The 167,106-nt window shown below is 71.6% G+C and carries 148 protein-coding genes, 2 tRNA genes and 1 pseudogene; 77 read left to right on the forward strand and 74 right to left on the reverse strand.

Translation table 11 applies throughout. The features are described from left to right. Both ACKUB9_RS14450 and ACKUB9_RS14455 read right to left on the reverse strand, forming a co-directional pair. Window positions 1-185, reverse strand: a 185-nt coding sequence (locus tag ACKUB9_RS14450; RefSeq protein WP_407530733.1) for an FAD-dependent oxidoreductase, incomplete at its 3' end; no start/stop codon positions are given. Between the two features lie 47 nt (window positions 186-232). After that, on the reverse strand, window positions 233-1,423 hold the full coding sequence (locus tag ACKUB9_RS14455) for an ABC transporter substrate-binding protein (RefSeq protein ID WP_407530731.1): 1,191 nt from the start codon (window positions 1,421-1,423) through the stop codon (window positions 233-235). Between the two features lie 130 nt (window positions 1,424-1,553). Here ACKUB9_RS14455 and ACKUB9_RS14460 point away from each other — a divergent pair, with 130 nt between their 5' ends. Further along, window positions 1,554-2,285, forward strand: a complete 732-nt coding sequence (locus ACKUB9_RS14460; RefSeq protein ID WP_407530729.1) for a GntR family transcriptional regulator — start codon at window positions 1,554-1,556, stop codon at window positions 2,283-2,285. Window positions 2,286-2,448: 163 nt separating this feature from the next. Continuing rightward, window positions 2,449-3,201, forward strand: a complete 753-nt coding sequence (locus ACKUB9_RS14465) for a sulfite exporter TauE/SafE family protein (protein ID WP_407530727.1) — start codon at window positions 2,449-2,451, stop codon at window positions 3,199-3,201. Here ACKUB9_RS14465 and ACKUB9_RS14470 read toward each other — a convergent pair. After that, a complete protein-coding gene (locus ACKUB9_RS14470; protein WP_407530736.1) occupies window positions 3,134-3,583 on the reverse strand; it encodes a group III truncated hemoglobin in 450 nt (149 codons plus the stop codon). The genes ACKUB9_RS14465 and ACKUB9_RS14470 overlap by 68 nt on opposite strands. Before the next feature lie 399 nt (window positions 3,584-3,982). Between ACKUB9_RS14470 and ACKUB9_RS14475 the strand changes: the two genes are divergently transcribed. Together ACKUB9_RS14475 and ACKUB9_RS14480 are read left to right on the forward strand one after the other, a co-directional pair. Beyond that, complete coding sequence (locus tag ACKUB9_RS14475; protein ID WP_407530725.1) at window positions 3,983-4,747, forward strand: L,D-transpeptidase; 765 nt, start codon at window positions 3,983-3,985, stop codon at window positions 4,745-4,747. Window positions 4,748-4,955: 208 nt separating this feature from the next. Then, window positions 4,956-5,948, forward strand: coding sequence for a DUF808 domain-containing protein (locus tag ACKUB9_RS14480; RefSeq protein ID WP_407530723.1), 993 nt, complete (start codon window positions 4,956-4,958; stop codon window positions 5,946-5,948). 149 nt (window positions 5,949-6,097) lie between these two features. Here ACKUB9_RS14480 and ACKUB9_RS14485 read toward each other — a convergent pair whose 3' ends face one another. After that, window positions 6,098-8,485 (reverse strand): glycoside hydrolase family 65 protein, encoded by a 2,388-nt coding sequence (locus ACKUB9_RS14485; protein WP_407530722.1) that lies wholly within the window; start codon window positions 8,483-8,485, stop codon window positions 6,098-6,100. A gap of 791 nt (window positions 8,486-9,276) precedes the next feature. On the opposite strand from ACKUB9_RS14485, the gene ACKUB9_RS14490 reads away from it, so the two are divergent. From ACKUB9_RS14490 to ACKUB9_RS14510, 5 genes are all read left to right on the forward strand, one after another. Further along, complete coding sequence (locus tag ACKUB9_RS14490) at window positions 9,277-10,479, forward strand: acetate/propionate family kinase (RefSeq protein ID WP_407530721.1); 1,203 nt, start codon at window positions 9,277-9,279, stop codon at window positions 10,477-10,479. After that, the gene (locus tag ACKUB9_RS14495; protein WP_407530720.1) at window positions 10,476-11,489 is read left to right on the forward strand and encodes an HlyD family secretion protein; all 1,014 of its coding nucleotides are present in this window, start codon (window positions 10,476-10,478) and stop codon (window positions 11,487-11,489) included. The genes ACKUB9_RS14490 and ACKUB9_RS14495 overlap by 4 nt, the downstream gene beginning before the upstream one ends. Before the next feature lie 10 nt (window positions 11,490-11,499). Then, window positions 11,500-14,235: a ribosome-associated ATPase/putative transporter RbbA gene (rbbA, locus tag ACKUB9_RS14500; RefSeq protein WP_410823525.1), complete on the forward strand. Its 2,736-nt coding sequence runs from the start codon at window positions 11,500-11,502 to the stop codon at window positions 14,233-14,235. Between the two features lies 1 nt (window position 14,236). Continuing rightward, complete coding sequence (locus ACKUB9_RS14505; RefSeq protein WP_407530718.1) at window positions 14,237-15,412, forward strand: ABC transporter permease; 1,176 nt, start codon at window positions 14,237-14,239, stop codon at window positions 15,410-15,412. 116 nt (window positions 15,413-15,528) lie between these two features. Next, entirely contained in the window at window positions 15,529-16,035 is a 507-nt protein-coding gene (locus ACKUB9_RS14510; protein WP_407530735.1) for a Crp/Fnr family transcriptional regulator, read from the forward strand. A gap of 501 nt (window positions 16,036-16,536) precedes the next feature. Here the strand turns inward: ACKUB9_RS14510 and ACKUB9_RS14515 are convergent. The 3 genes from ACKUB9_RS14515 to ACKUB9_RS14525 form a co-directional block, all read right to left on the reverse strand. Next, complete coding sequence (locus ACKUB9_RS14515) at window positions 16,537-16,737, reverse strand: hypothetical protein (RefSeq protein ID WP_407524169.1); 201 nt, start codon at window positions 16,735-16,737, stop codon at window positions 16,537-16,539. A 103-nt stretch (window positions 16,738-16,840) separates the two neighbouring features. Then, entirely contained in the window at window positions 16,841-18,466 is a 1,626-nt protein-coding gene (locus ACKUB9_RS14520) for a hybrid sensor histidine kinase/response regulator (protein WP_407524171.1), read from the reverse strand. Between the two features lie 428 nt (window positions 18,467-18,894). Continuing rightward, window positions 18,895-20,034: an HPP family protein gene (locus ACKUB9_RS14525; RefSeq protein WP_407524173.1), complete on the reverse strand. Its 1,140-nt coding sequence runs from the start codon at window positions 20,032-20,034 to the stop codon at window positions 18,895-18,897. Between the two features lie 966 nt (window positions 20,035-21,000). Here ACKUB9_RS14525 and ACKUB9_RS14530 point away from each other — a divergent pair. After that, window positions 21,001-21,402, forward strand: coding sequence for a hypothetical protein (locus tag ACKUB9_RS14530; protein WP_407524175.1), 402 nt, complete (start codon window positions 21,001-21,003; stop codon window positions 21,400-21,402). A gap of 67 nt (window positions 21,403-21,469) precedes the next feature. On the opposite strand, the gene ACKUB9_RS14535 is transcribed toward ACKUB9_RS14530, so the two are convergent. Both ACKUB9_RS14535 and ACKUB9_RS14540 read right to left on the reverse strand, forming a co-directional pair. Next, window positions 21,470-21,862: a VOC family protein gene (locus tag ACKUB9_RS14535; protein WP_407524177.1), complete on the reverse strand. Its 393-nt coding sequence runs from the start codon at window positions 21,860-21,862 to the stop codon at window positions 21,470-21,472. A 327-nt stretch (window positions 21,863-22,189) separates the two neighbouring features. Further along, entirely contained in the window at window positions 22,190-22,543 is a 354-nt protein-coding gene (locus ACKUB9_RS14540; RefSeq protein ID WP_407524179.1) for a hypothetical protein, read from the reverse strand. 14 nt (window positions 22,544-22,557) lie between these two features. Between ACKUB9_RS14540 and ACKUB9_RS14545 the strand changes: the two genes are divergently transcribed. The 6 genes from ACKUB9_RS14545 to solA all read left to right on the forward strand — a co-directional run bounded on the left by ACKUB9_RS14545 (window position 22,558) and on the right by solA (window position 29,697). Further along, on the forward strand, window positions 22,558-24,912 hold the full coding sequence (locus ACKUB9_RS14545; RefSeq protein WP_407524427.1) for a TonB-dependent siderophore receptor: 2,355 nt from the start codon (window positions 22,558-22,560) through the stop codon (window positions 24,910-24,912). A gap of 10 nt (window positions 24,913-24,922) precedes the next feature. Continuing rightward, on the forward strand, window positions 24,923-25,243 hold the full coding sequence (locus ACKUB9_RS14550; protein ID WP_407524181.1) for an iron transporter: 321 nt from the start codon (window positions 24,923-24,925) through the stop codon (window positions 25,241-25,243). Then, the gene (locus ACKUB9_RS14555) at window positions 25,240-26,859 is read left to right on the forward strand and encodes a PepSY-associated TM helix domain-containing protein (RefSeq protein WP_407524183.1); all 1,620 of its coding nucleotides are present in this window, start codon (window positions 25,240-25,242) and stop codon (window positions 26,857-26,859) included. Before ACKUB9_RS14550 ends, ACKUB9_RS14555 begins: the two co-directional genes overlap by 4 nt. Then, window positions 26,856-27,266, forward strand: coding sequence for a DUF3325 domain-containing protein (locus ACKUB9_RS14560; protein WP_407524185.1), 411 nt, complete (start codon window positions 26,856-26,858; stop codon window positions 27,264-27,266). The genes ACKUB9_RS14555 and ACKUB9_RS14560 overlap by 4 nt, the downstream gene beginning before the upstream one ends. Before the next feature lie 74 nt (window positions 27,267-27,340). Further along, entirely contained in the window at window positions 27,341-28,486 is a 1,146-nt protein-coding gene (locus ACKUB9_RS14565) for a M20 family metallopeptidase (protein ID WP_407524187.1), read from the forward strand. Window positions 28,487-28,515: 29 nt separating this feature from the next. Continuing rightward, complete coding sequence (gene solA / locus ACKUB9_RS14570; RefSeq protein ID WP_407524189.1) at window positions 28,516-29,697, forward strand: N-methyl-L-tryptophan oxidase; 1,182 nt, start codon at window positions 28,516-28,518, stop codon at window positions 29,695-29,697. A 2-nt stretch (window positions 29,698-29,699) separates the two neighbouring features. On the opposite strand, the gene ACKUB9_RS14575 is transcribed toward solA, so the two are convergent. Next, on the reverse strand, window positions 29,700-31,787 hold the full coding sequence (locus ACKUB9_RS14575) for a prolyl oligopeptidase family serine peptidase (RefSeq protein ID WP_407524191.1): 2,088 nt from the start codon (window positions 31,785-31,787) through the stop codon (window positions 29,700-29,702). Window positions 31,788-31,940: 153 nt separating this feature from the next. Between ACKUB9_RS14575 and ACKUB9_RS14580 the strand changes: the two genes are divergently transcribed. From ACKUB9_RS14580 to ACKUB9_RS14595, 4 genes are all read left to right on the forward strand, one after another. Then, window positions 31,941-33,083, forward strand: a complete 1,143-nt coding sequence (locus tag ACKUB9_RS14580) for a ceramide glucosyltransferase (protein WP_407524193.1) — start codon at window positions 31,941-31,943, stop codon at window positions 33,081-33,083. Between the two features lie 46 nt (window positions 33,084-33,129). After that, window positions 33,130-33,214 (forward strand) — tRNA-Leu (locus tag ACKUB9_RS14585). Between the two features lie 150 nt (window positions 33,215-33,364). Further along, complete coding sequence (locus tag ACKUB9_RS14590; RefSeq protein ID WP_407524429.1) at window positions 33,365-33,568, forward strand: hypothetical protein; 204 nt, start codon at window positions 33,365-33,367, stop codon at window positions 33,566-33,568. Between the two features lie 157 nt (window positions 33,569-33,725). After that, entirely contained in the window at window positions 33,726-35,129 is a 1,404-nt protein-coding gene (locus ACKUB9_RS14595) for a DEAD/DEAH box helicase family protein (protein ID WP_407524195.1), read from the forward strand. Between the two features lie 49 nt (window positions 35,130-35,178). Here ACKUB9_RS14595 and pstS read toward each other — a convergent pair whose 3' ends face one another. From pstS to ACKUB9_RS14610, 3 genes are all read right to left on the reverse strand, one after another. Further along, on the reverse strand, window positions 35,179-36,249 hold the full coding sequence (gene pstS / locus ACKUB9_RS14600; protein WP_407524197.1) for a phosphate ABC transporter substrate-binding protein PstS: 1,071 nt from the start codon (window positions 36,247-36,249) through the stop codon (window positions 35,179-35,181). Window positions 36,250-36,303: 54 nt separating this feature from the next. Continuing rightward, a complete protein-coding gene (locus tag ACKUB9_RS14605) occupies window positions 36,304-38,016 on the reverse strand; it encodes a Na/Pi cotransporter family protein (RefSeq protein WP_407524199.1) in 1,713 nt (570 codons plus the stop codon). An 83-nt stretch (window positions 38,017-38,099) separates the two neighbouring features. After that, a complete protein-coding gene (locus ACKUB9_RS14610; protein WP_407524435.1) occupies window positions 38,100-38,474 on the reverse strand; it encodes a hypothetical protein in 375 nt (124 codons plus the stop codon). On the opposite strand from ACKUB9_RS14610, the gene ACKUB9_RS14615 reads away from it, so the two are divergent. Then, window positions 38,395-39,600, forward strand: coding sequence for an ABC transporter substrate-binding protein (locus tag ACKUB9_RS14615; RefSeq protein WP_407524201.1), 1,206 nt, complete (start codon window positions 38,395-38,397; stop codon window positions 39,598-39,600). The two genes, ACKUB9_RS14610 and ACKUB9_RS14615, sit on opposite strands and share 80 nt — an antisense overlap. A gap of 112 nt (window positions 39,601-39,712) precedes the next feature. Continuing rightward, window positions 39,713-39,889: a hypothetical protein gene (locus tag ACKUB9_RS14620; RefSeq protein ID WP_407524203.1), complete on the forward strand. Its 177-nt coding sequence runs from the start codon at window positions 39,713-39,715 to the stop codon at window positions 39,887-39,889. A 76-nt stretch (window positions 39,890-39,965) separates the two neighbouring features. Here the strand turns inward: ACKUB9_RS14620 and ACKUB9_RS14625 are convergent, their stop codons facing one another. The 13 genes from ACKUB9_RS14625 to ACKUB9_RS14685 form a co-directional block, all read right to left on the reverse strand. Continuing rightward, the gene (locus tag ACKUB9_RS14625; protein WP_407524205.1) at window positions 39,966-41,144 is read right to left on the reverse strand and encodes an ABC transporter substrate-binding protein; all 1,179 of its coding nucleotides are present in this window, start codon (window positions 41,142-41,144) and stop codon (window positions 39,966-39,968) included. After that, window positions 41,144-41,473 carry an ATP-binding cassette domain-containing protein gene (locus ACKUB9_RS14630; RefSeq protein ID WP_407524207.1) on the reverse strand — a complete coding sequence of 110 codons (330 nt, stop codon included), beginning with the start codon at window positions 41,471-41,473 and terminating at the stop codon, window positions 41,144-41,146. The genes ACKUB9_RS14625 and ACKUB9_RS14630 overlap by 1 nt, the downstream gene beginning before the upstream one ends. Further along, entirely contained in the window at window positions 41,473-41,949 is a 477-nt protein-coding gene (locus ACKUB9_RS14635; RefSeq protein ID WP_407524209.1) for an ABC transporter ATP-binding protein, read from the reverse strand. Before ACKUB9_RS14635 ends, ACKUB9_RS14630 begins: the two co-directional genes overlap by 1 nt. Continuing rightward, window positions 41,949-42,704 (reverse strand): ABC transporter ATP-binding protein, encoded by a 756-nt coding sequence (locus ACKUB9_RS14640; RefSeq protein ID WP_407524210.1) that lies wholly within the window; start codon window positions 42,702-42,704, stop codon window positions 41,949-41,951. The genes ACKUB9_RS14635 and ACKUB9_RS14640 overlap by 1 nt, the downstream gene beginning before the upstream one ends. Further along, window positions 42,701-43,594: a branched-chain amino acid ABC transporter permease gene (locus ACKUB9_RS14645; RefSeq protein ID WP_407524212.1), complete on the reverse strand. Its 894-nt coding sequence runs from the start codon at window positions 43,592-43,594 to the stop codon at window positions 42,701-42,703. The genes ACKUB9_RS14640 and ACKUB9_RS14645 overlap by 4 nt, the downstream gene beginning before the upstream one ends. Then, window positions 43,594-44,466, reverse strand: a complete 873-nt coding sequence (locus ACKUB9_RS14650) for a branched-chain amino acid ABC transporter permease (protein WP_407524214.1) — start codon at window positions 44,464-44,466, stop codon at window positions 43,594-43,596. The genes ACKUB9_RS14645 and ACKUB9_RS14650 overlap by 1 nt, the downstream gene beginning before the upstream one ends. Before the next feature lie 61 nt (window positions 44,467-44,527). Next, the gene (locus tag ACKUB9_RS14655; RefSeq protein ID WP_407524216.1) at window positions 44,528-44,908 is read right to left on the reverse strand and encodes a cupin domain-containing protein; all 381 of its coding nucleotides are present in this window, start codon (window positions 44,906-44,908) and stop codon (window positions 44,528-44,530) included. A 41-nt stretch (window positions 44,909-44,949) separates the two neighbouring features. Then, window positions 44,950-46,422, reverse strand: coding sequence for a 4-hydroxyphenylacetate 3-hydroxylase family protein (locus tag ACKUB9_RS14660; RefSeq protein WP_407524218.1), 1,473 nt, complete (start codon window positions 46,420-46,422; stop codon window positions 44,950-44,952). Between the two features lie 88 nt (window positions 46,423-46,510). Then, the gene (locus ACKUB9_RS14665) at window positions 46,511-47,032 is read right to left on the reverse strand and encodes a flavin reductase family protein (RefSeq protein ID WP_407524220.1); all 522 of its coding nucleotides are present in this window, start codon (window positions 47,030-47,032) and stop codon (window positions 46,511-46,513) included. A gap of 148 nt (window positions 47,033-47,180) precedes the next feature. After that, a complete protein-coding gene (locus ACKUB9_RS14670) occupies window positions 47,181-47,720 on the reverse strand; it encodes a MarR family winged helix-turn-helix transcriptional regulator (protein WP_407524222.1) in 540 nt (179 codons plus the stop codon). Between the two features lie 346 nt (window positions 47,721-48,066). After that, window positions 48,067-48,140, reverse strand: a tRNA-Gln gene (locus tag ACKUB9_RS14675). Window positions 48,141-48,275: 135 nt separating this feature from the next. Further along, window positions 48,276-49,478: a pyridoxal phosphate-dependent aminotransferase gene (locus ACKUB9_RS14680; protein WP_407524224.1), complete on the reverse strand. Its 1,203-nt coding sequence runs from the start codon at window positions 49,476-49,478 to the stop codon at window positions 48,276-48,278. Between the two features lie 172 nt (window positions 49,479-49,650). Next, window positions 49,651-51,192 carry a sensor histidine kinase gene (locus ACKUB9_RS14685; RefSeq protein WP_407524226.1) on the reverse strand — a complete coding sequence of 514 codons (1,542 nt, stop codon included), beginning with the start codon at window positions 51,190-51,192 and terminating at the stop codon, window positions 49,651-49,653. A 274-nt stretch (window positions 51,193-51,466) separates the two neighbouring features. On the opposite strand from ACKUB9_RS14685, the gene ACKUB9_RS14690 reads away from it, so the two are divergent. Next, the gene (locus ACKUB9_RS14690; protein WP_407524228.1) at window positions 51,467-51,922 is read left to right on the forward strand and encodes a (2Fe-2S)-binding protein; all 456 of its coding nucleotides are present in this window, start codon (window positions 51,467-51,469) and stop codon (window positions 51,920-51,922) included. 125 nt (window positions 51,923-52,047) lie between these two features. Continuing rightward, the gene (locus tag ACKUB9_RS14695; protein WP_407524230.1) at window positions 52,048-54,252 is read left to right on the forward strand and encodes a xanthine dehydrogenase family protein molybdopterin-binding subunit; all 2,205 of its coding nucleotides are present in this window, start codon (window positions 52,048-52,050) and stop codon (window positions 54,250-54,252) included. A 166-nt stretch (window positions 54,253-54,418) separates the two neighbouring features. On the opposite strand, the gene ACKUB9_RS14700 is transcribed toward ACKUB9_RS14695, so the two are convergent. Then, entirely contained in the window at window positions 54,419-56,593 is a 2,175-nt protein-coding gene (locus ACKUB9_RS14700) for a TonB-dependent receptor (protein ID WP_407524232.1), read from the reverse strand. A gap of 546 nt (window positions 56,594-57,139) precedes the next feature. On the opposite strand from ACKUB9_RS14700, the gene ACKUB9_RS14705 reads away from it, so the two are divergent. Together ACKUB9_RS14705 and ACKUB9_RS14710 are read left to right on the forward strand one after the other, a co-directional pair. Next, a complete protein-coding gene (locus ACKUB9_RS14705; RefSeq protein WP_407524234.1) occupies window positions 57,140-57,772 on the forward strand; it encodes a uracil-DNA glycosylase family protein in 633 nt (210 codons plus the stop codon). 60 nt (window positions 57,773-57,832) lie between these two features. Further along, the gene (locus ACKUB9_RS14710; RefSeq protein WP_407524236.1) at window positions 57,833-59,161 is read left to right on the forward strand and encodes an Hsp70 family protein; all 1,329 of its coding nucleotides are present in this window, start codon (window positions 57,833-57,835) and stop codon (window positions 59,159-59,161) included. A gap of 10 nt (window positions 59,162-59,171) precedes the next feature. On the opposite strand, the gene ACKUB9_RS14715 is transcribed toward ACKUB9_RS14710, so the two are convergent. The 7 genes and pseudogenes from ACKUB9_RS14715 to ACKUB9_RS14745 all read right to left on the reverse strand — a co-directional run bounded on the left by ACKUB9_RS14715 (window position 59,172) and on the right by ACKUB9_RS14745 (window position 66,187). Then, window positions 59,172-60,305, reverse strand: a complete 1,134-nt coding sequence (locus ACKUB9_RS14715; RefSeq protein ID WP_407524238.1) for a sulfate/molybdate ABC transporter ATP-binding protein — start codon at window positions 60,303-60,305, stop codon at window positions 59,172-59,174. A 1-nt stretch (window position 60,306) separates the two neighbouring features. Next, entirely contained in the window at window positions 60,307-61,179 is an 873-nt protein-coding gene (gene cysW, locus ACKUB9_RS14720) for a sulfate ABC transporter permease subunit CysW (protein WP_407524240.1), read from the reverse strand. Then, the gene (cysT, locus tag ACKUB9_RS14725) at window positions 61,172-62,050 is read right to left on the reverse strand and encodes a sulfate ABC transporter permease subunit CysT (RefSeq protein ID WP_407524242.1); all 879 of its coding nucleotides are present in this window, start codon (window positions 62,048-62,050) and stop codon (window positions 61,172-61,174) included. Before cysT ends, cysW begins: the two co-directional genes overlap by 8 nt. After that, on the reverse strand, window positions 62,047-63,075 hold the full coding sequence (locus tag ACKUB9_RS14730) for a sulfate ABC transporter substrate-binding protein (RefSeq protein ID WP_407524431.1): 1,029 nt from the start codon (window positions 63,073-63,075) through the stop codon (window positions 62,047-62,049). Before ACKUB9_RS14730 ends, cysT begins: the two co-directional genes overlap by 4 nt. Further along, window positions 63,058-64,461, reverse strand: a pseudogene (gene cysN / locus ACKUB9_RS14735) (sulfate adenylyltransferase subunit CysN); the annotation flags it as partial. The gene ACKUB9_RS14730 and the pseudogene cysN, both read right to left, overlap by 18 nt. Further along, the gene (cysD, locus tag ACKUB9_RS14740) at window positions 64,461-65,396 is read right to left on the reverse strand and encodes a sulfate adenylyltransferase subunit CysD (RefSeq protein ID WP_407524244.1); all 936 of its coding nucleotides are present in this window, start codon (window positions 65,394-65,396) and stop codon (window positions 64,461-64,463) included. The gene cysD and the pseudogene cysN, both read right to left, overlap by 1 nt. Further along, window positions 65,393-66,187, reverse strand: a complete 795-nt coding sequence (locus ACKUB9_RS14745; protein ID WP_407524246.1) for a phosphoadenylyl-sulfate reductase — start codon at window positions 66,185-66,187, stop codon at window positions 65,393-65,395. Before ACKUB9_RS14745 ends, cysD begins: the two co-directional genes overlap by 4 nt. 265 nt (window positions 66,188-66,452) lie before the next feature. Between ACKUB9_RS14745 and ACKUB9_RS14750 the strand changes: the two genes are divergently transcribed. From ACKUB9_RS14750 to ACKUB9_RS14760, 3 genes are all read left to right on the forward strand, one after another. Next, entirely contained in the window at window positions 66,453-66,947 is a 495-nt protein-coding gene (locus ACKUB9_RS14750) for an Lrp/AsnC family transcriptional regulator (protein ID WP_407524248.1), read from the forward strand. Between the two features lie 110 nt (window positions 66,948-67,057). After that, on the forward strand, window positions 67,058-68,842 hold the full coding sequence (locus ACKUB9_RS14755; protein WP_407524250.1) for a diflavin oxidoreductase: 1,785 nt from the start codon (window positions 67,058-67,060) through the stop codon (window positions 68,840-68,842). Between the two features lie 221 nt (window positions 68,843-69,063). Next, window positions 69,064-70,872: an NADPH-dependent assimilatory sulfite reductase hemoprotein subunit gene (locus tag ACKUB9_RS14760; protein WP_407524252.1), complete on the forward strand. Its 1,809-nt coding sequence runs from the start codon at window positions 69,064-69,066 to the stop codon at window positions 70,870-70,872. Window positions 70,873-71,202: 330 nt separating this feature from the next. On the opposite strand, the gene ACKUB9_RS14765 is transcribed toward ACKUB9_RS14760, so the two are convergent. From ACKUB9_RS14765 to ACKUB9_RS14800, 8 genes are all read right to left on the reverse strand, one after another. Then, window positions 71,203-71,547, reverse strand: coding sequence for a DUF1330 domain-containing protein (locus ACKUB9_RS14765; protein WP_407524254.1), 345 nt, complete (start codon window positions 71,545-71,547; stop codon window positions 71,203-71,205). 19 nt (window positions 71,548-71,566) lie between these two features. Beyond that, complete coding sequence (gene pyrF, locus ACKUB9_RS14770; RefSeq protein ID WP_407524256.1) at window positions 71,567-72,310, reverse strand: orotidine-5'-phosphate decarboxylase; 744 nt, start codon at window positions 72,308-72,310, stop codon at window positions 71,567-71,569. 160 nt (window positions 72,311-72,470) lie between these two features. After that, window positions 72,471-73,826 carry an esterase-like activity of phytase family protein gene (locus ACKUB9_RS14775; protein WP_407524258.1) on the reverse strand — a complete coding sequence of 452 codons (1,356 nt, stop codon included), beginning with the start codon at window positions 73,824-73,826 and terminating at the stop codon, window positions 72,471-72,473. Window positions 73,827-73,935: 109 nt separating this feature from the next. Then, a complete protein-coding gene (locus ACKUB9_RS14780; RefSeq protein ID WP_407524260.1) occupies window positions 73,936-74,640 on the reverse strand; it encodes an FAD-binding oxidoreductase in 705 nt (234 codons plus the stop codon). A 1-nt stretch (window position 74,641) separates the two neighbouring features. Beyond that, window positions 74,642-75,247: a sulfite oxidase-like oxidoreductase gene (locus tag ACKUB9_RS14785; RefSeq protein ID WP_407524262.1), complete on the reverse strand. Its 606-nt coding sequence runs from the start codon at window positions 75,245-75,247 to the stop codon at window positions 74,642-74,644. 63 nt (window positions 75,248-75,310) lie between these two features. Then, the gene (locus ACKUB9_RS14790) at window positions 75,311-75,475 is read right to left on the reverse strand and encodes a hypothetical protein (RefSeq protein WP_407524264.1); all 165 of its coding nucleotides are present in this window, start codon (window positions 75,473-75,475) and stop codon (window positions 75,311-75,313) included. Between the two features lie 10 nt (window positions 75,476-75,485). Further along, window positions 75,486-75,779 (reverse strand): hypothetical protein, encoded by a 294-nt coding sequence (locus ACKUB9_RS14795; RefSeq protein ID WP_407524266.1) that lies wholly within the window; start codon window positions 75,777-75,779, stop codon window positions 75,486-75,488. Window positions 75,780-75,798: 19 nt separating this feature from the next. Continuing rightward, window positions 75,799-76,152 (reverse strand): hypothetical protein, encoded by a 354-nt coding sequence (locus ACKUB9_RS14800; RefSeq protein WP_407524268.1) that lies wholly within the window; start codon window positions 76,150-76,152, stop codon window positions 75,799-75,801. A gap of 323 nt (window positions 76,153-76,475) precedes the next feature. Between ACKUB9_RS14800 and ACKUB9_RS14805 the strand changes: the two genes are divergently transcribed. The 3 genes from ACKUB9_RS14805 (at window position 76,476) to ACKUB9_RS14815 (ending at window position 79,018) form a co-directional block, all read left to right on the forward strand. After that, entirely contained in the window at window positions 76,476-77,702 is a 1,227-nt protein-coding gene (locus ACKUB9_RS14805) for an RNA ligase RtcB family protein (protein ID WP_407524270.1), read from the forward strand. Then, window positions 77,699-78,313 (forward strand): peptide chain release factor-like protein, encoded by a 615-nt coding sequence (locus tag ACKUB9_RS14810; protein WP_407524272.1) that lies wholly within the window; start codon window positions 77,699-77,701, stop codon window positions 78,311-78,313. Before ACKUB9_RS14805 ends, ACKUB9_RS14810 begins: the two co-directional genes overlap by 4 nt. A gap of 414 nt (window positions 78,314-78,727) precedes the next feature. Then, entirely contained in the window at window positions 78,728-79,018 is a 291-nt protein-coding gene (locus tag ACKUB9_RS14815; protein WP_407524274.1) for a hypothetical protein, read from the forward strand. Window positions 79,019-79,061: 43 nt separating this feature from the next. Here ACKUB9_RS14815 and cysK read toward each other — a convergent pair whose 3' ends face one another. The 3 genes from cysK to ACKUB9_RS14830 form a co-directional block, all read right to left on the reverse strand. Beyond that, window positions 79,062-80,045 (reverse strand): cysteine synthase A, encoded by a 984-nt coding sequence (gene cysK, locus ACKUB9_RS14820; protein ID WP_407524276.1) that lies wholly within the window; start codon window positions 80,043-80,045, stop codon window positions 79,062-79,064. Window positions 80,046-80,310: 265 nt separating this feature from the next. Continuing rightward, complete coding sequence (locus ACKUB9_RS14825) at window positions 80,311-82,068, reverse strand: ABC transporter ATP-binding protein (protein ID WP_407524278.1); 1,758 nt, start codon at window positions 82,066-82,068, stop codon at window positions 80,311-80,313. A gap of 45 nt (window positions 82,069-82,113) precedes the next feature. Then, window positions 82,114-85,137: a sensor histidine kinase gene (locus ACKUB9_RS14830; protein ID WP_407524280.1), complete on the reverse strand. Its 3,024-nt coding sequence runs from the start codon at window positions 85,135-85,137 to the stop codon at window positions 82,114-82,116. Window positions 85,138-85,373: 236 nt separating this feature from the next. Between ACKUB9_RS14830 and ACKUB9_RS14835 the strand changes: the two genes are divergently transcribed. Then, window positions 85,374-85,838 carry a phasin gene (locus tag ACKUB9_RS14835; RefSeq protein WP_407524282.1) on the forward strand — a complete coding sequence of 155 codons (465 nt, stop codon included), beginning with the start codon at window positions 85,374-85,376 and terminating at the stop codon, window positions 85,836-85,838. A gap of 105 nt (window positions 85,839-85,943) precedes the next feature. Here ACKUB9_RS14835 and ACKUB9_RS14840 read toward each other — a convergent pair whose 3' ends face one another. Further along, the gene (locus ACKUB9_RS14840; protein WP_407524284.1) at window positions 85,944-86,168 is read right to left on the reverse strand and encodes a hypothetical protein; all 225 of its coding nucleotides are present in this window, start codon (window positions 86,166-86,168) and stop codon (window positions 85,944-85,946) included. A 121-nt stretch (window positions 86,169-86,289) separates the two neighbouring features. On the opposite strand from ACKUB9_RS14840, the gene ACKUB9_RS14845 reads away from it, so the two are divergent. Continuing rightward, window positions 86,290-86,574, forward strand: a complete 285-nt coding sequence (locus ACKUB9_RS14845) for a hypothetical protein (protein WP_407524286.1) — start codon at window positions 86,290-86,292, stop codon at window positions 86,572-86,574. A gap of 111 nt (window positions 86,575-86,685) precedes the next feature. On the opposite strand, the gene ACKUB9_RS14850 is transcribed toward ACKUB9_RS14845, so the two are convergent. The 5 genes from ACKUB9_RS14850 to ACKUB9_RS14870 all read right to left on the reverse strand — a co-directional run bounded on the left by ACKUB9_RS14850 (window position 86,686) and on the right by ACKUB9_RS14870 (window position 91,800). Then, entirely contained in the window at window positions 86,686-88,332 is a 1,647-nt protein-coding gene (locus ACKUB9_RS14850) for a porin (protein WP_407524288.1), read from the reverse strand. A 430-nt stretch (window positions 88,333-88,762) separates the two neighbouring features. After that, window positions 88,763-90,595, reverse strand: a complete 1,833-nt coding sequence (locus ACKUB9_RS14855) for an ABC-F family ATP-binding cassette domain-containing protein (protein WP_407524290.1) — start codon at window positions 90,593-90,595, stop codon at window positions 88,763-88,765. A gap of 121 nt (window positions 90,596-90,716) precedes the next feature. Beyond that, entirely contained in the window at window positions 90,717-90,917 is a 201-nt protein-coding gene (locus tag ACKUB9_RS14860) for a hypothetical protein (protein ID WP_407524292.1), read from the reverse strand. Window positions 90,918-90,972: 55 nt separating this feature from the next. After that, complete coding sequence (locus ACKUB9_RS14865) at window positions 90,973-91,287, reverse strand: polyhydroxyalkanoic acid system family protein (protein ID WP_407524294.1); 315 nt, start codon at window positions 91,285-91,287, stop codon at window positions 90,973-90,975. 216 nt (window positions 91,288-91,503) lie between these two features. After that, window positions 91,504-91,800 (reverse strand): septal ring lytic transglycosylase RlpA family protein, encoded by a 297-nt coding sequence (locus ACKUB9_RS14870; RefSeq protein WP_407524296.1) that lies wholly within the window; start codon window positions 91,798-91,800, stop codon window positions 91,504-91,506. Between the two features lie 416 nt (window positions 91,801-92,216). Here ACKUB9_RS14870 and ACKUB9_RS14875 point away from each other — a divergent pair, with 416 nt between their 5' ends. From ACKUB9_RS14875 to lpxB, 9 genes are all read left to right on the forward strand, one after another. Further along, a complete protein-coding gene (locus ACKUB9_RS14875) occupies window positions 92,217-93,407 on the forward strand; it encodes a site-specific DNA-methyltransferase (RefSeq protein WP_407524298.1) in 1,191 nt (396 codons plus the stop codon). A gap of 158 nt (window positions 93,408-93,565) precedes the next feature. Next, window positions 93,566-94,729 (forward strand): 1-deoxy-D-xylulose-5-phosphate reductoisomerase, encoded by a 1,164-nt coding sequence (gene dxr, locus ACKUB9_RS14880; protein WP_407524300.1) that lies wholly within the window; start codon window positions 93,566-93,568, stop codon window positions 94,727-94,729. Between the two features lie 161 nt (window positions 94,730-94,890). Continuing rightward, a complete protein-coding gene (gene rseP, locus ACKUB9_RS14885) occupies window positions 94,891-96,051 on the forward strand; it encodes an RIP metalloprotease RseP (RefSeq protein ID WP_407524302.1) in 1,161 nt (386 codons plus the stop codon). A 355-nt stretch (window positions 96,052-96,406) separates the two neighbouring features. Then, window positions 96,407-98,896: an outer membrane protein assembly factor BamA gene (bamA, locus tag ACKUB9_RS14890; RefSeq protein ID WP_407524304.1), complete on the forward strand. Its 2,490-nt coding sequence runs from the start codon at window positions 96,407-96,409 to the stop codon at window positions 98,894-98,896. Window positions 98,897-99,043: 147 nt separating this feature from the next. Next, window positions 99,044-100,102, forward strand: a complete 1,059-nt coding sequence (lpxD, locus tag ACKUB9_RS14895; RefSeq protein ID WP_407524306.1) for a UDP-3-O-(3-hydroxymyristoyl)glucosamine N-acyltransferase — start codon at window positions 99,044-99,046, stop codon at window positions 100,100-100,102. A 141-nt stretch (window positions 100,103-100,243) separates the two neighbouring features. Continuing rightward, a complete protein-coding gene (gene fabZ / locus ACKUB9_RS14900; protein WP_407524308.1) occupies window positions 100,244-100,708 on the forward strand; it encodes a 3-hydroxyacyl-ACP dehydratase FabZ in 465 nt (154 codons plus the stop codon). Further along, the gene (lpxA, locus tag ACKUB9_RS14905; RefSeq protein WP_407524310.1) at window positions 100,705-101,535 is read left to right on the forward strand and encodes an acyl-ACP--UDP-N-acetylglucosamine O-acyltransferase; all 831 of its coding nucleotides are present in this window, start codon (window positions 100,705-100,707) and stop codon (window positions 101,533-101,535) included. The genes fabZ and lpxA overlap by 4 nt, the downstream gene beginning before the upstream one ends. 3 nt (window positions 101,536-101,538) lie before the next feature. Further along, window positions 101,539-102,384: an LpxI family protein gene (locus ACKUB9_RS14910; RefSeq protein ID WP_407524312.1), complete on the forward strand. Its 846-nt coding sequence runs from the start codon at window positions 101,539-101,541 to the stop codon at window positions 102,382-102,384. Beyond that, on the forward strand, window positions 102,381-103,565 hold the full coding sequence (gene lpxB / locus ACKUB9_RS14915; RefSeq protein WP_407524314.1) for a lipid-A-disaccharide synthase: 1,185 nt from the start codon (window positions 102,381-102,383) through the stop codon (window positions 103,563-103,565). Before ACKUB9_RS14910 ends, lpxB begins: the two co-directional genes overlap by 4 nt. Before the next feature lie 15 nt (window positions 103,566-103,580). On the opposite strand, the gene ACKUB9_RS14920 is transcribed toward lpxB, so the two are convergent. Further along, window positions 103,581-104,162 carry a hypothetical protein gene (locus tag ACKUB9_RS14920; RefSeq protein ID WP_407524316.1) on the reverse strand — a complete coding sequence of 194 codons (582 nt, stop codon included), beginning with the start codon at window positions 104,160-104,162 and terminating at the stop codon, window positions 103,581-103,583. Between ACKUB9_RS14920 and ACKUB9_RS14925 the strand changes: the two genes are divergently transcribed. Beyond that, on the forward strand, window positions 104,152-104,433 hold the full coding sequence (locus ACKUB9_RS14925; protein WP_407524318.1) for a hypothetical protein: 282 nt from the start codon (window positions 104,152-104,154) through the stop codon (window positions 104,431-104,433). The two genes, ACKUB9_RS14920 and ACKUB9_RS14925, sit on opposite strands and share 11 nt — an antisense overlap. Before the next feature lie 28 nt (window positions 104,434-104,461). Here ACKUB9_RS14925 and ACKUB9_RS14930 read toward each other — a convergent pair whose 3' ends face one another. The 3 genes from ACKUB9_RS14930 to gltX form a co-directional block, all read right to left on the reverse strand. Further along, window positions 104,462-104,995: a peroxiredoxin gene (locus ACKUB9_RS14930; protein ID WP_407524320.1), complete on the reverse strand. Its 534-nt coding sequence runs from the start codon at window positions 104,993-104,995 to the stop codon at window positions 104,462-104,464. A 441-nt stretch (window positions 104,996-105,436) separates the two neighbouring features. Continuing rightward, window positions 105,437-106,729 carry a citrate synthase gene (gene gltA, locus ACKUB9_RS14935; RefSeq protein WP_407524322.1) on the reverse strand — a complete coding sequence of 431 codons (1,293 nt, stop codon included), beginning with the start codon at window positions 106,727-106,729 and terminating at the stop codon, window positions 105,437-105,439. Between the two features lie 377 nt (window positions 106,730-107,106). After that, window positions 107,107-108,531: a glutamate--tRNA ligase gene (gltX, locus tag ACKUB9_RS14940; protein WP_407524324.1), complete on the reverse strand. Its 1,425-nt coding sequence runs from the start codon at window positions 108,529-108,531 to the stop codon at window positions 107,107-107,109. A gap of 134 nt (window positions 108,532-108,665) precedes the next feature. Between gltX and ACKUB9_RS14945 the strand changes: the two genes are divergently transcribed. Next, window positions 108,666-110,876, forward strand: coding sequence for a ComEC/Rec2 family competence protein (locus ACKUB9_RS14945; RefSeq protein WP_407524326.1), 2,211 nt, complete (start codon window positions 108,666-108,668; stop codon window positions 110,874-110,876). A gap of 7 nt (window positions 110,877-110,883) precedes the next feature. On the opposite strand, the gene ACKUB9_RS14950 is transcribed toward ACKUB9_RS14945, so the two are convergent. Then, window positions 110,884-111,630 (reverse strand): hypothetical protein, encoded by a 747-nt coding sequence (locus tag ACKUB9_RS14950; protein ID WP_407524328.1) that lies wholly within the window; start codon window positions 111,628-111,630, stop codon window positions 110,884-110,886. Between the two features lie 264 nt (window positions 111,631-111,894). On the opposite strand from ACKUB9_RS14950, the gene ACKUB9_RS14955 reads away from it, so the two are divergent. After that, on the forward strand, window positions 111,895-112,560 hold the full coding sequence (locus ACKUB9_RS14955) for a hypothetical protein (protein ID WP_407524330.1): 666 nt from the start codon (window positions 111,895-111,897) through the stop codon (window positions 112,558-112,560). Window positions 112,561-112,567: 7 nt separating this feature from the next. On the opposite strand, the gene ACKUB9_RS14960 is transcribed toward ACKUB9_RS14955, so the two are convergent. The 3 genes from ACKUB9_RS14960 to ACKUB9_RS14970 form a co-directional block, all read right to left on the reverse strand. Beyond that, window positions 112,568-114,277 (reverse strand): AMP-binding protein, encoded by a 1,710-nt coding sequence (locus tag ACKUB9_RS14960; protein ID WP_410825835.1) that lies wholly within the window; start codon window positions 114,275-114,277, stop codon window positions 112,568-112,570. A 2-nt stretch (window positions 114,278-114,279) separates the two neighbouring features. After that, window positions 114,280-114,879 carry a nitroreductase family protein gene (locus ACKUB9_RS14965; RefSeq protein WP_407524332.1) on the reverse strand — a complete coding sequence of 200 codons (600 nt, stop codon included), beginning with the start codon at window positions 114,877-114,879 and terminating at the stop codon, window positions 114,280-114,282. An 81-nt stretch (window positions 114,880-114,960) separates the two neighbouring features. Further along, window positions 114,961-115,425 (reverse strand): Lrp/AsnC ligand binding domain-containing protein, encoded by a 465-nt coding sequence (locus ACKUB9_RS14970; RefSeq protein ID WP_407524334.1) that lies wholly within the window; start codon window positions 115,423-115,425, stop codon window positions 114,961-114,963. 120 nt (window positions 115,426-115,545) lie between these two features. Between ACKUB9_RS14970 and putA the strand changes: the two genes are divergently transcribed. Continuing rightward, complete coding sequence (gene putA / locus ACKUB9_RS14975; protein WP_407524336.1) at window positions 115,546-118,635, forward strand: bifunctional proline dehydrogenase/L-glutamate gamma-semialdehyde dehydrogenase PutA; 3,090 nt, start codon at window positions 115,546-115,548, stop codon at window positions 118,633-118,635. A gap of 10 nt (window positions 118,636-118,645) precedes the next feature. On the opposite strand, the gene ACKUB9_RS14980 is transcribed toward putA, so the two are convergent. Continuing rightward, window positions 118,646-119,803 carry a YncE family protein gene (locus ACKUB9_RS14980; RefSeq protein ID WP_407524338.1) on the reverse strand — a complete coding sequence of 386 codons (1,158 nt, stop codon included), beginning with the start codon at window positions 119,801-119,803 and terminating at the stop codon, window positions 118,646-118,648. A 249-nt stretch (window positions 119,804-120,052) separates the two neighbouring features. Here ACKUB9_RS14980 and ACKUB9_RS14985 point away from each other — a divergent pair, with 249 nt between their 5' ends. Then, window positions 120,053-120,412, forward strand: coding sequence for a hypothetical protein (locus tag ACKUB9_RS14985; RefSeq protein WP_407524340.1), 360 nt, complete (start codon window positions 120,053-120,055; stop codon window positions 120,410-120,412). Between the two features lie 162 nt (window positions 120,413-120,574). Here ACKUB9_RS14985 and ACKUB9_RS14990 read toward each other — a convergent pair whose 3' ends face one another. Further along, on the reverse strand, window positions 120,575-122,338 hold the full coding sequence (locus ACKUB9_RS14990) for a carbamoyltransferase family protein (protein WP_407524342.1): 1,764 nt from the start codon (window positions 122,336-122,338) through the stop codon (window positions 120,575-120,577). A gap of 261 nt (window positions 122,339-122,599) precedes the next feature. On the opposite strand from ACKUB9_RS14990, the gene frr reads away from it, so the two are divergent. The 3 genes from frr (at window position 122,600) to ACKUB9_RS15005 (ending at window position 124,880) form a co-directional block, all read left to right on the forward strand. Next, a complete protein-coding gene (gene frr, locus ACKUB9_RS14995) occupies window positions 122,600-123,163 on the forward strand; it encodes a ribosome recycling factor (protein ID WP_407524344.1) in 564 nt (187 codons plus the stop codon). A gap of 71 nt (window positions 123,164-123,234) precedes the next feature. Continuing rightward, window positions 123,235-124,032, forward strand: coding sequence for an isoprenyl transferase (locus ACKUB9_RS15000; protein WP_407524346.1), 798 nt, complete (start codon window positions 123,235-123,237; stop codon window positions 124,030-124,032). Then, window positions 124,032-124,880 (forward strand): phosphatidate cytidylyltransferase, encoded by an 849-nt coding sequence (locus ACKUB9_RS15005; RefSeq protein WP_407524348.1) that lies wholly within the window; start codon window positions 124,032-124,034, stop codon window positions 124,878-124,880. The genes ACKUB9_RS15000 and ACKUB9_RS15005 overlap by 1 nt, the downstream gene beginning before the upstream one ends. Window positions 124,881-124,895: 15 nt before the next feature. On the opposite strand, the gene ACKUB9_RS15010 is transcribed toward ACKUB9_RS15005, so the two are convergent. Then, complete coding sequence (locus tag ACKUB9_RS15010) at window positions 124,896-126,929, reverse strand: AI-2E family transporter (RefSeq protein ID WP_407524350.1); 2,034 nt, start codon at window positions 126,927-126,929, stop codon at window positions 124,896-124,898. A 243-nt stretch (window positions 126,930-127,172) separates the two neighbouring features. Between ACKUB9_RS15010 and ACKUB9_RS15015 the strand changes: the two genes are divergently transcribed. Genes ACKUB9_RS15015 through ACKUB9_RS15025 form a run of 3 tightly spaced genes read left to right on the forward strand, consistent with a single transcriptional unit; the run spans window position 127,173 to window position 131,480 of the window. Further along, window positions 127,173-128,558, forward strand: coding sequence for a lyase family protein (locus ACKUB9_RS15015; protein ID WP_407524352.1), 1,386 nt, complete (start codon window positions 127,173-127,175; stop codon window positions 128,556-128,558). Further along, entirely contained in the window at window positions 128,549-129,730 is a 1,182-nt protein-coding gene (pcaDC, locus tag ACKUB9_RS15020; RefSeq protein WP_407524354.1) for a bifunctional 3-oxoadipate enol-lactonase/4-carboxymuconolactone decarboxylase PcaDC, read from the forward strand. The genes ACKUB9_RS15015 and pcaDC overlap by 10 nt, the downstream gene beginning before the upstream one ends. A gap of 34 nt (window positions 129,731-129,764) precedes the next feature. Continuing rightward, window positions 129,765-131,480 carry an adenylate/guanylate cyclase domain-containing protein gene (locus ACKUB9_RS15025; protein ID WP_407524356.1) on the forward strand — a complete coding sequence of 572 codons (1,716 nt, stop codon included), beginning with the start codon at window positions 129,765-129,767 and terminating at the stop codon, window positions 131,478-131,480. Window positions 131,481-131,612: 132 nt separating this feature from the next. Here ACKUB9_RS15025 and ACKUB9_RS15030 read toward each other — a convergent pair whose 3' ends face one another. After that, window positions 131,613-132,728 (reverse strand): transglycosylase SLT domain-containing protein, encoded by a 1,116-nt coding sequence (locus ACKUB9_RS15030; RefSeq protein WP_407524358.1) that lies wholly within the window; start codon window positions 132,726-132,728, stop codon window positions 131,613-131,615. 323 nt (window positions 132,729-133,051) lie between these two features. Between ACKUB9_RS15030 and ACKUB9_RS15035 the strand changes: the two genes are divergently transcribed. The 8 genes from ACKUB9_RS15035 (at window position 133,052) to ACKUB9_RS15070 (ending at window position 141,926) form a co-directional block, all read left to right on the forward strand. Next, window positions 133,052-134,242, forward strand: coding sequence for an inositol-3-phosphate synthase (locus tag ACKUB9_RS15035; RefSeq protein WP_407524360.1), 1,191 nt, complete (start codon window positions 133,052-133,054; stop codon window positions 134,240-134,242). Between the two features lie 2 nt (window positions 134,243-134,244). Next, on the forward strand, window positions 134,245-135,180 hold the full coding sequence (locus tag ACKUB9_RS15040; RefSeq protein ID WP_407524362.1) for a hypothetical protein: 936 nt from the start codon (window positions 134,245-134,247) through the stop codon (window positions 135,178-135,180). 64 nt (window positions 135,181-135,244) lie between these two features. After that, window positions 135,245-136,417, forward strand: a complete 1,173-nt coding sequence (locus ACKUB9_RS15045) for a class I SAM-dependent methyltransferase (RefSeq protein ID WP_407524364.1) — start codon at window positions 135,245-135,247, stop codon at window positions 136,415-136,417. Next, a complete protein-coding gene (locus ACKUB9_RS15050; protein ID WP_407524366.1) occupies window positions 136,417-137,442 on the forward strand; it encodes a Gfo/Idh/MocA family protein in 1,026 nt (341 codons plus the stop codon). The genes ACKUB9_RS15045 and ACKUB9_RS15050 overlap by 1 nt, the downstream gene beginning before the upstream one ends. Window positions 137,443-137,558: 116 nt before the next feature. Next, a complete protein-coding gene (locus tag ACKUB9_RS15055; protein ID WP_407524368.1) occupies window positions 137,559-139,130 on the forward strand; it encodes a YcaO-like family protein in 1,572 nt (523 codons plus the stop codon). After that, the gene (locus ACKUB9_RS15060) at window positions 139,127-139,960 is read left to right on the forward strand and encodes a sugar phosphate isomerase/epimerase family protein (protein ID WP_407524370.1); all 834 of its coding nucleotides are present in this window, start codon (window positions 139,127-139,129) and stop codon (window positions 139,958-139,960) included. The genes ACKUB9_RS15055 and ACKUB9_RS15060 overlap by 4 nt, the downstream gene beginning before the upstream one ends. Then, on the forward strand, window positions 139,957-141,189 hold the full coding sequence (locus ACKUB9_RS15065; protein ID WP_407524372.1) for a glycosyltransferase family 4 protein: 1,233 nt from the start codon (window positions 139,957-139,959) through the stop codon (window positions 141,187-141,189). The genes ACKUB9_RS15060 and ACKUB9_RS15065 overlap by 4 nt, the downstream gene beginning before the upstream one ends. Continuing rightward, entirely contained in the window at window positions 141,189-141,926 is a 738-nt protein-coding gene (locus ACKUB9_RS15070; RefSeq protein WP_407524374.1) for a PIG-L deacetylase family protein, read from the forward strand. Before ACKUB9_RS15065 ends, ACKUB9_RS15070 begins: the two co-directional genes overlap by 1 nt. A gap of 360 nt (window positions 141,927-142,286) precedes the next feature. Here the strand turns inward: ACKUB9_RS15070 and ACKUB9_RS15075 are convergent, their stop codons facing one another. From ACKUB9_RS15075 to ndk, 3 genes are all read right to left on the reverse strand, one after another. Beyond that, window positions 142,287-142,643, reverse strand: a complete 357-nt coding sequence (locus ACKUB9_RS15075; RefSeq protein ID WP_407524376.1) for a hypothetical protein — start codon at window positions 142,641-142,643, stop codon at window positions 142,287-142,289. A 115-nt stretch (window positions 142,644-142,758) separates the two neighbouring features. Further along, window positions 142,759-144,855, reverse strand: coding sequence for a molybdopterin oxidoreductase family protein (locus ACKUB9_RS15080; protein WP_407524378.1), 2,097 nt, complete (start codon window positions 144,853-144,855; stop codon window positions 142,759-142,761). Window positions 144,856-144,918: 63 nt separating this feature from the next. Further along, entirely contained in the window at window positions 144,919-145,341 is a 423-nt protein-coding gene (gene ndk, locus ACKUB9_RS15085; RefSeq protein ID WP_407524380.1) for a nucleoside-diphosphate kinase, read from the reverse strand. Between the two features lie 276 nt (window positions 145,342-145,617). Here ndk and ACKUB9_RS15090 point away from each other — a divergent pair, with 276 nt between their 5' ends. Beyond that, complete coding sequence (locus tag ACKUB9_RS15090) at window positions 145,618-146,145, forward strand: DUF2147 domain-containing protein (protein ID WP_407524382.1); 528 nt, start codon at window positions 145,618-145,620, stop codon at window positions 146,143-146,145. Between the two features lie 3 nt (window positions 146,146-146,148). Here ACKUB9_RS15090 and ACKUB9_RS15095 read toward each other — a convergent pair whose 3' ends face one another. Beyond that, entirely contained in the window at window positions 146,149-146,817 is a 669-nt protein-coding gene (locus ACKUB9_RS15095; RefSeq protein WP_407524384.1) for a glutathione S-transferase N-terminal domain-containing protein, read from the reverse strand. A gap of 238 nt (window positions 146,818-147,055) precedes the next feature. On the opposite strand from ACKUB9_RS15095, the gene ACKUB9_RS15100 reads away from it, so the two are divergent. Both ACKUB9_RS15100 and ACKUB9_RS15105 read left to right on the forward strand, forming a co-directional pair. After that, the gene (locus ACKUB9_RS15100; protein WP_407524386.1) at window positions 147,056-147,280 is read left to right on the forward strand and encodes a hypothetical protein; all 225 of its coding nucleotides are present in this window, start codon (window positions 147,056-147,058) and stop codon (window positions 147,278-147,280) included. Window positions 147,281-147,614: 334 nt separating this feature from the next. Further along, window positions 147,615-148,325, forward strand: coding sequence for a L,D-transpeptidase (locus ACKUB9_RS15105; RefSeq protein ID WP_407524388.1), 711 nt, complete (start codon window positions 147,615-147,617; stop codon window positions 148,323-148,325). Between the two features lie 189 nt (window positions 148,326-148,514). Here the strand turns inward: ACKUB9_RS15105 and ACKUB9_RS15110 are convergent, their stop codons facing one another. After that, window positions 148,515-148,964 (reverse strand): GNAT family N-acetyltransferase, encoded by a 450-nt coding sequence (locus tag ACKUB9_RS15110; RefSeq protein ID WP_407524390.1) that lies wholly within the window; start codon window positions 148,962-148,964, stop codon window positions 148,515-148,517. Between the two features lie 113 nt (window positions 148,965-149,077). Between ACKUB9_RS15110 and ACKUB9_RS15115 the strand changes: the two genes are divergently transcribed. Beyond that, entirely contained in the window at window positions 149,078-149,485 is a 408-nt protein-coding gene (locus tag ACKUB9_RS15115) for a DUF4345 domain-containing protein (protein WP_407524392.1), read from the forward strand. 42 nt (window positions 149,486-149,527) lie between these two features. Here the strand turns inward: ACKUB9_RS15115 and ACKUB9_RS15120 are convergent, their stop codons facing one another. The 3 genes from ACKUB9_RS15120 to parE form a co-directional block, all read right to left on the reverse strand. Next, entirely contained in the window at window positions 149,528-149,917 is a 390-nt protein-coding gene (locus ACKUB9_RS15120; RefSeq protein WP_407524433.1) for a DUF2147 domain-containing protein, read from the reverse strand. 164 nt (window positions 149,918-150,081) lie between these two features. Then, window positions 150,082-151,239 (reverse strand): zinc-binding dehydrogenase, encoded by a 1,158-nt coding sequence (locus ACKUB9_RS15125; RefSeq protein WP_407524394.1) that lies wholly within the window; start codon window positions 151,237-151,239, stop codon window positions 150,082-150,084. Between the two features lie 404 nt (window positions 151,240-151,643). Continuing rightward, window positions 151,644-153,734 carry a DNA topoisomerase IV subunit B gene (gene parE, locus ACKUB9_RS15130; RefSeq protein WP_407524396.1) on the reverse strand — a complete coding sequence of 697 codons (2,091 nt, stop codon included), beginning with the start codon at window positions 153,732-153,734 and terminating at the stop codon, window positions 151,644-151,646. Between the two features lie 277 nt (window positions 153,735-154,011). Between parE and ACKUB9_RS15135 the strand changes: the two genes are divergently transcribed. After that, window positions 154,012-154,197 carry a hypothetical protein gene (locus ACKUB9_RS15135; RefSeq protein ID WP_407524398.1) on the forward strand — a complete coding sequence of 62 codons (186 nt, stop codon included), beginning with the start codon at window positions 154,012-154,014 and terminating at the stop codon, window positions 154,195-154,197. Between the two features lie 106 nt (window positions 154,198-154,303). Here ACKUB9_RS15135 and topA read toward each other — a convergent pair whose 3' ends face one another. Continuing rightward, window positions 154,304-156,964, reverse strand: a complete 2,661-nt coding sequence (topA, locus tag ACKUB9_RS15140; protein WP_407524400.1) for a type I DNA topoisomerase — start codon at window positions 156,962-156,964, stop codon at window positions 154,304-154,306. A 187-nt stretch (window positions 156,965-157,151) separates the two neighbouring features. On the opposite strand from topA, the gene ACKUB9_RS15145 reads away from it, so the two are divergent. From ACKUB9_RS15145 to dprA, 6 genes are all read left to right on the forward strand, one after another. After that, complete coding sequence (locus ACKUB9_RS15145; protein ID WP_407524402.1) at window positions 157,152-158,099, forward strand: aspartate carbamoyltransferase catalytic subunit; 948 nt, start codon at window positions 157,152-157,154, stop codon at window positions 158,097-158,099. A 1-nt stretch (window position 158,100) separates the two neighbouring features. Continuing rightward, window positions 158,101-158,310 (forward strand): type II toxin-antitoxin system HicA family toxin, encoded by a 210-nt coding sequence (locus ACKUB9_RS15150; protein ID WP_407524404.1) that lies wholly within the window; start codon window positions 158,101-158,103, stop codon window positions 158,308-158,310. A gap of 6 nt (window positions 158,311-158,316) precedes the next feature. Continuing rightward, window positions 158,317-158,703: a type II toxin-antitoxin system HicB family antitoxin gene (locus ACKUB9_RS15155; protein ID WP_407524406.1), complete on the forward strand. Its 387-nt coding sequence runs from the start codon at window positions 158,317-158,319 to the stop codon at window positions 158,701-158,703. Window positions 158,704-158,800: 97 nt separating this feature from the next. Beyond that, complete coding sequence (locus tag ACKUB9_RS15160; RefSeq protein ID WP_407524408.1) at window positions 158,801-160,093, forward strand: dihydroorotase; 1,293 nt, start codon at window positions 158,801-158,803, stop codon at window positions 160,091-160,093. Then, window positions 160,093-160,686, forward strand: a complete 594-nt coding sequence (plsY, locus tag ACKUB9_RS15165; protein ID WP_407524410.1) for a glycerol-3-phosphate 1-O-acyltransferase PlsY — start codon at window positions 160,093-160,095, stop codon at window positions 160,684-160,686. Before ACKUB9_RS15160 ends, plsY begins: the two co-directional genes overlap by 1 nt. 49 nt (window positions 160,687-160,735) lie before the next feature. Then, the gene (gene dprA, locus ACKUB9_RS15170) at window positions 160,736-161,908 is read left to right on the forward strand and encodes a DNA-processing protein DprA (RefSeq protein WP_407524412.1); all 1,173 of its coding nucleotides are present in this window, start codon (window positions 160,736-160,738) and stop codon (window positions 161,906-161,908) included. Here dprA and ruvX read toward each other — a convergent pair. Beyond that, a complete protein-coding gene (gene ruvX / locus ACKUB9_RS15175; protein WP_407524414.1) occupies window positions 161,897-162,382 on the reverse strand; it encodes a Holliday junction resolvase RuvX in 486 nt (161 codons plus the stop codon). The genes dprA and ruvX overlap by 12 nt on opposite strands. A gap of 50 nt (window positions 162,383-162,432) precedes the next feature. On the opposite strand from ruvX, the gene ACKUB9_RS15180 reads away from it, so the two are divergent. From ACKUB9_RS15180 to gatA, 4 genes are all read left to right on the forward strand, one after another. Next, window positions 162,433-163,143: a metal-dependent hydrolase gene (locus ACKUB9_RS15180; RefSeq protein WP_407524416.1), complete on the forward strand. Its 711-nt coding sequence runs from the start codon at window positions 162,433-162,435 to the stop codon at window positions 163,141-163,143. 99 nt (window positions 163,144-163,242) lie between these two features. After that, a complete protein-coding gene (locus ACKUB9_RS15185) occupies window positions 163,243-163,776 on the forward strand; it encodes a hypothetical protein (protein WP_407524418.1) in 534 nt (177 codons plus the stop codon). A 120-nt stretch (window positions 163,777-163,896) separates the two neighbouring features. Further along, window positions 163,897-164,184, forward strand: coding sequence for an Asp-tRNA(Asn)/Glu-tRNA(Gln) amidotransferase subunit GatC (gatC, locus tag ACKUB9_RS15190; RefSeq protein WP_407524420.1), 288 nt, complete (start codon window positions 163,897-163,899; stop codon window positions 164,182-164,184). A gap of 200 nt (window positions 164,185-164,384) precedes the next feature. Beyond that, window positions 164,385-165,872, forward strand: coding sequence for an Asp-tRNA(Asn)/Glu-tRNA(Gln) amidotransferase subunit GatA (gatA, locus tag ACKUB9_RS15195; protein ID WP_407524423.1), 1,488 nt, complete (start codon window positions 164,385-164,387; stop codon window positions 165,870-165,872). Between the two features lie 27 nt (window positions 165,873-165,899). Here gatA and ACKUB9_RS15200 read toward each other — a convergent pair whose 3' ends face one another. Continuing rightward, on the reverse strand, window positions 165,900-166,862 hold the full coding sequence (locus tag ACKUB9_RS15200) for a PAS domain-containing protein (protein ID WP_407524425.1): 963 nt from the start codon (window positions 166,860-166,862) through the stop codon (window positions 165,900-165,902). Window positions 166,863-167,106 lie beyond the last annotated feature (244 nt).

Genomic DNA, 167,106 nt, shown 5'->3' on the forward strand with positions numbered 1-167,106 from the left:
CCGCAGACGGTGCCCGAGAGGCCCGCCACGGCGCCGCCGCCGCAGAAGCCGTAGCGCTCCAGCAGGGTGACGCGCGCGCCCTGCCGGGCCGCCGTGACGGCGGTCGCCACCCCGGCCGCGCCCCCGCCCACCACGAGCACGTCGGTCTCGATCGATTGGCTTCCACGCGCGTCTCGTATCGCCATGACCATCGCCGTCCGCTTCCCTGACTCTCGATCGGATTGCTGTCCGCCTACTTCCATAAGCTGCAGCGGCTCTCCGCCTTGGTGGCGGCCGCCTGCTCACCCGGGATGGTTTGCACGACTTTGTAGTAATCCCAGGGATACTTGGATTCGCCAGGGGCTTTTACCTGCATCAGATACATGTCGTGGATCATGCGTCCGTCGGCGCGAATGTATCCACCCGTCGCGAAGAAATCGTTGATGGGCATCTCGCGCATCTTCGCGACCACCGCATCGGCCTCGCTGCTTCCGGCAGTCTTGACGGCCGACAGATAGTGCCACGCCGCCGAGTAATCCGCGGCCTGCACGAGCGTCGGCATCTTCGACGTGCGAGCCAAGAACCGCTTCGCCCATTCGCGCGTCTTGTCGTTGAGATCCCAGTACCAGCCGTCCGTCATGTACATGCCTTTGGCGGCATCCAGTCCCAAGGCATGAACGTCGCTCAGGTACATGTTCATGGCCACGACCTTCATCTGACCGACGAGGCCGAATTCATCGACGGCTTTGATGGAGTTGATCGTGTCGGTCCCCGCATTCGCGAGCGCGAGAACGTCGGGTTTCATGGCCTGCGCCTGAAGCAGGTACGACGAGTAATCGGCCGTGCCGAGCGGGTGCCGGACGGAGCCGAGCGTCTTTCCGCCGCGGCCCTGAACCACCTCGCGCGTGTCCTTCTCGATCGCGGTGCCGAACGCGAAGTCAGCGGTGACGAAGTACCAAGACTTCCCGCCCTGTTCCAGGATGGCCGAGCCCGTGCCTTTCGAAAGGGCGATCGTATCGTAGGCGTACTGGATCGTATAAGGCGTGCAATCCTCGTTGGATAGACGTGACGTCGTGGCGCCGATCGGCATGAAGATGCGCTTCTTGTCACGCGAGATCGCGTTGACCGCGAGAGCAACGGAGGAGTTCGGGCCTGCGAGCACCATGGTGACGCCGTCACGATCGAACCACTCGCGTGCTCTCGCGGCGCCGATGTCGGGTTTGTTCTGATGATCCGCCGAGAGAAAGGTGATCTTCTGCCCGAGCACCTCTCCGCCAAAATCCTCGATGGCCATCTTCACGGCCTCGGCGCCGCCCGGGCCATCGGCGTCCGCGAACACGCCGGACATGTCCGTCAGCAGGCCGATCTTGACGGGTGCCTCGCCCGAGACGGCGCTGGAACAGGCAAGGCAGGCGAGAGCGAAGGCGGCGGTGACGCGCTGCATCGAGAATCCTCCCTGGATTAGCACCTTCTCCCTTATCTGCATCTGATATGTCAACTGCAGATCATGATGAGTGTGTTAGCATCCCAGCTGACCGCAGCGGATCGCGGTCGCATCGCGGCGAGCGGGTGTGGTGGTGAAGGCTGATCGACGGATCCGGGATGACGAGGGCCACGGCAGCGAGGCAGCCGTCCCCGACGAGAGCGGGCCGGACCTGACGGCTGCGCCCTCGTTGCGCGATCAGGCCTACGCGGTGCTGGAGGAACTGATCACGTTGCGGGTTCTGCCTGCCGGCTCGCTCCTGTCCGAAACGTCGCTGAGCAAGAAGCTCGGGTTCGGCCGCACGCCCATCCGTGAAGCGCTCCTGCGCCTGTCGCTGGAGGGCATGGTGGTGGTGCTGCCGCGTCGCGGCATCATCGTTGCGGAGATCGACACGCGGACGCAGCTGAAGATCCTGGAGATCAGAGCGGAGCTCGAACGCCTCGTCGTTCGCCATGCCGCTCGCCTCGCGACGGCGGCGCAGCGCACGCGCATGCTCGCTCTGGCAGACAAGATCAGGGACACGGCCCGTGCCGCCGACGGCCGGGCGTTCATGCACGTGCTTCGCGAGTGCCACGCGGTCACCGCCGAGGCGGCTGACAACGACATCCTCGCGGAGATGATCCGGCGCGTGCACGGCCTATCGCGGCGGTTCTGGTTCGCCCATTACGAGAAGTACGGCGATCTCGAGAAGGCGGCCGACCTCCATGCCGCGCGCCTGACGGCGATGGCCAGGGGTGCGCCGGAGCATGCGGCGAGCACGTCGGACGCTCTCGTGGAGTACCTTGAGCAATTCACGCGGTCGACCTTGGGACTTGCAGCGTGAGCGACCGCTCAGGCGGCAGTTCGGCACCGGTCGGTCGGCCCTGGCAGCGAGGCCGTAACGCCGATGGGACGGCGGAGACGGCACCTTTGCGTGACGTGGCGGGCCGGCGTTAGGATCGGGGTCCGGGTGGCCCGCTCCCACGGCCCCCACCTCTCCGGTCAGCATGACTCTCCCGCTCGAACCCCGGTCCCTCGCCGTCGCGGCCTTCGCCTTCTTCCTTGCCGGCTTCGTCAAGGGTGTGGTCGGTCTCGGGCTGCCGCCCGTCGCCATGGGGCTCCTCACCCTCGTGATGCTGCCCGCCCAGGCCGCCGCGCTCCTCGTCGTGCCGGCCTTCGTCACCAACGTGTGGCAGCTCGCGGCGGGGCCGCGCTTCGGGGCGATCGCACGTCGTCTCTGGCCGATGCTGGCGGCGAGCGTGGTCGGGACGCTCGTCGCAGCCGCCTTCCTTCACGGCGAGTTCGGCGGCCGGGCCATCGTCATCCTGGGCTTGGCCCTGATCGCCTCCGCGGTTCTGGGGCTCGCGGCCCCCCGCCTCGCCGTGCCGCCGGGCGCCGAACCCTGGCTGGCCCCGCTGGCCGGAGCCCTGACGGGCATGGTGACGGCCGCCACGGGGGTCTCCTCGATGCCCGCCGCCCCGTTCATCGGCGCCCTGGGCTTCAACCGCGAGGATCTCATCCAGGCGCTCGGGCTCTCGTTCACGGTCTCCACCATCGCGCTCGCCGTCGCCCTCGCCACGGGCGGCATCCTGGGGCTCGGCACCGCCGGCGCCTCGGCCCTGGCGCTGGTGCCCGCGCTGCTCGGGATGCGGTTCGGCGGCTGGGTGCGCGGACGCGTCAGCGAATCCGTCTTCAGGCGCTGCTTCTATCTCGGGCTCCTGGGGCTGGGACTCCATCTCGCCCTGCGGCCTCTGCTCTGACCGCAGCCGCCGAGCCCCCGGCGTCGGGGCGGAAGAACAGCCCGGCCCGGAGGCTGTCACCGATCCGCTCGGCGCGCTCGTGGAGGGCGGCGGCCTCCTCCGGATCGAACCGCGCGGCCGCCGTTTCGCGAAACAGCTCGAGCCAGCGCGCGAAGTGCTCCGGCTGCAGGACGCCGAGCGCCTGGTGCTTGCCGAAGGGATTGCCCTTGTAGCGGCCCGTCTTGAACAGGACCGAGGACCAGAAGGCCTCGATCGTCGCCATGTGCCGCGGCCAGTCGCCGTCCGGGATCGCCGCCGCGAAGACCGGGCCGATGAGGGGGTCGCGGCGGACGCGCGCGTAGAAGTCCGCCAGGAAGGGGGCGAGGCTGTGCTCGTCCAAGATCGTCCTCGTCCAAGATCGTCCGAACCATGCCGATCAGATGCCGATCGCATCGCACGGCCGCAAGGGAGGACGGCCGGGTCGCGAGGCCAGCCTGCAGCCGGGCCGTCCCGGGATCCGGGGGTTCGATCGCGCGGCGTGCGCGAGATGGCCCGCAGGTCCAAGGCCGAGGCATCACCGCGCTCAGCCTCGCCCTCCGACCGATCCGGACCGCTCCGGCTGTCGCCGCGATGCCACGCCCGGGGGCCTGAGCCCGTGCCGGTCGCGAAGCCCAACCGAGGCCGTAGTGCTGCCGCGAAAGCGCCGTGCCCGCATCGGCTTGGTCGCCACGGCCAAGCTTGCCGACAGGACGTCGTCTCGCCTCAAGCCATCACGATCTCACGCGGAGAATGCGGCGTAGCCATGCCCACCGGCACTTTCGACGGCCTCCTCTCGGCGCGTGTCCGGCCCCCGCGGGCCGCGCACGCGCTGCTCCTCGCGCTGCTCGCGGCGGGATGCGTCCCGACCCGGCACGACATTCAGGCGACGGCGAGCGTCGCACCGGTCCATCCGAGCTATCTCGCGATGTACGACGCCCGTCCGGCCGAGCGCTTCCCGCTGCCGGCGACCGACGTCAGCGCCGTCGACCCGCGCTACTTCCGCCAGGAGGTCCCCTACCCCCGCCGCGAGGCGCCCGGCACGCTGGTCGTCGATCCGGGCAACAAGTTCCTGTACCTCGTGCGGGAGAACGGCCGGGCGCTGCGCTACGGCGTCGGCGTCGGCAAGGCGGGCTTGGCGTGGAGCGGCGCGGCCGAGATCAAGCGCAAGACCGAGTGGCCGCGCTGGACGCCGACCGCGGACATGATCCGGCGCGAGCCCGAGCGCAACGGACCGTGGCGCAACGGCATGGAGCCGGGCTTGACGAACCCGCTCGGTCCACGCGCGCTCTACCTGTTCGAGGGCGACCGCGACACGCTCTATCGCATCCATGGGACGACGGAGCCGAACACGATCGGCACGAACGTGTCGTCGGGCTGCATCCGGATGTTCAACCAGGACATCATCGACCTCTACGGCCGCGTGCCGGTCAACACCAAGGTCGTGGTCCTGAAAGCCGACGAGCATGTCGAGCCGCAGGAGGCCGTCGCCTCGGCCCGCGCCGCGGGGGATCCGGACGAGGCCTCGTAGGGCGGCGAGGCCGCTCGGTGCGAGGCGGCTGCGTGAGCCGAACGGGGCCCGCCGCGGTTCACGGCGTCATATGACCCCAAGGCCCTCGACATCGGGAGGCCACCCTGCTCTTGGAGTGGAGCCGCCGCGGGCGCGGCGTTCGCGCGCCGCGGATTAAACACGGCCCTCGCGCGTCTCTCCAGCGAAGCTGCTGCACCGAGGAGGACCTGTGAGCATCGGACTGATCGCCTTGCTGGACGATGTCGCGGCTCTGGCCAAGATGGCCGCAGCATCCCTCGACGACGTCGCCGGGCAAGCCGCCAAGGCCGGATCGAAGGCCGCCGGCGTCGTCATCGACGATGCCGCCGTCACGCCGCGCTACGTCGTGGGCTTCGCGGCCGACCGCGAGCTGCCGATCGTCGGCCGGATCGCGGCCGGGTCGCTGCGCAACAAGCTCCTGTTCCTGCTGCCGGGAGCCCTCGCGCTCAGCGCCCTCGCCCCGTGGGCCATCACCCCGCTCCTCATGCTGGGCGGCGCCTATCTCTGCTACGAGGGGACCGAGAAGGTCTACGAGGCCCTGTTTCCCCATCAGGCCCACGCGCACGAGGACCAGCTCCAGGCCGGTACGGGACACGATCGAGCGCTGGAAGACCGCCGCGTGGCGAGCGCCATCAAGACCGACTTCATCCTCTCGGCGGAGATCATGGCGATCACCCTCGCGGCCATCCCGGAGGGTGGTTTCTGGACCCAGGCGGCCGTCCTGGCCATCGTCGCGCTCGGCATCACCGTAGCCGTCTACGGCGCCGTCGCGCTGATCGTGAAGGCCGACGACGCGGGGGTCGCCCTGGCCGGCACCACCGCGCCCCCGCCCCTGGGCAGTCTCGGCCGCGGCATCGGGCGGGCCGTGGTCAAGGGCATGCCCGTCCTGCTCGCGCTCCTCGGCATCGTCGGCACGGCCGCGATGATCTGGGTCGGCGGTGGCATCCTGATCCACGGGGCGGAGACCTACGGCCTGACGGGTCCGGCCCATTGGATCCACGATGCGGCGGCGCGCGTCGCGGCGCTGATCCCGGCGGCCCACGGCTTCGTCGAGTGGCTGGTCACGGCCATCGCGTCGGGCCTTGTCGGCCTGGTGGTCGGCGGTCTCCTGATCCCGCTCACGAGCTCCGTCCTGGTGCCGGCGTGGCAGAGCCTCGCGCGGTTGCGGCAACGCACCGCCTGAGGCGCGGCGAGACGTTTGCTGCGCGGAGCCGCCCCACGGATGGCCGAGTCCCCGGGGCGGGTCGCTCGGCCGTCCATCGCTGAGATGCGGAGGCGGGTCTCGGCACGCTGGGCGGCCACCGCGCCGTCCGGTGCAGCCGCTGCCCCTCCTCAGCTCTGGGAACCATGGGCTTCTCCGGATGGTGTCCGGATCGGTCTGGTGATCAGGGGGTCCTGCGCCGAGAGGCTGAGGCACTCCGCGGCGTGCCAGATGTCCAGCCCCTCGCCGGCCAGCAGCCGGTACGTGACGGCGCGGTGGCCGATGTCGAGCTGCAGGGTCCGGCCGCGCACCGTCAGGGAGAATCGCAGCCGCGACCACGCCTCGGGGAGGCAGGGATTGAACGTGATGCGCCCCTGCGTATCGCGCAGTCCCGCGAACCCGTAGGTCAGCGCGAGCCACGTGCCGCCGATGGCCGCGATATGCGCGCCGTTCACCATGTTCCCGCCGATATCGGAGATGTCCATCGCCAGGGCGAAGTTGAAATAGTGGAACGCCTTCTCGCGCAATCCGATCTCGTTCGCCACGATGCTCTGGATGCAGACGGACAATGACGAATCGTGGGTGGTCAGCGGATCGTAGTATTCGAAATTCCGCCGCTTGGCCTCCGGCGTGAACTGATCGCTCAGCAGGAACATGGCCATGACCGTGTCGGCCTGCTTGATGACCTGCGAGCGGTAGAGGTTGAGCGGATGGTAGTGCAGCAGGAGCGGATAGTGCTCCTCCGGCGTGCCGTCGAAGTCCCAGCGCTCCAGATCGAGGAAGTTGTCGTCCTGCGGGTGCACCTGCAGCCGCTCGTCGTAGGGCAGGTACATCCGCTCGGCGGCCCGTTCCCAGGCCTCCGTCTCGGCAGGCTCCAGGGCCGTCCGGCGGACGAGGGCCGCGAAGCTGTCGGGATGTTCGCGCGCCAGGTCCCGCACGGTCCGGGCGGCGTAGCGCAGGTTCTCCCGCGCCATCAGGTTGGTGAAGCAGTTGTTGTTGACGAGAGCCGTGTACTCGTCAGGTCCGGTCACCCCGTTGATGCAGAAGCGGCCGCCCAGCCGCTCCGAGAAGAAGCCGAGATCGCACCACAGGCGGGCCGTCTCGACCAAGATCTCGGCCCCGTATCGCCGCAGGAATTCCTCGTCGCCGCTGACCTCGACGTATTTGCGCAGCGCGTAGACGATATCGGCGTTGATGTGATACTGCGCCGTGCCCGCCGCGTAATAGGCGGACGCCTCCTCGCCGTTGATGGTCCGCCAGGGAAACGTCGCCCCGCGATGCCCGAGTTCCCGCGCCCGGGCCCGCGCCTTGTCCAGCATGTCGTAGCGGTACTTCAGCAGGCTCCGGGCGATCAGCGGCTTCGTGTAGACGAGGAAGGGCAGGACGTAGATCTCCGTGTCCCAGAAATAGTGCCCCTCGTAGGTCCGTCCGGTCAGCCCGCGGGCGGCGATCCCGTGCCCCTCCGCCCGCTCCGAGGCCTGCATGAGCTGGAAGAGGTTCCAGCGGATCGCCTGCTGGGTGCGCGGGCCGGCGCCGTCCACCGTCACGTCGGCCCGCGCCCAGAAGGCCGCGACGTCCTCCTGCTGGCGGGCGAGGAGCGCCGCGAAGCCGCTCTCGATCGCGCGGTCGAGCGTCCAGCCGGTCTGGGACCGGATCTGCTCGGGGCTCGCGTTATCCGAGTAGTGATAGCTCAGGTACTTGTGGATGCGGATCGACTCGCCCGGCGCGAGGATGCCCCGGAAGGAGATCGCCGCGAGATCGTCCTCGCAGACGGCGTGCGTGGTGAGGGCGCAATCGGCCGCGACGGCATGGTCCATGCCGCAGCCGAGCACCAGCCCCGAACTCTGGGTCCGGTAGCTGAGGATGGCGCGCAGCCCCTCGGACCACGTCCCGGTCGGGTGCAGCACCCGACCGACGAAGCCCTCCGCCAAGCGGGGATCGGTGGTGTCGGTGGCCAGGGGCTGCTCGTTGCGGAGTTCGGAGGCGATCACCACCTCGGTCTCGGCGTCCTCGGCCGTGAGTTCGTAGGCGATCGCCGCGAGGTGGCGGTGGGCCAGCGAGACGAAGCGGCAGGTCCGCAGGTGCAGGCGCTTGCCCGCCGGGGTCAGCCAGCGCACGTCCCGGTTCAGCGTCCCGCTCCGGAAATCGAGCGATCGCCGGAAGCTCAGCACCTCGGCCTCCGGGACGACGAACGGCTCGTCATCGACGTAGAGCTTCAGGGCGGTCCCGCCGGGGCAGTTGAGGATGCTCTGCCCGACCGTCGGGAAGCCGTAGGCGTGCTCGCCGTACGAGATCGGACGGTGCTCGTAGAAGCCGTTGAGATAGGTGCCCGCCTCGCGGACGGGCGTGCCCTCTTCGACGACTCCGCGCAGGCCCAGATAGCCGTTCGACAGCGCGAACATCGTCTCCGCCTGCCCGGTCAGCCCCCGCGCCACCCTCTCATCGTAGCGGACGGCCTCCAGCGCCCAAGGGTTCGGCGGGAAGATGTCGTCGGGCGGGATCAGGCGAGGGCGCAGCATCGGTCGTCCATCCGCTCGGAACGGGACGTTCGTACTCAGCAACTGGCTTTGACTCTCCAGCGCCAGAGTAGATCTTCTCATTATTGATCGCAACGCTCTCGTACCCGAACCATGCCGGACGGGGGACTAACAATTATAAGCACTAACGTCCTGCACCACGGGCTGGTCTTGCGGATGCCTGGGCGGGAGCAGAACCCTGGCGCTCCTGCCAGGTCATGGCGCCCGCCTCGGCCGAGATGGATTCCGCAGGACCGGCGTCCGTCCGGGGGATAGCGGTTCGCGCCCGAGATGGAGAGCGGCGGAGAAGCAACCAAGGATAAGAGTCATTGCCCTGATGCAACCAAACGGTGATGAGAGGCGTTGGCCCGAGCATGTCTCGTCGCACGGAGATGTGCTGAATCTCGTCAGAATCCTGGGCCGATGCAGCACCGTCATGCCGCACGCGTCCGCATTGAACCCTCGGCCGGGCAAGCATCGCCGCGTCTGTGAACGCTCGCTTTTCATGATCAGCCAAAACTCATGACGAGTTTTCCGGCTTCTTACACGAAAACATCTTTTATTAACAAATCGAATAGCGCAGCATTATGGATTTTTGCTATTTCGGTGGCGCATCAGTCCTGATGTGACGCATTTTTCCGGCGTTTCTCGGCACAAACGATCCGAGTGGCGACGATCCGCGCAGGCCGATCCCGGGAGTGAACGATGTCGTGTCGCGCGTCGCCGTCCGAGCCCGCTGACCACGCCGAGCCCCGGATCCGGCCCCGGGAGCGCCGCCGCGGCGCGAGGCTGAGATGAGCGACGTCATCCTTGTCGTCAACGCGGGCAGCTCGTCCATCAAGTTCAAGCTGTACGGCGTCGGGGGCGTCGAGCCGATTCCGCTCCTCGGCGGCGCGATGAGCGGCATCGGCAGCGCGCCCGCGCTGACCGTGACGGACGGCGGCGGCGCCGCACTGGAGAACCGCCGCTTCGCGGCCGACGACGTGCCCGACGCCGCGGCGGCCCAGCACCACGTCGCCGACTGGCTCCTGCGCCATGCCGGCGACCGAAGCATCGTCGCCGTGGGCCACCGCGTGGTCCATGGCGGACCGGCCTACGCGGAGCCGATGCTGGTCGACGACGCGGTGCTGCGGACGCTCGAGAGCTTCATCTCGCTCGCGCCGCTGCATCAGCTCGGCAACCTGCATCCCATCCGGGTGCTGCGTCGGCGCCGGCCCGACCTGCCGCAGGTCGCCTGTTTCGACACGGCCTTCCATCGCGGTCATCCGGAACTCTCCGAGCGCCTCCCCCTGCCCCGCTCCGTCCATGACGCGGGCGTGCGGCGCTACGGGTTCCACGGCCTGTCCTACGAGTACGTCGCCGGGCGCCTGCGGGAGATCGCGCCGGAGATCGCGGGCGGACGCGTGGTGATCGCCCATCTCGGCTCCGGCGCCTCGCTCTGCGCCCTGCAGGACGGCCGGAGCCAGGAGACGACCATGGGCTTCACCGCCCTCGACGGCGTGCCGATGGGCACCCGCTGCGGCGCGCTCGACCCCGGGGTCGTGCTCCACCTCATCGAGCACGAGGGCATGAATCCGGCCGAGGTCGGCCAGATGCTGTACCACCGAAGCGGGCTCCTCGGCCTGTCCGGTCTCAGCAGCGACGTCCGGACCCTGCTCGCGAGCGAGCGGCCGGAGGCCGCGATGGCCATCGCCTTCTTCTGCCGGCGGGTGGCGCAGGCGACGGCCGCCCTGGCGGTGACGCTCGGCGGGCTCGACGCCGTCGTGTTCACGGCCGGCATCGGCGAGAACGCGCCCGAGATCCGCCAGCGCACCATCGCGGCCCTCGGGTGGGCCGGCCTGCAGCTGGACCACGACGCGAACCGCGCCGGTGCCGCCAGGATCGATGCGCCGGGAAGCCGGGCGCAGATCCGGGTCGTCCCGACCGACGAGGAGCTCATGATCGCGAGACACACCCTGCGTCTGCTCGGCCGCGCCGCGCCGGACGCGACCGCATGAGCCCGAACCGCGTCTGCGCGCTCCTGCTCGCCATGGGCGTCGCCGTCGGCGCGAGCGCGCCCGCGCCGGCCCTGGCGCGCTCGCGCCTGATGGAGCTGATCGACCGGCTGCGCGGCGCCACGATGCCGGAGGGCATCGCCAAGTCCAACGGCCGCATCGAGGCGACCCAGGTCGATGTCGCGGCCAAGTATGCGGGTCGGATCGCGACGCTGCTCGTCCGGGAGGGCGACGAGGTCACGGCCGGGCAGGTCGTCGCCACCATCTCCTCGCCAGAGACGGAGGCGCAGCTGCGCGGCGCCCAGGCCCAGGTGCTGCGGGCCAAGAAGAGTCTCGCGGAAGCCGTGGCCCTGATCGCCCAGCGCCGGAGCGACCTGACCTTCGCCGATGCCGACTACGACCGCGGCAAGGAGCTGGTCGGCAAGGGCTTCATGACCAAGCAGATCTTCGATCAGCGCAAGGCCAGGGCGGAGGCCGCCAAGGCGGGCCTCGACGCCGCCAAGGCGCAGGAGGAACAGGCCGCCTTCGCGGTGCAGAGCGCCGAGGCGGACGTGCAGCGGCTCCAGGCCGTGCTGGTCGATCTCGTGCTGCGGGCCCCCCGCGACGGGCGCGTGCAGTACAGGCTGGCGCGGGAGGGCGAGGTGGTGGGCGCCGGCACGCGCGTGCTGACGCTGCTCGACCTCAGCGACGTCTACATGACGATCTACCTGCCGGCCGCGCAGGCCGGCCCGCTCGCGCTCAACGACGAGGCCCGCATCATCCTCGACCCCATTCCGCAATACGTCCTGCCGGCGACGATCAGCTTCGTGGCCGCCGAGGCGCAGTTCACGCCGAAGAGCGTGGAGACCGCGGAGGAGCGCGAGAAACTCACCTTCCGGGTCAAGCTGCAGATCGATCCCAAGGTCCTGAAAAAATATCACAGGCGGGTGAAGACGGGCGTGCGCGGCATGGGCTTCGTCCGCACCAAGCCCGACGTCCCCTGGCCCGACGACCTGGCCGTGAAGCTGCCATGAGGGGGTCGGCATGAGCAACGCGGCCGAGATCGCCCGGCTCGACCACGTCTCGCACCGCTACGGCGCCACGGTCGCGCTCGACGACGTGTCGCTGTCGCTGCCGGCGGGACGCATGGTGGGGGTGATCGGGCCGGACGGCGTCGGCAAATCGACGCTGCTCGCCCTCGTGGCGGGCGTGCGCCGGATCCAGCGCGGACAGGTGCGGGTGCTCGGCGGCGACATGGCGCAGCGGTCTCACCGCAGGCGGGAGGGCGCGCGCATCGCCTACATGCCCCAGGGCCTCGGCCGCAATCTCTACCCCACCCTGAGCGTCTTCGAAAATATCGACTTTCACGGCCGCCTGTTCGGACAGGGCCGTACGGAGCGCCGCCGCCGCATCACCGACCTGCTCACCGCGACCGGCCTCGATCCCTTCGAGGGCCGGCCGGCGGGCAAGCTCTCCGGCGGCATGAAGCAGAAGCTCAGCCTGTGCTGCGCGCTCATCCACGACCCCGACCTGCTGATCCTCGACGAGCCGACCACCGGCGTGGACCCGCTCTCGCGCGGACAGTTCTGGGACCTGATCGGCTCGATCCGGGCGGGGCGGCCCGGCATGAGCGTCATCGTGGCGACCGCCTACATGGACGAGGCCTCGCGCTTCGAGTGGCTGGTCGCCCTGGACGACGGCCACGTCATCGCGAGCGGCCCGCCCGCCGCCCTGCTCGCCCGGACGGCCGAGCCCGACATGGAGGCGGCCTTCATCGCGCTCCTGCCTCCCGAGAAGCAGGCGCAGCATAAGCCCGTGGTGCTGCGCCCCCGGCCGCCCGCGCTCGACACGGTGCCGGCGATCGAGGCCGAGCACCTGACGCGGCGCTTCGGCAGCTTCACGGCCGTGGACGACGTCAGCTTCCGCATCGGCCGCGGCGAGATCTTCGGCTTCCTCGGCTCGAACGGCTGCGGCAAGTCCACCACGATGAAGATGCTCACCGGCCTCCTGCCCGCCTCGGCGGGGAGCGCGCGGCTGTTCGGCCGCCCCGTGGGCGGCGACGACATGGAGACGCGCCGCAACGTCGGCTACATGTCGCAGGCCTTCTCGCTCTACGGCGAGCTGACGGTGCTGCAGAACCTCGAACTGCACGCCCAGCTCTACCACCTGCCGGCGCACGAAGCCCCGGCGCGGATCGCCGAGCTGCTCGACCGCTACGACCTCGGTCCGGTCAAGAACGCCCGGCCCGACAGCCTGCCGCTCGGGATCAAGCAGCGGCTGCAGCTGGCGGTGGCCGTGCTGCACCGGCCGGCGATGCTGATCCTCGACGAGCCGACCTCGGGCGTCGATCCGATCGCCCGCGACGCCTTCTGGCGGACGCTGATCGACCTCTCGCGCGACGAGGGCGTCACGATCTTCCTCTCCACGCACTTCATGAACGAGGCGGAGCGCTGCGACCGCATCTCGCTCATGCATGCCGGCCGGGTGCTGGCGGTCGGCCCCCCGGCCGAGTTGGTGCGGGCGCGCGGCAGCACCTCGCTGGAGGACTGCTTCATCGACTACCTCGCCGAGGCGGCCGGCCTTGACCGGCGGGCGCAGGCCACCGCGGAGACGGCGCCCGCCGGTCCGCCACCCGCCGCACCGCATCATCACCGGTTCGATCCCCGCCGGCTCTGGGCCTATGCCCGGCGCGAGACCATGGAGCTGCTGCGCGATCCCATCCGCATCGCCTTCGCGTTCATCGGACCGATGCTGCTGATGATCGCCTTCGGCTACGGCATCTCGTTCGACGTGGAGAACCTGCGCTTCTCGGCCTTCGACCAGGACAACAGCCCGGAGAGCCGGCAACTCGTCGAGGCCTTCACCAGCTCGCGCTACTTCAGCGAGCAGCCGCCGATCCGGTCCGCCCCCGAGCTGGACGAGCGCTTCCGCGCCGGGCGCGTGCAGATCGCCCTGGAGATCCCGCCCCGCTTCGGCCGCGACCTGCAGGCGGGCCGCTCACCGGAAGTCGCCGTCTGGCTCGACGGGGCGATGCCGTTCCGGGCCGAGACCAGCCGGGGCTACGTGACCGGGCTCGCCAACCAGTACGCCCACCAGCTGGCGCTCGAACGCACGGGTGACGCAGCGTCCGGCAACGCGGTGAGCGTGGAGACGCGCTTCCGCTACAACCAGGCCTTCCGCAGCGTCAACGCCATGGTGCCGAGCGTGATGATGCTGCTGCTCATCCTGATCCCCGCCATCATGTCGGCCATCGCGGTGGTGCGCGAGAAGGAGACCGGGTCGATCGCCAACTTCCGCTCGACGCCGGTGACCAAGGTCGAGTTCCTGCTCGGCAAGCAGCTGCCCTACCTGGCCATCGGCATGATCAGCTTCGGGCTTCTGGTGCTCGTCGCGCTGGTCGTGTTCGACGTGCCCGTGAAGGGCTCGTTCGCGGCGCTGGCGCTGGGCACGCTGTTCTACGTCGCGGCCACGACCGGATTCGGCCAGCTGATCTCGACCTTCATGAAGAGCCAGGTCGCGGCGGTCTTCGCCACCGCGCTCCTGTCGGTGATCCCGGCGGTCAATTTTTCCGGGCTGCTCGTCCCGATCGCCTCGCTCTCGGGCAGCGCGCGGCTGATCGGGCTCTCGCTGCCGCCCGCCTGGTACCAGCCGGTCACCGCCGGCACCTTCACCAAGGGCCTGCCCTTCACGGAACTCGGGCTCAACATCGTCGTGCTGGCCGGGTTCGCCCTCGGGTTCCTGATCCTGTCGCAGCTCTTCCTGCGCAAGCAGGAGGCGTGAGATGCCAGGCGCCGCACAGCCCGGTGCGTCGGCGCCGTTCCGCCCCGGCTTTCGGACGCATGCGGCGAACGTGCTGCGCCTGATCGTCAAGGAGCTGCGCAGCATCCGGGCCGATCCGGTCATGCTGTTCCTCGTCGTCTACGCCTTCACGTTCGCCGTCTACTCGGTCGCCTCCGGCGCCTCGACCGAGGTGCGCAATCTGACCATCGGCGTGGTCGACGAGGACCGGTCCGACCTCTCGCGGCAGATCGTGAGCGCGTTCAACCCGCCGCTGTTCAAGAGCGTGGTGCCGATCACCCCGGCCGAGGTCGACCCCGCCATGGATTCCGGCCGGCTCGTCTTCGTGCTCGCCCTGCCGCCGCGCCTGCAGCGGGACGTGCTGTCCGGCCACCCGGCCGCGATCCAGCTCGACGTGGATGCCACGGCCATGACCCAGGCCGGCAACGGCTCGATCTACATCCAGACCATCGTCGCCCAGGAGGTGGCCCGCTTCGCGGCCCGCCGCGACCTCAACGACACCGCCCCGGTGCGGGTGGTGACGCGCGCCAAGTTCAACCCGAACCTCCAGACCAGCTGGTTCACCTCCGTGATGCAGGTGATCAACAACATCACGCTCCTGACCGTCATCCTCACCGGGGCGGCGCTGATCCGCGAGCGCGAGCAGGGCACGGTGGAGCACCTGCTGGTGATGCCGCTGGTGCCCGTCGAGATCATGCTCGCCAAGGTGATCGCCAACGGGCTCGTGATCCTCGTCGGGGCCGGATGCTCGCTGGTCCTCGTCGTGGAGGGGGTGCTCGGCGTGCCGGTCGCCGGCTCCATCGCCCTGTTCCTGGTCGGAACGGGCCTCTACGCCCTGGCGGTGGCGGCGCTCGGCATCCTGCTCGGCACCATCGCCACCACGATGGGGCAGTTCGGCCTCTTGGTGATCCCGATCCTGCTGCTCATGCAGCTCCTCTCAGGCAGCAGCACGCCCATGGAGAGCATGCCGGTCTGGCTGCAATACGCGGTGCAGGCCGTGAGTCCCACGCCCCACTTCGTCGCCCTCGCGCAGGCCGTGCTCTACCGCGGCGCGGGTTTTTCCGTCGTCTGGCCGCAGCTGCTCGCGCTGGTGGCCCTGGGCAGCGTCTACTTCGTCGTCGCGCTCGCCCGCTTCCGCCGCGTGTTCTTCGGCGTCTGAGCGGCACGCATCCGCTCCGCAGTCCGGCTCCCGCCGTCAAACGCTGTTGCGGACCGATGCAGGCTTGGCGAGGATGCGGCCCGGCCGACTTGCGGCAGCGGGAGCGGAACAGACCGATGGCTGTCGGTTCGCCCGAACTGAAGGCGTTCTTGGTCGAAACGCCGTTCTTCGGCGGCCTGTCGGACGCGAGCCTCGATCTCCTCGTAGCAAAGCTGGTCGAGCGTCACGTCGAGGCGGGCACCACGGTCATCACCGAGGGCGAGCCGGGGCGGTCGATGTACGTCGTTCATTCCGGCGAGCTTGCGGTGAGCAAGCGCTGCGCGTCCGGTGGCACCATCGCCCTCAACCGCCTCGGCCCGGGCGACTTCTTCGGCGAGATGACGCTCATCGAGGTGCAGCACCGATCGGCCACCCTGGTCGCGCAGAGCCGCGTCACCCTGTACGAGCTCACCGCCCGGGATCTCTACGCCTACTACAAGGCCGATGTTCACGCGTACGCGATGGTGCTGCAAAATATCAATCGCGAGCTCTGCCGTCGTCTCCGCCACGCCGACGAGCGCATCGCCGAGCTGGTGAACGCGGCGAACGGCCCGGCGGCGACACCGGGCGGGCCGGAGGCGTGAGGGCAGGCACGCCGCCGGGACCGGACCCCGGCACCGCGGAACGCGTCCCCTCCCCTGTCGGCGCACGGCTGTCCGGGAGGAAATCGATGGCGCGGGGAACCCCTCTCCGATGCGGGCTTGCGGATTCACACTCCGGGTCGTGCATGGTCTCCTCTCCCCGCGTGCGGGGAGAGGGTCGAGCCCCCCTTGTCGGGGGCGAGACGAGGCGGCAGCCGAGGGTGAGGGGGCGGTTCCGGAAGAGCCTCATCCGGCAGCGCCCCCTCACCCTCGCCCTTCGGGCTCGCTGCTTGCACGACAAGGTGCAAGCAGCCCTCTCCCCGCACGCGGGGAGAGGCGATCCCGTGTCTCATTCGGCGATGTGTGCATCTACAAGCCCGCACGGGAGAGGGGATCCCGCGACATCCTTGTCGAAGAGTTTTTCCCCGGACAGCCGTGCTGTCGGCGAGGACGTGAGCCCTGCCGATCGCGGCCGATCCCAGGTCCAGTCGATGGCGCCCGCGATCAGGAATCGCGCTTCGGGCCGAAGTACCAATGCTGCCAGCGGCTCATCAGCCAGTACCAGAGCAGGCCGGCCACCGCGCCCGCGACCGGCCAGATGACGATCGCCGCGGCATCGAGCGGCGCGGACCACCACAGCATCGCGCCCGTCCAGACGACGGCGAAGGCGAACGAGATCCATTTCAGCGCGGTCGAATCATTCATCCCAGCCACTCCTCGATCCGGGAAGGCTGAGGGAGAACGCGCGCTTCGACGGTGTGACGGGACACATCGACCGGTCGCGGCCTGATGGGAGCGGAGAACGCTCTCAACCCACTCCGGTCGGCCCATCGAGCACCCGCCGCACGCGGCGGGCGAGGTCCATGCGCTTGTAGGGCTTGTTGATGACCTCGTACTCGGTGCCGCCCGCATCCGTGCGCTCCAGGGACGCCTCGGCGTAGCCCGTGGTCAGCAGCACCTTGATCTTCGGCTGGCGCTCGCGCGCCGCGCGGGCGAGCATCACCCCGTTCATGCCGCCGGGCATGATCAGGTCCGTGAACAGCAGATCGATGCGCGCCTCGCCGTCCATCACCTCCAGGGCGGCCTGCGGCCCATGCACCACCGTGACCCTGTAGCCGAAATCCTCCAGGATGATGCCCGCGGTCGCCGCGACGTCCGGCCGGTCGTCGACGACCAGCACCGTCTCGGTCCCGTGCCGGTCCGCGGCCCGCGGCGAGGTTTTGCGCTCGTCCTCGATCGTCTGGTCGCTGGCCGGAAACAGGAGCCGCACCGTGGTGCCGTGGCCGACCTCCGAGTAGATCTTGACCGCTCCGCCCGACTGCTTGGCGAAGCCGTACACCATCGCGAGGCCGAGCCCCGTCCCCCTGCCCTCGTCCTTCGTCGTGAAGAAGGGCTCCATCACGCGCGCCAGGATCTCGGGCGGCATGCCGCTGCCGGTATCCGTCACCGAGATGACGGCGTACGCGCCCGGGCTCACCATCTTGAAGAGCGCCGTGTCCTCGTCCTCGACCAGGAGATTCTCGGTCCTCACCGTCACCGTGCCCCCGCCCGACATGGCGTCGCGCGCGTTGAGGAGGACGTTCAGCAGAGCCACCTCCGCCTGGGTCGGGTCGATGCGCGTGTTCCACAGGTCCGACGCGAGTTGCTGGCGCAGCACCACGTCGTCCCCGAGCGTCCGCTCCGCCATCTCGCTCATGCCCTGGACGAGGCCGTTCAGGTTGAGGAGCCGGCCCTCCAGCCGCTGCTTGCGCGAGAAGGCGAGGAGCTGATGCGTCAGCTTCGCGGCCCGGTCCCCGGCCTCGCGCACCGCCTCACCCGCCCGGCGCATGCGCCTGACGTCGATGGTGGGGTGATCGAGCAGGGCGAGCATCACCTCGTTGTGGCCGGAGATGACCTGCAGCAGGTTGTTGAAGTCGTGGGCGATGCCGCCGGTGAGCTGGCCGAGGCTCTCCATCTTCTGCGCCTGATGCAGGCTCTCCTCCGCGTCGCGGCGGCGCGAGACGTCGAGCTGCGAGCCGAAGAAGTAGACGAGGTCGCCGGACCGGTTGAACACCGGGCTGACGAACAGGGCGTTCCAGAACGTCGAGCCGTCCTTGCGGTAGTTCAGGATCTCGGTGGCGAACTCCCGGTGCTCGGCGATGGCGGAGCGCACCTCGGCGATGGTGTCGCGGTCGGTGTCCGGTCCCTGCAGGAAGCGGCAATTGTGCCCGATCAGCTCGTCGCGGTCGTAGCCCGTCATGCGGATGAAGGCGCGATTGGCGAAGATGATCGGGTTGTCCGGCTGGTGAGGGTCGGTGACGATCATCGGCATCCGGGTCGTTTCGACCGCAGCGAAGAAGATGTCGTGGTGCACGTCCTCGACGCCGGACGGCCCGCTCCCTGACACCGGCGTCGGCGGTCCGGAGTTCCTGGGCTTCTCGGGTGACGATGGCATCGGCAGCGGAACTCCCTCCAGTCCAGGCCGCAAATGCCTCGAACCGCAGTAAATTGAGCCCAATTGATATAGGGCCGCGGGGATCGGCTCCCACCCCCGGGTCGCGATGGCGATGACGCAGCCGTGCGACCGGACCCTTGAGCCCGGCAGGCGGCGTCACCGTCGGATGAAGCTTGCTTGGAATATGCAGAAGTCACGGAATGCCGTCCCGGTTCCGGACCGCGCGAGATTGCTCCGACCGCCTTGCGCGGCATCCGAACGCGTCTGCGGAACGGGCTGCCGCGGCAGCCCACCAGGCCGGCACCGCGTGAGGATCGGCGGGTCGTACCCCTCGTCCGACCGTGGGGCTTGCCGGAGTGAAGCCGCTCCTGGATCTGCGCGTCACGCGGGCGCGGTCGACTCGACCCGCGTCCGCCGTGCGAGCGCCGTCAGGCCGCGTCCTCCGCCGGCAGCCCGAAGGCCTTCGCCGACGCGGTGCGGGCCAGGGTCGCCAGGACGTCGGTCTGCGTGATGACGCCGAGCACCGTCCGGTCCGCGGCCGTGACGAAGATCGCGTGCGTGCGTCCGTCCGTGAGCGCCGGGACGAGACCGACCGCGGGGTCGTCGACCGCGGCGATCCTCGCTTCGGACATCACCTCGGCGATCCTGCCGGAATCCCGGAGCGCCAAGTCCCGCAGGCCGAGCGCCCCCACGAGCCGCCCGGCGGCATCGACCACCGGCAGGGTCCGGATGTTGTGGGCGAGCAGCAGCGAGCGCGCCCGCTCCGAGGACCCGTCGAGGCCGATCGTGACCACGTCGCGCGACATGACCTCCTGACAGGTCAGCTCGCCCTGGGTGCGGACCAGTGCCTGCAACTCGACCTGCCGCAGGAGCCTGTCGAGGTCGGAGCGGTCGATGTCCAACGTCTCGCCCAGGGTGACGAGGGCCGCATCGACATCCTCTGGCGTGAAGCCGACCCGGATCGGGGCCGGGAGGTCGGAGGTCCCGTGCGTGTTCGCAGCCGCGGGTACCGCAACATGGGGGTAATTGCGTCGCGAGATCTTGTGAAAGGCGATCCCCAGGCCAACGAGGATCACCGAGTTGATGCAGACGGGGAGCAGCGGAAAGAGGAAGCCGGCCGAGGTGACGGCAGGCCCGCCGATCAGCGCCGTCAAGGCGGCGGCTCCGCCGGGCGGGTGGAGCGAGCGCGTGAGCGACATCGCCGCGATGGCGAGCGAGACGCCGACGCCGATGGCCACGACCGGATCCGCGATCAGGTGGGCCGCCAGCACCCCCATGAAGGCGGAGATCGTGTTGCCGCCGATCACTGGCCACGGCTGGGCGAGAGGACTGGCGGGCACCGCGAACAGCAGCACCGCCGATGCGCCCATGGGCGCGACGATGAGCGGAATATGCGGGCCTTCCCCGAAGACCAGCCCGCAGATCAGGCCGGTGAGCGTGATCCCGACCAGCGCGCCCACGCACGCGACGACGCGCTCCCGCAGGGTCGCACCCGCCAGGATCGGCCTGAACAGGCGGAAGCCGAGGGCGCGGGCGCGGAGCTTTGACGAACCGATCGGGTTGGGCATGCGACGGCGATCCCGGTGCTACCTGACGTCTCGGTGGGCGCGGGCATCGAAAAGATACATCCGCTCCACACCTTCTACCGGATGGGCTTCGGGCCTGCAACTCTGGTATGCAGTATGCCTAAGAACGCGGCAGGAAGCGAGGGCCGCGATGCGCCCTGCCCGGCCGCTCTTCTCCTCGGATTTAGCTCGCCGGGAGCGTCCCGTCGGCGGAGGATCGGACATGCCACCGACCGGCCTTGGCCCGGGGCCTGATCGGCCGGCGGGCGACGCTCGAAGCCGTGGTGGCTCTTGCGGAGCACAGCCACCGGAGCCGGTGGCTTCATCTCACTGTGCCAGATTTATGGGCTGGCTGCGTGCCGAACCGGCATGATGCCGTCGGTCGCTCTACGCGCCACGGTACGTGACCGCATGACGATGGGGAGGACGCGAGGGCGTCGGAGGCATCAAGGGACCGCCTGCAGGACCAGTCGGCTGGGCACCTTCGGATGAGATCGCGGTCGGCCTCAAGCTGCAAACTCAGACGAGCAGGTTCTCGCGCCGGTCCTTTTCCCGGACGACTGAAACGAAGTGGAAGGAGATCCGGGATCCAGCAGAAAATGAGCCGCGCAGCGGCTCTGATTTTGTACCGTCGCAAATATACAATAATTCGCGACATCTTGCGCTGGATCCCGGATCTCCTTCCGCTTCGCTTAAGTCGTTCGGGAAAAGGGGAGGCCTTGAAGGCGGCCTGTTCATCCCCACCGCAGTGCCGTGTTCAATTGTCTTGGACCGGGCTGTCTGCGGCGTGGTCCGCCGAGGAGGCGTCGAGAGCCGGCGCGGATGGCGGTCCCGCGAGACCAGCGCCACGGTCCCCGCCCTCCCTGGCATGCACCTTGCCAGGATCGTGCAGGCGCCGCGGCCCTTCGGCCGTCACATCCGGTGGCGGAACGAGGATCGTCAGGCGCTGCGCTCGGTGAAGATCGGCTGATGGCGACGACTCAGATTCACACAGGGCGATCGACCTCGCGGATCGCCGCGCTCGCAGGCTCGACGATATCGGCCATTCTGCTTCTGCTGTCGGTCTACTTCGTCGCCGTTCTGGGCTCTCAGATCATGCTGGTGCTGCAGGGGGGCGTGTGGGCCGGGTCGGCCTGTGCGCTCCACGCGGCCATCAACGGCACGCCTTCGTGCTTCGCCTACGTGTCCGATCTCGCCGTCCTCGGCGGACCGATCCGCTATCTGACGACGCAGGCCGATGCCCTCACGGTGTTGTTCGGTCTGATCGTCGTCTTCGCGGCGCTCAGGGCGCTCGTCGCGTTCGCGTCAGCCAGAGCGATCGGACGATCCGCCGATCGCCCGCTCCAGCCCGCGGTGGCGTGGAAGGCCTGACCGTCCGCGACGGGCCTCGCCCCCTCCCGGCCCGGCGCCCCGTCCGGGCCTCGCGCCGTGCATCGCCTCACGCCCGCACCGGCTCTCCCCGCTGCAGGATCTCGATGCGGACGTGATCCGGCCCGTCGAAGAACGCGATGCGCAATCCGGGCCGCAGGTCGGTGATGCCGGAGACGAGGGGGACGCCTCGGGCCTGCAGGTCGGCGACCGCCGCCTCGATGTCGCCCACTGCCAAGCCGATATGCTCGATGCCGAGGTGGGGCGGTGTGGCCGCGGGGGCGAGTCCCTCCGGCGCCTGCTCGATGAACACGGTGAGCCCTCCGAGATCGAGCATGACGCGGCTTACCGTGGAAGTGCCGTCCCGGCCGATCTCGCGGGCGCCGAACGCTTCGACGTAGAAGCGCGCGGCGGCCACGGCATCGCGGCTGCGCAGATGGATGTGGTCGCAACGGTAGGTCATGCGGGGCATCTCGGTATGGGCGCGAGACCGCCACGGTAGGCGTCGGCACCGAAAAAGCGACACGGAATCCGGCGAGCGGCCACGGCACGGTCGCGAAGCGCGGCACTGTTGCAAAGCCGCACCCGGTGATCGCTGCGAAGCATTCCGGGCTGAATGGCACGGTCGCACAGCCACTTGCCCAGGCACCGACACCCGGCCTCAACCGCCGACCGAACATCTCGCAGCACCGGTCAAGGCGGGTTCGGCGAAGCCGGACCGCCTCTGGATCACATGATCACGTACTGCACGTCAGTATGCTAGGCGGGCTGCGCTCAGACCGGATCTGACTCAGGAATGCGGCGATCCTTCAAGCCCGCTGCATTGCGGATCACGCATTCCGACTGGTGCTCTGCATGATTTCACCGCGTTCTTCTGAGTGTTATCGCTTCTCGGACGGTGCCGCATCAGGCGAAAACTTGTCTCCAGCCCATCATCGGCGAGATGGCGCGGGTTCTGACGCACCATCGACTTCGCCATCTCCCAAGTATCGCGGCGCATGCCGGAGTGCATACCACCATATCGGCGCACTTCCGAACTGTAATTATTATAAGAAACAAACATAGCGCTTGCATCAATATCGATACCGTTGCCATGCAACATCAGTAAGCGCAGCTGCCTGAGCGATGTCCGGGCGTGCTGCATCGTACATCGTGAGTCTGATCATGCCGAGTGCCGCTCCGTTCTCCCCGCAATACCGCCGTGGCAACGATCGCATGCGGCTCGGGCGGAATCTGGCGGCGGGGCTGCTGCTCGGATGCGGCAGCATCCTGACGGCCGCGGCCCAGGACGGGGGCGAGGTCGCCCTCGACGCCATCGACGTCGAGGGTGTCGGCCGGTCGACGAACGCGGCCGGCACGGCGCCCGGCGGCCCGCGCGGCCCGGTGCCGGGCTACGTCGCCTCCCGCAGCGTGGTGGGCACGAAGACGGACACGCCACTCGTCGAGACGGCCCAGTCGATCTCCGTCATCGGCCGCGAGCAGCTCGAGGACCAGAACGCCCTCACCATCAATCAGGCCCTGCGCTACACGCCGAGCGTCACCACCGAGCAGCGGGGCGGCGCCGGATCGACGCGCCTCGAGCAATTCTCGATCCGCGGCTTCACGGCGCCGCTGTACCTCGACGGCCTGCGTCTGCCCGGCAGCCGCGACGCGTTCCCGTCGGTCGATCCCTATCGCCTGGAGCGCATCGACATCATCAAGGGGCCGGCCTCCGTCCTGTACGGGCAGGCCGGGCCCGGCGGCATCGTCAACCTCGTCTCCAAGGTTCCGCAATTCTTCCGCCACGGCGAGATCTTCGTGCAGGGCGGCGGCTTCAGCGAGGTGCGCGGCGGCTTCGACGTCGGCGGTCCGATCACCTCCGAGACGACGGTGCCGGGAACCGAGCAGTTCGCCTACCGGGTGATCGGGCTCGGCTGGACCGGCGACGGGCCGGTGGTGACCACGAAGGTCGAGCGCGCCTTCATCGCGCCCAGCATCACCTGGCGCCCCTCCGCCGATACCTCGCTCACGGTGCTCGGCCTCTACCAGCGCGACCCGTTCTCGGGCTTCTACGGCGGCTTCCCGGCCTTCGGCACGGTTTTTCCGCGCGATTTCGGCAACGGCATCGTCGGTCGCCTGCCGGTCAACTTCTACGACGGCGACCGCCGATTCGAGCAGTCGGACCGCACCCAGGCCTCCGTCAGCTACATCCTCGACCACCGCTTCAACGAGGCATTCCGCTTCCACTCGGCCGGGCGCTACCTGCGCTCGGAAGGCGATTACCGCAGCGTCTACACCTCGTTCAGCTCCGTCACCCCGCTGTTCCCGCCGACGACGCTGACCACCGGGCCGCTGATCAGCCGCTCGCGCATCGCGACCCAGGTCGGCATCGACGCCTACACCATCGACAACTACTTCGAGGCCAAGTTCGACACCGGCATCTTCGCCCATACCGCCCTGCTCGGCGTCGATCACCAGACCCTCCAGACCCGGACCCTCTCGGGACCGTTCCTGCCGGCGACGGCGCTGAACGCGCTGTTTCCCAACTACGACCAGAACTTCGCGGTCCCGCCCTACACCACGGACTCCACCATCACCGCCGAGCAGACCGGCGTCTACCTGCAGGACCAGATCAAGCTCGACCGCCTCGTCCTGACGCTGGGCGGGCGCTACGACGTGGCGCGCCAGAAGGGGCCGACCACCACGCTCGCCACCGGCGTCTCGGCGTTCCAGAACGTGCCGGCGGACGCCATGACCTACCGGGCGAGCCTGCTCTACCTGTTCGACAGCGGCGTCGCTCCCTACGTCTCCTACAGCGAGGCGTTCGAGCCGATCACCAACGGGCGCATCTTCGACCCGGCCTTCGGCAACGCGGGCCGCATTCCCGAGCCGATCTCCAGCCGGCAGTACGAGGCCGGCATCAAGTACCAGCCGCCCGGCACCAACATCCTGCTCACCGCGGCGGCCTTCGACATCAAGCGCTCCAACTCGCTGACGCCGGACCCGGCCAACAACGGCTTCAGCCTCCAGACCGGCGAGGTCGGGGTGCAGGGCGTCGAGTTCGAGGCGAAGGCCACCCTCGCCGAGGGCCTGAACCTGATCGGCGGCGTCTCGTTCCTCGACCTGCGCAACACCCGCGACACCAGCACCACCTACAACCAAGTCACCGGCCAGCAGGTGCCGCTCGTCGGGCTGCGCCCGGTTCAGGTGCCGGACCGGACCGCCTCGCTGTTCCTCGACTACCGCATCCAATCCGGCCCGATGCTCGGCCTCAGCCTCGGAGGCGGTGTGCGCTACCTCGGCGGGTCGTGGGGCGACCCGGCCAACACCTTCCGGGTCCCCGAGAGCGTGCTGGTCGACGCCTTCGCTCGCTACGACCTCAAGTATCTCGACCCCAAGCTCACGGGCTTCGACCTCCAGGTCAACGCGCAGAACCTGCTCGACGAGCGCTACGTGACCGGCTGCTTCTCGTACGCGACCTGCTTCTACGGCCTGCCGCGCACGGTCTATGCGGCCCTGCGCTATCGCTGGTAAGACGCGCGGGATGACCCGGACCCCCACCGCTGCGGCGGCTCTCCTCGGGCGTGCGGCCGTGCTCGGCCGCATCGTCCTGGCCGTCGGTGGCGGCTACGGCGTCGCCGCGCTCGCGACGGCGCTGCTGTCGCTGACCCTGCCGCTCTCGCGGGCGGAGGCGGTCACAACGGCGACGCTGCTCAGCTTCACGATCATGGTCGTGGTCGTGATCGTGGTGTTCGCGACGCGCACTCTCCTGCGCGCCCTCGCCATCGTCGGGATCGTGGCCGCCCTGCTCGGCGCTGCGCTCTGGCTGGTGATGGGCGCTCCTCCGCTCGGGGTTGCAGCATGAGAAAAGGTTTCCGCCAGAGCATGGCCTGGCTGCACACCTGGTCGGGCCTGATCGTCGGCTGGGTGCTGTTCGCGGTCTTCGTCACCGGCACGGCGAGCTACTACCGGGGCGAGATCACCCGCTGGATGCAGCCCGAGCTGCGGCGTGAGGCGACGATCACGCCCGAGGCCCAGGCCCGGGCGGCCGAATTCGCCGTCGCCCACATGCAGGCCCATGCCGGCGAGGCGCGGATGTGGTTCATCGGGCTGCCGCAGCCCGACCGGCCGCTGATCGAGCTGTTCTGGCGCACGCGGCCCGGCGCGCCGCCGAACCTGGTCCAGCTCGACGCCCGCACCGGCGAGCCGGCCGCGCGCCGCGAGACGAAGGGGGGCGACTTCTTCTACCGCTTCCACTTCGAGCTGCACCTGCCCCCGCTCTGGGGACGCTGGATCGTCGGCATCTGCTCGATGATCATGCTGGTCGCGCTGGTGAGCGGCGTCATCACGCACCGGCGCATCTTCGTGGACTTCTTCACCCTGCGCCGGGACAAGGCGGCGCAGCGCGGCTGGCTCGATGCGCACAACGTCACCGGCGTGCTGGCGCTGCCGTTCCACCTGATGATCACCTACACGGGCGTCGTGACGCTCGCCCTGCTGTACATGCCCTGGGGCGTGACGGCGGCCTATAAGGGGGACCAGCGGGCCTTCTTCGCCGAATCCGGCCAGATCACGCAGCCGCGCCCGGCCGCTGAGCGCCCCGGCGTGCTGGCGCCGATCGGCCCGATGGTGCGCGCGGCGGTCGCGACGATCCACGAGCCGCTCGAACGGTTGACGATCGTCAACCCGAAGGACGCCAATGCCACGGTCGTGGCGGTGTTCGAGGAGCCGCACGGCCTCTCGCACGAGCACCCGCAGGTCGCCTTCGACGGGACGACGGGCGCGGTGGTCGAGGTGCGGGCCGGCGGCCTGCGTCCGGCCGCCAAGACCTTCACCACGATGGTGGGGCTGCACGAGGCCCATTTCGCCGGACCCGTGCTGCGGCTGCTCTTCTTCCTCTGCGGGCTGATGGGCAGCGCGATGGTGGCGACCGGGCTCGTGCTCTGGACGGTGGCGCGCCTGCCGAAGGCCGGGCAGGCGCCCGGTCTCGGCTGGCGTCTCGTTCACGGCCTGAACGTCGGCACCGTCGCGGGCCTGCCGGCCGCAGTCGCGGCCTTCTTCCTGGCGAACCGGCTCCTGCCGCTCGACCTCGCCGGGCGCGCAGCGTGGGAGATCTGGGCCTTCTTCGGCACGTGGCTCGCCGTGACGCTGGCGGCCTTCGTGCCGCCGCCGCGCCGGGCCTGGAGCGGCGCGATGGCGCTCGCCGCCGGCCTGTTCGTCGCGGTCGCGGTCGCGGACGTGCTGACGGCCCGCACGGTCTGGGACGATCCCGCGTGGTTCCTCGGTTTCGACGCGGCCATGCTGGCCCTGGCGGCGGCCTTCGCGCTCATCGCGCACAAGATCACCCGCTACGTCGCCCCTACGCGCGGGCGCCGGAGCAATGCCGAGGCACGGCCGAGGCCGGCCGCCCAGGCCCGCACCGCGGTCCAGCCCGTTTCGGCCGGGCGCGAGGAAGCCGGATTGCGGCGCGAACGGGCATGACTCCCCTCGTCGTCGCGCTGAATCTCGGCCTCGGCTTCCTCGGGCTGTGCGCCCTGTGCTTCAGCCTCCCGCGGCATCACGGTGCCGTCTCCACCGCCGCCCTGGCGCCGGGGCGCGCCGTGCTGCTGCGGGCCGCCGGCTGGAGCCTGATCCTCCTCTCGCTCCTCGTCGCCGCCGGGCTCGACGGGTGGAACTTCGGGCCGGTGCAGTGGCTCGGGTCGCTGATCGGCGCGGGCCTCCTGCTGGTCGTGACCCTGTCCTACCGCCCGCGCGCCGTCCGCTGGATGATGTTCGCCTCGGCCCTGGCCGTCGTCGCCGCGCCCGCGGCCCTGCTCCTCGACCCGTCGTGGCGCACCGCGAGCCAGCACGGCAGCGAGGATGCACCGCCGCAGGGCGGCGGGCGCTGACGCCGCGGCGGCTTGCCGCGAAGGCCCGGCGGCCGCACCCTGGGCGACACGTCCCTGCGAGGAAAGTCCACCCGATGGAAGAGTCCGTAGCCCTGGCGCTCGACCTCGTGCGCTTCGACACGATCAGCCCGCCCGGCACGGAAGAGGCCTGCGCGGCGCATCTGGCAGCGCTCCTGCGGGAGGCGGGCCTCGCCGTCACCGAGCACGCCTTCGCCCCCGGCCGCACGAGCCTGATCGCCCGGCTCGCGGGCACCGACGCGGCGCTCGCGCCCCTGGTGTTCACCGGCCACCTCGACACGGTGCCGCTCGGCAGCGCGACGTGGTCGGTCGATCCCTTCGGCGAGATCCGCGACGGGCGCCTCTACGGGCGCGGCACCTCGGACATGAAAGCCGGGGTCGCCGCCTTCGTGGCGGCCGTCGTCGCGCGGGCGCGCACGGCCCCCGCGCCGGCCCGCGGGATCACCCTGGTGCTGACGGCCGGCGAGGAGACCGGCTGCCGCGGTGCCGCCGACCTCGCCCGGCAGGACGTGCTGGCGGAGGCGAGCGGCCTCGTGGTGGCCGAGCCGACCGCCAACCGTCTGGCCCTCGCCCACAAGGGCGCGCTGCACCTGCGGGCGCGCACCCGCGGCGCGACGGCGCACGGGTCGATGCCCGATCTCGGCGACAACGCAGTGCTCAAGGCGACGCGGGCGGCCGAGGCCCTGCGCGGCTTCGCGATCGATCTGCCCGCCCATCCGCTGCTCGGCGCGCCGACGCTCGCGGTGACGAGCCTTCACGGCGGCGAGGCCGTGAACGTCATCCCGGACAGCTGCACCTTCACCCTCGACCTGCGCACGCTGCCGGGACAGGACCACGCCGCCACGCTCGACCGGCTGCGGGAGGCGATGGGGCCGGAGGTCGCGCTCGATCCCCCGCTCGCCGACCTGCCCGCCGTCGGGACCGCCCCGGACGACCCGTTCGCGACCGCCGCGGCCCGCATCGTCCGGGAGGTCGGGCCGGGCGCGGGCGGGAAGATCGGCGAGGTGATCGGCGAGGTGATCGGATTGCCCTACTTCACCGACGGCTCGGTGCTGCAGGGCGCCTACGGAGGCTGCCCGACCGTGATCCTCGGCCCGGGCGAGCCCGGGCAGGCGCACCAGACCGACGAGTGGTGCGCGACGGACGCCATCGTGACGGCCGAGCGGATCTACGCCGCGCTGATCCGGGACTGGTGCCGCTGAGCCCCTCTCCTCCCCTGCCGAGGCCCCTGATGCCTTCGACCCCGACCAAAGCCGACGTCGCGGTGATCGGCCTCGGCGCGATGGGCAGCGCGGCGCTCTACCAGTTCGCCCGGCGCGGTCTTAGCGCCATCGGCATCGACCGCTTCGCGCCGCCCCACGCGATGGGATCGAGCCACGGCGAGAGCCGCATCACCCGCCAGGGCGTCGGCGAGGGGCCGGTCTACGGACCGTTCGCGGTCGCGGCGCACCGGATCTGGCGCGAGCTGGAGGCGGCCACCGGCGAGCGCCTGCTCACCGCCTGCGGCCTCCTGGTGATGAGTGCGGGCGACAGCGACGCCATCCATCACGGGCAGCCCGACTTCGTCGACCGCTCGATCGCCTGCGCCGCGGCCTGCGCCATCCCGCACGCGGTGCTGGACGGCGCCGAAATCGGCCGGCGCTTTCCCCAGTTCCTCGGGCTCACCGGCGCGGAGCGGGCCTATTTCGAGCCCGGCGGCGGCTACGTCCGGCCGGAGGCCTGCATCGCCGCGCAGCTGCGCCGCGCCACCGAACTCGGGGCGGAGATCCGCGCCGGGCTCACGGTCCGGGCGATCGTGCCGGAGACCGGCGCGGTGCGGATCGAGACCGAGGCGGGGACCATCCGGGCAGAGCGCGCGGTGGTGGCCGCGGGGGCCTGGGCGGCACCGCTCCTCGGTGCGCCGTTCGATCGCCTCCTCACGGTGCGCCGGCAGGTGCTGCACTGGTTCGCCCTCGACGACGAGGCCGCCTACGGGACGGCCGCGCCGGCCTTCATCTGGATGCACGGGCCGCGCGCCGGCGACTACCTCTACGGCTTCCCGCCGATGCCGGGCGAGCGCCGCATCAAGCTCGCGACCGAGCAGTACCGGACCGCGACGCGGGCCGAGACCGCCGTGCGGGTCGTCGCGTCCGAGGAATCGCAGGACTTCCACCGCGCCCACGTCGCAGGGCGCCTCGCCGGCGTGACTGCGCGCGTCGTGGAGGCGGCGGCCTGCCTCTACACGGTCACCCCCGACCACCACTTCATCATCGACGACCACCCGGATTCGGACCGCATCCTCGTGGTCTCGGCCTGTTCCGGCCACGGCTTCAAGCATTCGGCCGGGGTCGGCGCGGCTTTGGCCGAGCGGGTGGCCACCGGCCGCTCAGCCATCGACCTCGCGCCCTTCCGGCTCGCGCGCTTCGCGGCCTGAGATCAGGCCACGCCCCCGGCCACCTGCGGCTCCCAGCCGATCGACCGGCGCAGGAAGGCCATCCCGAGCGCCGCGAAGGCGGCCGTCTCGGCGCTGTTCTTGCCGTAGGAGTGGCCGCCCGCCTCCGGCTCGTAGAAGCGGGCGTCGTAACCCATCGCCTGGAGCTTGGCGGCCATCTTGCGGGCGTGGCCCGGATGCACCCGGTCGTCGCGGCGTGTCGTGGCGATCAGGATCGGCGGGTAGGGCCGGCCGGGCTCCGCCGCGTGGTAGGCGGAGATGTGCTGCAGGAAGGCCCAGTCCTCGGCCGCCTCCGGGTCGCCGTACTCGGCGACCCAGCTCGCGCCGGCCAAGAGCCGGTGGTAGCGGCGCATGTCGATGAGCGGGATGGTGCACAGCAGCGCGCCGAACCGCTCGGGGTAGCGGGTCAGCATGTTGGCGACGAGGAGGCCGCCGTTCGAACCGCCCTCGGCGGCGATGCGCTGCGGCCGGGTCACGCCCCGGCGCACGAGGTCGGCCGCCACCGCGGCGAAATCGTCGTGGCTGAGCGCCTTGCCCTCGCGCCGCCCGGCCTCGTGCCAGCGCGTGCCGAACTCGCCGCCGCCGCGGATGTTGGCGACGACCCGCGTGCCGCCCTTGGCGAGCCACAGCCGGCCGATCACCGCCGAGTAGCCCGCGAGGTTCGAGACCTGGAAGCCGCCGTAGCCGGAGAGATGCACCGGCGCCTCGCCGGTCTCCCCCGGCGGTCCCGCCTGCACGTAGGGGATCCTCTCCCCGTCCACCGACACCGCCTCGTGGCGCGTGACCACGAGGCCGTCCGCATCGAACAGCGCGGGAGCTTGGCGCAGCACGGCAGGGGCGGCGGAGCCTGAGCGCGTCAGCATCAGGGTCGCGGGCGTGACGGGATCGTTGGCCGCGGCGAGCAGGTCGCCGTTCGATTCCTCCTCCTCGCCGTCGAAGGACCAGACCTGCACCATGCCGAGTTCCGGCAGCCCGCCCACCGCGCTCTCGCTCCAGCCCTCGGGCGAGGGCGTGAAGACGGGGAAGCGCGCCGTGAGGTCGTCGAGGACCGACAGGACGAGCTGGCCGCCGGTCCAGAAGAAGCCCTGCAGGGCGCGGCGCGGCCCCGGCTCGAACAGCACCCGGAAGCTGCGCTCGCCCGCCAGGAAGGCGTCGAGCCCGATGCCGAGCACGGTATCGGGGGTGTAGGTCGTCGCCCCCACGGTCCAGGGCTTGCGCGGGCGCACCGCGAGGAAGCCGCGGTGCCACTGCGCCTCGGCGTCGGTGGGCAGATCGAGCCGGGTCTTCGGCCCGATGCGGTCGCCGATGTGGATCGCGGCGTCGAAGAAGCCGGTGCGCTCCACGAACACGACCCGCTCCGGCTCCACGCCCCGGTCTGGGGCGCCGTACACCACCATGCTCTCGGGTGCGGCCACGAAGAGGACGGGCGCCTGCATCGGATCGGTGCCGCGGCGCCACAGGCGCACGGTGCGGGCATAGCCCGAATGCGTGGCCATATCCTCGCCGAGCGGGCTGGCCAGCAGCACGGTGTCGGCGTCGAGCCACGCCGGATAGCTCTTGCCCTCCGGCAGCGCGAAACCGTCCGGCACGAAGCGCCGCGTCGGAAGGTCGAACTCGCGCAGCAGCGTGGCGTCGCCGCCGCCGCGCGAGAGCTGGAGCAGCACCCGCTCATGGGCGGGCGGCAGGCTGATCGCGCCGGCCCAGACCCAATCCTCGTTCTCCTCGCGGGCGAGCGCGTCGAGATCGAGCAGCACCTCCCAGGCCGGCTCGTCGCTGCGGTAGGACTCGAGCGTCGTGCGCCGCCACAGGCCGCGCGGGTGCTCGGCATCCTGCCAGAAATTGTAGAGACGTCCGCCGCGGCGCGTGACGCCCGGGATCTTGTCCGGCCGGTCGAGGGCGGCCTTCAGGCCGTCCCGGTCGGCGGCGAAGCGCCCGTCCGCGTAGGCCTCCAGGGTCGCGGCGTTCTGCGCCTCGACCCAGGCGAGCGGGCGCGCTCCGTCGATCTCCTCCAGCCACAGGTACGGGTCGTCGTCGGGCGCCGCGAGGGTCGGGCGCAGATCGGGCTGGAGCATCGGGAGCGGTCCGGGCGGGCAGGAGGTCTCCGCGGAACCTAGCCGGATGGTGTCGAGCGTCCAGGGGGGCGGGTTCGTCACACGGCTGCAACACGGCGCGGGTTTGAGGAACCGTGCGGTTCGCCGCCCCGACGGTTCGTTCCAGGATCCCGCATGACCGGCACCGCCCTCGCCGCCGCCCTCTGCCTCGGCCTGATGCTGATCAACCTCGGCAGCCTCGCGATCGCGATGGGCCGCATCGGCCGCACCCGGCGGGGCGGGGCGACGGCGCCGGTGCCGATCTCGATCGTGCGCCCGGTCTGCGGGCTGGAGACCTTCAGCGAGGAAACACTGCGCTCGGGCTTCCACCTCGCCTATCCGGCCTACGAGCTGGTCTTCTGCGTCGCGCGGGCGGGCGACCCGATCGTGCCGCTGGTGCGCCGGCTGATGGAGGAGCATCCCGGCGTGCCCGCGCGCCTGATCATCGGCGACGAGCGGGTGAGCGCGAACCCGAAGCTCAACAACTGCGTGCGGGGCTGGGAGGCGGCGCGCCACGACTGGATCGTGCTGGCGGATTCGAACGTGCTGATGCCGCCCGACTACCTGCAGATCCTGCGGGCCGCGTGGCGGCCGGACACCGGCCTCGTCTGCTCGACCCCGGTGGGCGCCCGGCCGCAGGGTTTCTGGGCCGAGGTGGAATGCGCCTTCCTCAACACCCTGCAGGCGCGCTGGCAATACGCGGGCGAGAGCCTCGGCCTCGGCTTCGCGCAGGGGAAGAGCATGCTCTGGCACCGCCCCTTTCTCGACGCGCAGGGCGGGATCCGGGCGCTCGGCGCGGAGATCGCCGAGGATGCGGCGGCGACGAAGCTGGTGCGGGCGGCCGGCCGGCGGGTCCACCTCGTGGGCGCCCCCTTCCCGCAGCCGCTCGGGCCGCGCCGGCTCGCCGAAATCTGGTCGCGCCAGGTGCGGTGGGCGCGGCTGCGCCGCGTCACCTTCCCGCTGTTCTTCGCCCCCGAGATCGGCACCAGCGCCGTGCCGCCGGCAATCCTCGGCTGCGTCGCGGCCGGCGGCGGCCTGCCGGGCGGCCTCGCCGCGATGGCGGTCCTCGGCCTGTGGTACGGCGCGGAATGGGGGCTCGCCGCCCGCAACGGCTGGCACCGCTCCTGGCGGATGCCGGCCGCCTGCCTCGCGCGCGACCTGCTGCTGCCGCCGCTCTGGCTCGCCGCCTGGGTGGCCCGCGGCATCGTCTGGCGCGGCACCGCGATGGACATCCCCACCAAGGCCGCGGCGCGGCTCGAAGCGGACGCGCCGGCCTGACGCACGGGATTGACACCCGGTCGGCCCCACGGCAGACCGGCGCCGGGCCCGCATGGCGGAATTGGTAGACGCGGACGACTCAAAATCGTCAGCCGCAAGGCGTGGGGGTTCGATTCCCTCTGCGGGCACCACCACCCCTCCGACGTTCCGTGGATGCCGGCCCTGTCGGGCTCCTTCCGATACCCTGCCGACGCCGCAGCTCTCACGGTCGCGCTCGGCGAAGTGCCGCCTTGCGGCTGGCGCGGGTGGCACCGGCCGGCGGAAACCCCTATATGGCGGGTATGACTGACGAGAGCATTCACCCCTATTCCATCGAAGTCGCCCCCCTCACCAAGCCGGGCGGCCAGTACCAGTGGGCCATCCGCAAGCGCGGCAAGCTCGTCGAGCGATCCGACCGGCCGCACGTCACCGAAGCCAAGGCGCATGCCAGCGCGCTCGCCGCCGTCGAGCGGGACCTGCATGCGGGGGCGTCCGGGCGGCGATAGTCCGCACCGAACCGCGATCTGCCACCCAGGACGGTCACGCCGGCCCGTTCGGCGCTGACCGGCCTTCCCCGCCGCGTGGGCGGTGGGGGGTGCGCCCCGGTCCAGACGGCCCCAGCCTCTCCACGCGATGTCAGCCGAGACCGAGTCCCTCCGCCTCGTGCCCCGCGCCCATCAGCGCGAGGCGCGCGAGGCGATTCTCGCTCACCGCGCGGAGGGCCGGCCCGGCTTCCTCCTCGGCGACATGACCGGGCTCGGCAAGACGTTGTCCGCGTGGACCGCCCTGGCTGCCATGCCCGAGCGCGACATCCTCGTGGTCTGCCCGAAGGGCGGCCTGCCGCAATGGCGGCGGACGATCGCGAACAGCGGCCTCGCCGAGAAGGCCGTGACGCTGATCAACTACGAGCGCACGAAGGCGCTGTTCGCGCCGCCGGCAGCGAGCACCCGGCGCTCGGTCCGCGCGCGCAACAACGAACTGGCCCGTGAGGGGCGGCTCAAGCGGGCGTGGCCCGTGGTGGTGTTCGACGAGGCGCACCGCCTGCGCAACCCTTACGCCCAGCAGAGCATGGCCTGCCGCCAGCTCGCCGATCAGGCGACGTTCGCCCTCTACATGAGCGCGACGGCCGGGCAGGCGCCGCACGAGCTGTTCTACCTCGGCCGCCTGCTCGGCCACGCCGCCGGGCGGCCCGTGTCGTCCCTGGCCGATTTCCGCGTGCTGATGCGCGCGCTCGGGATCGGTCGGGCGAAGGGGCGCTGGACGAACTGGTCCTGGACCCCCAACGAGCGCGACCGGCGCGTGATGGCGGATCTGCTCTACAGGGGCCGCGACGCGATCGGCCTGAGGCGCCGTCCCGCCGACATCGCCGGCTGGCCGGAGGTGCAGCGGGAGCTCGCCCCGACCGCGCTCGGCGCCGAGGAGCGCCGCCTGTACGAGGCGTCCTGGCGCGAGTTCCGCCGCGAGTTCGGGCTCCTCGGCGGCTCCACCCGGCGCCCGGCAGGCTGGGCGGCGGACCTGCGCTTCCGGCAGAAGGCGAGCCTCCTGCGCGTCGCGGGCAGTGCCGCCTTCGCGAGCGATCTTCTGGCCAACGGCGAGCAGGTCGCGGTCTCGGTCGCGTTCCTGGAGACCTCGGCGCTGCTGGCGGAAAACCTGCGCGGGCAGCGCTGGCGCGTGGGCGAGATCAACGGGCAGCAGCCGGCCGATGCGAACGAGGCGACGCGGCTCGCCTTCCAGCAGGGCCTGCTCGATGCCGTCATCTTCACGGTCACGGAGTCGATCTCGCTGCACCAGCACGAGCTGCCCGGCGGCGAGAGGCCGCGCGCGCTCGTGATCCACGACATGCGCCACAGCGCGATCCAGCTGCAGCAGATCGAGGGCCGGTGCCACCGAGACGGGCAGCATGCGGTGATCTACTACGCCTATGCGGAAGACACCGTGGAGGAGCGGATCGCCGCCACCGCCGTCACCCGGATGGCGGCGATGGACGGCATGGCGGGCGACGACACGGCCATGGCGGATGCCCTCGCGGCCGTCCTGTCGGACGCGGTCACCCATGGCGAGCCGTGACGGCGAGGCACGTCCGAGCCGTCACCCCTCACGCGACGACGAGGGCCTTCTAGCGCTTGGCGGCCGACCAGGAGGCGCGGACCTGCTCGACCGCTGGCGGCGGCAACGGGACGTAGCCGAGGCCGGCCGCCGCGGATGCCCCGCGCTCCAGGCCCCAGTCGAAGAACGTCAGCGCGCTGCGGGTGGCGCGGCCGGGCGGCGTGGCGGCGGGAAGCACCACGTAGGTCACGGCGACGATCGGATAGGCGCCCTCCCCCGCAGCGTCGACCAGCGACGTCGCGGACGCCCGGCCGCTCCGCCAGTCGGCGCCGGCCGCGGCGGCCCGGAAGGCCTCCGGCTCCGGGACCACGAACCGGCCCGCCCGGTTGAGGAGGGCCGCCCGCCTCAAGCCCGCCCGCTGCGCGGAGGCGAAGTCGACGTAGCCGATCGCGTTCTTCGTCTCCCGGACGGTCCGGGCGACGCCGTCGTTTCCCTTCGCGGCCAGCCCCGTCGGCCACGCGACGGTCTGGCCGACGCCGATCGGGCGCCACGCGGCACTGGCCCGCGCGAGGAAATCCGTGAAGGCGTAGGTCGTGCCGGACCCGTCGGCGCGACGGACCGGCGTGATCCGCGCGTCGGGCAGGCGCATGTCGGGGTTGAGGGCGGCGACCGCCGGGTCCGCCCAGGAGGTCACCTTGCCGAGATAGATGTCGGCCAACACCTCGCCGTTGAGCCGCAGCGGCGCGTCGCCCAGGCCCTCGATGTTCACGGCGACGACGATGCCGCCGACGACGATCGGGAATTGACGCACCGCGTAGCGCGCCAGTTCGTCGTCGGACAGCGGCACCTCGGTGGCCGCGAAGTCCACCGCCCGTTCCGTCAGGCGCATCACGCCCGCCTGCGAGCCGACCGCCTCGTAATCCAGGCCGCTCCCCACCGGCTGGAACTCGGCCGTCCGCTCGGCCTGCAGGTAGTCCTGCGACCAGCGGTTCAGCAGGGGCTGGACGAAGGTCGAGCCGGCGCCGGCGATGTCCTGGGCCTCCGCCGGAGCGGCCGGCAGCCACGCCGCCGCGGCCATCAGGACCGCGCACAGCACGGCTGGGAGGCTGGAGCGCCCGGAGGGGCGGAGGTCGCGAAGCATGAGGGTCCACCGCAGGTCGGGGCGCGCCGGTCGACGGCGCCGCGGGCGATCGGGTCAGATTGGGGCGGGAACCGGTCCGAGGCCGCCGACCTCGCGCGGCGCCTCGGACGAGGCGGCGATCTCCCGCGACACCGATTGCCGCTCGGCATCGAGCCGCTCGATCAGGAAGTAGGCGCGCTCCGCGCTGCCGAGCAGCGCCAGGATCGCGCCGCGCTCCTCCCACGGCAGGTCGGCCCCGAGCCGCAGCGCCTGCGCGCGCATCTCGGCGACGGCCGGCAGGCGGGAGGCGGCGTCGGCCGCGACGGGCGGGCTGGCTTGATCGATGGGCACCACGGCGCGCATCGCGTCCGCCACGTCGCCGATCATGCGGTCGACGAGGGCGCGGCCGGCCGGTCCGAAGGGCTGGCGCTCGACGCGCCGGGCGATCTGGTGAAGCGTTTCCCCGAGGCTCGCCGTGAAGTCCTCCTCCTCGATGAGACTCGCCACGAGGTCGGCGCGCGCATAGGGGAGATCCGCCTTGAACAGGCCGGCCGTGTAGGACCGGATCTCGCGGTTGAGCACGTCCATGGCCGCGTAGTGTTCTTCGATCTTGTCGGGCGCGTCGGGCTTGCCGCGGGCGATGTCGAGCAGCAGCAGCGCCGCCTCCAGGTAGCGGCCGATCTCGCGGCGGATGGCGGGAAGCGCCGTCGCGGGATCGCGCGCCGCCTCGCCCGTGAGGAAGCGGGGCTGCGCGTAGTCCTCGACGTCGTCCAGCGAGGAGGCCCCGACCTTCATCAGCACCCGCTCGAACACGCCCACGAAGGGATAGAGCAGCAGCGTGTTGAAGATGTTGAAGAAGGTGGAATAGACACCGACCGCCACCGGCACGAGCGGAAAGGTCTCCTTGCCGTTGACGACGACCGGCACGCCCGGATCGCCGCCGAACCACTGCATCGCCCAGGTGAGCACGTCCATCGAGACGAAGAACAGCGGAACGGTGACCATCACGCCGATGATGTTGAAGGAGATGTGGGCGTAGGCCGCGCGCTTGGCGTTCTTCGACAGGTTCAGCGACGCCATCCAGGACGTGATGGTCGTGCCGAGATCCGCGCCGAGCGAGAAGGCGACCGCCGTCTTCCAGTCGAGGATGCCGGCCGCACCCAGGCCCATGACGATGCCGATCGTGGCCGACGAGGAGTGGATCATGGCCGTGATGCCGGCCGCGATCAGGACGCAGTAGATCAGGTTGAGGTAGGTGTCGGCCCGGAGCGAGGAGATGACCGACATCACCTCCGGCATCGAGCGCAGCGGACGCAGGCCCCCGGTCATCAGGTTGAGGCCGTAGAAGATGAGCGCGAAGCCCATGCAGGCGAGCGCGATGTTCTTGATCCGGTCGGTCTTCGCGAAGATGTGGATGAGCGCGAAGATGCCGGCGAGCAGGAGGCCGAGCGGCCCGAGCGGCAGGGCGATGAGCCCGTTGCCGAGCGTCGTGCCGATATTGGCGCCCATGATGACGGCGATCGCCGGACGCAGGCCGACCACGCCGGCGTTGACGAGGCCGACCACCATGACGGTCATGGCTGTCGAGGATTGAATGACGCCGGTGATGAAGGTGCCGGCGAGTACACCTTTGGCGGGTGTTCCGGCGATGCGCGCAAGCAGAGCGCGCATCTTGTTGACGGCGAGCGACTGGATGCCGTTCGACATGAACTCGAGGCCGAGCATGAAGATGCCCAGGCCGCCGATGACCGGGACGATCACCTGCGTGAAGAGGTCGACCTGCTGCATGTCGTGTGCTCCGCCGATGCCGCGGTCGACCCTGACGCGCCGATGGAATTTTTAGGAACTTCATGATGACGGAGGCATGACGGTCAGATCTGCCCGACCGTGGCTGCGGCTTCATCCGGTTGCTCGTGACCCGCCCGGATCGCCACGGCGCGCGGCGGCGAGAATCCGGTACGGCGGGCGATCCGGCTGATCCGCTTCCCGTCGCCATCGTGGGAGATCGGGCCCGCACGATCGAAGCGGCGACGCAGGAAGCGACGCCGATTGCGCCACCGGACCGGCACCTGCTCCGACCGGCCGGCGGCCATCTTCGTGCTTGACGAGTCCGGCCGAGTAGCACCTTCTGCACCGAGAACCAGTTCAGGTCGGGAGGCTCGCTCGATGAATGTGAAGCAATTGCTGCTGTCCGTCGGATTTTTCGCACTGTCGACGGCACCTGTCCTGGCACAGACGAGTGTCAAGGTCGGTGTCCTGAACGATATGTCGGGCGTCTATTCGGATATCGGCGGCAAAGGCTCGGTCGTCGCGGCGCAACTGGCTGCAGAGGACTTCGCGGCGATCAGCAAGGACGTCACCGTCGAGATCGTGTCCGCCGATCACCAGAACAAGCCGGACATCGGAGCCGGGATCGCCCGGCAATGGTACGACCGGGAGGGGGTCGACGCCATCTTGGACGTGCCGACGTCGTCGGTCGCGCTCGCGGTCAGTCAGATCACGCGCGAGAAGAACAGGATCTTCATCGATTCGGGGGCCGGCAGCACCGATTTGACCGGGCCGCAATGCTCCCCCAACACCGTGCACTGGACCTACGACACCTACGCCCTCGCCAACGGCACGGGCAGCGCCATGGTCAAGCGCGGCGGCGACACGTGGTTCTTCCTGACGGCGGATTACGCCTTCGGCCAATCGCTCCAGAGCGAGACCGCTGCCGTCGTCACCCGGAACGGCGGCAAGGTCCTCGGCTCCGCCAAGGTGCCGTTCCCGGCCAACGATTTCTCGTCCTTCCTGCTGCAGGCGCAGGGGTCGGGCGCCAAGGTGATCGGGCTGGCGAACGCCGGCGGCGACACCATCAACGCGGTCAAGCAGGCCAACGAGTTCGGCATCACGCAGGGTGGGCAGAAGCTCGCGGCGCTCCTGTTCTACGTGCTCGACGCCAAGGCGCTCGGCCTGCAGACGGCGCAGGGGCTGGTGCTCACCGAGGCCTTCTACTGGGACCTGAACGACGGCACGCGGGCCTTCTCGGAACGCTTCGCGAAACGGGCGAACGGCAACATGCCGACCATGAACCAGGCCGGCGTGTACGCCGGACTGATGCACTACCTGAAGGCCGTCGTGGCGACGAAGTCGAAGGACGCGAAGGTCGTGATGGAGTGGATGAAGGCCAACCCCACCGACGACCCGCTGTTCGGCAAGGGCATGATCCGGCCGGACGGGCGCAAGATCCACGACATGTACCTGTTCGAGGTGAAGAAGCCGGCCGAGTCGAAGGGGCCGTGGGACCTCTACAACAAGCTTGCGACGATCCCCGGCGACCAGGCCTTCAAGCCCATGAGCCAGGGCGGCTGCCCCCTCGTCGGCAAGCTCTGACGGCGCAAGGCGGGATGGAGGGCGGCGCTCATCGCGGAGCGCCGCCGCCGGCCGCACGGCGGGCTCAGGCGTCCACCACTCCCTCGGGCGTCAAGGCGGCACCGACCGGATCGTGGAGGTCGGCTTCTCCGAGAAGCACGACGCCCGGTGCGGCGGCGATCCATCCGTCGAGCACCGCCTGTTCGAGCTTGAGGTCGACAGACGGACCGGTCGGGCGCGCCGGGACGGCAACGACGATCTGGAGATGCGGCCCGTGCCGTCCCGACCCACCGGCGCGCGATCCCGCTGAGCGGCCTCGGCGAGGTCCGCCGCGGAGTGCTCCCGAAAAGCGCGCGCGAGGGGTATCCACGTCGTCGGACAATACTCTAATCGGCCTTGCGGGTGTCGAGCAGCGCCCACTCGCTGCCTTTCACCTCAACGACGTAGATCGGCTTGATCGCGTCGCGCTCCTCGCCGAACGAGATGCTGCCCTCCAGCGCATCGAAGTCCTTCAGCGACGCCAGGGCGTCCCGGACGGCCGTGCGCTCGGCGGCGAGCTTGCCCGGTTCGGCCGTCACCTTGGCGCGCGAGGCCGCCTCGGCGATCAGGTAGACGATGTCGTAGGCGGCGGCGTCCTGCTGGTTCGGCTCGTGGCGGGCGATGCCGGCAGCCTTCGTCCGCTGGCCGAACTCCTTGGCGAAGGCCTGCGTGCGGGCATTCAGCGGGGTGAAGAAGGTCGTCCCGATGGTCAGGGTCTCGCCCGCGCCCTCCATGCGCCGCGGCAGCTCCGGGTCGGCGATCGTGGTGCCGCCGATGAGGCGGCCCTTCACGCCCTGGCGCTTCATCTCCTTGGAGAGGTTCACCGCCGCCTCGGGCGGGGCGCCGAGCCCGATGACGTCCGCCTGCATCTGAGCGAGGCGCGAGACCTGCGGCGACAGGTCGAAGGCGTTGTACTGGAAGTCGACGCTGCCCTTCACCGGGATCTCGTACGTCGCGAGCAGGCCCGGCAGGACCGCCGTGCCGATCGACTTCGACACCACGTCGTCGGTGGCGTACGCGATGGCGCCGCTGGCGCGCGGCAGGTTCTTGTCCTTGAGCGTCGCCAGGACCTGATCGATGACCTTGCCCTCGTCGCGGGTGTTGCGGAAGGCGTAGGAGAAGCCCTTGGTCAGGTTGGGCGCCGAGGACGACATCGAGATCTGCACGATACCGAGCCGCTCACCGGCCGGGAACGCGACACGGACCTCGCTCGAACTGAACGGGCCGATGACCGCCAACGCCCTGTCGTCCTCGGCGAAGCGGCGGACCGCGAGGGCGGCCTGCTTCGGGTCGCCGCCGGTGTCGAACTTGACCAGCCGCAGGGTGTGGCCGCCGACGCCGCCCTTTGCGTTGATCTCGGCGACCGCCATGTCGACCGCCACCTCGTTGGTGTTGGCGAGGCTCACATAGGGACCGGTCTTCGCCATCGAGAAGCCGAGGACGATCTCGGCCGCCCCGGCGCCCGGCGCCGCGAGCAGACAAACCGCCATGGCCGCCGCACCGATCCACTTGCCCGTCACTGTCATCACCCGGCCCTCTCTGGTTGGTCGACTTGCCCGTGTGTTGAATGACCTGGGCCCGCCGCGGCGCCTCGGTGCAGGGCGGCCGGCTCGCCCGCGGTGCGGCCGAGATAGGCTTCGGCGAGGCGCGGATCGTCGGCGAGTTCCCCAGGGTCGCCCGCCATCACGATCCGCCCCAGTTCCAGCACGGCGGCCGTGTAGGCCACGGCGAGGGCCTGGGCGGTGTTCTGCTCGACGAGCAGGATCGTGATCCCGTCGCGGTTGAGCTCGCGGATCAGCGCGAACAGGTGGCCGATGAACAGCGGCGACAGGCCCAGCGACGGCTCGTCGAGCATCAGCAGCCGGGCCGGGCGATCATCGCCCGCCCGACCGCGAGCATCTGCTGCTCGCCGCCCGAGAGGCAGGACGCCGCCATCTGGCGGCGTCGGCCGAGATTCGGAAACCGCTCGTAGATCGCGGCGATGTCGCGCCGCACGCCGTCGGGATCGCGCCGGAGATGGGCGCCGACCAGAAGATTCTCCTCGGTGGTCAGCGAGACCAGGATCCGGCGCCCCTCCGGCACCAGCACGAGGCCGCCGGCCAGCCGGGCGGGGACGCCCGCCGCCGTGATGTCGCGGCCGTCGAAGACCACCCGCCCGCTGCGCGGGCGCACCACCCCGGCGACCGCCTTGAGCAGGCTGGTCTTGCCGGCCCCGTTGGCCCCGAGCAGGGCGACGATTCCGCCCTCGGGTACGGCGAGCGACAGGTCCTGCAGCGCGGTGACGTGGCCGTAGGCGACCGAGAGCCCGGCGATGTCGAGGAGCGTGCGCATCAGGCCGCCTGCCCCAGATAGGCCGCGCGCACCCGCTCGTCGCGCTGCACCTGCGCCAGCGTGCCCTCGGCGAGTTTCTGGCCGAAATCGAGGACCACGACGTGCTCGCAGACCTCGCCGACGAACTGCATGTCGTGTTCGACGACGAGCAGCGTGACGCCGCGCCGGCGCAGCAGGGCGAGGTGGTCGCGCAGGGCGTTGGTCTCGGTCGGGTTGAGGCCGGCGGCGGGCTCGTCGAGCATCAGCAGCGATGCCCCCGCCAGGGTGGCGCGCACGAGGTCGATCCGCTTGCGCAGGCCGTAGGGCAGAGCCCCCACCGCCGCGTCGGCGCAGGCCGCGAGCCCGGCCTCGGCGAGGGCATCGATCGCCTCGCGGCGCCAGCGGTGATTGGGGACGAGGCGGAACGGCACCAGGAGGTCGCGCAGGCCGCGCGTGGTGGCGTGCTGGCCGACGAGCAGGTTGTCCACCACCGACAGGTGGTCCATCAGCCGGACGTTCTGGAAGCTGCGCGCGATGCCGTGCCGGATGCGCTGGCGCGAGGGCAGCGCGGTGATGTCCTGCCCGGCGAGCAGGATGCGCCCGGCGGTCGGTTCATAGACGCCGCTCACGAGGTTGAACACGGTGGTCTTGCCGGCGCCGTTGGGGCCGATCAGCGCCGTCGCCTGGCCCTCGGGCACGGTGAAGCTGAGGTCCTGCAGCACCTGGAGGCCGCCGAAGGCGATCGAGAGATGCTCGATGGCGAGAAGCGCGGTCATGATCCGGAGATCTCCGTGCTCAGGCGTGCCTCGGCGGCCGGGCGCCCGGCGGCGCGAAGGGCGCGCCCGCGCAGGCGCGCCGGCCAGCGGGCGCCGGCGGTCACCAGCCCCTGCGGCCGCAGGGCCATGAAGCCGATGATGAGGAGGGCGAACAGGACGTAGCGCCAGCCGCCGCCGACCCTCAGCACCTCGGGAAGCAGGGTGAAGAAGGCGGCGCCGACGAGCGGCCCCCACACCGTCTGGACGCCGCCGAGCAGGACGTACAGCACCGTGAAGATGCTCAGCGCGACGTTGAAATGCTGCGCCTCGACGAAGCTGAAATGGTGGCCGTAGAGGCCGCCGCCGAGCCCGCCGACCACCGCCCCGAGGGTGAGCGCGCCGACCTGCACCGCCCGGACGTCGACGCCCATCAGGTCGGTCACGACCGGGTCGCTCTTGATCGCCGTGAGGTAGAGGGCGAAGCGGGTGCGCGAGAGCAGCAGCACCGCGGCGACGATCGCGGCGGTCGCGGCGAACACGGCCCCGGGCCCGGCATAGGCCGTCACCGTGTAGCCGGCGGCGCCGCCGACGACTTCGAGGTTGAGGAAGATCGCCGCGATCACCTGCCCGAGGGCGAAGGTCGCCAGGGCGAGGGAGATGCCCTGGGTGCGCAGGATCGGCACCGCCACGAGCAGCGCGAGCAGGCCGGCGCAGGCGCCGCCGGCGGGAATCGCTGCGCCCATCGGCCAGCCGGCCTCGTTGGTAAGGTAGGCGGCGGCGTAGGCCCCGGTCGCCATGAAGCCGGCGACGCCGAGGTTGAGCTGGCCGGCGGCCATCGGCAGATAGACCGCGTAGGCCGCGATCACGTTGAAGCAGAGGATGACCAGAAGGCCGGACTGGTAGCCGGTCATTACAGCTTCTCCCGAGCCGGAGGACGGCCGAACAGGCCCTGCGGGCGCAGCACCATCACGGCGAGAAGCAGGCCGTAGACCGTGACGTTGACGACGTCGGCGCCCAGATAGGTGATCGACAGAACCTCGGTCAGGCCGATCAGCAGGCCGCCGACGACGGCGCCCCAGATGCTGCCCATGCCGCCGAGGATCATCGCGGCGACGCCCTTGAAGCCGACGCCCTCGCCCATGAACGGCGACACTTGGAGGTAGTTGAGGGCGAACAGCACGCCGCCGAGCGCCGTGACCACCGCGCTGAGGAGGAAGATCGCCGGCACCAGCCGCCCGACATCGATGCCGAGGATCACCGCGGTCTCGCGGTTCTCGGCGATGCTGCGGACCTGCCGGCCGAGGCTGGTGCGCGACAGCACCAGGGAGATCGCCACGACGAGCGCCAGGGCGACCGCGAGGCTGATGAGCTGGGCGCCGCCGATGACGAGGCCGGCGATGCGCAGGTTGAAGTCGGGCACCAGCGCCGGGAAGGCCTGCTGATCGGACCCGGCGCCGACGAGCGCGAGGTTTTCCAGGAGGACCAGGAAGCCCAGCGAACTGACGAGGGGCACCTCGGGCTCGCGCGCCTGGCTGCGCCGGTAGGACAGCCGCTCGACGGCGAGCGCCACCAGCCCCGCCGCCGCGATCGCACCCAGAACCGCGAGGCTCCAGTGCAGGCCCTTGCCGATCAGGATCCAGGTCACCATCCCGCCGACCATGAACAGGCCGGGAATCGAAAAATTGAGGAAGTTCAGGATGCCGATCGACAGCGTGAACGAGACCGCCACCAAGACGTAGATCGCGCCGAGCATCAGGCCGTTGACGAGTTGCTGGGCGATCATGCGGGTCGGACCTTCGGCTCGGGACCGGCGTGAGGCGGAGGGGCGGTCATCGTCGGCCGGCTCAGACCGGGTCGAAGTAATGAAGCTCGAACAGGAGGCAGCCGCCCTCGGACTTGAACGGGCCGTGGAAGGCGCCCGGGGGCCGGCAGGCATAGGTGAAGGGCTTGAACGCCTCGCCGCCGTTGCCCTGCTCGTCGTTGCCGACCGTCAGGTCGCCGGAGACGAGGAAGACCTCCTCCCAGTATTGGTGGACGAACGGCGCGGTGGTGAACACGCCGGGCTCGAAACGCAGCAGCCGGCTGCGGCTGCCGCGCCGACCCGCCTCGTCGAGGGCGCCCGACAGGATCTTCTGCCGGATGCCGGCGGGATAGCCCGGCGGCACCTCCCAGCCCTCGGTCATGTCGACGGCCCGGAACTCGTCGTGCACCTTGTTGATGGCCACGGCTCATCTCCTTGAGGAACGATGGGGGAAAAGCAGGGGGTTCAGGCGGCGCGGGCGGCCTGCAGCTCGCGGCCGAGGTCGTAGCTGCCGAGCATGCCGGTCACGAGGGCGCCGGCCGCCGCCCAGTCGTAGGTGCGGTACGAGTGGCCCTTGGTGACGAAGGTCGCGCCGGCGTAGAACATCTCGTACTGCTGATGGCGCGAGGCGAATTCCGAGCCGACCGCGTCCCAGGCGAGCTTGTAGAACTTGACCCGGTCTTCGGCGGTGGCGGCCGGGGATTGCTGCGTCTTCCCGATCAAGGCGGCGATGTCGGGGTTGGCGAAGTCCTCGACCGAGGACGGCAGCATGATGAGGCCGCCGCCGGCCAGCTCACGCAGGGTGTTGAGGATCTTCGGGTAGAGCTGCTGGGTGAGGGTCTGCGCCGCGTAGAGGGTGTGGCGGTCGGGGACGAAGTAGCGGCCCCTCTGCGTGCCCTTGGCCTCCATCGCGGCCACCAGCGCGTCGATCATGCCGCCCTCGGCGGCGAGCTGGCCCAGGGTCTCGCGCACCTGCGGGAAGGCGAGGATCCCGTTCATCTCGGCGGTGCGGTGGGCCAGCCCGATGAGGAAGCGCACCTTCACCGACAGGCGGATCATCGCCTGGTAGTTCTGGTAGACGTGGGCCGGCGTCGCGTGGAACTGCTTCTGGCACATCGCGATGTTCTTGAACACGAACACACGGTCCCACGGCACCTTGACGTCGTCGAAGTACAGGACGGCGTCGTTCTCGTCGAAGCGGCTCGACAGCGGATTGTCGAAGACGTGGGCCGCGGCCGCCTCGTAGGATTTGCGCGACAGGATCGTCAGCCCGGGCGTGTCCATCGGGATGGCGAAGGACAGCGCGTAGGGCTCGTCGCCGGGCTGGAGCGGCTGGATGCAGGTGACCAGCACCTCGTTGGCCATGATGCCGCCGGTGGCGAGCATCTTGGCGCCGCGCACCGTGATGCCGGCGGCGTCCTGGTCGACCACGCCCGCGGTCAGGAAGGCGTCCTTCTGCTGCGCGGCGCTCTTGGAGCGGTCGGCCTGCGGGTTGATGATGACGTAGGTGAGGTAGAGGTCGTTGTCGCGGGCATAGGTGTAGTAGTCGGCGAGCGCACCCGCCCGGTCCCGGTCGTATTCCTCGAACACGTCGAGCCCCATGACCATCCCGGCGATGCAGGAGGCGACGTGGTCCGGAGCGCGGCCGAGGAAGCCGGCATGCAGCCCGGTCCAGGCCTCAAGGCCCTGCCGGCGGGCCACGAGGTCGCCGTAGCTCTCCGGCAATTGCCAGATGCGGTTGGCACGCCCGCCCTCCGGCGTGCCGAAGCTCATCAGTTCGGCATTCGCCGGGTCGCTGGCGAAGTCGAACAGGCGGCCGACCGAGGCGATCGTGCGGGCGAAGGCCGGGTGGCGCGTGGCGTCCTCCACCCGCCGGCCGTCGATGTAGAGGGCCCGCCGGTCCTTCAGCGAGGCGATGTGCTGACTTCCGGTCTTCATGGTCGTTTCCTTCCCGGAATGGTGCGCCGGAGCTTTCGTCGCCTCGGCGGAAGACGTGGCGAGAAGAGACGGAACCGGTCGGTCCGGCTCAGTAGTGCATCGGCAGGGGCCACGCGGGCGCGCGGTCGTCGCCCGCACAGACGCCGTGGTAGCGGCCGCGGAAGAACACGAGCGGCGGCGCGTCGCCGTGGGCGGTGAAGCGCACGACGCGGCCGAGGAAGATCTCGTGGTCGCCGCCGTCGTGGCGGGCGAAAGGCTCGCACTCGAAATGCGCCAGCGCCCCGGCGAGCAGCGGCGCCTCGGCGTGGCCGAGGGTGTGCTCGACCGCGCTCCACTTGTCGCTCAACGAGCGAGCGAACTGGTTCGACAGGGTTTCCTGCGACCGGCTGAGGATGTTGACGGCGTAGCCCGCCGCCTCGCGCATCGCCGGCAGGCTGTGCGCCCGGCGGTCGACGCTGAACAGGATCAGCGGCGGGTCGAGCGAGACGGAGTTGAACGAACTCATGGTGAGCCCGATCGCCTCGCCGTCGCCGCCCCGCGCCGTGATGACGGCGACGCCGGTGGCGAATTGCGACAAGGCAGACCGGAATGCGCGCTGATCGAAGGCCATCGCCCGTCCCCGCGAGATAGCTTTGATACAAAGCTATCTTCGGAGATCAGGCAAGCCTTTTCTTTCGGCGAAGATTGCCTGCGGATCGAGCGCGCTGCCTGATCGAGCGCCGCCTCGGGCGGGTGCGGCCTTGGAGGAGGTGCGGCCGCTACCCGGCCGCCGGGGCGGCGCGCCTGCCCGGCTCGGTCAGCGCCTCCAGCAGGGCGGTGGCCTTGTCCCCGCACGGCACCAGGCGGGCCATCAGGCCGGCGAGAATCCGGAATTCCTCCGCGCTCAGGCAGTCGAACAGGGCATCGTTGACGGGGGCGAGGACCGGGCGCAGGCCGGCGAGGCGGCGGCGCCCCTCGTCGGTGATGCTCAGCAGCACCCGGCGCCGGTCGCGCTCGTGCCGGCGCTTCGCCACCAGATCCTCGGTGACGAGCTTGTTGACCTCGATGGTGACGAAGGCGCCCGACAGGTGCAGGTGCTCGGCGAGCCGGCTGACGCCGACCCCCTCCTCCCCTTCCAGATGGGCGATCGAGATCAGCGTCGTGTAGGCGACGCCGGACAAACCGATCTGCGACCCGAACCCGGCCCGGCACTGGGCCACGCGGGCGCTGAAGGCGAGGAAGTTCTGGATGAAGGCTCGGAACTCGGTGTCGTTCTGGCCCGGCATCAGCTCGGGCTTGGAGACGGAGTATGCGGACACGAAAGCTCCCCGGCGCGGCTTCGCCGGGCTTGAGGTCGCCTCATCCCCCCGCCCTGTCAATCGCCGCGGACTCCGGGCCGCGGCATCGCCCTCAGGTCAACGGGAGTTCGCTGCGTCATGGCTCCATCCCCTCGAGAGGTGGAGCTTCCGGGAAATCCCGGGGTGGTTCACGTCGGCGGTTCACTTCGGGACTGCGTTCGATCCTCGACGCTCACCGCCTCAAGCGCGATGCCGTCCTGGCGGAGAACGCCATTCGCAAAAGCGAAGCAGAAACGAAAGGTCCCGACCGCGCGCCGATCGTCACAATCCGTTCTGTGATGAAAAGGGAAGTAACGCTGATAGCGGATGGCTGGGGGACGTGGATTCGAACCACGACTAACGGAGTCAGAGTCCGCTGTTCTACCGTTAAACTATCCCCCATCAGGACGCCGCGGTGTCGCTGGCATCCCAACCGACGGGCGGACCGTCATGCGGCCGCCTCGGGTGCGGTGCAGATAGGACGGTTCGCCGGGACGGTCAAGGGATTCCTTGAGGCCCTGTCCCGGGGAGTGCCGCTCAGCGCAGGGCGCCGCAGAAGCGCTGGATGCGGGTGCAGGCCTCCTCCAGCACTTGGTTCGAGGTGGCGTAGGAGATGCGCAGGTTGGGACCGAGGCCGAAGGCGGAGCCATGGACCGCCGCCACGCCCTCGCTCTCCAGGAGCGCCGTGACGAAGTCCTCGTCGGTCTCGATCACCGTGCCGTCGGGCGTACGGCGCCCGATGAGGTCGGCGCAGGACGGGTAGACGTAGAAGGCGCCCTCCGGCATCGGGCAGCGCAGGCCGTTGGTCTGGTTGAGCATCGAGACCACGAGGTCGCGGCGGGTCTGGAAGGCGGCGCGGAAGCGCGCCAGGTGCTCCTGCGGGCCGTCGAGGGCCGCCACCGCCGCCCATTGCGAGATCGTCGCGGCGCCCGAAGTCTGCTGGCCCTGGACGAAGTCCATCGCCTTGATCAGGGGCTCGGGGCCGGCCGCGTAGCCGATGCGCCAGCCGGTCATCGCGTAGGCCTTCGAGACGCCGTTCATGGTCAGCGTGCGCTCGTAGAGGCCTGGCTCCACCTGGGCGGGCGTCACGAAGGTGAAGTCGCCGTAGCAGAGGTGCTCGTACATGTCGTCGGTGAGCACCCAGACGTGCGGATGCCGCATCAGCACGTCGGTGATCCGCTTCATCTCGGCGTGCGCGTAGGCGGCGCCCGAGGGGTTCGAGGGCGAGTTCAGGATCAGCCACTTGGTCTTGGGCGTGATCGCGCGCTCCAGCTCCTCGGGCTGCAGCTTGAAGTCGTTCTCCATCGTGGTGTCGGCAAAGACCGGCGTGCCGCCGCACAGGCCCACCATCTCCGGGTAGGAGACCCAGTAGGGCCGCGGGATCACCACCTCGTCCCCCGGGTTCAGGGTGGCGAGGAGCGCGTTGTAGATGACCTGCTTGCCGCCCGTGCCGACGATCGTCTGCGAGGGCTTGTAGTCGAGGCCGTTCTCGCGCTTAAACTTGCGGGCGATCGCCTCGCGCAGCGGCACGATGCCGGAGACCGGCGGGTACTTGGTCTCGCCGCGCCCGATCGCCTCCACGGCCGCCTGCTTGATGTGGTCGGGCGTGTCGAAATCCGGCTCGCCGACCGACAGGCTGATGACGTCGCGCCCCTGCGCTTTCAGGTCCCGCGCCTTCTGGGTCATCATGATGGTCGCGGACGGCTTCACGCGCGAGAGGGCGTCGGCCAGAAAGCCCATGGGACACTCCACCTTCAGGAAGAACCTGCCGCTCGGCAGGGCGGCCGGGAACGATTCCGGCCGGTTCGTCAAGCGGCGCGGACCCTAGTCCCGGGCACCGGACGGGGCAAGCGGCAGGGCGAGGGTCAGGGCAAGGGTCAGGGCAAGGGTCAGGGCAAGCGGCGGCGGCGCGTCAGGCGGCGCGCGCGGGGCGGCCCGGCGGCTTGTCCTCGCCCGCCACGTCGACGGCACCGAGCGCGTCCATGACCCGGGCGGCCGGCAGGGTGACGATCACCTCGGTGCCCTCGCGGGGCTTCGACTTGAGCTGGAAGCCGCCGCCGTGCAGGTCGACGAGGCCCTTCACGATGGGCAGGCCGAGCCCCGAGCCCTGCTCGGCGGTCTTGATCGCCAGCGAGCCGCGGCCGAAGGACGACATCACGGTGGGGATCTCGTCCTCCGGGATGCCCGGGCCGGTGTCGCGGATGCTCACGTACTGCCCGCCCGACGAGGTCCAGCCGACCTTGATGGTGATCTCGCCGCCCGGCGGCGTGAACTTGATCGCGTTCGACAGGATGTTGAGCACCACCTGCCGCATCGCCCGCTCGTCGGCCCACAGCCGCGGCAGCGAGGGGTCGACCATCTCCCGGAAGGTCTGGTTCTTGGCCCGGGCGCGCAGGGTCATCATGTGGCGGCACTCCTCCACCACGTAGGCGAGGGCCACCGCCTCCTCGTTCAGCTCGTAGCGACCGGCCTCGATGCGCGAGAGGTCGAGGATCTCGTTGATCAGGTTGAGCAGGTGCAGGCCGCTGTCGTGGATGTCGGTGGAGTATTCCTGGTAGGAGGGGGCGGCGTGCGGGCCGAAGACCTCGTTCTTCATCACCTCCGAGAAACCCAGGATGGCGTTGAGCGGCGTGCGCAGCTCGTGGCTCATGGTGGCGAGGAAGCGGGACTTGGCGAGATTCGCCTCCTCGGCGCGCCGCCGCGCCTCGTCCGAATTGGCCTTGGCCTGTTCCAATTCGCCGAAGATCGCGTCCTTCTCGGCCCGCGACTGCAGGGCCGCCACCGTCGAGGCGAAGAGGTGGCGGGCCAGCACGAGGAAGAAGAGCTGGGCGCCCACCGCCATCAGGACCAGCAGCGCCGCTTCCATCGTCCGCGTCTCGACGAGGACGCAGAGCGTGGCGAGGGTGAGCGGCACGAGGCCGGCCAGCGCCGCGAGCGGCACCGTGGCGGCGAGCATCGTGGTGACGGCCGCCACGATGACCATGACGAACAGCACGAAGGCGCGCGCGTTCGGCGCGTCCACCGAGAGAAGCACCAGCACCAGCATCGCCCAGGCGACGCCGCGCAGCACCTCGCCGATCACCGCCCGCCGCCGCGCGGCCGGCAGCGAGAGCGCCTCCGGATCCTCGCGCAGGAACCCGCGGGAGAGCGCGGTGCCCACCCCCGTGGCGAGGATGACGCCGCCGCACCACAGGCCGCTCCACAGGACCGGTGCCCAGAACACCGAGGCCGCCCCGATGGAGAGCGCCAGGAGGACCAGCGGCAGGAGCGCGCCGACCCGGTACTGCGCGAAGATGCGCAGGAGTTCGTAGTCGAAGGCCCGCTCGAGCCCGATCGAGGAGGTCAGCCGCTCGCGCACCGAGCGCACGTCGCGCGCCCGCTGCCGGCGCCGGGCCGCCTCCTCGGCGGTCGGGCCGCGCCCCCGCTGCACCATCTGCGCCGTGAGTTCGGACATGGGGTGAGGTCGCGCGGCTCCCTGGGCACCGCCGCGGGTCTCGCGGGGCTCAGATCAGGCGGGTGGGAGCCGGAGCGTTGCGGAAAATCATTAAGGTTGCCCTGACCTGACCGCGCGAATTGCGCGGGATCGCCGCCGACGCGGTGCAGCGGGCGCGAGTTGGATGTGCGGCAGCGCACACCGGCACCGCTTGCGCCGGTGGCAGGTGTCGCGCCACACCCTGGGAGGCTGGAACAGCTCCAGCCTGTCGCCCCGCCTCTCGTCGGAGACCGCGATGCCGAAGCTGACCGTCAATGGCAGAACCCACGAGGTCGATGCCGACCCCGACATGCCGCTCCTCTGGGCGATCCGCGATCACCTCAACCTGACCGGCACCAAGTACGGCTGCGGCATCGCCCAGTGCGGCGCCTGCACGGTGCACATCGACGGGCAGCCCGCCCGCGCCTGCCAGACCCGCATCGGCGACGTGGCCGAGGCCAAGATCACCACCATCGAGGGGGTCTCGGGCCAGGTCGCGGAGGCGGTCCAGGCCGCGTGGCGCAAGCTCGACGTGGTGCAGTGCGGCTACTGCCAGTCCGGCCAGATCATGTCGGCGATCGGGCTCCTGTCCGAGAACAAGGCCCCGAGCGACGCGGACATCGCCAGCGCGCTCGACGGCAACATCTGCCGCTGCGGCACCTATCAGCGCATCAAGGCGGCGGTCCACGACGCCGCCCGCTCCCTCGCCTGAGCGGGAACCAGACCGGGCGGGTCCCGCCGCCCCGGACCGTTCCCACAGGTTCTTGATTCCGCATCCGCCGCGCCGCCGGTCCGGTGACCGCCGCAGGCGAAGGATGCGTCAGCCGGAGGCCGCCCATGTTCCACGCCCTGCGCGCCCGCGCTCCCGTTTCCTCCCGCCGCGCCTTCCTGGCCGGGGCCGCCTCCGTGGGCGGCGCCCTGGTGGTCGGCTTCCACCTCGACCTGCCCGGCACGACCGCCCGCGCCGCCGGCGCGCCCGACTTCTCGAAGGTGCCGACCCAGCCCAACGCCTTCGTGCGCATCGGTGCGGACGACAGCGTCACGGTGCTGATCAAGCACCTCGACATGGGCCAGGGCAACACGACCGGGCTCGCCACCATCGTGGCCGAGGAGCTCGACGCCGATTGGGGCCAGATGCGCGCCGCCTTCGCGCCCGCCGACGCCGCCCTCTACGCCAACCTCGCCTTCGGGCCGATCCAGGGCACCGGCGGCTCGACCGCGGTGGCCAATTCCTGGGTCCAGCTGCGCAAGGCGGGGGCCGCCGCCCGCGCCATGCTGGTGGCCGCCGCCGCCGCCGAGTGGAAGGTGCCGGCCGGCGAAATCACGGTGGAGAAGGGCGTGCTGCGCCACGCCCGCACGGGCAAGGAATCCCGCTTCGGCGCCTTCGCGGCGGCCGCCGCCGCGCAGCCGGTGCCGGACAACCCGCGCCTGAAGGAGCCGGGCGAGTGGCGGCTGATCGGCACAGCGCTGCCGCGCCTCGATTCGGCGGACAAGACCACGGGCCGCGCGATCTACGCCCTCGACGTGCGCCGGCCGAACCAGCTCACCGCCGTGGTGGCGCGCGCACCGCGCTTCGGCGCGACGCTGAAGAGCGTGGACGACGCGGCGGCCCGCAAGGTCCGGGGCGTGGTCGACGTTGTGCGGATCCCGAGCGGCGTCGCCGTGGTCGCCCGCGACACGTGGTCGGCCATGAAGGGCCGCGAGGCGCTGGCGCTCACCTGGGACGAGGCGGGCGCCGAGACCCGCTCCTCCGAGGCGCAGGCCGCCGCCTACAAGGCGATGGCCGCCAAGCCCGGCCTCGTGGCGGCGCGCCAGGGCGATGCCGCCGCCGGCATCAAGGGCGCCGCGAAGGTGCTGGAGGCGGAGTTCAGCTTCCCGTTCCTGGCGCACGCCCCGATGGAGCCCCTCAACGCCACCATCGAGAAGACGGCGGACGGCTACCTGATTCATGCCGGTTCGCAGTTCCAGACCATCGAGCAGGCGGTGACGGCGCAGATCCTCGGCACCACGCCGGACAAGATCCGCATCACCACGCTCTGGGCCGGCGGCTCGTTCGGGCGGCGGGCGACCTCCTCGGCCGACTACATTGCGGAGGCCGCCGCGGTGCTGAAGGCGACGGGGGAGAAGAACCCCATCCACCTCGTCTGGACCCGCGAGGACGACATCACCGGCGGCTATTACCGGCCGGCAGCCTACCACCGCATCCGCGCCGGGCTCGACGCCAAGGGCGGGATCACCGGCTGGGAGCACAGCATCGTCGGCAAGTCGATCCTGATCGGCACGCCGATGGAGGCGATGATGGTCAAGGACGGGGTCGACGCGACCACCGTCGAGGGTGCGGCGGACACGCCCTACGCGCTGCCGGCCTATCGCTTCGAGGTGCACAACGTGCGCGACGCGGTCCCGGTGCTGTGGTGGCGCTCGGTCGGCCACTCGCACACCGCGCAGGCGATGGAGGTGTTCATCGACGAACTCGCCCACGCGGCCGGCCGGGATCCGGTGGAGTACCGGCTCTCGCTGCTGCAGAAGGCGCCGCGGCTCTCGGCGGCCCTGCGGCTCGCGGCCGAGAAGGCGGGCTGGACCGGGCGACCATCCAAGCCCGGCCAGGGGCTCGGCGTGGCCGCGCACGAATCCTTCGGCTCCTACGTGGCGATGGTGGCCGACGTCACGGCCGAGGCCGGCAAGGTGACGGTCAAGCGCATCGTCGCGGCGGTGGATGTCGGCGTGGCGGTCAACCCGGACGTGATCCGGGCACAGGTCGAGGGCGCGGTCGGCTTCGCCCTCTCGGCGGTGCTGCGCAACCGCATCACCTTCAAGGACGGGGCGGTGCAGGAGACGAATTTCGACGCCTACGAGCCGACCCGGATGAGCGAGATGCCGGTGGTGGAGGTCCACATCGTGCCCTCGACCACGGCGCCGACCGGCATCGGCGAGCCGGGCGTGCCGGTGCTGGCGCCCGCGATCGCGAACGCGATCTTCGCGGCCACCGGCCAGCGGCTGCGCTCGCTGCCCCTCGACCTCGCGGCGTTGCGCGGTGTGTGACAGCGCACGGCCACGCTGACCCGCTTCGTGCGAGACAGGGGCCACTCCAGACGTTTCGACACCTCCCAGAGCGCGGCCCCCGCCGCGCTTCTTTTTTTGTCCGGTCCGGCCGAACGGAGATCTCGCTTCGGCCGAGGTCCGTCGTGACCGCCCCGCCGAGGGCCGGTCACAGGTCGACCGACATCGACAGGAGGTAGGTGCGGGGAGCGCCCTGGAAGAACGTGCCGAACGAGGCCACGCCGGTCCAGTAATTCGTCCCGGTCACGTTCAGCACGGTGGCGCGGACCGTCGTCCGGCGCCCCTCGATCAGGGTGGTGTAGCGCAGGCCGAGATCGAGGCGCGCCCAGTCCGGCAGCGCCTGCGTGTTGGCGGTGTCGATGAACTGGCGGCCGGTGTAGATGACGGCGCCGTTCAGGGTGAGGCCCGGCACCCAGGGCAGATCCCATTCGGCACCGAGGTTGAGCTGCACGCGCGGCACCCCGATCGGCGTGTTGCCGACATTGGCGGCCACGGCCGTCCTCGTCAGCACGCCGTCGAGCAGCGTCAGGCCGCCGAGGACCCGGACCTGCGGGGTGATCTCGCCGTAGACGCTGAATTCGAGCCCGCCGACCCGCTGCTCGCCGGTCTCCGCGAAGCGGGCCTGGGGGCTGAGCTCCCCGATCGGCCGGGTGATCTGGAAGGCGCTGAACGTGGTGCCGAGCGTGCCCCAATCCACCTTCACGCCGGCCTCGACCTGATGGGCGACGTAGGGCGCCAGGATCTCGCCGGAATTGGTCGCCGTGGCCGGGGCGACGTCGCCGCGGCTCAGGCCCTCGATGTAGTTGCCGAAGAACGAGACGGTCTCCCAGAGCCGCACGACGATCCCCACCAGCGGGCTCGTCGCGCTCCGGTCGTAGGACGAGGCCAGCGTGCCGACGTTCGAGACGTAGTTGTGGGCCTCGATGCCCTGGCGGCGTACGCCGAGGGTGAGGAGGATGCGCTCGTCGAACACCGACATCGTGTCGGCGATGGACAATCCGGTCAGCGTGCTGTCGGAGAGGCGCGGGCGCGAGGCGATCACGGTGGGCGCGATGATGGGCGCCAGAACCGGGTTGTAGATGTTCGACAGGTAGGTGCCGTTGCCGGGCGGGAAGCGGCGGGCCGTGTCCTCGCTGTAGCGGGACGCCTGCATCACGAGGGCGTGGCGGACGAAGCCGGTGTCGAATCCGGCCCGCACCCCACCGTCGACCGTGGTGCGATCGACACCGAGGCTGTAGAATTGCGGGGTCGTGGTGGTGTCGCCGCGCAGGTTGGTGATCGTCGGGGCGGAGGAAAAATAGCGCTCCACGCCGGTCTGCGAGCCGCCGGCATTGCCGAACAGCGTGACCTGATCGGTGAGGTCGTATTCCAGCCGCAGCAGGCTGCCGCGATCGTCGACGTTCGCGTATTCCCAGGGCTGGGTGATGGTCAGACGGCCGTCGGGCGCCCGCGGGACGGGAACGCCGGCCCGCAGCAGGAACGGGCGCAGCGGCGCGGTGAAGCGGTCGGTCTGTGCCAGCAGGTAGAGCCACGCCCGGAACCGCTCGCCCTGGTAGTCGAGCGCGAGCGCCCCGACGCCCGTCGTCTCGGATTGGCGGTCGACCGGCGTGTCGCCGCCGCGCAGGCTGCCGACGACGCGCGCGCCCCATTCCCGGTTCGGGCCGGAGCGCCGGGCCACGTCGAACTGGCCGCCGCCGCGGGCGGCCGAGCCGTAATCGAGGGTGAAGCGGGTCAGATCCTCCCCGGCGCGCTTCGGGACGATGTTGATGACGCCGCCGACGCCGCCGTTGGGCGCCACGCCCGAGAGGGCGGCGGAGGGACCCTTCAGGACCTCGATGCGCTCGGCGTAATCGGTGAAGACGCGGAAGCTGGGAGCGACGCCGTAGACCCCGTCGAAGGCGAACTCGCCGCTCGTCCCCTCGTTGACCGGGAAGCCGCGGATGTAGAACGAATCGAAGGGCGATCCCGTCGTCTGCGTGGCGCGCACCGAGGGATCGAGGGCGAGCGCCTCGGAGGCCGTGCGCGCCTGACGGTCGCGAATGAATTTCTCGGTGTAGCTGCTCACGCTGAAGGGCGACTTCCTCGTCTCGGTGTTGCCGAGCAGGCCGAGGCGTCCGCCCTGGGCGACCTGACCGCCGGCATAGGCCGGCATCACCCCGCGCGGTGTGGCCGTCCCATCGACCGAGATCTCGTCGAGGCGGATCTCGGACCCGCGGCCCCCATCTTCGTCCCGTGCCGCAGCGCCAGATGCCGCGAACCACAGGCCGGCAGCCACGATGGCCGCACGGGATCCGCGCAGGGGGCGATACGGCGTCTGGCGCATGAGGATGGGCTCTACCAGGGGAAGGGTCGGCAGCCTGGAGTGTCGATGACTCCACCAAGCTTTCAAAGTTCAGGCTGACGCAGATCCCACGCCAGAGCGGGAAAATCAAACGGCCACATCATTAGACACTGAGAGGATTATTTGAATTATTCCAGGGTAAATTTGGAATGCTTGCCTCGAACAATGCGACGATGAGCGAATGAAGAGGATTGAATAGTGCCCATCAACCACGAACTTGTGCCTCGCATCTCCGCGCCCACGAGACTGTTGCGGGCTGAATGGATCGGGTTTGTCCCGCGTCGTTGATGCAGGTGGCCTCGGGCGTGATGGCTTGCAGATGCGGAGGGGCAGCGCCTCCAGCGTTGAGAACCAGCCTTGGCTGTCGCGCATGAGCCTGCGCGCGGCCCACACCGAGGTCGCCGCAACGACACCCTCTCGTCAGGATCGCGGGAAGCGAACGCTCAAGCTTGCGATCGAAACATCCATGCCGAAGGAACCGTGCCGCCGAAGGCGCGTGGACGCTTCGATGCGCCGGACATTCCGACGATGAGCGATTTCACCGAGACCGCGGCGGCGATTCGCGCCTGCCGGCTCTGCGCGGAGGCGCCGCTTCACGGCCCTCCCCTCCCCGTGGCACCGCGTCCGATCGTGCAGGGCAGCGCTAGCGCGCGGCTGTGCATCGCGAGCCAGGCGCCGGGCCACCGTGCGTGGCGCAGCGGCCTCCCGTTCCAGGATGCGTCCGGACGCCGGCTGCGCGCATGGCTCGGCCTCGACGAGGCCACGTTCTACGACCCCGCCCGAATCGCGATCCTGCCGATGGGTGCCTGCTTCCCGGGCCACGACGCCCAGGGCGGGGATCTGCCGCCGCGGCGCGAATGCGCCGAGACGTGGCGGGCGCGGCTTTTCGCCGGCCTGCCGGACCTCGACCTGATCCTCGTCATCGGCCTCTACGCGCAGCACTGGCACCTCGGGCGCTCGCCCGACGGGCTCACCGGCACGGTGGCGCGCTGGCGCGAGTTGCTGGCCGGGTCGCACCCGCGGGTGCTGCCGCTGCCCCACCCGTCCTGGCGCAACAGCGGCTGGCTGCGGCGCCATCCGTGGTTCGAGGCTGAGCTGCTGCCGGTCCTGCGCCGGGAGGTCGCACGCGCGCTCCGTGCCGGATCGCCCCCGGCGGCTTGACGGCGGCGCGCCGCGGCCCGAGGAGCAGCGCCCCTCCCCGTCCCGTCAGCCCAGGTCCCGATGCCCGGCCCGCAGCCCCCTCCCGTCTCGATCGGGATCGATTTCGGCACGACCAACACCGTGGTGGCGCTCGCCGACGCCGACGGCCGCGTCGAGGCCGTGCGGTTCCGCCACGGCGACGCGGACCTCGCCGTCTACCTCTCCGCCCTCGCCTTCTGGCAGGAGGGCCGTGGCCTGAGCGCCCGCACCCGCATGGCGGGCGGGCCCTTCGCGGTCGAGGCCTTCGTCGAAGGGCATCTCGGCCTGCGCTTCATCCAGTCCTTCAAGAGCTTCGCGGCGAGCGGCGCCTTTCGCGAGACCCGGATCTTTCGCGATCGCTTCGCCTTCGAGGACCTGCTCGCCGCCTTCCTGCGCACGCTGGTGCAGGATGCGGGCGGGCTCGACCTCGCGGCGAGCCGGGTGGTGGTCGGGCGGCCGGTGCGGTTCGTCGGCCGCAACCCGGACGAGGCCCTGGCGATGCGCCGCTACGCCGGAGCCTTCGCGCGGCTCGGCGTGCGCGAGGCGCTCTACGCCTACGAGCCGGTCGGCGCCGCCTTCTTCTACGCCCGGCGCCTGGAGGCCGAGGCCACGGTGCTGATCGCGGATTTCGGCGGCGGCACCAGCGATTTCTCGGTGATGCGATTCGCGCGCGGGCCCGACGGCCGCCTCGGCGCCACGCCGCTCGGCCACAGCGGGCTCGGCATCGCGGGCGACACCTTCGACGCGCGCATCGTCGATCACCTCGTCGCGCCGCATCTCGGCAAGGGCGGCAGCTACCGCTCGATGGGGGACAAGATCCTGCCGCTGCCGGCGCACTACTTCGCCAGCCTGTCGCGCTGGCACCAGCTCGCCCTGATGAAGTGGTCGGGCGACCTCAAGGAATTGCGGGAGCTCGCGGGCGTGGCACTGGACCCCGCGCCGCTGGAGCGCTTCATCACGCTGATCGAGCACGATCTCGGCTTCGCGCTCTACCAAGCGGTCTCGGCCACGAAGGTCGCGCTCTCGGGGGCGCCGAGCGCCGACCTCGCCTTCCGGGGCGAGGGGACCGACGTGGAGGTGACCGGCACGCTCACCCGGGCGGCGTTCGACGCCCTGATCGCACCGGACATCGCGCGGATCGCCGGGGCGGTGGATCAGGCGCTGGCAGCGGCCGGGCTGGCGCCCGGGGCCATCGATCAGGTCTTCCTCACCGGGGGGACGTCCTTCGTCCCGGCGATCCGCGCCCTGTTCGTGGAGCGCTTCGGCGCGGAGCGCGTGGCGACGTCGGACCAGTTCGAGTCGATCGCGCACGGCCTCGCGCTGATCGGCCGGCAGCCGGATGCCGGCCGCTGGGCGGCCGAGGCCGCGTAGGACGGCCCGCTCAGCCGCGCGGAAAAACCCGGGCCTCGCTCGCCTGCAGGGCGAGGCGGTCGCCCTTGCGGTGCACGTCCGTGACCTTGACCTCGACGGGGACGTCCGAGCCGTCGAGCAGGATCTCCGCCACGGTGCCGCGGGCGGTGCGGCGCCACTCGCGCACCGTGCCGAGCAGCGCGGCGTCGTCCCCGCCCACCGTCAGGTGCCAGGGCCGCAGGCAGAGGTCGACCGGCCCCGCGGGCCAGTCCTCGCGGGCGCGCAGGGCCGCGCGGCCATCGATCCAGACCTGGCCGTCCGCGATGTCGGCGGCCACCCGCGCAGTCTCGCCGACGAAGGACATCACGAAGCGCGAGGCGGGATCGTCCTGGACCTCGTGGGGGGCGCCCACCTGCTCGATGCGCCCGCGGTTGAGGATCGCGATCCGGTCGGCGAGTTCGAGCGCCTCGTCCTGGTCGTGGGTGACGAAGACGGTGGTCTGACCGGTCTCGCGGTGGATCTCGCGCAGCCAGCGGCGCAGGTCCTTGCGCACCTGGGCGTCGAGCGCCCCGAAGGGCTCGTCGAGGAGGAGCACCGAGGGCTCGACGGCGAGCGCCCGGGCGAGCGCCACGCGCTGGCGCTGGCCGCCCGAGAGCTGCCCCGGATAGCGCGAGGCGAGGGTCGGCAGCTGCACGAGGTCGAGGAGCTGCCCGACGCGGCGCCGGATCTCGGCCTCGCCCGGACGGCGGCTGCGCTCGCGCGAGCGCAGGCCGTAGGCGATGTTCTCGAACACCGTGAGGTGGCGGAAGAGCGCGTAGTGCTGGAAGACGAAGCCGACGCCGCGGCGCTGCACCGGCACGTCGGTGGTGTCGGTGGCCCCGAAGAAGACGCGGCCCGCATCCGGGATCTCGAGGCCGGCGATCACGCGCAGGAGCGTGGTCTTGCCCGAGCCCGAGGGGCCGAGCAGCGCCAGCAGCTCGCCCGGCGCGATGGCGAGGCTCACGCCCTCCAGCGCCGCCGGCCCGTCGCCGCTGAAGGTCTTGACGATGCCGTCGACGCGCACCTCCGTGCCGGCGCTGCGCACCGTGCGGGCGGCGACCGGCTCGGCCTCCGCGCGCCCGCGGGCGGCCACGATGGCGTTCGAGGGAGCGAAGCCCGCCACCATCTCAGTGCGCACCCCGCCCGGCGAGGGCGTCGGCGTGGCGCCATTCGAGGAAGGTCTTGCCCGCCAGGGTGACGAGGGCCAGGAGAGCCAGGAGAGAGGCCATCCCGAAAGCCGCGACGTAGTTGTATTCATTGTACAAAATCTCGACGTGGAGCGGCATGGTGTTGGTGAGGCCCCGGATCCGGCCCGAGACCACGGAGACAGCGCCGAACTCGCCCATCGCCCGGGCGTTACACAGGAGTACGCCGTACAGCAGCGCCCACTTGATGTTGGGCAGCGTCACAGTGAGGAAGACCCGCCAGGGGCTCGCCCCGAGGGTTAACGCGGCCTCCTCGTCCGTGGTGCCCTGATCCTGCATCAAGGGGATCAACTCGCGCGCCACGAACGGGAAGGTGACGAACACCGTCGCCAGCACGATGCCCGGCACCGCGAAGATGATCTCGATGCCGTGGCGCTGCAGGAACGGCCCGAGCACGCCCTGCGAGCCGAAGATCAGCACGTAGATCAGCCCGGCCACCACCGGCGAGACCGAGAAGGGCAGGTCGATCAGCGTGATGAGGAGGTTGCGGCCGCGGAAGTCGAACTTGGCGATGGCCCAGGAGGCCGCGATGCCGAAGACCACGTTCAGCGGCACCGAGATCAGCGCCACGAGCAGCGTCAGGCGGATGGCCGCCTGGGCGTCGGGCTCCGCGAAGGTCGCGAGGTAGTTGCCGAGGCCCTTGCTCAGGGCCTCCGCGAACACCACCGCGAGCGGCAGCAGCAGGAAGAGCGCCAGGAAGCCGATCGCGGTGGCGATCAGCAGGATGCGCACGCCCTTCGTCTCGGTGAGGGCGGCGTGCGGCGCGGCGGGGCTGGGCAGGGCCGGGCTAGACATGGCCGAACCTGCGGCGGCTGAAGTCTTGGATCAGGTTGATCGCGAGCAATGCGCCGAAGGACATCAGCAGCATCACGGCCGCGATGGCGGTGGCGCCCGTGTAGTTGAATTCTTCCAGCTTGATCACGATCAGGAGCGGCGCGATCTCGGAGACGTAGGGCAGGTTGCCGGCCACGAAGATCACCGAGCCGTACTCGCCGACCGCGCGCGCGAAGGCGAGGGCGAAGCCGGTGAGCACCGCCGGGATGAGCGGGGGCAGGATGACGGTGGCGAGCGCCCGCGCGCGGGAGGCGCCGAGGATCGCGGCCGCCTCCTCGCTCGACCGGTCAATCTCGGCGATGAGGGGCTGCACGGTGCGCACGCTGAACGGCAGGCCGACGAAGACCAGCGCCACCAGGATGCCGAGCGGCGTGTAGGCGACCTTGAGGCCGAGCGCCTCCAGCGGCGCGCCGAGCCAGCCGTTCCCCGAGTACAGGGTGGCGAGGCAGATGCCCGCCACCGCGGTCGGCAGGGCGAAGGGCAGGTCGACGAGCGCGTCGATCACCCGCCGCCCGGGGAAGCGGTAGCGGGTGAGCACCCAGGCGATCAGCAGGCCGAACACCGCGTCGATGGCCGCCGCCGCGAGCGACAGGCCGAAGGAGGTCTTGAGCGCCGCGAGGTTGCGGCTGTCGGTCACGACCTCCCACAGGCCGGTCGGCCCGAGCGTCGAGGCGCGCAGGAGCAGCACCGCGAGCGGGATCAGGACGATGAGGCTGAGGTAGGTGACGGCGAAGCCGAAGGTGAGGCGGAAGCCCGGCATCGCGCTCGGCCGGCGGAAGGGCCGGCGCGAGGCGGCCCGGCCCGGCAGGCCGAGGGCCGCGGCCCCACTCATTGGCGCGCCTTCAGGATCGAGTCGAAGACGCCGCCGTCGTCGAAATGCGTCTTCTGCGCCTTGGCCCAGCCGCCGAACTCGCCGTCGATGGTGACGAGCTTCAGCTTCGGGAAGCGCGCGAGGTCCTCCTTGGCGGCGGCCGATTCGTCGCGCGGGCGGTAGAAGTGCTTGGCGATGATCGCCTGCGCGCGCGGCGTGTAGAGGAACTGCAGGTAGGCCTCGGCCGCCGCGCGGGTGCCCTTCTGGTCGACGTTGGCGTCGACGAGGGCCACGGGCGGCTCGGCCAGGATCGAGAGCGAGGGCACGACGATGTCGAACTTGCCCTTGCCGAATTCTTCGTCGGCCAGGAAGGCCTCGTTCTCCCAGGCGATCAGCACGTCGCCGATGCCGCGCTGCACGAAGGTGGTGGTGGCGCCGCGGGCGCCGGTATCGAGCACCGGCACGTTCTTGAACAGGGCGGCCACGAAGGCGCGCGCCTTCTCGTCGTCGTTGCCGTTCTGCGCGAGGCCGTGCGCGTAGGCGGCGAGGTAGTTCCAGCGCGCGCCGCCCGAGGTCTTGGGATTGGGGGTGATGACCTGGATGCCCGGCTTCACGAGGTCGTCCCAGTCCTTGATGGATTTGGGGTTCCCCTTGCGCACCAGGAAGACGATGGTCGAGGTGTAGGGCGTCGAGTTGTACGGCAGGCGTTTTTGCCAGTCGGCCGGGATCTTCTTGGAACGGGCGGCGATGGCGTCGATGTCGCTGGCCAGCGCCAGGGTCACGACGTCGGCGGGCAGCCCGTCGATCACCGCGCGGGCCTGCGCGCCCGAGCCGCCGTGCGAGGCCCGCACCGTCAGGGTCTCGCCGGCCTTCTGCTTCCACTCGGCCGCGAAGGCGGCGTCGATCGCCCGGTAGAGTTCGCGCGTCGGATCGTACGACACGTTGAGCAGGACCTTCTGGGCCTGGACCGGCGACGGCGCCGCTCCGGCCAGCAGCGCCGCCCCGGCGAGGAGCGCGAGGCTCTTCGCGCCAAAGAGCCGGCGCAGGCCCGCGAACAGGCCGCCGCGCGTCGGCTCAACCTGCGTCGCCGCCGCGGTCCCCGGAGGGCCGGAGGTTTTCGCGGGCGCCTCTGCCGGCGCCTGGACCAGGCCGAGGGCCGCGGTGTCGGTGGTCTCCCGGTCGATCAGGATCAGGCTGCCGGTGTCGCGATTCTCGCGGTAGGAATCGACCGCGACGGCCCGGTCGAGGCTCAGCGTCACCTCGCCGATGTCGTTGACGGCGAGGCGGTCGACCGCCTCCGACTGCCCGGTCTCGGGGTCGATGCGGGAGCGGATGCTCTCGACCACCGCGTTCGCCGTCACGGTGCCGACCTTGGCGAGCAGCGTCGCACCGGGGGTGAGGTCGCCCTCGCGCACCCAGAACAGGCGCACGTCGAGCCGCTCGGTCACGCGCGGCGGTGCGCCGGCCGCCGCGATCACGCTGCCGCGGGAGGCGTCGATCTCGTCGGCGAGCACCAGCGTCACCGACTGGCCGGCGATCGCAGCGTCGAGGTCGCCGTCCGCCGTGACGATGCGCGCGATGGTGGAGGAGCGGCCGGACGGCAGCACCGTCACGGCATCCCCCGGCGCCACGCGCCCGGAGGCGATCAGCCCCGAGAAGCCGCGGAAATCCGGGTTCGGCCGGTTCACCCACTGCACCGCCATGCGGAAGGGCGCGACCTCCTCCTCGACATGGGCGGGCACCTCTTCGAGGTATTGCAGCAGCGGCGGGCCGGCGTACCAGGGCGCGGCCGCGCCGGGCAGCACGACGTTGTCGCCGTTCGCCGCCGAGAGCGGGATCGCCGTGACATCGGTGAAGCCGAGCGGCGCCGCGAAGTCCGAGAACGCGGCAGAAATCGCCTCGAACCGATCCTGCGACCAGCCGATCAGGTCCATCTTGTTGACGGCGAGCAGCACGCGCCGGATGCCGAGCATCGAGACGAGCAGCGCGTGGCGCCGGGTCTGGCGACTGAGGCCCTTGCGGGCATCGACCAGCAGCACCGCGACGTCCGCCGTCGAGGCGCCCGTCGCCATGTTGCGGGTGTACTGCTCGTGGCCGGGGGTGTCGGCGACGATGAACGAGCGCCGCTCGGTCGAGAAGAACCGGTAGGCGACGTCGATGGTGATGCCCTGCTCGCGCTCGGCCTGCAGGCCGTCCACGAGGAGCGCGAGGTCGATCTCGGCCCCGCGCGTGCCGTGGCGACGCGAATCGCGCTCCAGCGCGCTCACCTGATCGTCGAAGATCTGCTTGGTGTCGTGCAGCAGGCGCCCGATCAGCGTCGACTTGCCGTCGTCGACCGAGCCGCAGGCGATGAAGCGCAACACCTCCTTGCGCTGGTGGACCGCGAGGAACGCCTCGTAGCCGAACGCGCGGGTGGACTGATGCACCGTCATCAGAAGTAGCCTTCCTGCTTCTTGCGCTCCATCGCGCCGGCCCCGTCCTTGTCGATGACCCGGCCCTGGCGCTCGGAGGTGCGCGCCGCCAGGGTCTCGCCGATGATCTCGGGCAGCGTCGCGGCCCGGCTCTCGACCGCGCCGGTCAGCGGGTAGCAGCCCAGGGTCCGGAACCGGACCGTCCGCATCTCCGGCGTCTCGCCGGGCTCCAGCGGCAACCGCGCGTCGTCCACCATGATGAGCTGCCCGTCGCGCCGCACCACGGGGCGCTCGGCCGCGTAGTAGAGCGGCACGATCGGGATCTTCTCCTGCTCGATGTAGAGCCAGATATCGAGCTCGGTCCAGTTCGACAGCGGGAAGACGCGCAGCGACTCGCCCCGCTTCTTGCGCAGGTTGTAGAGGTGCCACGGCTCGGCGCGCTGGCGCTTGGGATCCCAGCGGTGCTGGGCGGTGCGCAAGCTGACGATGCGCTCCTTGGCGCGCGAGGCCTCCTCGTCGCGCCGCGCGCCGCCGAAGGCCGCGTCGAACTTGTGCCGGTCGAGGGCCTGGCGCAGCGCCTGCGTCTTCATCACGTCCGTGTGGACCTCGGAGCCGTGGCTGATCGGCCCGATGCCGCGGGCGAGCCCGTCCGGGTTGGTGTGGACGATGAGGTCGAGGCCGAGCTCCTTCACCCGCTGGTCGCGGAAGGCGATCATGTCCCGGAACTTCCACGTCGTGTCGACGTGCAGCAGCGGGAACGGCAGCCGTCCGGGCGCGAAGGCCTTGAGGGCGAGGTGCAGGAGAACCGAGGAATCCTTGCCGATGGAGTAGAGCATCACCGGGTTCTCGGTCTCGGCGACCGTCTCCCGCATGATGTGGATGCTCTCCGCCTCCAGCCGCTGCAGGTGGGTCAGGCGCGGCGCGGCCTCAGCGATGGACTTCAGGGCGGCGCTCATGCGGCCAACTCCGGATTGAACGATTGCGACACATTGCCGGCCGATTGCGCCGGGCCGGTGGCGGAGGCCCCCGGCGCGCCGGCCACATGCAGGCCGCACTCCTTCTTGGAGGCCTGCTCCCACCACCAGCGCCCGGCCCGCTCCGGCTCGCCCACCTTCACGGCGCGCGTGCAGGGGGCGCAGCCGATCGACGGGAAGCCGCGGTCGTGCAGGACGTTGTAGGGAACGAAGTTGTCGTGGACGGTCCGGGCCACGTCCTCGCGCGACCAGTCCGCCAGGGGGTTGATCTTGATGAGGCCGCGGGCGGCATCGGCCTCGGCGAGCGGCGTCGCCGCGCGGTTCGCCGACTGCCCCGCCCTCAGGCCGGTGATCCAGGCCGCCGCCCCGTCGAGGGCACGGCCGAGCGGCACCACCTTGCGGAAGCCGCAGCAGGCCTGGCGGGCCTCCACCGAGTGCCGGAACCCGTTGATGCCGGATTCCGCCACGAAGCGCTCCTCGGCCTCGCGGTCGGGCACGTAGGCGCGGATGCGGAAGCCGTAGGCCGCCTCGGTCTCGGCCCAGACGTCGTAGGTCTCTGGGAAGAGCCGGCCGGTGTCGAGGGTGACGATCTCGGCCCGCGACTTGGCCATGCGCAGGTGGTGCGTCAGGGCCTGATCCTCCAGGCCGAAGCTGGTGGTGAACACCAGCCGGCCGGCGACCGTGCGGTCGATGAGAGCGAGGCGCGCCGCGACGTCGAGGGGAGCCAGCGCCGAAGCGAGCTCCTGCGCCGCGCGTTCGAGAGACTGCGTCATGGACCTGTGCCTGATGGACCCGGGGGCGAGCCCGAAGAGCGATGACGATGGGGAACGATGCTTGTCCGACCCGGTAAGTGTTCGCTATACCGAACGGTGTCAAGGCACGGCAGCCTTGTGCGGTGAAGGAAATGCCGCGCCGCAACGTCGTTTCGGGGCACCCATTGGTCCACCGATACGACTGGACGTCACCCGAGAGAGAAGGTTCTTCTATGGATGGGCCTTCACAGCCGGAAAACCATCTACCCAGTCCGGAGATTAACCGTTGGATGCCATCGATCTGAAGATTCTGGCCCTGCTGCAGCAGGACGCCACCCTGTCCATCGCGCAGATCGGCGAGCGCGTCGGGCTGTCGCAGACGCCCTGCTGGAAGCGCATCCAGCGCCTGGAGGCCGACGGGGTGATCGACCGGCGGGTGGCCGTGCTCGACCCCGTGAAGCTCGGCCTCGGCCTCACCGTGTTCGTGTCGGTGGAGACCAGCGATCACTCGCGCGAGTGGCTGGACCGCTTCGCCTCGGCCGTGGCGGCCATGCCGGAGGTGCTCGAATTCTACCGGATGGCCGGCGACGTCGACTACATGCTGCGGGTCGTCGTCTCCGACATGCAGGCCTACGACGCCTTCTACAAGCGCCTGATCGAGTCCCTGCCGCTCAAGAACGTCACCTCCCGGTTCGCGATGGAGAAGGTGAAGAGCACCACGGCGCTGCCGCTGCCCACCGCCCCCTTCACGCCGGTGCTGGTCGCGGCGAACGGAAAATAAAATTCTCCCGCAGCGCGACATGGCGATAGCGTTGCTCTCCTCCCGGGCCGTTCTTTAAACAGAACATTCTCATTGACTCGCGGCCCTCCGCATCACACATGAAGCGTGCCATGTCCCGTCCCGCCCTGCTCCCCCGCACGGCCCCTTTCGGCGATGCCGAGCGGGCCCATCTCGACGCCGCCCTCGGTGCGGCGACCCCGATCCAGCGCGCATGGCTGGCGGGCTTCCTGGCCGGCCTCGACGCCGCCGCCGGCACCGGCGCGCCCGCGGTCGAGCAGCCCCAGGCCGCCGCGCCGCCGCGGGCGGCCGAACCGCTGACGATCCTGTTCGCGAGCGAATCGGGCAACTCGGAAAAGCTCGCGGGCGACATCGCCAAGCAGGCGCGCAAGACCGGCTTCAAGCCGAAGGTGGTCGATTTCGCCGACCTCGACCTCGCCGTGCTGCCGAAGGAGAAGCGCGTCCTCGTGGTGGCGGCGACCTGGGGCGAGGGCGAGCCGCCGGCCCGCGCGGTGCGCGCCTACGGGGAACTGATGGGCGAGGGTGCGCCGCGGCTCGACGGCGTCGAGTTCGGCGTGCTGGCGCTCGGGGACACCTCCTACGCGGAATTCTGCGCGATCGGAAAACATCTCGACGCGCGCTTCGAGGCGCTGGGCGCCAAGCGCGTGCTCGACCGGGTCGATTGCGACCTCGACTTCGACAAGCCGGCCGCTGCCTGGATCAAGGACGCGCTCAAGGCGCTGGCGCCGGCCGAGCCCGCCGGCAACGTCGTGGCGGTGGATTTCGCCCGCGCGGCCGGGGCTGAGGCCGAGGAGGCCGAGGTCAGCCGCGCGCCCGTCACCGTCGAGGTGATCGAGCACGTCAACCTGAATTCTTCGCGCTCCGACAAGGAGACGATCCACCTCGCGCTCGCCTTCGAGGACGGAGCGCCTCCTTACGAGCCCGGCGACTCGCTCGAACTCTACCCGGAGAACGATCCGGCGCTGGTCGACGAGATCCTGAAGGCAGCCGACCTCGCGGGCGACGCGGCCCTCCGGCAGGCGCTGCTGGCCGAGCGGGACATCACCACCCTGTCCGCGGCCACGATCGAGCGCTTCGTGAAGGCGACCGGCCACGCAGAGGCGCGCCGGCTCCTCGACAGCGGCGAGGCCCGGGCCTGGATCGAGGGCCGCCACCTCATCGACCTGATCCAGACCTATCCGGCCAAGCTCACGGCCGCGCATCTCACCGAGATCACCCGGCCGCTGCCGCCGCGAGCCTATTCCATCGCCTCCTCGCGCAAGGAGGTGGGGGACGAGGCGCACCTCACCATCGCGGCGGTGCGCTACGCCACCCACGGCCGCGCGCGCACCGGCGTCGCGTCGGTCCACGTGGCCGACCGCATCCGCACCGGTGCCAAGCTGAAGGTGCGGGTGAAGCCCAACAAGCACTTCCGCCTGCCGGCCGATCCCTCGACCGACATCATCATGGTGGGGCCCGGCACCGGCGTCGCGCCCTTCCGGGCCTTCGTGCAGGAGCGCCGCGCCGCGGAAGCTCCGGGCCGCAACTGGCTGTTCTTCGGCGACCGGCACTTCACCCACGACTTCCTGTACCAGCTCGAATGGCAGGACGCCCTGGAGGACCGCTCGCTCCACCGCATCGACGTCGCCTTCTCGCGCGACCAGCCCGAAAAGATCTACGTGCAGGACCGCCTCTACGCGCAGCGCCGCGAGGTGGTGGAGTGGCTGGAGAACGGCGCCCACTTCTACGTCTGCGGGGACGCCAAGGCGATGGCCAAGGACGTCCGGGCCGCCCTGGTGCGGGCCTACGCCGAGGTGAAGGCCCTCTCGCCGGAGGCCGCCGAGGCGGCGGTGGCGGGGCTGGAGCGCGCCAAGCGCTACCAGCAGGACGTTTACTGAGACTCTCTTTCCCACGATGATCGCGGGATCCCCTCTCCCGGATGGGAGAGGGGCAGGGGGATCGAAGATCCCACATGAGGGTGGAGACGGCGCCACACGAAGGCTGCCCCGTCCCCCTCACCGGCTCGACGCCTCAAGCCATACCCTGAAGGCGAGCCACCCTCACCCCTGCCCCTCTCCCATCCGGGAGAGGGGTTTCGCGCCTGGCACGGATCACCGCCATGGACGACCACAAGACTCCCGCTCCGCCCCGCGAGCGCAGCTACGAGACACCGCCGGCCGAGGGTCCGATCACGGATGCCGAGGCGGCCCGCGCCGCGGCGCTGTCGGCCAACGAGCATATCAAGATCGCCAGCGGCTACCTGCGCGGCACGCTGGCGGACGGCCTGCTCAAGCACGCCACCGGCGCGATCTCCGACGATGACGGGCAGCTCGTGAAGTTCCACGGGATGTACCTGCAGGACGACCGCGACCTGCGGGCGGAGCGCACCAAGAAGAAGCTGGAGAAGGCTTTCTCCTTCATGATCCGCCTGCGCATCGCGGGCGGGGTGGTGACGCCCCAGCAGTGGCTGGTCCTCGACGACATCGCGCGCACCTACGCCAACGGCTCGCTGCGGGCGACGACGCGCCAGACCTTCCAGTATCACGGCGTCATCAAGTCGAACCTGAAGCGCACGATGGCGGCGATCGATGCGGCGCTGCTCGACACCATCGCGGCCTGCGGCGACGTCAACCGCAACGTGATGGCGGCGACCAACCCGGCCCAGACCGGCGCGCACAAGGCCGCCTACGCGCTGGCCAAGGACATCTCGGATTCGCTGCTGCCCAAGACCAATGCGTGGCGCGAGATCTGGCTCGACGGCGAGCGCGTGGTGGGCGGCGAGGACGAGGCGGTGGAGCCGATCTACGGCAAGACCTACCTGCCGCGGAAGTTCAAGACCGTGGTCGCGGTGCCGCCCTCCAACGAGGTCGACATCTTCGCCCACGACCTCGGCTTCATCGCGATCCTCGACAAGAAGAACAAGCTCAAGGGCTGGAACGTCACGGTCGGCGGCGGCATGGGCATGACCCACGGCGAGACCGACACCTTCCCGCGCACCGCCGACGTGATGCTGTTCTGCGAGCCGCAGGACGCCCTCAAGGTCGCGGAGGCGGTGATGACCGTCCAGCGCGACTGGGGCAACCGCAAGGTGCGCAAGAACGCCCGCCTCAAGTACACGATCGAGCGCTACGGCCTCGCCGCCTTCCGGGCCGAGGTCGAGCGGCGCGTCGGCAAGCCGCTGCAGGATCCCAAGCCCTTCCGGTTCGAGTCGAACGGCGACCGCTACGGCTGGGTCGCGGGCGAGGACGGGCGCCACCACCTCACCCTCTACGTGCCCTCCGGCCGCATCCGCGACAACGAGGGCGGGCCGCGCTACCTGTCGGGCCTGCGCCGGATCGCCGAGGTGCACCAGGGCGACTTCCGCCTCACCGGCAATCAGAACGTCATCATCGCCAACGTCCCGGCCGACCGGAAGCCGGAGATCGACGCGCTGGTCGAGGAATACGGCCTCACCACCGGGGCGGGCGCCCTGCGGCGCAACAGCCTCGCCTGCGTGGCGCTGCCGACCTGCGGCCTCGCGCTGGCCGAGAGCGAGCGCTACCTGCCCGACCTCGTCACCGAGTTGGAGGAGAGCCTCGCGGCGCACGGCCTCGCCGAGGAGGACATCACCATCCGGATGACCGGCTGCCCGAACGGCTGCGCGCGGCCCTTCATCGCCGAGATCGGCCTCGTGGGGCGGGGGCCGGAGCGCTACAACCTCTACCTCGGCGCGGCCTTCGACGGGTCGCGGCTCTCGAAGCTCTACTCCGAGGACGTCACGGCCGGCGAGATCCGCGCCACGCTCGATCCGCTCTTCGCGGCCTACGGGCGGGACCGGCAGCCGGGCGAGCGCTTCGGCGACTTCGTGATCCGCGCCGGCTACGTGGCGAAGACCATCAACGGCCCGGATTTTCACGACCGGACCGGTCCGCTGCAGGCGGTGGCGTAATCGTCGGACGGCGCCGGCTTGGGCTCCCCGGGGCACCCGAATCAGATCGCCACGCGTCCCACAATGCGCGGGGAACCCTTCTCCCGTGCGGGAGAAGGGCAGGGATGAGGGTCCCGGGAGGGAGCCGCAGTGAGACACGGGGCGTAGTGAGGGGAGCGGAGCGGTTCAGTCAGCAACCAACCTCAATGCTGGTCGCCGATACCGTCCTGCCTTCCTGCGGCACACTCCCGGGACCCTCACCCCTACCCCTCTCCCGCTCGGGAGAGGGGATCCCGCACTGTCCGCGCCCGTCCGTCTGCCGCCCGCGAAGGTGTTTTCCGAGATGCGGACCTACTCCGAGGCCGGGTTCGCCGGCTGGGGCGGCGCGGAGGTGGTGGGCTGCGGGCCGTCGTAGCCCTCGATCACGATGAGGTCGATCTCGGCCCCGCCCTCCTGCTTGGCCCGGGCGGCTTGGTACTCGGGCGAGTGCCAGCAGGCCATTGCATCCGCGTGGCTCGGGAATTCGATCACGACGTTGCGGGCACGGCTGCTGCCGCTCACCGCCTCGAACGGCCCGCCGCGCACGAGGAAGCGCCCGCCGAACTTGGCGAAGGCGGCGCCGTTCGCCGCCACGTAGTTCTTGTAGGTGTCGGGATTGGTCACGTCGACGCGGCCGATCCAGTATCCCTTGGGCATGGTCATCCTCCCTGCTCGATCAGAGCGCGTCCGCCATCTCGGCGACGATGCGCTGGGCCACGCCGCGCGGGTCGGCCGCGGCGGTGATGGGGCGGCCGACGACGATGTGATCGACGCCGGCGCGGATCGCGGCGGCCGGCGTCACCACGCGCTTCTGGTCGCCGGTCTCCGATCCGGCCGGGCGGATGCCCGGGGTGACGATGAGGCGGCCGGGTCCGACGAGGTCGCGCACCTGCGCGGCCTCGGTGGCCGCACAGACGATGCCGTCGATGCCGATCTCGCGCGCCGCCAGCGTGCGGACCGCCACGAGGTCGGCGACGGGAAGCGCGTAGCCCGCCTCCCGGGCGTCCTCGTCGTCGTAGGAGGTGAGCACCGTCACGGCGAGGAGGCGCAGCGCACTGCCCGCCACCGCATCGCGCCCCCGCACGGCGGCCCGCATGGTCTGCGGATAGGCGTGGACCGTCAGCAGGTGGGCGCCGAGCCGCGCCAGCGACTGCACGCCCTCCTCGACGGTGTTGCCGATGTCATGGAGCTTGAGGTCGAGGAAGACCTTCGCCCCGCCCGCCACCAGCCGCTCGGCGAGCGCGAGCCCGCCCGCGTAGCCGAGCCGATAGCCGATCTTGTAGAACGAGGCGGCATCGCCCAGGCGCTCGATCAGGCGCTCGGCCTCGTCGGTGCTCGCCATGTCGAGGGCGACGATCAGGCGGTCGCGGACGGCGATCGGGTCGGGCAGATGCGGGTCGGGCAGATGCGGGTCGGGCATGGGCGCTCGCAGGATGGCCGCTCCCGCGACACGGCCGGCGCGGCGGGGCACCGGCGGTCATCGCCCAAGGCGCCCCGTCGCGCAACCGAGGCAAGGCCGGGCAGGCCGCATCGTCCGTGGATGCCGCCCGGCCCCGACCGCGGCCCGCCCTGCTTGGCCTCTACTTGGCCTTCAGGAAGTCGCCGACCTCGAGCAGCACGAACTCGTTGTCGTCCACGGTGTTCGGCTCGCGGCTGGCCGAGAACGGCAGGTTGTTGTCGTTGCCGACCACGATGTGCCGGTCGTCGACCACCTCGACGTTCTCGATCGTGAAGAACGGGAAGGCGAGCGCGCCGTCCGTGAGCGGTTTGCGGGCCCGCTTGGCCGGGTCGGCGATCCGCATCAGGTCGATCGACCCGATCTTGCGCACCGGGCCGCCCTGGTTGGCGTCCGTGAGTTCGATCTTGAACACGCGCTTGAAGCGGGCCGGCATCGCGAAGCAGTCGGGCCGCTTCTGGCCCTCCGGGCAGGCCTTGTCGGCGGTGCCCTCGCCGTCGTCGCGCTCGATGACGAGGCCGGTCGTGGCGTCGATCATGTTGAAGTCGCCGATGGCGTGACCGTTCGCCTCCAGCGGATAGGTCCAGAACCGTCCGGTCCAGCTGCGCGAGGCCACGTCGAATTCGAGGATGCGCAGGACCTCGCGGCCGTCGCGTTTCTCCCAATCCTTCGCCTCGGCGTCCCAGAGCGGGCCTTCGAGCAGCGGGTAGAGCCGGCGGCCGGCGGGCGAGGCCGCCATGCCCTCGAAGCCCTTGGAGCGCCGGACGTTGAAGCTCACCGACCCGGTCGGGGTCGCGGGCGTGGTCACGGCCATGTGGTCGGGCGAGCGAGCCGGCTTGCCGCCGACGCTGGTCTCCACTACCGCCACGATCCGGCCGGTGCGGTCGGCCTGGATCAGGTAGGGGCCGAACTCGTCGCCGATCCAGAAGTCGTCGCCGACGATCTGGACGCTCTCCGGATCGAAGTCGCTGCCCGTGAGGTAGCGCGCCTCGGTGCCCTCGTTGGCGATGCGGAACGGCACGCGCTTGTCGGGATCGCGCAGGAAGACGGTGTCGAGGCGCTCGACGGCGCCCGTGTCGAAATCGATGCGGTAGCGGTCGAGATAGAGCATCGCGTCCGGCGAATTGGCCTTGGCGCCGAAGCCGTTGTCGGTCAGCACCCAGAAGGTGCCGTCGGGCAGCCGTTTGATGCCCGAATGGCCCTGGAGCGGCTGGCCCCGGAACGGCAGCTTGAGCGAGGTCGGCCGGCCCATCGACTGCGCCTCGACCGTGCCGGGCGCCTCCACGCGGCGGCCTGTGGTGAACTTGCCGGAGACCGTCAGGTCCGCGGGCGCGTCGGCGGGCGCCGGGATGAAGGTCTGCGCGGGGAGGACCGCGTGGCCGGCCAGGGTCGCCGGGAAGGTCTGGGGCTGCTGTTGCGCGACCGCCGCCGAGGAGGCGGCGAGCAGGAGGGCGATGACCGGAAGGCGACAGGTCGGCATGGATGTCCTCATGAACCGTACCGCGCCCTTCTCGGTCGGGTGCATGTCGCCCCGGTGACAGCCTCGGCCGTTCTCCACGGCTGCCCTCGCGGCGAAACCGGGCCTCGGCTCAGCCGCCGAAGCGCTCGGTGCGGATGCGGCCGGCCGGCACCCCGGCATCGACCAGGAGGTCGGTCGCGGCGCTCACGAACGGGTTGCTGCCGCAGACGAAGCAGTGCGCAGGCGCTCCGAGCCGGTCCAGCGCCTCCGCCATCCGCGCGGCGTCGAGGCGACGGCCGCCGGGGACGCGGGTGAGGTTCAGCATCAGCCCGAAAGGCGGTTCTTCGGCGTCGCGCCGCAGCAACTCCTCGCGGGCGATGACCTCCTCCGGCACCCGCGCGGAGTAGACGAGGAGCGCCGGCACGCCCGGGGCGGCGTGGGCGCGGTGGCGCAGCATCGACAGGAGCGGGACGACGCCCGAGCCGCCACCCACGAGGAGGAGCGGTCCCCCCTGCCCCGCCTCCCAGGTGAATGCGCCGATCGGGCCGCGCAACTCGATCGTGTCGCCGGCCGCCGCCACCTCGGCGAAGAAGCCCGAGACCTCGCCGTCGTCGAGATGCTCGATCAGGAGGTCGAACCGGGCGCTCTCCTCCGGGCTCGACCCGATCGAGTAGCTGCGCTGGGCCTGATAGCCGTCCGGCGCGGTGAGGCGCACGTCCACGTGCTGGCCGGCCCGAAAAACGAAGGGATGGCGGGGCGCCAGCGTGAAGCGGCGTACCCGCGGCGTCTCCGCCGCGACGGCGACGATCGCCGCCTCCTGCCAGCCGCGCGCCACGTCAGTCGTCCGAGAACCGCTGCTCGCGCCAGGGGTCGCCGTACATGTGGTAGCCGCGCAGCTCCCAGAACCCGGCTTCGTCCTTGGCGGTGAAGCGAAGCCCCTTCACCCACTTGGCGCTCTTCCAGAAATACAGGTGCGGCACGAGCAGCCGCGCGGGGCCACCGTGATCGGGCGGGATCGGCTCGCCCGCATAGGCGGTCGCCACCATGGCCTTGCCGCCCACGAGGTCGGCCACCGGCACGTTGGTGGTGTAATCGTCGTAGCCCTCGGCCAGCAGGAAGTCCGTGGGCGCCGCGAGGCCGGCCGCCGCCAGGATGTCGTCGAACGACACGCCCTCCCAGGCGGTGTCGAACTTCGACCACTTGGTGACGCAGTGGATGTCGCCCGTCCAGCGGGTGCGCGGCAGCGCCGCGAACTCGGCCCAGGTCCAGCGCTTCAGGGGCTTGGCGCCGTGCGAGAGCGTGAAGCTCCAGCGCGCGAGGTCGATCCGCGGCGTCGGCCCGAGCTGCAGGACCGGGAAATCCTCGGTCAGGTACTGGCCGGGCGGCAGCCGCTCCTCGACCGGCTGCGGCGGCCGGCGCCCCGTGAATCCTCGCGTCGCCATGCGTGTCTCCTCGCGTCCCCGACGGAGATGGCGGAGAGGGGCGCAGCCGTCGAGGGGGTGCGGTCAGCCCGTGCCCGGGTCGACCTCGTCACCCTGCTTCTTGCCCGGATGGGCGCCCGAAGCATCGCCGTCCTTCTCGCCGTCCTGCGGAACGGCGGCGACGCCCTTGAGGTCGTCGGCCGTGACCGGGCGGTCGGTGCGGGCCGGCTTTTCCTTCTCCTGGCTCATCGGCCTCTCCTCACCAATCCACGCGGCCCTTGGTTTTCTCGGTCCGGTACTCGCCGCCCGCGACCTTCTCGTCCTCGTGGGGACCCTGAGCGGCCTTCTGGTCGGAATGGCCACCCGAACTGCCGCCCACAGAGGCCGGCGGGCGGCCGGGCGTGCCGGCCTTGGACCACTCGCCCGCGCGGCTCGCCTCGTCGCGGCCGCCGCCGTCCTGGCCGGTGATGGCCGCCTGCTGCGGGGTCTGGTGGCCGTCGCCGGCCGCGGGACCGCCGGGCCGGCCGACCACGTCGTCGGGTTTGCGCGTCATGACTCGATCACCCCTTGGCTCACTTGTCCGGTTCGCCGACCACGGCGGTCGCGCGCTCGATCGCCTCCGCGGCGGCGGGCCGCGCGGACGGGTCGCTGATCCGCCGCAGATTCTCCGGCGGGGTCTCGGCCTCGGTCGCCTCCACCGCGTCGGTGGCGCCGATCGCGTCGAGGCGGTTGAAGTCCGACGCCTCGCGGGCGATCCGGGCCTCGTCGGTCGGATCGCTCTTCACGTCGCGCTGCGTCCGGCGGGCCAAGCCGACGTCCAGCGGGCTGTCCTGGCCCATGTCCTGGCCGTTGCGGTCCGTGTACGGATCGAAATCCTGCAGCGAGGGACGCGCTTCCTCCGTCCCGGGCCGATCTGCCTTGGCCATCCGCGACTCCTTCTTCCCTGGACCGTCTGCATGGACCGGGACAACTCGGGGCCGGAGCCGAAGTTGCGGCGCTGCCAGTTGCGCGAATCACCAAGCTCGGCTAGACGGCCCGGCTGCGGCCCGTCCGGCCGCAGTTTGATCCGGGAGGCGAGACATGCGGCCTGTGCCCACTCGCCCCGTTCGCTGACGGGGCATCGACGCGACCGGGCCTGATTGTTCGGGCCGTTCCGTCCTGATCGCGGAAGCGCGGCCGACGCCGCGGCGACCGACTCCGTTCGCGCGACTCCCGACCTCGCCGAGGCGGGACCGGATTCTCAGACTTCATGAGCACGTCATCGATCGTGACGCGCGGGCCGAAGGTCCGCGTGATCGCCTCCGCCTCGACCTGGATCGAGGGCGAGGCGCTGGACCAGCTCGACGCCGCCGCCCGCCTCCCCGGCATGATCGAGGCGGTCGGCATGCCGGATCTCCATCCGGGCAAGGGCAGCCCGGTCGGGGCCGCCTTCCTGGCCGAGGGCATGATCCACCCGGCCCTCGTCGGCACCGACATCGGCTGCGGCATGGCGCTGTGGCGCACCGACCTCGACCGCCGCAAGGCGCGTCCCGACCGGCTCGCCCCGCGGCTGGAGGGGCTTGATGCGCCCTGGGACGGCGACACGGCCGCGTGGCTCGCCGCGCGCGGCCTCGCGCCGACGCCCCACGACGCGGGCCTCGGCACGGTGGGGCACGGCAACCACTTCGCCGAGATTCAGGTGGTGGAGGCGGTGCACGACGAGGCAGCCTTCGAAGGCCTCGGGCTTTCCCGCACGGACGTCCTGCTCCTCGTCCATAGCGGGAGCCGCGGCCTCGGCGAGGCCGTGCTGCGCGTGCATGCGGAGCGCTTCCGGGCCGAGGGGCTGGCGGCCGGCACGCCGGAGGCCGCCGCCTACCTCGCGGCCCACGACGGCGCCGTCGCCTGGGCGCGGGCGAACCGCGACCTCGTCGCCCACCGCGTCCTCGCGGCCCTCGGGGCGGGCGGCGCCTGCCTGTTCGACCTCTGCCACAACGCCGTGACGCCGGCCGGCCCCTGCGGCTGCTACCTGCACCGCAAGGGGGCGGCGCCGGCCGATCGCGGGCCGGTGGTGATCCCGGGCTCGCGCGGCGACGTCAGCATCCTGGCGGAGCCGGTGCCGGACCGGGCCGACGCCCTCTGGTCCCTCGCGCACGGCGCCGGCCGCAAGCTCGCCCGGCACGAGGCCAAGGGCAAGCTGCGCGGCCGCTATCGGCGGGAGGATCTGACCCGCAACCCCTGGGGCGGTGCCGTGGTCTGCGGCGACGAGCGCCTGCTCTGGGAGGAGGCGCCCGAGGCCTACAAGGACGCGACCCGGGTGGTCGGCGACCTCGTGGAGGCGGGGCTGGTCCGCGTGGTGGCGGTGCTGCGCCCGCTCGTCACCTTCAAGTGCTCGACGGAGCGCGGGGAGGCAGCGCGACGAGACAAGCGGGCGCGGCTGCGCGAGCGCGGCGAGGCCCGCCGCGCCAAGCACGCGGGCCAGCGCGGAGACCGGCCATGATCCTGCATCTCACGGCCGGGCGCGGCCCGGCCGAGTGCCGGCTCGCGGTGGAGCGCCTCGTGCCCCTGGTGCTCGGCGAGGCGGAGCGGGCGGGCCTCGCGGCCGCCTGCCTGGAGGACAGGGGCGGCTCCGCCCTCCTGCTGATCGAGGGCGAGACGGCGGAGGCCTTCTGCGCCGGCTGGAGCGGCAGCGTGCTCTGGCGCTGCCCGAGCCCGCTGCGGCCCGGGCACCGGCGCAAGAACTGGTTCGTGCGCATCGCCGCCCACCCGCTCGCCGCCGCCCTCCCGGACGGGATCGCACCCGGGGACCTCGCCTGGGACACCTTCCGGGCCGCGGGTCCGGGCGGGCAGCACGTGAACCGCACGGAGAGCGCGGTGCGGGTGCGCCATCGGCCGAGCGGCCTCGTGGTCGCGTGTCGGGAGGGGCGCAGCCAGCACCGCAACCGGGCGCTGGCCCTGGTGAAGCTGCGGATCGCTCTCGCGGCGCGGCAGGACGAGATCGCGAAGGCGGCCACGGAAGCCCTCTGGCACGACAGCGTGGCGGGCGGGGAGCGCGGCACCGACGCGGCGATCCGGATCTACGAAGGACCGGGCTTCCGCCGCCTGCGGTGACGGCTGGAGCCGCCGGCCCGATGCCATCCACGGTACACGACCGTCCACCACGGCGATGCCGTGGTGCGGCGAGCGTCAGGCCCGGATCGACAATGGTCCAGGAGAAGCGGCGGCGTCTCGGCGAAGCGCTCCGGGCGCGGCTTGGCGAGCCGGCCGGAAATGACGGCGAGGGGCTCCGGATTCCGTGCAAACCACACCCCGCGCTCGTCCATCGACGGGATTGCTGCGAAGGTGGCCTCTGCGATCCGATCGCCCCGGCACTCCTTCGGTTCCCGCACCCCTCACCCTCGGGCACCGCATGGCGATTGCGGCGGGAATCGGGCGGCGCCCTCTTTCATCCCGGCGCGGCCTGGCGCAGTCTTGCGGCATGTCGCCGCCGGGAAGAGCGGCTGCGCGTCGAATGGAGGTACGCCGATGGTGATGCCGAACCGTCTCGTGAAATCCGCCTGGATCGCCGCCGAGGTGACGCGAGACTCGGCCGAGAAGGTCTTGGTGGTGGAAGCCTACATCGCCGTGAGCCCGCTGGAGAGCGGCTACGACGCGGTGCGCTACGGGCATCTCGTGGAGGATGTCCGCCGGATCCTGGCCGAGAACCCGGATATCGACCGGGCCTCGATCCTGAGCGTGCACCGGGAATCGCGCTGCGCCGCCCTCTTCCGCCGCGCGGTGCCGGATTGCGAGGGCAAGCCCGAACTGGTGGCCTGATGACGGGCCCCGGTCTTTCCCGAGACCGGGGCCCGCCACCGGATCAGATGCCCTCGAAGAGGGCCGACGAGATGTAGCGCTCGGCGAACGAGCAGGCGACGGTGACGATCCGCTTGCCGCGGAACTCCGGCCGGGCGCCGATCTCCAGCGCCGCCGCCACGTTGGCGCCCGTCGAGATGCCGCCCGGAATGCCTTCCAGCCGCGACAGCAGGCGGGCGGTGTCGAAGGCGGCCTGGTTCGAGACGGTGACGACCTCGTCGATCACCTCGCGGGCGAGCACGTTCGGGACGAAGCCGGCACCGATGCCCTGGATCTTGTGCGGGCCGGGATTGCCGCCCGAGAGCACCGGCGAGTCCACCGGCTCGACCGCGATGACGCGCAGGCTCGGCAGCCGCGGCTTGATGACCTGGCCGACGCCCGTGATGGTGCCGCCGGTGCCGACGCCGGCCACGAAGGCGTCGAGCTGCCCCTGGGTGTCGTTCCAGATCTCCTCCGCGGTGGTCTTGCGGTGGATCTCGGGATTGGCCGGGTTGTTGAACTGCTGCGGCATCACCGAGCCGGGGATCTCCTTGAGCAGCTCCTCGGCCTTGGCGACGGCGCCCTTCATGCCCTGCGGGCCGGGGGTCAGCACGAGTTCGGCGCCGAGGAAGGCCAGCATCTTGCGGCGCTCGATCGACATCGTCTCGGGCATGACCAGGATCAGCCGGTAGCCCCGCGCGGCCGCCACGAAGGCGAGCGCGATGCCGGTGTTGCCGGAGGTCGGCTCGACCAGCGTGCCGCCGGGCTTCAGCGTGCCGGAGGCTTCGAGCGAGTCGATCATGTTGACGCCGATCCGGTCCTTCACGGAGGCGATCGGGTTGAAGAATTCGAGCTTGAGCAGGATCTCCGCCTCGACGCCGCGCTCCTTGGGCAGGCGGTTGAGGCGCACGAGCGGGGTGTTGCCGATGGTCTCGGTGATCGATCCGTAGACGCGGCCGTGGCCGGGCTTGCGGCCACTATCCTGGGTGGTGGAGGCGGCGTCGGCCATGACAATTCTCCTGAGGCGGTCACGCTGGGGCAGGGACGCCCCGATCACCGCGCACGCCTAGCTCAAATCCGCCAAGGCGTCGAGGCATCGCGAACCCTGGGATAGCGACTTGTGGAAGATTCCTCTTCCAGTCCAAGCCGCCCTCATCATCCGTCGACTTGTCTTCCGATAGACTCTTCTCTCTCACACTCGATCTGTAGCAAATTCATCTCCACCACGCCGCGGCGCGGGAAACGGAATCGCTACCGCCAGGCTCTCCGGCCAGTCAGGCGGGCTCCATGCGCCCGAGTTGCGGCAGCACGGCCTCGGGGGGGCCCGAGGCGACGAGGCACCCGCCGTCGAGCACGTGCACCACGTCGGCGCGCGCGAGGCTGGTGAGGCGGTGGGCGATCATCACCAGCGTGCGCGTGCCCGAGAGAGCGGACAGCGCCGCCATCACGGTCTCCTCGGTCTCGGCGTCGAGCGCAGAGGTCGCCTCGTCGAAGACCAGCACGTCGGGATCGTGGTAGAGCGCCCGGGCGATGCCGATGCGCTGGCGCTGGCCGCCCGACAGGCGCGCGCCGCGCTCGCCGACCCGGGTGCCGTAACCCTCTGGCAGCGCGGCGATCACCTCGTGGATGCCCGCCAGACGGGCCGCCCGCTCCACCGCCGCCGGATCGGGATCCTCGATGCCGAGCGCGATGTTGTCGGCCACCGTGGCGTCGATGAGAAAGACCTCCTGCGGCACGTAGCCGATCCGGTTCTGCCACGCGGGCAGCGTGCGCGCGTCGAGCACGACCCCGTCGACCCGTATGCTCCCCTCCCCCGGCGCGAGCAGGCCGAGCAGGAGCCCGATCAGCGTCGACTTGCCCGAGCCCGTGCGGCCGACGAGGCCGACCGTGGTGTGGGCATCGATGGTGAGATCGAGGCCGCGCAGCGTCGTCCGGCCGGGCTCGTACGCGAAGGAGACGCCCTCGAAGCGGATCGCCTCGCGGAACGGCAGCCGCTCCCGGTCGCGCGGCGGCGGCTCGCGCTCGGCCGCCAGCTCGCGGACCACCAGCGACACGGTCGGCAGGTGGAAGCGCAGCAGCGACAGGGAGTTGAAGATATTCTGGAAGGCCGGGAGCATGCGGTAGCCCGCGAAGGCGAACAGCCCCAGCAGCGGCAGCAGCGCGGCCGTGTCGAGACCGCGCGCCAGGGCGAAGAGCACCACCACGATCACGCCCCCGAAGGCCAGGGCCTCGATCACGAAGCGCGGCATCTGCCCGGTGAGATGGCTCGCCGCCGTGGCGCGCGCGAAGGCGCGGGCGGGCGCGTCGAACCGCCCGGCGAAGGCCCGCGCCCGCCCGTAGAGCGTCAGCTCCGTCAGCGCCCCGAAGGTCTCCTGCACCACCCGGAAACGCCGCTCGTTGTCGGCGGTGGCGCGGGCGCCGAGGCGCGAGAGCCGCGCGCGGATCACGAGGTAGAGCGCGATGTAGAGGCCGCCGAAGCCGAGGCCGAGCACCAGCGCGAGGCCGGGCGCGTACAGGAGGAGAAAGAGCGCGATCGCCGAGGCCGACACGACCCGCGAGGCGACGACGAGGCTCGGCGTCAAGACCCCCGCGACCAGCCGATCGGTCTCGGAGAGAACGTTCTTGGCGAGCTCCGCGCTGTTGGTGCGGGCGAAGAACAGCCGGTCGCGCGCCACGTAGCGGGCGAAGAGCCGGCGGGCGAAGCCGTAGCCCGCGAGATGCGCGAACAGGAGCTGCGCGTAGGTCAGCGCGGCGTTGACGACGCTCGTCGCCAGGATGGCGAGGAGCGCGGCCCCGCCCATCGCCATCAGGAAGGCCCGGTCGTCGCCGAGCCCGAGCGCGGCGCGGATCTCCGCGATGTGCGGCACCCGGTCGAGGGCCGCGGGATTGCCCACGAGGGTCAGGAACGGGATGACGGAGGCGACCCCCGCCATCTCGAACAGGCCGGCGAGCCCCAGGCCGGCGGCGATCAGGGCGAGGCGCCGCCGGTCGCGCGGTCGCATCGCGTGGACGAGGTCGATCAGCGCACGCATGCGGGGGCGGTACGCGGCCGGAGCCGGAGAGGCAAGGCGCCGTGGTCAGCCGGCGAGCACCCGCCCCGGCGGAAACAGCACCTCCACGAGCGTGCCCTCGTTCTTCCGGCTGGTGACGTTGAGCGTGCCGCGGTTGGCCTCCACCAGCGCCTTGGTGAGGGGGAGCGCGAGGCCGTTGCCGAGCCCCCGCCGCTCGGGCGTCGTCACCATCTGCCGGAAGGGCTGGAGCGCGGTCTCGATCTCGTCCTGGGTCAGCCCGACGCCGGTGTCGCGCACCCGCAGCGCCACGCCGCCGCGGTCGGTCATGGCGGTCGAGACGATCACCTGCCCGCCCGCCTCCGTGTAGCGGATCGCGTTGCCGATCAGGTGAAGGGAGGCCTGCCGCAGCGAGGTGAGGTCGGCCAGCACCGGCCGCAGCCCGGCCGCGAAGCTCGTGCGCACCACGACCCGCTGGCGCGCGGCCTGAGCCTGCATCTGCGAGACGCTGCCGCCGACGAGATCGTTGAGCGCGACGCCCGCGAAGGTCAGGTCGAACCGCCCTGCCTCGATCCGCGCGAGGTCGAACAGGTCGGTGACGAGGCCCAGCGCCTGCTCGCCCGAGGTGCGGATGTCGCGCAGGTAATCGCGATAGCGCTCGGCGCCGACCGGACCGAACTGCTCCTCCAGCATCACCTCGGTGAAGCCCAGGATGGCGTTCAGCGGGGTGCGGATCTCGTGGTTGACTGCGGCCAGGAACTCCGCCCGGCGGCTGCTGGCCGCCTCGACCTCGCGGCGGGCCTTCTGCAGTTCGGCCTCGGTGCGCCGCAGGGGCGTGATGTCGCGCAGCAGCACCGCGTAGCGGCGCTCGCCCTCGCCGGAGAGCGCCAGCGCGGTGAGCGCGAGGGCCTCAGCCCTCCCCTGGGCCGCCACCTCCGCGCTGCCGGTCTCGCCGAGGCGGGCGCGGTGCAAGGCCGCGCGGACCTCCGGCCGGCTCTCGGGGGGGAGCAGGACCGCGAAGTCCTCGCCCGCGACCTCCCGCAGGTCGTGGCCGAACAGCTCCCGGGCCGCGCGGTTGAGGCGCAGCACCCTCCCCCGCTCGTCGAGGGTGGCGATGGCCTCCGTGGTGGCGTCGAGGATGGCCTCGGCCTCGCGCAGCCGGGTCTCGCGCACCGCGAGGTTGATCTCGGCCGCCGCCAGGCCCTGGACCGGATCGGCATCCGGCAGGCGGCGGATGAGCAGGAGGCTCGCGGGCGCTCCCTCCCACTCCACGGTGGTGAGCGCCACCGCGACCGCGACGGTCCCGCCGCCGCGGGTCGCGAGCCCGATCGGATGGCCGGCCTCGGCCACCGGGAGGCTGGCGGGATCACGACCGCGGAACAACAGGCCGGGGCCGCCCGCGGCCGCGAGGTCGGCGCCGGATTCGTAACCGACCAAGCCGAGGAGATGCCGGTTGGCGAAGAGCAGCTCCTCGCCCCGGTGGATCAGCACGCCGGCGGGCAGGCGTTCGAGCAGCCGGGTGATCGGCGACGCGGACCGGTCGCCCCGGGCGGCGGCCGGCATCGGCCGGAACGGCGTGACCTCGCCGCGCCCGCGGCCCTCCGCGTCGGGCGCGGCCGGCATCGCCTCCTCCTCGGCGGCGTCGCCCGCGAAGCGTGCGCCCAGCGCCCGCGCGATCTCGCGGAAGGCGGCGTGCTCCGTGAGGGAGAGATGGCTCGCCGTCAGGACCGGCCCGGCGGCCTCCGCGGCGTCCGGCTCGGCGATCTCCGCTTCAGGCGCTGCGACGGGCGGCGGGTCCTGCGCCACGTCGCGCGGCGTGGCGGCGGCGACAGCTTCAGACCTTGCCGGCGCAGGTTCCGGCGGCGCCTCCGGCTCCGCCGATTCGGCCGGTGATGTCTCGTCGGGGAGCGGGTCGTGCGAGGCCGCCTCGGACGGCACCGGATCCGCGGGGGCGAAAGCCGCCGCCGGCCGGCCTGCTTCCGGGGTCCGATTCGGCGCGGTGCGGCGGTGGGCCTCGTCGCCGCCGAAGGGCCAGCCGAGCCCGAGGCTCGCCAAGGGGGCCGACATGAGGGGGGCCGACATGAAGGGCGCCGACATCATGCCGGCGAACCCCGCGAAGGTGGCGCCCGCGAGCGTGGCGAAGGCCGGAAGGTCGGGCACCGGGGCCTGCGTCGCCTCGGGCGGCACGGGCGCGGGCGCCGCGGCCGGCGAGCCGGCGCGCCCGATCGCCACCACCGCCGCGGCGCGCTCGCGCAGACTCTGCCGAACCGGGCCGGCGGGCGGCGGGGCCGGCAGGGGCGGAGCGGGCTCCACCCGATCGAGATGGATCACGCCGAAGCCGCTGAACCCCGCGAAGGCGCGCCCTTCCCCCAGGCGCGGTGCGCCCGACAGCTCGATCAGAACCGCATTCTCCTCCCCGCCGAGCCGCCAGCGCACCGGCAGCGTCCGGAAGGTCCGGCGCTGCTCCAGCGCTTCGCGCAGCAGGCGGGCATCATCGGGCACGATCGCCACCGCGAGCAGCCGGTCCCAGTCGCAGCCGACCGGCGAGGTGCCGACCGTCTCGGCAAGGGGAGGAGAGGCTTCGGTCCAGAGCCCCGTCTCGTCGCTGCGCCACAGGAAGCGCACGGTGCCGCGCCCGGTCTCGTCCCGCGCAGCCGCGTCCCTCGTCTCCGGGGCCGCATCCCGCGGCGCCGAGTCGGCACTCCGCCGGGAGCGCAGGGCGGGCAGCGGATCCACCGGAATGACGGCCAGGACCGGGGCGCCATCGGGCCCGGCCATCGACAGGCAGGCGCAGACGACCGGGGGCGACAGGCGGCCCGCATCGAAGCGCAGGCGCACCAGATGGGGCTTCGGCGTGCTGCCGGATGACCTCAGGGCGCGCAGCGCCCGCCCGAGATCGAGGGAGGGATCGATGCGCCCGCGCGCATCCGCGATGGCGGCGCCCAGTCCGCGTGCGGCCGAACTCGCGAAGAGCACGCGCTCGGCCCCCGGGTCGAGGAGGAGGCAGGCGACCTCGCGTCCGCCCGTCAGGCGCGCGAGGCCGGGCGTTGCCATCGCGGCGTCGATCGTCGCCATCCACCGCGCGTCGTCCACGGCCTCTCCTCGAACCCGCATGTCCCCGATCGAGCCGATTCTCGCCGGCCCCGATCTGCTCCGATGCTTTAACGGAATCGTGCCGGACACGCACGGGCACGAAATGCGCAGCCCCTGCGTTATCCTGACGTCAACCTTAACGGCCCTCGCCGATCTGGCATTCTGCGGCCGGTATGGTATTGTGCACTGCACAACGGCCGCAACGAGAGAAGCGGCGCGAGAGAGAGGAACCCCACATGAACACGACCCCGTCCTACGAGATCCCGACCGAGATGCGCGACTTCGCGGAGAAGAGCGTCGATCAGGCCCGCAAGGCGTTCGATTCGTTCATCAGCGCCGCGCGCAAGACCGCCGACACGATCCAGGGCTCGGCCGAGATGGCGCGCTCGAATGCTCAGTCGATGCAGAGCCGCAGCTTCGCGTACGCCGAGCAGAACGTGAACGCGGCCTTCGATCTCGCGCAGAAGCTCGTCCGGTCGCGCGACGTGCAGGAGGCGATGCAGCATCAGGCCGAGTTCATCCGCAGCCAGTTCGCGGCGATCCAGAGCCAGGCCAAGGAGTTCGGCAGCATGACGCAGAGCGCCATGCAGCAGAGCGCCGAGCACACCAAGAACGCGATGCAGCAGGGCGTGAACACCATGCAGCAGGGCGCCGAGCAGGCCAAGAACGCCGCCAACGACCTCTCGAACAACGCCTCCTGACCGACGTTTTTGGCGGGCGCGGCACGGCTTCACCTGCTGCGCCTCGCCGGCGATCGTTGCGGCCGCGTCCGTCCAGGACGCGGCCGCTTCGCGTTCCGGACCGTCTCAGCGAATCGGGTGGAGCGGGCCGACCTCCGGTTCGTCCTCCATCCCCTCCTCCAGACAATCCTCCGGCCGTTCGCGCCGCCGAAAGGCGGCGGGGTCGAGGTCGCGGACCAGCCGCGCGATGGTGAGTGCGCGATCCGCGCAATCGGGAGAGAGGCGCGCGATCTCGTCGGTGAGCGTCAGGATCGCGTCGAGGGTGCGCTGCCACTGACCGGAATGAGTCACGTCCGCCTCCCCGGCCGCACGGACGGCCCTCGCGTTGCCGCGGACGGCGGCATCCGCTAGCGATGCCGCCCTACGCCGCGCCCGTCCGGGCGTGGCGCTCACCACGATGAGGAACGCAGAGATGCGACGGTTCGTTCGCGCCCCCTTCGCGGCGGCGGCACTGATGGCGGCCCTGACCGCGACCGCGAGCGCACAGCCCTACGATCCGTACTACGACGACCGCCCGCGGCCGCGCCGGGGCGTCGGCTACAATTGCGACGCGGTGCAGAGGGGCCTGACCGGCCTGCAGCCGTTCTCGTGCCCGATGCCCGGCCCGCGGCCGCTCGGCACGCGCTGCTTCTGCGACGTGCCGATCGCCTCGTTCAGTGCACCGCAGCCGCCCGCGCCGGGCCGGGTCGTTCCCTGACGCGCGGCGCAGCGAGCGCCCTCCCCTGCTCCCGGCGAGCGGCCAGGGGATCGGCCAAGAAAAAAGGCCCCGGCTTGCGCCGGGGCCTCGTTGCGTGGGGTGCGGTGCGACTTAGAAGTCGCGCTGCACGCGCATGCGGACGTGGAACGTGTCCGTGGTGCTGGTCGTGGCGACCGCGACGCCCGCGGCGTTGACCGGCACGCCGTTGACGATCGCGGCGACGGTCTGACCCGGCGACTTGTTCTGGTCGACGGCCCGGCCGTTCTTCAGGCCGACCTGAGCGTAGTAGCCCTCGACACCGATATCGAGGTCCTTCACCGGCGACCAGATCAGGCTCGCGCCGGCCACGAACTGATACGTGTCGCGGATGGTCGCCGAGAACGCGTTGGTCACAGGGTTCGGCGACAGGCCGTTGAAGTTGATCGCGGCCAGGTTGGCACGGCTCGCGCCGCCGAAGGCCATCTCGCCGTAGCTGCCGAACACCGCCGAGCGCCACTCGGGCGTCCAGTAGTGCAGGAACGAACCGACGACGGTCCAGCTCGTCGAGAGGTCGAGACGGCCCGTGATCGGGTCGACGACCGCATCGGCGAAGAACTGGTTGAAGCCCGCACCCTGGATCGCCGCCGCGGCGCCGCCAGCGTTGTACGAGCCCGCCTGCGCGGAGTAGCCGGTGTAGAGCTGCGCGCCCTCGCCGTAGGCACCCTGGAGGTACAGGGCGTCGCCGGCCGCGATGAAGGGCAGGTTGACCTTGAGGCCGCCCTGCACCGCCCAGCCGTACTCGTTCTGAGCACGGGGAGCGAAGGTGGTGCCCGCAGGCCGCGCCACGGGAGCGCCCACCGAGGCGTTGAAGCCGTTGATCGCGAAGGAGGCGTTGCCGGTGTTGATCTCGTGCACCGCCGCCGAGATCTGCGCCGAACCCCAGGCCGCGTCGTAGCGCAGGGCGCCGACGAAGTCGGGCATGCGCGAGCGCTGCACGACGTCGAGGAAGGCGAGGCCCACCGGGTTGCCGGCCGCGTCCGTGCCGATCACCGGCGAGACGTTGAAGTTGCCGGTGAAGATGTTGAACTGGCTGGCGAGGTTGGCGTTGGTCGCCGCGTTGCCGAACAGCGGGGTCTTGCGGAAGATCGGGTCTTCCAACGAGACCGTCGCCGAGAAGCCGTTCCCGAACTGCGCCGTGTAGGCGATGAGGTTGGTCGAGGGCAGGTCGGACCCGAGGGTGCCGGCCATGATCTCGAAGTCGTGGGCGTAGAAGTCGAAGAACGAGGACGCGCGACCGGCGGTGAGGCCGGCGAACTGCACGAAGGCCTTGTCGACGTTCACGTACTGCTGCGAGCGGCCGAACGTGTCGACGCCGAGCGCCGGGAAGGCGCGGCCGATGCGCTGCTGCGTGCCCGAGGTCAGGTAGTTGCCGGTCTGGCTCGCCAGCTCGAAGCGCACGAAGGCGCGCAGGGTGCCGTAGGCGGTCTGCGTGCGGGCGTCGAGGTTGAGACGGCCGAGGCCGCGATACTGCGTCAGGTCGCCGTTGGCGCCCGAGCGGCTGAACGACTGGACGTAGCCGGCCTCGAAGCGGGCACGGCCGCCGACGCGCAGGCAGGTGTCCGTGCCGGGGATGTAGAAGAAGCCCGCGCCGTAGGCCGAGCAGATGCGAACGTATTCGACCGGAACAGCCTTCTTGATCGGCAGATCGGCCGCCTGCGCCCCGGCAACGACGGTCAGACCGGCCGCCGACCCGAGCAACAAGCTCTTCACGAGCTTCATCGAGACCTCCAAAGTTTCGAGACCCTTGGGGTGAACGACTGTGTCACTCAGACCCGGTATGGATCCGAACCACGCCACTCTTATCCCCTTAGACTCAGCCCTCCCGCACGGGGTGCTGGCCGAACCGCCCCGGGCACTCCGCCCGGCGCAGGGTCACCATGTGCGAGGGCTTAGAACCGATCAACACCGTTCCGCTTGCCGAGCCCTGATGCGGCCGGCTTTCCGCCACGATGTTGCAGCCAAGCAACGAAAACTCCCTCGACCTTGCGCCCGAGCGTGTAACCCGCGCCGCCGGCAGGGTGGCGCGGCGCGAACTCTTCGCGTCCGAGCGAATACGGAAGCGGGAATCAGTCGAACCGCCCGCCCTGGATGTATCGCGGCGTCCGCCGGACGGCGGATCGCCCGGCCGGCCTCGCGCCGCGGCGCCCTCTCAGCCTTCGAGTTCTTCGCGCAGCAGTTCGAGGGCCAGCCAGCGCTCCTCGGCCGCCGCGAGATCGGTCTCCGCGGTGGCGAGCCCGCGCGAGAGGGTCTCGAAGCGGGCCGCGTCGCGCGCGTAGAGAGTCGGATCCGCGAGCGCGGTGCGCAGCTTGCCCGTGGCGGCCTCCAGGGCGGCGATTCGGGCCGGCAGGGTCTTGAGCTCGTGCTGCTCGTTGAAGCCCAGGCGGCGGCGCGGCGCGGGTTTGGTGGTGGAGCGCGATTCCGCGGCGGAGCGCGGCTCGGCGGCATTCCGCGGCTCGGACCTGGCCGCCTTGCGGGGCTGGGCCTCCACGCCTGCACCGCGCTGGGCGACCATGTCGCTGTAGCCGCCCGCATAGGCGACCCAGCGCCCCTCCCCTTCCGAGACGAGCACAGTGTCCACCACCCGGTCGAGGAAGTCGCGGTCGTGGCTCACCAGGATCAGGGTCCCGGCGAAATCGGCCAGCATCTCCTGCAGCAGGTCCAGGGTTTCGAGATCGAGGTCGTTCGTCGGCTCGTCGAGGACGAGGAGGTTCGCCGGGTTCGCCAGCGCGCGGGCGAGCAGCAGGCGGTTGCGCTCGCCGCCCGAGAGGACGCCGACCGGGGTGCGCGCCTGTTCGGGCGCGAACAGGAAGTCCTTCATGTAGCCGACGACGTGGCGGTTCTGTCCGCCGACCGACACCGTGTCGCTGCCGCCGCCCGTCAGCACCTCCGCCACGGTGCGGTCGGGATCGAGGGCGGCGCGCCGCTGGTCGAGGAGGTTGAGGGTCACGGTCGCGCCGAGCCGGACGCTGCCCTCGTCGGGCGCGAGGCGGCCGGTGAGGAGGTTGACGAGCGTGGTCTTGCCGGCGCCGTTGGGGCCGACGATGCCGAGGCGGTCGCCGCGGTGCAGGCGCAGCGAGAGGTCGCGCACGATCGGCCGGCCGTCGAAGGACTTGCCGGCCCGGACCGCCTCCGCCACGAGCGTGCCGGAGGCCTCCGCCTCGCTCGCCGCCATGCTGACGCTGCCGACCGGGCCCCGGTGCTCGCGGTGGCGGCGGCGCAGATCATGCAGGCCCGCCAGCCGCTTCACGTTGCGCTTGCGCCGCGCGGTCACGCCGTAGCGCAGCCAGTCCTCCTCGGCGGCGATCTTGCGCTCCAGCTTGTGGCGCTCGCGCTCCTCCTCCTCGAACACGGCATCGCGCCACGCCTCGAAGGCGGCGAAGCCCTGGTCGAGGCGGCGCGTCACGCCGCGGTCGAGCCAGATCGTCGCCCGCGACAGCGCTTCGAGGAAGCGCCGGTCGTGGCTGATCAGCACGAGCGCCGAGCGGCTGCTCTTCAGCTCCGCCTCCAGCCACTCGATCGCCGGCAGGTCGAGATGGTTCGTCGGCTCGTCGAGAAGCAGGATGTCGGGCCCGGGCGCCATCGCCTGGGCCAGCGCCGCGCGGCGGGCCTCGCCGCCCGAGAGGCGCGCCGGATCCTCCTCGCCCGTGAGGCCGAGGTTTTCCAGGAGGTAGCGGGCGCGGTAGGGCTCGTCGCCCGGCCCCAGCCCCGCCTCCACGAAGGCGAGCGTGCTGGCATGGCCCGAAAAATCCGGCTCCTGCGCGAGATAGCGGATCGTGGTGCCGGGCTGCAGGAAGCGCGCGCCGCGATCGGGTTCGACGAGCCCTGCCGCGATGCGCAGCAGCGTCGATTTGCCGGACCCGTTGCGCCCGACGAGACAGGCGCGCTCGCCCGGCGCGATCGTGAGGTCGGCCTGCACGATCAGCGGCGTGCCGCCGAAGGTGAGGGCGATGGACTGGAGCGTCAGGAGCGGAGGAGCGGCCATGCGCGGGCTTATGGCAGCGCGCGGCGTGTTTCAAAAGCCTGCGGCGCTTTGCAAAAGCCGTGCGGCGTCTCGCACAAGCCGTCGGGCCGGCCTCCGCCGTCGGGCGGGGCCGGCCCGCGGTTCACATGGTCGGGTTGGCGGGGCCGGTCGGCGACGGGTCCGGGGTGATCGCCGGGGAATTGCCCGGATCGTTGATCGGCACTTCGAGCGGCGTGTCGCCGGGCGCCTCGCTCGGCACCTCGCCGGGTCGCTCCGGCTCGCGGGTCGGCGTCGGGGGCACGGGATCGTAGGGCTGGTCCGGTGGGGCGCCGGGATTGGACATCGGGAACTCCTGTTCGGATGTCCCGGTCCAACCGGGCGCCGCGTCGAGGGTTCCGCTACTTCTTGGTCAGGAGCTTGGCGCCGTTCTGGTCGAGGGCCTGCTGGATGCGGCCGGCGAACAGCGACAGGATGAGCGGCAGGTTCACCTCGACGCGCACCGTGTCGGATGCGACGTCGATGTGCCCGTCGACCTTCTGGTTCATGGCCGAGACCAGGAAGGACAGCCGCTCTCCCTCCCAGGAGGCGTCGGCCATGCGGATGCCCGCCTTGTGGAGCATCTCCTTCGCCTGCCCGATCCCTGCATCGAGGCGCCGGTGGGCCTCCTCCAGGCCGAGCTGGTGGGGAATCACGACGACCAGCGGCTTCGCCATCTCTTCGCCTCCGTTGTCGCCCCGCCGTAATCGCTGCGCCGCCGGACGGAAAGCCCGATCCAGCGTGGCGGTTGACGAGAGGCGAACGCCCGAGGGCGCGAGCGGGTCCCGGCTCGTTCGACGTCCGAATAGTTGATGTGCAACGCGCAGGCCGGTTCCGCTCACGCGCCGCGCGGGCTGGAGACGGTGGTCGGACCTGATCGTCCGATCACCGGATCAATCGATGCGTTCGAGCGCGACGCGCGTCACGCCGCCCATGCCGATCGCCCGGGCGGAGCCGCGGCTGAGATCGATGATGCGCCCGCCCGAGAAGGGGCCGCGGTCGTTGATCCGCACCACGATCGACCGTCCGTTCGCGGTGTTGGTGACCCGGACCCGGCTGCCGAAGGGCAGGCTGCGGTGGGCGGCGGTGAGGCCGTCGGGGTTGAAGCGCTCGCCGCTCGCCGTGCGGTGACCGGAGGCGTACCACGAGGCCTGACCGCTCTGGGCCGTCGAGGCCGCCGCGGCTCCCATCAACCCCGCGAGCGCTAGACCGCCCACCCCGCACACAGCCATCGATCGACGCACAGCAAGCCCGCAGTTCATCCCGCATTCCCTCGTGGCTGGATTTGCGGAGACCAGTACAGGCCGAACAGGACCAAATTGTGACCCGACCAAGCGCGGCTTTTTCGCGGCGCATTCCGGGCGGCCATCCGCCTGCATCAACACGCAGGGCCATCAGGGGCAGCCAATACACTGCTCTTCGGGTTTTCTTGATTGCGCCGCTGAAAAGAAGAACTTCTCAGTCATGGGCGGCGGGGCGCCCTGCGAGGGAGATGGGCAAAAATTGCAGCCCCATTTCGAGACGCACGGCGTTCGGGCGGGCAACTCGGCCTTTACCCTGACCGGGGCATGGTCGTGCCTGTCAGTTGCGTAACACGGTGTTCGCCATGGCTTCCCCGCGTACCGCGGTCGCCGGCGCAGCCGCCCGGAAACAGGTCTCGCGTACCGGGCGTGCGGCGTCGGCACCACGGATGGGTCTCGTCACCCCCGTCAAGCCTCTTCCCCTCGACGAGGTGCTCCTCGGCGACTGCATCGAGGCGATGGGCGCCCTGCCGCCGTCGAGCGTCGATCTGGTCTTCGCCGACCCGCCCTACAACCTCCAGCTCGGCGCCGGATCGCTGCTGCGCCCCGACCAGAGCGCCGTCGACGCGGTCGACGACGACTGGGACCAGTTCGCCAGCTTCGAGGCCTACGACGCCTTCACCCGCGCCTGGCTCCAGGCCTGCCGCCGGGTGATGAAGCCGAACGCCACGCTCTGGGTGATCGGCTCGTACCACAACATCTTCCGGGTCGGCAGCGCGTTGCAGGATCTTGGTTTCTGGATCCTGAACGACATCGTCTGGCGCAAGGCCAACCCGATGCCGAATTTCCGCGGCAAGCGCTTCACCAACGCGCACGAGACGCTGATCTGGGCCTCCCGCAGCGCACAGAAGGGCTACACCTTCCATTACGAGGCGCTGAAGGGCGGCAACGACGACCTGCAGATGCGCTCGGACTGGTTCCTGCCGCTCTGCACCGGCGAGGAGCGCCTGAAGGGCGCGGACGGGCGCAAGGTCCACCCGACGCAAAAACCCGAGGCGCTGCTCGCCCGCACCATCCTGTCGGCCTCGAACGCCGGCGACGTGGTGCTCGATCCCTTCTTCGGCACCGGCACCACGGGGGCAGTGGCCAAGCGCCTCGGCCGGCGCTTCATCGGCATCGAGCGCGAAGAAGCCTATGCGGAGGCCGCGCGCGCGCGCATCGCCGCGGTCGAGCCGCTCTCGACGGCGGCCCTGCTCACCGCGCCGGCCAAGCGCGCCGAGCCGCGGGTGCCCTTCCTCTCGCTCCTCGAGGCGGGCCTGATCTCGGCGGGCGTCACGCTCACCGACGAGCGCCGCCGCCACAAGGCGCTGGTGCGGCCGGACGGCACCCTCGGCGTCGGCCCGGCCTGCGGCTCGATCCACAAGATCGGCGCCCTCGTGCAGGGCCTGCCGGCCTGCAACGGCTGGACCTACTGGCACGTCGAGCGCGCCGGCCGGCTCGTGCCGATCGACGACCTGCGGGCGAAGATCCGCGCCGGGATGGGCTCGGCCGCCTGAGGCGGGCGGCGGCGGCGGAAATCGCCGAGGTCTGGACCTTTTCCCGTCCGGGATGCAAAAGCCGGGGCCTTGACCCGCCCCGGCTCGCGCGGCGGGCCGGGTGCCTGCGCGCCCGAGGTTGTGCCGGCTCGACGGCGTCCAGACGAGGAAACCTGCCCGTGACCTGCACCGTCACCGTGCTCGGGGCGACCGGCTCGATCGGGCGCTCCACCGCCGACCTGCTGGACCAGCATCGCGGCCGTTTCCGGGTCGGCGCGGTGGCCGGCGGGCGGGACGCGGCGGCGCTGGCGCGCGTGGCGCGCGATCTCGGCGCCTCCTTCGCGGCGCTCGCCGACCCGGCGGGCGGGCGCGACCTCGCAGACGCCCTCTCGGGCAGCGGGATCGCCTCCGGGGCCGGCCCCGAGGCGGTGATCGAGGCCGCGACACGGGACGCCGACCTCGTGGTGGCGGCGGTGAGCGGCGCGGCGGGCCTGGGCCCCACCCACGCGGCGATCCGGCTCGGACGCACGGTGGCGCTCGCCAACAAGGAGAGCCTCGTCTGCGCGGGCGACGCCTTCATGCGCGACGCCAGGCGCTTCGGCGCGCGCATCCTGCCGATGGATTCCGAGCACAACGCCCTCGCCCAGGCGATCGGCGAGGGCCGGGTCGAGGACATCACCCGCATGACCATCACGGCCTCGGGCGGGCCGTTCCGCACGACCCCGCGCGAGCGGATCGCGGCGGCGAGCGCGGCCGAGGCCGCCGCGCACCCGACATGGTCGATGGGGATGAAGATCAACATCGATTCCGCGACGCTGATGAACAAGGGCCTCGAACTCGTCGAGGCCCACCACCTGTTCGCCATCGATGCGGGGCGCCTCGACGTCGTCGTCCACCCGCAATCGATCGTGCACGGGATGGTGACGTGGCGCGACGGGGCGGTCACGGCCGGCCTCGCCATGCCCGACATGCGGGTGCCGATCGCGCATTGCCTCGGCATCGGCGATCGGCTGACCATCGCGCGCGGACGTCCCGTCGACCTCGCGGCGACCGGCAGCCTCACCTTCGAGCGGCCCGACGAGGAGCGCTTCCCCTGCCTGCGCATCGCCAGGGCTGCGCTCGCGGCGGGCGGCGCCCAGCCCACCGTGATGAACGCCGCCAACGAGATCGCGGTCGCCGCCTTCATCGCCGGGCGAATCGGCTTCTACGACATCGCCGCCCTGGTCGAGGGCGCCTGCGAGGGCTTCGCGGCGCGCTACCCCGCCGCCCCCGCCGACGTGGAGGAGGCGCTCGCCATCGACGCCGAGGTGCGCCGCTGGAGCCAGGCCCGCCTCGCGGCCTGAGCGGTTAACCGTTCGTGACGGCGACACGGGACGGCGCCCCGCCTGTGCGGTGCCGCCGCGCTCTGCCGTCTGGCCCGAACCCGCCTCCCGCGGTATGAGGAGCGTTCCCCGGCCGCGAGCGCCGGGATCGGGAGCCGGCGCGGGACGCCGGAAGCGCATCGATGGACTTCCTCACTGCCCTGGGCGGGGCGACGACGGGGCTTCTCGGCACCATCGTCACCTTCCTGTTCGTTCTGACCGTGGTGGTGTTCGTGCACGAACTCGGCCACTTCCTGGTCGGGCGCTGGTGCGGCGTCGGGGTGACGAGTTTCTCGATCGGCTTCGGGCCGGAGCTGGTCGGCTTCAACGACCGCCGCGGCACGCGCTGGAAGATCTCCGCCATCCCGCTCGGCGGCTACGTCAAGTTCGTGGGCGACCAGAACGGCGCCAGCGTGCCGGACGCCGCGACCCTCGCGCGGATGAACCCGGCCGAGCGCGCCGTGAGCTTCCACGCCCAGAACGTCTGGAAGCGCATCGCCATCGTGGCGGCGGGGCCGATCGCCAACTTCCTCCTCGCCATCGCGGTCTTCGCCGGCTCGATCTACGCGGTGGGCCGCTACGAGGTGGCGCCGCGCGTCTCTGCGGTGCAGCCGGGCAGCGCCGCCGAGCGGGCCGGCTTCCAGGCCGGGGACGTGGTCCTGTCGATCAACGGCGCCGCGGTGACCAATTTCGGCGACATGCAGCGCACCGTCTCGTCGAGCGGCGGCGAGCTCCTGACCGTGCTGGTGGACCGCAACGGCGTCGAGAAGACCCTGGAGGCGGTGCCCGACACCGTCCAGGAGAAGACGCCCTTCGGCACCCACCGGCTCGGGCGGCTGGGCATCCAGGGCCCGCGCGACGCGGCCGACGTCAAGCTCGTCCAGTACGGGCTCGGCGACTCGCTGCGCTTCGGGGTGTTCGAGACCTACTACGTGGTCGACCGCACCTTCGACTACCTCGGCAAGCTGATCAGCGGGCGCGAATCCGCCGACCAGCTCTCGGGCCCGATCGGCATCGCGCGGGTGTCGGGGCAGGCCGCCAAGGTCGGGGGCTTCGCCGCGGTGGTCGGGCTGATCGCCGTGCTGTCGGTCTCGATCGGCCTCATCAATCTGTTTCCGGTGCCCCTGCTCGACGGCGGACACCTGCTGTTCTACGGCATCGAGATCCTGCGCGGCCGTCCCTTGAGCGAGCGCGCCCAGGAGATCGGCTTCCGCATCGGCCTCGCCCTGGTGCTGATGCTGATGCTGTTCGCGACGTGGAACGACATCATCCAGATCGGGGCCTCCTGGAACCGCGGCACCTGAGCCGCCCGCCCGTCCCTTGTGGAGAATTCGAGCGATCGCCTTGAATCTCTCCCAAGGGTTGTGCGCCTAGAGTCGGGCGCTCGACTCCCGGTCCATTGTGGCAGTCCCGTTCTGGGCTTGCGCGAGGCTGGCCTGCTTCAGCCCTTGCTCACCCTGCTGCGCGAAAAGCTCAGCTTGAGCCCGTGACAGGAACGCCACGTCCCCTCAAAATCCCCTTCTGCTGCCAGCTTGGCGATTGCGTCATCGGGGATTCCCGATAGAAGCGACCCCAGGACCAGACGGCCATCGACCTCGCGAGAGGTTCGGCGACCCGCGGGTGCGAACCCGTACCGATAATAATGAGACGGGCCATTTGATGATGTCGATGACGGGGAAGCGCGCGCGCGTGTCTGCCACAGGCGCCATGATCATGGCGGCCGCGGTGGCGGGCGGCGCCGCACAGGCGCAGCAGGTCGTCGTTCAGGGCAATAGCCGCGTCGACGCCGAGACGGTCCGGTCCTACGTGACCGGCGTGTCGCCCGAGGAAGGGCGGCGCAACCTGATCGCGAGCGGCATGTTCTCGGACGTGCGCGTCGCCCAGAGCGGCGGCCGCACCATCGTGACGGTGCGCGAGAACAACACGATCAACCGCGTCGTCTTCGAGGGCAACAAGAAGGTCGAGAAGGGCACGCTGGAGAGCGTGGTCGAGGCCCGCTCCCGCGGCGCCTTCAACCCGGCGATCGTGAACTCCGACATCGACCGCATCCGCGAGGTCTATCGCCGCTCGGGCCGCGGCCTTGCCAAGGTGACCTACCGGGTCGTGGACCTGCCGAACGGCAGTGTCGACGTCGTCTACACCATCGACGAGGGCGACAAGACCGGCATCAAGCAGATCCGGTTCGTCGGCAACGAGGCCTATTCCGAGGGACGTCTCAGGGACCTGATGACGTCCACCGAGATGAACCTGCTCAGCTTCATCAAGACCTCCGACGTCTACGATCCCGACCGGATCGCCAACGACCTCGACCTCGTGCGCCGCTACTACCTGAAGAACGGCTACGCCGACTTCCGGATCGTGTCCGCGGATTCGCGCTTCGACGAGGCCCAGGGCGGCTGGATCATCACCGTCACGGTCGAGGAAGGCCGCCAGTACCGCGTCGGCGCGGTGGCGATCGACTCGCGCGTCAGCGGCGTCGACGGCGGATCCCTGCAGGACGAGATCCGCACCGGCGTCGGCGACATCTACAACGCCGAGGACGTCGAGAAGACCCTGACCGGCGTCACCACCCAGGTGGCGCGCCAGGGCTATCCCTTCGCCCAGGTCCGCCCGACCGGCGAGCGCGACCGCGCCACCGGCACGGTCTCCCTCGGCTTCATCGTCGAGGACGGCCCGCGGGTCTACATCGAGCGCGTGAACATCCGCGGCAACACCCGCACGCGCGACTACGTCGTGCGGCGCGAGCTCGATTTCGCCGAGGGCGACGCCTACAACCGCGTGCTCACGGACCGGGCCGAGCGGCGCCTCAACGGCCTCGGCTTCTTCAAGAAGGTCCGGTTCTCCAACGAGCCCGGCTCCGCGCCCGACCGCGTCATCGTCAACATCGACGTCGAGGATCAGCCCACCGGCTCGTTCTCGGTCGCGGGCGGCTACTCGACCGCGGACGGCATCATCGGCGAGGTCTCGGTCTCGGAGTCGAACTTCCTCGGCCGTGGCCAGTACGTCCGCGTGGCGGGCTCCGCCGGCCAGTACACCCGCGGCATCGATTTCTCGTTCACCGAGCCGTATTTCCTCGGTTACCGGCTGGCCGCGGGCTTCGACGTCTTCAACAAGTACAGCGACCTGACGCGCTACTCGCGCTACGTGACCGACGTGGTCGGCGGCCAGCTCCGCCTCGGCCTGCCGATCACCGAGGAGTTCGGCATCACGCTGCGCTACTCGATCTACAACACCGACCTGAAGATCCCGAACACCCTCAAGCGGCCCTACAACGACTGCTCGTTCCCGCTCGCGGGCTACACGGCGCTCAACCCGGCCGGCCAGGCGATCTACCCGAACTGCGCCTATGACGGCGAGGCCTCGATCGCCCTCAAGGACTCGGTCGGCTCGACCCTGACCTCGCTGGCGGGCGTCACCCTCGCCTACTCGACCCTCGACAACCTCGCCCAGCCGCGCAACGGCTTCTACGGCGAGCTGAAGCCCGAATTCGCCGGCATCGGCGGCGATTCGAAGTTCTTCCGCGTCACCACCGAAGCCCGGTACTACAAGGAGATCTGGGAGGACGTCGTCGGCTTCGTGAGGTTCCAGGCCGGCCACGTGGCGCCGACCGAGGGCAACACGCTGCGCATCACCGACCAGTTCTTCCTCGGCCCGTCGCTGGTGCGCGGCTTCGCGCCGAACGGCATCGGCCCCCGCGACGTCGGCTCGGGCGACGCCCGCTCGAACGCGCTCGGCGGCACCACCTATGTCGGCGGCACGCTGGAAGTGCAGTTCCCGATCTGGGGTCTGCCGCGCGATCTCGGCCTGAAGGGCGCGGTCTTCGCGGATGCCGGCACGCTGTTCGGCTACAAGGGCCGGCGCGCCTTCGACGTGAACGGCGACGGCATCATCAACGGCTTCAGCCCGGTCGCCGGCTGCAACTTCAACGCCTTCACGGTGGGCGTGGAGCCCGAATGCGTGAACGTGCGCGACAAGCCCACGCTGCGCTCCTCGGTCGGCGCCTCGATCCTCTGGAACTCGCCGCTCGGCCCGATCCGCTTCGACTACGCCTACGCGCTCACCAAGGACGAGGGCGTGTTCAACGGCATCGGCCGGGTCGGCAAGGACCAGACCCAGGCGTTCCGCTTCTCGGGCGGCTCGCGCTTCTGAGCCCTCCCCTCCCGGATCGAAGCCGGCGCCCCGCAGGGGCGCCGGCTTTTTTCGTTTGTGCCCTCCCGCGCGAGCGGGTAGGCCGGGCGCCCGTCCCGGCACGGGCGCGAGAGGACAGCCCGCGCCCGGCCTCCCGCGAGCGCGCGCATGTCAGACCCGGTCTTCTTCTCCGCCTCCGGCCCGCTCACCCTGGCGGAGGTCGCCGACCTCGCCGGGGCGGTGCTGCCGGCCGGCCTCGACGGCGCCATCGCGATCCGGGGCGCTGGCCCGCTGGAGAGCGCGGGGCCGGACGACCTCGTCTACATGGACAACGCCAAGTACGCGCAGGCGCTGGAGCGCACCCGCGCCCGCGTCTGCCTCGTCTCGGCCCGCTTCGCCGCGCGCGTGCCGGAGGGGACGCTCGCCCTCGTCAGCCGCGAGCCCTATCGCGGCTTCGCCCGCGTGCTGGCCCGCCTGTTTCCGAGCGCGGCCCGCCCGACCTCGCTGTTCGGCGCCACCGGCGTCTCGCCGGGCTCCTTCGTCCACCCGTCCGCCCGGCTGGAGCCCGGAGTGGTGGTGGATCCCGGGGCGGTGGTGGGGCCGGGCGCCGAGATCGGCGCCGAGACGGTGCTGGCGGCCGGCGCGGTGATCGGTCCGGGCACCCGCATCGGCCGCGGCTGCGCCATCGGCCCCGGCGCCTCGGTGCTGCACGCCCTCGTCGGCAACCGGGTCATCATCCACGGCGGCGCCCGCATCGGCCAGGACGGGTTCGGCTTCGCCATGGGGGCGGGCGGCCACCTCAAGGTGCCGCAGGTCGGGCGCGTCATCATCCAGGACGACGTCGAGATCGGCGCCAACACCACGGTGGACCGGGGCGCCAGCCGCGACACGGTGATCGGCGAGGGCACCAAGATCGACAACCTCGTGCAGATCGCCCACAACGTGGTGATCGGGCGCCACTGCGTGATCGTCGCGCAGGTCGGCATCTCGGGCTCCACCACGCTGGAGGATTACGTGGTCCTGGGCGGCCAGGTGGGCGTCGTCGGCCACCTGCGGATCGGCATGGGCTCGCAGATCGCCGGCTCCAGCAACGTCAACAAGGACGTCCCGCCGGGCTCGCGCTGGGGCGGCACCCCGGCCAAGCCCGTCCGCGAATGGTTCCGCGAGATGACGACGCTCAAGACGCTCGCGGCGCGCGGGCGCGCGCCCGAGGACGATGCCGAGTAGGCCCAGGTTCCCTCAAGCCGCCGCAAAGTCCTTGCATCGACCCGCTCATTCTCGCCAAAGACCAAGCCCGGGGACCGGCGCGTGCCGGTCGGCCGACCCGCATCCCATCGGCCCCCGAGGCCGCGCACGGAGCCTGACGCCATGACCGAGACGCCCACCGAACTGGGCACCGCCGACATCATGCGGGTCATGGAGCTTCTGCCCCACCGCTACCCGTTCCTGATGGTCGACCGCATCATCGAGATCGACGGCGACAACAGCTGCATCGGCATCAAGAACGTCACGATCAACGAGCCGCAATTCACCGGGCACTTCCCGACGACGCCGGTCTTCCCCGGCGTGCTGCTGGTCGAGGGCATGGCCCAGACGGCGGGCGCCATCTGCTGCGCCCACAAGCTGTCGTCCGACACCAAGCCGAGCCGGGTCTACCTGATGACCATCGACAAGGTGAAGTTCCGCAAGCCGGTGATGCCGGGCGACGTGGTCGAGTACCACATGCGCAAGATCAGCAATCGCCGCTTCATGTGGTGGTTCCGCGGCGAAGCCAAGGTGGGCAGCACGCTCGTGGCGGAGGCCGAGATCGGCGCGATGCTGGTGACCGAATGAGTGCCGATGCCGAAGCCCCGGCCGAGACCCGGGTCCATCCGAGCGCGGTCGTCGAGGACGGCGCGGTGCTCGGGCGCGGCGTGAGCATCGGCCCGTTCTGCCATGTCGGGCCGGAGGTCAGCCTCGGCGACGGCGTCGAGCTCGTGAGCCACGTGGTGGTGGCCGGGCGCACCGACATCGGCGCGCGCACCCGCATCTTCCCCTTCGCGTCGATCGGCCACCCGCCGCAGGACCTCAAGTACCGGGGCGAGGCCAACCGGCTCGCGGTGGGCAGCGACTGCCTGATCCGCGAGGGCGTGACCATGAACCCCGGCACCGCGGGCGGCGGCCTGGAGACGGTGGTGGGCGACGGCTGCGCCTTCCTGGCCAACAGCCATGTCGGGCACGATTGCCGGGTCGGCAATCGCGTCGTCTTCTCCAACAACGTCATGCTGGCGGGCCATTGCCAGGTCGGCGACTTCGCGATCCTGGGCGGGGGCGCCGCGGTGATCCAGTTCGCGCGGGTCGGCGCGCACGCCTTCGTGGGCGGCCTCTCGGGCCTGGAGAACGACCTGATCCCGTACGGGATGGCGATGGGCAACCGCGCCTATCTCTCCGGCCTCAACATCATCGGGCTGCAGCGCCGGGGATTTTCGCGCGAGGACATCCACACCCTGCGCCGGGCCTACCGTCTGCTCTTCGCGCAGGAGGGCACCCTGATGGAGCGCGTCGAGGACGTGGCGGAGGAGTTCGAGCAGCACCCGATCGTGCAGGAGATCCTCGCCTTCATCCGCGAGGGCGGCAAGCGCTCGGTCTGCATCCCCCGCGAGGCGCCGGGACCGGCCTGAGCGATGGGGCCGGGCACCGTCGCCATCGTGGCCGGGGCGGGGCGGCTGCCGCTCCTCGTGGCCGCCGCCCTGGAGCGGACCGGCCGGCCGTTTCGCATCCTGGCGATCCGGGGCTTCGCCGATCCGGCGACCCGGCGGCGGGCGCACGCGACCGTGGACCTGCTCGACGTGCGCGGGGCGCTGGCGCGCCTCGACGCCTGGGCGCCCTCCGGCGTCGCGCTGGCCGGCGCGGTCGCCCGCCCGAGTCCGGCGGCGCTCCTCAACACGCTGGCAGTCCTGCGCAACCGGGAGGAGTTGCGCTCCCTCGCCTCGGGCGGGGACGACCACCTGCTGCGCGGCGTCCTCGGGCTCCTCGAAGAGCACGGGCACCGCATCCTCGGCGTGCACGAACTCGCCCCCGACCTGATGGCGCCGGCCGGGGCACTCGGGCGGCACGCGCCCGACCCCGCCGCCACCGCCTCGATCGCCACCGGCCGGGCGCTGCTGGCCAGCCTCGCCCCGCACGATGTCGGCCAAGCCGCCGTGGTGGCCGCCCGCCGGGTGCTGGCCGTCGAGGGGCCGGAGGGCACCGACCGGATGCTGCGGCGCGCCCGCGACCTCGCCCGCCGCCCGCTCGGCCTCGGGCGCCCGCCCGCCGGGCTCGTGCTGGTGAAGCTCGCCAAGGCCGGCCAGGACCTGCGGGTCGACCTGCCGGCGATCGGCCCGCGCACGGTGCGCAACGCCGCCGCCGCCGGCTGCGCCGGCCTCGCGGTCGGGGCCGGCGACACCCTGATCCTCGACCGGCCCGAGACCGTGGCGCTCGCCGACCGCCTCGGCCTCTTCCTGCACGGACTGGAGACCGCCCCGTGAGCCGCCCCTGCCGCATCTGGCTGGTGGCCGGCGAGGAATCCGGCGACCAGCTCGGCGCGAAGCTGATCCGGGCCCTGCGCGCGACGAGCCCGGAGCCGCTGGATCTCGCGGGCGTCGGCGGCGACGCGATGGCGGCCGAGGGCCTGGCCTCGCTGTTTCCGCTCGAGGACGTGGCGGTGATCGGCTACCTCGCGGTGGCGGCCCGCCTGCGGCTGCTGATGCGGCGCATCCGCCAGACGGTCGAGGCCTGCGTGGCGGCCCGGCCCGACGTCCTCGTCATCATCGACAGCCCGGGCTTCACCCACGCGGTGGCGAGCCGGGTGCGCAAGCGCCTGCCCGGCCTGCCGGTCGTCGACTACGTCAGTCCCAGCGTGTGGGCATGGCGGCCGTGGCGCGCCAAGACGATGCGCGCCTACATCGATCACGTGCTGGCGCTCCTCCCCTTCGAGCCCGACGCGCATCGCCGCCTCGGCGGCCCCGCCTGCACCTATGTCGGCCACCCGCTGATCGAGCGCCTCGCCGAGCTGCGCCCGGACGCCGTGGAGGCGCAGGCGCGCCACGCCGAAAGGCCGGTGCTCGCGGTGCTGCCGGGTTCGCGCCGCTCGGAGATCGAGCGCCTGATGCCGGTCTTCGGGGCGACGCTGGGGCAGCTCAGTGCCGAGGGCGCCCGCTTCGCGGTGGAACTGCCGGCGGTGACGCGCCATCGCGACCTGATCGCGCGCCTCGCCGAGTCCTGGCCGGTGTCGCCCCGGCTCGTGGACGGCGAAGCGGCCAAGCTCTCCACCTTCCGCCGCGCGCGGGCCGCGCTCGCCGCCTCCGGAACCGTGACGCTCGAACTCGCGCTCGCGGGCGTGCCGATGGTGGTGGCCTATCGGGTGCCGAAGATCGAGGAGATCATCGTGCGCCGGCTGATCCAGGTGCCGACGATCGTGCTGCCGAACCTGATCCTCGGCGAGAACGCCATTCCCGAGCTGATCCAGGCCGAGTGCCGGCCGGACCGCCTCGCCGCCGCGCTGGCGCCGCTCCTGCGGGAGGGCGAGGCGCGGGCGGCGCAGGACCGGGCGCTCGCCCGGCTCGACGCCGTCATGCGCCTTCCCGACGGCGAGGACCCGAGCCGCAGCGCCGCCCGGATCGTGCTGCAGGCGGCCGGGCGGCCGGCGCCCGGGGCGTCATCGGCCTGAGGTCGGCCCGCACGGTCACCGCCGTGCCCGCAGGACGAAGGCCAGCCGCAGCAACGCCGCGCCGATCGTGATGGCACCGAGGCCGAAGAGGGCCGCGATCCACGACACCTCCCCGGCCATCACCGTCACGAGCGCGAACATCACCCCCAGGAAGACGAACAGGCTCCCGATCTGAGCGGCGACGAACCAGCCGGGCTCCTTGGGGCGAAGATTCAAAGCGGGCGCGCCGCCCGACTGCACGAGCCCCGCAATCCCGGCGAGAAGGCTCAGGGCGATGCGCTTGATGTCGGGCATGGTCACCGCAGATCCGCAATCTCCCACGATAAGCGATAGGTTCATCGCCGCGTCCACCATTCGATGGAAGCCGGCGACGCCCTCCTTACCTAAGGTTATGGCCGGAGGCCGTTCGGGTCGGGAGACCGCCCGGTCGATCGGGGCGGGAGCGCCCCTCTCCGACACGCGGGCAGCACCAGGAGCCGTTCGAGCCATGCCCAGGCGCCACCGCCCGCGTCGCTGAATGAGCGCCCCTTCATCGAAGCCCGCCGGCTCGAACGCCGTCCGGACGCCATGGCTGCGTGGAGCGGCCGTGTCGGTCATTCTCTTCATCGGCCTCTGCGAGATGCTCGCCACGACGCCTTGGCTGGACGTGAGCCGAGCGCCCGGCTGGCTGAGCACCACGCTCGTGCTCGTGGGCTTCCTGGCCTTCCTCGTGCTGGTCGGCTTCACCAGCTTGGTCGGAAACGCCGCCGTCGGCCTGCTTGTCCTCGTCCTGCTCTGGCGCGCCTGGGGATGGCCGTTCTGGTGTGCCGCCCTGATCGCCCTGCCCTACTGGATCGTCTTCTACCGCATCATCCCGAAACCGTGGTGAGCGGGGTCCCGCCCCGCTCTCGGCAGGCTCAACCCGCCTGCCCCCTGAGATAATCCAGCATGGTGCCGGCATCCGAGACCGTGAGGCCGACCCCGGGCGGGTCGTCCCGGAAGCCGGGCTCGACGAACATCCGCCGGATCGTGCCGTCCTCGACATGCATCGCGTAGCGCCAGCTGCGCATCCCCATGCCCTGCCGGCCGCGCTTGACCAGCATGCCCATCTGGCGCGTGAAGTCGCCGTTGCCGTCCGGCAGCATGAACACCTTCGTGATGTCCTTGGCGCGGGCCCACTGGTGCATCACGAAGGCGTCGTTCACCGACAGGCAGACGACCTGATCGATGCCGAGCGCCGCGAACGCGTCGGCCTGCTGCTCGTAGCCCGGCAGATGGTCGTCCGAGCAGGCGGGCGTGAAGGCGCCGGGCACCGCGAACAGCACGATGTTCCGGCCGCCGAAGATCTCGGCCGAGGCGACATCCTTCCACTCGAACGGGTTGGGTCCGCCGAGCGACTCGTTCCTGACGCGGGTGTGGAAGATCACGTCCGGGACGGTGGCTGGCGGCATGGCGGCGACCCTCGTGGACAGCGGCGCGGTGCCGCGAGGGCAAGCCTAAGAGCATTTCCCGGCGAAGGGGAGACCGGTTCGCCGCGGACGATGTTTGGAATCAAGGGCCTGGAGCGCGGACCTACATTGCGGCGCGGGGCACGATCGGTGGACAAGGCCCTGCTGAACGCTGGACTTGCCGCTCGCCCCCTTTCCCGGACGAGTGCAGCGAAGCGGAAGGAGATCCGGGATCCAGAAAATGATGTGCCGCGAAGCGGCTCTGCATTGAAACTGTTGCAGACAAATAGTCGCTTCGCGACATCTTGCGCTGGATTCCAGATCTTCTTCCACTTCGTTCCAGTCGTCCGGGAAAGGGGCGAGAGTGAGCCAGCTGAATTATGCGAGATCGGGCGGCACATGGGCGCCGCCCGCTCGGTGGTCGACTCGGATACGCCCTGCGCGTCAGCCGCGCTGCGAGATCGACACGTACTCGCGCTTCGGCGGGCCGACGTAGAGCTGGCGCGGGCGGCCGATCTTCTGCGAGGGATCCTCGATCATCTCGGCCCACTGCCCGATCCAGCCCACCGTGCGGGCGAGCGCGAACAGCACCGTGAACATCGAGGTCGGGAAGCCCATCGCCTTGAGGGTGATGCCCGAGTAGAAATCGATGTTCGGATAGAGCTTCTTCTCGACGAAGTACTCGTCCTTGAGCGCGATCTGCTCCAGCTCCACCGCCACGTCGAGCAGCGGATCGTCCTTGATGCCGAGTTCGGCCAGCACCTCGTGGGTGGTCTTGGCCATGATGCGGGCGCGCGGGTCGTAGTTCTTGTAGACCCGGTGGCCGAAGCCCATCAGGCGGAACGGGTCGTCCTTGTCCTTGGCCTTGGCGATGTACTCGGGGATGCGCTCGGGCCGGCCGATCTCCTCCAGCATCTTCAGCGCCGCCTCGTTGGCGCCGCCATGGGCCGGCCCCCACAGGCAGGCGATGCCGGCCGCGATGCAGGCGAACGGGTTGGCGCCCGAGGAGCCCGCCAGTCGCACCGTCGAGGTCGAGGCGTTCTGCTCGTGGTCGGCGTGCAGGATGAAGATGCGATCGAGCGCGCGCGCCATCACCGGGTTGGCGTGGTACTCCTCGCACGGCACCGCGAAGCACATCCGCAGGAAGTTCGACGTGTAGTCGAGATCGTTCTTGGGATACACGAAGGGCTGGCCGATGGAGTACTTGTAGGCCATCGCCGCCAGCGTCGGCATCTTGGCGATCATGCGCATGGAGGCGATCATGCGCTGCTTCTCGTCGGTGATGTCCGTCGAGTCGTGGTAGAAGGCCGACAGCGCGCCGACGCAGGCCACCATGATGGCCATCGGGTGGGCGTCGCGGCGGAAGCCCTGGAAGAACCGGTTCATCTGGTCGTGCACCATCGTGTGGCGCGTGACCCGGTAGTCGAAATCCGCCTTCTGGGCAGCGGTCGGCAGCTCGCCGTAGAGCAGCAGGTAGCAGGTTTCCAGGAAGTCGCCGTGCTCCGCCAACTGCTCGATCGGGTAGCCGCGGTAGAGGAGGATGCCCTCGTCGCCGTCGATGTAGGTGATCTTGGATTCGCAGGCTGCCGTGGAGGTGAAGCCCGGATCGTAGGTGAACATGCCCGTCTGGGCATAGAGCTTGCCGATGTCGAGGACGCTCGGGCCGATCGTGCCGTCCTTCTGCGGCAGCTCGATCTGGCGACCGTTCACCGAGAGGGTGCTGTTGCTAAAGCTCATGGGGTTTCGGACCCTTTCATCAACGGAATGAGCGTCGGGACGGGCGCCGGCGGGGTCGGCGCGAACACGGTCGCGAGCCTGGCGGCGGGGGATTGCTGCAGGTGCTCACTCGCCGACCGGGTTAGCGGATCGACGCACCGGCATCAACCGGACCGCTCGAAACGGGTGACACAATTCAAGTTCTGTTCATATCCCTGTCCAACCACGCGGGACGCGGTTGGATCCAGCCGCGATTCGCAGGCGCCCGGCCGCGCCCCCTGACCCTAGCGGAGCGGCACGCCGCCGCTCCGCGCAGGTGCTTGGTCCTGCACCCTTTTGTGCCGCCGGGGCCGATGCCTCCAGCGCCACGCGCTCCAGGCGAAGCGTCCTAGCAGGATTCAGGCCGCCTTCGCCTGATCCCGCAGGCGTTCGAGGCTCTCCTCGCGCCCCAGCACCGCCATCACGTCGAACAGCGGCGGCGAGGTCGCCCGGCCGGTGAGGGCGGCGCGAAGCGGCTGGGCCACCTGCCCGAGCTTCACGCTCTCGGCCTCGGCGAACTGGCGCACGGCGTCCTCGGTGGAGGCGGCGCTCCAGTCGGTCAGGGCTTCGAGGCGCGGCAGGACGCCCGCCAGCCGGGCGCGGCCCCCGGTGGCGAGGAGGCCCGTCGCGCGCTCGTCGAGGGCGAGCGGGCGCGGCGCGTAGAGGTAGTAGGCGCTGTCGAGCAGTTCGATGAGGGTCTTGGCCCGCTCCTTGAGGCCCGGCATCGCCGCGAGCAGGCGCTGGCGCAGGGCCGGATCGAAGCGGGACGGCAGATTCCGCGCTGCCCCCTGCGTCGGCAGGATCGCCTCGATGGCCGCGACCAAGTCCGCGTCGGACGTCGTGCGGATGTAGTGGCCGTTCAGGTTCTCCAGCTTGGCGAAGTCGAAACGGGCCGGCGAGCGGCCGATCTGCTTCAGGTCGAAGGCCTGGATCATCTCCTCGGTGGAAAAGATCTCCTGGTCGCCGTGGCTCCAGCCGAGCCGCACGAGGTAGTTGCGCAAAGCCGCCGGCAGGTAGCCGAGGTCGCGGTAGGCATCGACCCCGAGCGCGCCGTGACGCTTCGACAGCTTCGCCCCGTCCGGCCCGTGGATGAGCGGGATGTGGGACATGCTCGGCACGCGCCAGCCCAGCGCATCGTAGATCTGGGTCTGGCGGGCGGCGTTGGTGAGGTGGTCGTCGCCGCGGATGACGTGGGTCACGCCCATGTCGTGGTCGTCCACCACCACGGCCAGCATGTAGGTGGGCGTGCCGTCCGAGCGCAGCAGCACGAGGTCGTCGAGGTCCTTATTCTGCCAGACGACCCGGCCCTGGACCTCGTCCTCCACCACGGTCTCGCCCTCGGTGCGCGCGCGCAGGCGGATCACCGGCTTGACGCCGGGGGGCGCCTCGCTGGCGTCGCGGTCGCGCCAGCGCCCGTCGTAGCGCAGCGGCCGGCCCTCGCGCCGGGCGGCCTCGCGCATCTCGGTGAGTTCCTCGGGGCTGGCGTAGCAGTGATAGGCGCGGCCCGCCGCGAGCAGACCCTCGGCGACTTCGCGGTGCCGCGCCGCGCGGGCGAACTGGTAGATCACCTCCCCGTCCCAATCGAGGCCGAGCCAGGACAGGCCGTCGAGGATCGCGTCGATGGCGCCCGGCGTCGAGCGCTCCCGGTCCGTGTCCTCGATGCGCAGCAGCATCCGCCCGCCGTTCTTGCGGGCGTAGAGCCAGTTGAACAGCGCCGTGCGGCCTCCGCCGATGTGGAGGAAGCCCGTGGGCGACGGGGCGAAACGCGTGACGACGGAGGACATCGGCGAGGCAGAACCACTCAGACGAGGATGGGGATGCGGACGGGTGGCGGACGGGTGGAATGCGCGGTCGACCCGTCGGCATCGCGTCCTGTAGCATGCGCGCGACCGGCCGTTAAGGAACGCACGGGCCCGGAATGGCGCGGGAACAGGCAGGCAGGGGGCTCGCTCTGCGCGGCCCGGCGACGCTGCCGGCGGGCCGGGCCTTGCCGCAGGATCTCGTCCGCGGGGCGGGCGCCCGCGTGCTGGCCTGCCTCGCCGAGGAAGCCGGGCAGCGCCGGCTGTTTCCCTGGCTCGCCGTCGCCTTCGGGGCCGGCATCCTGCTCTTCTTCGCGGCGGCCGACGGCCTGCCCGCCCTGTGGGCGCCGCTCGGCGCGGCCGGCGCCTGCGGCAGCGCGGCATTTTTCGCGCGCGCCCGGCCGGTGGCGCTCGCGCTCCTGCTGGGGCTCGCGGCGATCCTGCTCGGCTTCGCGGCGGCGGCGATCCGGGTCGAGCAGGTGGCCGCTCCGGTGCTCCCCCGCACCACCATCGCGCCGCTCGCCGGCTTCATCGAATCGCTTGACGAGCGCGAGGAGGGCGCGCGCGTCGTGGTGCGGGTCCATCGCCTCGGCGAGATGCAGGCGGGCGAGCGGCCGGAGCGCGTGCGCGTCTCCTACCGCAAGGCCGACCGTCTGCGTCCGGGCGACTTCATCGAGGCCCGCGCCCGCCTCCTGCCGCCGCCGGAGGCCGCCCGCCCGGGCGGCTACGATTTCGCCCGCGACGCCTATTTCCGCGGCATCGGCGCGGTGGGGTCGCTGCTCGGGCCGGCGGCGGTGGTGGCCCCGCCCGTGCCCCCTCCCCTGGCCTTGCGCGTCTCGGCGGCGGTCGACGCGGCGCGCAACGCGCTGACCCGGCGCATCACCGACGCGAATGGCGGACAGGCCGGCGCGGTGGCGGCGGCGCTCGTCACCGGCAAGCGCGGGCTGATCGACGCCGACACCAACGAGACCCTGCGGGCGGCCGGCATCTACCACGTGGTGTCGATCTCGGGCCTGCACATGGTGCTGGCGGCCGGGGTGATCTTCTGGCTGGTGCGGGCGCTGCTCGCGCTCGGTCCCGGCCTCGCGCTCGGCTGGCCGATCAAGAAGATCGCCGCGATCCTCGCGATGATCGGCGTCACCGCCTACTGCGTTTTTTCGGGCTGGGACCTCGCGGCCGAGCGCTCGCTGGTGATGACGCTGGTGATGCTCGGCGCGATCCTGGTGGACCGCCCGGCGCTCAGCCTGCGCAACCTCGCGCTCGCTGCCCTGGTCGCCCTGGCGCGCGAGCCCGAGGGGCTGCTCGGCCCGAGCTTCCAGATGTCCTTCGCGGCGGTGGCCGGCCTCGTCGCCTGCGCGCGCTTGATCGACGGCGGCCTGCTGCGGCGGGAGGCGGCCGGCCCCCTCGGGCGCGCCCTCGCCTGGGCGGCCGCGGCGCTCCTCGGGACGCTGGCCACGACGCTCGTGGCGCAGGTCGCCACCGCGCCCTACGCCACCTACCATTTCCAGACCGTCCAGCCCTTCGGGCTCCTCGGCAACGCCCTCACCCTGCCGCTCGTCTCGGTGGCGGTGATGCCCGCGGCCGTGCTCGGCATCCTGGCCTATCCGTTCGCCCTCGACCGGCCGGTCTGGTGGGCGATGGGGCTCGCCGTGCGCGGCATGCTCGACATCGCGGGCTGGATCCGCGGCTTCGACCACGCGACCCTGGTGGTGCCGGCCTTCGGGCCCTGGGCGCTCGGGCTGCTCACGCTGGCGCTGCTCCTCCTCACGCTGCCGGCCTCGCGCCTGCGCTGGCTCGGCCTCGGGCCGGCCCTCGCGGGCGTCGCGCTCGCGGCCTCGCCCCCGCGCCACGACCTCTACGTCGACCGCGAGGGCACGGGCGCCGCCGTGCGGGGGGCGGACGGACGGCTCGCGACGCTCGGGCGCCCGCCGCCCTTCGTGCTGGAGCAGTGGCTGAAGGCGGACGGCGACGCGCGCGCCCGCACCGATCCGTCGCTCGCGCGCGGCGAGACCTGCGACCGCCTCGGCTGCGTGGCGACCGGGCCGCAGGGACGGCGCGTGGCGCTGGTGAAGGACAAGCGGGCCTTCGAGGCCGACTGCGCCCGGGCGGACGTGGTGATCGCGCGGGCCGCCGCACCGCCGGGCTGCGGGGCCGGGCTGGTGATCGACCGCGCCTTCCTGGCCGCGCACGGCGCCACGCTGGTGCGCTTCACGTCGGACGGCTACGCGCTCACCACCGCGCGCCGGCCCGGCGAGCGCCCCGTCTGGCGCCTGCCGCCCCCCGCAGCCCCGGCCGTGCCGGAGGCCGACGAGACGGAACTGGAGCCTTAGATCCCGGTCAACGGCGGCCCGGCCCGGCTCCGGACGCCGGCTCCCAGGCGGTGACGGGGTCGGGCACGACGCGCGCCGGCAGGTAGGTTTCCTCCAGGCTGCCATGGACCCCGCAGAACGGGGCGGTGGGTGCCGGGCTCGCGTTGCGCCGCTGGGCGAGCGTGAGCAGGCCCCCGTCCCGGCGTAGCACCAGCGTCCAGCCGTCGGCGCCGTCGTCCTCGTCCTCGTCCTCGGCCGTGTCCCAGGCGACCTCCATGACCTCCCCGGCCAAGCGCCCGACCCCGACGAACCCGCAGGTGTAGGATCCGCCGACCGGGTCGTCCGCCCGCGCCCGCACCGTGAAGCTGCCATCCGGGCGCGGCGCCACCACGATGTCGCCCGCCCCGGAGATCCACGCGCCGGCCCATCCCGCCCGCGGCCCGTCGAGGGCGTCGAACCATTGCCGCCCCGTCCGCAGGTAGACCGGCAGGCGCGCCTCCGGCCGCGCCAGCACCGCCTCTCGACCGGCGAGGAAACCGGCGTAGGCGCGCCGCAGATGGCGGGCGAGCGCAGGGTCGGCGCGGACGCGATCGAGGGCCGCCGCGCAGGCCTCGGCCAGCGCCGTGTCGAGCGGCCCGGGTGGGGCGGCCGCGCGTGGCGAGCCCTCGGACTCCACTGGGACGCAGGCAACGGGCCGGACCTCAGCGGCCGGCGCGCGCGCCGCCACGAGCGCCGCCAAGAGCATCGCGACGAGATGCTGGGGACGAGGGAACACGGATCGGTCCTCGGGTCTGGGCGGCCGCGCGCCGCTCGCACCCGTCCTGCCTATCCGTCGCGAATGGCAGCGTCATGCCGTGCGGGTTGCGCCGGATCGGGCGGACGCAACGGTTTCGTCACGGTCCGGACATCGACCCGCCCCGGACGACATCCCGGCGCAATGCGCAGGCCGCCGCCGACCTCGTGCGGCAACGTGCGTGTGCCAGACCTTCTGCGCGATGGTCCGCTCGGAGACCTCATCGCGTGACCGCCGAGGCGCCTCATGACCCGCACCGCGTTGACCGAGAGACGGAGGCGCCGGCTGGCGCCGCTCGTCGGCCTCGGCCTTCTGATGACCGGCTGGCCGGGCCTCGGCCTCGCCGGACCGGGCGGCGACGGGCTCGGCCCCATCGTCGCGCGGGCTGGGTCCGGCGGGGCCTGCTTCGAACGAGTCTACGACGCGGCGCATCTCGCCCGGCAGCGCGGCCAGACGATCGCCGCCATGACGGTCCTGCTGACCCCGGACCCCACCCCCGAGCCGGAGGTCCGGGCCTTTCACGTGCTGACCCGCATCACCCTGCGCAGCGCCGAGCCGCTCTACGGCCAGTCGACCTGCTGGTGGGAGGCCGGCGCGAATCTCGGCAACCGGCGCGAGCGGCTGGTCGCCTTCGTCCGGGACGACGACGCGACCCGCTGCATGGCGATGATCGAGCCCGACAACGCCGAGGAGGCGGGGGATTACCTCATCGCGCCCGACCCGGCGGGGCGGATTCTGATGGTTCAGAACGGTTTTTCGCAGATGCGCGCCGGCCCGGCCGGCGCCCGCGCGATGCGCGACGTCGCGTTCGGGGCGGCCGACGCCACCCTGAAGCTCCACCGCGTCGACCCGGCGCGCTGCACCGGCCTCGCGGCGGTGCTGGCGGAACCGGTGAGGGTGCAGAACCGCTGACGCGCCCTCACGCCTCGTCGCGCAGCACGCGCCGGATGATCTTGCCCGTCGTGGTGAGCGGCAACGCCTGCCGGAACGCGATCTCGCGCGGGTACTCGTGTGCCGAGAGACGCTGGCGCACGAAGTCCTGGATCTCGGCCGCGAGGCGGTCCGAGGCCGGAAAACCGGGCCGCAGCACCACGAACGCCTTGACGATCTCGGTGCGCAGCGGGTCGGGCTTGCCCACCGCCGCGGCGAGCGCCACCGCCGGGTGGCGCAGCAGGCAATCCTCGATCTCGCCGGGGCCGATCCGGTAGCCGGACGAGGTGATGACGTCGTCGTCGCGGCCCACGAAATGGACGTAGCCGTCCGCGTCCACGCGGCCCTGGTCGCCCGTGGTCATCCAGTCGCCCAGGAACTTCGCCGCGGTGGCAGCGGGATCCNCGCGGCCCACGAAATGGACGTAGCCGTCCGCGTCCACGCGGCCCTGGTCGCCCGTGGTCATCCAGTCGCCCAGGAACTTCGCCGCGGTGGCAGCGGGATCCTGCCAGTAGCCGAGGAACATCACCGGGTCGGGCCGCGCCACCGCGATCTGGCCGATCTCGCCGGGGGCGGCCGGCGTGCCGTCCGGGCGGATCACCGCCGCGCGGTGCCCCGGCACCGGCTTGCCGGTCGAGCCCGCCCGCGCGATCCCGAGCGCCGCGCAGGAGGCCAGGACGAGGTTGCACTCGGTCTGCCCGTAGGCCTCGTTGACGGTCAGGCGCAGCGCGTCCTGCGCCCAGGCGAAGGTCTCCGGCCCCAGCATCTCCCCCGCGGAGGCGAGCGTGCGCAGGGGGGAGAGGTCGAAGCGCTCGCGCGGGCGCTCCACGGTGCGCAGCATCCGGAGCGCGGTCGGCGGCACGAAGGCGTTGGCGACCCGCAGGTCGGCCATCAGCCGCAGCGCCTCCTCGGGATCGAATTTTTCGTATTTTCGCGCCACCACCGCCACGCCGTGATGCAGGCTCGGCAGCAGGGCGTTGAGCAGCCCCCCGGCCCAGGCCCAGTCGGCCGGCGTCCACATCCGGTCGCCGGGTTCGGGCATGAACTCGTGCATCATGGCGAAGCCCGGCAGGTGGCCGAGCAGCACCCGGTGCCCGTGCAGCGCGCCCTTGGGGGGTCCCGTCGTGCCGGAGGTGTAGATCATCATGGCCGGATCGTCGGCCGCCGTGTCGACGGGCACGAAGTCGGGCGAGGCGGCGTCGAGGAGCTGCTGGAAGCCGAGCGCCCCCTCCTCCGGCCCGTCGACCGAGACGCGCAGCGTCAGGTCGGGCAGTGCGTCGCGCAGGGTGACGAGCTTCGCGAGCCCGCCCGCATGCGTGACGACGGCCCGGGCGCCGGCATGGGCCAGCCGGTGCTGGAGCGCGTCCGGCCCGAAGACCACCGCGAGCGGCAGCGCCACCGCGCCGAGCTTGTAGACGGCGAGGTGCGCGACCACCACGGCGGGGGATTGCGGCAGCAGCACCGCGACGCGGTCGCCCCGCCGCACCCCGTGCGCCCGCAGTGCGTTGGCGAAGCGGTTCGAGGCCGCGCGCAGGGCCGCGAAACTCCATGTCTCGACCCGGCCATCCGCCGCAACATCGAAAAGGGCCGGACGGTCGGGATCGGCCGCGGCCCAGCGGTCGCAGACATCGACCGCGATGTTGTAGCGCGCCGGGATCCGCCAGCGAAAATCGGCGACGAGGCGATCGTACTCGGGAATGGTCACGCCTCGCGCGGCGGGAAACCGCCCTCGTGGCTGAAATCGGTGATCGGACGGCGGCCGTTCGGGGTCTCGCGGGCGCGCTGCTCCTCGGTCAGCGTCGCCGGATCGGCCCGGCGCCCGACCGCGAAGGCGGCCTCGACCCGGTGATGGGGCGGCAGGTTGAGGACGTCCGGCGCGCGCTCCCTGTCGAAGCCGACCATGCCGTGGGCGTGCCAGCCCATCCTGATCGCCTGGAGCTGAAATAGGGCCGAGGCGGTGCCGGTGTCGAAGGAGGCGCTCGCCGAGGGCTTCAGGCCGTCCTTGGTGTTCATCATCCCGTTCGAGACCAGGAAGAGCAGGGCGGCCGTGTCCTTCACCCATTTCTGGTTGCCGGGCACCAGCAGGCCGAACAGCCTGTCCCAGTGCGGCGTGTCGCGCCGGGCCCAGATGAAGCGCCAGGGCTGCGAGTTGTAGGAGGAGGGCGCCCAGCGCGCCGCCTCGATCATCGTGAACAGATCGGCCTCGCTGATCGCCTCCCCGGTGAAGGCGCGCGGCGACCAGCGCTCGAGGAAGAGCGGGTCGATCGGGTAGTCGGGGCTTCGCGCAAAGCTTGACGTCACGGCAGGTCTCCGGAACGGACCCGCTCTCCTGCCAGCCCGCGCCGCCGATGTCACGCCCGTCGTCAGAGGGGCACCCCCTCGTCAGAGGGGCAGAATACTGTCGCTCTTCACCTCTTCCATCACCGCATAGGTGCGCGTCTCGGTGACGCCGGGCAGCGAGAGCAGCACCTCGCCGAGGAAGCGCCGGTAGGCCGGCATGTCGGCGACGCGGGTCTTCACCAGGTAGTCGAACCCGCCCGCCACCATGTGGCATTCCAGCACCTCCGGCGCCCGGCGCACCGCCGCCGCGAAGCGCTCGAAGATGTCGGGCGTGGTCTTGTCGAGGGAGACCTCCACGAAGACGAGCAGGCCGAGGCCGAGCCGGTGCGGGTCGAGCCGCGCGCCGAACCCCGCGATGACGCCCTCCTTCTGCAGGCGGCGCAGGCGCTCGCCCGTGGCGGTGGGCGAGAGGCCGACCCGCTCGGCGAGATCCACGGTGGAGATGCGTCCCTCGCGCTGCAGCACGCCGAGGATGCTGCGGTCGAGGCGGTCGGGCTGGTCCGTCATGTTCGCGGTAAAAATCCGGTTTCACCGCCAATCCGGCGGCTGTGCCATCAATATTGCCATCGAACGGCGGCGTCACTCCGGATAGGCTGTGGATCGAACCGAACCCCAGAGTCGATCCCGATGCCCGCCCCGCTCCCCCGCTTCTCCGCCCCCTACGCCCCCGACGATGCCGACCTCGCCCGCCGCTTCCTGTCCGGTGCCGCCCTTGGCCCGGAGCGGGAGGCCCGGGTGGATGCCCTCGCCCGCGATCTCGTCACGGCGATCCGGGCGGAGAACGGCCGCATCGGCGGCGTCGAGGCGCTGCTGCGGGAATATTCGCTCTCGACCAAGGAGGGGCTCGCCCTGATGGTCCTGGCCGAGGCCCTGCTGCGGGTGCCGGACGCGGCCACCGCCGACCGGCTGATCGAGGACAAGCTGCGCGGCGGCGGGTTCGAGCAGCACGCCACGCGCTCGGACGCCCTCTTGGTCCACGCCTCCGCCTGGGCGCTCGGGCTGTCGGCCCGCATCGTCGATCCGGGCGAGACGCCGGAGGGCGTGCTGCACAGCCTCGCCCGGCGCCTCGGCCAGCCGGCGGTGCGGCAGGCGGCGCGCCAGGCCATGCGGGTGATGGGCAACCACTTCGTGCTCGGCGAGACGATCGCGGCGGCGCTCCGGCGGGCGGGCAGCGGCCAGGGCCGGCTCTTCCGCTACTCGTTCGACATGCTCGGCGAGGGCGCCCGCACCGCCGAGGATGCCCGCGCCTACGCGCAGGCCTATGCGGGGGCGATCGAGGCGATCGGCCGGGCGGCCGGCAACGCCGCCCTGCCGGACCGGCCCGGCATCTCGGTGAAGCTCTCGGCGCTGTATCCCCGCTACGAGGCGATGAGCGCCGGGCGGGTGATGGCCGAACTCGTGCCCGTGCTCCTCGGGCTGGCGCAGGACGCGCGCCGCCACGACCTGAACTTCACCATCGATGCCGAGGAGGCCGACCGGCTCGAACTCTCGCTGGACGTGATCGCGGCGGTGCTGGCCGATCCCTCGCTCGCCGGCTGGGACGGGTTCGGCCTCGCGGTACAGGCCTACCAGAAGCGCTGTCTCGCCGTGATCGATCACGTGGCGGAGCTCGCCCGGCGCCTCGACCGCCGCCTGATGGTGCGCCTCGTCAAGGGCGCCTACTGGGACACGGAGGTGAAGCGCGCCCAGGAGCGGGGGCTCGCCGATTTCCCGGTCTTCACCCGCAAGAGCATGACCGACCTGAGCTACGTGGCGGCGGCCGAGCGGCTGCTGGCGCACCGTCCCCTGCTCTTCCCGCAATTCGCCACCCACAACGCGCTCACGGTGGCGAGCATCGTCGAGCGGGCGGGTCCGGACGAGGGTTCCTACGAGTTCCAGCGCCTGCACGGGATGGGGGACGCGCTCTACGAGCGGCTGCTCGCCGCGGTGCCGGGCACCGCCTGCCGCACCTACGCGCCGGTCGGCGGCCACCGCGATCTCCTCGCCTACCTCGTGCGGCGCCTGCTGGAAAACGGCGCCAACTCCTCCTTCGTCTCGCAGGCGGCCGACCCCGCCGTGCCGGTCGAGACCCTGCTGCGGCGCCCGGCCGAGGCCGTGGGCACGCCGGACCGGGCGCGCCACCCGACGCTGCGCCGCCCGCGCGACCTCTTTTCGCCCGAGCGCGTGAACTCGGCCGGGATCGAGTTCGGCGAGGGCACCGCGCTGGAGCGCCTGCTGGCCGAGGTGAGCGGGGCGGCGGGCCGGGCCGAGGCCGCGCCCCTGATCGACGGGACCCCGCAGGCGGGCGCGGCGCGCACCCTCGCGAGCCCGATCGATGCCGGGCTCACTGTCGGCACCGTTGCGGAAGCGTCGCCCGAGACCGCGGATCGCGCCGTCGCGGCGGCCGTCCAAGGCTTCCGCGCCTGGAGCCGCACGCCCGCCGCGCAGCGGGCCGCGGCCCTGGACCGGGCGGCAGACGCCATGGAGGCCGCCCGCGGGCGCCTGATCCACCTCCTGCAGGTCGAGGGCGGCAAGACGCTGGACGACGCGCAGGCCGAGCTGCGCGAGGCGGTCGATTTCTGCCGCTACTACGCGGCGGAGGGGCGCCGGCTGTTCGGGGCTGATCTCGCCCTGCCGGGGCCGAGCGGCGAGAGCAACCGCCTCGGGCTTCGCGGGCGCGGCGTGTTCGTGGCGATCTCGCCCTGGAATTTTCCGCTCGCGATCTTCGTCGGGCAGGTCGCGGCCGCGCTGATGGCCGGCAACGCGGTGGTGGCCAAGCCCGCCGAGCAGACGCCGCTGATCGCCGCCGAGGCGGTGCGCCAGCTGCACCGGGCCGGCATCCCGCCGGCCGCGCTCCAGTTCGTGCCGGGCGACGGTGCGGTCGGCGCGCGGCTCGTGGCCCATCCGCGGATCGCCGGGGTCGCCTTCACGGGCTCGACCGAGGTGGCCCGCGCCATCAACCGGGCGCTCGCCGCCAAGGACGGGCCGATCGTGCCGCTGGTGGCCGAGACCGGCGGCATCAACGCCATGCTGGTCGACGCGACCGCGCTGCCCGAGCAGGTGGCCGACGACGTCGTGACCTCCGCCTTCCGCTCGGCGGGCCAGCGCTGCTCGGCCCTGCGTCTCCTCCTCGTGCAGGACGACGTGGCCGACCGCATGATCCGGATGATCGCGGGCGCCGCGCGCGAGCTGCGCCTCGGCGACCCGCGCGACCCCGCGGTGCAGATCGGGCCGGTGATCGACCGGGAGGCGAAGGCCCGCCTCGACGCGCACGCGGCCGCGATGGGCCGCACGGCCCGCGCGCACCTCGTCGGCGAGGCGCCCGCGCAGGGCAGCTTCGTCGCCCCCCAGATCTACGAGATCGCCGGACCGGAGGCCCTGCGCGAGGAGGTCTTCGGCCCGATCCTGCACGTCGCCCGCTACGCCGCCGCCGACCTCGACCGGGTGCTCGACGCGATCGAGGCCACGGGCTACGGCCTGACGCTCGGCGTCCATTCGCGCATCGACACCACGGTGGCGCGGGTGACGGACCGCCTCTCCACCGGCAACGTCTACGTCAACCGCAACATGATCGGCGCAGTGGTGGGCGTGCAGCCCTTCGGCGGCAACGGCCTGTCCGGCACCGGCCCGAAGGCCGGCGGACCCCACTACCTGCCGCGCTTCGCCACCGAGCAGACCGTGACGGTCAACACGGCGGCGGCTGGCGGCGACGCGGCGCTGCTGGCGCTGGAGGGGTGAGCGCGCCCGCTCACCGCGCCACCCCGCCGAGGGAGGCCGGCTGGCCGGGCAGGACCAGAGGCGCCCCGGTGTCGACCAGCCGGTCGCCGTCGAGCCGGTAGGTCTGGAGCGTCCGGTCGGCGTAGTTGCCGACATAGACGTGGCTGCCGTCCGGGCTGAACGCGACGCCCTCCGGGACCGCGCCGTTCGGCGCCCGGTCGCGCACGCTCACGCGGCCGTCGGGCGCGATGCCAAGCAGCACCGTGGTGCCGCCCGGCGTGAAGCTCGGGGCGGCGTGCGGCGCGGCCGAGCCGCCGACCACCACCACGACCGCGTGCCGCCCGTCCGGGGTCACCGCGACCGTCTCCGGCGTGTCGCCGATGCCGAGGTGATCGACGGCGCGCGGCCGGTCGCCGTCGAGGCGGATCACGCTCGCGGTGTCGGCGTGGCCGTCGCTCGCCGCCGCCCCGGTATTGGCGGTGAGCAGGAGCCGGCCGTCGGGCGTCGCGGCGACCGCGTAGATGCCGGCGTCGGCCGGCACGTCGAGGGCCGGGTCGTAGGTCACGCGCTCGCCTTCCACCGCCAGCACCCCGACCGTGCCGGCCTTGGGCTTGGCGACGAAGGCCCTCCGCCCGTCCGGCGCGAAGGCGACCGCCGCGGCCTCGCCGTCCACGCCCACCTCTCCCACCACCTGCACGCCCGGATCGGCGATCCGCAGCACCGACACGCTGCGCCCGGCCCGGTTCGCTACCAGCGCGAGCGTGCCCGCGCGGTTGATCGCGAGGCCCGAGGGCTGGCGCCCGACCCGCACGGTCGCGAGGTGCCGAGGCGGGCTCGCGGCGAGGTCGATCAGGTGGAGCCGGTCGTCGGGCTCGGCCCACCAGTTCTCGCCGTCCCGGCGCATGGTCACGGCGCTGGCGACGAGGCCGAGCCGGCCGTCGGGCGTGATGCCGAGGTTGCTCGGCGGACCGTAGACAGAATTCGAGAGCGCCAGGACGTGGGCGACGCGCGGCCGGGCCGGGTCGGACACGTCGAGGATCGCCACCGCGTCCGCCCCGTCCGGACCGTTGCGGGAGCCCTCCGGCGCGAAGACGGTCTTGCCGTCGAGGCCGACGAGGATGTGCTGCGGCCCCGCCGCCGCCGCGAGGGGCCACAGGAGGGCGAGGCACCGCAATCCGATCCACCGCATGTCCGCCCCCCGATTGACGATCCGTCAACCCTAACCCGCGTGTCCGGGATCACACACCCCTGCGCAACTGCCGCGCTCCGCCCCCGCATCCCGGAAATTGCCGCAAACCGAGCCCACCCCTGAGGGCATCCGCCGCGACCGAACCCGGACGCGTCGTCATCATCCCGCGCCTCAGGCGCGGTCCTCCCCCCTTCGCGGTTCCTTAAGGGACCGCCGGCATCCTGCACGGACATCTTCGGGAGATCCTGCGTGCGCGCTCTGATGTCTTTTGGCCTCACCCGCGTCGGCGCCTGCGCGGCGCTCGCCGCCACCCTGGCCGCGGCGGTGCCGCAGGCGGCGACCGCCCGCGACGGCACCGGCGCCGCCCTGCTCGGCGGCGCGGCGGCCGGCGTGCTGGGCGGCCTCGCCGCCGGCGCCATCATCAACGGCGCCCCGCCGGCCCCGCCGCCGCCGGTCTACGTGTCGCCGCCGCCGCGCCGGGTCTACGTGGAAGAACCCACCGAGACGGTGATCGTGCGCCGCCGCGGCCCGGTCTGCCACTTCGAGCGCCGCAAGGTGTGGCTGGACGACGAGTCCTTCACCTATCGCCGCGTCGAGGTCTGCGAGTAGGATTTTCTTCGCACGGACGACCGGACAGGGGCGCCCTCGGGCGCCCTTTGTCATGTCATACCAAATCCCGCTTGATCCCTTCGGGATGGCGGATTTGGGCTTCGCTCAATCGCCGCGCGGGCTTACTGATACAGTCTTCGCTTTGATCAAGCGGAGACTGTATCAGGCCGCGGGCAGCATCGCCGGGTCCTTCACCAGCAGCCAATCCTCGACCGCGAGGGCATCGAGACCGGTCGTGTAGAACATCAGGATCGCGTCCTCGGCGGTGTGGAGGATCGGCTTGCCCATGACGTTGAAGCTGGTGTTGAGCAGGATCGGCACGCCGGTGCGCTCCGCGAAGGCCGCGATCAGGGCCGCGTAGGCCGGGTTGCGCCCGGGCGTCACGCTCTGGAGGCGCCCGGTGCCGTCCTCGTGCACCACCGCCGGCACCCGCGCCCGCACCTCCGGGCGCCACACCAGGGTGCGCTCCATGTAGGGGCTGTCCTGGTAATCCTCGAACCAGTCGGGCCCGGCCTCGGCCAGGATCGAGGGCGCGAAGGGCCGGAACGCCTCGCGGTACTTCACCTTGGCGTTCAGGATCGCCTTGGCGTCGGCCGGGCGCGGATCGGCCAGGATCGAGCGGTTGCCGAGCGCCCGCGGCCCGAACTCGGCCCGGCCCTGCACCCAGCCGACGAGGCCGCCCGCCGCCAGGATGGCGGCCGCGGCCTGCGTGACGCCCGCGTGGCCGAGCCGCCGCAGGCGCGGCTCCTGCCCGGCCATGCGCGCCAGGGGCTCGGTCGAGACGCTGGAGCCGAGATAGGGCGTGAACGCCCCCTCCCCGGCCGGCCCGGTCCAGTCGGGATGGTCCTCGGCGTAGGCGAGCCACGCGGCGCCGAGCGCGTTGCCGTCGTCGGCGGGCGCCGAGGGCACGTGGAGCCGCCGGTAGGCGCTGCGGGCCAGCAATCGGCCGTTGTAGGACGAGTTGAGCGCGCAGCCCCCCGTCAGCACGAGGTTCTCGGCCGGTGCGAGCCGGCCCGCCTCGCCCACGAGCACGTCCATCAATTCGCAGAAGGCGTCCTGACCGCAGCGCGCGAGATCCGCCCAGCCCGTCTCCCGCGCGTCGGCCGGGCGCCTCGCCAGGATCTCGGCGACCGTCGCCTGCACGGTCGCGGCCTCGGCGAAGCGCAGCCGCCCGCCCTCGACGCGGTAGAGCCGGCGCAGCAGCGCCATCAGCGCGGGATCGGCCTGCCCGTAGGGCGCGAGCCCCATGATCTTCCACTCCTCGCCCGCCGCCTGATCGAAGCCCGCGAGATCGGTGACGAGGCCGAAGAAGAAGCCGAGCGATTCACGGCCGCGGTGGCGCTTCACCTCGGCGATGCGGCCCGCCTGCATCCGGTAGATCGCCGAGGCGCCGGTCTCGCCCATGCCGTCGACGACGAGGCAGGCGGCGTCACGGAACGGGCTGCCCCAGAGCCCGTAGGAAGCGTGGGCGAGGTGATGAGGGTAGCGCCGCAGGGCCGCGACGCGGCTCTGTCCGCCATGCGCCCGGTCGAGGCCGAGCAGCGTGCCGTAGCCCGCGCGCGCCTGCGCCACGCCGAGTTCGGCGATGAAGGTGCGCTCGCTGCGCTCGGGCACCAGCGAGCGGTTCAGGTCCGGCGGGTGGCCCGCCAGATTCTCCAGGCCGAAGGCGCCCGCGGCCGCGGAGCGCGCCAGGAAGGCGCTGAACTCGGGGCCCCAGCTCGTCGCCACCACCAATTCGGCGCCCGCCGGCAGGTGGCGCGCCAGCAGGCCGGCCATGCGGGGGGCCGAATCCGGCTCGCAGTTCGGCGCGCGCTTGTACTGGAGGTAGCGCTCGGTGGCCTCGGCGAAGAGCACCTCGCCGTCCGGGCCGACCAGCGCGAGGGCCGGGTCGTGGAAGGTCGTGGCGAGGCCGAGATAGTAGCGCATCGGGTCTCCATCCTCGGCGTCGCGCCGCCGGACCCGGCGCGCGGTCGGTGCCGCGGCCCGTCGCGGACCGCCCGGCCTGTGGCGGGGCGGTCTAGCAGCGCCGGCCGCGCCTGTCAGGCCGCCGCCGCGCCGCGCGGCCCGGAGCCATTTGCGGCAGGTCGGGTTTTGGTCCATTGAAGCCGGAACGGGAGGCGGGCGCGATCGGCCCCGCGATCGGCCCCCTGCCTCCGCACGATCCGGACCGTCTCGGGAAGAGCAGGTATGGCTACGCCCACTTTCGATCTCGCCGATCTCAAGCGCCGCATGCAGGGCGCCGTGAACTCGCTCAGGCACGATCTCGGCTCGCTCCGGACCGGACGGGCGAGCCCGAACCTCCTCGACCCGATCCACGTCGAGGCCTACGGCGCCGCGATGCCGATGAGCCAGGTGGCGACGATCAGCGTGCCGGAGCCGCGCCTGCTCAGCGTCGCGGTGTGGGACCGCGGCATGGTCAGCGCCGTCGAGAAGGCGATCCGCGAATCCGACCTCGGCCTCAACCCGATGACCGAGGGACAGACCATCCGGCTGCGCATCCCCGAGATGAACGAGCAGCGCCGCAAGGAGATGGTCAAGGTCGCCCACAAATACGCCGAGGAGGCGCGCGTCGCCGTCCGCCACGTGCGCCGCGACGGGCTCGACCTTCTCAAGAAGCTGGAAAAGGACGGGGCGATCAGTCAGGACGACGAGAAGCGTCAGGCCGACCAAGTCCAGAAGGCCACCGACCAGCATATCGCGGAGGTCGACCAGACGCTCGCCGCCAAGGAGAAGGAGATCATGCAGGTCTGATCGGACCCGCAGGATCGTTCGAACGGGTGCGCGGACCGCGGGCCGGGGCGGCGCGAGAGATCGGGACCGGGATGGCGGGCGACAGCAAGACGGCATTCCTGGCGGGCGCGGCCGAAGGCGCGCCCGGTCCCGCGCACGCGCCGGCCTCGCTTCCGGCGCATATACCGGCCCACGTCGCCATCATCATGGACGGCAACGGCCGCTGGGCTGCCCGCCGGGGCCTGCCCCGGGCGGAGGGGCACCGCCGCGGCGTGGAGGCGGTGCGCCGGGCCGTGCGCTCCGCCCTCGACCTCGGCATCACCTACCTCACGGTCTACAGCTTCTCGTCGGAGAACTGGCGCCGGCCCGCCACCGAAGTCGCCGACCTGATGGGGCTGCTCAGGCTCTTCGTGCGCCGCGACCTCGCGGATCTCGACGCCAACGGCGTGCGGGTGCGGATCATCGGCGAGCGCGAGGGTCTGCCCGGCGACATCGCGGCGCTGCTGCGCGAGGCCGAGGAGCGCACCGCCCACAACACCCGACTCACCCTGGTGGTGGCCTTCAACTACGGCGGTCGCCAGGAGATCGTGCGGGCCGCCCGCGCGCTCGCCCGGGCGGTGCAGGAGGGGCGCCTCGCCCCCGACGCGATCGGGCTCGACACCGTGGCGGCCCTCCTCGACACCCGGGACATCCCCGATCCCGACCTCGTGATCCGGACCTCGGGAGAGCAGAGGGTGTCGAACTTCCTGACGTGGCAGACCGCCTACTCGGAATTCGTGTTCATCCCGGACCTCTGGCCCGATTTCGACCACGCCGCCTTCGCGGCCGCGGTCGGCGAGTACCAGGGCAGGGACCGCCGCTTCGGCGGCCTCGGCGCGCAGGCCCGCTGATGGCGACCGACGGCAGCGTCCCCGGGGCGCGGCGGCCCTGGCCGGCGAGCGAGCTCGGCGTGCGGGCGGTCTCCGGCGTGGTGCTCGGGCTCCTCGTCCTCGCCGCGACCCTCACGGGGGGCTGGCTCTTCGCGCTGATCTGGCTGCTCGCCGGCCTCGCGGTGGTCGGCGAGTGGCTCGCCATCACCCGCACGGCCCCGCACCGCCTGCTGCTGGGCATCGCCGGCGTCACCCTCGCCGGGCTGGTCGCGGGTGCGCGCCTCGGCACCGCGCCCCTGGTGCTCGCGGGCTTCGCCGGGCTCGCGATGCTCATCCTCGCCCTCATGGCCCGGCCGGCAGCGGGCCGCCTCTGGGCGCCGCTGAGCCTCGCCTGCGCGGCCGTGGTCACCCTCGTGCCGGTGCTGCTGCGCGACGATCCCCGCATCGGCCTGGCCGGTCCGCTCTGGCTGTTCGGCACCGTGTGGACCACCGACATCGCCGCCTACTTCACCGGGCGCGCCCTCGGCGGCCCGAAGCTGTGGCCCGCGGTGAGCCCGAAGAAGACGTGGTCGGGTTTTTGCGGCGGCCTTCTCGGCGCGACGATCGTCGGCGGCGCCATCGCGGCGGGTGCATCGCATCTTGGCGCGCAGGAAAACCTGCCGCTTGCCGCGGCGCTCGGCCTCTCGGCGCTCGGCTCGGTGCTGAGCCAGGGCGGCGACCTCGCCGAGAGCGCCCTCAAGCGGGCCTACGGGGCCAAGGATTCCGGCCGCCTGATCCCGGGCCACGGCGGCGTCATGGACCGGCTCGACGGCTTCTTCGCCGTGGCGGCCCTGGCCGGGCTCCTGCTCGTCGTCCGGGCAGCGGCCTGAGGAACGGCCCGGCCGTCAGGCCGGAGCGCCCGCCGGCACCGGGTTCGGGGTGTTTTCCGGGCGCCGCGGCTCTTCGGCCGCCGGGACCGGCGCGGCCTCCTGTCCGGCCGCCTCCAGGCACGCCTCGACGCCCTGACGGAGCGAGGACACGTAGGCGTCGGCCCCGAGCGAGGCGCGCGCCTCCGAATCGGCCAGCAGCGCGTCGTCGGCCGGCCACAGCCCGACGAGGATCTGAGCATCCGGCAGGCGGCGCCGGATCCGCTGCACGAGGTAGCGCAGGTGGGCGGGCGACCCGCTGATCTCCAGGTAGGAGACGCAGACCATCCGGGTGCCCTGCGCGTCGAGGCTGTGGATCTGCGAGCGCGACACGGCGTCGAACGGCACCACCCGGGTGCCGATGCCGCGCTTCTCGAGGAGTTGCGCGAGCATCGAGGAGGCCGCCTCGTCGAGGGGGCCGCGCCCGGCGACGCAGAGCACCGCCCCCTTCTGGCGCCACGCGGCGGGCAGCGCCTCGGGCGAGGGCGCGTCCCGCACCGCGGGCGTCGCGTCGCAGGGCAGCTCGGCGTCGCGCCGCGCCAGGAGGCGCCCGGCGAGGCCCGGCTGCTCGGCCGGGGTCTCGTCCTCCCGGTCGGCGAGGTCGGTGACGAGTTCGTCGATGGCGGTGCGGATGCGCTCCAGGCGCTCCTCCGTCAGCACGCCGCGGCGCGCGTCGGAGGCTGCGAGCTGCAGCCCCTTGAGCACGACCTCGTCGTAATAGGAGGACAGGGAGCAGGTGGAGAGGATCGTCTCGGCGAGTTCCTGCGCCTCGTCGGGATCGTCGGCGAGCAGGCGCTGGTAAAAGTTCTCCACCGGCGTCAGCGCCGGCTGGTCGCCGAACAGCACGTCGAGGAATTCGAGCTTCTCGACGTGGCGGCCCAGCACCACGAGGCAGACGGTAAGCGGCGTCGACAGGAGCAGGCCCACTGGCCCCCACAGCCACGTCCAGACGAGGGCCGAGACCAGCACCGCGAAGGGCGACAGGCCCGTCGAGTGCCCGTAGAGCAGGGGCTCGATGACGTGGCCGACCAGCGGTTCGAGCACGAGAAACAGGATGGCGGTGGCCAGCACCATGTTCCAGCCCGGATCGACGGCCGCGGCGAGCGCGAGGGGCAGGAGCCCCGCCAGGAAGGCGCCGATATAGGGCACGAAGCGCATCAGCCCCGCGAAGATGCCCCACATGATCGGCCCCGGAACTCCGATCAGCCACAGCCCGATGCCGATGGCGAGGCCGAAGCTCGCGTTCAGGGCGAGCTGCATCACGAAGAATCGGCTGAGCCGGCGCGCCGCGTCGTCCATCGCCACCGTGGTTCGGTGCAGGTCGCTCGACCCGACGAGGCGGATCAGCCTGTCGCGCAGGTCCTCCCGCTGCGCCAGGATGAAGATCAGCACCACGAACACGATGCCGGTGGTGGCGAGCGGCCCGATCGCGGGCGCGAGCACGCGCTCGGCGAGCTGGAGCGGCGTGAGATCGGGCGAGCGCACCTCGACCAGCACGGGTTTCTCGGGGTTCTGGACCCGGGGCTCGGCCGGCTTGGCGTCGGCGGGCGGCGCCTTCTCCTCCGGCATGGCGCCGGCCTGCTGGATGTGGCGGCCGATGCTGCGGACGTAGCCCGCGAGGTCGCCCAGCACCCCCGACTTGAGCGTGTCGAGCTTGCGCTCGATGGTGCGCTGGTAGCGCGGCAGCCCGGTGCCGAGTTCGGCCGCCTGCATGCCGATGATCCCGGCCAGCGATGCCACGATGCCGAGGCAGGTGAGGACCGCGAGCACGATCGCCGCCATCCGGCCGATCCGCAGCTTGCGCAGCAGGTTCACCAGCGGGCCGAGCACGAAGCTCAGCAGCACCGCGATGGCGATCGGGATCAGGATCTCGCGGCCGAGATAGAGCCCCGCCACCAGGATCGCCCCGATGATCAGCGGGGTGGCGAGACCCTGGCCGGGCGTTTCCGCCGCCGGGATCCGGGTCGGCACGGCCGGGACGAGGGTTTTCTGCAGACCGCTGCCGCGCGCCATTCGCCCGCCTCTCACTCAGGAGCCCGCCAGCCAAGCCGGGCCGTACGCATGCTCAGGAACGGCGCGGGCCCCGAATGGATCCCGCGCGGCGCTCCCGTGAACCGCGAAAAAATGAATGCCGCAACGGCAGATAGAGGCTCCGGCCGCGCTTCACCCGGTCGCGTTGCGGCGCGCGGCCTTGGCCTGCGCGGCGGTTTGCCGATATGAGCCGGGTGGACGGGGCGCAACCCTCTGGCGGGACCCATGACCCTCTCGGCGCTCGATTCCCTGATCCTCGGCCCGCTCTTCGCCACCGACGCGATGCGGGCGGTCTTCACCGACGAGGCCCGGATCGCCGCGATGCTGCGGGCGGAGGCGGCGCTGGCGCGCGCGCAGGGACGGGCCGGGCTGGTGCCGGACGCGCTGGCGCCGGCCCTCGACGCGCTCGCTCCCGCCGCCCTCGACCCGACTTCCCTGGGCCGGCGCACGGCGCTGTCCGGCGTGCCGGTGATCCCCTTCGTCAAGGCCGTGCAGGCGACGCTTCCCGCCGACCTCGAACCGGCCTTCCACAAGGGCACGACCACGCAGGACATCGCCGACACCGCGCTCGCGCTGCAGCTGCGCGAGGCCTTCGGGCTCGTGGCGGAGGATCTGGGCGCCATCCTGGCCGGCCTGTCGGACCTCGCCCGGCGCCACCGCGAGACGCCCTGCGTCGGGCGCACCTACGGGCAGCACGCGGCCCCCGTGACCTTCGGGTTCAAGGCCGCGATCTGGGCGCTCGGCATCGCCGAGGTCGCGGCCGACCTGCCGCGCATCCGCGGCCGGGCGCTCGCCGCTTCCCTCGGCGGCCCGGTCGGGACGCTCGCCTCCCTGGGCGAGGCCGCGGACGCGGTGGGCGAAGATTTCGCGCGGGTGCTCGGCCTCGGCTACGAGCCTGCGCCCTGGCACACCCGCCGCGCGCGCATCGCCGAGACCGGGTCCTGGCTTGCCCTGCTGATGGGGACGCTCGCCAAGCTCGCCACCGACGTCGCGCATCTCGCGAGCACGGAGGTCGGCGAGGTGGCGGAGCCCTTCGTGCCGGGCCGCGGCGGCTCCTCGGCCATGCCCCACAAGCGCAACCCCGTCTCCTCCACGGTGATCCTCGCCGCCTTCAGCGCCGCCAAGGGACAGGTCGTGCCGCTCCTCGACGGCATGGCGGCGGCGCACGAGCGCCCGGCCGGGGCGTGGCACGCCGAGTGGCACGCGCTGCCGGCCCTGTTCGGCCTCGCTTCCGGCGCCCTGCGCGAGGCCCGGGCGCTCGCCGAGGGGCTGGTGCCCGACCCGGCGCGGATGCGCACCAACCTCGACCTCACCGGCGGCCTCCTGTTCGCGGACGCGCTGGCGGCCCGCCTCGCCCCGCGCCTCGGCGCCGAGGCCGCGCACGCGCTGGTGGAGGCCGCCGCCGGCGCCGTGCGCGAGGGACGCGGCAGCCTCGCCGCGGTGCTGGCGGCCCGGCCCGAGGCGGCCGGCATCGACCTTCAGCCGGCCTTCGACCTCGCGCCCGCCATCCGGGCCGGAGCTCGAACGACCGACCGGGCGCTGGCCGAGACCGCGCGCCTCGCCGCCCTGCTCACCCGACCCTCCCACCCGGACGCCTCCCCATGCCCCTGATCCAGGCCAACGGCACCGAACTGAACGTCGAACTCTCCGGCCCGAGCGGCGCGCCCGTCGTCGCCTTCTCGAACTCGCTCGGGACCGCGATGGCGATGTGGGATCCCCTCGTCCCGCACCTGCGCGGGCGCTACCGGGTGCTGCGCTACGACACCCGCGGGCACGGCGCCTCGCCGACCCGCGACGCGCCGACCGCGGTCGAGGATCTGGCCGACGACCTCCTCGGCCTCCTCGACGCGCTCGGCATCGACCGCGCCCACGTGGTCGGCCTCTCGCTCGGCGGCATGACCGGCCAGGCGCTGGCCATGCGGGCGCCGACGCGCGTGCAGAGCCTCACCCTGATGGCGACCGCCGCCTGCATGCCGAGCGAGGCGTCGTGGAACGAGCGCGCCGAGACCGTGCGGGCGCACGGCACCGCCGCCATCGTGGACGCCACGATGGAGCGCTGGTTCACCCCGGACTTCCCGGCGAGCGCACCCGACGCGGTGGAGCCGGTGCGCCGCCGGTTCGTCGAGACCGACCGGGCGGGCTACGCGGTGTGCTGCAACGCCATCGGGCGCATGGACCTGCGCCCCGGGCTCGACCGCATCACGGCGCCGACCCTGGTGATCGCCGGGCGCGACGACCCGGCGACGCCGCCGGAGAAATCGGAGGAGATCTGCGCCGGCATCGGCCACGCCGAACTCGTCGTCCTGCCGCGCGCCCGCCACCTGCTGGCGGTGGAGCAGCCCGAGGCGACCGCGAGCCACCTCCTCGCCTTCCTCGACCGCCACCGCGCGCCGGCCGAGGGCGCGACCGGCGCGGTGCCGGCGGCGGCAGGGCTCGACAACCGCCGCAGCGTGCTGGGCGCCGCCCATGTCGACCGCTCGCTCGCCGGAGCGGGCGCCTTCGCGGGGCCGTGGCAGGACTTCATCACCCGCATCGCCTGGGGCGAGATCTGGGGCGACCCGCGCCTGCCCTGGAAGAGCCGCTCCCTGGTGACGCTCGCCCTGATGGTGGCGCTCGGGCGCGAGGAGGAGTTCAAGCTCCACGTCCGCCCGGCCCTGCGGAACGGCGTCACCCTGCCCGAATTGCAGGCGCTGCTGCTGCAGACGGCCGTCTATGCCGGCGTGCCCGCTGCCAACAGCGCCTTCCGCTGGGTGCGCGACGTGCTCGGCGACGACCTGTCCTGAGGCGGGGACCGGAACCACGCGAACCCGCCCTCCCGTGCTCCCCTCGCCGTCCGGCACGCGGCACCCGGCGGGGCTGTGGCGCGGATCGCTGCGCCAGCGGCTCCGGCTCGTCTCGGGCCTGATCCTGTTCGCCTTCGCGGCCACGCACTTCGCCAACCACGCGCTCGGGCTGGTCGCGCTCGACGTCATGCGGGCGGCGGAGGGCTGGCGCACGGCCGTGACGCGCTCCGTCCCCGGCACCGCGGTGCTGTCGGCCGCCCTGGCGGTCCACGTCGCCCTCGCCTTCGAGGCGCTGGCGAGCCGGCGCAGCCTGCGCATGCCGGTCTGGCAGGCGGCGCAGATCCTGCTCGGGCTGGCGATCCCGTTCCTGCTGGTGCCGCACATCCTCGGCACCCGGGTGACGAACCTCCTCACCGGCCAGCGCACCGACTATCCCTACGTGATCGCCCATCTGTGGCCGGACGGGATGGCACGCCAGACGCTGCTGCTCGGGCTCGTCTGGGCGCATGGCTGCCTGGGCCTGCACCAATGGCTGCGGCTCTCCGCCGGCTACCGCCGCATCGTCCCGCGGCTCGCGGTCGCGGCCCTGCTGCTGCCGCTCGCCGCCATCCTCGGCATCGCCGTCCAGGGCCAGTTCATGGACCGCGACCTCGCGGCGGCGGCGCGCTTCGGGGCGCCCGACCTCGCCCGGTTCTGGGAGGCGCCGCGAACGCCCGAGGCCGTGGCAGCCCTGCGCGGCCCGGTGCTCGCGGCGATCTACGCGGCCGCCGCCAGCGCCCTGGCACTGGGGGGATGGCGGATCGCCGCCGCGTGGCGGGCGCGGCGGATCGTCGTGACCTACTCCACCGGCCAGAGCGTGCGGGCCGCCGAGGGCCTGACGCTCCTCGACATCAGCCGCTCCGCCCGCATCCCCCATCTCGCCGTCTGCGGCGGGCGGGGGCGCTGCTCGACCTGCCGCGTGCTGGTCACGCAGGGCGAGCAGAACCTCGACCCGCCCACCCCCGAGGAGGCCGCGACGCTCGCGGCCATCGCGGCACCGCCGGGAGTGCGGCTCGCCTGCCAGGCGCGCCCGCGCGGCGACCTCACCGTCACCCGGATCCTCCGCCCCCGCGGACGGGAAGCCGCCGAGGCGCAGCTGGGTGACCCGGATCTCGCCGGCATCGAGCGCGAGGTGGCGATCCTGTTCGTCGACGTGCGGGGCTTCACGCCGCTGGCCGAGCGCAAGTTCGCCTTCGACGTCGTCTACATCCTCAACCGCTTCTTCGAGGCGGCGGGGCGGCCGGTCGCCGCCCGCGGCGGCTGGATCGGCGGCTACGCGGGCGACGGCCTGCTCGCCCTGTTCACGCACCCGGACGGGATCGATGCCGCCTGCCGGGCGGCCTACACGGCCGCGGCCGACATCGACCGGGCCGTGGACGCGCTCAACCGCCAGATCGCCGCGGAGCTGCCCGCCCCCTTGCGGGTCGCGATGGGCCTGCATGCCGGGCCGCTCGTGCTCGGGCGGCTGGGTTTCGGGGAGACCGTGCCGGTCTCGGCGATCGGGCCGGCCGTGAACATCGCGAGCCGCCTGGAGACGCTGGCCAAGGCCGCCGAGGTCCAGCTTGCTGCCTCGGCCGAGACCGCCCGGCGGGCCGGCCTCGCAACCGCCGGCCTTCGCGCCGAGCGGGTGCCGATCCGCGGCAGCAGCGCCCTGGATATCCTGTACGTCGAGCGGGCGGGCGAGCTGGCGGCGCGCCTGCCCGCGGCCTGATCGGGGTCTCGAAAAATCTTCGATCGCGACGGAACCGGCGTCAGTGCGGCGCATTATGCGACCGAAGGGCTCGCGCGTCTTACCGCCGCGCGCTGTCCTGCGGCTGCCGTGAGAGCGCTTCGCTACGGGAACTCACGGCACCATCAGGGTCGCGGCCGGCGGGGCCTCACCGGGCCTGCGGGTGTCGATGCGATCCGCCAGGGACGCCGCCGACTGGAACCGGTCGAGGCGCCGATCGATCATGCCGTCGAGTCTCTCGTAGACTTCGGCGACCGAGAGGCTGCGCGTCTTCTTCCCGTCACGCTCGAAAAAAAGGCTGCGGTTGGCCTTCGCGGCGGCCCGGAACGCGGCTTGCGCCGGATGGTCCGGTTTTTCGGCGGTGAGCTGCATGAAGCGGCTCGCGCTCGCCGCCCCGAGCAGGTGGGCGAAGTAGCATTCGGAGTGCGTGAGGTCGCGGCCGACGCGCTGCGCCACCCGGGCGCGGTCGCGCTTCATCATCTCGCCCGCCATCAGCCCGGCGATGTAGGGGTCGCGGCGCAGCGACAGGATGCGGCGGCGCGCGCCGGTATCCGCCACGACGAGACCGGAACCCCGGCGCTGGATCAGGCCGGCCTCGTCGGCGAGACCGTATTTGGGCCCGAAGGCGCGCAGCAATTCGAGCCATGTGCCGGTCAGGAACTGGAAAAGCCCCTCGGCCGAGGAGGTGGCAGCCCGGGCGTGCGGCAGGAAGCTCGATTCCTTGTCGGCGAGCGCCATCAGGTAGACCGGGTCGACCTCGGTGTCGCGCGCGGCCCGCAGGATGGTCTCCACGAGGCTGCGCGGCACGCGCGTCATCCCGAAGGTGAGGAGGTCGTCCTCGCCCGCCTCGGTCGCCAGGCGGTCCAGATCGGTCTGGATCAGCTCCGCGGTGCTGGGCTTCTCCTCGGAGAGCGCGACGCCCCGCCACTCGGGCGACAGGGCGGGCGGCATGGCCGGGACGCGGACGGGGCGCAGGTCGATGCGGTCGTGCGCCGCGGCGGCCGGCGCGAGGCTGTCGGTCGGCAGGGTGGCGACGACGGCGAGCCCGAACACCGCCGCGGAGGCGAGCAGGCGCGGCAGCGAGCGCCGACCGCGGGCCGGCATGGTCCTGGCACCGGCCGCGAGGGGCTTCAGCCACCGCACGGTGGCCTCGTCGGTGACCGTCCCGTTCTCGGGCACGAGTCGACGCGCGTCGTCGGCGCCGCGCGCCGGCTCCGGGAAAACCCTCATGTCCTTGCCTTCGTTACCGCCCGGCCCGATTCCCGGCCGCGCACGCTTCGCTTGGGAGCGGCGTGTCTGACGGCCCGCTGTGACCACAATGGGACAGCGTGACGTTAAGGGCCGGGGTCATTTTGCGGCGCGGTAAGGTTCTGACAGGACACAGTTTCGTCCAGAATGGGGCGAACCGGCACCAGATCAGCATTTGTGAATAATTCGTGTTCGCTCTGGAACCAACCGCCGCCTCGTGCATTTCTCACCGCCACGCGGAGCGGCACCCCCGTCATCCTGGATGCTTCCGCCGCCCGCCTTTCAGTGAAGGAAGTCCCTTTCCGATGAGCATGCAGACCGGGCGCCGCGTCGGCGTCGCTTTCGTTGGCATGGGTGGGGCTGTTGCCACCACGGCCATCGCCGGCATCGAGATGATCAAGTCCGGATCGAACCGTCTCGATGGTCTGCCCCTTGCGGGTAAGGCGGTTGCCGGCATGGTCGGCTACAAGGATCTGGTGTTCGGGGGCTGGGATCTGAACGGGGACGATCTCGGCGCCGCCGCCTCCACCCACGGCGTGCTGAGCCGGCAGGACCTCGAGAACGGCGCGCAGGTGCTCAACACCATGCGGCCCTGGCCGGCGGTCGGCAGCGCCAAGTTCTGCAAGAACATCGACGGCCAGAACCGGATCGTCGCCAAGGACCACCGCGAGGCGGTGACGGCGATCGCCGCGGATCTCGACCGCTTCCGGCAGGAGAGCGGCGTCGACGACGTGGTGGTGGTCAACCTCGCCTCCACGGAGCGCTGGCCCGACCTCGACGATCCGACGCTCAATTCGGCCGACGCGTTCGAGCGCGGCCTCGATGAGAGCGACGAGGCGATCAGCCCGGCAATGCTCTACGCCTACGCGGCGATCAAGAACGGCATCCCGTACGCCAACTTCACCCCGAGCGTGGCGGCCGACGTGCCGGCCCTCGTCGATCTCGCCCGCCAGCTCAACGTCCCGGTCGCCGGCAAGGACGGCAAGACCGGCCAGACCATGATGAAGACGGTGCTGGCGCCGGCCCTGAAGTCGCGCGCGCTCCATGTGGACGGCTGGTTCTCCACCAACATCCTGGGCAACCGCGACGGCCTCGCCCTCGACGATCCGTCCTCGCTGCAGTCGAAGCTCAAGACCAAAGGCACGGTGCTGGATTCGATCCTCGGCTACCCGGTCGAGGACCATCTGGTCCACATCCACTATTACCGCCCGCGCGGGGACGACAAGGAGGCCTGGGACAACATCGACGTCACCGGCTTCCTCGGCCAGAAGATGCAGATCAAGGTCAACTTCCTCTGCAAGGACTCGATCCTGGCCGCCCCGCTCGTCATCGAGATCGCGCGCGTGCTCGACCTCGCCAAGAAGCGCGGCGACGGCGGCGTGCAGGAGCAGCTCTCGCTGTTCTTCAAGGCCCCGATGGTGAAGAACGGCCACGGGCCGGAACACGCCTTCGGCATTCAGGAGCGCATGCTGCTCGACTGGCTCGGCGTGCACTGAGCATGGGCGGGCCGGATCTCGCCGGCGGGGGGCGCGGTGACGCCGCGGCTCCCGAGCGGTTGCGTGCGCTCCTCGTCGAGCTGAACGACCTCAAGCGCATCCGCTCGGCGGGCCGGCGCGGCTCCATCGCCGAGCGCCTCTTCGCGCAAGGGTGGGGGGCGCTCGCGGCGGGCGCCGCCGCCGCCGCCGTCACCGAGCGCGTCACCGCGACCGCGCTCGCGGCGGCGCGCCTCGGCGATCTCGACGCGGCCTTCCTGGCCGCGGCCGGCCTGTCGACGGCCGAGGCCGGGGCCGTGCTGGAGCGGGGCTTCGACGAGGTCACGGCCGAGGTCGATCCGGCCCTGCGCGCCCGGCTGCGCGCCGCGCTGACGGCGCCCGAGCCGCTGCCCGCCGGACACCTGCCCGGCTTCGTCGACCTGCTGGCCGCGCAGCCGCGCGCGGGCGTCACCTGCCCGGGCCGGCCCCGCATCCTCTTGGAGCCGCCCGAGAACCACGCCGAGCATTGCCTGATGGTGGCGGTCTACGGCGTGGTGCTGAGCCCCTTCTACGGCGCCGACCCGGCCACCGTGTTCGTGGCGGCACTGGCCCACCACCTGCACAACGCGATGATGCCGGATGCCGGCTTCACCGGCGAGGTGCTGCTCGGCGCCCATCTCGACCCGGTCATCGCCCGCACGGCGGCGCGCGCGCTCGACGAGCTCGAACCGGCCCTGCGCCGTCGCGTCGAGAGCGCCCGGCGCCTCCTGCCCGACGACGGCACCGCCGAGGGCCGGGCCTTCCATGCGGCGGACGTGATCGACCGGGTGCTGCAGATCGCTCAGCACCTGCGCGCGGCCTCGCTCACCATGGGTACGGTGCTCGGCGAGATGGCGCTGGTCCATGACGGGCCGGTCAAGGGCTTCCACGACCGGGTGCTCGCCGACATGCGGCTGCCGTGAGGGGACTCCCCGCGCCTCCGGCGAGACCCATCTCCTCCGGCAGGCTTCCCCCAGGAGCGTCCGCGTGATCCCCTTCGGTCTCCGCTCGCCCGTCACGGGCGAGCCCCTGCATCACGACACGCCCCATTCCCTGCGCGAAGGGCGGAAAGGCCCGCGCTGGCCGGTGGTGGACGGCATTCCTTTCCTGAGGGTGGACCGCGACGACCTCGTGCGCGAGGCACTGGGGCATCTCGACAAGGGCGCCCCCGGCCACGCCCTCGAACTCCTGCTGGCCGATCAGGACGAGTGGTGGACCGGGCCGAAACCCGACCCCGCCGCCCTGCGCGACCTCGTGCGCGACCTCAAATACGTCTCGCTGCGCGAGGCGGTGGAGCGGCTCGCCTGGGGCCGGGTCGGCGACTACTTCGTGCACCGCTGGACGGACCCGACCTATCTGGCGGGCCTCGCCCTGCTCGAAGCGCACTGGAACGCGCCGGTCTGCGTCTTCGAACTGGCCTGCGGCATCGGCCACTATCTGCGCGACCTGCAGGGCCGGGGCGTGAAGGTCGCGGGGGGCGACGTGGTCTTCGCCAAGCTCTGGGTGGCGCGCCACTGGGTGGTGGGCCAGCGCGCCCAGCTCGTCTGCTTCGACGCCGCCTCGCCCTGCTGGCCGATCGAGGGATCGCCCGTCGACCTCGTGGTCTGCCACGACGCGTTCTACTTCATGAAGGACAAGCAGGGCATCCTCGACAACCTGCGCCGCACGGCCGGCGACGAGGGCTGGCTGGCTGTCAGCCACATCCACAACCGGGCGCGGGCCGGCTTCTCGGCCGGGCACGCGGTCTCCAGCGTCGAGATCGAGGAATTCTTCCCCGACGGCCTCGTGTACGACGATGCCGAACTGACCGCGGCGCTGGTCGCCGCGCGCGCCCCCGCGCCGGCCGATCCCTCGTCGCTGCAGGAGGTCGAGGCGTTTTCCGTGGTGTGCGGCCCTGGCATGCGCCCCGCGCCCCGAGCGCTGGAGGACGGGCTGACCCTGCCGCCGGACGGCACGATCCTGCGCCTCAACCCCCTCTACCAGCCGACGCCGGAGGGCGATTACGCCATCGCGTGGCCGTCCGATCGCTACGCGGCGGAGTACGGGCCGCGCGCCACCTACCCGCTGCGCTCCCCCGGCCCCGAGACCGTGGAGGCGGGGCCTGCCACGGCCGAGCGGGCGCGCCGCCGCGAGTTCGTCGCGTTGCCGGAGCGCTGGTGATGGCGGGAATCGGCTGGGGCATCGTCGGCTACGGCTGGGTCGCCCGGGACTTCATGGCCCCGGCCATCGCGGCGGCGGGCGACAGGCTGGTGGCGGTCTGCGACGCCGCCCCCGCCTCCCGCGCCACCGCCGAGGCCGCAGGCGCCCGGGCGCACGCCGATCTCGCCGCCTTCCTCGCCGAGCCGGGGATCGAGGCCGTCTACGTCGCGACGCCCAACCACCTGCACCGCGGCCCCGTTGAGGCGCTGGCCGCCACCGGCAAGGCGGTTCTGTGCGAGAAGCCGATGGCGGCCTCGCTCGCCGACGCCGAGGCGATGGCGGCGGCGGTCACGCGCGCCGGCATCCTGTACGGCACCGCCTTCGACCAGCGCCACCATCCGGGCCACCGCGCCGTGCGGGCGGCGATCCGCGAGGGCCGCCTCGGCACCGTGACGGCGCTGCGCATCGTCTATGCCTGCTGGCTCGACCGGGCCTGGACCTCGCTGCCGGGCCAGGCGAACTGGCGCATCGATCCCGCCCAGGCGGGCGGCGGCGCGCTGATGGACCTCGCGCCGCACGGCCTCGACCTCGCCGAGTACCTGCTGGGCGAGGACTTGGTGGAGATCGCCGCCCTGACGCAGACGCGGGCGCAGGGCTACGCGGTCGATGACGGGGCGCTGCTGATCGGGCGTACGGCATCGGGCGTGCTGGCGAGCCTGCACGTCGCCTACAACTACCCGGAGGCGCTGCCGCGCCGCCGCCTCGAAGTCTCCGGCACCCTGGGCCTGCTCACCGCCGAGAACACGATGGGCCAGGAGCCGGGCGGACGGGCGACCTTCACGGACGGCGCGACCGGTAGCGTCACGCCCCTCCCCTTCGACGCCGCCGCCTCGCCCTTCCTCGAACAGGTGCGGGCCTTCGGGCGGGCGCTGCGCGATCCGGCGGAGCGCGCCGCGTGGTCGGCCTCCCGCGACCTCCACACCATGCGGCTGATCGCGCGGGCCTACGCGGGGTCTTCGTCCCGCGCCGCCAAGCCGGCCGCCTGACACGCCCTAAGCAGAATTGCACGGGGCAATTCTGCTTAGGCTTTTGATGTTGCATCATTTCCGCCGCCGAACCGGTGACCACTTCGGCGAATGATGCTTAGAGCGAGAGCGTATCCGTGACCTCTGACACGACCAGCCTGCGCCCGAGCCGCCCCCGCCCCTACCGGTACGGGCAGGCGCGCACCATCGAGGGCCTGCCCTCCGCCCTGCCCGACGCGGCCCGCGCCTATCTCGACGTGCTGCCGGCCGGCCGCATCGTCGGCTTCCCGCTGGCGCCTCTCGACCGCACCGGCGTGCCGTGCTGGTTCGTGTCCCTGTTTCTGGACGATCCCTACTACGTCGGCGCGATGCCGAGCGGCATCGGCTACGGCGCCACCGACGACGAGGCGATCATCGGCTCGATCGCCGAGATCGCCGAGAATCTGATGCCGAGCGTCGCGCTGATCCCGCGCCGGAAGGAGCGCGGCAGCTACCACGACCTCGTGCGGGTCTTCGGCGCCGCGTCGGTCGCCGACCCGCTCACCCTCGGCCTGCCGGCGGGCAGCCCGGTGGACCGCGACACCGTGCTCGAATGGACCGAGGTGGTGCGCGCCAGGACCGGCGAGACGGTCCTGATGCCCCTCGACATCGCGGCGACGGACTATTTCGAACTCTCGGACGACTACGTCCCGTTCACGAACCTCATCACCAACGGCCTGGGGGCCGGGCCGGACGTGGCTTTCGCGCTCGGCCACGGCGTGCTCGAACTGCTGCAGCGCGACGGCAACGGCCTGCTCTTCCGGGCGCTCGATCAGGGCGTGATGCTCGACCTCGACGGCATCGGCGAGGAGAACCGCGCCATGCTGGAGCGGCTCGACGCCCTCGGCATCCGGGCCATGCCGAAATTCGCCACCGACCAGTTCGGCCTCACCAACGTCTACTGCGTCGGCTACGACCACGATCCCGCCCGCGCGCCGGCCCCGATCGCGCTCTCGGCCTGCGGCGAGGCCTGCGACCCCGACCGCGAGCGGGCGCTGCGCAAGGCGCTGCTCGAATTCCAGGCCGCGCGGGTGCGCAAGACCTTCGGGCACGGGCCGCTGGACCTCGCGCGCGGCATCACCCCGCCGGGCTACGTCGATGCCTTCATCGAGACCGCGCTGCCGAGCCTCGACAAGGAGGAGAGCCGCGCACTCGCCGCCATGCTGCATTGGATCGACAAGCCGGCCGAGACCCTGCGCGGCTTCCTCGCCAACACGGTCTTCTCGGAGCGCGCCACCAAGCTTTTCCATGACCTGCCGACCACGCCGGCCGCGGACGGGCAGACGCGCGGGCGCATCGCCCGCGAGCGCCTGGAGGCCGCGGGCTTCGACGTGCTCTACCTCGACGCCTCGCCCCCGGGCGGCGGCGTCGGCATCGTCAAGGCTTTCGTGCCGGGGCTCGAAGTCGAGACCATGAGCTACTACCGCATCGGCGAGCGCAACGCGCGCAAGCTCATCGAGCGCGACCACCCGCTGATCCGCTTCGGGCAGGAGAGCGAGACCCTACGCCCGGTGCGCCTGACGCCGGAGGCGCTGGAGCGCTTCGGCGGCCAGCCGCTCTTCGACGTCGGCTTGGCCGACCGGATCGTCGGACCCCTCTACCCCCTTTATCGGGAGCCGGAATCGCACCACGCGCCCTTTCGGCTGGAGCACCGCGGGAGGGCCGCGTGAGCCTGCGCTTCGCCTACAACACCAACGGGGCGGCCAATCACCGCCTCGACGACGCGCTCGCGCTGATCGCGGAGGCCGGCTACGACGGCGTGGCGCTGACCCTCGACATCCACCACCTCGATCCCTTCGCGCCGGACTGGGCGCATGAGGCCGAGCGGGTGCGCGGGCGGCTCTTCGCCCTCGGCCTCGGCTCGGTGATCGAAACCGGGGCGCGCTTCCTGCTCGATCCGCGCGCCAAGCACGAGCCGACCCTCGTCACGGCCGACGCCGAGGGCCGTGCGCGCCGGGTCGCCTTCCTGCAGCGCGCCGTGGACATCGCGCAGATCCTCGGGTCGGAGGCGGTGTCGTTCTGGGCGGGCGTGCCCAAGCCCGGCGTCGACGCGGCAGCGGCGCGGGACTGGCTGCGCGAGGGGCTGGAGCAGGTCGTGGCCTATGCGGCCGAGCGCGGCGTGGTGCCGGCGCTGGAGCCCGAGCCCGGCATGCTGATCGAGACCCTGGACGATTACGCGGCGCTGGGCCTCGACGGACTCTCGCTCGCCCTCGACACCGGCCATTGCCTCGTCACCGGCGAGCGCGATCCGGCCGCGGCCGTGCGCGAGTTCGCGCCCCGGCTCGGCACGGTGGCGATCGAGGACATGGCCCGCGGCGTCCACGTCCACCTGCCCTTCGGCGAGGGCGACATGGACCTGCCGGGCGTGCTCGACGCCCTCGACGCGATCGGCTTCCAGAAACTCGTCTGCGTCGAACTCTCCCGCGAGAGCCACCGGGCGGACCGGATGATCCCGGACGCCCTGGCCTTCCTCCGCCATTGCCGGGCCGGTGCGCCATGAGGATCTGCTTCGTCAGCCGGCGCTACTTCCCGGCGATCTCCGGGATGAGCGTCTACGCGCAGAACCTGCTGCGCGAACTCGTGCGCGCCGGACACGACGTGACGATGGTGAGCCAGTACCGCGGCGATGCCTTCGGCACCCGCGTGTACGGCGGCGGGCCGCCGCCCCCCGTGCCGGGCGTGCGGGTGATCGGCCTGGAGCAGGTCGGCGAGCAGGAGGGCGGCGACTTCGAGCGCGACATCGAGACCATGGTCGCCACCATCACGGCCGAGCACCGGGCCAAGCCCTTCGACGTGCTGCACGCGCAGTACGGCTATCCCACCGGCTGGGCGACGCTGCTCGCCTCGCAGGCGCTCGGCGTGCCGAACGTGGTCTCGATCCAGGGCGGCGACGGCCACTGGGTCGGCTCCTGCTGCGAGACGCACCGCCTCGCGATGGTGCGGGTGCTGGCGCACGCCAACGCGCTGCTGATCGGCGGGCGCTCGTTCGTGCAGGAGGTCTGCGACCGGCTGGGCGCGGATCCCGCCCGCTTCACGATCGTGCCGGGGGCGGTCGACACCGAGCGGTTCCGCCCGCCCCCGGGCTGGCGGCCGGGCGACGCGGGCGAGCCGGTGCGCCTGTTCTACCACGGTCGGGTCGACCGCCGGAAAGGCGTGCTCGACTTCATCGACGCCCTCGCCCTGCTGCGGTCCCGCGGCACGCCCTTCGCGGCGGTGATCTCCGGCATCGGCCCCGACGTGGACCCGGCCCGCGCCCGCGCCGCCGAGCTCGGCTTCTCCGAGCGCGACCTGCGCTTCACCGGCTATGCCGATTACGACGCGGTGCCGGCCCTGTACGGGCTCGGCGACGTCTTCGTCTCGCCGACCTACGCGGAGGGTTTTTCCAACACCATCCTGGAGGCGATGGCGGCCGGGCTCGCGGTGGTCTCGACGCACTCGGTCGGGGTCTCGGACTGCCTGCGCGACGGGGAGAACGGCCTTCTGGTCCAGCCCGGCGACGTGCCGGCGCTCGCCGAGGCGCTGGACCGGGTGATCGCGGACCGGGCGCTGCGCGGGCGGCTCGCCGCCTCGGCCCTGGAAGAATGCCGCAGGGTCTATTCCTGGACCGCGGTCGGCCGGCAGATCATGGAGGTCTACGCCGCCGTGCGGGATCGCGCGCCCGATCCCGTCGACCCGGTGCTGCCGCGCGATCCCGCTTGCCGCTTCCGGGCCGAGCCGCACCTGCTCTGATGCCGGCCGCGCTTGCCCTCTCGCCCCACCTCGACGACGCCGCCTTCTCGTGCGGCGGCACGCTGGCGCGGCTCGCGCGCCGGGGCTGGGACGTCACCGTGGCGACGCTTTTCACCGCGAGCGTGCCCGACCCGCAGGGCTTCGCCCTCGCCTGCCAGCTCGACAAGGGGCTGGGGCCGGAGGTCGACTACATGGCCCTGCGCCGGGCGGAGGACGCGGCGGCCTGCGCGCATCTCGGCGCCCGGCCGCGGCACATCGCCTTGGCGGAAGCGCCCCACCGCGGCTACGGCTCCGCCCCCGCCCTGTTCGCGGACCTGCGCCCGGACGACCGCGTGCGCGCCGACCTCGCGGTGCAGCTGCGCGATCTCCTGGCCGCCCACGCGCCGGATCTCGTGCTGGCGCCGCAAGGGGTGGGCGGACACGTGGACCATGTCCAGCTGGTGCTGGCTCTGCGCGAGGCCGCGCCCGCGGCGCCGGTCCTGTGGTGGCGCGACTTTCCCTACACGGTGCGTCACGCCGACCCGAAGGAGCCGTTTCGCGCCGCGTTCGCGGCGCTGCCCGAGGTCACGGTGCGGCTGGAGCCCCAGGACGACGCGGCCAAGCAGGCCGCCTGCGCGGCCTATGCGAGCCAGATCGGCTTCCAGTTCGGCGGCGCGGCCGGCCTCGACGCCCGCCTGGCCGCCGAGGAGAGCCGCGAGCGCTTCCGGCAGGAGGGGGAGATCCCGTTCGATCTCTGAAGCACGATCGACCCGCAAGGCACGGAGAATCCCTCTCCCGTGTGGGCTTGCGGATTCACACGTCGGGTCGTGCACGGTCTCCTCTCCCCGCGTGCGGGGAGAGGGTCTGGGGATCGGAACGATCCCACCCCCCCTTGTCGGGGGCGAGACGAGGCGGCAGCCGACGGTGAGGGGGCGGTTCTGGGTGCGCTCTGTCCCGAGACGCCCCCTCACCGTCGCCCTTCGGGCTCGCTGCTTGCACGACAAGGTGCAAGCAGCCCTCTCCCCGCGTGCGGGGAGAGGAGATCCCGCGCCTCATTCAGCGATGTGTGAATAGGATAGTCTACTCGGGAGAGGAGATCCCGCGATATCCGTGAGTGACTACACCGGCCGGGGCAGCTTGCAGCTGTCGAGGGCGTCGAGTGCCTTGGCGCGGGCGGAATCGTTGAAGTAGCCGGTGGTGCGGTAGGCCTCGATCTCGGACGCGTCGAGGGTGCGCAGGGTCGCCTTGGCGTAGCAGCCGCACGGGCGCTCCAGGCTGGACTCGGCGGCGTTCTGGAGCCGGGCCTGGACGATCGCGCAGGCGCGCCGCACGCGGCCTTCCAGCTCGGACTTGGGGGCCGTGCGCAGGGCCGGGTCGGGCTGGTAGGCCTCGAACTGCGAGGAGGCTCCGCCGGCGAGCGTGGCGGTGGCGCCGAGGGCCATCAGGCCGGCGGCGAGGACGATGCGGAGGCGCATGGGAGGTCGGTCCGGTGTTCGATAAGCTTGACCGTTGGACTCCGATCCACCCGCCCGCGCAAGGACCGGCCGGCCACACCGCGGCGAAAATGCCTAGCCCGCGACGCCCTCGCGGTCAGTGGCGCAGGCGCTCGATCGCCACGTGGTTGTCGTGGAAGGCCGCGCCGCCGAACGGGGCCGGCGCGTCGGCGCCCGTGAGCGTGTTGATGCCGCGCCCGTCCGGGTAGGCGTCGTTCGGCCAGATCGATTCCGCGATCAGCACGCCGCGGCGCAGGCCCGGAAACAGCGTCGCCCGCAGGGTGACGGCGCCGCGCTGGTTCACGAGGCGCACCCACTCCCCCTCCCCTATCCCGTGCGCGGCCGCGTCGTCGGGATGGATCATCACGGTGGGATAGCGCTCCTTGGCGAGCGAGGTCGGGGTCTCGGTGAAGCTCGAATTGAGGAAGTTGCGTGCCGGGCTGGTGGCGAGGCGGAACGGATGCTCCGGCGTCGCCGCGGCGAGCGGCGCCTCCCAGTGGTCGGGGAGCGGCGGCAGGGTCGCGACCGGGCCGCGCGGACCGTCATGGGCGATCGGCACGCTGCCCCAGTCCGGGCTGAACCGGAAGCGGCCGTCCGGGTAGCCGAACCCGTCGAGGTAATGCGCCTGCGCGAAGGGCGGCTGCGCATCGAGCACCTCGGCGGCCTCCAGCTCGGCCAGCGTGCCGCGGCCGGATTCCCGCAGCGTCGCGTCGATGATCGCGCGGGGGCTCATCGCGAAACCCAGATGCGCGGCCCCGAGGCGGGCGGCCAGCCCCGTCAGCACGTCGTGGTTCGACCGGCACGCGCCGGGCGGGTCGACGCGCTTGAGGCCGAGCTGGATGTGCTGGTGCCCGCCGCTGGTGTAGAGGTCGTCGTGCTCCAGGAACATGGTGGCGGGCAGCACGACGTCGGCCATGCGGGCCGTCTCGGTCATGAACTGCTCGTGCACGCAGACGAACAGGTCCTCGCGGGCGAAGCCCCGCTTCACCAGCTCCTGCTCGGGCGCCACCGACACCGGGTTGGTGTTCTGGATCAGCAGGGCGGTGACGGGCGGGCCGCCCCGCAGCGCCTCCGCGTCGCCCATGAGCACCCGGCCGATCTGCGACTGGTCGAGCACCCGCACGCCGGGCCGGCGCGCGTCGAGCCCCTCGATCAGGCGCTTGTCGAGGCCGTAGATGCCGCTGTTGGAGTGGAAGGCCCCGCCGCCGCGATGGCGCCACGCCCCCGTCACCGCCGGGATGCAGAGCGCCGCGTGCATGTTCACCGCGCCGTTGCGGCTGCGCGAGAAACCGTAGCCGAGCCGGAAGAAGGTGTTCTTGGTGGTGCCGACGAGGCGCGCGAAGGTCTCGATCTCCTCGACCGAGAGGCCCGTGATGGCGGCGGCCCAGGCCGGGTCGCGGGTCGCCAGGTGCGCTTCGAGCGCGTCCGGACAGTCGGTGTAGCGGGCGAGGTAGTCGCGGTCGGCGTGCCCATCGCGAAACAGCACGTGCATCACCGCGCAGGCGAGCGCGCCGTCGGTGCCGGGGCGGACCAGCAGGGCGAGATCGGCCTGCTTCATGGTCGGGTTGTCGTAGATGTCCACCGCGACGATGCGGGCGCCCCGGGCCTTCCGGGCCGCGAGCGCGTGGGTCATCAGGTTGACCTGGGTGTGCACCGGGTTGGTGCCCCAGATCACCACGCAGTCGCTCTCGGCCATCTCGCGCGGGTCAGTGCCCGCCAGCCGCCCGGTGCCGGCGACGAAGCCCGACCACGCCAGCGTGGTGCAGATGGTGGAGTGCTGGCCGGAATAGCCCATGGCGTGGCGCAGCCGGTTGATGCCGTCGCGCATCACCAGCCCCATCGTGCCCGCGTAGTAGTAGGGCCAGACCGCCTCCGGTCCGTGCGCGGCCGCGGCGCTCCGGAAGGCCTCGGCCGTGCGGTCGAGGGCCTCGTCCCAGGAGATCGGCGCGAAGAGTCCCGAGCCTTTCGGCCCGGTGCGGATCAGGGGCTTCGTCAGGCGGTCGGGATGGTGGATGCGCTCGGCGTAGCGCGCGACCTTCGCGCAGACCACGCCCGCCGTGTAGCTGTGGCGGGCGGAGCCCCGCACCCGCCCGATCGTTCCGCCGTCGATCACCTCGACGTCGAGGGCGCAGACCGAGGGGCAGTCGTGCGGGCAGGTGGAGCTGTGCCGCTCGATCCGTGGCTGTGCCGTCACCCGCCCACCCCTCGTCGTCAGACTCTTGGTCGTCAGACTCTTGCCCTGCCGATCGGCGGGAGTTTAGCCGACGATCTCGGAATCGTTGAAGAACTGCGCGATCTCGATCTTGGCGTTCTCGGCCGAGTCCGAGCCGTGCACCGAGTTCTCGCCGACCGACTTGGCGAAGCGCTTGCGGATGGTGCCCTCCGCGGCCTGGGCCGGGTTGGTGGCGCCCATCACCTCGCGGTACTTCGCCACCGCGTTCTCGCCCTCCAGCACCTGCACCACCACAGGGCCGGAGGTCATGAAGGAGACGAGCTCGCCGTAGAACGGGCGCTCGGCGTGCACCTCGTAAAATTTCTTCGCCTGGGCGTCCGACATGCGCATGCGGCGCTGGGCGACGATGCGCAGGCCCGCCTCCTCGATCACCGCGTTGATCGCGCCGGTGAGGTTCCGCTCGGTCGCGTCGGGCTTGAGGATGGAGAAGGTGCGCTCGATGGCCATCGTGAGGTCCGTCAGGAAAAAGCGTGGCGGACCGGCAGGATGCCGGCCGCGGCGCCGGGCTTATAGCCGGCCCCCCGATCGCCCTCAACCCGCGCGCCTGCTGCGACCGCGCCGCAACGTGGTCGAAAAATCGCCCGAATGGCAGCGTTTTTGGGCGCCACCGCGGCCTTTCGGCCACGCCCGGTGCCCTCCGTCATGTCCCCGGGGCCGGGCCATCCGCCATCCGATCCGCCGGCCGCCTCCGGGCGCGGGCGGGTTCCTCAGGGAGTTCCGCGCATGCGTTTCGTCTCGATCCCGGCCGTCACCGCGATCCTCCTGGCCGGCAGCGCCCAGGCCGCCACCGACCCGTCCGGCACGTGGCTCACCGGCGACGGCCGGGCGAAGGTCAAGATCGAGCGCTGCGGCCCGGGCAGCGCCAACGTGTGCGGCACGGTGGTGTGGGTGAAGACCCCTCTCAACGACCAGGGCCAGCCCCGCACCGACATCAAGAATCCCGACCCGAAGAAGCGGTCCCGCCCGGTGATCGGCATGCCGCTGATGGACAACCTCAAGCCCGACGAGGACGGGTTCAAGGGCCAGATCTACAACGCCGACGAGGGCAAGCTCTACGACGTGACGCTCGCGCGCGAGAGCGCCAGCGAGCTCTCGGTGTCGGGCTGCCTGCTGCGCATCCTGTGCGGCTCGCAGACCTGGACCAAGGCCCCCGACGAGGTGGCCCAGGCCGCCGCGCCGAAAGCCAAGCCGGCCGCGGCGAAGCCCGCGCAGCCGGCCGAGAAGGCGGCCGAGAAGGCGGCGCAGCCGTAAGGCTCAGGCGGAGGCCGCCACCTCCTCCGGCTCGGGCCGGAGCTTGAAGCCCCGCAGCACCGCGGGGCGCGCCTTCACGGCCTCGATCCAGCGGCGGACATTCGGGAAATCCGCGATGTCCTGCCCCTGCCGCTCCCAGAGCTTGGCCCAGGTGACGACCGCGATGTCGGCGATCGTGTAGTCGTCGCCCGCCACGTAGGCGTGCCGGCCGAGCTGCGCGTCGAGCACCCCGTAGAGTCGGGTCGCCTCGGCCGTACAGCGCTCGATGGCGTAGGGAATCTTTTCGGGCGCGTAGATCCGGTAATGGTGGACTTGGCCCAGCACGGGCCCGAAATTCGCCGCCTGCCAGAAGAGCCAGATGTCGACCGCGATCCGGGCGCGCTCCTCCGCCGGGTAGAACAGCCCGCTCTTGCGGGCGAGGTACTGCAGGATCGCGTTCGACTCGAACAGCGCGACCGCCTCACCCCCGGGACCGGCCGGATCGACGATGGCCGGGATCTTGCCGTTCGGCGAGACCGCCAGGAAGCCGGGCTCGCGCTGGGCGCCCTTGCCGATGTTGATCGGGATCATGCGGTAGGGCAGCCCGCACTCCTCCAGCATGATCGAGATCTTCCAGCCGTTCGGCGTCGTCCAGTAGTAGAGGTCGATCGGCGGTGTGGTGACGGCCGACATGCGGACGGTCCCTCGAAGGCGTGGATCGGGCCTGGCCCGCGGCGCCCGCGACGCCGCGATCAGGACATGAAACGACGGGGCGGCCCGGAAGGCTGCGGCGAAAATGTAACGGAACGGAGTTTTTCACACGCCGCCCTGCAACCAGGGCAGGAATCGGCTTGCCCCAACGGCAGCCTGTGGCAGCAATGACGCTGCGTCAACGATCCGCCGACAGCGGCGACCTTCGAGGATCACAGGCATGCCGATCCGTCTCCTTCTCGCGGCCATCCTCCTCTGCGCCCCCGCGCCGCTCCTCGCCCAGTCGTCCGAGCCGACCGCCAAAGGCATGGCCGCGCGCGAACGGCAGAAGAAGTGCGGCGCCGAGTGGCGCGCCCTCTCGGCGGGCGAGAAGGCCGCCCAGGGGCCCAAGTGGCCCCAATATTACAGCAAGTGCGTCAAGCGCATGAAGGAGATCAAGGCCTGATGTCACGCCCGGCAGCCTTCCCGCAAGTTGAAGAGCCTGCCGGGCGGGGTCCTGATTTCGCCGCAATGCCTGCCATGAATCTGCGCGTGCTACGGTGAAGCTGTCGAAGGCCTGGCCCTCACGCCGTCCAGGGCGTGGCGGTGCGTCGGTTCGCGGCCGAGGCGCCCGGGAGTGCGTGAACGGCAACAGGTTCGGTGCGTGGCAGACGCCACACGGTGAAAGCCGAGCTTGTCAGTCGCGCCGGCTGCCGGCAATCTCAGCTGAGCCGTAAGCTTGGCCGATCCGTGCCGACGCGTCGGCTCGTCGAGCCGCAGGACATGGGACGTCCGGAATCATGATCATGGACAGCAGGAACGCCGAGGATCGCGCGATGGACGGCATCGCTCCGCGCGGGCGTCAGGCGCAGCCTCTCAGCCGCCGGTCTTTTCTGGTCGGCTCGGCCGTCGGCCTGGGTGCGCTGGGGCTCGGCGGCTGCAAGACATCCGACGGCATGCTGACGGCCGACGCGGCGAAGCTCTACGGGCCGGTGCCCCAAGAGAAATTCCCGATCCCGGCGGTCGACGTCAGCAAGGTCGACCCGAAGTATTATCGCCGGACCGTGAGCTACGCCTCCAAGGAAGCGCCCGGCACGATCGTGGTCGATCCCGGCCAGTTCTACGTCTACCGCATCGAGGGCGACGGGACGGCCACCCGTTACGGCGCCAATGTCGGCCGCGACGGGTTTCGGTGGAGCGGTGACGCGTATGTCGGACGCAAGTCCGAGTGGGCGACGTGGACGCCGCCGAAGGAGATGATCAAGCGTCAGCCCGAAGCCGCCAAGTACGCCCGCGGCATGCCGGGCGGCCTCGACAACCCGCTGGGCGCCCGCACCCTTCATCTCTACCAGAACGGCGCCTACACGCTCTACACGATCTACGCCAGCAGCGACCCCGAATCGATCGGCTCGGGCATCACGAGCGGCTGCGTCGGCCTGCTCTCTCAGGACATGATCCACCTTTACGCCCGGACGCCGGTCAAGACGAAGGTGATCGTCCTGCCCGCCTAAGCATCATTCCGCCGGCCGAATCGGCCGGTGCCGCCTGATCGGCCGGTGCCGCCTGATCGGCCGGTGCCGCCTGATCGGCCGGTGCCGCCTGATCGGCCGGTGCCGAAGTGGTCACCGGTTCGGCGGCGGAAACGATGCAATATCAAAAGCCGAAGCAGAATTGCCCGGGGCAATTCTGCTTCGGAAGGCTCAGAGCGCCTTGCGGAAGCCCTCGTGGCTGCGCGCATAGCCGTGCCGCTCGTAGAAGCGGTGCGCGTCCGTGCGGCGCTTGTTCGAGGTGAGCTGCAGCGCGGTGGCGCCGCGCGCCCGCGCGAGGCGCTCCGCCTCCGCGATCATCCGCGCGCCGAGGCCGCGCGAGCGCCGATCCGCCCGCACCTGCACGCTCTCCAGCACGGCCTTGCGCGCGCCGCGGTCGGTCAGCTTGTGCAGCATCTGGAGCTGGAACGTGCCGACCACGACGCCCTCCTCGACCGCGACGTAGAGGTCGGTGTCGGGGCTTCCCGCGATCGCCGCGAAGGCCGCCTCGTAGGCGGGACAGGTCTCCGGCGTCCAGGCATCGCCGTGGCCGCCGAGCGCGTCCGCCTCGTGCAGGCGCACCACGGCTTCGAGGTCCCCTTCCGTCGCGACGCGGATCTCCATTCCTCACTCCTCCCGGTTTCGCGCCGCGCCAGAGGCGACGATTCGGCCCGCAACCGCAACCGTGCGGGCCGGCCGCGATTGTCCGTGGAGGCGGCAGGCCGGAGCAGCGCGGCATGGACAGGGAACGGCGCCTTCTTCAGCGGGTGGTCGCGATGGCGGCCCTCGTCCCGGTGGCCGCCGGACTCTACGGCGTCCTGTTCGGCCCGGCCGGCATCAGCGGCGACCGCGTCAGCGTGTCGGGCGACAGCCACTTCCGCTACCTCTCCGGCCTGCTCCTCGGCATCGGCATCCTCTTCTGGGCGACGGTGCCGGCCATCGAGCAGAAGACGACGCTCTTCCGCTTCCTCACCCTGGTAGTGATGCTGGGCGGCCTCGGGCGCCTCGTCGGCCTCTGGCTCACCGGCGTGCCCTCCCTCACCATGCTGGCGGCGCTCGGAATCGAACTCGGCGTGACCCCGCTCCTCTGCCTCTGGCAGACGCGCATCGCCAACGCCCGCGATCGGATGCCCCACGGCGCCTGAGCGACGCCGGCTGCCGCGCCGCGATCGACCGGGCGCGGAGTGTCAGTTGACCCGCGTCCAGACCTGCCGCTTGCAGATCAACCCGCCGAGCACGCAGCCGGCGAGTTCGAGCGCGTTCGGCCCCTTCATGGCGAGCTTGCCCGAATAGGTCCGGCCATCGCGAAAATTGTAGAGGCTGCCCTCCCAGCCCTCGCCGTTCGGGCGCATGTCGGTGGAGAGCGGGACGCCGACCATGCTGCGGGTGCGCAGGGCCGGGTCGGGGTTGTTCACGTCGCGGTTCTCGCCCGCCAGGATCTTCACCACCGTGCCGCAATAGGCTTCGCCGCACTTGGCGATGCGCACATGCGCGTCGCCGGCCGCGGTCTGCCACGTGCCGGCAGGCTGCAGCGCCGGCTGCGCCAGAGCGCCGAGGACGGGCAGCATCAGGGTCATGGCGGCCAGCAGGATGCGGTGCACGGGTGGCGTCTCCTCTCAGGTGATCAGGGCGTGTTCTAGCTAGGCTCGCGTCGAAGTGCCAACGCGAACCTGCCGAGAGGTCTGGGGGTGTCGGAGGGGGCGGAACTCGGGGCCCGGGCTCCGCCGTCACGAGGATCCCGTCAGGCGACGAGGTCCGGGAACGGGACGATGGTCGATTTGACGGTGCGCATCGCCATCGCGTCGGCCACCGCCGCGCTGAGGCCTTCCTGCGTGAAGGGGTAGACGGTCTGCATGTCGAGCCAGGGGTATTTGTCGCGCGCCCGGTAGAGCATGTCGACGCCGAGCGGCAGGTCGTTGCCGGTGAAGGCCCAGGAGCCGAGCACGTTCAGGTCCTTGGCGCAGATCCGGTGCCACGAGGTCTCGATCGAGCCGGCATCGGTGAACTGACCCATCTCCACGTAGGTGCCGCCGTCGCGCAGGAACTCGATCCCCTCCGGTCCCGCCGAGGGGTGGCCCGAGCAATCCATCACGAGGTCGGCCCCGAAGCCGCCAACGATCTCCCGCACCCGGGCGATGCGCTCCTGCGGCGTGCGCAGCTCCGTGATGTCCACCGTGGCTTCGGCCCCGAACCGGCGCGCCAGCGCGAGCCGCGGCTCCTCGGGCGCGCCGACGCAGATGACGCGGCCCGCGCCCATCTCCTGCGCGGCCGCCACCGCCAGGATGCCGATCGGCCCCGAGCCCTGGATCACCACCGTGTCGCCCCACTTGAAGCCGCCCGCCCGCGTCGCGCGGTTGAACGCGCGGATGCAGGAGGTCAGCGGCTCCGACAGGGCGCCGAGCCGCAGGTTCATGTCGTCCGGCAGCTTGTACACCTTGGTGCCGGGCAGCATCTCGAGGTCGACGTAGACGTACTCGGCCCACCCGCCCCACAGGTGCGGCGCCTTATCGAAGCCGAGGTAGCGGCCGTAATAGACCGGCGTCAGGCACTTGTTGGCCTGCTCCGGGTAGTGGACGCAGTAGTAGCAATGCCCGCAGGGCATCAGCGGCGGGATCATCACCTTGGAGCCGACGCCGAGCGGTTTTTCCATGAAGTCCGCCGTGAACTCGTCGCCCTTCTCGACGATCACGCCGCCGATCTCGTGACCGAGCGTGAACGGCCACGGCAGGGGCTTGGGCCAATGCCCCTTGAGGATGTGCTGGTCGGTGCCGCAGACGCCGCACGCGCCGATCTTGATCAGCGCGGCCCGGCGCGGCACCGACGGCCACGGCACGGTGCGGATCTCCGGCGCGGCGCCCGGGCCGGCGAAGGTCGCGACCCGGATGTCGGGCTTGCCCATGACTTGTCCTCCCTGTCTGCCGGGGGACGGGTCGAGCCATCCCCGGACCCGAACCCTAGCAGCCGATCCGCCCGCGCGTCGCCCGAATTTCGTCCTTGACGCGCCGGGAGCGCAGGATCAGGCTTCGGGTGCCTCGGCCACAGCGACGCGCCGGGGTGCACCCGAGGAGGGAGGCATGACGCCACCGACGAGGCGTGCCGCGACGATCGCCCCGGCTCTCGTCCGGACCGGGGGGTAGCGGCGTCCACCGCGGACGACAGGGTGGAAGCGGCGTCCGGGGCCAGAGGCCACTCGGCCCGAGTGCGCCTCACCTGCCAGAGATGCCCCACCTCGGCCGCTTCTGCTTTGCTTCAGAACTCTATTCCGCCCTCTTTCCCGGATGACGGGAAAGAGTGTCGTACGCCTCAGATGTCCAGCCCGGTCTCGTCCGCGAAGGCCGCCCGCTCGGTGATGAAGGCGAAGCGCGCCTCGGGCTTGTTGCCCATCAGGCGCTCCACCGTCTCGCCGGTGATCTCGCGGGTCTCTTCCAGCACCGCCACGCGCAGGAGCGTGCGCTTCTGCGGGTCCATCGTGGTCTCCTTGAGCTGGTTCGGCATCATCTCGCCGAGGCCCTTGAAGCGCCCGATCTCCACCTTGCCGTTCTTGAACACGCTCTTCATGAGCTGGTCCTTGTGGCGGTCGTCGCGCGCGTAGGCGCTCTTGGAGCCCTGCGTCAGCCGGTAGAGGGGCGGCACCGCGAGGTAGAGATGACCGCGCTCGATCAGCCGCGGCATCTGCCGGTAGAAGAAGGTGATCAGCAGCGAGGCGATGTGGGCGCCGTCGACGTCCGCATCCGTCATGATGATGACCTTCTCGTAGCGAAGGTCGTCATCGCGGTAATGCGTGCCCGTGCCGCAACCGAGCGCCTGCGTCAGGTCCGAGAGCAGCTGGTTCGCCCCGAGCTTGTCGCGGCTGGCCGAGGCCACGTTGAGGATTTTGCCGCGTAGCGGCAGCACCGCCTGCGTGGCGCGGTCGCGCGCCTGCTTGGCCGACCCGCCCGCCGAATCGCCCTCGACGATGAAGATCTCGGAGCCGGCCGCCCCGGCCTTCGAGCAGTCGGCGAGCTTGCCCGGCAGGCGCAGCTTGCGGGTCGCGGTCTTGCGCGCGACCTCCTTCTCCTGGCGGCGGCGCAGCCGCTCCTCCGCCCGGTCCACCACCCAGTCGAGGAGCTTGTTGGCCTGCGCCGGCGAGCCCGCGAGCCAGTGGTCGAAGGCGTCGCGCACGGCCGCCTCGACGATGCGCGAGGCCTCCAGCGTCGCGAGCTTGTCCTTGGTCTGGCCCTGGAATTCCGGCTCGCGGATGAACACCGACAGCATGGCGGCGCAGGTCGCCATCACGTCGTCGGTGGTCACCGCCTGCATGCGCTTGACCTGCCCGACGCGCTCGGCGTGGTCGCGCAGGCCCCGCAGCAGCGCGATGCGCAAGCCGCTCTCGTGCGTGCCGCCCTCGGGCGTCGGCACGGTGTTGCAGTAGGAGGAGGAAAAACCGTCGTCGTTGGCGAACCACGCCACCGCCCATTCGAGCGAGCCGTGGCTGCCGGGCTTCGTCACCTTGCCGGTGAACAGCGCGTCCGTGACGAGGTCCCGGCCGTCGATCTCGCGCGCGAGATAGTCCTTCAGGCCGGCCGGGAACCGGTGCACCGCCTCGGCCGGGACGTTGTCCACGCCCTCCAGGAGCGCGGGCGCGCAGCGCCAGCGGATCTCGACGCCGCCGAACAGGTAGGCCTTGGAGCGCGCCATCTTGAACAGGCGGCGCGGCTCGAAGGTCAGCGAGCCGAAGATCTGCGGGTCGGGGTGGAACCGCACCCGCGTGCCGCGCCGGTTCTGCACGCGGCCGACCTCCTCCAGGCCGCCCTGGGGCAGGCCGCGCGAGAAGGTCTGGCGGTAGAGGGTCTGGCTGCGGGCGACCTCGACCTCCAGGATGTCGGAGAGCGCGTTCACCACCGACACGCCGACCCCGTGCAGGCCGCCCGAAGTCTCGTAGACCTTCGAGTCGAACTTGCCGCCCGCGTGCAGCGTGGTCATGATCACTTCGAGGGCCGACTTGCCCGGGAATTTGGGGTGCGGATCGACCGGGATGCCCCGGCCGTTGTCCGTCACCGTGAGGAGGCCGCCCTCCTCCAGCTCCACCTCGATGAAGCTGGCATGGCCCGCCACCGCCTCATCCATCGCGTTGTCGATCACCTCGGCGAAGAGGTGGTGCAGCGCCTTCTCGTCGGTGCCGCCGATATACATGCCGGGCCGGCGCCGCACCGGCTCCAAGCCCTCCAGCACCTCGATGGTCGAGGCGTCGTAGCCGGCCTCGGCCGGCGCGGCCGGCGTGGCCGGGGCCACCGCCACGGGCTTGGGACGCTCGGGTCTCGGGGTCACAGGCCTGGGGGTCCTTGGCCCGGCGATGGGGTCGACGGGCGCCGCCTTGGCGCCCGGACCGAACAGATCTCGTGCGGCGTCGCTCACGCGGCGGCCTCGCGATGGGGGGACGGCTCTGGCAGCATTCGCACTCATCCTCTCCCTATACCGGAACAAACCGGAAACAGAAAGGGTCCATCGCAGGACCCGGCCGTGGCGGAGCGGCGCGGTCCGCCGCGGGCGGGCTGCCGGGCCTCAAGGTGGTAAACGAGTTACGTTAAGATTGCTTCACCCTGAATAGCCCCGCGGGAACAAGGCTTCCGTCAACGCGTTACAGCCACGCTGGTCGATGCCGGCACTGAGCGCCCGAGGAGGCCCGAGACCGATGAAAGCCGCCACCCGTCACGCCCGCCACCATGCCCTCGCGCGGGCCGAGCGCGCCGCCGGCGAGGCTTTCGGCTGCTTCGACGACGCCGTGGGCCTCACCCGCAACGTCAACCGCTTCACCGCCACGGCCACCGGCTCGGCGGTGGTGGCGGCGCTCGCCGCCACGCTCGCCTTCGCGTTCTAAGCAGACTTGCGTTGGCAGGCCAACGCTTCGTCCGCTTAGGCTCTTGTTTTGCCGCAGGTTTTCATCGCAAAACCGGCGGCCACTTTTGCGAAACCTGCTTAGCGCCTCACTCCCCGGCGCTTGCCGCCTTCTTGGCGGCGGCCTTCTTGGGAGCAGCCTTCCGCGCCGGCTTCGCCGCGCCATCCGCGCTCCGGGTGCGCCCCCTCGCCGCGCCCTTCTTCTTGCCCCCTCCCCCGGCCTCGCGCCGGGCCGCGATCAGCCGCAGCGCCTCGTCGAGGGTCAGCGCGTCCCGGTCCGCGCCCTTCGGCAGGGTGGCGTTGACGTCGCCGTCCGTCACGTAGGGGCCGTAGCGGCCGGCCTTCACGGTGACGGTGCGCCCCTCTGGATCGGTTCCGAGCGCCCGGCCGGGATCGGTCGCGGGCCGTCCGCCCCCCTGCTCCTTGGCGACGATCAGATCGATCGCCCGGTTGGCGCCGATCTCCAGGAGGTCGTCGTCCTTGCCCAGGTTGGCGTAGGTCTTCCCGTGCTGCACGTAGGGGCCGAAGCGGCCGAGATTGGCCAGGATCGGCTCGCCCGATTCCGGGTGCCGGGCCACCTCGCGCGGCAGCGCGAGCAGCTTCAGCGCCGTCTCCAGCGTCACGTCGCCGGGAGCGAGGCCCTTGGGCAGCGAGGAGCGCTTGGGTTTTTCCGCCCCCTTCTCGGTCGAGGCCTCGCCGAGCTGCACGAAGGGGCCGAAGCGCCCGTCGCGCAGGGTCACCGGCTGGCCGGTCGCCGGATCCTCGCCGAGCACCCGCACGCCGGGCTGGCCGCCCTCGGCCGAGCTGCCCTCGCCGTCGCCCTCGATGCCGGTGGCGGAGAGCTGACGGGTGTACTTGCACTCGGGATAGTTCGAGCAGCCGATGAAGGCCCCGAACTTGCCGAGCTTCAGCGACAGCTGGCCGCCGCCGCAATTCGGGCAGGCGCGGGGGTTCGCGCCGTCCGCCTTGGCCGGGAAGATGTGCGGGCCGAGGAGCTGGTTCAGCGCCTCCAGCACCTCGGCGGTGCGCAGTTCCTTGGTGCCGGCGATCGCCGCCGAGAAATCGCGCCAGAAGTCGCGCAGCACCGCGCGCCAGTCGATCTCGGCGTTCGAGATTCGGTCGAGCTGCTCTTCGAGGTCGGCCGTGAAATCGTACTCGACGTAGCGCCGGAAGAAGCTCTCCAAGAAGCCGGTGACGAGGCGGCCCTTGTCCTCCGGCACGAGGCGCTTCTTGTCGATGCGCACGTATTCGCGGTCGCGCAGCACCTGCAGCACGGCGGCGTAGGTGGAGGGCCGGCCGATGCCGAGCTCCTCCATGCGCTTGACGAGGCTGGCCTCGGAGTAGCGCGGCGGCGGCTCGGTGAAGTGCTGGGTCGCGGCGATGCGCTCGCGCCGCAGGGGATCGCCCGCCTGCATCGGCGGCAGCCGCCGGGATTCCTCGTCCTCCTCGTCGTCCTTGCCCTCTTGATAGAGCGTGAGGAAGCCGTCGAACTTGACCACTTGGCCCGTGGCCCGCAGGTCGAGGCGACGCGGCCCGACCATGGCGTGGATGTCGACGGTGGTGCGCTCCAGCTCCGCCGATTCCATCTGGCTCGCGATGGTGCGGGTCCAGATCAGCTCGTAGAGCTTGGCCTGCTCGGGTTCGAGGTAGCGCGCGACGGCCTTGGGCAGCCGGCCGAGATCGGTCGGGCGCACGGCCTCGTGGGCCTCCTGGGCGTTCTTGGCCTTGGTGCTGTAGCTGCGCGGGGCGGGCGGCACGTAATCGGCGCCGAACTCGGTCCCGATGACCTGGCGCGCGTCGCGGATGGCCTCGGGCGCCATGTCGACGCCGTCGGTGCGCATGTAGGTGATGAGGCCGACCGTCTCCCCGCCGATCTCGACGCCCTCGTAGAGGCGCTGGGCGATGCGCATGGTCTGGGCCGGAGCCAACCCGAGCTTGCGCGACGCCTCCTGCTGCAGGGTCGAGGTGGTGAAGGGTGGCTGCGGGTGGCGCTTGGCGGGCTTGGCCTCGACGCTCGCGACCGAGAAGGTCGCCAGTTCGAGGTCGCGCCGGAAGGCTTCCGCCTCGTCGGCGGTGCCGACGTCGAGGCGCTGGATGCGCTTGCCGTCCGCGCCCACGAGCCGGGCCTCGAACACGGCATTCCTGGCGGTTGCCAGGGTTGCGACGAGCGACCAGTACTCGCGCGGCCGGAACGACTCGATCTCGGCCTCGCGGTCGCAGACGAGGCGCAGGGCCACCGACTGGACGCGGCCCGCCGAGCGGGCGCCCGGCAGCTTGCGCCACAGCACGGGCGAGAGGTTGAAGCCCACGAGGTAGTCGAGCGCCCGGCGCGCCAGGTAGGCGTCGACCAGGGCCTGGTCGATCTGCCGCGGCTGAGCCATCGCGGTCTGCACCGCGTCCTTGGTGATGGCGTTGAAGGTCACGCGCTCGACCGGCACGCCCTTGAGCACGCGCTTGGCCTGCAGCGCCTCCAGGACGTGCCAGGAGATCGCCTCGCCCTCGCGGTCGGGGTCGGTGGCGAGGATCAGCTTGTCGGCGCCCTTGACCGCCTTGGCGATCTCCGAGACCCGCTTGGCGCCCCGGTCTTCCAGCTCCCAGAGCATGAGGAAGTCCTGCTCCGGGTCGACCGAGCCGTCCTTGGCGGGCAGGTCGCGGACATGCCCGAAGGACGCCAGGACCTCGTAGTCGCGACCGAGATACTTGTTGATCGTCTTGGCCTTGGCCGGCGACTCGACGACGACGACTTTCATGAACGGCTTGCCTCTTCCCAAGCAGACCGCAGCGGGCAGGTCTCGATTTGGCGGACGCACGGCGCGGATGGGCGGGCGCCGGGACCGGAGAAGTGGGTGAACGGGGGACGGATGTCAAATGCCCATCAGGGAGACCCCGGCGATCCTTGCGGCGCCGCGCCGCGCCTTCTATAGGCGGGGCCGAGCCATGACCACGCCGACCCGCCCGGGCTTCCCGCACCGCCACCTGCTCGGCATCGAGGGCCTCTCGCCCCTCGACATCGCGGGCCTGCTCGACCGCGCCGACGAGGCCGTCGAGATCAGCCGCCAGGTCGAGAAGAAGCGCACCACCCTGCGCGGGCGCACCCAGATCAACCTCTTCTTCGAGCCCTCGACGCGGACCCAGTCGTCCTTCGAGCTCGCCGGCAAGCGGCTCGGCGCCGACGTGATGAACATGTCGGTCGCCTCCTCGTCGGTGAAGAAGGGCGAGACGCTGATCGACACGGCGGCGACGCTCAACGCCATGCGCCCCGACATCATCGTGGTGCGCCACCATCAGGCCGGGGCGGTGCATCTCCTCGCCCGCAAGGTGGATTGCGCGGTGGTCAACGCGGGCGACGGCGCCCACGAGCATCCGACCCAGGCCCTCCTCGACGCCCTGACCATCCGCCGCAACAAGGGCCGGATCGAGGGGCTGACGGTGGCGATCTGCGGCGACGTCCTGCACTCGCGGGTGGCGCGCTCGAACATCATCCTGCTGCAGGCGCTCGGCGCCCGCGTGCGGGCGATCGGCCCCTCGACGCTGCTGCCGCCCGGCCTCGCCCGCTTCGGGGTCGAGGTTCACACCGACATGCGCGCGGGGCTCGAAGGCGCCGACATCGTCATGATGCTGCGCCTCCAGCGCGAGCGCATGAACGGCTCCTTCGTGCCCTCGGTGAAGGAGTACTTCCGGTATTTCGGCCTCGACACCGAGAAGCTGAGCTTCGCCAAGCCCGACGCGCTGGTGATGCATCCCGGCCCGATGAACCGCGGCGTGGAGATTTCCTCCGAGGTGGCGGACGGGGCGCAGTCGCTGATCCGGGAACAGGTGGAGATGGGCGTGGCGGTGCGCATGGCGGTGCTGGAGGCGCTGGCGACGCACCTGCCGAACGCTTGACATGCCTCCTCGCGATTTCGACCTTGACATCCAGGCGATCCGCAGGCGGCTGGAGCGGGAGGGCTGGCGCCTGCGGCCCTCCAAGGGGCCGCACGACATCTATGTCCTGCCCGGACGCCCGAACGTGGCGGTCCCTCGCGGTCGGGGGGACCTGCCGCCCGGCACGGCCCGCGCGATCGCGCGCCAAGCCGGATGGCTCGAAGGGAGTTGACGTGCCGTGACCGCCTATATCGGCATTCTGGAGAAGGAGCCCGGCACGCTCTGGGGCGTGTGGTTTCCCGATCTGCCCGGCTGCATCGCGGCAGCCGAGACGTCGGACGAGACCCTGGCGCAGGCCGGCGAGGCGCTCGCGCAATGGCTCGACCTCGCGCGCGAGGACGGCACCGCGCCGCGGCCCGCCCGGACCATCGAGGAACTCAAGGGTGACCGAGACTTCGCCGAGGCCCTGGCGGCCGGCCATGCGGCGGTGGTGATCCGCCCACCCGCAGACGAACTCGGGCTCGACGAGCGTCAGATGCGGGCGGTCGATGCGGCGGCGCAGCGCCGTGGCCTGTCCCGGACCGCTCTGGTCCGGGAGCTTGTCCTGAACGAGATCGCCGGTTGAGCCGCTGGCGACCAACGCGACAGCTGCGCTACTCGGACGACCGCACGCTCGACCGCCCCATCACCGTCCGCGCACCCGCAGCGGAGCCCTCCGCCCGATGACCCTCCTGATCACCAACGCCCGCCTCCTCGACCCCGCCGGCGGCCGCGACGGGCCCGGCGCCGTCCTGATCCGCGACGGCCGCATCGCCGATGTTCACTGGGGCGCGTCCCCTTCCCCGCCCGAAGGGGCCGAGGTGATCGACGGCGGCGGGCACGTGCTGACGCCGGGCTTGACGGACCTGCGCGCCTTCGTGGGCGAGCCGGGGGCCGAGCACCGCGAGACGCTGGCGAGCGCGAGCGCCGCCGCGGCGGCGGGCGGCGTCACCACCCTGGTGTGCATGCCCGACACCAACCCGGTGATCGACGGGCCGGCCATCGTCGATTTCGTCCTGCGCCGCGCCCGCGACACCGCGAGCGTGCACGTGCTGCCGGCCGCCGCCATCACCAAGGGGCTCGCCGGGCGCGAGATGACGGAGTTCGGTCTCCTCGCCGAGGCCGGGGCCGTCGCCTTCACGGACGGGCTGCGGGCGGTGACGAACGCCCAGGTGATGCGCCGCGCCCTCACCTACGCCCGCGACTTCGGCGCGCTCCTGATGCAGCACGTCGAGGAGCCGGACCTCGTCGGCGACGGGGTGATGAACGAGGGCGAGATGGCCTCGCGGCTCGGCCTGCACGGTATCCCGCGGGAGGCCGAGACCATCCTGCTGGAGCGCGACATCCGCCTCGTGCGCCTGACCCGGGCGCGCTACCACGCGGCGATGATCTCGACCGCCGACTCCGTCGAGATCGTCCGGCGCGCCAAGGAGGCGGGGCTGCCCGTCACCTGCGGCGTGTCGGTCAACAACCTCGTGCTCAACGAGAACGACATCGGCCATTACCGCACCTTCTGCAAGCTCTCCCCGCCCCTGCGGGACGAGGCGGACCGGCAGGCGGTGGTGGCGGCGCTGAACGAGGGTGTGATCGACGTCGTGGTCTCCGATCACAACCCGCAGGACGTCGAGACCAAGCGCCTGCCCTTCGCGGAGGCGGCGGACGGGGCGCTCGGCATCGAGACGCTGCTCGCGGCGGCCCTCCGCCTCGTCCACGCGGGCGACATCGCCCTGCCGCGCCTGCTCGCCGCCCTCTCCACCGCGCCCGCCGCGCTGCTGTCGCGCGAGGGCGGCCGCCTCGCAGCGGGAGCGCCCGCCGACCTCGTGCTGTTCGATCCCGACGAGCCCTACGTGCTCGACAAGCGCCGCCTGAAGTCGCGCTCCAAGAACTCGCCCTTCGACGAGGCGCGGCTGCAGGGGCGCGCGCTCGTCACCCTGGTGGCGGGCCGCGTCGCCCACCGGCACGAGGCCGACGCCTGATGGACACCGCCCTCATCGCCGCCGCGCTCGTTCTCGGCTACCTGCTCGGCTCGATCCCGTTCGGGCTGATCCTCACGCGCGTCGCCGGGCTCGGCGACGTCCGGGCGATCGGCTCGGGCAACATCGGCGCCACCAACGTGCTGCGCACGGGCCGCAAGGGGCTCGCCGCCGCGACACTCCTCGGCGATGCCCTGAAGGGCACCGCCGCGGTGCTGATCGCGAGCCGGTTCGGCGGGCCGGACGCCGCCCTGGCGGCGGGCCTCGGCGCCTTCCTGGGCCACCTCTTCCCGGTCTGGCTCGGCTTCAAGGGCGGCAAGGGCGTGGCGACCTTCATCGGCGTGCTCCTCGGCCTCGCGCCCCTCGCGGTGCTGGCCTTCGCGGCGATCTGGCTCGGCCTCGCCGTCCTGCTGCGCTACTCCTCCGCCTCGGCCCTCGCCGCGAGCGCCGCCACGCCCCTGGTCCTCTGGGGCCTGGGACAGGGCCGCGTCGCCCTCCTGTTCGTGGTCCTGGCGCTGCTGCTATGGTGGAAGCACGCGCCGAATATCCGCCGCCTCATGGATGGCACCGAGGGGCGGATCGGACAGAAGGGCTGAGACGATCTGGGCTCCTGCCGCAAGGTGAGCGGAAGAGAGGAGCCGGGTCTTGGAACTCAGCGACGCGCAGCGTCTCGACTGGCTGCGCCTGATCCGCTCGGAGGGCGTCGGACCGCGCACCTTCCGGGGTCTGGTGAACCGCTTCGGCGGCGCGGGCGCCGCCCTGGAGGCCCTGCCCGACCTCGCGCGCCGGCGCGGCCGGCCGATCAAGGTGGTGGGCCGGCGCGAGGCCGAGCGCGAGATCGCCGCCGCGGCGCGCCTCGGCGTGCGCTTCGTGGCGATGGGCGAGGCGGCGTATCCCACCCCGCTCCAGGCCACCGACGATGCGCCGCCGCTCCTCGCGGTGCGGGGCGGGGCGGCGGCCCTCGGCCGGGCCTCCGTCGCCATCGTGGGCTCACGCAACGCCTCGGCGGCGGGCCTCACCTTCGCGGAGCGCCTCGCCCACGGGCTCGGCGCCGAGGGGCTGACGGTCGTCTCGGGGCTGGCGCGCGGCATCGATGCGCGCGTGCACGCGGCCTCGCTCGCGAGCGGCACGGTCGCGGTGCTGGCGGGCGGCCACGACCGGATCTACCCGCCCGAGCACCAGGACCTCGCCCAGCGCATCCTCGATCACGGCGGGGCGCTCGTCGCCGAGATGCCCCTCGGCTGGGAGCCGCGCGGGCGGGATTTCCCGCGCCGCAACCGGATCATCTCGGGGCTCTGCCTCGGCACGATCGTGGTCGAGGCGGCGCGCCGCTCCGGCTCGCTCATCACGGCGCGCTTCGCCCTGGAGCAGGGGCGCGAGGTCTTCGCCGTACCGGGCTCGCCGCTCGATCCGCGGGCGGAGGGCACCAACGACCTCATCCGCCAGGGCGCGACCCTCTGCGCCGACCCGGAGCACGTGCTCGCGGTGCTGCGCCCGCTGCTGGCCGAGGGTCCGCCGCCCGAGGGCGCAGAGGACGGGGCGCGGCCGGAGGCGCCCGCCCTCTACTGGGACGAGACCGACTTCTTCGCCCCCGCGGAGGCCCCGGAGCCCGCAGGCTTCGAGGAGCCTATGGAGACGGCCCCGCCCGGCGACGACCGGGCGCGCCTCCTCGCGCTCCTCGGCCCCGCCCCGGTCCAGGCGGACGCGCTGGCCCGCCAGGCCGGCCTCTCGGCGCGGGCGGTGCAGGGCCTCCTGCTCGAACTCGAACTCGACGGCCTCGTCGCGCGCCACGGCGGCGGGACGGTCTCACGCCTCTGAGGCGTCGGGGTCGAGGTTGGCCAGCACGTCGAGGCAGCCCTGGAGGATGTAGGCCGCCGCGAGCTTGTCCACGAGTTCGCCCCGCCGCGCCCGCGAGGCGTCCGCGTCGAGGAGCGTGCGGGTGACGGCCGCCGTGGAGAGCCGCTCGTCCCACAGCAGCACCGGCAGCGGCAGGATCGGCGAAAGATTGCGCACGAAGGCGCGGGTCGACTGCGCCCGCGGCCCCTCGCTGCCGTCCATGTTGAGCGGCAGCCCGATCACCAGCCCGCCGACGCCGTGGCGTCCGGCGATCGCCGCCAGCGCCTGCGCGTCCGGGGTGAACTTCACCCGCCGGATCGTCTCCAGCGGCGAGGCGATGCGCCACCCGACATCGGAGAGCGCGAGCCCGATCGTCTTCGTGCCGAGATCGAGCCCGAGCAGGCGCGCGCCGCCGGGCACGCGTTCCGCGAAGGCCGCGGCCGCCTCCCGGTTCACGGGCGCGCTCCGCGCTTTAGGTAAGCCTCGTCCATCCGGGAGACCCTCTCATGCGCATCACGTGGTACGGGCATTCGACCTTCCGCCTCGATTTCGGGTCGACCCACGTCCTGATCGATCCGTTCTTCACCGGCAACCCGGGCTTTGAGGGCGGGGATGCGGGCCGGGCGAAGGCCTGCGAGGACCTCACCCACATCCTGATCACCCACGGCCACGGCGACCACGTGGGCGACACCGTGGCGATCGCGGGCGAGACCGGCGCCAAGGTGGTGACGAACTACGACCTCTGCATGTGGCTGTCGTCCAAGGGCGTCACGAATTTCGACCCGATGAACACCGGGGGCACCACCGACCAGGGCGGATTCCGGGTCTCGCTGGTGCGCGCCGACCATTCCGCCGGCATGAGCGAGGCGGGTGTCACCGTGCCGCTCGGCCTGCCGAACGGGATCGTGGTGCGCGCGGACGGCGAGCCCACGATCTACCACATGGGCGACACCGACATCTTCGGCGACATGGCGCTGATCGAGGAAATCTACCGGCCCGACGTGCTGATGGTGCCGATCGGCGACCGCTTTACCATGGGAGCGGAGACCGCGGCGCTCGCCGTGCGCAAGTTCTTCACGCCCAAGGCGGTGATCCCCTGCCATTACGGCTCCTTCCCGATCATCGCCCAGACGGCGGATGCCTTCGTGGCGGCCCTCGACGGGTCGGGCGTGCAGGTGGTGGTGCCGCACAAGGGCACGCCGGTGACGCTGAGCTGAGCAGCCGGGGCATTAGGGTTAACCGGAGGTTGACGTGGCGGGGCCGGACCGGGAGCGTTACCAAATCGTTACCTGCCGTCTCCCGGTCCCGAGGCCGCCGTGCATCTCACGTTCCTCGCCACGCAGCCCCATCCGGTCACGGCCGGGGGCGACGCCTGGATCACCGTCGACCTCGACGGCGCGCTCTCGCCCCTGCGCGGCCCGCTGCCGGGCGGGCTCGCGGCCTTCCTGGCTCCCGTCCTGGCTCCCTTGCCCGCGCCGGCCGGCCGGCAGCGGGTGCCCCAGGGCGCCTTCGTGGCGATCGCCCGCCGCCCCGCGGCGCGCGCGCCCAACCGGGCGACGCTCCGCGTCCGACGCGAGCGTGTTCCGGCCGGCGCCGTCGTCCCGGTCGGCCGCGCCGCGGCTCCGCCCGGTCCCAGGCCTCATCCGATCCGGGCCGGACGCGCTCTGATCGTCCTGACGCCGCCCCGCCGGGGCATGCCGCGGCGGCACAAGCTGATGCTGGCGCTCGCCGTGGAGGTGCTGTTCGTCGGGGCCGCGCGGGCGCGGCAGCAATACCGCCCTCCGGCCGTGCTGATCGAGGACGTGGTCGGCCCCCACAGGGCGATCGCGCTGAACCTGGGCGCGCGGTAGGGGCGGGACGCTCCATCGGCACCGGACGCGCCCCCGGCGTTGCGGCGCCGCGAAGGCGGGTGCTATAGCGCCCGGCGGCAGGCTCCCTCGGGGCCGCCCTCTCCATCGCAGCGGGGTTCCATGTCGGTCGACGCGCAGACGGTCCGGCGCATCGCGCATCTGGCGCGCATCGCGGTGAGCGACGCGGAGGTCCCGCCGCTCCAGGACGAACTCAACGCGATCCTGGCCTTCGTCGAGCAGCTCGGCGCGGTCGACGTCGCGGGCGTCGAGCCGATGACCTCGGTCACCCCGATGGCGATGAAGAGCCGCGAGGACGCGGTCACGGACGGCGGCTACGCCCGCGAGATCGTGTTCAACGCGCCGCTCACCGAGGACAACTACTTCCTGGTGCCGAAGGTCGTCGAGTAGGCGCGGGCGCGGACTCCGCCGCGCGCGGAGGCCGGCCGGTCGCGCCATGCGGCACCGTCGGACGCCCTGATGCGCCAGAGAGCATCTTTCCGACGGGGCGGACGCCGGTTCGTCGCAGACAATGCGGCCAATCAAAGACTGAGAGCAGCGCCCGATGGCAGCGCGATCGGGCGCTGGTCTAAGCGGCGGGGATCACGGACTTGAGCACGAACGACCTGACCGAACTCACCCTGGCGGAGGCCCGCGACGGCCTGCGCGGCAAGGCCTTCTCGGCCCGCGAGATCGCACAGGCGCATATCGACGCCGTGGCGCAGGCCCGCGCGCTCAACGCCTACCTGATCGAGACGCCCGAGCGGGCGCTGGCGATGGCCGAGGTGGCCGATGCCAAGATCGCCAAGGGCGAGGCGCGCCCCCTCGAAGGATTGCCGCTCGGCATCAAGGACCTCTTCTGCACCCACGACGTGCCGACCACCGCGGGGTCGAAGATCCTCGAGGGCTTCCGGCCGCACTACGAATCCACCGTCAGCCACAACCTGTGGCGGGACGGCGCCGTGATGCTGGGCAAGCTGAACCTCGACGAGTTCGCGATGGGCTCGTCGAACGAGACCAGCGCCTACGGACCGGTGGTCTCGCCCTGGCGGCGGCGCGATTCCGAGACGCCCCTGGTGCCGGGCGGCTCGTCAGGCGGCTCCGCCGCGGCGGTGGCGGCGCGCCTCTGCCTCGGCGCCACCGCCACCGACACCGGCGGCTCGATCCGCCAGCCCGCGGCCTTCACCGGGACGGTGGGCATCAAGCCGACCTACGGGCGCTGCTCGCGCTGGGGCATCGTCGCCTTCGCCTCCTCCCTCGACCAGGCGGGGCCGATCACCCGCACGGTGCGGGACGCCGCGATCATGCTGACCGCGATGGCCGGGCACGACCCCAAGGACACGACCTCGGTGGACCTGCCCGTGCCCGCCTACGAGGCGGCCGTGGGGCGGGGGGTCAAGGGGCTGACCATCGGCATCCCGAAGGAGTACCGGGTCGACGGCATGCCGGCCGAGATCGAGCGGCTCTGGCAGCAGGGCGCCGAGTGGCTGCGCGCGGCGGGCGCCAAGGTCGTCGAGGTGTCGCTGCCCCACACCCGCTACGCCCTGCCCGCCTACTACATCGTCGCGCCGGCCGAGGCCTCCTCGAACCTCGCCCGCTACGACGGCGTGCGCTACGGGCTGCGGGTGCCGGCCAAGGACATCGTCGGCATGTACGAGCAGACCCGCGCCGCCGGCTTCGGCCGCGAGGTCAAGCGGCGCATCATGATCGGCACCTACGTGCTCTCGGCAGGCTACTACGACGCCTACTACGTGCGGGCGCAGAAGATCCGCACCCTGATCAAGCGCGATTTCGAGACCGTCTACGCCGACGGCGTCGACGCGATCCTCACGCCGGCCACGCCCTCGGCCGCCTTCGGCATCGGCGAGAAGCAGAACGCCGATCCGGTCGAGATGTACCTCAACGACGTCTTCACCGTGACGGTGAACATGGCGGGCCTGCCCGGCATCGCCGTCCCGGCCGGCCTCGACGCGCAGGGGCTGCCGCTCGGGCTTCAGCTGATCGGCCGGCCCTTCGACGAGGAGACGCTGTTCGCCGCCGGCCACGTCATCGAGGAGGCGGCCGGCCGGGTGGCCCTGCCCCGGGCGTGGTGGCGATAGCCCCTCGCCCCGACCTCGCGGCCGGCCTCAGGAGCGGCCGACCACCACGGTGGTGTCGAGCAGGCTGAAGACGATGCCGGCCTCCTGCAGCGCCGCGATGGCGGTGCGGCGGCTGCGCGAGGCAGGCCCCTCGATCCCTTCGTCCAGGCGCCGGACCGTGGAGAGCGACAGGCCGCTCGCCCTGGCCAGATCGGCCATCGACCAGCCGAGAAGGGCGCGCGCGGCCCGCAGGTGATGCCCCTCGATGGCCGGCCCCGGATCCTGCGGGGGCGGCCCGGCGGCCGGTCCGGCCGCTCCGACCGACGGCGAGGCCGCGCCGCAGCGAGCGGCCGAGAAGTAGCCGTCGAGCTGGGATTCGAGGGCGGCGCCGAGCCCCGTCGCGCGCGACGCATCCCCCGCCGGATCGTCGCGGCGCGACGCGAAGACCCGCATCACCTCCTCCAGGGCGGAGTCGGGGAACGGCCCCTTCGTGGCGAGCGCCGTGCCCGGGAGCGCCGCTCTGACGGCCTCGCGCGATGCGGCGGTCGGGCTCGCCGCGGAGAGCGTCCTGATCTGGTCGATCAGGACCCGCTTGCGCTGCTCCTCGGCTCGCACCGCCCGGGCGAGCTGCTCGCGATCGGTGACGTCGAGCACCACCCCGGCGGCGGCCCGCGGCCGCCCGCTGTCGGACACGAAGATCTCGCTGCGGCCGAGCAGGATGCGCATCGACCCGTCGGGGCGGATCACCCGGACGGTGCGGTCGCGCAGGGAGCCTTCCTGCATCACCTGCGCGGCCGTCTCGATCTCGGGCCGGTCGTCGGGATGCACGAGGCTCAGGAAGAGTTCGTAGCTCGGACGCGTGCGGCTCGGGTCGAGGCCGAGCAGGCGGAAGTACCCGGGCGACCAGACGAATTCATGGGTCGCGAAGGTCCAGCCCCAGGTTCCGGTCAGACCGACGCTCTCCAGAAGCCGCAGGAAATCACCCGGCGAGAACGGCGATTCGGTCGTCATGGTCGGCGCGGGCCGAGAGCGGGATGACGAGAGCATGCGGCAGCGGATCGATTGATCGCGGTCTTCGACACTAACAAATGATATTGCGGAAAGCAGTCGGCTGCAACCCCCGCTATCCGCAGGGGCAACGAGGCAGTTACAGACGCCAGATGACGTAAGTCTCGCTGGTCAAGGCTAGAGCGTTTTCGGTTTAATCTGGATCGTATCCGGCAGCGATGAAGAAGTTGGCACACTCGTCGGGCGT

It is taken from the genome of Methylobacterium oryzisoli, assembly GCF_046557895.1.
GTDB lineage: Bacteria > Pseudomonadota > Alphaproteobacteria > Rhizobiales > Beijerinckiaceae > Methylobacterium > Methylobacterium oryzisoli.

Coding starts and splice junctions, on each gene's coding strand:
- ACKUB9_RS14455 (WP_407530731.1), bottom strand. CDS start 1,423: ATGCAGCGCGTCACCGCCGCCTTCGCTCTCGCCTGCCTTGCCTGTTCC.
- ACKUB9_RS14465 (WP_407530727.1), top strand. CDS start 2,449: ATGACTCTCCCGCTCGAACCCCGGTCCCTCGCCGTCGCGGCCTTCGCC.
- ACKUB9_RS14475 (WP_407530725.1), top strand. CDS start 3,983: ATGCCCACCGGCACTTTCGACGGCCTCCTCTCGGCGCGTGTCCGGCCC.
- ACKUB9_RS14485 (WP_407530722.1), bottom strand. CDS start 8,485: ATGCTGCGCCCTCGCCTGATCCCGCCCGACGACATCTTCCCGCCGAAC.
- ACKUB9_RS14490 (WP_407530721.1), top strand. CDS start 9,277: ATGAGCGACGTCATCCTTGTCGTCAACGCGGGCAGCTCGTCCATCAAG.
- ACKUB9_RS14495 (WP_407530720.1), top strand. CDS start 10,476: ATGAGCCCGAACCGCGTCTGCGCGCTCCTGCTCGCCATGGGCGTCGCC.
- rbbA (WP_410823525.1), top strand. CDS start 11,500: ATGAGCAACGCGGCCGAGATCGCCCGGCTCGACCACGTCTCGCACCGC.
- ACKUB9_RS14505 (WP_407530718.1), top strand. CDS start 14,237: ATGCCAGGCGCCGCACAGCCCGGTGCGTCGGCGCCGTTCCGCCCCGGC.
- ACKUB9_RS14510 (WP_407530735.1), top strand. CDS start 15,529: ATGGCTGTCGGTTCGCCCGAACTGAAGGCGTTCTTGGTCGAAACGCCG.
- ACKUB9_RS14515 (WP_407524169.1), bottom strand. CDS start 16,737: ATGAATGATTCGACCGCGCTGAAATGGATCTCGTTCGCCTTCGCCGTC.
- ACKUB9_RS14520 (WP_407524171.1), bottom strand. CDS start 18,466: ATGCCATCGTCACCCGAGAAGCCCAGGAACTCCGGACCGCCGACGCCG.
- ACKUB9_RS14525 (WP_407524173.1), bottom strand. CDS start 20,034: ATGCCCAACCCGATCGGTTCGTCAAAGCTCCGCGCCCGCGCCCTCGGC.
- ACKUB9_RS14530 (WP_407524175.1), top strand. CDS start 21,001: ATGGCGACGACTCAGATTCACACAGGGCGATCGACCTCGCGGATCGCC.
- ACKUB9_RS14535 (WP_407524177.1), bottom strand. CDS start 21,862: ATGACCTACCGTTGCGACCACATCCATCTGCGCAGCCGCGATGCCGTG.
- ACKUB9_RS14540 (WP_407524179.1), bottom strand. CDS start 22,543: ATGCAGCACGCCCGGACATCGCTCAGGCAGCTGCGCTTACTGATGTTG.
- ACKUB9_RS14550 (WP_407524181.1), top strand. CDS start 24,923: ATGACCCGGACCCCCACCGCTGCGGCGGCTCTCCTCGGGCGTGCGGCC.
- ACKUB9_RS14555 (WP_407524183.1), top strand. CDS start 25,240: ATGAGAAAAGGTTTCCGCCAGAGCATGGCCTGGCTGCACACCTGGTCG.
- ACKUB9_RS14560 (WP_407524185.1), top strand. CDS start 26,856: ATGACTCCCCTCGTCGTCGCGCTGAATCTCGGCCTCGGCTTCCTCGGG.
- ACKUB9_RS14565 (WP_407524187.1), top strand. CDS start 27,341: ATGGAAGAGTCCGTAGCCCTGGCGCTCGACCTCGTGCGCTTCGACACG.
- solA (WP_407524189.1), top strand. CDS start 28,516: ATGCCTTCGACCCCGACCAAAGCCGACGTCGCGGTGATCGGCCTCGGC.
- ACKUB9_RS14575 (WP_407524191.1), bottom strand. CDS start 31,787: ATGCTCCAGCCCGATCTGCGCCCGACCCTCGCGGCGCCCGACGACGAC.
- ACKUB9_RS14580 (WP_407524193.1), top strand. CDS start 31,941: ATGACCGGCACCGCCCTCGCCGCCGCCCTCTGCCTCGGCCTGATGCTG.
- ACKUB9_RS14590 (WP_407524429.1), top strand. CDS start 33,365: ATGACTGACGAGAGCATTCACCCCTATTCCATCGAAGTCGCCCCCCTC.
- pstS (WP_407524197.1), bottom strand. CDS start 36,249: ATGCTTCGCGACCTCCGCCCCTCCGGGCGCTCCAGCCTCCCAGCCGTG.
- ACKUB9_RS14605 (WP_407524199.1), bottom strand. CDS start 38,016: ATGCAGCAGGTCGACCTCTTCACGCAGGTGATCGTCCCGGTCATCGGC.
- ACKUB9_RS14615 (WP_407524201.1), top strand. CDS start 38,395: ATGAATGTGAAGCAATTGCTGCTGTCCGTCGGATTTTTCGCACTGTCG.
- ACKUB9_RS14625 (WP_407524205.1), bottom strand. CDS start 41,144: ATGACAGTGACGGGCAAGTGGATCGGTGCGGCGGCCATGGCGGTTTGT.
- ACKUB9_RS14630 (WP_407524207.1), bottom strand. CDS start 41,473: ATGCTCGACGAGCCGTCGCTGGGCCTGTCGCCGCTGTTCATCGGCCAC.
- ACKUB9_RS14635 (WP_407524209.1), bottom strand. CDS start 41,949: ATGCGCACGCTCCTCGACATCGCCGGGCTCTCGGTCGCCTACGGCCAC.
- ACKUB9_RS14640 (WP_407524210.1), bottom strand. CDS start 42,704: ATGACCGCGCTTCTCGCCATCGAGCATCTCTCGATCGCCTTCGGCGGC.
- ACKUB9_RS14645 (WP_407524212.1), bottom strand. CDS start 43,594: ATGACCGGCTACCAGTCCGGCCTTCTGGTCATCCTCTGCTTCAACGTG.
- ACKUB9_RS14650 (WP_407524214.1), bottom strand. CDS start 44,466: ATGATCGCCCAGCAACTCGTCAACGGCCTGATGCTCGGCGCGATCTAC.
- ACKUB9_RS14660 (WP_407524218.1), bottom strand. CDS start 46,422: ATGAAGACCGGAAGTCAGCACATCGCCTCGCTGAAGGACCGGCGGGCC.
- ACKUB9_RS14665 (WP_407524220.1), bottom strand. CDS start 47,032: ATGGCCTTCGATCAGCGCGCATTCCGGTCTGCCTTGTCGCAATTCGCC.
- ACKUB9_RS14680 (WP_407524224.1), bottom strand. CDS start 49,478: ATGGGCTTTCTGGCCGACGCCCTCTCGCGCGTGAAGCCGTCCGCGACC.
- ACKUB9_RS14685 (WP_407524226.1), bottom strand. CDS start 51,192: ATGTCCGAACTCACGGCGCAGATGGTGCAGCGGGGGCGCGGCCCGACC.
- ACKUB9_RS14690 (WP_407524228.1), top strand. CDS start 51,467: ATGCCGAAGCTGACCGTCAATGGCAGAACCCACGAGGTCGATGCCGAC.
- ACKUB9_RS14695 (WP_407524230.1), top strand. CDS start 52,048: ATGTTCCACGCCCTGCGCGCCCGCGCTCCCGTTTCCTCCCGCCGCGCC.
- ACKUB9_RS14700 (WP_407524232.1), bottom strand. CDS start 56,593: ATGCGCCAGACGCCGTATCGCCCCCTGCGCGGATCCCGTGCGGCCATC.
- ACKUB9_RS14705 (WP_407524234.1), top strand. CDS start 57,140: ATGAGCGATTTCACCGAGACCGCGGCGGCGATTCGCGCCTGCCGGCTC.
- ACKUB9_RS14710 (WP_407524236.1), top strand. CDS start 57,833: ATGCCCGGCCCGCAGCCCCCTCCCGTCTCGATCGGGATCGATTTCGGC.
- ACKUB9_RS14715 (WP_407524238.1), bottom strand. CDS start 60,305: ATGGTGGCGGGCTTCGCTCCCTCGAACGCCATCGTGGCCGCCCGCGGG.
- cysW (WP_407524240.1), bottom strand. CDS start 61,179: ATGTCTAGCCCGGCCCTGCCCAGCCCCGCCGCGCCGCACGCCGCCCTC.
- cysT (WP_407524242.1), bottom strand. CDS start 62,050: ATGAGTGGGGCCGCGGCCCTCGGCCTGCCGGGCCGGGCCGCCTCGCGC.
- cysD (WP_407524244.1), bottom strand. CDS start 65,396: ATGAGCGCCGCCCTGAAGTCCATCGCTGAGGCCGCGCCGCGCCTGACC.
- ACKUB9_RS14745 (WP_407524246.1), bottom strand. CDS start 66,187: ATGACGCAGTCTCTCGAACGCGCGGCGCAGGAGCTCGCTTCGGCGCTG.
- ACKUB9_RS14755 (WP_407524250.1), top strand. CDS start 67,058: ATGTCCCGTCCCGCCCTGCTCCCCCGCACGGCCCCTTTCGGCGATGCC.
- ACKUB9_RS14760 (WP_407524252.1), top strand. CDS start 69,064: ATGGACGACCACAAGACTCCCGCTCCGCCCCGCGAGCGCAGCTACGAG.
- ACKUB9_RS14765 (WP_407524254.1), bottom strand. CDS start 71,547: ATGCCCAAGGGATACTGGATCGGCCGCGTCGACGTGACCAATCCCGAC.
- pyrF (WP_407524256.1), bottom strand. CDS start 72,310: ATGCCCGACCCGCATCTGCCCGACCCGCATCTGCCCGACCCGATCGCC.
- ACKUB9_RS14775 (WP_407524258.1), bottom strand. CDS start 73,826: ATGCCGACCTGTCGCCTTCCGGTCATCGCCCTCCTGCTCGCCGCCTCC.
- ACKUB9_RS14785 (WP_407524262.1), bottom strand. CDS start 75,247: ATGGCGACGCGAGGATTCACGGGGCGCCGGCCGCCGCAGCCGGTCGAG.
- ACKUB9_RS14790 (WP_407524264.1), bottom strand. CDS start 75,475: ATGAGCCAGGAGAAGGAAAAGCCGGCCCGCACCGACCGCCCGGTCACG.
- ACKUB9_RS14795 (WP_407524266.1), bottom strand. CDS start 75,779: ATGACGCGCAAACCCGACGACGTGGTCGGCCGGCCCGGCGGTCCCGCG.
- ACKUB9_RS14800 (WP_407524268.1), bottom strand. CDS start 76,152: ATGGCCAAGGCAGATCGGCCCGGGACGGAGGAAGCGCGTCCCTCGCTG.
- ACKUB9_RS14805 (WP_407524270.1), top strand. CDS start 76,476: ATGAGCACGTCATCGATCGTGACGCGCGGGCCGAAGGTCCGCGTGATC.
- ACKUB9_RS14810 (WP_407524272.1), top strand. CDS start 77,699: ATGATCCTGCATCTCACGGCCGGGCGCGGCCCGGCCGAGTGCCGGCTC.
- ACKUB9_RS14815 (WP_407524274.1), top strand. CDS start 78,728: ATGGTGATGCCGAACCGTCTCGTGAAATCCGCCTGGATCGCCGCCGAG.
- cysK (WP_407524276.1), bottom strand. CDS start 80,045: ATGGCCGACGCCGCCTCCACCACCCAGGATAGTGGCCGCAAGCCCGGC.
- ACKUB9_RS14825 (WP_407524278.1), bottom strand. CDS start 82,068: ATGCGTGCGCTGATCGACCTCGTCCACGCGATGCGACCGCGCGACCGG.
- ACKUB9_RS14835 (WP_407524282.1), top strand. CDS start 85,374: ATGAACACGACCCCGTCCTACGAGATCCCGACCGAGATGCGCGACTTC.
- ACKUB9_RS14845 (WP_407524286.1), top strand. CDS start 86,290: ATGCGACGGTTCGTTCGCGCCCCCTTCGCGGCGGCGGCACTGATGGCG.
- ACKUB9_RS14850 (WP_407524288.1), bottom strand. CDS start 88,332: ATGAAGCTCGTGAAGAGCTTGTTGCTCGGGTCGGCGGCCGGTCTGACC.
- ACKUB9_RS14855 (WP_407524290.1), bottom strand. CDS start 90,595: ATGGCCGCTCCTCCGCTCCTGACGCTCCAGTCCATCGCCCTCACCTTC.
- ACKUB9_RS14860 (WP_407524292.1), bottom strand. CDS start 90,917: ATGTCCAATCCCGGCGCCCCACCGGACCAGCCCTACGATCCCGTGCCC.
- ACKUB9_RS14865 (WP_407524294.1), bottom strand. CDS start 91,287: ATGGCGAAGCCGCTGGTCGTCGTGATTCCCCACCAGCTCGGCCTGGAG.
- ACKUB9_RS14870 (WP_407524296.1), bottom strand. CDS start 91,800: ATGGGAGCCGCGGCGGCCTCGACGGCCCAGAGCGGTCAGGCCTCGTGG.
- ACKUB9_RS14875 (WP_407524298.1), top strand. CDS start 92,217: ATGGCTTCCCCGCGTACCGCGGTCGCCGGCGCAGCCGCCCGGAAACAG.
- rseP (WP_407524302.1), top strand. CDS start 94,891: ATGGACTTCCTCACTGCCCTGGGCGGGGCGACGACGGGGCTTCTCGGC.
- bamA (WP_407524304.1), top strand. CDS start 96,407: ATGATGTCGATGACGGGGAAGCGCGCGCGCGTGTCTGCCACAGGCGCC.
- lpxD (WP_407524306.1), top strand. CDS start 99,044: ATGTCAGACCCGGTCTTCTTCTCCGCCTCCGGCCCGCTCACCCTGGCG.
- fabZ (WP_407524308.1), top strand. CDS start 100,244: ATGACCGAGACGCCCACCGAACTGGGCACCGCCGACATCATGCGGGTC.
- lpxA (WP_407524310.1), top strand. CDS start 100,705: ATGAGTGCCGATGCCGAAGCCCCGGCCGAGACCCGGGTCCATCCGAGC.
- ACKUB9_RS14910 (WP_407524312.1), top strand. CDS start 101,539: ATGGGGCCGGGCACCGTCGCCATCGTGGCCGGGGCGGGGCGGCTGCCG.
- ACKUB9_RS14920 (WP_407524316.1), bottom strand. CDS start 104,162: ATGACCGACACGGCCGCTCCACGCAGCCATGGCGTCCGGACGGCGTTC.
- ACKUB9_RS14930 (WP_407524320.1), bottom strand. CDS start 104,995: ATGCCGCCAGCCACCGTCCCGGACGTGATCTTCCACACCCGCGTCAGG.
- gltA (WP_407524322.1), bottom strand. CDS start 106,729: ATGAGCTTTAGCAACAGCACCCTCTCGGTGAACGGTCGCCAGATCGAG.
- gltX (WP_407524324.1), bottom strand. CDS start 108,531: ATGTCCTCCGTCGTCACGCGTTTCGCCCCGTCGCCCACGGGCTTCCTC.
- ACKUB9_RS14945 (WP_407524326.1), top strand. CDS start 108,666: ATGGCGCGGGAACAGGCAGGCAGGGGGCTCGCTCTGCGCGGCCCGGCG.
- ACKUB9_RS14955 (WP_407524330.1), top strand. CDS start 111,895: ATGACCCGCACCGCGTTGACCGAGAGACGGAGGCGCCGGCTGGCGCCG.
- ACKUB9_RS14970 (WP_407524334.1), bottom strand. CDS start 115,425: ATGACGGACCAGCCCGACCGCCTCGACCGCAGCATCCTCGGCGTGCTG.
- putA (WP_407524336.1), top strand. CDS start 115,546: ATGCCCGCCCCGCTCCCCCGCTTCTCCGCCCCCTACGCCCCCGACGAT.
- ACKUB9_RS14980 (WP_407524338.1), bottom strand. CDS start 119,803: ATGCGGTGGATCGGATTGCGGTGCCTCGCCCTCCTGTGGCCCCTCGCG.
- ACKUB9_RS14990 (WP_407524342.1), bottom strand. CDS start 122,338: ATGCGCTACTATCTCGGCCTCGCCACGACCTTCCACGACCCGGCCCTC.
- frr (WP_407524344.1), top strand. CDS start 122,600: ATGGCTACGCCCACTTTCGATCTCGCCGATCTCAAGCGCCGCATGCAG.
- ACKUB9_RS15000 (WP_407524346.1), top strand. CDS start 123,235: ATGGCGGGCGACAGCAAGACGGCATTCCTGGCGGGCGCGGCCGAAGGC.
- ACKUB9_RS15005 (WP_407524348.1), top strand. CDS start 124,032: ATGGCGACCGACGGCAGCGTCCCCGGGGCGCGGCGGCCCTGGCCGGCG.
- ACKUB9_RS15010 (WP_407524350.1), bottom strand. CDS start 126,929: ATGGCGCGCGGCAGCGGTCTGCAGAAAACCCTCGTCCCGGCCGTGCCG.
- ACKUB9_RS15015 (WP_407524352.1), top strand. CDS start 127,173: ATGACCCTCTCGGCGCTCGATTCCCTGATCCTCGGCCCGCTCTTCGCC.
- pcaDC (WP_407524354.1), top strand. CDS start 128,549: ATGCCCCTGATCCAGGCCAACGGCACCGAACTGAACGTCGAACTCTCC.
- ACKUB9_RS15030 (WP_407524358.1), bottom strand. CDS start 132,728: ATGAGGGTTTTCCCGGAGCCGGCGCGCGGCGCCGACGACGCGCGTCGA.
- ACKUB9_RS15035 (WP_407524360.1), top strand. CDS start 133,052: ATGAGCATGCAGACCGGGCGCCGCGTCGGCGTCGCTTTCGTTGGCATG.
- ACKUB9_RS15040 (WP_407524362.1), top strand. CDS start 134,245: ATGGGCGGGCCGGATCTCGCCGGCGGGGGGCGCGGTGACGCCGCGGCT.
- ACKUB9_RS15050 (WP_407524366.1), top strand. CDS start 136,417: ATGGCGGGAATCGGCTGGGGCATCGTCGGCTACGGCTGGGTCGCCCGG.
- ACKUB9_RS15065 (WP_407524372.1), top strand. CDS start 139,957: ATGAGGATCTGCTTCGTCAGCCGGCGCTACTTCCCGGCGATCTCCGGG.
- ACKUB9_RS15070 (WP_407524374.1), top strand. CDS start 141,189: ATGCCGGCCGCGCTTGCCCTCTCGCCCCACCTCGACGACGCCGCCTTC.
- ACKUB9_RS15075 (WP_407524376.1), bottom strand. CDS start 142,643: ATGCGCCTCCGCATCGTCCTCGCCGCCGGCCTGATGGCCCTCGGCGCC.
- ndk (WP_407524380.1), bottom strand. CDS start 145,341: ATGGCCATCGAGCGCACCTTCTCCATCCTCAAGCCCGACGCGACCGAG.
- ACKUB9_RS15090 (WP_407524382.1), top strand. CDS start 145,618: ATGCGTTTCGTCTCGATCCCGGCCGTCACCGCGATCCTCCTGGCCGGC.
- ACKUB9_RS15095 (WP_407524384.1), bottom strand. CDS start 146,817: ATGTCGGCCGTCACCACACCGCCGATCGACCTCTACTACTGGACGACG.
- ACKUB9_RS15100 (WP_407524386.1), top strand. CDS start 147,056: ATGCCGATCCGTCTCCTTCTCGCGGCCATCCTCCTCTGCGCCCCCGCG.
- ACKUB9_RS15105 (WP_407524388.1), top strand. CDS start 147,615: ATGATCATGGACAGCAGGAACGCCGAGGATCGCGCGATGGACGGCATC.
- ACKUB9_RS15110 (WP_407524390.1), bottom strand. CDS start 148,964: ATGGAGATCCGCGTCGCGACGGAAGGGGACCTCGAAGCCGTGGTGCGC.
- ACKUB9_RS15115 (WP_407524392.1), top strand. CDS start 149,078: ATGGACAGGGAACGGCGCCTTCTTCAGCGGGTGGTCGCGATGGCGGCC.
- ACKUB9_RS15120 (WP_407524433.1), bottom strand. CDS start 149,917: ATGACCCTGATGCTGCCCGTCCTCGGCGCTCTGGCGCAGCCGGCGCTG.
- ACKUB9_RS15125 (WP_407524394.1), bottom strand. CDS start 151,239: ATGGGCAAGCCCGACATCCGGGTCGCGACCTTCGCCGGCCCGGGCGCC.
- ACKUB9_RS15135 (WP_407524398.1), top strand. CDS start 154,012: ATGAAAGCCGCCACCCGTCACGCCCGCCACCATGCCCTCGCGCGGGCC.
- topA (WP_407524400.1), bottom strand. CDS start 156,964: ATGAAAGTCGTCGTCGTCGAGTCGCCGGCCAAGGCCAAGACGATCAAC.
- ACKUB9_RS15145 (WP_407524402.1), top strand. CDS start 157,152: ATGACCACGCCGACCCGCCCGGGCTTCCCGCACCGCCACCTGCTCGGC.
- ACKUB9_RS15150 (WP_407524404.1), top strand. CDS start 158,101: ATGCCTCCTCGCGATTTCGACCTTGACATCCAGGCGATCCGCAGGCGG.
- ACKUB9_RS15160 (WP_407524408.1), top strand. CDS start 158,801: ATGACCCTCCTGATCACCAACGCCCGCCTCCTCGACCCCGCCGGCGGC.
- plsY (WP_407524410.1), top strand. CDS start 160,093: ATGGACACCGCCCTCATCGCCGCCGCGCTCGTTCTCGGCTACCTGCTC.
- ACKUB9_RS15180 (WP_407524416.1), top strand. CDS start 162,433: ATGCGCATCACGTGGTACGGGCATTCGACCTTCCGCCTCGATTTCGGG.
- gatC (WP_407524420.1), top strand. CDS start 163,897: ATGTCGGTCGACGCGCAGACGGTCCGGCGCATCGCGCATCTGGCGCGC.
- ACKUB9_RS15200 (WP_407524425.1), bottom strand. CDS start 166,862: ATGACGACCGAATCGCCGTTCTCGCCGGGTGATTTCCTGCGGCTTCTG.